This is a genomic window from Rhodanobacter sp. TND4EL1, from assembly GCF_054061035.1.
On the sequence record NZ_JBSSDT010000001.1, the window covers coordinates 280,446 to 511,131 of the forward strand.

Sequence of the window (230,686 nt, forward strand, 5' to 3'; positions counted from 1 at the left end):
GGCGGCTGCGCGGCAGCCGGTTCCGACGGGGCTTGGACAACGGTATCTACGGCATGCGGTGCCGGATGCCCCGCGTCTGGTGCCGATGTCGGTGCTTCTGCCGGCACGGAGTGGGATGCCTTCGGCGCATCCGGCTCAGCCTTCCTTTCTGCCGTCTTTTCGCTCGGAGGCCGGGTGACCGCCGTCTCTGGCAACGCCGCAGCAGGCTTGGCTTCGACAACATCCCTTTTGACGGTATGCGGTTCGGGCTCGCGGTGCGGAGCAGCGGCTTCGTCGTGAGCAGGAATCGGCGGCAGAGTCGGCAGGTTGAAGGCGGCTACCGAGCTGACGGCGGCGGAGGTCGCTGGCGTCGAGTGCTCGTCAGCCACGTCGCGGGCCGGACGTTCTTTGACCGGTGGTCGGTCCGTCGCTTCACTGACAGGTGCACGGACGGGCTCAGCCGCAGCCTTGCTGGAATCGACGTCCACCGGAGCCGAGTCCACGACTGAAGGTTTGGTGCGCGCTGGAGCTGCTGCCGACTTCGCGGCCGCCGTGCTTTCGTCGCGATCCTCATCGTCGAGCGCTTCGGCCTGCTCGCTGCTGATATCGGTACCGTTGTCGCCGGTTTCATCATGACGACGCCGACGGCGGCCGCCACGACGGCCGCGACGACGACGAGACTGGCCCGCTTCGGTGTCTGCCGTGCTGTCGTCAGCCTGTGGCGGCTTGGTCTCGGTGGCTGGCGTCAGCAACAGCTCGGTGTCTTTCGGAGTCTCGTCGGTCGCGACGGCGGCGACGGCTGCTGGACGCGGCTCGGCGGCGGGACGTGGCGCGCGCTCGGCTTTCGGCGATTGCTGTGTGTTTGGCTTGCGCTCGCCGCGAGCCGACGGAGCGTTCTCGGCACCGGCTGCCCTGGGCTGACGCTCCGCCTTGGCGGACTGAGACTGGGCCTGCTGTGCCGGGCGCGACTGGGTTTCGTTGTTGCGCTGGCGGTTGCTGCGTGCCTGCTGCTGGGCGGCCGACTTGGGCGAGCCCTGCTGCTGGGTCGGCTCCCGGCGCGGTTGGCGGCCCGAGTTGCCGTTGGCGGCATTGCCGCCACGGTTGCCGCGTTCATCGCGGCGATTACGGTTGCCGCTGTCGCTGCTGCTCTCGTTGCGAGCCGGGGAGGGCGCTGTTGCAGGCGCTTCGGTACTGCGGAACCAGCCCAGCAGGCGCGCAATGACGCCGCCCGCCGGAGCACTGCGGGTTGTTGCTGCGGCACTGGCTGGCTTGCGACGTGGTGCGGTCGGTTGGCTCGGTGCCGGCGCGGCAACGACTTCTTCGCGTACCGGTGCCGGGCTTGCCGGAAGAACACCACTCACGGCCGGCTGTTCGCCACTGCCCAGGGCCTGGCCCATCTTCGGCAGCTCGGCGGTTTCCACCGCGGTCAGCATTTCGTAGCTGGGCTTGCTGTGTTCACCCATGTCCGCTTCGCGGATGCGCTGGATCTCGATATGCGGAGTTTCCAGTTTTTCGTCGGCGACGATCATCACGTGCACTTTGTGGCGCAGTTCGATCTCGACCACGCTGGCGCGCTTTTCGTTGAGCAGGAAGTTGACCACGCTGGACGGCGCCTGCACCAGCACCTGGCCGGTGTTGTCCTTCATTGCATGTTCTTCGATCAGACGCAGGGTCGACAGCGACAGCGATTCCACGCCACGGATATGACCGTGGCCTTCACAGCGCGGGCAGGTGATCTGGGTTGCTTCGCCGAGGCTCGGGCGCAGACGCTGGCGCGACATCTCAAGCAGGCCGAAGCGGGAGATGCGACCGATCTGCACACGAGCGCGGTCGAGCTTGAGCGCATCCTTCAGGCGGTCTTCCACCTCACGCTGATGGCGCGGGCTGTCCATGTCGATGAAGTCGATCACGATCAGGCCGCCGGCATCGCGGATACGCGCCTGGCGGGCGATTTCCACAGCCGCTTCGCAGTTCGTGTTGAACGCGGTTTCCTCGATGTCGCTGCCCTTGGTCGCCTTCGACGAGTTCACGTCGATCGCGGTCAGCGCTTCGGTCTGGTCGATCACGATGGAGCCGCCGGATGGCAGGCGCACCTGACGATCAAATGCGCTCTCGATCTGCGTTTCGATCTGGTAGCGGGTGAACAGCGGGGTGTCATCTTTGTACAATTTGAGCTTGCGCAGGGCGTTCGGCATCACCTGCTGCATGAAGTCGCGGGCATCGTTGTACAGCAATTCGTCGTCGATCAGGATCTCGCCGATGTCACTGCGCAGGTAGTCGCGCAGCGCGCGAATGAACAGCTTCGATTCCTGGTAGATCAGGAACGGGGCCTTCTGCTTGCCAGCGGCTTCGGAGATCGATTTCCACAACTGAAGCAGGTAATCGAGGTCCCATTGCAGCTCTTCGGCGTCGCGCCCGAGCCCGGCGGTGCGAACGATCAGGCCGACATCGTCCGGCACGGTGACATGGTCCAGCGCCTCCTTCAGTGCCTGCCGATCCTCACCCTCGATCCGGCGGGAAACGCCGCCAGCCTTGGGGTTGTTGGGCATCAGCACCATGTAGCGGCCGGCCAGGCTGATAAAGGTGGTCAGGGCGGCGCCCTTGTTGCCGCGCTCTTCCTTCTCCACCTGCACCACGACTTCCTGACCTTCCTTGATCAGTTCGCGGATATTGGACTTGTGCGGATCCAGGCCCGCGGTGAAGTACTCGCGGGAAACTTCCTTGAGCGGCAGGAAACCGTGGCGCTCTGCGCCATATTCGACGAAGCAGGCTTCCAGTGAAGCTTCGACCCGGGTGATTCGACCCTTGTAGATGTTGGACTTCTTCTGTTCCCGCGAAGGGATTTCGATGTCCAGGTCATACAGGTTTTGGCCATCGACAATGGCCACGCGCAACTCTTCACGCTGAGTCGCGTTGATCAACATACGTTTCATGGTGGTAATCCTCGGCTTGGCCGCGCGTCGCGTGCCGCGGTGGCGCCACTGTGGCGGCCTGCCGGGGATCGCGCCGCTGCGGTAAAGCGGCAAAAAAGCCGGCACCGTTTCGGGTGTCGGGATGATTCGGTCAGCTGCACCTGCCGCCACGAAGCCGCAAGGGCTTCGTACAAACAGCGGCCCAAACCGTTACGATGAAAGGGAGTCGCCATCGATCGCCGCTTGGCAACCGGAGCAATCCTCGCCGACGTGACGGGGTGGCACACGACCCGATCCAGACTTCGATGGGCAGCATGTGGCGCTCGCGGAGTATCCTATTTCAGCAGGTTTTTTTCAATGCAGACGGCAACTTCCCCTGACGCACCTCAAGGTGTACGTCAAGTCGTGATCGGCCCCGAGCGGGATGGTCAGCGGATCGACAACGCGCTCATGACTCTGCTCAAAGGCGTCCCCAAGAGCATGATCTATCGCCTTTTGCGTACCGGCCAGGTGCGCGTCAATGGCAAAAGGGCCAAGCCGGATACACGTCTCACGGATGGCGATACGCTGCGCATTCCGCCCGTGCGGGTGGCCGAAAGACCGGAGGCTCGCGCTCCCGCCAAGGGCTTGGTGGCGTCGGTTGCCGACGCGATCATCTTCGAAGACAAGCACTTTCTGGTCGTGGACAAGCCCTCGGGCGTGGCCAGTCACGGTGGCAGCGGCGTCAGTCATGGCGCCATCGAGCTGCTGCGTGCGGCCAGGCCGCAGGAGCACCTGGAACTTGTTCATCGACTGGATCGCGATACCAGCGGCGTACTGGTGTTCGCCCGGACCCGAGCGGGCCTGACCGGTCTGCAGGCGGCGATCCGCGCCGGTGAAGTCAGCAAGCAGTATCTGTGCCTGATGCTGGGCCACCCTTCCAAGGCCAAGTTCGACGTGAATGCACCGCTGTTGAAGTCGGTGCTGCAGGGCGGCGAGCGGATGGTAAGGGTCGCCGATCATGGCAAGCCGTCGTTGACCTTCTTCCGCGAGATGGAGCAATACCCCAGCGCACGTTTGATGCAGGCCACGCTGGGCACCGGCCGTACGCACCAGATCCGCGTGCATGCGGCACACATCGGGCACCCGCTGGCGGGTGACCCGAAGTACGGTGATCGGGAAATGAACAAGCGTTATCGCGAAATGGGACTGGAACGCATGTTCCTGCACGCTGCGCACATGAGCTTCGACCTGGACGGGCGCGCCTACAGCTTCTCCGCACCCTTGCCGCAGGACTTGAAGGATTTCCTCGATACCCTTGCAGTCAAGGGCAAGCGCCTGATCTATACCCGCGAGAAATCCCGCACGGATTTCTGATCAGCGGGCCAGCAGGGCCTCGACGCGTGCAGCACAAATGAAGTCGTTGAGCGAGAGCCCACCCACGTCGTGAGTCGACCACAACACCTGGCAGTGGCCGTAGCCCGCTTCCAGATCCGGGTGGTGGTCCTCCTGGTTGGCCATGAAGCCGACTGCGTTGATGAATCCCAGCGTGTGGTGAAAGTCCTGGAACTTGAAGTCTTTCGCGATGGACTTGCCGTCATCGCCCATACGCCAGCCGGGGAGCCGCTGCAACAGCTCCCTGGTGTCGGCGCCACTCAGCGCATGTTCCTTGCCCTTGCATGGTTTGCAATGCTTGGTCGAGAGGTCGTTGGCATTCATGGATGTCTCCAGCGGTATGGGAAGTGGCAGGCGGGAAGCGTCGAAGTTGTGCGAGCAAAAGTCAAAGTGCACAGAAAAGTGGAAACAGTACTAAAATGGTGCTGTTTCGTCAGCACGATGGCTGACATCGGCACAAGCGGTTTTTGGAGCGATGCATGATTGATATTTCCGAGCGCGCGCAGCAGCACTTTCTGCGCCTTCTTTCACAGCAGGGCATCGACGGGCTGGGGATCCGCTTGCGGGTCACGGCGCCTGGTACGCCCGCGGCCAACTGCGAGCTCGAGTTCTGCGAGCCGATCGACCTGGCTGGTGGCGAGTGGACGATCGAGTGTGCCGGGTTCGATTTCCATGTCGATGGCGACAGTGCCAGCTGGCTCGACAGCGCCAGCATCGACTTCGAGCCGAATGCCACCGGTGGCCAGCTCAATATCCGCGCACCAAGGATCAAGGGAGACGTTCCGGGCGCGGAGGCAGGTCTGATCGAGCGCGTGCGCTACGTGCTGGATGCCGAGGTCAATCCGAAACTTGCTTCACATGGCGGCAGGGTGAGTTTGCTTGAAGTCGATGCTGACGGAGTGGTGCTGCTTCAGTTTGGCGGTGGCTGTCATGGTTGCGGCATGGTCGACGTGACCCTGAAACAGGGCGTCGAAAAGACGCTGCGTGAGCGGGTGCCGGAGATTACCGCGGTGCGCGATGCCACCGATCACGCCGGCGGAGAGAAGCCTTACTACAGCAAGGCCGAAGGCAAGTCGGCGATTGCCTGATTCATCGATTCGTCGCCCATGAAAAAGGCCCGCGCAAGCGGGCCTTTTCGCAGGCAGGGCAACGCGGCTTACTTGTCGCCGCCGATATGGCCCTTCAGGGTGTCCAGCTTGGTCGGCAGGCTGGAGAAGTACGCGGAAACGTCTTCGATGTCCTGGTCGGAAAGGGTCGCGACCATGCCCTTCATGATCGGGTTGTCGCGTTCGCCATTCTTGTATTCGTGCAGCACGCGCTGCAGATACAGGTTGTACTGACCAGCCAGGCGCGGATACTGCGGATCGACCGAATTGCCATCGGCGCCATGACAGGCGAAACAGGTTGCAGCTTTCTGCTTTCCGTTCTCGGCATTGCCGTTGGCCAGCAACTGGGTGGATGAAAACGCCAGCACGGCGCCGACGGAAAGCAGGGTAAGCACACGATTCATGCGTGAAATCCTTGGCGACTACTTGGCGAGGCTGGAGAGATAGGCGGCGATATTCTGGATATCCGCATCGGACAGGCTCTGCGCCTGCGCATCCATGGTGGGGTGCTTGCGGTCGCCAGCCTTGTAACCGTGCAGCGCATTGACGATGTATTGCTCATTCTGGCCGGCGATCTTGGGCACCGGGTATTGCGGATAAGCGTTCGTATAACCAGGCACGCCATGGCAGCCTGCGCAGGTATAGATCAGCTTGCGGCCGGCGGCCTTGTCGCCTTCGGCATGGGCGCTCGCGGTAGCGAACAGGGCAGAGGCCACAACCAGGCCAAGCAAATGCAATCGAGTCATCGAGGTCTTTCCCACGAGTGCGACGGATACGGGATCTTGCAAGCCCCGAAGTATAGACGTTGCATGAACGACCTAACAACACTGGGCTTGATGGAGATCAATGATCGCAGCGCGCGCTTGCGGCAGGAATCATTTCCTCGCACGGCATTGGCGTTGTGACTGTCGCCCCCATATACTGCGTTGGTCAGATCGTTTTCCCCGGGGGTGTCCTGGCTTCGACGGGGGTAGTGAGATGACTTGGTGCATGCCGAGGGGGCAGCTTTCCTCGTTAATCCAGCAGCAAACTCATAGTTGCCAACGACGACAACTACGCTCTCGCCGCTTAAGGCGTAAGCCCCGAACCCACTTGTGCTCATGCTTGTCGGTGTAGGGTCATTATCATGAGATCGCCGAACGCTGCCGCCTGGCGGTTCTAGGCTAAATCAATCAGGCTGGTTCCGCGGTGCGTTTTGCCCACCGTACTTGTCGCGGAACGAGATCGAACGGTGAGCTAAGCATGTAGATCCGGGCATTTAACGCCTTCGGACGCGGGTTCGACTCCCGCCACCTCCACCATTTCAAGCTCCAACGCAGTCCAACGAAGGCCGGCAACCCTAGCAATAGCAACGGTTCTGGCCTTTTTTGTGCCTGATGCTGTCCAACCCCGTCCATTGCCATCCGGGGGTAACAGGGGGTAACTTCAGGGGTAACAGGCTTACCCCCACAAGGTGTTACCCCCATGCCACTGTCAGACACCGCCATCCGCAATGCCAAGCCCGCAGACAAGCCGCAGAAGCTCGCGGACGGCGGCGGCCTGTATCTGCTGCTGAATCCGAACGGCTCGCGCTGGTGGCGTTTGAAGTACCGCACCGGGGGTAAGGAAAAGCTGCTGTCACTGGGCACTTACCCCGATACCAGCCTGAAGGATGCCCGCGACAAGCGCGACGCGGAGCGCAAGCTGCTGGCCGCTGGCGTCGATCCGGGCGAACAGCGCAAGGCCGCGAAAGCTGCCGGCGAGGAACGCGCGGCGAACAGCTTTGAAGTGGTGGCGCGCGAGTGGCACGCGAAGCAATCGGCAACATGGGTGGAGTTGCACGCCAGCCGGATCATGCTGCGGCTGGAGAACGACGTGTTTCCGTGGCTGGGCAAGCGGCCGATTGCCGACGTCACGGCAAAGGAACTGCTGACGATGGTCAATCGCATTGTTGACCGTGGCGCGGTCGAGTCCGCACACCGCGTGTTGCAAAACTGCGGGCAGGTGTTGCGTTATGCCATCGCCACCGGACGCGCCGAACGCAACCCCGCTGCTGATCTGCGCGGCGCATTGCCGCCAGTCAAGCAAACGCACCTTGCCGCCATCATCGAACCGAACGCGATTGGCGGGCTACTGCGCGCGATGGACGCCTATAACGGTTCACTGGTGACGAAGTGCGCCCTGCGGCTGGCCCCACTGGTATTCGTGCGGCCGGGTGAACTGCGCCAAGCCGAATGGGCGGAGTTCGATCTGGACGGCGCGCAGTGGAACATCCCCGCCGAGAAAATGAAAATGCGCGAGCCGCATCTAGTCCCGCTGTCACCGCAAGCCGTGGCGATCCTCCGCGAGCTGCATCCACTGACCGGGCAGGGGCGGTATGTATTCCCCAGCGCGCGTAGTCCGCAGCGGCCGATGAGCAACAACGCGGTTTTGTCGGCACTGCGCCGCATGGGCTATGCCACCGGCGAAATGAGCGGCCACGGTTTCCGGGCGATGGCGCGCACGGTGCTGGATGAAGTGCTGCACTTCCGGCCCGACTACATCGAGCACCAACTGGCGCACGCGGTGAAAGACCCGAACGGGCGCGCGTACAACCGCACCGCGCACCTGCCAGAACGCCGCAAGATGATGGCGGCATGGGCGGACTATCTGGACAAATTGAAGGTGGGCGGCAACGTCGTACCGATGCAGCGCAAGGCAGGCTGACACGTTCACGCTGCGCCTAGGCTGATCTCCGAAAACTGGGCACCTTCCCCGGCTGGCGCGGCACCTATTGAGGGCGCAGGGGTGTGCGCAGTGCGCAGTTTTCTCACGTGGGCGGAAAGTGCCATTCGCTTGAATACCGACGACGAAGGTTTGCGACAAGCCCTTGAATTCGGCGGCTGGCGCGACCTTCACGCATACTTGCGAGCCAGCGAGCGTGCCTTTTTGGCAACCTTGGACGGGGTAGGTGTGGGGCTTAGCGGGGGAAGCGAAGGGATCTCCCTATATTCGCGATGGGATAGCGACGAACCCACATATTTGAAAGATGGTCGAACCTTGGACGCTTGGGAAGGCAGCGATGACTTTTGCGAATGGACGAAGCAAGAAACGTCACACACCGTTACCGGGTACGCAGCAGTGTATTTGCTTTGTGGCTTTCTTCGTGTTGATCCTTGGTGCGTCAGGTCGGCGGCACAGCGAGGGTACTTTCCGGGTATAGGAGTTACGCCGCCAAGCTGGTGGGAGCACGATCGTTCTCCGGTTCCACTTGATGACAACGGTAATCCACAGGTCAAATTCGTGTTGCTGGATCGTGGGGAAACCACGGGTCACCGATGCCCGCCCCAGAAATTACAGGAACTCTGGTTTCAATCCGAGGATATCGAAAAGATGGCAAACGCTTCGACGCAGCCTGTCACGCCGCGTGTGGAAACGTCCGGGCCGGCTAATCAACCGAAGCCACGCAACGGCCGCGAGCGTTCGGACATGCCCCTGGACACCCGCCAACGCACCACGCTGCTAACGATCATCGGGGCGCTTGCGGACGCAGCGAAATTAGATCTAGGCCAACACTACAAGGCCGGAGAAGCCATTGCTTCGATGTTGGATGCCAAGGGCGTGAAGCTCTCCGCGCGTACCATTAGCGAACACCTGAAAGCGGTGTCTGAAGCAATGGATAGCCGTAGGGTGAAGTAGTTTTTCACTGCAATAGCAGCGATGCCGACTGCAATAGCAGCAACACCATGTCCACCGTCTCCAGCATTGCTCCCTGTACTTCACAGCACAGGGAAACGCCGCAATGCACGCCATCCCCGAAACAGGGTTCCTCCGCCTGCTGCAAATCATCGGCAAGCCGTCCACCGCGACCGACCCCGGTAGCCCCGCCATCATCCCGGTCAGCAAATCGACTTGGTGGGCGGGCGTCCGCGCTGGCCGCTACCCGCAACCTACCCGTAGCCTAGGCGCGCGCATCACGGCATGGCGAGCGGAAGATATACGCGCGCTTATCGAAGCCATGGCGGTGGAGAAAGCCGCATGACGCGTACATTCCGGACCCCCAAAAAAGGGGCGCCGCTGATTTGTGCGGCAGAGCAGGCCAGCGCGCATATCCTGACCATCGCCGCAATCGACGCCGCGCGGGCACAACTGGCGCGCTATTCACTGGCAACTGTCTGGCCAGCGCTGGGCATGGTGGGAGCCAGCGATCTGCTGGACGCGGCGTACGCGGCGCTTGCCGAAGGGGGACGCCATGCAGCCGCATGATTACCCCACGTTGCGCGGTTGCCGCTGCCAATGCACCGCCCGCGGGCTGTACTTCACCTGCGAACGCGCCTTCGACCATCACCGCTATGGCGATCATGCCGTTAGCCGGCACTGTCTGACCGTCGCGGAAATGGAAGTGGCCGGATGGATGCAGAACAGGCAGGGGTTCTGGACTGATAGAGCGCTGAAAGGCGCGCCCGTCGATCTGGGAGGCGCACGCCATGCCGACCCCTTGCCTTCCCCTTGCCCAGGCACTGATGCCCGCCATTTACAGGAATACGCACATGGGCGCGGCTGAAAGACTGGACGCAGAGCGAATGGACGCGGACACGTTCCTGCACGCGTTGGGTGGGTGCTTCAGCTTCCAGACCTTCGACGATAGCGGACAGGGGCGCCGCAACTTGAACCGCATATTGCATGGGACGCTGGCCGAACACGCCGCAACGTTGGCGAGCTTGAACGCCAATGGGGCCGGGGTCTTTGTCATGGTGAACGAAGGCGATGGCAATGGCCGCAAGGCCGCCAACGTGCAACGCGTTCGCGCGTACTTTGTCGACCTGGATGGCGCACCGATCGTCCCGGTCCAGTCCGCGCCACTGCCGCCGCATGCCGTGATTGAATCATCGCCCAGCCGCTGGCATGCGTACTGGTGGATTGATGGGGCGCCGTTGGGCGCATTCAAAGGCGTGCAACGGGCGCTGGCCGAACGCTTCGCCGCCGATGCCAAGGTGTGCGACTTGCCGCGCGTCATGCGCTTGCCCAGTTTCCAGCATCGCAAGCGCGCGCAGTATCCGGTCCGCATTGCCGACCTGCGCGATGGGCCGCGTTACACGCATGCGGAGTTTGTCGCCGCCTTTGGGCTGGACGCGTCCGTGCCGCAAGTGCCCAAGCCGCGCGCGCTGCCTGACACCATCACCGAAGGCCAGCGCAATGAAACCCTGTTCCTGCTGGCGTGCGGACTGGTACAGAAAGGCCACCCCGCCGATGCCGTGAACAACCGGCTGCAACGGGTCAACGCCGAACGCTGCCGGCCGCCATTGTGTGCAACCGAAGTGGACACCATCGCCGCGCGCGCATCGGCCTATGGTTCGCAGGGCTATGCGGCGCTGCCCCATGCGCTGCTAGATTCACCGCAATGGCTGGCGCTACCGCCACCGGCGCATGACGTGATCCTGACCGCATTCCGTCGCTTCAACGGCAGCAACAATGGCAACATCGCGCTGGCGTGGTCAGACTTCGACAGGCGTCCGGGTTTCGCCAAGAAAGACACGTTCTACCGCCATCGCGCGCTGGCAGTGCAAGCGGGCATCCTCCAGCATGTGCGCGAGGGGCGTAACACGCAGCACGGCCGCAAGCCGGACCTGTTCGCCATCGCGCCGCAGTGGCTGCCGCAGTTTCGCCAGTCCCGAAAAGGTGACCTTGCGCCAGTCCCGAAAAAGTACACCCCTAAGTAATTAACAGGCTTGTAAGCACTTGAGGGGCTCTAGGCGCACTGGCCCAAGGAATTGCCGACGGAACCGACCATCATGCAAAAGACCCCGCTACCTGCCGACGTGCTGCATGCGCTGGCCGCTGCCGACCGCGCGCCCGGATGGAACAACCGCGATGGCTGCATCCGCCGCTTCGACCTGGACGGCTGCGCCTTATACGTGGTCCCGTTCCGCCGCTGGGCATGGCACACGCGCGAACGGCTGGCCGAACAGTGGCGACGTGAACGCGCCTGATGATGCCTGCGGCGATTCCGCCAGCATCGCGCGCGTCACGCGATGCGCAACCGATCCAAGCCAAAACCTTGACACAGAGCGACTTGACGCCGCGCGTTGTGACAATAGTTTCTGTCCATCGCTAAAGTAGTGCGAAGTAGAGTGCGCTGACGTGGGGCGGTGCCCCGCCGGTGTTGGCCCTATAGCGATGCGGGAGCAGGACACATCGTGACAAACTCCAAAATGATCGAGAATGCTCGCGCGAACGCTGACATCTTGGCGGGATACCAATGGCTGGCAACCCTTGATTCGCACACATGCCTGAAATGCGCCATTCGCGATGGGCTGCGCTATACGCTGGAATTTGAGCCCATCGGCCATTCATTGGCATGGGGGCGCGGCCCAGGGAAGATTCATCGCAATTGCCGGTGCACCTTTACTTTTGTGCTGAAGTCTGCCGAGCAGATGCGGTTGAATGGGCTGAAGCCGGGAATGCGCGCCAGCATGAATGGGCAGGTTCCAGCCGACACAACCTACACCGAATGGCTCAAAGGCCAGCCCGCATCGGTACAGGATGACGTGCTCGGCGTGATCCGTGGCAGGCTGTACCGCAAGGGCCAACTGCCGATTGATAGATTCGTGGACAATCGCGGCCAGCTCATTAATTTGCAGGCACTCCGCGAGCAGGATTCCGAAGCATTCGTGCTTGCCGGTTTGTGAGGTATGTTCACGCGATGCGCAAGCTCTACTTGATACCGGGAACCGAAGCGCCAGACACCAAGCAGGAACAGGTGCGGAAGCGTCTGCGCAAGATACGGGTGCGAAATGATCCGCAGTGCCCCCGATGCGCTGGACGGGAATGGGTTACGGCCACGATCGGCAACGTGAAGAGCAAGTTGTGCGTTAACTGCCTGACTGGGGGCGAGCGCGTAGTGATGAACTGACAGGTTTTGCGAGGCGGTGTGGAGGGCACGTCACGCGCGCCAGCACTCCAAGATCACCCCAAGGCCGCCCAGAACAACGGCAAGGTTACGACAAGGTCGACTGCCGCAAAGTAGGGGAGATTGCGGGCGGGCGAATGGCACCTGAAACAGGGGTAGCAGGTGCAGTTTGGGGGTAACTTTGGGGGTAACCGCAATCATGTATTTCGCGCAACCCTTGCGGAGCAAGGCCTGCCGGCAACAGTTCAATAGACGCCACCCCAATTGAAAACCCCCGAGTGATCGGGGGTTTTTCTTTGACGTCACATTGGATTCAAGCCGCGCGATTGTGCGAGCGCATGGTGCGCTGCTTTTCGATCTGCCAATCGCGCTGCTTCTCTGTGTCGCGCTTGTCGTGTTCCTGCTTGCCGCGGGCGAGGCCGATCTCGACTTTCACCTTGTTGCCTTTCCAGTACATCGCGGTTGGAACCAAGGTATAGCCCTTGCGCTCGACGGCGCCGACGAGCTGGTCGATTTCCTTGCGATGCAGCAGCAGTTTGCGGGTACGTCGATCTTCCGCGATGACATGCGTGGAGGCACTGATGAGTGGCGGGATCGAGGTGCCGACAAGGAAGATCTCGTTCTTCAGCACGACGGCATAGCTGTCGCCGAAGTTGATGCGTCCTGCGCGCAAGGCCTTCAATTCCCAGCCCTGCAACGCCACGCCTGCTTCGAAACGTTCGTCGATGTGGTATTCGAAACGCGCGCGCTTGTTCAGCGCGATGGTTCCCCCGCCTTTCTTGTCTTTGTCCTTGGTCTTTGCCATGTCCGTTAAACTCGGGCCTTGTTGCCCTGATGCCGATCAGCCCACATGTGAGGCTGGATCGAGCTTGATGTGAAGAGGTTGCCGTGATCGAAATTCGTCGCAGTGCGCTGGTGAAATATTCGCCGACGCAGATGTTCGACCTGGTCAATGAGGTGGAAGCATACCCAAAGCGCTTCGCCTGGTGTGCTGGTGCCGAGATTCTGGAGCGCTCGGACAACGCGCTGGTGGCGCGGCTTGATCTCAAGTTCGCCGGGTTCAGGCAGAGTTTCACTACACGCAACACCATTGATCCGCCTCGACGCTTGCGAATGGATCTGGTCGATGGTCCGTTCCGTGCCCTCGAAGGTGTATGGGATTTCACGGCCCTTGGCGATGCGGGTTGCAAGGTCGCCTTCGCGCTGGATTTCGACTATGCCGGTCGACTCGGCGGCAGCGCCTTGAAGCTTGGTTTCCAGGGACTGGCGGGGCGCATGGTGGACGATTTCTGCCGCGAGGCCGAACGAGTCTATGGGTGACGTCACGATCCACGTGGAAGTGGTTTGCGCAGGCTCGGAACATGCCGTGTTGCGGCGAATCGAAGTTGCCCGAGGCACTACGGTGAGCCAGGCGATTGATGCCTCCGGGATTGCCGATGTACTCCCCAAAGGCATGATTGATCCGGCGCGCCTGGGCGTGTTTTCACGCAAGGTGGCGCCGGATCAGGTGTTGCGGGACGGCGACAGGGTCGAAATATATCGCCCCCTGCTGCTTGATCCGATGGAGGCGCGTCGACGACGTGCCCGTTGAGTCAGGTCCACCGGGGCATGCCGGCCGATCAATGGCCGTCGTTGCTGCCCTGACCGAACCCGCCGTCGTTCTTCTTGTCGTTGGGCGACGTGCTCTTGTCGCCCTCGGTCTCGGTGGCCGGGTAGCCCGCGTTGTACTTCTTGCTGTCCTTGACCAACTGCTGGGCATCTTGCGCGAAGAAGTCGCCTTCGGTGCGCACCAGGGTGTCGTTATTGAAGGTGAGCGTGAAAGTACGCACCTTCATCGGGGCGCCACGGTGGGAAAAAGTCGAGACATAGTCCCAGCGGCTTTGATCGAACGGCGTGTTGACCGAGGGCGTCCCCATCAGGACCAGCACCTGGTGCTTGGTCATGCCGGGTTTGAGCTGATCCACGGTCTTCTTGTCCAGCAGGTTGCCTTGCTGCACGTCGGGCTTGTAGACGATGTGGCAGCCAGCGACAGAAAGCGCCAGCATCGCCAAAACCAGCAGGGTAATCAGCTTTTGCATGCGTGTTGCGTCCGGATCGTAAAGGTGTCGGATGATACACTACCGGCTCAAGAACGCCGTGTGCGGGAGTAGGGCATGGAACAGGAAACCAGAGAGCTGCGCAGGGTTGGCCTCAAGGTGACGCACCCCCGAATGCGCATCCTGCAGATCTTCGACGAAGACAGCGTGCAGCACCTCAGTGCCGAAGATGTCTACAAGAAGCTGCTCTCTCACCAGGAAGACATCGGGCTGGCCACCGTGTATCGGGTGCTGACCCAGTTCGAGGCTGCGGGCATCATCGTCAAGCACAATTTTGAAGGTGGTCAGGCGGTTTATGAACTTGATCGTGGCAAGCATCACGACCACATGATTGATGTGGACAGCGGAAAGGTCATCGAGTTCGTCAGCGAGGAGATCGAGCGCCTCCAGCATGAAATTGCCGCCAAGCACGGCTATGTGATCGAAGACCACAATCTGGTGCTTTACGTGAGGCCGAAGAACCGCAGCCGGAAAGGCTGAGCAGATCGACCTGGGATGCGGTCACCGGCACCCCAGGGCAGGAAAGCCGAATCGCAGACATAAAAAAGCCGCGAGGAGGACTCCTGTCCGCCCGCGGCTGCTCCCCTACCTGTCGATCGGCATGGCGAATGGTTCGCGCTTGCCTCGTGACTCCGCCAGGTAGCGGCGAAACGGCATCCTGCCGTTGTTTCAGAGCCACCGTCCCCACGGCGACCCTGATCCACCATCTTGCGATGGCGGCTCCCCCACATCGATGGATTGATCGTAACGAGAGTTTCACGTTTGTGGTATTGGAAAAATTCCTAGTCGGAACGTGAATCTTCTGATATTCCATTGCTGCTGCGCAGCAAGATACGCAGATGGACGCCCGCTGTGGCCGGGCGCAGTCGAAACTGGCCGCCCAATGAGGTGACCCGGTCACGCATGCCTTGCAGGCCGCGGCCACCGCGAGGCAGCCGGCTGGGCAGGCCGGCGCCATCGTCCCGCACCTCCATGACGGCTATGGCCACGCCTTGGCGCTCGCCGATGCGCAGGCGCAGCCTGAATTCACTGGCTCTCGCGTGCTTGACCGCGTTGGTCGCGCTTTCCTGCACCAAGCGATAGATCGCGGTCCGGGTATCGTCGTCCAGCAGGCGGGGGTCGCCATGCAACTGGGTGTGATAAGCCATGCCTGCGGCACCCAGCAGGTCTCTTATCGGGCCTTCATCGAGTGCACGAAGCAGCCCGAATTCGTCCAGTACGGCGGGGCGCAGGTCATCCAGCAGGCGGTGCAAGGCTCGCCGCATGTGCGCAAGGATGGCGTTGATTGATGCGCTGATGTCTTCCATGCCGGCTTGGTGAAGCCGGGCTTGGGCCAATTTCACATGGGTCTGGATTGCGGTGATGTTCTGACCCAGTTCGTCGTGAAGTTCGGCCGCCAGGTGGCGGCGCTGGTTTTCGTCTGCCTGCAGGTTGCCGCGCGCGGCGTCGCGCAATTGGTGGGCGAGCTGATCGAGACGACGGTTGACTGCGCCAAGGTAGACATTCTGTTCGGCCACGCGTGCGCTGCTTCGGCGCAGGGCATCCGTTGCCGAGCCGAGCATCAGCGCTCCGGTGCCCGCCACGGCCAGGAACAAATAGGCTGCGGCGGTCGTCGGTGCGTGGCCCAGGTGCTGGTCAACCAGGGTCATGCCCAAGCTGGTGATCAGCATGGCCAGGCTGGCTCCTCGCCAGCCGTGACGGAATGCGAAGAACAGCACGGGCGCCAGTGAAAGCACTCTGGCGAACTGGGGTTGCGGCGCGGCCTGCTCGGACAAAACCAGCAGAATCGTCATCGAGGGCAGCATGACCAGCAGGCCATCCATGATCAGGCTGGCCAGCGCACGGCGCTCGATACGGGCACGCAGCAGCATGATCATCAACGGGACGATCAGGAGAATGCCCAGGTACTGACTCAGCAATTCCTCGCCCAGCATGCGCGCCATCAATTCGGGTGAACCCGACGTGCTGACCAGCGCCAGCAAGGCGGCATCCACGGCGGTGGTGGCGGCAACCACCAGGACCACGGAAAGCAACAGCCGCGTCACCTCCTGCGGGCTTTGCAGGCTCGCGTGGAGATTGAACCGCCGCAATAGCCACAGACCACCGGCCATCACCAGCGGCTCGGGGATTTCATCGAGAGCAAAACCCGCCCAGCCCAGCGGCATGCCATGGGTGAGTGCGACGCCCGAGGTTGCGGCCAGTTCCGCGCCCAGAAGCCAGCCCCAGTAGCGAACCGGCGTAAGCAGCAAGGCACCAAAGCGCAAGCCGTACGGCAGCATCCAGTACGGTTGCACGGTCGACCAGAGCAGCAGCCAGAGCAGCAAATAGCCCGCGGCAATCGCAGGTCCGGAATCGGGCAGGTGCATTGGTCGTAAGCGCATGGGCGGGGATGTTACATGCGCACCTTGCGCGGTGTTTGCCGGCGGCGGGTGCCCGGTGGCTGATCCGGTGTACAGAACAGTCGCCGCTCTGTGTAAAGTAGGTGGATGTACAGAATCGTTCTGGTCGATGACCACGCCATTGTTCGCGAAGGCTTCAAGCGGCTCATTGAGATGGAGCCGGATCTTGAGGTGGTGGCCGAATGTCGCAGTGCCGACGATGCGGTCGAGGCCGTCGGCCACTGGCGCCCCGACTTGGTGGCGCTGGACCTTTCGCTCCCGGATGGCAGCGGCTTGCCGCTGATCGAGCATCTGCTCAGCGTGCACCCGGAAGCCCGCATCGTGGTGTTGAGCATGCATGACGGAGAGCCGTACGTGTCCGAGGCGCTTCGTCGGGGCGCCTGCGGCTATGTCACCAAAGGTGTCGCGCCCGAAGAGCTGGTCGCTGGTTTGCGAGCGGTGATGGAGGGCGAGCGTTTCCTGAGCTCCGATCTGCGTCAACGCCGGGCGGAACGGCCGAGCGAGGCACTGGATCCGGTCAATCGGTTGACTACGCGCGAACGGGAAGTCTTTCTGCTGTTGGCAGGTGGGCTCACGCCGAAACAGGTGGCGGCTGAACTGGGGATTGGCCAGAAAACGATCTACATCCACCGCGCCAGCCTGATGGGCAAGTTGGGCGCAGGGTCGGAGCTGGATCTCTACCGGATGGCCACGGAGCGCGGGCTGCTCGCACCGGCAGCGTGACGCACCATGGGCGCGCTCAACTTGCTTGCGCGCGTTCCAGCATCTGCTTGGCGTGAGCTTTCGTTTCCCGGGTGATTTCCACGCCACCAAGCATGCGTGCCAGTTCGTCGCGGCGACCGGCGGCGTCAAGCTTTTCAATTCGGGTACGGGTGGAGTCATCATCCCTGTGCTTGCTGACGCGCAGGTGCGCGTGCCCCTGCGCGGCGACCTGAGGCAGATGAGTGACACACAGGACCTGCCGCTGCGCGCCGAGCGCCCGCAACTTCTGGCCAACCACTTCGGCGATGGCGCCGCCGATGCCGGTATCCACCTCGTCAAAAATCATGCTTCCGACGGTGTCCTTGCCGAGCGTGGCGACCTCGATGGCCAGGCTGATGCGAGCCAGCTCGCCGCCTGATGCCACCTTGCGCAAGGCGCGAGGCGGTTGGCCCGGATTGGCGCTGACCAGAAATTCGCAGCGTTCGCGGCCCAGCGGATCAGGGTCGATGGCGGTTGCGGATTCCAGTTCGATCTGCAACTGACCACCGGCCATGCCGAGCTCGCCCATGAGTACGCTGACCTCTTCGCCGAGCTTCTTCGCCGCTGTCGAACGCGCCTTGCTGAGACGGGCGGCTGCCTCGGCGTAGGTGAGTTCCCATTGCCTGCTTTGTGCCGCCAGAACTTCAAGGGCGTCGCCGGCACCTTCCAGTTCGTCGTGTTCGGTGCGCAATTCGGCCAGCTTGTCGTGCAGTTCGGCAGCGGGCAGGCGATGCCGGCGTGAAAGTTCGTGCAGTCGCGCGAGGTGGTTGTCCACTTCGCTGAAACGCTCCGGATCGAGGTCGACATCCTGCCCGTATCGCCCGAGCCCGTCCGATGCTTCAGCCAGCTGGATGGCTGCGTTGTCCAGCAGATCCATCAAGGGGGCGAGCTTGTCATCCAGCACGGCCAGCTTGGCAAGCTCCGCATGCGCGCGTATCAACGCGCGGCGCAGTGCGAATTCGCTTTCACCATCCAGCAGTTCCAATACTGCGGCGCTGCCTTCGACCAGTCTGCCCGCATTGGCCAGCCGCTTGTGGCTGGATTCCAGTTCGCCCAGTTCGGTCTGCGGCAGCGACCACGCCTGGAGCGCCTCGATTTCGTGGCGCAACAGCTCGATGCGCTGGTCCCGGTCGTCGCCACCGCTGAGCTTGCGCATACGCCCGGCCAGTTCCCGCCACTGCATGGCGCTGTCGCGCACTTGCGCGAGCAGTTCGTCATGACCGGCATACGCATCCAGCAAAGTCATCTGGTGGGGCCGCGACAGCAACGCCTGATGCTCGTGCTGCCCGTGGATTTCGACCAGAAGCGATGCCAACTCGCCGAGTTGACGGGCATTGGCCGGTCGGCCATTGATCCATGCCTTGGAACTGCCTTCGGCGCGGATCACCCGGCGCAACTGGCAGCCATCGTCTTCGTCCAGCTCTTCGCGTGCCAGCCATGCCCGGGCCTCGGCAAGGTCGCTCAGGTCGAACTCGGCGGCCAGTTCCGCCCGATCGCTGCCGGCGCGAACCATGCCGCTGTCGGCGCGTGCCCCGGCCAGCAACATCAGGGCGTCGACCAGCAAGGACTTGCCGGCACCGGTCTCGCCGCTGACCACGGTGAGGCCGGGGCCGAAGACCACTTCGGCGGCTTCGACAACGGCAAAATGACGGACATAGAGCGAAGTGAGCATGGCTGGCTTGATGGGGGAGTGGCGTGATTGTAGCGGGAGGCCGGGAGCGACTGGATACGTTTCACTTGCAAGGCGCGCGTGCAGACCTTATTTCTGTGTGGTCTCACGGACTGCAACACACAGCATGACAAACCGGCAAGGCCACGAACTCGACGCACGCGCTCGCAATCTGTTGCGTACGCTCATTGCGCAATATCTGATCGACGGGGAGCCGGTGGGCTCACGGACGCTGTCGCGTTCCTCCGGGCTTGATGTCAGTGCGGCAACCATCCGCAACATCATGGCCGACCTGGAAGATGCCGGCCTGGTTGCCTCGCCGCACACTTCGGCGGGGCGGGTGCCCACACCACGCGGCCTGCGCCTGTTTGTCGACAGCCTGATCGAACTGCGGCCGTTACCCATGGCCGACATGGCCCGTTTGCAGCGTGAGCTGCCGCCGGGGCCGACGACGACGCGCGATCTTCTCGGCAACGTTTCCACCCTGTTGTCGGCAATGACCCGGTTCGCCGGCGTGGTCACCGTGCCACGACAGGCCGATTTCCCGTTGCGGCATATCGATTTTGTCTCGTTGCCGGATGCCCGGGTGCTGGTGATCCTGGTATTCAGCGACAATCAGGTGCAGAACCGCATCGTGCAACTGGCCAAGCCTCTGGACGGCAGTGAGCTGGAGCGCGCGGCGAACTATCTGAACAGTCATTTTGCCGGCCTTCGGGTCGACGACATCCGTGCCCACTTGCTGGCCGAGGTGCGCAAGGCGGGCAGCGAGCTGAACCAGCTGCTGGCCAGCACCGTGGAGTTGGCCACCGCCTCGTTCAGTCCGACGGCGGATGGTCCGACCGGGCCGGACATGCTGGTCAGCGGTCAGACCAATCTGATGGGTTACGCCGAGCTGGCCGACATGCAGCGCATGCGAGAGCTGTTCGAGGCGTTTCAGCAGAAGAACGAACTGCTGCAGCTGATGGAGGTCTGCGCCCGGGCACCAGGCATGCGCCTGTTCATTGGCGAGGAGTCCGGCTTTACCGCGCTGGATGGATGCAGTGTCGTGACAGCCAGCTATGGCGCGCAGGGACGGGTTTTGGGGGCGGTCGGCGTGATCGGGCCCACCCGGATGGCTTACGAACGGGTGATTCCGGTGGTGCAGGCCACGGCCGGATTGCTCAGTGATGCCTTGAATCGCGCCGCCACGACCCTATAGCCGCTGCGGGAGGCGGGGTTTCTCGCATTATTATGGGCGGTCGGCATCCGTGCCGGCCACGACAATCCTTTGGAGTGAACATGCAGAACAACGATCCGCATTCGTCGGGCGACGTCCCAGCCGAGGGCCATTTCGCCGAGGCGGCCAACCCGGAACTGGAAGCCTTGCAGGCGCGGGTGGCCGAGCTCGAGGCGAGCAACGCCGAGCTGCGCGAAACCGTCCTGCGCGAGCATGCCGAGCTGGAGAATCAGCGCCGCCGCCTGCATCGCGATCTGGAACAGGCCCGCCGTTTCGCCAATGAAAAGCTTCTCGGCGAGTTGCTTCCGGTGTACGACGGACTGGAAAGCGGGCTGGCGACCGAGGGCGGGGATGTGGCTTCGATCCGTGAAGGCCTGGGCCTGACGCTGAAAGCGTTGCTCAAGGTCGCCGAGAGCAACGGCATGTCGCAGGTTGATCCGCTGGGCCAGCCGCTGGATCCCGAGCGCCACCACGCGGTGAGCATCGTTGATGCGGCCGGTCAGGCGCCGGGCACCGTGGTCAGTGTGCTGCAGAAGGGTTATGTGCTGAATGACCGCCTGCTTCGTCCGGCCTTGGTGGCGGTGGCGAAAGACTGAGCGGTCACCTCGCTGGCGCCTGGCTGAACGGCGCCTCCACGAGGCATGCGGAATGACATTCGGGGCCCTGCCGGCATTGAATCGCCCGAGCAGACCCCCATCTGAAAACCATCGCGGCCGCGGGGGCCGCAAAAAAATCTGGAGAGATTACACATGGGCAAGATCATCGGCATCGATTTGGGTACGACCAACTCCTGCGTGTCCGTCATGGACGGCACCTCGGCCAAGGTCATCGAGAACTCGGAAGGCGATCGCACCACACCATCCATTGTCGCCTTCAACAAGGATGGCGAAGTGCTGGTCGGTGCCTCGGCCAAGCGCCAGGGCGTGACCAATCCGAAGAACACGTTCTACGCGGTGAAGCGCCTGATCGGCCGCAAGTTCACCGATGCCGAAGTGCAGAAAGACCTGCACATCGTGCCCTACACCATCATCGCCCATGACAACGGTGACGCCTGGGTGCAGACCTCCGACGGCAAGAAGATGGCGCCGCAGGAAATCGCTGCCAAGGTGCTGATGAAGATGAAGAAGACCGCCGAAGATTATCTCGGTGAGACGATCACCGAGGCGGTGATCACGGTGCCTGCGTACTTCAACGACAGCCAGCGCCAGGCGACCAAGGATGCCGGCAAGATCGCCGGCCTGGACGTCAAGCGCATCATCAACGAGCCGACCGCGGCTGCGCTGGCCTATGGCATGGACAAGAAGGGCGGCGACCGCAAGATCGCCGTCTACGATCTGGGTGGCGGCACGTTTGACGTGTCCATCATCGAGATCGCCGAAGTCGACGGCGAGAAGCAGTTCGAAGTGCTGGCCACCAATGGCGACACCTTCCTCGGTGGCGAAGACTTCGACATGCGCGTCATCGACTACCTGGTCGAGGAATTCCAGAAAGAGCAGGGCATCGACCTGCGCAAGGATCCGCTCGCGCTGCAGCGCCTGAAGGACGCCGCCGAGCGTGCGAAGATCGAGCTGTCTTCCAACCATCAGACTGACGTGAACCTGCCGTACGTGACGGCGGATGCCTCCGGCCCGAAGCACCTCAACATCAAGCTGACCCGGGCCAAGCTCGAGGCGCTGGTGGAAGACCTGGTCAAGCGCACCATCGAGCCGTGCCGCACCGCGTTGAACGACGCTGGCTTGCGCGTGTCCGACATCGACGACGTGATCCTGGTCGGCGGCCAGACCCGCATGCCCAAGGTGCAGGAGTCGGTCAAGGATTTCTTCGGCAAGGACCCGCGCAAGGACGTCAACCCCGATGAAGCGGTTGCCGTGGGCGCGGCGATCCAGGGTGGCGTGTTGGGTGGCTCGGTCAAGGACGTGCTGCTGCTTGACGTGACCCCGCTGTCGCTCGGCATCGAGACGATGGGCGGTGTGATGACCAAGCTGATCGAGAAGAACACCACCGTGCCGACCAAGGCCGGGCAGACCTTCTCCACCGCCGACGACAACCAGACCGCGGTGACCGTGCACGTGCTGCAGGGCGAGCGCGAGCGCGCCAGCGCGAACAAGTCACTGGGCAAGTTCGACCTGCAGGGCATCGACGCGGCACCGCGCGGCATGCCGCAGATCGAGGTCACCTTCGACATCGATGCGAACGGCATCCTGCACGTGTCGGCCAAGGACAAGAAGACCGGCAAGGAACAGAAGATCGAGATCAAGGCCGGCTCGGGTCTGTCCGAGGACGAGATCTCGCGCATGGTCGCCGACGCCGAGGCCAACAAGGAAGAAGACAAGAAGTTCCATGAACTGGTGGGCACGCGCAACAAGGCCGACCAGCTGGTGCACGCCACCCGCAGCGCGTTGAAGGAACACGGTGACAAGGTGCCGGCGGATCAGCTCAGCAACATCGAGGGCGCGCTGTCGGATCTGGAAAAGGTCAAGGATGGCGACGACAAGGCCGCGATCGAGTCCAAGGTCGAGAAGCTGGAGCAGGTGGCGCAGGCGCTGTACGCGGCTGCCCAGGGTGGTGCCCAAGCTGACGCTGGTGCGCAGTCCGCGCCGGGCGGTGGTTCGGCGCAGCCGGATGACGTGGTGGACGCCGAGTTCACCGAAGTGAAAGACGACAAGTAATCTTCGGCATCGTCATCGGCCGCGCCGATGGTCCAGCCCGCGCCGGGAATTCTCCTGGCGTGGGCTGTTTGCTGAGTGCTGGGCAGGGGTGTGACAGGCAGTGTGGATGTATCAATGAGCAAACGTGACTACTACGAAGTGCTGGGCGTGGAGCGCAGCGTCACCGAAGTCGAACTGAAGAAATCGTTCCGACGTTTGGCGATGAAATTCCATCCGGATCGCTGTCCGGACGATCCCGCTGCGCAAGACAAGTTCAAGGAGGCCAAAGAGGCCTACGAAGTGCTTTCCGATGCCCAGAAGCGGGCGATGTATGACCAGCACGGTCACGCCGCTTTCGAGCAAGGCATGGGCGGGCGCGGCGGTGCGGGCTTTGGCGACGTCGGTGACATTTTCGGCGACATTTTCGGCGACATCTTTGGTCGCGCCGGTGGCGGGCGCGGGCGTGCTCGTCGTGGCGCCGATCTGCGTTACATCATGGAACTGGACCTGGAGGAAGCGGTGTTCGGCGTGAGCCGGCAGATCGAGATACCCAGCCAGGTGAATTGCCACCACTGCAACGGCAGTGGTTCGGAAGACGGCAAGGTCAGCAAGTGCAAAACCTGCCATGGCCACGGCCAGGTACGCATGCAGAACGGCATCTTCTCGATCCAGCAGGCGTGCCCGCATTGCGGCGGCAGCGGCCAGACCATCGAGAAGCCATGCAAGAAATGCCACGGCGAAGGCCGCATCGAGGAAACCCGCACGTTGTCGGTGCAGATCCCCGAAGGCGTCGACAACGGTGACCGGATTCGCCTGACCGGGCAGGGCGAAGCAGGCCCAGCTGGCACGCCGGCCGGCGATCTGTACGTGGAAGTGCAGGTGCGTGAACACGCGATCTTCCAGCGTGAGGGCAACGATCTGTACTGCGAATTGCCGATCCGCTTCTCGCAGGCAGCGTTGGGCGCCGAACTTCCGGTGCCGACCCTGGACGGCGAGGTGCCCATCAGCATTCCGTCGGAAACCCAGACGGGTACCCAGTTCCGCATGCGAGGTCGTGGCGTCAAATCCGTTCGCAGCAGTCGCCACGGCGACCTGATCTGCCGCGTTGTGGTGGAAACACCCGTGCGCCTGACCAAACAGCAACGCGAGTTGCTGGAATCGCTGGAAGCCACGTTCGACGGCAACGAGGCCAGCAAGCACACGCCGCGTGCCAATGGCTGGGTGGATGGCGTAAAGAAATTCTGGTCAAAAGTTACCGCCTGACCTTGGCTGGCCGAAGGCCGGTTCCACCGATCAAGCCACTGGAGCGCGCTGCCGATGACTCATCCCGTTCGCCTCGCCATCAACGGAGCCTCTGGCCGCATGGGGCGCGCCTTGCTGGATCTGGTCCGTGCGGATCCTCGCTTTGAATTGGTGCACGCGGTGGTGGCGCCCGATTCGCAAGGTGATGGTCAGTTGGTGGCACCGCTAACCGACAGCGTCTTGCGCTATGCCCACGATTGGGCAGGCTCCCCGGCGATGGACGCGGTGATCGACTTCAGCAGCCCTGATGCGCTCACATCGGTGCTTGATCATTGCCTGACAAACGATGTCGCCCTGGTGAGCGGTACCACCGGTCTCGATGCTGCGCTGGAAGCGCGCCTTGCTGATGCGGGACGGCAGATCGCGATCCTGCGAGCGGCCAACTTCAGTCTTGGCGTCGCCGTATTGACGCGGCTGCTGCGGGAGGCTGCCGGCGCCTTGCGCGAGTGGGACCTGGAGATCGTCGAGGCACACCATGGTCGCAAGCAGGATGCTCCTTCGGGAACGGCGCTGGCCTTGGGGCGAGCTGCCGCTGAGGCGCGCTACACGACGCTCGAGGCAACCGCGGTGCATGCCCGCGAAGGTCAGACGGGTGAGCGCAGTGATGGTGCCATCGGTTTCGCCGTGGTGCGCGGCGGCGACATCGTGGGTGAACACACCGCGTTGCTCATCGGCCAGGGCGAGCGGCTGGAGCTGGTCCACCGTGCCACCGATCGCCTGATTTTTGCGCGAGGCGCGCTGCAGGCCGCGCATTGGCTGGCTGGCCGTGAGGTTGGCCTTTGGCACCTCGAGGACGTGATCGCTGCGCCACGTTGAGTTCTTGCCAGCTTGGCATGGCTGATGCCCGAAGGCGCATTCTGCCAATCAAGAGGCAGCCGGCTCTGCACTCATTGGCCAGCGCGAAACCCGATCGGCGCTGCTGTCGGCAGTGCGCTCGAGCGACGGAAAACAGGCTCAGTCGCGATGCGATGCGTTGCGATCCCGACCTGCGCCCAGCTTCTTGTCCAGGCTTCCGAAGATCTTCTTGAACACGCGCGAGAACTTGCCTCGCTTGGTCTTGCGAAGCTTCTCCTTTTCGCTGGTCAGCCAGGCGACCTGGATGACGCGCCGCTCACCCTCATAGGGCAGGTGGCCATGGAAGGAGTTTTCGCAACGCTTGAAGACAGCAAATTCGCCATAGAGCGGCGTCAATTCAGGCGCGGCCACGCTGTCAATGTCGTCGATGCGATGCAGAAAGCGCAGGCAGCCATCGCTGGTGTCTGGCCATTGCGCATTGAGATAGATGAGCGCGGTCGCGATCTTGGACTTGCTGTCGGTGTGGATGGTGCCATGGCGTTTGTTCAGCAATCGGCACAGCGTCACCAGGGTGGGGTACTGGCCGAGATTTTCGATGCCCAGTCGTTGGCCGATGGCGCTGGCGAATGCCGGTGCGGTCATGTCCTGGATCAGGGCGTTGACGCTCGGTCCGCAGTCGGCGGGATCGTAGGGAAAGAATCCGGCGCTCGCGTACTGGGGGAAGTCGCGATCCAGGTCGCTTCGCACTTCGTCGGGCAACTGTCCGTGAGCCACCATGAACGGAAATGGATCGTGCTGCACCGTGGTATCCGGGCGGTCAAGACGCGCGGGATCGAGCAGGACAGCAGCACTCATGGGGCATCGATCTCCGAAAAAATGTGGCCTAGTGTAGCGCCGGGCGACTGACTGAAAAGGTGCCGGACCCCCTGAAATGATGTTTCATGAGGTGGACAGAAACGACATCCCCACTTATCATTTCCACCCGCCCAGATCCTTTCCTTCCCAAGCTCCACAAGCCAGCAATCGTGCGGCTTGCGGACTTTGCTGCATCAAAAAGGCGGTTACCGTATGCCTATTCCTGCCCTGCTGGCCCTTGAAGACGGCAGCGTGTTCCATGGTCACGCCGTCGGTGCAACCGGCGAGACCGTTGGCGAAGTCGTTTTCAATACCGCGATGACCGGTTACCAGGAGATCCTTACCGATCCCTCGTACTCGCGCCAGATCGTCACGCTGACCTATCCCCATATCGGCAACACCGGCGTCAACGCCGAAGATGTGGAGTCCACGGCCGTGCATGCCGCCGGACTGATCGTGCGCGACATACCGCGCCGGGCCAGCAGCTGGCGCAGTACCGAAAGCTTGCCTGACTATCTCAAGCGCCATGGCACGGTCGCCATCGCCGGCATCGACACCCGTCGGCTGACCCGCATCCTGCGCGACAAGGGCGCTCTTGCCGGCTGCATCATGGCGGGCGAACAGGTCGACGCTGAAGCCGCGTTGGCCAAGGCGCGCGCGTTCCCCGGCCTGAATGGCATGGATCTGGCCAAGGTGGTCAGCACCACCAAGCCCTATGTCTGGAACCAGGGCGTTTTCGACCTGGATCGCACGGCGTTCAACCAGCCACCGATGCGCTTCAAGGTGGTGGCCTACGACTTTGGAACCAAGCTGAATATCCTGCGCCTGCTCGCCGAGCAGGGTTGCGAAGTGACCGTGGTGCCGGCGCAGACGCCGGCCGCGGACGTGCTTGCCATGAAGCCCGATGGCGTGTTCCTGTCCAACGGCCCCGGTGATCCGGCAGCATGTGACTACGCCATCGAGGCGACCAGGCAATTTCTGGAGGCAAAAATCCCGCTGTTCGGCATTTGCCTTGGCCATCAGTTGATGGGCCTGGCGCTCGGCGGCAAGACGGTGAAGATGAAGTTCGGCCACCACGGTGCCAATCATCCGGTCAAGGACCACGATGACGGCCGGGTGCTGATCACCTCGCAGAACCACGGTTTTGCGGTCGATCCAACCACGCTTCCCGCCCACGTCCGGGTCACCCACACGTCATTGTTCGACGGTTCGTTGCAGGGCTTTGCGCTGACCGACCGTCCCGCTTTCTGCTTCCAGGGACATCCCGAAGCCAGTCCGGGGCCGCTCGATGTCGGCTATCTGTTCCAACGTTTTGCCCACCTGATGCAGGAGGCTCGCACGCATGCCTAAGCGTACCGATATCAAGAGCGTTCTCATCATCGGTGCCGGCCCGATCGTGATCGGCCAGGCCTGCGAGTTCGACTATTCCGGCGCCCAGGCCTGCAAGGCGCTGAAGGAAGAGGGTTACCGGGTCATTCTGGTCAACTCCAATCCCGCCACCATCATGACCGACCCGGAAACTGCCGACGCGGTCTACATCGAGCCGATCAACTGGCAGACGGTGGAGCGGATCATCGCCAAGGAGCGCCCGGACGCGGTGCTGCCGACCATGGGCGGACAGACCGGCCTGAATTGCGCGCTGGACCTGGCCGACAACGGCGTGCTTGAGAAGTACAACGTCGAACTGATCGGCGCCAAGCGCGAAGCGATCCGCATGGCGGAAGACCGCGAACTGTTCCGCGTGGCGATGGCCGAGATCGGGCTGGAGTGCCCGAAGGCCGAGATTGCGCGCACCTTCGAGCAGGCGCTGGAAACCCAGGCCAAGGTCGGCTTTCCCACCGTGATCCGGCCCAGTTTCACCCTGGGTGGTTCCGGCGGTGGCATCGCCTACAACCGCGAGGAGTTCGAGGAGATCGTCAAGCGTGGCCTTGAGCTGTCGCCGACCAGCGAGGTACTGGTCGAGGAATCCGTGCTGGGCTGGAAGGAGTTCGAGATGGAGGTGGTTCGCGACACCGCGGACAACTGCATCATCGTCTGCTCGATCGAAAACCTCGACCCGATGGGCGTGCACACCGGTGACTCGATCACCGTTGCGCCGGCGCAGACTCTTACCGACAAGGAATACCAGCGCCTGCGCGACGCCTCGATCGCCGTGCTGCGCAAGATCGGCGTGGACACCGGCGGCTCCAACGTGCAGTTCGGCATCAATGCCGAAGATGGCCGCGTGGTCGTCATCGAGATGAATCCGCGCGTGTCGCGTTCATCAGCGCTGGCTTCCAAGGCGACCGGTTTCCCGATCGCCAAGATTGCGGCGAAACTGGCCGTCGGCTATACGCTGGACGAGTTGAAGAACGACATTACCGGCGGCCTGACGCCCGCCTCGTTCGAGCCGTCGATCGACTACGTCGTCACCAAGATTCCGCGATTCGCGTTCGAGAAATTCCCGGCCGCCGATGCACGCCTGACCACCCAGATGAAATCGGTTGGCGAAGTCATGGCCATCGGCCGCAGCTTCCACGAGTCGCTGCAAAAGGCCTTGCGTGGGTTGGAGATCGGCAAGACCGGCCTCAATCCGACCGGGCTGGATATCGAGACCGATGATGGCCTGGCCGTGCTCAAGCGCGAACTGCGCGAGCCGCGTCCCGACCGTGTGTTCCACCTGGCCGATGCGTTCCGCGCCGGGTTGTCGCTGGAGGAAGTGTTCAACCTCAGCCGCGTCGATCCGTGGTTTCTCGCCGCGTTCGAGGACATCGTGCTGACCGAAGCGGACGTGATCGCGCAGGGGATCACCGCGCTGGACGAACCGCGCATGCGTGAGCTCAAGCGGCTGGGTTTCGCCGATGCGCGGATCGCCGAATTGCTGAACACCGACGAGGCGGCCGTGCGTCACCTGCGGCATACCCTGGGCGTGCGCCCGGTGTACAAGCGCGTGGATTCCTGCGCCGCCGAGTTCGCCACCAGCACCGCCTACATGTATTCGACCTACGAGGAAGAGTGCGAAGCCGAACCGACCAGCCGCGACAAGATCATCGTGCTGGGCGGTGGCCCGAACCGGATCGGGCAGGGCATCGAATTTGACTATTGCTGCGTGCACGCCTCGCTGGCACTGCGCGAGGATGGCTATGAAACCATCATGGTCAACTGCAATCCGGAAACCGTGTCGACGGATTACGACACGTCCGACCGGCTGTACTTCGAGCCGCTGACGCTGGAAGACGTGCTCGAGATCGTGCACATCGAAAAGCCCAAGGGTGTCATCGTGCAGTACGGCGGGCAGACGCCGTTGAAGCTGGCACGCGCGCTGGAAGCTGCCGGCGTGCCGATCATCGGCACCAGTCCGGACTCGATCGACCTGGCCGAGGATCGCGAACGCTTCCAGCACATGATCGAGAAGATCGGTCTGAAGCAGCCGCCGAATCGTACCGCCCGCAACGCCGACGAGGCGCTGGCGCTGGCGCGCGAGATCGGCTACCCGCTGGTGGTGCGCCCGAGTTATGTTCTCGGCGGACGCGCGATGGAAGTGGTGCATGACGACGCCGATCTGTCGCGTTACATCCGCGATGCGGTGAAGGTCTCCAACGATTCGCCGGTGTTGCTGGACCGCTTCCTCGACCACGCGGTGGAAGTCGACGTGGATGTGATCGCCGATGCCGAGGGCAATGTGCTGATTGGCGGCATCATGGAGCACATCGAGGAGGCCGGCGTGCATTCGGGCGATTCGTCGTGTTCGTTGCCGCCTTACTCGTTGAGCCCGCAGATCCAGGACGAGTTGCGCCGCCAGGTCACGGCCATGGCGAAGGAGCTGAAAGTCGTCGGCCTGATGAATACCCAGTTCGCGATCCAGGGTGACACGGTGTACGTGCTGGAAGTGAATCCGCGCGCCTCGCGCACCGTGCCGTTCGTGTCCAAGGCCACCGGTGTGTCCCTCGCCAAGGTGGCCGCGCGGGTGATGGCAGGGCGTTCGCTGGTCAGCCTTGGTGCCACGCGCGAAGTCATACCGTCGTATTACTCGGTGAAGGAAGCCATCTTCCCGTTCCTGAAGTTCCAGAACGTGGATCCGATCCTCGGGCCCGAGATGCGCTCCACCGGCGAGGTCATGGGCGTGGGCCGCAGTTTCGGAGCAGCATTTGCCCGAGGCCACGAGGCGGCCGGAATCCGGACACTCGTCGTGGGCAAGGCATTCCTGTCGGTCCGCGATGGTGACAAGGAACGACTGCTGCCGGTGGCGAAGGAGATCATTGCCCGCGGGTTCAACCTGGTGGCGACATCAGGTACCGCCAGCTATCTGGCCGAGCATGGCGTGGTCTGCGAGCGGGTCAACAAGGTCCTGGAAGGCCGCCCGCACATCGTCGACCTGATCAAGAACGGCGAGATCGCGTACATCGTCAACACCACCGAGGGCAAGCAGGCGATCGCCGACTCGTTCTCGATCCGACGTGAAGCCTTGCAGCATCGCGTCACCTATTCCACCACCGTCGCAGGCGCGCGCGCTCTCGTCCACTCGCTCGATTTCCACAGCGATGGCGAGGTGCACAGTCTGCAGGAACTGCACAAGGAACTCAGCGCATGAGTCGTCCACCCATCACCAAGACCGGCTCGGAGCGCCTGCGCGCCGAACTGGAGAAGCTGAAGTCGGTTGACCGCCCACGCATCATCGCGGCGATTGCCGAAGCCCGTGCGCATGGCGATCTGAAAGAAAATGCCGAGTATCACGCCGCGCGCGAGCTGCAGAGCTTCACCGAGGGGCGTATCGCCCAGCTGGAAGCCTTGTTGTCGACCGCTGAAGTGATCGATGTTGCCCAGTTGAATCCGGGCAAGCGGGTGGTCTTCGGCGCGATCGTGGATCTGGAAGACGAGGACAGCGGTGCGGCGGTGACCTACCAGATCGTGGGTGACCTTGAAGCCGATATCAAGCAGCGCCTGATCGCGGTGTCATCGCCGATTGCGCGGGCGCTGATCGGCAAGAGCGAGGGCGACAGTCTCGAATTCACCGCGCCGAACGGCGTCAAGCATTACGAAATCACCGGCGTGCGTTACGACTAGGCGCGTGGCGGGCTTCGGCGGACGCACTCCCCGGAGCCCCTCATGCCGTTATCGGGCACAAAAAAGGCCGCTTTCGCGGCCTTCTTCGTGTCGCCATTACGCGATGACTCAGCGCTGACGAGCCTTGAAACGGGGATTGCTCTTGCAGATCACGAACACCTTGCCGCGACGGCGAACAACCTTGCAGTCGCGATGCCGCGCCTTGGCGGACTTCAAAGAGTTAAGCACCTTCACGGCCAGCTCCTGACACAAAAAGAATAAAGTAAGTCGACAATTGTAACCAGTTGAATCAATTGTCACAAGCCCGGTGTCATCGTGGTTTCGGCCACGGTAGCCAGGAACTGTTGTAACACCGGTGACGTGTCGTCGACGCGGGAGGCCAGCGCCAGCAACAGATAGGCATCGGCGTCTTCCAGCGGCACATAGCTGACGCCGGCCAGGCGCACGACCCGCATGCTGGCGGGGACAAGCGCCAGGCCCAAGCCACCGGCGACCAGTGCCAACAGACCGTTCACCTGCTGGGCGTGCTGGATGATGGTGGGTTGGAAGCCGGCGCGCGTGGCCAGTTTCACCAACCGGTCATATAACGTGGCCACCAGCTGGCGCGGTTGCGAAACAAAGGAATCGCCTGCAACTTCCGCCAGATGCAGGCTGCTGCGCCCAGCCAGCGGGTGGCCGGTGGGAAGCGCGAGCAGCAGGGGTTCCCGATCGATCACGTTGAGGCGAATGCTGCGTGCCGTCAGCGGGTTGGCGGGCTCATCCCTTACGAAGCCGACGTCGATCTGGCCGGCGAGCAGGGCGGCAAATTGCGGTTCGGTATACATTTCGCTCAATTGCAAGGCGACCTTCGGGGCGATCTGGCCGTAGCGGAGCAGCGCCTGCGGCAGCGCCGGGTGAAACGAGACCGAAACGCTGTATGCCAATCGCAACTGACCGCTGTAGCCGGCCGCAGCAGCAGTCACCTGGCTGCGCGCCTCGTCGGCCTTGGCCAGAATTTGCCGTGCCTGCTCCAGAAAGACGCGACCGGGCTCGGTCAGCGAAACGTGGCGTTTGGTTCGCTCGAGCAGACGAACCTCCAGATCTTCTTCCAGCGCCCGGATCTGTTGCGACAGGGGAGGCTGCGACAAATGCAGCCGCAAGGCGGCCCGGGTAAAGCTGAGTTCTTCCGCGACGGCGACGAAATAGCGTAACTGGCGGAGATCGAACATATATGGATACCGAATTAATCAGGCGCCAAATATATATTAGATACTTTATTGGATCGATCATAAAATGACGCCGTCCCGCCACTTCCCCTCCCCCCTAGTGGCGGTGACCCTCGCCCCGCAGCGACGCTAAATACGACGTCTGGTTCATCTCCCCCCCTGAACCCACGTCGATGCGTCTCCCCTGCGGGGCGCTTTCTTTTGCAGAAACGACAGCGCGACCCTTCGGCCGCGCTGTCGTCATCTGTGGACGCCGGGCAGCCGGGGCAGCCGCTCCACACCTCGTTCGGCGGCCACGAGCTTTCAATGATCAACAACACCAGCTTCGGCGAGCCGACGTGGCTAGATGGTGCTGGCCAACCGGGTCCCTTGGTCAATGGCACGTTTCGCGTCCAGTTCGGCCGCCACGTCGGCGCCGCCGATGACGTGCACCGTGAGGCCGGCGGCGATCAGCTCGTCCGCGAGGCGACGATTCGGCAGCTGGCCCGCGCAGATCACCACGTTGTCCACGGGCAGGATCTGCGGCTTGCCGTCGAGCGTGATGTGCAGGCCCTGATCGTCGAAACGCTCATACCCGACCTTGGCAAGCATGGTCACCTGCTTGGCTTTCAGCGTGGCCCGGTGCACCCAGCCGGTGGTCTTGTTCAACCGTGCGCCGAGTCGTCCCTCGCTGCGCTGGAGCAACCACACCTGGCGCACGGGTGGTTCCGGCGCCGGCGCCTGCAGTCCGCTGCGCTGTTTCAGGGCCATGTCCACGCCCCACTCGCGGGTCCAGCGGGATACCTCGGTCGTGGGTGAGGGCAGGTGTTCGACCAGGAATTCGGCCACATCGAAACCGATCCCGCCAGCGCCGATGACGGCCACCCGCGCCCCGACGGGCTGGTGCCGTGCCAGCACGTCGAGATAACTCAGCACGCGCGGATCGTCGCTGCCGGGAAAGCTCACCTGTCGTGGCGTGATGCCCGTGGCGATGACAACTTCGTCGAAGCCGGCCTGGCGCAATGAAGCTGCGTCCGCCGGCTGGCCGAGCCGGACGTCGACCCCGACGTCCGGCAACTGGTGACGGAAATAACGCAGGGTTTCGTGAAATTCTTCCTTGCCTGGAATCTGCTTGGCGACATTGAACTGTCCGCCGATTTCGCTGGCCTGGTCGATCAGCGTCACCGTGTGGCCACGCTCGGCCAGGGTGCTGGCGCAAGCCATGCCGGCGGGGCCTGCGCCAATCACGGCGATGCGTTTGCGGGTAAGCGCCGGCTCGATCTTCAGTTCGGTTTCATGGCAGGCGCGCGGGTTCACCAGGCAACTGGCGCGTCGGTTCTGGAACACGTGATCGAGGCAGGCCTGATTGCAGGCGATACAGGTGTTGATGCGCTCGCTGCGGCCGGCTTTGGCCTTGTTGGCCCAAGCCGGGTCGGCCAGCAACGGACGCGCCATCGAGACCATGTCGGCTTCGCCACTGGCCAGGATGCGTTCGGCCACATCGGGCATGTTGATTCGATTGGTGGCGACCAGCGGAATCGCCACTTCGCCCTTCAATTTCTCGGTGACCCAGGCGAAACCGGCACGCGGCACGCTGGTGACAATGGTGGGAATGCGCGCCTCGTGCCAGCCGATGCCGGTATTGATGATGCTGGCACCAGCGGCCTCAATGCCCTTGGCCAGCGTGACGATCTCGTCCCAGTCCTGGCCGCCCTCGACCAGATCGAGCATGGACAGTCGATAGATGATGATGAAATCGCGGCCGACCGCTTCACGGGTACGTCGCACGATCTCGATCGGAAATCGCATGCGTCGCTCGGCATCACCACCCCAGCGGTCATCGCGCCGGTTGGTTCGCGCCGCAATGAACTCGTTGATCAGATACCCTTCCGAACCCATCACTTCGACGCCGTCGTAACCCGCCTCCTGGGCGAGCTTCGCGCAATGCACGAAGTCGTCAATGGTGCGCTCCACGCCTCGCCCGGACAGGGCGCGCGGCGTGAATGGGGTAATCGGCGACTTGATCTTCGACGGTGCCACCGACAGCGGGTGGTAACCGTAGCGACCCGCGTGCAGGATCTGCATGCAGATCCGCCCACCTTCGCCATGGACAGCCGCAGTGAGCTTGCGATGACGCGGCTTGTGCCAGGGCATCGTCAGGCGACCGCCAAAGGGTTTCAACCAGCCAGCGATGCTGGGAGAGATGCCGCCGGTGACCATCAAACCCACGCCGCCACGCGCGCGTTCGGCGAAATAAGCGGCCAGCTTGTCGTAGTCGCTCGCCTTGTCTTCCAGCCCGGTGTGCATCGAACCCATCAGGATGCGGTTGGGCAAGGTGACATGGCCCAGGTCGAGCGGGGCAAACAGATGGGGATAAGTCATGCGATCCACGAGCGGCTCAAACGATCGTATGAATGTGCCGGTGTTCGCTATCGGAAAGCAAGCCTCTTGCGGGCAGGGCGCCGATTTCAGGTCAGCAGTTGCTGTACCAGCGCGATGTAACGGTGCATCGCTTCTTCTTCCGCAACACCATTCAACTGCGCCCAGGCCTCGTGCTTGGCGGTACCGACAAAGTCGAAAAAGCCGGGCTGGGTGCGCTTGAGGTCACCTTCAGAGCCTTGCTTGTAGAGGGCGTACAACTTGAGCAAGGTGTCATTGTCAGGGCGGCTGGCCAAGCGCTGGATATCTCTGGCGGCTTGTTCGAACTCGTTGCGAAGATCGGTCATGGGGCAGCCAGGTGTCGCTTGTACGAGGATGGGATGGCTAGATAGCACGCGTCCGGAGTGGGGTCAACGCGTTAAACTGCGCGCTTTGCCGTTCAGCCCAGGATCCCCGCCATGAGCCACGCCACCGTACCCGTACTCACCATCGACGGACCATCGGGGTCGGGCAAGGGCACGATCAGCGCGTTGGTGGCGGAACGTCTGGGCTGGCGCCTGCTCGATTCCGGGGCGTTGTATCGCGCCGTGGGCTATGCCGCCGGCATGGCCGGGCTCGACCTGTCGGACGAAGAGGCGGTGACCCGCTGTGCCCAGACCACCAAGATCAGGTTCGTCGCCGCTGCCGACGGTGGCGAGACCCGGGTGGTCGTCAACGGTCACGACGCCACGGACGAATTGCGCACGGAAACCGCCGGCGCAGCGGCCTCGGCGATCGCTTCGATGCCGTCCGTGCGGGAGGCCCTGGTCGCCATGCAGCTGGGATTCCGCCGGTCGCCCGGACTGGTCGCCGATGGGCGCGACATGGGCACGGTGATCTTTCCGGATGCCGCCTTCAAGGTTTTCCTCACGGCCAGCGCCGCCGAAAGAGCGAAAAGACGCTATAAGCAGTTGAAGGAAAAGGGACTCAGCGTTACACTTGCTGGCCTTCAGCGCGAAATTGAGGCGCGTGACAGCCGCGATGCATCGCGCGCCGTGGCGCCGCTCAAGCCTGCCGCTGATGCCTTGCTGGTGGATACCACCGGCATGGGCATCGACGAGGTCGTTGCGAAAGTATTTGCCGTCGTGCAGTCCTGAACGGATGGCACGGTGGCGTTCGTGCTCCTGCTTCGGCAGGGGTTTTGGTCAACGGTGATGGCGGATGGTTCCATGAGAACCCCTCATACACCCTCAACCGGTGGATCCGAAGTTCGCGCATCAACCATTCCAGCGCAATGAACCACGATCCTTTCCCACTATGGAATCAACATGACTGAAAGTTTTGCCGAACTGTTTGAACAGAGCCAAGGCGCCATTTCCAAGCTGAAGCCCGGCGCCATCGTCACCGGTATCGTTGTGGAAATCCGCAACGACGTCGTCGTGATCAACGCTGGCCTGAAGAGCGAAGGCATCGTCCCGATCGAGCAATTCAAGAACGAAGAGGGCGTGCTGGAAGTGCAGGTAGGCGACGAGGTGAAGGTAGCCCTCGAAGCTTTGGAAGACGGTTTCGGCGAGACCAAGCTGTCGCGCGAGAAAGCCAAGCGCTCGATGGTGTGGGACGACCTCGAGCAGGCGTTCGACAAAGAAGAGACCATCAAGGGCATGATCTCGGGCAAGGTGAAGGGCGGTTTCACCGTCGACATCAAGGACGTTCGCGCGTTCCTGCCCGGTTCGCTGGTCGACGTGCGCCCGGTGCGCGAGCCGACCTACCTCGAGGGCAAGGAACTCGAGTTCAAGATCATCAAGCTCGATCGCAAGCGCAACAACGTGGTGGTCAGCCGCCGCGCCGTCGTCGAGACCGAGTTCTCGGCCGAGCGCGAGCAGCTGCTTGAGCGCCTGACCGAGGGTGCCGTCGTCAAGGGTGTGGTCAAGAACCTCACCGATTACGGCGCATTCGTGGACCTGGGCGGCATCGACGGCCTGCTGCACATCACCGACATGGCGTGGAAGCGTGTGCGTCATCCGTCCGAAGTGGTCAACGTCGGCGACGAGCTGGACGTGCGCGTGCTGAAGTACGACAAGGAGCGCAACCGCGTTTCGCTGGGCCTGAAGCAGCTGGGCGACGATCCGTGGGTCGCCATTGCCCGCCGCTATCCGGTCGGCAGCCGTCTGTTCGGCAAGGTTTCCAACGTCACCGATTACGGCTGCTTCGTCGAGATCGAGCCGGGTGTGGAAGGCCTGGTGCACGTTTCCGAGATGGACTGGACCAACAAGAACGTCAACCCGGCCAAGGTGGTTCAGGTCGGTGACGAAACCGAAGTCACCGTGCTGGACGTGGATGAGGAGCGTCGCCGCATCTCGCTGGGTATCAAGCAGACTCGCTCGAACCCGTGGGAAGCCTTTGCAGCCATGCACAAGAAGGGCGACAAGGTCTCCGGTCAGATCAAGTCGATCACCGATTTTGGTGTGTTCATCGGTCTGGACGGCGGCATCGACGGCCTGGTGCACCTGTCCGACATCTCCTGGCAGATGTCCGGCGAAGATCTGGTTCGCAACTTCAAGAAGGGCGACGAGATCGAGGCCGTGGTGCTGGCGGTTGATCCGGAGCGTGAGCGCATCTCGCTCGGCATCAAGCAGATGGAGCAGGATCCGTTTGGCCAGTTCATGGCAGCGAATCCGCGCGGCACGATCGTCAACGGCACCGTCAAGGAAGTCGATGCGAAGGGCGCCGTGATCGATCTGGGCGAAGGCGTCGAGGGTTACCTGCGTGCCAACGACATCGCCAAGGAGCGGATCGAGGATGCGACCCTGCATCTGAAGGTCGGCGACGCGGTTGAAGCCAAGTTCACCGGCATGGATCGCAAGGGTCGCCAGCTGGCGCTCTCGATCCGCGCGAAGGACGAGGAAGATGCACCGGATACGTCGGTGGATTACTCCTCGGCTGCCAGTGGCACGACCAAGCTTGGTGCGCTGCTCAAGGAGCAGTTCAACAAGGCCGATTGATCACTTGCATCAGTCTGACGCGGGGCGGCTTTGCCGCCCCGCTGTTTCGCGTCACGGACATTGGGGCCCATGACTAAATCCGAATTGATCGAGGCGCTGGCGAGGCGTCAGACCCATCTTGCGTTTGCCGATGTCGAGATGGCTGTCAAAAGCGTCATCGAACAGATGAGCCAGGCCCTGGCTCATGGCGAACGTATCGAAGTGCGTGGTTTCGGCAGTTTTGCGTTGCACTACCGGCCACCGCGCATGGGACGCAATCCCAAGACCGGTGAAGCGGTGGCACTGCCCGGCAAGCATGTTCCGCATTTCAAGCCGGGCAAGGAGCTGCGTGAAAGAGTCAACCAGGATCTGGAGCAGGACATCGCCTGACCGGTTGGTCAAGCGATGGTCGCAAGAGATCGGAGGCAGGTGACGCAAGTCAGCCTGCCTTTTTTATGCTTTGTCCACGGATTGGCGAGCTCGAACGAATCAATGGAGCACGGGGGAGCCATACTGCCTGTGCCAGTCACGATCAATCGGGTAAAGTCGCCCCATGCGATTGCTTGCCATCATCCTCCTGCTGATCTTCATCGCCGCCGGCATCGTGCTCGGTGCGCTCAACGCTGACCTCGTCGGCTACGACCTGGGCTTCACCCGGCTGCAATTGCCCAAGGGCGCAGCCTTGCTCGGGGCCGTGGTCATCGGCTGGTTGCTGGGCGGATTGACCGCCTGGGTAAGCGTGAGTACCCGCCAACGACGCCAGCAGCGTCGTCAATTGCGCGAAGACAAGAAGTTGCCGGCCAAACCATGAACCTCATGCTTGTGCTGGCCCCGCTGGTGCCGGCTGCTTTCGCGCTGGGATGGTGGGCCTCTCGTCAATTCGGTGCCCGCCGTTCCGGGGCCGCGGTCAGCGCTTTGTCGTCGGACTACTTCCGGGGCCTGAATTATCTGCTCAATGAGGAGCAGGACAAGGCCATCGAAGTCTTCCTCAAGCTCGCCGAATACAACCGGGACACCGTCGAGACGCATTTGGCGCTCGGCAACCTGTTTCGTCGGCGTGGCGAAGTTGATCGCGCCATCCGTCTGCACCAGCACCTGGTTTCACGGCCGGGGCTCACCGACGCAATGAAGACAGTGGCGTTGCTGGAACTCGGTGAAGACTACATGCGCGCGGGCCTGCTGGATCGTGCCGAGGCCTTGTTCTGCGATCTGGTGGCCATGGATGCGCACGCGCCGTCCGCACTGCGTCATTTGATTTCCATCTATCAACACGAGCGCGACTGGCACAAGGCCATTGAGCATGCGCGCCGCCTCGAGGTGATGACGGGCGAAGACGAGGCGCCGATGATCGCCCAGTTCTATTGCGAGTTGGCCGACCGTTCGCGGCAGCACGGGGCCAGGGCCGAGGCTCGCGATTACCTGCAGCACGCATTCGAATGTCAGCCCGAGTGCGTGCGGGCATTCATGCTTACCGGACGCCTGCTGTCGGAAGATGGTCAGCACGCCGAGGCCGTGGCGGCGTACGAGTCCGCGATCAGTGCCGACATCGCTTTCGCGCCGGAGATTCTACCACCGCTGCTCAACAGCTACGCGCGTTCCCAGCAGATGGAACGCGCGGAAACCTTCTTGCGCGAAATGATCAGCCGCTACAACGGCGTGTCACCGGTATTGGCACTGGCGCATCTGTACAAGGAGCGCGACGGCGAACGCACCGCCATTGATTTCCTCACCGGTCAGCTGCGCCAGCGACCCTCGGTGCGCGGATTGATGGCCTTGATCGACGCGACCATGGACAAGATCGACGGCGAGGCTCGCGAAAATTTCCTGATCCTGCGCGACCTGACGCGCAAGTTGCTCGAGGGGCAGGCGATGTACCGTTGCAGTCGCTGCGGCTTCGGTGCCAAGGCCCACCATTGGCAGTGCCCGAGCTGCAAGAGCTGGAGCACGATCCGGCCGATCCACGGCGTGGCCAGCGAGTGATCAGCGGATGTACCTGACCATCGGATGGTTGCTTGCCAGTTTCCTGATCACCGTATTGCTGGTGCGCGGATCGATTGTCTATGCGCATCGGCGCGGCATGCTGGACCTGCCAGGACAACGCCGATCGCATCGCGTGCCGACGCCCCGTGGCGGCGGCATCGGCGTGGTGGTGGCCATGCTTGTCTGTCTTCCGGTGGCGATGTCCCAGACACCGGGTGCGTGGCCGGCCGGCGTCAGCACCGGGCTGGTCGGCGGGATTTTGCTGGTCGCCGTGGCCGGGTGGTGGGACGACCACCGTTCATTGCCCGTCTTGCCGCGTCTGCTGGCGCAATTGCTCGGAACCGGTTTGTTTGCGGCGGGCCTGCTGACTTGCGGCATGCCCGTGTGGTGGTTGCCTTTGCTGCTGCTGGCTGGCGCCTGGAGCGTCAACCTGCACAATTTCATGGACGGCATCGACGGTCTGCTCGCACAGCAGGCCATCTTTGTCGGCGCCGGTCTGGGCCTGATGGCATGGCAGGCGGCACAACCTGCATTGGCCCTGGCCGCGGCGATGATGGCGGTATCGTCGCTGGGCTTCTGGTGGTTCAACCGCCCGCCTGCCCGAATCTTCATGGGAGACGTGGGCAGCGGCAGCATGGGCCTGCTGATTTTTGCGTTCACCGCGCTGTTGTGGCGGGTCGACGCCTCGCTGTTGTGGCCTGCACTCATCCTCTCTTCGGCCTTCGTGACGGACGCCAGCCTGACCCTGTTGACGCGAATGTGCAGCGGCCGGCGCTGGTACACTGCCCATCGCGAACACCTGTATCAATGGCTGGTGCGGCGTGGCGGAACCCATGGCCGGGCCGATGCGATCTATCTGGGCTGGAACCTGCTGGTCGTCGCACCTGCAACCTGGTTGACCTGGAGTCATCTGCGCATGGCGCTGCCGATTACCATAGCGGTCTATGTGGTAGCGTCCGGCGCCTGGCTGGTGCTCAAACGCCGTTGTCTGCGACGCAATCTGTACAGGAAACGCCATGTCGTTGCGTAAGCTCGTCGGCTTCATTCATCCACGCATTGCCGTCGTTCTGCACGACCTGCTGATGGCTGCGCTCGCCTGGTGGATTGCCAAACTGTTCCGCTACGCATTGAAGCCCGACGAAATAGTCAGCTTCCAGTTGTTCGAATTCCCCATCGTGCTGTTGATACAGGGGCTGATTTTCCGCTGGACGGGTCTGTACAAGAGTGTCTGGCGTTTTGCCAGTTTGCCTGACCTCTGGAATATCGTGCGGGCGGTGCTGGTCGGTACGTTCTCGATCGGCGTAGCCATGTTTCTGTACGAGCGGCTGGAGGGCGTCCCGCGCTCCGTGCTGGTGCTCTATCCGCTATTGCTGTCGATCCTTCTGGGTGGCCCGCGTCTGGCGTATCGGTATTGGAAGGACAGCCGAAATGGCTTGCTGCACAACCAGAGCGTCAAGCGAGTCTTGATCGTCGGGGCAGATCGCGCGGGCGAGGTCTTGTCGCGCGATCTTCATCGGGACAACCGCTATGTCGTGGTCGGCTTTGTCGATGACAAAGCCAGCTTGCGTGGCGCCAGCATCAACGGGCGTCCGGTACTGGGGAAGTTGGAAAAGCTGCCCGAAGTGGCCCGTGAAGCCGCGGTCGACATGTTGCTGATCGCGTTGCCCGGGGCGACCACGGCCGAAATGCGTCGCGTGGTTGCACTGTGTGATGCCACCGACTTGCCTTACCGAACGGTGCCACGGCTTGATGACGTGGTCGCCGGGCGCGCCCAGTTCAACGAAATCAAGGAAGTGGCGATCGAAGACCTGCTCGGGCGCGACGCGGTGGAACTCGACTGGACCGCGATTCGGGAAACGCTGAGTGGTCGTCGCGTGCTGGTCACCGGTGGCGGCGGCTCGATCGGATCCGAGCTGTGCCGACAGGTCGCGCGGCTGGGTGCACTGTCGCTGACGGTGGTGGAGCAGAGCGAGTACAACCTGTATCGAATCGGACAGGAGTTGCGGGCCGACTTCCCCGAATTGATCTTCGACGGCATCCTGGCGAACTGCGGCGATCGGGTTGCCATGCGCAAGGCCTTCAATGAGGTGCGTCCGCATGTGGTTTTCCACGCCGCTGCCTACAAGCACGTACCGTTGCTGCAAGGCCAGCTTCGCTCGGGTTTCAACAACAACGTGATCGGCACCTGCGTCGTTGCGGATGCTGCGCATGAGGCCGGGGTCGACTCGTTCGTTCTCATCTCCACCGACAAGGCAGTCAACCCGACCAGCGTCATGGGCGCATGCAAGCGCATGGCCGAAATCTATTGCCAGAACCTCAACGGACAAACCCCTACCCGTTTCATGACCGTGCGATTTGGCAATGTGCTCGACTCGGCCGGTTCCGTGGTTCCGCTGTTCCGCCGGCAGATTCGAGCGGGGGGGCCGGTGACGGTGACGCACCCGGAGGTGTCCCGTTACTTCATGACGATACCCGAGGCGTGTCAGCTGATTTTGCAGAGCGCAAGCATCGGGACAGGTGGCGAAATTTTTGCGCTCGACATGGGCGAGCCGGTGAAGATCCGTGATCTCGCCGAGCAGATGATTCGTCTGGCCGGAAAGAAGCCGGGCACCGAGGTTCCCATCGTCTATACCGGGTTGCGTTCCGGCGAGAAGCTGTTCGAGGAATTGTTCCATCCCCTGGAGAATTACAGCGCGACCGCCCACGCCAAGATCTTTCTGGCGCAGCATCGTGAGGTATCTTGGGAATTGCTGCAGGCGCTGTTGCAAAAGGCGGCCGAAGCGGTGAATGCGTTTGATGAGGAAGAACTTCGACGGTGCGTTTCCAGTTTGCTGCCCTCGTTCCGATGGAGCGAAGCGGCACAACCGGACAACGTCGTGTCGATTCGTCGTGCCAGCCCTGGAGATCAATGAGTGAGCAAGCCCCTGCGCAAAGTGGTGTTCCCCGTCGCCGGACTCGGCACGCGTTTTCTGCCGGCGACCAAGGTCGTCGCCAAGGAAATGCTGCCGGTGCTGGACAAACCATTGATCCAGTACGCCGTCGATGAGGCCGTGGACGCCGGCGCCGACACCCTGATCTTCGTCACCAATCGCTACAAACACGCGATCGCGGACTATTTCGACAAGGCTTACGAGCTGGAGTCCAAGCTGCAGGAGAAAGGCAAGGACGAGTTGCTGGCTTTGGTCCAGGGTACCTTGCCCAGGCACGTGCGGGCCATTTTCGTGACCCAGCCCGAAGCACTTGGCCTGGGTCATGCCGTGCTGTGTGCCAAGCCGGTTGTTGGCGACGAGCCCTTCGGCGTTGTTCTGCCCGATGACTTGATCTGGAATGGGGAAGGCAAGGGAGCGTTGCGCCAGATGGCCGAACTGGCTGACGCCCAACAGGCGGGCGTGATCGCGGTGGAAGAAGTGCCGCGTGACGAGACTGACAAGTACGGCATTGTCGATGCCACGCCGATCGACTCACGCAGCGCGCTGATCCGCAGCATGGTCGAGAAGCCCAAGCCGGCCGACGCACCTTCGAATCTCGCCGTGGTGGGGCGTTATGTGCTGCCCGGTCGAATCTTCCAGTTGCTGGAACAGACCACGCCGGGAGCAGGTGGTGAAATCCAGTTGACCGATGCGATCGATGCGCTACTCAAGGAGCAGGGCAAGGTGCTGGCCCATCGTTTCGAGGGCATCCGCTTCGATTGTGGCAACAAGGCCGGGCTGGTTCGCGCAACCATGCACATGGCGATGCAGGATCCGAAACTCGCCCCCACTGTCCGCGCATTCCTCGACCAGTTGCAAGCCGCACCGGGTCCTGGCTGAGGCTGGTCAGGCAGGCAGCATGGGTGTCGTTTCTGGCATGGCATGAAACCGTCTTCCTCCACATCGTATTACCGCGCCACGGCGACGCATTGTCAGGCCTGGCCGGCGCTGCAAGGCAGCTCTCATGCCCGGGTGGCCGTTGTTGGCGGCGGCTTTGCTGGACTGAACACCGCGCTGGGGCTGGCCGAACGTGGCGTGCGCGACGTGGTGTTGCTGGAGCGTGAGCAGATCGGCTTTGGTGCATCCGGGCGCAACGGTGGTTTTGTTTTTGCCGGGTATTCGCTGGGTGAGCAGTCGCTGTTTGACCAGTTGGGCGAGACACGGGCGCAAGCGCTGTTCAAGCTCACCACCGAAGCGGTCGGGCGTATTCGCCGGCGTGTTGCCGACTACGCCATCCCCTGCGATCTGGTCGACGAAGGCGTGATCTGGGCCAACTGGTTTCGCGACCCGGCCGTGCTGCGCCGGCGTCAACAATTGCTGGCGGAGAAATTCGGCGTGCAGTGGGAGTGGCTGCCCGAAGCCGAATTGCGTGCGCGCATACACAGCGAGCGTTATCACGACGGTCTGTACGAACCGGACGCGCTGCACCTGCATCCACTCAATTATGCGATCGGACTGGCAGCCGCGGCCTCTGCGCAGGGCGTGCGTGTTCATGAAGACAGCGGCGTGCGCAGCCTCGAACGCGAGGGGTTGCAGTGGCGCTTGCGTACTGCCAACGGCGACGTGCTGGTCGATCAGGTGGTGCTGGCCTGCGGCGGTTACCTGGCGGGTTTGCAGCGGTCGATCGACCGCGCCATTCTGCCGATCGCGACCTATGTCATGGTCACCGAGCCGCTGGGCCCGCGGCTGGACGAATGCCTGCAAACCCGCGCCGCGATCTACGACAGCCGCTTTGCGTTCGACTACTATCGTGCACTGCCGGATACCCGACTGCTATGGGGTGGCCGGATCTCGGTACTGAACCGATCGCCGCAGGCCGTGCAGCGTTTGCTGACCCGGGATCTGCTGCGGGTATTCCCGCAACTGAAAGACGTGCGTGTCGAATACGCCTGGTCGGGTCTGATGAGCTATGCACGACATCAGATGCCGCAGATCGGTGGCGATGGCCGTGGCCTGTGGTGGGCGCAGGCGTTCGGTGGTCACGGACTGGCGCCGACCTGCGCGGCTGGTGAGTTGGTGGCGTCGGCCATCGCCGAAGGCGATCAGCGCTGGCGAGCATTTGCCGACTATGGTCTGGACAGCACCCATCGGCCACTGGGTTACCTGGCGGCGCAAGCCGGTTACTGGTGGCAACAGGGCCGCGACTACCTCAAGACGAGGCTGGAAGGATGAACGAAATGAATCAAGGCGAGATCAGCTGGGCCGATTTCGAGAAGGTGATGCTGGTTGCCGGCACGGTGACACGCGTGGAACCCTTCCCGGAAGCGCGCAAGCCGGCGTGGAAGGTGTGGGTGGACTTCGGCGCCCACGGCGAGAAGAAGACCAGCGCGCAGATTGCTGCCTTGTACCGGGCCGAGGATCTGCTCGGGCGGCAAATCGTTGGCGTGATCAATTTTCCCGAGAAGCAGATCGGGCCGTTCCGCTCGCAGTTCCTGCTGACGGGTTTCCCGACCGACGAAGGCGTGGTTCTCACCGCAATCGAGCGACCGGTGCCCAACGGTACGCGGCTGGCCTGATCGGGCAGGGCGGAGCCGCCCTGTTTGCCCGGCGTCGCGAGGCGCTCAGCGATCCAGCCAGACTTCCAGACCCTGGGCATTCAACTCGATGTCCATGTGCAACAGTTGCTCGAGCGCAACCCTTCCCCTGGTCCAGCCGTGGGCGTGGGCACGCTTGGCGTACAGCTCAGTCAGCAGTTCGACCAGTGTGTCGTGGCGGTTTGCGTGAGTGCCGGCTTCCCGCGCCAGAGCGACCATCGCATCGATCTGTTCGTGCAGGTCGGCGGCAAGCCGGTGGAGATCCTCGATGCGCCCGAAGTGCGTGGGGTACATCGCGACGGGGTGCAGGGCCATCAGCCGGTCGATCGAGGCATGCAACTCTTCCGGGTCGAATTGCACCGGCGACGTGGTGGGCAGGATGAAGGGACCGTGGGCGGTATCGAACTCGCGATAGGAGAGACCAAACACGTCGCCGGTGAAGCACACTTCCGCGCGGGCATCGTGGATTGCGTTGTGATGCTTCGCATGTCCTGGCGTGTCGATGCATTGCAGAATGCGGCCGGCCAGGTCCACCAGGTGGCCGTCGCCGGCCTCCACCACGCGCTCGGCGGGAACCGGGCGCAGCCGTCCGTACTCCCGTTCCATCACCGCCTCGCCGTAAACGGCACTTGCCCCGGCCCACAACTTGGACGGATCGATCATGTGCCGAGCGCCGCGCGGATGCACCACCAATCGCGCCTGCGGCAGGCGAGCCATCAACTCCCCTGCGCCGCCGGCATGGTCCAGGTGCACATGGGTGAGGATCAGCCAGTCGACGTCAGCCACGTCCAATCCCGCCACCTCGAGCGCACCCAGCATGCGTGGCAGCGAGTGATTGGTGCCGCAATCGATGAAGGCAGCACGGCCGTTTTCGACGACGAGGTAGGCTGCATCGAACCCGGGCCTGACGAAACCGGTATCGATGGTGTGGATGCCGTGGATGGGTTGCATGTTGATCCTGCCGTTGCCAATGCCCACCAGCCTAGCAAAACCTCCGGCCGGACTCATGCACCACCGGTTCGCGCGGGCGCGAAGTGCCTCAGGGCACACCGCTGCCGCTGGCACTAGCCAGCCCGACGGAACGTCAGGTTGATGCGGTTGCCGCCCAGTGCGGAATGATGACCGGGCTTGAGCGGCGCCACGCCGTGGAAGCGCAGCCGGGCCGGTCCTCCCCACACGACGACATCGCCGTGCGCCAGCGGAACGCGTTGCGCCCGCTCGCTCCGCTGCAGGCCGCCGAACAGGAAGACCGCTGGCAGCCCCAGTGACACCGAAACGATCGGCTGGCCCAGGTCGTGCTCGTCGCGATCCTGATGCAGGCTGAGCCCGGCAGAGGCTTCATAGCGGTTGACCAGGCAGGCATCCGGCGTGAACCCGGCGAATCCGGCACGGGCGGCAGCACGGCCAGCCAGTTGCGCGAAAACGGGCGGCATCACGGGCCAGTGCTGACCGCTGAGGGGATCGAGCGGGTCGTAGCGGTAGCCACCCCGATCGCTGACCCAGCCCAGCGCTCCCGCATTGGTCATGGCCACCGACATCCGCCGTCCCCCCGGAGTGACCAGATGACGGAACGGCGCCTGTGCCACGATGGCATCGAGTGCCTGCAGCAATGTCGCTTCGTGCGCCAGCGCAAATCCGCGCAACACCACGGCGCCGTCGCCCAAAGACTCCTCGCGCAGCCCGGTCGGCTGAGGCACATCACCAAACAGATCGGACGTGATCATGCGTTGCCCTCTCGCGTCGTGTTGATGGGGCGAAGATGTGCTCCGCCACGCGCGGCTTACCAGTCGGTGGGGCGGTAGTCCTTCAGGAACTGGCCCCATACATGTTCGCCGCTGTTGATGCCGTGGATGATCGGATCGACGATCCGCGCGGCACCATCAACGATGTCCAGCGGTGGATGGAAGCGTTCTTCCAGCACTTTTTTCGCGGCCAGCTCGGCGGGATCCTCGTCAGTGACCCAGCCGGTATCCACGCTGTTCATGTGGATGCCATCGTTGTGGTAATCGGTGGCGGCCGTGCGCGTCATCATGTTCAGCGCGGCCTTGGCCATGTTGGTATGCGGATGCCGGGTGGTCTTGAAGTTGCGATAGAACTGGCCCTCCATCGCCGACACGTTGACGATGTGTTTGTCGCGATTTTCCGTGCGCAGCATCAGCGGTTTCAGCCGCGCATTGATGATGAACGGAGCAATGGCGTTGACCAACTGCACCTCCAGCAGCTCCACCGAGGGCACCTCGGCCATCAGCAAGCGCCAGGAATTGCGCTGGCGCAGGTCGATCTGTTGCAGGTCCTGATCGAGGCGGCCTTCGGGGAACAGGTGACTCTGCGCCAGCAGTTCCTCCGGCAGCAGTGGCAACTGCGACAGTTCGGCGGCGCGGGTCAGGCCGGGGATGCTCGAACCCGATTCGCCGAGGGCGCCAGAAGCGGCGTCAGCCTGCGGCAGGATGTTCGAGCCGCGCAGGCCCTCGTAGTGACCGACCAAGTGCCGTACATGTTCAGGCATGTCGTGCAGCGCCGCGGTTTCGCCCTCCATCATGTGGGCGTAGAAATCCGGTGGGCGGCGTACCGTCTGACAGGCGTTGTTGATGATGAAGTCCAGCCGCGGGCGTGTGGCCACCAGTTCCTGGCAGAACGCTTCCACGCTGGGCGTGTGGCGCAGGTCCAGCCCATAGACCTGCAGCCGGTGGCCCCATTCGGCAAAATCCGGTTCCGCCGCGTAACGCGCTGCCGAATCACGCGGGAAACGCGTGGTGACGATCAATTCCGCGCCGGCGCGCAACAGCTTCAGGCCAGCCTGGTAGCCGATCTTCACCCGCCCGCCGGTGAGCAGCGCCACACGACCGCTCAAATCGGCCAGTTCATTGCGCTTGGCGTAGTTGAACGCCGCGCAATCGGGGCACATCTGGTCGTAGAAGAAGTGAATGGTCGAGTATTTCTTCTTGCACACGTAGCAGTGCTTGGGCTCGATCGATTCACGGGGTTGCGCACCATCCAGGTCGGGAGCGACGTCGTGCGGCTGAAAATTCTCCGGTGCGAACAAATTCGGCGTGGTGAACACCGGCCGGCGACGCAGCGCACGGATGCCGGTCTGGTTGAGCACGCTTTCCTCGGCCTCGACCTTGTTCGCGTGGCGAGCCTTTTCAGCCGCCTTCAACTTGATGCGGCGAGCCACCGGATCAGGGTGATAGACCTGCGCGACCGCCTGATGCAGGCGCTGGCGATCCGCCGCCGGCGCCTTTTCCAGCAGCTCGCGGTCTGCCGCCACCGATTCCAGCAGTTCCACGGCGGCACGCAGACGCTTCAGCAACTGCGCGTCGGTTTCGTCGGGGGAGGGGGTATCGGTGCTCGTGGTCAAGTGGGTCATCCGTCGTCGGGCGTGAGTCAGCAAGGGTGATGAAGCGGCAAACAGGTACCGGCAACCGCCTATTTTGCCTGCTTTTCCATCGGAACCGGGATATTCGGGACAGAACGCCCGCTGGAACCCCTTGGCTTCAGCGCATCCGGCTGTCGGTTTCTGGCAGCCAGCGCACACTTTTAGGCATCGGACGATGCAAAAGTGGCATCGTGGCTGTCCAGGCAGGACGGCAAGTGTGGATTCGGGTGGGATGGGTGCCAGAAGCGTTCGGTACCGTGCCTGCTCAGGTATCAGGATGGTTTTCGTGAGTGTGTGGACTTCTGCAAGTGTGCGAGCTCAAAAGGCCTTCGTGGCCAGTTCGCCAATCGTGTTTCCCGGTATCAAGGCCGTGCTCGGCAGCTTGCCGACCGCACACGTGGCTCCTCCCATCGGAACGCGAATGAGTGGCCAGGGATGTCATGGTGCGAGCCGGGTCGAGGGCGCACCTCAACGCATCCGCTTTGTGTACTTCGCCACGACCGGCGACAACGGTATCCGGACGAACTATCACCGGCATTTGATCACCGCCGAGATCCTGCTCAATCGGGTACTTGCCGCCCATGACGCGGGGCTGCGTTCAATGGCGCCCTCGCTTGACTATGCGGCCGAGGCACGTGCGACGGTGCCGCCGCCGTCGGGCATGTTTCATCGATCCACCCTGGAATATCGGCGTTGGTATCGAGCCGACGGAAGCGTGCGCGAACGGCCGTTGACGCAGGAGGCGCTCTCGTTGCGCCTGGCTGCCACCGAAGGCCTGTCGATGCGCGAGGCACGCGCCCGCGCGGCGCAACGGTCACATGCGCTGTCGGCCAGCGACCAGTCCTGGTTGATCGTCCGCCGCAGTATTCCGTTGTCGGAGCGCCCACTCGGTCGTGCGGAATTTCTGCAGCTGACCGATGCGCTGGACGGCATCTGGTTGGGGTCAAGCGGCCAGTCGCACGTGGAACGAGCCAATCGACAGATCGCCCTGAAGATGGTTGCCGTGCTCGGCAACCTGCTGGATGAGTACGTGGCCTCACCGTTCAAGGCGGTGGCTCTTGGTGAAGCATTCAATGAGCACCACCTGGCGCATTTGCGCCAGACCATCATCAACTCGCTGGATCAGGCCACGTCCGAATCGCGCACATTGCTCGCCGGTCCCAAGGCCTGGTTTGCTGCCAAGGCGGCACGCATGCACGCCGAGCACCAGGTCGGGCTGGCCCGATCGCGGGCTTCATCGGCACCATTGCGGTTGATGGCCTGCCCGGTGGTCGCCATGGTGGGAGGACGTTTGCACACCTTTCTCAACGGTCGGCGTGCCGGTCCCGGCAAGCGTTTCAGCAGCAGTGCGGCAGACATGCTGGTCGGCTGAGAGGGTGACCGTCAATCGGCGCCGGCCTGGGGCGGAACCGGCGCCCATCCCATGGTTCTGCCATCCACTCCTGCACCGCTGACGCCGAACGAGTCCGTCAAGCGGATGGCACGGCCATCCTGAGCAGTACACCGGCGAGACTTTTCAGATCCTGCGCATTGTGCGCAGCCACGCGACGAAGGTTTCGGGCCGAGCCGCCGCGCAGGTAGCTGAGCCAGGCCGCAGGTGCTTCGGAACCCGGCAGGTCGTCTTCGCGCACCACGCCGAGCAACTGTCGCTCGGCGGTGGCGAGTCGGCAGTTTTCCCATTGGTGTTTCCAGTGGCGGCGCACCGGATGCAACAGATCCAGATGGCCGAGACCGGCGAGCGGGTTCGGCAGACGGGCGAGGCGGTAGCGGGTGGCCAACAATGGGGCGTCGTAGCACTTGCCGTTGTAGCTGACGAGCACGGTGTCATCGCTCAGCCATTCGGCGAAGGTGCGCAGCATGGCTGTTTCAGCCGCCATCGTGGTGATGGTCAGCTGGCGGATGCGGAAGCGGCCATCAACCCAATCGGCCGCGCCGATCATGAAGGCGCGGGTGCCGGTACCGCCCGCCAGCCCGGTGGTTTCAGTATCGAAATGCAGCAGGCGGTAGTGGTGTACCGGATCCATTCGGGCGAACGTGGCATCGATGATCGCGGGCGGACTGAGCCAGTCGACAAATTCCTCGGTGTAGCGCAGGCCGGGCGCGATCTCGACGCCTGGCACCTCACGGTCGGTGGAGGACAGCGTAGTCGGGCCACGCTTCAGTTGTGCATGGCGTTGCAGCAGGCGGCGCAAGTCCGGAGAGAGAATGCGAGCAGGCGCCGTGGCCATACTGCTGCTGGCGGCACGGACCTCAGGCGTAGGCGTTGCGCTGCCGACCTTGCCGGCCTCCGCGCGCAGTTTGCGCATCCGCGCGGCGAGCGCGCTCACGGCGCCGCCAGCAACGCGATCACGCGAAGCGCCAGCGCCTTCGGCGTGGTGGCGGAATCTTCATCCGCCGCCAGCACCGGGCCGACGCAGGCGGGGCAGCCGGCGCGGCAGTCGCAGCGCTCGATCAGCGTGACCGATTGCGCCAGAAGATCCTCGCGGCGCTGGAACAACGGCTCGCTGTGGCCGATGCCGCCGGGGAAGGCGTCATACAGGTAGACGGTCGGCGTAAACGGCGCATCCGGGGCCAGCGCAGTGGGCTGGCCGTCGTCACCGCGCAACTGCCCGCGACCGCTGATGTCGGTGCTGACGAACCAGGCGCCATCGCCGCTGCCCACGGCCTTTTGCAGGTCGCGCGCTTCGGCCATCACGGCCACGGTGGCCACGATGTGCAGCGCGTAGGCGGCACCGAGGAAACCGTCCAGCGCCTGCTGGCGTTGTTCGAACGCAGCCTCCAGCACCAGCTGCGGCAGCTGCCACCACACGGCGGTGGTGTGCAGCTCCTGGTCGGGCAGGTTGACCGGGCCGTAGCCGATGTTTTCGTGCGAGTAGAAGCGGATCTTCTTGTAGCCGGGAACACGACGCACGACATGCACTTCGCCGTGGTGAGCCTGCCCGCAGCCGGCATTCGAGCTGTCGAAGCAGTCCAGAACTTTCAGTTTGGTGTAGTCGATGGCGTCGGTGTAGTAATCGACGTTGGTGCGCGTGACATAGGCCTTGCGGCCTTCCCAGTCGAGCTTTTCCACTTGATAGGGCAGGGACTGGATCATGTGGATCGCGCCTTCGTACAGGGTCACCGCAGCGGCCGAATAGTCGACTTCCGCGATGATGGTCTGACGGCCGTCGGTGCGGTTGACCACCACGAAGTTGCCGTCGGCGACCGAGCGCAGCGACACCGCGATGGCCGGATAACTGTCGGCGATCCACTCCCAGCGGTCGCCCTCCCGATGCAACACGCCTTCCTCGCCCAGCAGGTCCAGCCATGGCGTGGCGATATCGGTGCCGAACATCTCGTCGCCGATGAAGGGCAGCTCGAATGCGGCGCAACGGATGTGGTCGAGCAGGATCAGCGGCTGATCGGGCTGGATCCGCGCGTGTTCGGGCGTGGCGTCCTGGAAAAATTCCGGATGACGGACCAGGTATTGGTCCAGCGGATCGGAACTGGCTACCAGCACGCCCAGCGCGGATTGCTGACGCCGGCCGGCCCGACCGAAGCGCTGCCAGGTAGCGGCCACCGAACCCGGGTAGCCGTTCAGCACCACCACGTCGAGACTGCCGATGTCCACGCCCAGTTCCAGTGCCGAGGTGCTGACGATGCCGTCGATGCTGCCTTCGCGCATCGCCCGCTCGGCGGCACGCCGTTCCTTGGGCAGATAGCCGCCACGATAGGCGCGGATGCGTGGCGGTTTGCGCGGGTCGTGGTCGAACACGTCCTTGAGGTATTTGGTCAGCACCTCGACCATGCTGCGCGATTGGGCGAAGACCAGCGTCTTCATGCCCGACTTGATCGCCAGCCGCGCGATGCGGTTGGTCTGCGAACGGGCGGAGGCGCGCAGGCCGAGATCGGGGTTGATTACCGGCGGGTTCCACAGCAGCACGTGCTTGTCGCCGGTCGGCGCGCCGCTTTCGGTGATGGCCGTGACTGCGTCCTCGATCAAGGCCTCGGCGTGCTCCTGCGGGTTGCCGATGGTCGCCGAGCACAGGATGAATTGCGGGGTGACGCCGTAGAACGCGCAAACACGCTTCAGCCGGCGGATCACGTTGGCCACGTGCGAGCCGAACACGCCGCGGTAGGTGTGCACCTCGTCGATCACCACATAGCGCAGGTTCTCGAAGAACTGCGCCCACTTGGTGTGATGCGGAAGGATCGCCTGATGCAGCATGTCCGGGTTGCTGACCACGATGTCGCCATGCAGGCGGATCGCCTGGCGCGCATCACCGGGTGTATCGCCGTCGAAGGTGAATGCCTTCACGCCCAGCTCGCCGGCCTGGTTCAGCTCCAACAGTTCGGCGACCTGGTCCTGTGCCAGTGCTTTCGTCGGAAACAGGTACAAGGCCTTGGCTTTGCCCTGCATCGCCGCGCTGATCACCGGCAGCGTGTAGCACAGCGACTTGCCCGAGGCGGTGGGCGTGACGAGGGCCACGTGCGCGCCTGATTGGGTCGCCTTCCACGCGGCGGCCTGATGGCTGTAAAGCTGCTCGATGCCACGCTTGCGCAAGGCGTCCGCCAGAGCAGGCGGCAGATCGTCCGGCAGCGGCGCGAACGCGCCTTCCTGACCGGGCACCACGAATGCACCGGTGATCCGCGCCGCATAGCGCCTGGACAGGCGCTGGGCCAGCGTGCGGCCGTCGCCGGGATCGCGCAGCACGAGCTCGTCGGTGGCGTAACGGTCGGGTAGTGCGTTCATCGGCTGGCGTCCGCGAAAGTGTCCGCGAATTAGGCCGGGGAGCTGTCTCACAGTGTGAGATGAGGTTTGACATGCCTGCCGGCAGGCCTTGCGATTTCCGTTCTGGATCAAGATCCCGGACGACCGATACGGGAACATCCGCTCCGGATTGCTGGCAAGTATCCACGGATCGATATCGCCTCGGGCAAGTGAAGCGCGCGGTGGCTTCGGCACGACGCATGCATTCCGGACAGGCAGGCACACCGGAAAATCCCGGTCACGGAGCCAGCGTCCCGGGACGTTGCCCGTGGGTCGACGCGACGCATGCAGTAGCATGGCGACCTGAATTTGCCTGGAAGAAGCTCCACAGTCCCATGCTCACCTTCTTTTTCGTCGCCCTGGTTGTGGCGGCCGTCGGCTTCTTGTGGTCCCGCTGGCGAAAATCCGTACCGCTGCGCGGTCGCAACAGGCGTCGCACCTCATCCCCGCAAACCAGGCGTCAGGGCAGCGGGCGAACACGCACGCCGGTGGCCGACGGAGGCCGTATCCCCGTGCCGCCAAGGACGGTGGTGTCGAGCCATGAGCGTGCACCTTCGCATGCCCGCCAATCGACTGCATTGCCCACGCCGACGGCGCGTGAGGCAGCCAGTCCGTTCGATGCTCGCGTACGCCTGCCGAGGACCTCGACCGCCAGCATCGTGCGGGCGCTCAGCAATCCGGTCACGGCGGAGTTGGCCACTGAGGTCGAACCCGCACGGATGGTGATGCCATCGCCAGTGCAGCAGCGCCCGGTCGCTGAACCGGTCGCGCCGGTACCCGCACCTGCGCCCGAGCCGGCGACGCCAACGGTGGTTCCCGCGGTACCGACACCGACAACCCTGCCAGAGGCGAGCGCGCCTGTTGCGCCTGCCACGCGCCCCGTCGAATTTCCGGCCAGGCCCACCACTCAGGCGCTGTCGCCCGCCTTGCGCCACGCATCGAATGACGATGCGCCCACGGTTGCCACGTCGGCGGCCGTACCGGCTGCACCGCCGCACGCAGGCCCCTCGACCCCGACCTTGCCAGCCGCGCCCTCGCGGTTCGACCTGCCGCCACTGGACCTGCTGGTGACCCAGTCCGATACGGTCGATGAGGTCTCGGCCGAATCGTTGACGGCCACCGGTGCCCTGATCGAGCAGCGGCTCAGCGAGTTCAAGGTACCAGTGACCGTGGTGGGTGCCTCGGCCGGCCCGGTGATCACCCGCTACGAGGTCGAGCCTGCCGTGGGCGTGCGCGGCAACCAGATCGTGGCCTTGATGAAGGATCTGGCGCGCGGGCTGGGCCGCACCTCGATCCGCGTGGTTGAAACCATCCCCGGCAAGACCTGCATGGGTCTGGAACTGCCCAACGAGCACCGCCACATGATCGGCCTGGCCGATATTTTCCGCTCCGATGCCTATCGCGATCACCACTCGCCGCTGGCCATGGCGATGGGCAAGGACATCACCGGCGAACCGGTGGTCACCGACCTGGCTCGCGCGCCGCACATGCTGGTGGCCGGCACCACCGGCTCGGGCAAATCGGTGGCAATCAACGCGATGATCCTGTCGATGCTCTACCGGGCCACGCCGGAAGAAGTGCGCTTGATCATGATCGACCCGAAGATGCTGGAGCTGTCAATCTACGAGGGCATTCCGCACCTGCTGGCACCGGTGGTCACCGACATGAAGCTGGCCGCCAATGCACTCAGCTGGTGCGTGGCGGAGATGGAGGAGCGCTACCGCGTGATGTCGGAACTGCGGGTGCGCAACCTCGCTGGCTACAACCAGAAGATCCGCGAGGCCCGCGAAGCCGGCACGCCGCTGTACAAGCCGGTGACCGAAGCGGGCATGCCGCCCGAACTGCTCGATACGCTGCCGATGATCGTGGTGGTCATCGACGAACTGGCTGACCTGATGATGGTGGCCGGCAAAAAGATCGAAGAGCTGATCGCCCGCCTCGCGCAAAAGGCGCGTGCCGCCGGCATTCACCTGATCCTGGCCACGCAGCGGCCTTCGGTGGATGTCATCACCGGCTTGATCAAGGCGAACATTCCCACCCGCGTGGCGTTCCAGGTGTCGTCCAAGATCGACTCGCGCACCATCCTTGACCAGATGGGCGCCGAATCCCTGCTCGGTGCCGGCGACATGTTGTTCCTGCCGCCGGGCACCGGTTACCCGCAGCGCGTGCACGGCGCCTTCGTCTCCGACGAGGACGTGCATCGCGTCGTGGCTCACCTCAAGCGGCATGGCCCGCCCGCGTATCGCACCGACATTCTTGCCGGTCCGGCCGGCAGCGCTGTCGATCTGTTTGGCGAAGAGGGCGGCGATGCGGAACTCGACCCGCTGTATGACGAAGCCGTCGCCTTCGTGCTGCGCAGCCGGCGCGCGTCGATCTCGTTCGTGCAACGCCAATTGCGCATCGGCTACAACCGCGCCGCGCGACTGGTGGAGAGCATGGAGGCAGCCGGACTGGTCTCGCCACCGGGGCACAACGGCGCGCGCGAGGTATTGGCGCCTGCGCTGGCAGACGACGACCTGTAGGCATCACGTGGCCGCCCCGCGTGGGCTGCGTTTGAATCAGTGCCTGGGCAAGGCGTTGCCGGCTTCGTAGGCGGCGAGCTTGCCGCGCAACCAGGTGGCGGCATCGACGTCAGGGCCGTGGGCAAAGCGGATCGTGTAGTTGATGCCGGAAACGGATGAGCCGGTCGCGCAGCAGGTGATGAAGTCCTCGGCGGTCTTCACCCGGCTGCCGGCAAAACGCAGTTTCAGGCGCATGTGGGCAGCCGCTTGTGACGCATCGTAGGCGGTGCCGTTACGGATGAATTCGGCGTCGTGCAGGCCGGCGACGGTGGCAATCAGGTAGTCGATTTTCTGTTGCTCGGTGGGCGCCTGCCGTGGCGCGGGCTGCTGACCGAAAGCTGGCGAGATCAGCACGACGACCAGCAGCCACGCGGCCAGCCCGGAGCACAGGCGGGCAAACGCGGCGGCTGCGGCGAGGCGGCGAGTAGTGAACATGGGCGCAATCCGTTCGTTGCTGAAGCGTGGTCGGGTGGGCTGTCGTTGCGTTCTGCTAGAGCAGGCTTTCCAGCGGCAGCAATTTCAACACCTGCACCTCGACGCGGCGACTGGTGGTGACGCCGGGGTCATGGTCGTAAGTCACCGGCTTGCCCTGTTCGGTGGCCTGCCATTGCATGGCGCCGCCCTTCGCCGTGCCATCCGCTTTCAGCGAGACCCGGTACGCATATTCCGGCAGCGTGGCGGTGTTGAAGAACTCGGTCACCGCGGCAGCCAGTGGCGCACTGTCGACGATGATGCCCATCTCGGTGTTCAGCAATTTCGAGCGCGCGTCCATGTTCATCGAGCCGACGAACACTTTCTGCCGATCCACCACGATCGCCTTGGCGTGCAGGCTCACGCCGGACGAGGTGCCGCCGCTGGTCGCCGGTTGCGGCGCACCGGCGGCGGGCTGCAGCTCATAGATCTGCACGCCGCTTTCCAGCAAGGGGCGGCGATAGCGCGAGTAGCCGGAATACACGATCGGCTCATCGTTGGAGGCGAGCGAGTTGGTCAGCACCTTGACCGTCACGCCGCGTTTGGCGAGCGCATCGAGATAGGCGGTGCCGGTGTCGCCCGGAATGAAGTAGGGCGAGATCAGCAGCAACTCCTGCTGCGCGGCGTCGGTCATCACCTTGATGTCCGGACCGATGCGCAACTGCGCCTGGTCGGGACCGGCTTCGATCTTGGATGGCTGGTCCGCCACCAAGGTGGCCGGGCCCCAGAACCAGCTGCCGGGTCGATCGGCGGAAGGCCCGTTCGGCAGATGCTCCAGCGTGGCCTGGGCGTAATCCGATTGCGCGAACACGCGCGCATCGTGTGCCAGTTCCACACGCAACTTGGCCAGATCGTAGTGGTCGGCGTGCTTGCCGCTGAAAGCCTTCACCGGATAGGCCGCGTCACAGTTCCAGTACGCGTCGAACGCCTGCGAAGCCTGTTCCACCACCGGCCCGATCGCGACCAGGTCGAGGTCGCGGAAGTTCGTGTTGTTGCCCGCATCGAAGTACGCATCGCCGATATTGCGGCCGCCCACGATCGCCACATTGCCATCGGCGATGAACGACTTGTTGTGCATGCGCCGGTTAAGCCGGTGCGTGTCGAGCACGAACTGGGTAGCCTTGGACAGCAGCGACGGCTTCTTGGTCGCGAATGGATTGAACAGGCGCACCTCGATGTTCGGATGGGTATCCAGCGCATCGAACAGGTCGATCGCATTGCTGGCATTGATGTCGTCTACCAGCAGGCGTACGCGCACGCCGCGATCGGCCGCGGCCAGCAGCCGCTGCGCGACCAGGCGTCCGGTCGCGTCGTTGTCGAAGATGTAGTACTGCAGATCGAGCGAATGCTGCGCGTGGTCGGCCAGCGCCACGCGACTCATCAGCGCATTGGTGCTGCGCATCAGCAGGCGGAAACCGGATTGATCCTGGTGCCGGTTTGCTTCGGCATGCACGTAGCGCGCGCCCGGCGTGCTCGTGGCCGGCGGCAAAGCCTTCGATACCGGCTTGACCACCGGTGCCGGCGGCGTGCAGGCCGCCAGGGACAGGGCCAGCAACGCCGAGCCGAACACACTGATGAGTTGCCGCATGCTTACCCGCCTTTCGCGCCGCGTACCGAAGGGGCCGCGGCTGTCATTCGCCCCAATCACCATACTTTGCAAAGCCCGCCGTGAATTCCGCGCGACTGTGGTGGATGGACTGGGCATTTTTGCTGTCGGCGACTCATGCGTTTCGTGTGCGGGTTTCAAACGTACCGCTTGACTCATGATGAGGAGGATGGTGTTGCCCGGATCGAGCCCGGGCGCCACTCATTCCACATCGCTGCGCACCTGGGCATGGCTGATCAGCGCGAAGATCAGGCTGCCGCCGACGATGTTGCCGGCCAGCGTGGGCAGCGCGAACCCGGTGACGCAGTGGAGAAAGTCGAGCTTTCCGGCAAACACCAGATACATGGCCTCCACCGAGCCCACGATGATGTGGGTAAATCCGCCGATGGCGATCACGTACGTGGTCACCAGAATCACCATGAAGCGTGACCGCTCGGTGGCCGCCAGCATCCACACCATCATCGAGATCAGCCAGCCGGCCAGGATGCCCTTGGTGAACATCTGCCACGGCGAGTTCCGCATCAACTCCTCGCCCAGCTTGACGAACGCACCCTCAGTGGCTGCGTCGAACTGCTGCATGTGCAGCAGGCCGTAGGCAAACAGGGTCGCGCCGATCAGGTTGCCCGCGATCACCACCGACCAGAGGCGAAAGAAGCAGCCGAAATTCTTCAGCGTCGGCTCCGTCATCACCGGTAACACCGCCGTCATGATGTTCTCGGTGAAAAGCTGCTGGCGCGACAGCACCACCAGCAGAAAGCCGAACGTGTAACCGAACGATGAAATCAGGAAACCACCCGGCAGGTCGCCCACATAGCGAGACAGTACGCCACGCGCCAACATCGAAAATCCCATCGACAACCCCGCTGCCAGCGACGACCAGCCCAGCGCGCTGACACTGCGCTTGAGCTCCTGCTCGCCCTCGCTGCGGATGATCTCGTGCAGTACCGCGGCACGGGGCGGACGCTTTCTCTCGACCTCGTCCTTTTCCTCGCGTGAAAGCGAAAAGCCGTTGTCGTCACCGGCAGCCTGGTTTTCGCCGGCGGTTTTGTCGTCGTCCTTCTGTTTGTCGGGTGTTTCCGAAGGTGGTTTGGTCATGGTCAACGGTTCCGTTTGCCGGCATACGCACCAGGGATCGCCTCGACGAGGTACCGAACCTTATCGTGCACGAGGGACGGCCGAACAATCTCGACTGGGGGCATGTGGGGTCGCTCCACGAAAATTTCCCCAACGAGATACCGAAGGGGTGCAAGCGCGCGTGAAGATCGACGAAAATCCCGACCGAACCTGCATGGTCCACGCCACGGCGCCCATGGCTCAGGTTCGTGTCAGGCAACGTGGCAGACGGGCGACGGATGACCATGCGAGTCCTGGCCATGAACGGGGCTGCATCCGCTGATTTCCCTGATTGAATCATCAATTGACGCGTCGCTGACGGCGCGTCATCACGGCCACGGATCGGCGTAGGTGGGACCGCCGACCACCGACAGCGCTGACAAGCAGCTGTCACTCGGAAGAGGGGGGCGCAGCTCCCTCTTGAGCTTGCGCCTACCACGCCAGCATGATCTTCCCGATGTGCGCGCTGCTCTCCATCAGCGCATGCGCCTTCGCGGCCTCGCGCGCAGGGAAGACCTGATGGATCACCGGCCTGGCCTTGCCCGATTCCAGCAACGGCCACACGCGCTCGTGCAGTTGCCCGGCCAGCGCGGCCTTGAACGCGACGGGTCGTGCCCGCAGCGTGGAGCCGGTGATGGTCAAGCGGCGGCGCATGATCAGTGAGGCGTCGATATCGGCGCGCTTGCCGCCAAGGGTCGCAATGAACACCAGTCGGCCATCGTCGGCCAGCAGTTCCAGTTCGCGCGGTACGTAGTCGCCGGCGACCATGTCGAGGATCACGTCGACACCGCGGCCATCGGTGTGCTTCTTCACTTCCTCGACGAAGTCCTGCTCGTGGTAATTGATCGCCGTGGCGCCCAGCTTTTCGCAGGCGGCGCATTTCTCCGCACTGCCGGCGGTAGCGAATACGCGATGGCCGAGCGCGTGGGCCAGCTGGATGGCGGTGACGCCGATGCCACTGGAGCCGCCTTGCACCAGCAGGGATTCCGGTGCGCCGTCGGCGCTGGTGCCGAGGCGTCCGCGATCGAACACATTGCTCCACACAGTGAAATAGTTCTCCGGCAGGGCCGCCGCCTCGAGCAGCGCAAGTCCCTTCGGGACGGGCAGGCATTGCAGGAGTGGCGCCACCGCGTATTCGGCGTAACCCCCACCGGCCAGCAAGGCACAGACCGCATCGCCGTGCTTGAGGCCGAACGGGTTGTCGCCACCGACATCGCCATCGACCAGCTCGCCGGCCACTTCCAGACCGGGCAGATCCGAGGCGCCCGGCGGTGGCGCGTAATTGCCCTGGCGTTGAAACACATCCGGCCGATTGACGCCGGAAGCGCCCACCTTGATCAGCACTTCACCCGGTCCCGGCTGAGGGATGGGGCGCTTGGTCAGCTGCAGTACGTCCGCTGCGCCAGGGTGGGTGATTTCGACCGCTTGCATGGTGGTCATGGTGGGGCTCCGTCAGGGTGGGAAAGGATCAGCCAAGCCTAGGACACCATGATGCGCGCAAGCGACAACGGCGGAAGTGAAGTCCGCTGCACCAAGGCGAAGGCCTGCCGGACACCAGGATCCGGAACGGTGGAGTCCGCTCCACCGTGACACGCTGTCGCATCCCCTCGCAAGCGGCTGAATCAGCTCTAGATTGAAGGCATCACCACGACGCGGAGCGCGCTCATGTCCAGCAAGTCCTACAAAGAATTGACTCAGGATCTCAGCAAGGCGGTTGGTACGTTGCGCGCCGCGCAACCCGGCACACTGGATGGATTTTCGGCGATGTCGAAGGCCGCGATGGAGCCGGGTGTGTTGTCGGGCATCGACAAGGAGCTGATGGCCTTGTCGATTGGCGTGGCCGGCCGGTGCGATGGTTGCATCGGCTTTCACGTGAAGGCGCTGGTCCGCATGGGTGCCAGTTACGCGCAGCTGACTGAGACGCTGGCCGTGGCGGTGTACATGGGCGGCGGCCCGTCGCTGATGTACGCAGCCGATGCGGTGCGGGCGTGGGAGGAGTTCGGCGGCAAGAGCTGAACGCAGCAAGGATCGCGGCATTGGCCGGCATCCCTGCTCATGCTCTTGATCTCGCGATCAGCGCCACAACACACCGTGGCGTGGTGCATAACGTGAACGGCGTCGCATCTTTGCGCTACTCTTGATCGCGTATTCCGGGGGGAATGGATGACCACGAAACGCTGGCTGATCGCCGCCGCCATCACCTGCATCGCCGCCACAGGCTGCAGCAGAACCGACGCGGAAACGCCATCAAACACCCGCCGACCGCAACAGGCGGGCTCGACGAACCCACTCGTCACCGCCGGCCACCTCGCCGGCGTCGAAGTCGCGGGCCTCACCGGCGATCAGCGCGCCATGCAGGGCCATGTCGACGCGATGCACAAGGACATGATGCGCTCCATGCATCTGGCCGACCCGTCGCGCCCGATCGACCACGAAGCCGCCCGCGCCGCCGTGCGCCCACTGCAAGGCGTGCAATCCGTCGTGTGGATCGACAACGCGAACCTGCTGGTGATGGTCGGCGGCGGCCAGTACCGCAGCATGGCCACCATTGACAACGTCTGCCTCGCACTGGAACCGCTGGGCGACACGCTGAGCGTGGTCGTCAACCTGCAGGACGTGATGGCGACGACGTCGGAAGGTGCGGATACGTTGTCGCGGAATTGCCAGCTCGGGGCAGGGGAGCGGGCGCTGTTTCAGCAGAGGCGGCAGGTGGATGTGTTGGATCCGGTGGTTAGACGGGTGTTTCGGGCGCAACAGGGCGCTGGTAAATAAACCTGCCCCGTTTCGCTAAGCAGATACAGACGTAAAAGGACTTTCAAGGAGATGGACACTGTGATTAGGCGTATCGCGAAACTCCGCAACTTCGGCATTTTTAAGGACTGCGCGGGCAGCAAGGCCACGCCCTTTGGGCAGTACAACCTTATCTATGGATGGAATGGAAGCGGAAAGTCGACCCTGTCGAATTTGTTCACCTGTATTGAAAAACGCAGCGCGTCTGTACGTTTTCCATCTTCTGAATTCTCGATTGATCTAGATGGCGGCGGCGTCATCACGGAAAAGACGATTGCTGCGTCGACGCTCAACATCCGCACATTCAATCTTGACTTCGTGAAGGAAAACATCGACTGGGACAATCGCGTTAAAGGAATCTTGCTGGTCGACAAGAAGAAGATCGATGACAAGGCCAAACTAGATGGCATGAAGATTAGACAAAATGCCGACGATGAGGCTCTCAAGGGGGCTCTGACTGCTGCCGAAAGGGCACGAACTGAGCGAGAAACATTTCTGAGCCGCGGTGCGAAGAACCTCAAGTCCAGTTTGCAATCAATCGATACCAGCGACAGTTATTACCTTAATTACGACAAGCGAAAGTTCGAGAACTTCATCACGACTCACTCGGAACAAGTTAAGGACGTAGCCGCTGTCCTCGATGACGACGATATTCTCCGCATCACCAAAGCTGCAAAGCCGACAAAGATGGACGCGGTCGCGGTTCCTCTCGTCAAATGCAACGAGCAGGATTTTGTGGATGCCCACACCGAGCTTTCTAGATTGCTTTCGTCGAGCGCGGTCAATCAGGTCGTGCAGCGCCTAGAAGACCACTCTAACATCCGCGACTGGGTTGACGCTGGCTTAAAAATCCACAAAGAGCACAGCTCAGCTTCATGTGAGTTCTGCGGCAATCAATTGACCACCGCGAGACTCCAACAGCTGGAGGGCCACTTCAGCAAGGCATATACGGACCTCCAGAAAAAACTGGAAGCAGCGAAAGTTTCGTTATCCAACCGCATGGTGGTGATGGGAGCGTGGCCGAGCGAGGCGTTTCTCTATGAAGAGTTCAGGGGTGAGTATGTCGATGCCCTGAAAGCCGCCAATCTCGCTGTTGATGAACTCAACAACCATGTCATCGGCTGGGCTAAAGCCCTCGATGAGAAGGTGAGGAATCCAGGGGATACGACTGCCACTGCTGGCGCCATTCCGGCAGCTGTGGTGGAGGAGGCACATTCCTGCGTTGCGTTGGTGGCAGGAATTCTCATGCGCCATAACGAAAAAACAGAGAATTTCGAAGGCGAGATCAAGAAGAACAAAACACATCTTGAGAAAAATCTTGTGGCACGTGCGCTCCAAGAGTATGCATATTTCGACAGCGCAGACATTACGAAAAATCTTCAGGAGAAGATCGAAACCCTGAAAAAAGAAATTGAGGAACGGCGTGTTTCCATCCAAGCTATCGAGGACTCTCTCTCGAATGAGGGAATCGGTGCTTCCAACTTCAACGAGTCACTGCACAGGTTTCTTGGGCGTTCGGAGTTGAGTCTTGTGTTCAACAAGAATGTTGGCGGATACGAAATTATCCGTAACGGTGTTCCAAAGCATGACGGGAATCTAAGCGAAGGTGAGAAGACAGCGATTGCCTTCGTGTACTTCATCACCAAGTTGTCGGAAAACGACAACCGCATCGAGAGTACTGTGGTGGTGGTAGACGATCCAGTGTCGAGCTTCGATTCCAACCACTTGTTCCATGCCTACTCGTTCCTCAGAAACCGCTGTGACGCGGCCATGCAGCTGTTTGTGCTTACCCACAACTTCACATACTTCAAGCTCGTGCGGGACTGGATGAGCGGGCGGAACAAAAATAGAGCCAAGAAGGGTAAGGATCCGGTGTCGTTCTTCTACACCATTGAGTCAACCAATGACCTTCCGCGATCTTCCTCACTGGCTGACGCAAGCCAATCATTGACCGACTACAACTCTGAATATCATTATATCTATCAGAGGTTAGCCGCGTTCAAGACTAAGGATGAGCTCAACCGAGATGAGGCTTTCCTAGCAGCTAACCTAGCTCGAAAGCTTCTCGAGACGTTTTTCAGTTTCAAGTATCCCAGGCATCGGGCAGACATTGCCCAGCTTCTCGAGTGTGGCCAGAAAGGCTGCGTCAAGACGACAGAGGAAACGCGCGAGAAGGTTTACAGATTCATTAATAAGTATTCCCACAGTGTAGTCATCGACATCAATGACGATGCTGCCGAGAACATGATGGGTGAGGGTAAGAGCGTGGTTCGGGATATTTTTGTTTGGATTGAAGAGGTAGACGCAATTCACTATCAGGAGATGGAAGCCGCGATACAGGCTGCCCCGTGAAGTCGGAGCGGTTGTAGTAGCACCAACTACAACCTCGTAAATAGCAACAGCGCAGTATCGCTACAGCGCCGTTGCTGTTTCCAGTCTTGATCGAGTCGATCAGAGCGCCTCGAATATCCCCGCCGCACCCATGCCGGTACCGATACACATGGTCACCATCCCGTACTTCTGCTTCCGCCGACGCATGCCGTGCACCAGCGTGGCGATACGCACCGCGCCGGTGGCACCGAGCGGATGCCCCAGCGCAATCGCGCCGCCGAGCGGATTGACCTTGCTCGGATCGAGCTTGAGGTCGCCCATCACGGCCAGTGCCTGGGCGGCGAAAGCCTCGTTGAGTTCGATCCAGTCGAGCTGATCCTGGGTGATGCCGGTCTGCTTGAGTGCTTTCGGGATCGCTTCCTTCGGGCCGATGCCCATCACTTCCGGCGGGACTCCGGCGACGGAGAAGCCGACGAAACGGGCCAGCGGCTGCAGGTTGTATTCCTTGATGGCCTTTTCGCTGGCCAGCAGGATCGCGCCGGCGCCGTCGGACATCTGGCTGGAGTTGCCGGCGGTGACGGTACCGCCGAACTGGCCGTTGCGGAACACGGTGCGCAGCTTGGCCAGCACTTCCATGGTGGTGCCGGCACGCGGACCTTCGTCGGCGGTGATGGTGCGGCTGTCGGTGATGATCTTGCGGGTGGCCAGGTCGGGGTAATGATCGTCCAGCGCGAACGGGCTGATTTCGTCATTGAACTCGCCGGCGGCCTGGGCGGCGAGGGCGCGGCGGTGGCTTTCGACCGAGAACGCGTCCTGCTGTTCGCGGCTGACCTTCCACTGCTTGGCCACGTTCTCGGCGGTGATGCCCATGCCGTAGGCGATGCCGATGTTTTCGTCGGTGAAGATCGCGGGGTTCATGGCGATCTTGTGGCCCATCATCGGCACCATGCTCATGCTTTCGGTGCCGCCTGCGATCATCAGGTCGTCTTCGCCGAGGCGGATGCGGTCGGCGGCCATTGCCACCGACTGCAGGCCGGACGAGCAGAAGCGGTTGACGGTGACGCCGGGCACGGTATCGGGCAGGCCGGCCAGCAGCGCGCCGATGCGCGCCACGTTCATGCCTTGCTCGGCCTCGGGCATGGCGCAACCGATGATGACGTCACCGATGCGGTGTGGATCGATCCCGGGTGCCTGCGCCATCACGGCGCGGATCACGTGGGCGAGCATGTCGTCCGGGCGGGTGTTGCGGAACACGCCGCGCGGCGCCTTGCCGACCGGGGTGCGGGTGGCGGCGACGATGTAGGCGTCTTGCACTTGCTTGGTCATTTTGTTCTCCGTTGCCCTTCGCGCGGTGCGCGGGTTTGGGCGAAGTTGTGTCGTGGCTTGCGGGACAACCATCCCCATCCCAGCCCTCTCCTTGAAGGGGAGGGCATCGGGGGCGGTCAGTTCCTGAGCGGCTTGCCGGTGGTCATGGTGTGGGCGATGCGGGCCTGGGTTTTCTCGGTCTTGGCCAGTTCCACGAAGTGCTTGCGCTCCAGTGCCAGCAGCCATGCCTCGTCGACGGTCGAACCGCGCTCGATCACGCCACCGCACAGGGTGTCGGCGATGCGCGTGGCAATGTCGACATCATGCGGCGAGGCGAAGTAGCCGGCCTGCAGATTGGCCAGCGAGGCCTTGAACGTGGCGGTGCCGACATCACCGGCGACCGGGATGGCGTTGGCGGGCAGCGGCGGGCGGTAGCCGCTTTCGGCCATCGCACCGGCGATCTGCTTGGCGATGTAGAGCAGCTCGTAGCTGTTGAACACCACGATATCGCTGTCGCGCAGCAGGCCCAGGTTCTTCGCCTCGAACGCGCTGGCGGAAACCTTGGCCATCGCCACGGTCTCGAACACCTTCTTCAGCTCCTCGAACGGATCGGCCGGATTGGCCTTCGCCGCGCGGATCGCCAGCTCATGCAGACCGCCGCCGGCAGGCAGCAGGCCCACGCCGGCCTCGACCAGGCCGATGTAGCTTTCCAGCGCCGCCACGGTGCGCGCCGAGTGCATCTGGAACTCGCAGCCGCCCCCGAAGGCCATGCCGCGCACGGCGGAAACCACCGGTACCAGCGAATGCTTGATCGCCATGCTGGTGGCCTGGAAGTTGGCGACCATCTTGTCGAAGTCGTCGAACTTGCCTTCCTTGAGCAGACCGAGCGCGCCCTTCAGATCCGCGCCGGCGGAGAACGGCTCGCCGGTCTGCCAGATCACCACCGCCTTGAGCTGTTCCTCGGCCAGCCTGATCGCGTGCTGCACGCCGTCGAGCACGTGGTCGTTGACCGTGTTCATCTTGGTCTTGAACGAGAGGATGCCGATGCCGTCGTCGCCCAGCGTCCACAGGCGCACGCCGTCGTTCTCCCACACCGTGGTGCCGGTATCGAACTTCTCGCCCAGGATCGGATCGGGGAACAGCTGGCGCTTGTACACCGGATGCTGCGAACGCGGCTTGTCGGCGTTGGCGCTAGCCGAGTACGAACCGTCCTTGTTGTGCACGCCCTTGCGGCCGTCGGTGACCCAGGCGGGCAGGGGCGCGTCGCTCATCGCCTTGCCGGCCTTGATGTCTTCGTTGATCCACTCGGCAATCTGCTGCCAGCCGGCGGCCTGCCAGGTTTCGAACGGGCCGAGCTTCCAGCCGTAACCCCAGCGGATGGCGAAGTCCACATCGCGCGCGGTGTCGGCGATGTCGGCCAGGTGGAAAGCGGTGTAGTGGAACAGGTCGCGGAAGGTGGCCCAGATGAACTGCGCCTGCGGATCGCTGGAGGCGCGCAGCTTGCCGAACTTCTCGGCCGGGTCCTTGATCGTCAGGATCGCGGCCACTTCATCGGACGGCTTCTGCTCAGACGGGCGGAAATCCTGCTTGGCCACATCCAGCACGACGATGTCCTTGCCAACCTTTTTGTAGAACCCGCCGCCGGTCTTCTGACCCAGCGCGCCCTTGTCGATCAGGCCCTGCAGCCACACCGGCGCCTTGAAATACTGGTGCCACGGATCGTCGGGCAGGGTGTCGGCCATGGTCTTGATGACGTGGGCCATGGTGTCCAGACCGACCACGTCGGCGGTGCGGTAGGTGGCGCTCTTGGGGCGACCCAGCGCCGGACCGGTGAGCGCATCGACGGTGTCGAAGCCGAGCTTGAACTGGTCTGTGTGGTACATCGCAGCCAGCATCGAGAACACGCCGATGCGGTTGCCGATGAAGTTCGGGGTGTCCTTGGCAATCACCACGCCCTTGCCAACGGTGGTGACGAGGAAGGCTTCCAGGCCGTCCAGCACCTTCTTGTCGGTGAGCTTGGTCGGAATCAATTCGACCAGGTGCATGTAGCGCGGCGGGTTGAAGAAGTGCACGCCGCAGAAGCGGTGGCGCATTTCTTCCGGCAGCGCCTCGGCCAGGCCGTTGATCGACAGGCCGGAGGTGTTGGAGGCGATGATCGCGGTCTTCGACAGGTGGCCGGCGATCTTCTTGTACAGGTCGAGCTTCCAGTCCATCCGCTCGGCGATCGCCTCGATGACCAGATCGACGTCCTTCAGATGATCAAGATCGTCGTCGTAATTGGCCGGAATGATCGAGGCGGCAAGCGCCTTGTCGGCCAGCGGTGCTGGCGACAGCTTGGCCAGGTTGGCGATGGCCTTCAGCGCGATGCCGCTTTTCGGGCCTTCCTTCGCGGGCAGGTCGAACAACACGGTTTCGACGCCGGCGTTGGTCAGGTGCGCGGCAATCTGCGCGCCCATGACACCGGCGCCCAGCACGGCGGCCTTGCGGATGCGCAGGCCGGAGGTAGGGGAGGATGCAGCAGTCATTGGCTTCTCCAAACGGGCAAGAGGTGGGACAGATGGTTCAGGGGTGGCTGAGGCCAGCCACGGCAAAACGGATCAGGTGCAGGGCGGTCTGCTCGCGATGGGTGGTCTCGCTGACATCGCTTTTGCGCTGGATCATGCCGAAGCCGGACATGGCATGGGTCAGCGCACCGGTCACCAAATCGATGCGCCAGTACAACTCCTGCTTGCTCAGTTGCGGCAGCAGGCGAGCAAACTCGGCGGTGAACTGACGCATCACGTGGCCGTAATTCGCGGAAAGGAACTGGCGCAGGGTGTCGTCGTGCTCGGCAAAGGCTCGGGCCAGCACGCGCATGAACAGGGCGCCGCTGTCATCGTGGGAAAGATCCAGCGCGGGACGGATGAAGGCTTCCAGCACGTCTTCCAGCGTAGTTTCCGGTGCGCCAGCGATCTTCGCCAACGCGGTCAGTCGGCTTTCGTTCAGCGCGTCCAGACGGCGACGAAACACTTCCTCGACCAGCTTTTCCTTGGAGCCGAAGTGGTAATTGACGGCCGCCAGGTTCACCCCGGCATTGGCGGTCAGCTGGCGCAGCGAGGCGCCTTCAAAGCCCCGCTGGGCAAACAGGAGTTCGGCAGCGCCGAGGATGCGTTCCTTGGTTGAGACGGAGCTGTTCACAGGCGGAACCATCCATCGGCCAGAGGCCAGTTCAAACGATCGTTTGAGCATACGCGGAGAGCTCCGCGAACGTCAAACGATCGTTTGTTGCAAACGCCTCGTGACTTGCGTATGAGTTAGAATCTGTCACACTTTCGCGAGCTAAATCCTCAATCCTTGACAGGTTTGGCCCATTGCCGGCCTCGACTGGCGACCACCCCTTTCCCATTCATCCGTTTTTTCCGGAGCAGACCCGTATGGCGCTGGAGCGCACTCTTTCCATCATCAAGCCCGACGCCGTTGCCAAGAACGTCATCGGCCAGATCTATGCACGCTTTGAAAAAGCCGGCCTCAAGATCGTCGCTGCCAAGATGAAGCAGCTGTCGCGCCAGGAGGCCGAAGGCTTCTACGCCGTGCACAGCGAGCGTCCGTTCTTCAAGGCACTGGTCGAATTCATGATTTCCGGTCCGGTGATGATCACCGCGCTGGAAGGCGAGAACGCCGTGCTGGCCCATCGCGACCTGATGGGTGCCACCAATCCGAAGGAAGCCGCTGCGGGCACGATCCGCGCCGACTTTGCCGAGTCGATCGACGCCAATGCCGTTCACGGCTCCGACGCCGTCGACACCGCCAAGGGCGAGATTGCCTATTTCTTCGCTGCCACCGAGATTTGTTCGAGGTAAGTTTTGAATCAGGTCATGACCACTGCTGCGACCCCCAAGGTCAATCTGCTCGACTTCGATCGCCAGGGCTTGCGTGATTTTTTCACGCAGATCGGCGAGAAGCCGTATCGGGCCGAGCAGGTGATGAAGTGGATCTACCATGACCTGGAAGACAACTTCGAAAACATGACCGACGTGGGCAAGGCGCTGCGCGCCAAGCTCACCGAGGTCTGCTACATCGGCGCACCGAAGAACTTGCTGGACAAGGTCGCCACCGACGGCACGCGCAAGTGGCTGCTGGGCATGGACAGCGGCAATGCGATCGAGACGGTCTACATTCCCGAGCCCACCCGCGGCACCTTGTGTGTGTCCTCGCAGATCGGCTGTGCGCTGAACTGCGGTTTTTGCTCCACCGGTGCGCAGGGCTTCAACCGCAACCTGTCGACCGCCGAGATCATCGGCCAGGTCTGGGTAGCCGCGAAGTACCTGGGCAACGTCACCCACCAGAATCGCCGCATCACCAACGTGGTGATGATGGGCATGGGCGAGCCACTGGCCAATTTCGAGCCCGTATTGAGGGCCATGAAGCTGATGCGCGACGACCTGGGCTTCGGCCTGGCCGCCAAGCGCGTCACCTTGTCCACCGCCGGCATGGTGCCGCTGATTGATCAGCTGTCCGATTCGATCGACGTGTCGCTGGCCGTTTCGCTGCACGCGGCCAATGATGATCTGCGCACCGAACTGATGCCGATCAACAAGCGTTACCCGATCGCCGACCTGCTGGCCGCCTGTCAGCGCTGGGTCGCGCGCAAGCCGCGCACCTCGATCACCTTCGAATACACCCTGATGAAGGGCATCAACGACCAGCCCGAGCATGGCCGTCAGCTGATCAAGCTGATGCGCAAGCTGCCGACATGCAAGGTCAACCTGATTCCGTTCAACCCCTTTCCGGGCACTCAGTTCAAACGTTCGGACGCCGGGGATATCCATCAATTCCAGACACAGTTGCTGAATGCGGGCGTTTTGACCATGCTGCGACGGACCCGCGGCGATGACATCGATGCCGCCTGCGGCCAGTTGGCCGGACAGGTCGCCGATCGTACCCGGCGCAGTGCCGACATCAAGAAGCGACAGGAAGAGGGGACATCGCATGCGGTTTAAGGGGGGAGTGTTGTTGGGGCTTTTGTTGCCGTTGGCAGGCTGCGTCACCACGCACAGTGACAGCAACACGCTCGGCAAGAGCATGCCGCAGAGCAGCCAGTCGGATCAGGCTTCCGACGCAGCCCGGATTCATACCGAGCTGGCCCAGCGCTACATGCAATCCGGCGACCTGCAGACCGCGTTGGCCAAAGTCAGCAAGGCGCTGCAATTCGACCCCAATTACGCACCGGCGCACACGGTTATCGCCGTGATCTACGAGCGCATCAACAAGCTGCCCGAGGCGGAAGAGCATTACCGCAAGGCTGCTGCTCTGGAGCCGGCCAAAGGCGCCCCCAACAACAACCTCGGTGTGTTTCTCTGCCATACCGGCAAGATTGCCGAGGCTGACCAGTATTTCCGGAAGGCAGTGGCCGATCCGTTCTACCAGACCCCGGATGTCGCCTTGACGAACGCCGGTGTCTGCCGCATGCGGGCCCATGACGTGGCCGGCGCGGAAGCGAGTTTTCGTGACGCCATCGCAAGAAATCCGACCAATGCGGAGGCACTCTTCCAGCTTGCAAATACGCTTTATCTGAACAAGGATGCATTTCGCGCCAGGGCGTTTCTCCAGCGATTCGATGCGCTGGGTCAACCCACGGCAGCGTCACTGAAACTGGGGCACGACATCGAAAGCCGTCTGGGCAACAGGGAAGGGGCCCTCACCTACAGCAAGCGACTGCTGAGCCAGTTTCCGGACTCGGAGCAGGCGCAGCACATGAATACAGCTACCAGCCCATGAATTCCATGCAGTCTCAGCCGGCCGGGCACGATTCCGACAAGTCCCAACTGGCCGGTATCAATTTGCCCGAGATGGACACGAGTTCCGCAGACCCCCACGCGGTAAGTTTCGGTAGTCGCCTGCATGGAGCGCGTGAAGCCCGCGGACTGGACCTGGAAACTTGTGCCCACACGCTCAAGTTGCCGGCCAGGGTGCTGCGCCAGCTGGAGCGCGACCAGCATGACGGCATCGATTCCAAGGTCTATCTGGCCAGTTACATCAGCAAATATGGCCGTTTTCTCGGCATCAACGACGCTTCCATCCAAGTGGAACTGGACCGCATCAAGCAGATAGAAACGCCGCTGGTGGCGACGGGCGGCATCTCGCATTCCCGTTTCCTGCTGGATCGATACGCGACAGCGGCGACCTACGTGGTGCTGACGGCGGTCATCGTGGTTCCGATGATCTGGCTTGGCGTGCGTGGCACGCTGGACCGCGACCTCGCCCATCTTGCCCCGCTCGATGCGGCACCCGTCGCACAACTTGAAGCCTCGGCAGGCGATGTCGCCAAGACCGAGCCCCAAGCAACGGGCAACAGCCTTCCGCCGGCTCCGCTGGCCATCCTGCCCGTACAGGATCAGAACCAGCCGCTGCTTGCTTCCATGGCACCGTTTCCCAGCCTGGAAAACAGCAGCCTTTCCCCCGTACGCCCGGCGGCACCGGCTATCAACGCGGGGATTGGCGAGCATAGCCTCAGCATGACCTTGTCAGCGGCCAGCTGGGTGGAAGTGGTTCAGGCGGACGGTACGCGCCTGGAATACGGCCTGCTTCCCGCAGGTGTCAGCAAGACGTATCACAGCAATCAGGCGCTGGACGTACGTATCGGCAACGCCAGCGGAGCCCAGGTGGTGATCGATGGCGCCGCGGTGGGCCTTGATGATTTCCGCCGTGCCAACGTGGCGCGTTTCCGCGTGCAGATGCAAGACGGCAAGGCATCCGCAGCCAGCCTCTGATCGCCGTTCCGGGCCGCTTCGCGCGCGCCATTTCGGTTATGCTTGTCCACTGACGTCCGCTCGGTAACGAGTGGGCGTGACCGGCTTTTCCCTTGGTTTATTGCACAGGCCCCTGCACGCGTCCGCGGGCGCGCGGCCTTTTGAATGGTGACTGCATGGCATTTGAAGAATACGACAAGTACGAGCAGAGCGAACTGGTCCAGAAATGGCTGCGCGAAAATGGGGTGTCGATCATTGTCGGCATCGCGATCGGTCTGGTCGGCATTTTCGGGTGGCAGCAGTGGCGCAATCACCAGGCGCGCAACGAGGCCGATGCGTCCCAGTTGTATCAGCAGGTGCAAAGCGCGCAGGCATCGGGCAAGACCGACATGGCCGCACAGCTCACCGATCAGTTGATGAAGGATTACGCCAAGTCGCCGTTTGCCGTGTTTGCCGTCAGTGATCGTGCGAAGCAACAGGTTGAGGCGAAGCAGCTGGACAAGGCCGAGGCATCGCTGGAGTGGGCCGAGAGCCACGCCACCCAGCCTGGTCTGAAGGCGCTCACCCAATTGCGCATGGCGCAGGTCGAAATGGCCAGCGACAACGGCAAGGCCGCACTTGCCACGCTCGACAAGATTCCCGCAGACAGCTATCAGGGGCTGTCACAGGAACTCCGCGGTGATGTACTGGTCAAGCTTGGACGCCCCGACGAAGCACGCAAGTCCTATCAGGCTGCGATGTCGGCGCTGGGCGAGGAAGCGCCGCAACGCGGTGCGTTGCAGATGAAAATCGATGATCTGGCTGTGGCCGGGAAGCAGGGTGCATGAAAAGATTTCTGTTGATCACGCTGGCATCGCTGGTAACCCTTACCGGTTGCCACTCCTTCAAGAAGGAAAACGTCCAGCCGCCGACCCCGCTGGCCAAGGATTTCAAGCCGACGGTGCAGGTCACCCGCTTGTGGAAAACCACGGTCGGTGATGGCGCCCAGGCGAGTGGCGTGCGTTTGCGCCCGGCGGTGGTCGATGGCGTGTTGTACGCCGACAGCACCGACGGCAAGATCGCGGCCATTGATGCCAACAGCGGCAAGACGCTGTGGTCGAAAAGCTCAAGCACGCATGGCTGGTTCGGCTGGGGCGACAAGAAGCGCAAGGACGCCGAATACGCGGGCGGCCCCGCGGTCGCTGGCGACCTGCTGGCGGTCGGTACGCTGGATGGTCACGTGTATGCCATGAGCGCCAAAGATGGCAGCCCGCGCTGGGAAGTCGAAGTGAGCGACCAGGTGCTGGCCTCGCCGGTGATCGTGGGCGACATGGTGGTGGTGCGCACTGGTGATGGCCGCATTTATGCGCTGGATGCCACCGACGGCCATCGTCGCTGGGTCTACGATCAGGGCACGGTTCCGCTGCTAAGCCTGCGTGGCAACGGCACCATGCTGGCGGCCAATGGCGTGCTGTTTTTCGGCAGCGATGACGGCAAGCTGGTCGCCGTGCGCCAGGACAACGGTGCCAAGTTGTGGGAGCAGAAGCTGGCCAGCGGCGAAGGTCGCACCGAGATTGATCGCCTGAATGATGCCGACGGCTCGATCCTGCTGGACGGCAGCACCCTGTACGGTGCCGCCTATCACGGCAACCTGACCGCCGTCGATGGCCCCAGCGGGCGTCCGATGTGGTCGCATCCGTTCTCCACGTTTGACTCGCTGGCATCCAACCCCACGGCGATCTTCGGCGTGGATGACCAGTCGCAGGTGTGGTCATTCGACCGCAGCACCGGCACCGACATGTGGAAGAACGATTCGCTGAAATACCGCTGGGTGACCGGCCCGGCCGTGCAGGGCAATTATGTGGTGGTGGGTGACCTGGAAGGCTATGTGCACTGGCTGCAGACGGGTGATGGTGCCCTGGCCGCACGTCAGCGTCTGTCCAAGAAAGCGATTCGTGCCCAGCCGCTGGTCGTAGGTGACATTGTTTACGTCGAGGACGTCGAGGGCCATATCGGCGCCTATCGTCTGTCCTCGCCCTGATTGCGAAAGAAGTACTCATCATGCTGCCCGTCGTCGCGCTGGTTGGTCGTCCGAATGTCGGTAAATCGACCCTTTTCAATGTCCTGACGCGCAGCCGTGACGCCCTGGTGGCCGACATGCCGGGCGTCACCCGGGATCGCCACTACGGTATTTGCCGCAGTGGCGACCGCCCGTTTGTGGTGGTCGACACCGGCGGCTTGTCCGGCGACGAAGACGCCATGGACGTGCTGACTGCGAAGCAGGTCCGTCTCGCGATCGAGGAAGCCAACGTCCTGGTGTTCGTGGTTGATGCCCGCGACGGCTTGCTGCCGCAGGATTACGTCATCCTCAACGAGTTGCGTCGCAGCGGAAAGACCATCATCGCCGCGGTCAACAAGACTGACGGACTGGAGGACGAGGCGGTCCTGGCGGAGTTCTCCGCGTTCGGCGTGGGTCGCATCCTGCCGTTGTCCGCGGCGCACAATCGCGGCACTGGCGACCTGATCGCGATGGTCCTGCCGCTGCTGCCGGTCGATGAAGAAGGCGCCGAGGAGTCCACCGAGGATGGCACCATCCGCGTGGCCATCGTGGGACGTCCGAACGCCGGAAAATCGACCCTGATCAACCGTCTGCTGGGTGAGGAGCGATTGATCGTCTCCAATGTTGCCGGCACCACGCGCGACCCCATCCGGGTGCCGCTGGAACGTGACGGCAAACGTTATACCTTGATCGATACCGCCGGCATCCGACGCAAGGCTCGGGTTGAGGAAGCGGTCGAAAAATTCAGCGTGATCAAGACGCTCCAGTCGATCGCCGCCGCCCAGGTGGTGGTGGTGATGATCGACGCCCGCGAAAATCTGGCTGATCAGGATCTCACCCTGATCGGCTACGCAATGGACGAGGGCAGGGCGCTGGTCATCGCGATCAACAAGTGGGACGACATGGATCAGTACCAGCGCGACGAGTGCCGTCGGGCGCTGGATCGCCGACTGGTATTCGCCAGCTGGGCCAAGCAGGTACAGATTTCTGCACTGCACGGCTCGGGTCTGCGCGAACTGATGAGCGCTGTCGTGCGCGCGCATGCCTCGGCGACCAAGGTGCTGGTGTCCTCGGACCTCACCAAAACGCTTGAAAAAGCCTACGAAAGCTACCAGCCACCGCTGGTCAACGGTCACGCGCCGAAACTGCGCTTTGCGCATCCTGGTGGCACCAATCCGCCGACCATCGTGATCCACGGCACCCGCACCAAACACATCGCGCCGGCGTATCAGCGCTATCTGGAAAACTTCTTCCGCAAGCGTTACAAGCTGGAAGGCACACCGATCCGCATCGCGTTCCGCGAAGGCGAGAACCCGTATGCCGGGCGCAAGAAAGTGCTGACCAAGGAACAACAGCACAAGGCACGGCGGCGCAAGAGCGAACTGATCAGCCGCACGCGCTGACCAGGCAGCCGCATGCGTACCTCAGCCGAGGTCCTGCGGTATCCAGCCGTACACCGCGGCGTCCCGCGGCTTGCCTTCAACGCATAGCCGCTGTCGTGCAATCGCTTCGAACTCTGCGCCGGTCCGGTCGGCTACTGCCAGGCTGGCCGTGTTGTCTGGCTGGATCACGATTTCTATCCGGAACAGGCCAAGCTGCTCGAAACCGAATCGCGCGACCAGCCGCGCGGCTGCCGTGGCGACGCCTCGACGCTGGCAGGACTCCCGCACCCAGTAACCGAGATTCGCGCTGCGGTGCAGCGGGTCGTGCTGACTCAGTCCGGCGGCCCCCATGAGCTGGCCGGACACGACGTCGAATATGGGAAAGGCAAAGTGCGCGCCGCTGACCCATCCGGTTTGGCAGAACGCCACCCAATCAAGCGCACGCACCAGGTCATAGCCCGCACGACACCACGGCAACCAGCGCCCCACGCTGTCCACCGACTCTTCCACGGCTTCGACCAGCCGTGTGGCGTCTTCCTGTTGCCATGGTCGCAACCGAAGACGTCCATCGGTCAATTCGGTATTCAGGTGATCCAGTTCGCCGGGCTTCATGCGCATGCCGTTTGTGTGCGTGTGATCCAGCCCGGATAATGCACGACTCCACAGGCAGGTGACACTCATGAGCGCACGGATACTCGACGGCAAACGCATCGCGCAGGAATTGCTTGAGCGCGTTGGAATGCGTGTGTCCGATCGGGTGGCACAGGGCCTGTCGGCCCCCGGGCTCGCCGTCGTGCTTGTCGGTAGCGACGCGGCGTCTTCTGTTTACGTGCGCAACAAGCGCAAGGCCTGTCATCAGGTCGGCTTTCGTTCGTTCGACCACGATTTGCCCGCGACGACCACGCAGTCAGAATTGTTCGATCTGATTGATCGGCTCAATGCCGATCCGGACGTGCATGGCATCCTGGTGCAGTCGCCGTTGCCCGGACATATCGATGAGGATGCGCTGGTCGATCGCATCGATCCGGGCAAGGATGTGGACGGCTTCCAGGCGATCAATGTCGGCCGCCTTGCGTTGCGTCGTTTCGGCTTGCGCCCGTGTACGCCGAAAGGCGTGATGACCCTGCTCGGACACACCGACCGCCCGGTTCGCGGCCAGCACGCCGTGGTGGTTGGGGTTTCCAACCATGTCGGGCGCCCGCTGGTGCTCGAACTGATGATTGCCGGTTGCACCACCACCTCGTGCCACCGTTTCACGCGGGACCTGGAAGGGTTCGTTCGTCAGGCGGACATCGTCATCGTGGCGGTCGGCAAGCCGGCGTTGGTCAAGGGTGACTGGATCAAGCCCGGCGCCGTGGTGATCGATGTCGGCATCAATCGCCTCGACGATGGACGACTGGTTGGCGACGTGGAATTTGCTCCGGCCGCCGCTCGGGCCAGCTGGATCACACCGGTTCCCGGCGGCGTCGGCCCGATGACCGTGGCCACGTTGATGGAGAACACACTGGAAGCTGCCGAGGCGCGCAGCTTGCTTGCAGCGGGCTGAATCGAGTCGGCCTGCCGGGATTCAGGCAGGCATCTGGCAGGCAACACGGTCGGGCGCGTATAATTCCCTCTTTGCAGCGGGGCTTTTTCATGCGCATTCTCGCCGAGGCACTGACCTACGACGACGTCTACCTTGTTCCGGGCCATTCCATCGTGCTCCCGCGCGACGTGAACACCTCGACGCGGTTTACCCGCGACCTGCGCCTGAACATTCCGATCGTGTCTGCAGCCATGGACACCGTGACCGAAGCCCGACTCGCCATCACCATGGCGCAGAACGGCGGCATCGGCATCATCCACAAGAACATGACCGCCGAGCAGCAGGCGGCCGAAGTGCGCCTGGTCAAGAAGTTCGAGGCCGGCGTGATTCGCAGCCCGATCACCGTGACGCCGGAAACCTCGATTCGCGAAGTGCTGCGACTGACCCATGCACACAACATCTCCGGCGTGCCGGTGGTGGACGGCGCGCAACTGGTCGGCATCGTCACCAGCCGCGACCTGCGTTTCGAGCGCAAGCTGGACGATCCGGTCCGCAACATCATGACGCGCCAGGACAAGCTGGTCACCGTTCGCGAAGGCGCCGGCCAGGACGACGTGTTGCAGTTGCTGCACACGCATCGCATCGAGAAAGTGCTGGTGGTCAACGACGCGTTCCAACTGCGCGGCCTGATCACCGTCAAGGACATTCAGAAGGCCCGCGACAACCCCAATTCCGCGAAGGACCGCCAGGAGGCATTGCTGGTCGGCGCCGCCGTCGGCGTTTCCGGTGACACCGAGCAACGTATCGCCGCGCTGGTCGATGCTGGCGTGGACGTGCTGGTGGTCGACACCGCGCACGGCCATTCGCAGGGCGTGATCGATCGCGTGGCCTGGGTCAAGAAGAACTATTCGCAAGTGCAGGTGATCGCTGGAAACATCGTCACCGGCGAAGCGGCTCGGGCGTTGCTTGATGTCGGCGTGGACGCGGTCAAGGTGGGCGTTGGCCCCGGTTCGATCTGCACCACCCGGGTGGTCGCCGGCGTCGGCGTGCCGCAGATCACCGCGATCGACATGGTCGCCACCGCGCTGAAGGACGAGATTCCGCTGATTGCCGATGGTGGCATCCGCTATTCGGGCGACATCCCCAAGGCGCTGGCCGCCGGTGCGTCCACCGTGATGCTCGGCTCGATGTTTGCCGGCACCGAGGAGTCGCCTGGTGAAGTCGAGCTGTTCCAGGGCCGTTCGTACAAGAGCTATCGCGGCATGGGTTCGATCGGTGCGATGCAGCTCGGTTCGAAGGATCGCTACTTCCAGGATGAGGCCGATGCCGACAAGCTGGTGCCCGAAGGCATCGAAGGTCGGGTACCTTACCGTGGCCCGCTGCGCAACATCATTCACCAGCTGATCGGTGGCTTGCGCGCGTCGATGGGTTACCTGGGCGCAGCCACCGTCGAAGACGTGCGGCAGAAAGCGCAGTTCGTGAAGGTCACTTCCGCCGGCGTCACCGAAGCGCATCCGCACGACATCCAGATCACCAAGGAAGCGCCGAATTATCGGCTCAACTCGTGACTGACGCGCCGGCCTGAGGGTCGGCGCCTTGTTTTACAGGCGGCCACTGGTGCATCCAGTCCCGCATGACTTTCAAGATCAAAGGCGTCAACGGGGTCGGCAGACCTCGCGGCGAAACCGGACTGATGACCAATATCCACAGCGACAAGATCCTGATCCTCGATTTCGGCGCGCAGTACACCCAGCTTATCGCCCGTCGCGTGCGCGAACTTGGCGTGTATTGCGAAATCTGGGCATGGGATCACGATCCGGCCGAGATCGCCGGGTTCGGCGCCAAGGGCATCATCCTGTCGGGCGGGCCCGAATCCACCACGGTGGAAAATGCCCCGAAGGCGCCGCAGCAAGTGTTCGACGCCGGCCTGCCGATCCTCGGCATCTGCTATGGCATGCAGACCCTGGCAGCCCAGCTCGGTGGCGCCACGGAAGCGGCGGAGGCCCGTGAATTCGGCCATGCCAGCGTGGACATCGCGGCAACCAGCGGTTTGTTCGAAGGTTTGAGCGATCACGTCGGCGAACACAGGCTCGACGTCTGGATGAGCCATGGCGACCATGTCTCCCGTGCACCGCCCGGCTTCGTCGTCACCGGCTCGACTGACCGCATCCCGGTCGCGGTGATGGAGAACCCGGACAAGCGCTGGTACGGCGTGCAGTTCCATCCCGAAGTGACGCACACGAAGCAGGGCGGAGCGCTGCTCAAGCGCTTCATCACCGAGATCTGCGGCTGCGCCACGCTGTGGACGGCAGCCAACATCATTGACGACCAGATCGCCCGGGTGCGCGAACAGGTCGGTGAGGATCACGTCTTGCTGGGCCTGTCTGGCGGCGTAGATTCCTCGGTGGTGGCAGCGCTGCTGCACAAGGCAATCGGCAACCGGCTGACTTGCGTCTTCGTCGACACCGGCCTGCTGCGCTGGCAGGAAGGCGACCAGGTCATGGCCACCATGGCTGAAAACATGGGCGTCAAGGTGATCCGCGTGAACGCCGCCGACCGCTATTTCGCGGCGCTGGAAGGCGTGGCCGACCCGGAAGCCAAGCGCAAGATCATTGGTGGCCTGTTCGTGGAGATCTTCGACGAGGAGTCCTCCAGGCTCACCGCCGCGGGCGGTGGTGAAGTGAAATGGCTGGCGCAGGGCACGATCTATCCGGACGTGATCGAGTCGGCCGGCAGCAAGACCGGCAAGGCCCATGTGATCAAGAGCCACCACAACGTCGGTGGCCTGCCGGCGCACATGAAACTGAAGCTGGTCGAGCCGCTGCGCGAACTGTTCAAGGACGAGGTGCGCCGGATCGGCGTGGAACTCGGCCTGCCACGGGCGATGGTCTATCGCCATCCATTCCCGGGTCCCGGCCTGGGTGTGCGCATCCTTGGCGAAGTGAAGCGCGAATACGCGGAACTGCTGGCCCAGGCCGATGCGATCTTCATCGACGAATTGCGCAAGGCCGATCTGTACGACCAGACCAGCCAGGCGTTCGCCGTGTTCCTGCCGGTGAAATCGGTCGGCGTGGTCGGCGATGCGCGAGCCTACGAATGGGTGATCGCGCTGCGTGCGGTGGAAACCATCGACTTCATGACGGCGCACTGGGCGCACCTTCCGTATGAGTTTCTCGGCAAGGTTTCAAACAGGATTATCAATGAGTTGCGTGGAGTATCTCGCGTAGTTTATGACATAAGCGGCAAGCCGCCCGCTACGATTGAGTGGGAATAGATAAATCAAGCACTTGCACGCGGGAAACAGGGGCCGGCAACTTGCCGGCCTCCTTATATTCTGTCAATAATACGTTGAAATGACTGACGAAATTCCGAAAAGCTCGAGTGAATTCTCATCTGACGATCTGCAGCACATGCAACGTGCGCTGCAACTGGCCGCTCACGCGCGCGATGCCGAGGGCGAAGTTCCGGTCGGCGCGGTGCTGGTGCAGGGTGGGGAGATCGTCGGCCTGGGCTGGAATCGCAACATCACCCTGCACGATCCAACCGCCCACGCCGAAATCATGGCGATGCGTGCGGCCGGGGAAAAGCTCGCCAACCATCGTCTTTCCGGTGCCACGCTTTACGTCACGCTGGAACCGTGCTCGATGTGCGCGATGGCGATGATCCATGCCCGCCTGGGCAGGGTCGTCTTCGCGGCGGCCGATCCGAAGACCGGTGCCGCCGGGAGCGTGTTCGACACTTTGGTGGATGCGCGCCACAACCACCGAATCGACGTGGCGGGTGGCTTGCTCGCCGACGAATCAGCGGAGATGTTGCGCGAATTTTTCCGCGCCCGTCGCCGCTGAGCGTCAGCCGCCGTCGGGTTGTGCGCGCGTCGTGGCCACGGTTCCGCCATGTGGTTCGCGGGTATCCCGGCCCAGCAACTGCAGCCGCAGACCCCATGGCGCGGTGAAGTCGAGGACCACACGACCAGCCAGCGGTCCGGATGTCACGCGATGGGGAGCGCCGCTGACCATGCCACCCTGCTGCTGCAGCCATTGACCTGCCCGCAGCACATTGTCCGAAACGAACTGCAGAGGTTGAGCCATCCCGTTCGACGCGAGGGAAGGGGACTTGTCGCCGTCGAGGAAAAGCTCGACCACGGAACCCTGATCACAGGAGAGCAGCAAGGACACGGGCGTGACTTCGCCTGACGCAGGCTCCGGCGTTATCAAGTCGCAATCGAGCACGCCCTGGAAAAACGACGCAGCCTGCCGCAGGTCAGGGACGCTCACGCTGACATAGCCGCCGTCGATCGTGGCAGCACGAGCGCCAAGCGACGCGATCGCGCCCAAGCTCAGAATGATGTACAGGAAGGTAAGTGAAATCTTGCCCATGATCCGGCGGCGAATGGATATTCGGCCTGTTACATGGGCACGTTCGGTTTCCGGGGAAAGTCCTCAACGGGTGATCTGAGTGTTTCCGCGCGTGGACAATCAACGCAGTCGGCCACCGTTTCCATACCCGAACAGTGCGATCACGCCATCCGACTTGATCGGCGGCATGACCGACCCGATGCTGAATGCACAAACATCCAGACCGGCGTGCATTTGAATCGATCCGGTCACTGCCATCCAGTCGGGAGACATTCGAATGAAGCGCTATATCAATCAATTGCTGGAAAAGCCGCGCACTCAGTTTGAGAGCGCATCCGCAAGGCGTCGAAATGAGGTTCCAGGATCTCTGACCGCAAACGCCGGTCTGCGCGCGGAAGATGGCTACGACTGGTTGCGTCAGATCAGGCCGGCTCGAGATAGCCAGAGGATTGCACCGTGAGGCGACGGACACCATTTGCCCGGATGCGCCTTCAAACCTTAATTCGTAATTTGACATAATATACATTATGCGAAATTAGAGATCCAAGATCGGGCTGACGCGCGGACCCTCGTCTTGTACAGCTTTCACCGGATGCTCATCGACTTCATTGCTCAATCGGCTCGTATCTCACGGCTGCAAAGCAAAGTTCGCGATACCCATGACCCGTTCCAACGCCAAGCGTGGCGCCCAAGTCCGATCTTCCGCCTTGGCTGTTCCCGGGATTTATCTCGGGTGCGCCGGCTGGTCTTTGCCGCAAGGCGCGCAAGATAGCTTCCCACCGGCCGACAGCCATCTGCAACGCTACGCACAGGTGTTCAATGCGGTCGAGATCAATTCGTCGTTCTATCGCACCCATCTGCCAACGACTTATCGTCGATGGGCGGCTGTCGTACCCGGCGATTTCCGCTTTTCCGTGAAATTCCCGCGAACCATCACGCATGACGCCAAACTGCGCGATTGTGGCGATCTCCTGAAAACTTTCCTTGAAGGCGTGGATGAACTGGGCGAGCGATTGGGGTGCCTGCTGCTGCAATTGCCGCCCCGGCTTGCCTGGGACCCGCACACAGTGCTGCCTTTTCTCGCCGGGCTTCGACAGATGCATCAGGGCCCGGTGGTCTGCGAACCGCGTCATGCTTCGTGGTTCCACCTTGATGTCAGCCGTGTCCTGAAAGCCCATGGCGTGGCCAGGGCCGGCGCGGATCCGGCGTTGTCCTTGCGGGCCCGAGTACCTGCGGGTGATCGACAACTGCAGTATCTGCGGCTGCATGGCGCACCAAGAATGTATTACGACAGCTACGCGGCAAATGTGCTGGAAGACCTTGCGCGTCGCTTGCTGCGCCCCGTCGCTGACGTCAGGCAGCGCTGGTGCATTTTCGACAACACCGCACTGGGAAGCGCCACGTACAACGCGCTTTCCCTGCTTGGGCACCTGCCACCGCGATAACGCGTCGTCGATTTTCAGCCAGTCGCTGCCAGTGCAGACAGAATCGGCACTGTCATTGGCTTCGCCGCGGTGGGTAGGCATCGGCCTTCACCTCTCCTGGGTTATCCCCTGCTCCGGAACGGCGTCAAGACCCGCTCCGACCCATCGCCAGCGGTGCGCACAGCGCTCAAGATCTCCGGAATGGAAGGAGAAATAACCTGTTTTTCAAATACTTGTGCCGACTCATCCCTCGTCGATCACATCTATTTCGCTTGTCAAGCGAATTAGGTGCATTATGGGCGTCGGCGCCCCATGAATCATAGAACTGTGACGCACCTAACGGTTTGACCGGGTGGTTTGTGCAAAGGGGCATGTCGAGTTAGCCATATCAAGCGACCAGGATGATCGTATGGGGAATCTGGAAGATACCAAGCTTGCGATTGTGGGGCTGGGCTATGTGGGGCTGCCGCTCGCCGTGGAATTCGGCAAGCGTTACGACACGGTCGGCTTCGATATCAACCAGGCTCGGATAGGCGAGTTGGCGAATGGGCATGACCGGACGCTGGAGGTTGATTCGGCGGAGATTGCCGAAGCGGGGCATCTGCGTTTCAGTGCCGAACTGGCTGACCTGCGTGACCGCAACGTCTATATCGTCACGGTTCCTACGCCGATTGACGTCGCCAAGCGGCCCGACCTGACGCCGCTGATCAAGGCCAGCGAACTGCTGGCCAGGGTGCTCAAGGTGGGCGATATCGTGGTGTACGAATCCACGGTGTATCCGGGCTGCACCGAAGAGGTCTGCGTTCCGATCCTCGAACACGGTTCCGGCCTCACCTTCAACCGCGACTTCTTTGCCGGTTACAGCCCCGAGCGCATCAACCCCGGCGACAAGCAGCATCGCGTCACCAGCATCCTGAAGGTCACCTCCGGCTCCAATCCGGAGACCGCCGATTTCGTGGATCGCCTGTACGGATCGGTGATTACTGCCGGCACGCACAAGGCCAGTTCACTGAAAGTGGCCGAGGCGGCGAAGGTGATCGAGAACACCCAGCGCGATCTCAACATCGCGCTGGTCAACGATCTCGCGATTCTGTTCAACAAGCTGGGCATCGACACGCTGGAGGTGCTGGAGGCGGCTGGCACCAAGTGGAATTTTCTGCCGTTCCGGCCCGGTCTGGTGGGCGGGCATTGCATCAGCGTGGATCCCTACTACCTGACTCACAAGGCGCAGGAGGTCGGCCATCATTCGGACGTCATTCTGGCTGGCCGGCGCACCAATGACGGCATGGGGCCATATATCGCCAATGAGGTGATACGGCTGATGGTGCGCAAGGGCATCAATCCGGTGAAGGCCCGCGTGCTGATCCTTGGACTGGCGTTCAAGGAGAACTGCCCGGATCTGCGCAACACCCGCGTAATCGACATCGTGCAGGCATTGCGCGGCTACAACACCGATGTCGATGTCCACGATCCGTGGGTCAACCCCGCCGAGGCCGAGCATGAGTACGCCATCGCGCCAGTCGCGAAGCCGCAGCCGGGAGACTACGACGCAGTGATCGTCGCCGTCGGCCACCAGCAGTTCCTCGCCATGGGGGCGATCGGCATCCGGGCGTTGGGCAAGCCTGCATCGGTGTTGTACGACGTGAAATGCCTGCTGCCTCGCGACGCTGTCGACGGGCGTCTCTGAGCAAGGGGGATTGCCATGAAAGTGCTGGTTACCGGTACCGCCGGTTTCATTGGTTCACATGTCGCGCTGCAGTTGCTTGAGCGCGGCGATGAAGTGATCGGTCTGGACAATCTCAACGATTACTACGACGTCAATCTGAAAAGGGCCCGGCTGGCACGCTTCATGGGGCATCCGGGCTATACGCATGTCCACGCCGACCTGGCTGACCGCCAAGCCGTGGAAAGTGTGTTTTCCGTGCATGCGCCGCAGCGTGTGGTCAACCTGGCCGCCCAGGCGGGCGTGCGCTACGCGGCGGAAAACCCGCATATCTATGTGGCCAGCAACATCACCGGGTTCCTGCACGTGCTGGAGGGTTGTCGCCAGCACAAGGTGGAGCATCTGGTGTTCGCCTCCACCAGCTCGGTGTATGGCGCCAACACCGCCATGCCGTTCTCGGAACACCAGTCCACCGAGCATCCCCTTACCCTCTATGCGGCGACCAAGAAAGCCGACGAACTGATGGCGCACAGCTACGCGCATCTGTACGGCCTGCCCTGCACCGGCCTGCGTTTCTTCACGGTCTACGGTCCGTGGGGACGGCCGGACATGGCGCTGTTTCTGTTCACCAAGGCGATCCTTGCCGGCGAGCCGATCAAGGTGTTCAACCACGGGCATCACCGGCGCAGCTTTACCTATGTCGACGACATCGTGGAAGGCGTGATCCGTGCGCTCGACACGATTCCAGCCAAGGACGTTCAATGGAATGGCGCCGCCCCGGATCCCGCCAGCAGCGCGGTGGCGCCGTACCGCCTCTACAACATCGGCAACGCGGAGTCGGTGGAGTTGTTGCGCTACATCCAGGTGCTGGAGCAGTGCCTGGAATGCAAGGCGCGGATGGAGATGCTGCCGTTGCAGGCGGGCGACGTGCCTGACACCGAAGCGGATGTGTCCGGCCTGATGCACGCGGTGGATTATGCGCCGGGCGTGTCCGTCGACACGGGCGTGTCCCGGTTCGTGAATTGGTATCTGGACTATTACGGCGTGCAGCAAAAGGTGTCCCGAGCTGGCTGAGTACGGCGATCCGGGCTCGGCAAGTTGATGCTGTGCAAATCATGACGGGAGGATGGAGGATCAATGATCATCGACTACCTGGATGAGTCGGCGGCGGCCGAGATTGACGTGGATCTTTGTATCATCGGCGCGGGTGCGGCCGGCATCGCCATTGCGCGCAGTTTCATCGGAACATCGGTGACGGTATGCGTCATCGAGGGTGGTGGCCTTTCCGGTGAGGAGAAATGCCAGGCGCTGTATGAAGGCTCATCCGTCGGCAGCCCGCCGTTCGATCCGGGCACATCCCGCATGCGGGTTTTTGGTGGCAGTTGCACGCTGTGGGGCGGCGGCTGCATTCCGCTGGGCAAACATGACCTGAGCCAGCGCGACTGGGTGCCGCACAGCGGCTGGCCGCTTTCCTATGAGGACCTCGAGCCGTATTACGAACGAGCCCGCGCCTACTGCCAGATAGATACACATGAATTCGGCGAGGGCTCGTTTCTCGGCCCGCTGCATCGTCAACCACTGCCCTTCGACGAAGAAAAGCTGGTCAACCAGATTTTCGCGCGCAGTCCGATCCTGTTCGGGCAGGCCTACCGCTCCGAATTGAACCAGGCGCCGAATATCCAGGTCCTGCTGCATGCGAACCTTCTCGAACTAGAGAGCTGGCCTGACGGCACATCGGTTCGGCAGGCACGCATCGGGGCACTCGACGGCCGCAGCGGCCGGGTTCGCGCACGTCAATACGTATTGGCATCGGGCGGTATCGAAAATGCCCGCTTGCTGCTGCTCTCCGACACCCAGGTTCCTGGCGGCTTGGGCAACGATCGCGATCTGGTGGGCCGCTTCTTCATGGATCATCCCAGTGGCACGCTGGGCACCGTGGTCACCGATGCCCCTGACCGACTTACCCGGCCTTATGACCGCAACCTGGGCAAGGGTCCGGCACCCACCTTTCCGGAAATCGGCTTGTCGAAAGCGGCCCAGCGAACGCATCGCATGCTGAGTGGACGCGTCCATCCCTTTGCCGTGGAAGGCACGGTGCCGAAAGGCATACGGGCTCTGCGGAATTTCCGGGCGGCACTGCATCCTCCGGCACGTGATGAAGGCTCGATGCTCGAGGCGCGCTTGTGCGCCGCGATGAAGAACGGCCCGGCCAGCGCTGACAACGTCACCATGACCGGCGAAAACATTGCCCTGCTCGGCCTGCGATTGGGCCTGGGCGCCAGCGACATCGTGCGCGCATTCCTGCAAAAACTGGCTGACAAGCCCGTGGTCAGCAGCAACCATGTCGACCTGGTCGGGTTCTTCGAACAGGCACCCAACCCGGACAGCCGCATCACCCTGGGCACGGAGGTCGATGCACTTGGCAAGCGCAAGGTCTGCGTCGACTGGCGGCTCACGGCATTGGATCGACATACCTATCGCACCGCCGCAACGCTCTTCGGCAATGAACTTGCGAACGCCTGCGGCGGCACGTTTCAGCTCAATCCGTGGCTGGAGGGTGGCATAGACGCAACTCCCCAGGTTCATGGCACCGCCCATCACCTCGGCACGACGCGGATGTCCGACGACCCCAGCCAGGGCGTGGTCGACCGGCACTGCCGAGTCCACGGCATCGACAACCTGCACATCGCCGGCAGTTCGGTTTTCCCCACCGGCGGCTGGGCGTTTCCCACGTTCACCATCGCCGCACTGAGCCTTCGCCTGGCGGAAGATTTGCGCGAGCTGCTGGCCAGACCAGCGGTATCGCGTGCGGCATGACATGGTGCAACGAAGTCATGCTGCCCGCTGACCAAAACACTTCAGCATCCGACTTCATCCGGGCCGCCATCGGCGTGCTGGAAAAGGGCCATTTTTCGTCACCGGCTCCGAATGAAGCATGCGTGGTCGTATTTGACAGCGCGGCGTGGACGCCCTTCATCGGTTCGGCAGAGCAACTGCTCAGTGCCCCCGAATGCGCCCGTTCGGCGCGACTGCGTTTTGCTCGTGACCGCTCGACTTACGTCCTCGCGCACGCATGGTGGCGAGTGATGCTGGGCATCAGCCTTGACCTGGATCCGACTGAAGTCCCGTTGAGCAGCTCCGCTGCCGGTCAACCGTTGCTACTTGGCACCGGCTTTTCGACCAGCTTGAGTCACAGCGGTACATGGGTGGCGATGGCGGTCGGCGGCGGCGCCACGGTAGGCGTCGATATCGAATGCTCGCCGCCGCACACGCCGCTGAGCGCACTGATGCCAGACATCTGCACGCCCGATGAGATAGCCGGCCTGGAAATCTTGTCCCCGCCCCATCGCGAAACTGCCCTGCTTGCGCTGTGGACGCGCAAGGAGGCCTTGCTGAAAGCTTTTGGGGTGGGGCTTGGCGCGGATCCATCGCACCTTTCGGCCCGCACGGACGGGCTTGCCATGCCGCCTCCCCTGACCACGGAATCGCATCAAATACCCTGCCGCGTGGCCAATCTGGAATTGCCGATCGGCGTGGTCGGCGCCGTGGCCATGCCTGCCTCGACGGCCATCGTACGGCTGTGCGCGTTGGAAGATATTTGAAACCACGGGTATGCACGAGGTGCCAATGGTGGAGGTAAAGCCGATTTTTTTGTGACTTAAGTCTCATATCAGATATTTATTTCTGGACAATTTCTTTTAGTAGTGCTTGGCATTTCCAGCCAGACAGCGTAATGTCGTTTGTCCGCAACAAGGGAAGGCGCAGCCAACTTGGAGGGGGAAGTCAGATGTTTCGTTCTCTGCGACAGCGGATCGTGCGCTTGCTTCTGGTGCTCGGTATTTGCGAATGGCTGCTTCTGGCCGCCTCACTCGCCCTTGCCACGCACCTGCGATATTTTCTTTTCCCGGACGACCTGGCCCAGTTTTCTCACCACCTGTTCTCGCGCTCACTGATTTTCGCCACCGTCGTCATCTTCGGCGTCGGCGCCATGGGCGCCTATCGCCCTCACCTGCGCACCACGACACTGGGCCTGCTGGCCCGGCAAACCGTGGCATTCACACTGGGCGGTGTCGCCCTGGCCCTGGGCTACTACGTGGTGCCACAGGCCTACGTGGGTCGTGGCGTGCTCGGCATTGCCCTGATACTGGGTTTTGTCGCGGTAGCGCTGTTTCGCATGCTTTTCATGCACCTGGTCGATGTACAGGCCTTCAAACGGCGCATCCTGATCCTGGGGTCCGGCTCCCGCGCAGCCCAGATCCACAGTCTGATGCGCCGGCGCTCCGATCGACGCAGCTTCCATATCGTGGGTTACCTCCGCTGCCCACATGAACCCATGCTGGTGCCGGATGAACTGGTACTTACCCCCGACGCCTCGCTCCATGCCCTGGTGATGCGCGAGAAAGTCGACGAGGTTGTGGTGGGTGTCGACGATCGCCGTGGCGCATTGCCCATGGAGGATCTGCTCGAATGCCGACAGGCCGGCATCACGGTCACCGACCTGACCTCGTTTTTCGAACGCGAATCTGGCCGGGTGCAACTATCCCTGCTCGATCCGTCGTGGCTGGTTTTTTCACGGGGATTCCATGCGACACCGCTGCATCGAATGTCCAAGCGCTGCTTCGACCTGATTGCCGGCGGAATCTTGCTGCTGCTTTGCTGGCCGCTGATGCTGCTGGTCGCCCTGGCCATCCGGATCGAGTCGGGCGCGGGCCAGCCGATTCTCTATCGCCAGGAACGAGTCGGTGAGCGCGGTCGAACCTTCTGGCTGTACAAGTTCCGCAGCATGCGCACCGACGCGGAGTGCGACGGCATAGCCCGCTGGGCCAGCAAGAACGACGACCGCGTTACCCGTGTCGGCCGGATCAGCCGAAAGCTTCGGCTGGATGAGCTGCCGCAGCTGTGGAACGTGCTGAAGGGCGAAATGAGCATTGTCGGGCCGCGGCCCGAGCGCCCGCAGTTTGTCGCCGACCTCGCCACGAAAATCCGCTTCTACGGCTTGCGACACAGCCTGAAGCCGGGCCTCGCCGGCTGGGCCCAGCTGAGTTATCCCTACGGCGCTACCGAAGCGGATGCTGCCGAAAAGCTCAAGTACGACCTGTTCTATGTCAAGAACCACAACCTCCTGCTGGACATGGTGATCCTCATCGAAACGGTGGAAGTGGTGCTGTTCGGGCGTGGCGCACGCTGAGCCATGCCGCTCAATGAAGCACTTCCTGCGCATGGTCCACCGTCTTGAGCGGATGCAACACGGAGCTGTACCAGTCGACCACTTTGCCATGATCAAAGCGCACCCACGAGCCACCGTAATCCCAGCGATTTTCGTGGATGACCTGGGGTTCTCCTTCGAGGATGCGGACATCTTGCGCCGACATGCCCACGTACAGCACGGTCCTCGTCGGCGCATCGCGCGGCTCGGCGCCCTGGTCAGTCGATGCCAGCATCGACGGCGTTTCAGCCAGCCAGCTCGGCGGCGCCACATTCCACCACAGCACACCTATCGCGATCATCCCCAACAGGACCAGCGCTTTCGAACGGCGGCGTGGCGACGCCTGCGGCGAGCCGAGTGGCCGCACGGGTCGAGAGCCCGAATCAGCGGCAACCACCTTGCTCGACACGGTGAATCGTGGCGGAGGCATCGCCGCACCAGGAAGCCGCCCATGCCGCCGATGAAACGCCATGGCGGCGCCGTATTGCGCGATCACTTCCTGCAGCGGCGCCGCCTCGACAGCCTCAAGGCGAGCTGGAGCTTCCGCCGGGCGATCCGGGTGATGCACGGCCACGTGCTGCCGATAGGCAAGCTTGAACTCGGCCAATCCACAACCCGGATCAAGTCCAAGGGTTTCGTACAGATCAAGAAAATCGGTCTGGTTTGCCAAGTTGCCTCCCCTGACGGCCTGTGCATGCACCGCAAATCGCCCCGACGACTTCCCGAAATCTCATCCGCCGACGCATCAGCGAGGGTGGATCGCCCTTCCGCGCCCGCCCATGAGTGGCGCCGCGCCCATTCAGCTCCAACGGGCTGGGCGCTGACCCTGTTGTAGGGAAAACCCTCACGCACCATGGTCGTCACAAGCATATATGCACTTGACTTAATGTGATGCAGTTCGCAGAATAATTATCCCGATTGGAGGGGAATTCCATGAACGGTTATCGCCACTCTGCTGCTGCTTTTTGTTGCGGCACCGTGCTGGCCGTGCTTCCGGGCATTCCCCAAGTCAATGCGCAGTCCTCTGCATCGGTGCCCTCCCTTGGTGCCCATACCTTGCTCGCCCAGTCCGAGGGATTTGGCACGAATCCCGCCGTCACTGCTCCCATCACCACGCAAGCTCACGGCAGCTCGCTGATTGTTTTCAACGGGGGCTATTCAAGCGCATCCGCTCCCCCCGTCGACAGTTACGCCAATCACTGGAAGCAAGTGGGGAGCACCGTCCCCTACGGCAACGGCTACGGCGATCGTTTTGACGTGAAGGCGTATCTGGCGCTGTCGGCCAAGGGCGGGGCCCATCACACCGTGAGCATTGCCAAGCCGGAAGAAGCCGCGGGCGAGATCAGCGTGCCATTCATCGAGATTCTTCATGGCGGCGTGTTGCAGGACGTTGCACAAAACTATCCACCGACCAGCATGGTGATGACCAGCGGTCGGGTGACCACCACCGGGCCTGCCGCGCTGGTCGCCGTGTGGTGGGGCGATGGCGGCATCACGCACATGCGCGCCGTACCCAACAACGGGTTTGCCGTGATCGACAGCTTCCTGATGCTTCCCGACAACAGCGGGGTTCAATGCGCCGTGGCGTTCAAGCAGGTGCGGGCCGCCGGAACGTACGACGTGAGCTGGACGGGCGTGCCCGTCCAGGGCGCCATTCTCTGGCTGTTTGCTTTCCAGTCCGGGTGAGCCCGGCGCACAACAAGGCACTCATCGATTTTAAACGTTGGTAGTCCGGTCAGGCCGGCACGGGGGAAGGAAAGGCAATCATGCGGCGGTCAGTCATGCCAGCGAGTCAGTATGCCGAACCCTTGCTGCGCGGGCGAAGGGTAACTTCGCGTCTGCGTGACTCGGATCCGGCAGCGCTGCACTGCCGCCCCGGGGGAGGCTCTTGCTGCTGTCTGCCGCGGCAACTTCCGCGCATTTGCAGCCAGCCAGCCCGCGCCTCCCGGCACCCGAATGTACGGTGGTCTTCACACGGGAAATATCCGCTGGATCAGCTGCCACGTCGCGCGGCAGGACGGATCCGTCCGCACGCGCCGCCAATGAAAACCGGGGGGACAACATCACGAACAGGCCGGTCTTGCGCTGTGCAGGAGAATGCCAACATGAACGTCAGTACCCCGATGCCCATCGATGTCGACTGGAGTCATTTTGATCCATGGCGCACTCAGGCGGTGCGGCATCGACTGAGCGATCATCCGCTGCTGCAAGCCGACCAGCTGGTCGCCCTGGGTGACAGGTTCCGCTGCAGCAGCCGGCTTTTCACATTCAACAACGGTGCCAGCGCGGCCGCCGACTTTGACGCGGTGTCGCGTCTGTATCCGAACACGAAGACCGTCAAGGAATCGCTTCAGAACATCACCGATGCCAAGGCGTGGGTGCTGCTTCGCCATGTCCAGGCTGACGCGACCTATCGCACGTTGATCGATGAGACACTCAATCCGATCCAGCCGGAAATAGAGCGCAAGGATCCGGGAATGTACTACCGCGCCGGCTGGATCTTCGTGGCTGCACCGCGTACGACCACGCCATTCCACATCGACCGGAACCAAGGAATCCTGCTGCAGGTTCGGGGCACCAAGACGGTCTACGTGTGGGATGCGGAGGACACCGAAGTCGTCACCGAGCGTGCCCGCGACGTTTTCCATGCACGTCACGACCTGGGGCTGGTCAAGTGGCATGAGGAATTCCGCGAGCGCGCACACGTATTCAAGGTCAGCCCCGGTATGGGCGTCTACATTCCGGAGACCTGTGCACACCTGGTCGAAACCAGCGACGAACCATCGACCACGATAAGCCTGACCTACAGCACCAAAGCCACGCGTCGCCACGCCCTGGTGCACGTGATGCACGACCTCATGCACCGCAAAGGCATCGAACCACCACCAGTCGGCAAACGACCGCTGCTGGACAAACTGACGTACGCCGCCGGATCCGCGCTGGTCGCGGCCCGTGGTGTCGGCAGTCACCCGCCGGCGTGCCCGTCGCTGGCACATCACGACCCTTATGCGGTGGCGGATTGACGCCTGAGGAATCCCGGCTGCGAAGTACATCGCATCACCGGTTGCTGTAATCACTAGGTATGGGGAGATCGCGAAAGGATGAACGCGTTCAAGGCCGAAAAACGGGATGACATGGCCGCGGGCCTGCGGCTGCTTGATGTACTGCCGACCACTTCGGGGGCTGGCAGTACCCTTTGGATACATTGCGAATACGCACTGGACCAGCCATTGGCCTTGGCGTTGATCGAGTGTGCGCGTCGTCATGCGGTCACGCCGTCGACCATCCTCTGCGCGGCGCTGGCATCGGTCGAAGCACGCTGGACCGGAGCGGACTCGGTCGTCGCCAGCCGCGTTGCCCCGGGCCATTCGTACCAGTGGATGATCGAGACACCCCGCACGGGCGACCGCGACTGCTGGCTGACTGCCTTCGCCACGACGCTGGAAAGCAGTGTCGTGGATCTCGCCCACGACACTGCCTGGAGCGTGGTCGACGAGGATGTCCATGCAGCTCACGAAGTGGCCTCGGGCAATCAGCACGCTGCGAACCTCAGCCGCTGGCAGTTGATCAGCCCTGCCCCCGCACGGCTGAAAGTCGGCTTCCGTGCGCCGCTCAATGCCGCTGCGGTCGACCTGCTAGCCGATGGTGTCCTGCGTATGCTGGCGGCGCTGACGGCGCCACTGCCGACCGCACTTGAAGCCATCGACATGCTGGATGCCGACGAGCGCCGAAACATGCTGGTCGACTGGAATGCCACCGTCGTGCCGCGTCGTGGCAGCGACACCGTGCACGGCCTGTTTGCCGAAGTGGCGCGGCAGCAGCCAACCCGTCCGGCGATCCAGGTGCAGGGGCGCACGCTGTCCTATGCCGAGGTTGATGAGCGCGCCAATCGCGTCGCCGCCCGCCTGATCGCCGCCGGTACCGGCGTCGGGTCACCGGTGGCCCTGCTGCTTGAACGCTCACCCGAGGCGATCATCGCCGTGCTGGGCATTCTGAAAGCGGGCGCCGCTTACCTGCCGCTGGATCCGGCCTACCCCGTCGAGCGCATCGCCCTTGTCGTCAACGACGCGCGCGCGGCCGTGGTGATCACCGCTGCGGCCCAGGTCACCGTTCCCGGCATCGCCGCTGCGGTGATCCCGTTTGAGCAACTGGAATCCGAAGCCGCTGTTGCCGTGTTGCCCACGCTGGACAGTGTTGCGCTGGCCTATGTGATGTACACCTCGGGATCGACCGGTACGCCGAAGGGGGCCGAGATCACCCATCGGTCGATCATCCGGCTGGTGCGCGACGTCAGCTTTGTCGACCTCGCCGAAAAGCCCCGCGTGCTGCATGCCGCGCCGCTGGGCTTCGACGCCTCGACGCTGGAGATCTGGGGGCCGCTGCTCAACGGCGGCACCTGCGTGATCCATGACGAACGCATTCCGACCGGTTGCGGTCTTGCCGGCACCATCCAGGGCCACGATGTGCGCGTTGCGTGGCTTACCGCCGCGCTGTTCAACGCCATCGTGGATGACGACGCCGGCAAGTTGCGCGGCCTCGAACAACTGCTGATCGGCGGCGAGGCGCTCTCGCCCAGCCACGTGCGCAAGGCTTATGCCGCGCTACCGGATACCGTGATCATCAACGGTTACGGCCCCACCGAATGCACCACCTTCGCCGCCACTTACCGGATCCCGCGCGAGCTCGACAAAAACCTGCGGTCTATTCCGATTGGCCGTCCCATCGCGGACACCACGCTGCATGTGCTCAATCCACGCGGCGAGCCGGTGCCGGTCGGCGTGATCGGTGAATTGCACATTGGGGGTGCGGGTCTCGCGCGCGGCTATCTCGGCCGTCCTGAACTGACCGCCGAACGCTTCATTGCCCACCCGTTCGGAGCGCCCGGTGAGCGGCTGTACCGCACCGGTGACCTGGTGCGCTGGTTGCCGCAAGGCGTCATCGAGTTCATCGGTCGTGCCGATGGCCAGGTCAAGATTCGCGGTTACCGCATCGAGATCGGGGAAATCGAGGCGGCATTGCAGCAACTGCCCGGCGTGAAGGCGTGTGCGGTGCTGGCACGCGAGGACCGACCGGATCAGAAACGGCTGGTGGCTTATTACGTTGCCGCAGATGCCGCCATCACTCCCCGCCACCTGCGCGAACAGCTGACCCGCACGCTACCGGATTTCATGGTGCCAGCCATCTACATCCGGCTGGACACATTGCCGGTCACCCCGAACGGCAAACTCGACCGCCGCGCCTTGCCGGCGCCGGACAACCGGCGTCCCGAGCTGGTCGATGCCTACGTCGCGGCCGTCGGCCCGACGGAACAACGCCTGTGCGCGCTGTTTGCCGAGGTGCTCGGCCTTGACCAGGTCGGACGCCGCGACCACTTCTTCGAACTGGGCGGCAACTCGCTGCTGGCGGTGCGACTGGTTGCACGGATCCACAGTGAATTGTCGACGGTACCGACCATCGCCGCCTTCTTCGGCGAGCCCACGCCTGCCGCACTAGCCGGAATGATCGAGGGCCGCCCCGAAAGCAGCGCGCTGACCAACCGCCTCGCGCATGGCACGAGCCCTGAAGCGACAGAGCCGATTGCCATCATCGCGATGGCCGGACGCTTCCCCGGCGCAGGCGATGTGGAAGCGTTCTGGGACAACCTTTGCGACGGGCGGGAATCGATCACCTTCTTCGGTTCGGATCAGCTCGATCCAGGTGTGCCGGAAGATCAGCGCCGTGATCCCGCCTACGTCGCCGCACGCGGCGTCATCGACGGCGTCGAGGATTTCGATGCGGCGTTCTTCGGCATCTCGCCACGCGAAGCGGAATTGATGGACCCGCAGCAACGGATTTTTCTCGAACTGTGCTGGGAATGCATGGAGCGTGGCGGCCACGTGCCGGACGCGCATGACGGACCCGTCGGGGTGTTCGGCGGCATGCACAACGCCACCTACTTCCAGCGCCATGTCAGCAGCCGGCCCGACTTGATCGACAAGCTCGGCGCCTTCCAGGTGATGCTGGGCAACGAGAAGGATTACCTCGCCACGCGCATCGCCCACAAGCTCAACCTGACCGGGCCGGCGATCAGCATGAACACCGCCTGCTCGACCTCGCTGGTGGCGATCTGCCAGGCCTTCGACGCCTTGCGTTCCGGCCAGTGCGACATGGCGCTGGCCGGCGGCTCGTCGATCACCTGTCCGCCACGCAGCGGCTACGTGTCGCAGGAAGGGTCGATGCTGTCGCCGGACGGGCATACGCGCAGTTTCGACGCCGACGCCCAGGGCACGGTCTTCAGCGATGGCGCCGCCGTGGTGTTGCTGAAGCGGCTGTCCGACGCTTTGCGGGACAACGACCCGATCTACGCCGTGATCCGCGGCACCGCGGTCAACAATGACGGCGCCGCCAAGGCCAGCTTCACCGCACCCAGCAGTGCCGGCCAGGCTGCGGTGATCACGATGGCACTCGCCCGCGCCGGCGTCGATGCGCGTTCCATTTCCTACGTGGAAACCCATGGCACCGCCACACCGCTGGGCGACCCGATCGAAATCGAGGGGCTGACCCTGGCCTTCCGCCAGAGCACCGACGAACAAGGGTTCTGCGCGATCGGTTCGCTGAAGAGCAATGTGGGTCACCTGGTCATGGCCGCCGGTGCCGCCGGTGTCATCAAGACCGCGTTGTCCTTGAGCGAGCGCCAGTTGCCACCATCGCTGCATTTGCGGGTGACGAATCCGAAGATCGATTTCGCGCACTCGCCGTTTGTCGTCAACGCGTCGCTGAAACCTTGGTCTTCCGACCTGGGCCTGCTGCGTGCCGGCGTCAGCTCCTTCGGCGTCGGCGGCACGAACGCCCATGTGATCCTTGAAGAGCCGCCGTTGCGCGAACCGTCGGATCAGGCACAAGGCCCGCAACTGTTGCTGCTCTCCGCCCGCACCCCTGCCGCCGTCGGCAGCGCTGCGGCTCGGCTGGGCGACCATCTTGCCGCGCACGCGGATGCCAACCTTGCGGACGTCGGCTGGACGCTGGCCACCGGTCGCAAGGCTTTCGCTCAACGTACCCACGTCGTTGCCGCCACCGTTGAGGAAGCCATCGCCAAGCTGCGCAATTCGGGCGCCGCCAAAGCGGTAATGAATTCCGTGCCCGGCATCGTCTTTCTGTTCCCCGGCCAGGGTTCTCAATACGCCGGCATGGGACGCGAGCTGCATGCCACCGAACCGGCCTTCCGCAGTGCGCTTGATGCCTGTGCGCGGGTCCTGCGCGAGGAGCTTGGCTTCGATCTGCGCGAACGCCTGTTTGCCGACGATGCGGAGGCCTTGCGCGCCACCGAACTGACCCAGCCGGCGATTTTCGCGATCGAATATGCGCTGGCACGCTTGTGGATGAGCCATGGCGTCCAGCCGGTGGCCATGATCGGACACAGCGTCGGCGAGTTCGCCGCGGCGGTGATCGCCGGCGTCATGAGCCTCGAAGACGGCGCACGACTGATCGCGCGACGAGGCCGCCTGATGCAGGCGTTGCCGGCCGGCTCGATGCTTTCGGTACGACTGGATGCGGGCACGCTCGGTGCCAGACTGCCGGACGGCCTGTCGCTGGCTGCCGAGAACGCGCCGAATGCATGCGTGGTCTCCGGCGAGACACCCTTGATCGAAGCTTTCCAGGCCGAGCTGGAGAAGGCGGATATTGCCTGCCGCCTGCTGCGCACGTCGCATGCATTCCATTCGGCGATGATGGATCCCGCACTGGACGCCTTCCGTGGCGAAGTCGAGCGGACGCCGTTGTCAGCGCCCACGATTCCCATCGCGTCGACTCTGGCCGGCGGCTCGTTGAGCGAAGCCGACGCCACGTCGGTGGACTACTGGACGCGTCACCTGCGCGGCACCGTGCGGTTTTCGACGGCGCTGCTGGGCCTTCTCGAGAAAACGCAGTACGCGTTCCTGGAAGTGGGTCCGCGCACGACCCTTAGCCTGTTGACGCGTCAGCACCCGCAAAGTCGCGGGCGCGTCGTGCTCGCCTCGCTGGCCGACGCGCCGACGAACGAGCGATCCGCCTGGCTGGACGCGCTCGGCCAACTCTGGTGCCTGGGTGCGCCCGTGGCAGTCGATGCGCTCGACCATCGCGCCCACCGGCGCCGCATGCGCCTGCCGACCTATCCCTTCGAGCGCAAGCGCCACTGGATCGAGATCCAGCCACACGAGCCATTGCCGCAGGCCGTGCCGCCCGCGTCGAACGTCACTGTCTTGCCGGTGACTTTTGCAGCCATACCCGCCGCCCTGCCGGAGCCACTCATGGAAACGACTTCCAAACACACGCCGACCGGTTCCGGCCGCCCCGCCCGCCTGCTGGCGCAACTGACGGAATTGTTCGAGGACGTTGCCGGCAACGAATTCGAAGACGTCGATCCGGCCGCGAACTTCATCGAGCTCGGCCTCGATTCGCTGGCACTGACCCAGGTGGCCTTGCAGTTGCAGAAGACCTTCGCCTTGAAGATCACCTTCCGCGAATTGATGGAATCGTGCTCATCGTTCGAGCGCCTCGCCGCCCACATCGATCGCCTGTTGCCGCCGGATGTTGCGACCGCCGACACGCCCACACCGCAACCCGCAAGTGTGACTCCCATGATGACGACAACGCCCCCGTCCGCAGCAGCCATCCCGTCGGCACCGTCCGGCCACCTCGTGCAGGACGTGATCCAGCAGCAGATGCTGATCATGCAACAGCAGCTTGCCTTGCTGGCTGGCACGGGCTCGGCGCCCGTGATCGCCACCGCTCCGGTCGCAGCGCCTGCGACAGCGACTCCCGTGTCCGCCGCCCCTTCAGCGGCGCCAGATGCGGCTGGCCAGGATGAAGAGGCCGCGCTCGCGCACACCAGGTATGACGTCAAGAAAGCCTTCGGTGCGATCGCGCGCATCCACTCAAACAACACCGACCTCACCGCGCGCCAGCGAGTCAGGCTGGAGGCGTTCATGCGCCGCTACATCGAGCGCACGCGCCAATCCAAGGAGTACACCCGGGAGCACCGTCCGCATCTGGCCGACCCGCGCGTCGTGAACGGCTTCCGTCCGCTGCTGAAGGAAATGATCTACCAGCTGGTGGTCGAGCGCTCGAAGGGGTCGAAGGTCTGGGACATCGACGGCAACGAATACGTCGATGCACTCAACGGTTTCGGCATGAACCTGTTCGGCTGGCAGCCGGATTTCGTGGTCGATGCCATCCGCAAGCAGATCGACGCGGGTTATGAAATCGGCCCGCAGCACCCGCTGGCCGGCATCGTCGCCAAACAGATCTGCGAACTCACCGGCTTCGATCGCGCCGCGCTGTGCAACACCGGCTCCGAGGCGGTGATGGGCACGGTGCGCATCGCTCGCACCGTCACCGGTCGCGACACGCTGGTGATCTTCACCGGTTCGTATCACGGCATCTTCGACGAAGTAATCGTGCGCGGGACGAAGAAGCTGCGCTCGGTACCGGCCGCGCCAGGCATCCTGCGCAACACGGCCGAAAACGTGCTGGTGCTCGATTACGGCACGCCTGAATCATTGGCGATCATCCGCGAACGGGCGTCATCGATCGCCGCGGTGCTGGTCGAGCCCGTGCAGAGCCGGCGCCCGGACTTCCAGCCGCGCGAATTCCTGCAAGAGCTCCGCGCCATCACCAGCGATGCCGGCGCACTGCTGATCTTCGACGAAGTGGTCACCGGATTCCGCTCGCATCCACGCGGTGCACAGGCGGTGCTTGGCGTCGATGCGGACCTTGCGTCCTACGGCAAGGTGGTCGGCGGTGGTTTCCCGATCGGCGTCATAGCCGGCAAGCGCCAGTACATGGACGCGCTGGACGGCGGCGGCTGGCAGTTCGGTGACGACTCCATCCCCACCGTTGGTGTCACCTATTTTGCCGGCACTTTCGTGCGTCACCCGCTGGCGCTTGCCGCCGCACATGCGGTGCTGGATCACCTCGCTGCCGCCGGACCCTCGCTGCAGGAAAAGCTGAACACACGCACCACCGCATTGATCGATGAACTCAATGCGTTCTGCACCGGCGTCGGCGCGCCGATCAAGCTCACGCATTTCGCTTCGGTATGGAAAGTCAATTTCATCGAAGAGCATCCGCTGCAGGATCTGCTCTTCGCGATGATGCGCAGCCGCGGCGTCCACGTGCTCGACAACTTCCCGTGTTTCTTCACCACCGCGCACAGCGAGCAGGATTTCGTGGCCATCTCCAAGGCGTTCAAGGAATCGGTGCTCGAGTTGCAGGAGGCCGAATTCCTGCCGCGTCGCCGCAACATCGAAAGCCTTGCCTTCGACGCCGCCAGACCGCCGGTGCTTGGCGCGCGGCTGGGCAAGGATGCTGGTGGCCATCCGGCATGGTTCGTTCCGAATCCTGATGCGCCGGGCAAATTCATGAGGGTTGAGGCATGAATACGAATGACCGCATGACCGCGACGGTCGCCGTCGACTGCGATCCGTTTGCCGACGTCGCCCTCGCCCGGGTGGTACCGACCACGGAGCCGCAGCGCGAAATCTGGCTTGCGGCGAAACTGGAGCCGGAAGCCTCGCTTGCCTACAACGAGTCGGTGTCGTTGCGACTGGATGGTGAACTGGACGTGCCCGCGCTGCAGGCTGCGTTGCAGGCTTTGGTCGATCGCCACGAGGCGTTGCGCGCCACTCTGAGCCCGGACGGCGAGGAACTGCGCATTGCTGCCGGGATGGAGCTGTCCTGCCCCATTCGCGATCTCTCTGCGCTCGACGAGTCGGAGCGCAGCGCGGAGATCCGCGCGACCTTGCATCGCGCGGTCATCACGCCATTCGATCTCGAGCGCGGCCCGCTGGTTCGCGTCGAGTTGCTGCAACTGCATCCTTTGTCCTGTCTGCTGGTGTTCACGGCTCACCATATTGTCTGCGACGGGTGGTCGTTCGGTGTCATCGTGCGGGACCTCGCCGCGCTCTATGCCCAACGAACCGGTCACGGCAGCGGCCCCGGTCCAGCCGATCCCTTTGGTGACTTTGCGTTGGCCGAATGCGCACGAGCGGCGACCCAGAGCGGGCGCGACTCCGAGCACTACTGGCTGGCACGCTTCAACGGCACGCTGCCCTCGCTGGACCTGCCGACGGACCGCAGTCGACCACGCCAGCGCAGCTTTGCGTCCCAACGCGAGGACCGCATGCTGGATGCCAGTCTGATCACTGAACTCAAGCGAATGGGTGCGCCGCGCGGCGCAAGCCTGTATGCCACCCTGCTGGCCGGATTCTCCGTATTGCTGCAACGCCTGAGCAGTCAGGACGACGTCGTGGTCGGCATTCCTTCGGCAGGCCAGGCCGCAGGAGGCCACGATGCATTGGTTGGACATTGCGTGAATGTGCTGCCGCTGCGCGTGGCCATCGACCCGACCACACCCTTCAGCACCCTGCTTGCGCAGGTCCGCAGCGACCTGCTGGACGCCTTTGACCACCCGCAATACACATTGGGCAGCCTGCTGGCGCACCTGGCGTTGCCGCGTGCGCCGAGCCGGTTGCCGCTGGTCAGCGTGCTGTTCAACCTGGACCAGGCGCTGGACGAACGAAGCGTCAGCTTCCCTGGCCTGAGCTTCGATTTCGCGGCCAACCCCCGCGCGTTCGAGAATTTCGAGTTGTTTGTCAATGCGGTGCAAGTCGACGGAGGTCTGCGTCTGGAATGCCAGTTCAACAGCGACCTGTTCCGCGCCGAGACCATCCGCTGCTGGCTTGACGCCTGCGAAACCTTGCTGCGCCACGTGGCGCGGGCGCCGGACACCGCCGTCCAGGCGATTGACCTGCTTTCCGAACGGGCCCGCGCAGAACTCGGCGCACTGCAACCGGAGCCCACGCCCTATCCCGCGCAACAACTTGTCCACGAATACTTCGAGAAGCAGGTCGATCTGGCGCCAGGTCGCGTGGCCATCGAGCATGACGGCATCGAGATGGACTACGCCGCCCTCGAGGCGCGGGCGAATCAGCTCGCCCATTGCCTGCGCGCCCGCGGCGTCAAACGTGGTGCACTGGTCGGGTTGATGCCATCACGCAGCACGGACATGCTCGCCGCCGTGCTGGCCGTACTCAAATCCGGCGCCGGCTACGTACCGATGGACCCGTGTTTCCCCGCCGACCGACTGGCCTTCATGGTCGAGGATACGGCGCTGGCGGCGCTGCTCGTGGATGATGCCGCGCCCGAAGCCTTTGCGTTTCCGCCCGCGCAGGTGTTGTCGTTGAAGCGGGACGCCGACGAAATTGCCCACGCGGACACCTCTCGGCTTCCGAGAGACTCGGATGCCGCAGCGCCCGACTCGGTGGCCTACCTGATCTTCACCTCGGGCTCGACCGGGCGACCGAAGGGCGTGCGCGTACAGCACAGTGCCGCCGGGAATTTCCTGTACAGCACCCAACACGAGCCCGGCATCAGCGCCGACGACAGGCTCCTGGCCGTGACGACCCTGTCGTTCGATATCGCCTTCATGGAAATGCTGCTGCCCCTCAGCGTGGGCGCCACGATCGTGCTGGCCAACCAGGGGGACGCGCGCGACGGCGCGGCGCTGCGCAAGCTGGTCGAAACCAGCAAGACCACGATGATGCAGGCCACCCCGGCCGGCTGGCGAATCCTGCTCGAATCCGGCTGGGCCGGCCATGCGGGCTTCCGCGCAGTAACCGGCGGCGAGACGCTGCCGGTCGACTTGGCGGAGGCGCTGTTGCAGCGTTGCGGTGAAGTCTGGAGCGGTTACGGCCCCACCGAGACCACGGTGTACTGCACCTTCTGGCGGGTAACCGATCCGCGCGCCGGCATTTTCATCGGGCGGCCGATGGCAAACACGACCGCCTACATTCTCGATGAGCGACGGGCACCGTGCCCGCTGGGCGTGCCGGGTGAAATCTACATTGGTGGTGAATGCGTCACGCTGGGTTACCTGAATCGACCCGAGATCGATGCCGAGCGTTACCTGCCGGACCCCTTCGCCGCGGCCTCCCCGACGCGTATGGCCAATGCGCGGATGTATCGCTCCGGTGACCGCGGTCGCTGGCTTACCAATGGCCTACTCGAGCATCTCGGACGTCTGGACTTCCAGGTCAAGGTACGCGGCTACCGCATTGAACTGGGTGAGATCGAGTCGGTGCTGGCCGATGACCCGAGCGTGGCGCAGGCACTGGTGATCACCCGCGAAGACCATCCCGGCGACGTGCGTCTGGTGGGCTACGTGATGACCCGCGAGGGCGCGACCTTCGATGAGGAAGCACTGCGTTCCCGACTCAGGCAGCGATTGCCGGAGTACATGCTGCCGCAGCACCTGATACCGATCGATGCCATGCCGCTGCTGCCGAACAACAAGATCAACCGCAAGGCGCTACCGGCGCCGCAGGTACATTCGATCGCCACAACGACCACCCGGGTAGCACCACGCAACAGCAACGAGCAGCGCGTTGCCACCGCAATGGAAGCCGTGCTGGCATTGCCGGAACTGGACGTGCGCGACGATTTCTTCGCGCTGGGCGGCCATTCGCTGCTCGCCGCCCAGCTCACCGCGCGGTTGAACCGGGAGTTCGGCATCGCCCTGTCATTCCGCACCCTGTTCGATGCACCAACGATCGAGGCCCTTGCGGCCGCCATCGGCAAGCAAATCGAAAACGGCAGCGCACCGGCGACGCAACCGATACTTCACCGCGCGCAACAGAACCGGGCACCCCTCTCATTGGTGCAGCAACGGTTGTGGTCCCTGGAGCAGATGCAGCCCGGGCGCGTCACCTACAACGCGCCCTCGGCTCACCGGCTGCGCGGCCATCTCGACGAGGCTGCCTTTGAAATGGCATTCAAGGCGTTGATGCAGCATCAACCGAGCATGCGAACCGCGTTTCGCGACAATGGTGAGAGCGTCGAGCAGATCGTCGAAGCTCACGTGGAGATGAGGCTCTTCCCGGCGGAAGACCTCTCCGGCTTGCCCGAGCCGGAGCGCGAGACCGTATTGATGGAACGCCTGCAGGCGCTCACCGACACCCCCTTCGACCTGACCCGTGCCCCGCTTTTCAGCGCACGCATGTTCCGTCTTGGCGAAAACGACCACGTATTCTTCTTCATGCCACACCACATCATCTGGGATGGCTGGTCGTTCGACATTCTCTATACCGAACTCTCGCAGTTGTATCGCGCCTTCGCCGAGAGTGCGCCGTCGCCACTTGTCCCGTTGCCGGTAACCTACGGTGACTATGCGGTCTGGCACGCACAGTGGCTGGACGGCCCGCAGTTCCAGGCCCAGCTGGCATTCTGGCGCGAGCGTTTGGCGCCGCTGGCGGATATCCGCGCCCTGCCGAGCGACCGGCCTCGCCAGCCAGGCATGTCCGGCGCGGGCCGGACCGAGTGGATCCACGTCACCGCGGAAGCCACCGCGGCGATGCATGAAGTGGCGCGCGTTGCCGACGCCACGCTCAACATGACCTTGCTGGCGCTGTATTACGTGCTGCTCTACGGCGTGGCCGGTCAACTCGATCTGGTGGTGGGCACTCCCGTACGCGGGCGCAACCAGACCGAGGTGGAATCGGTCATGGGTTATTTCAACAACCTGGTGCCGCTGCACATGACGGTCGACCCCGCGTTGCCGTTCATCGATTTCGTCCGACAGGTCAAATGCACCGCCATTGAAAGCTTTGGCCATCCGGATGTACCGCTGGAATACCTGCAGCGCGAGCTGAAGGTGGGCCGCGGTGGCGGTGCCGTGCTCTACCAGGCGCTGTTCTCGTTCCAGGATGCGCGCCGACGCGCCATCGACTGGGGTGGGCTGCAACATGAGCAGATCCTGCTGTTCCAGAGCGGCGCCACCGAAGATCTCGGGTTGTGGTTCCTGGAGGGCACCAGGGGAATGGTCGGCGGCGTGACCTACAACGCCGACATCCTCGATGCCGAGACCGCGCGCCAGCTGCGCGAGCGCTATCTGACGATGCTCGGCAGTGTCAGCGCAAACCCGGATCAGACGATTTCGGCTCTGCATGCGCAGGTAGGAGGCGACATGAGGATCGGCAGCCCGACCGTGGCGACAGTGCGGGCACCAGCAAGCGTTGCGGCTACCAGCGGCTCACCCGGAACGCCGGCCGAGCAGTTGCTTGCGGATATCTGGAAAGAATTGCTTGGCGTACCGGAGGTACATACCAGCGACAACTTCTTTGATGTCGGCGGTCATTCGCTGATGGCCGTGGACATGGCTGCTCGTGTGCAGCGTGAGGCCGGGGTGTCATTGAATCTGCTCGACATTGCCAATGGCACGCTCGGCACGCTGGCCGCCGGCGTGGGAGCGGCCCAGGCGGCGAAGGCCAACCAACCGGCAAAATTTGGCGAGCGCCTGCGCCAATTGTTTGGACGACATTGACGTGACCGCATCGGTCCGGGGGGAACCGACATGATGACTTTGGCCAGCCTCGCCTGCTGGTGCTGCGCCCTGTTGCTGGTGCATGTTTTCGTGGGCTATCCGCTGTGCATGTGGCTGCAAGCGCGCTTGCTGCCACGGCCGGTGTCCCGCCAGGACGTGACGCCCACGGTGACCGTGATCATGGCGGTGCACGATGGCGCACGTTACCTGCCAGCCAAACTGAGGAACCTGCAGGCGCTGGACTATCCGCCGGAGCAGATCGAAATCGTGATCGCCTGCGATGGATGCCGCGACGCCACCGCGATACTTGCCTGCGAGGCCGGTGACCCGCGTGTGCGCGTGCTCGAGTTCACCGAGCGTCGTGGCAAGGCGACCTGTTTGAATGACGCCGTCGCGGTGGCGCGGGGCGACGTGTTGTTGATGACCGATGTGCGGCAGAAGCTCTCGCCCACCTCGCTGCGGGAACTGGTCGCCAATCTCGCCGACGTCACGGTCGGCGCGGTCAGCGGCGAACTGCAGATGGAAAACGTGGACACGGGCTTCGCGCAGGGGATCGATGCGTACTGGCGTTATGAAAAACTGATACGTCACGCGGAAAGCCGCTCCGGCTCCACCATCGGTGTGAGCGGCGCCCTGTATGCGGTACGCCGGGCACTGTTCGAACCCTTGCCGCCCGGCACGGTGCTGGATGACGTGCTGGTTCCGATGCGAGTGGCGGCGGCCGGTTGCCGGGTGGTATTCGAGCCCCGCGCGTTGGCCTGGGACAAACCGTCTCAACAACCCGCCGAAGAGCGTCGGCGGAAGATCCGCACCCTGGCCGGCAATTATCAATTGATCCAGTTGGCGCCCTGGCTGCTGCTGCCGGGAAGCAATCCGCTGTGGTTCCGCTTTGTCAGCCACAAACTGCTGCGCCTGCTGGCTCCCTGGCTGTTGCTTGGGTTTGGTCTCAGCACGGCCGTTCTGGCTACCCGCCATGCGCCTTATGCATGGCTGTTGCTGGGCCTGCTCATCGGCGCGGCGCTGGTCGTGGTGGATCGAGTGCTGCCCGCAGCCGGACGCTGGCTGCCCATTCGACTGGCCGTCGCGTTTTATTACCTCAATTTGTTCGCTGCACAGGCATTGATCGCCTTCACCCGCAATCGAGGACTGCACCTATGGTGACCCAGAGCGAAACAAGCGATCGGGCCTCGGGTATTCGTGGCCGCCTGGGCGAACTCTGCTACAGCAGCGGCCTGTTGCATTCGCTGCAGCGGATGCGTGCGTGGTGGCAGAAGGATCTGCGCATCCTTGCCTACCACCGGGTCATGCCCCTGCCCGATCCGGCCACTTTCGATTTCGACCTCGAGTTGATCAGCACCTCACCGGAACGGTTCCGCGAACAGATGCGCCTGCTGAAGCAGCACTTCCGCCCCATGCGCCTTGGCGACGTGGCGGCCATGCTGGACGCCGGCAAACCCCTTCCCCCGGATGCTGTGGTGGTGACGTTCGACGATGGCTATGACGACAACTATCGAAACGCCTATCCGATCCTGCGCGAACTGGGGATTCCGGCCACGTTCTTCGTATCGACTGGCCACATCGACAGCGGCCGGCCATTCGCCTACGACTGGCTGGTGCACATGATCCTGCTCACCGGCGCGCCATCGCTCGTGCTGCCCGAACTCGGCATCGACCTGGCGATGCCGGAAGCGCGCGAGGACCGCCGCCAGTTGGCAGGGCGCGTGCTGCTGGAAATGAAAAACATCAGCGCCATCGCACAGTCCGACCTGATCACCCGGCTGGAACACGAATGGCGCATGCCCAGCAACGTGACACCGGTGGATTGCCGTCCGATGACCTGGTCGCAGTTGCGCGAAATGCACGATGCCGGCTTCGAGATCGGTTCGCACGGCGTGCACCACCGCATGCTGGCCAAATTGCCCCAGCAGATCATGGAAGACGAAGTACGTGATTCCAGGGTATCGCTGGAATGCGAGCTTGGTGTTACCCGGCCGCTGATGTCCTACCCCGTCGGTGGTGACCGCGCCTACGACGAGCGCGTGATCGAGGCGACCCGGGCGAGCGGTTTTCAGCTGGCCTGCTGCTACGTCTGCGGTACCAACCCGCAACCGGCGGACAACCGTTACGCACTGCAGCGCCTGCCGGTGGAACGCAACATGGGGCCGGGCTGGTTCGCAGCCATGCTGACGCTGCCCAGCCTGATGAGCTATCCCACCGCAAACCGCGCCACGGCAGCTGAACCGGAGCCCGAATGTTCCCCCTGATCCTTCTGTACCTGGTGCTGACGATCATCCGTCCCCAGGACTACATGCCGGCGTTGACGAACATACCGTTGCTGCCGGTGGTGCTGGTGCTGGCCTTTCTGTGCTGGATGGGCTCCAGCGCGAAGACGTGGGCGGCACCGCAATTCCTGATACTCCCGACGTTCCTGCTGGTGCTGATGATTTCGCAGGTCACCAACGGATGGACCGGTGGCGCTCTGGCCGAACTGGCCGAGTTCGGCCCCACGGTGATTGCCTTCTTCGTGTTCGCCGCCTGCTGTACCACCCGGCGACACGTGACCATGGCCATGGTGGTGTTTGTGTTGTGCTCGACCGTGCTGGCCTTGCATGGCGTGGATCAATTCAGGAACGGCGTTGGCTGGACCGGCATGCCGATGAGCGAGGATGGGCGAATCCAGTACGTGGGCATCTTCAACGACCCGAACGACCTTGGCCTGCTGTTTGCCGTCACCATCCCGATGGCGTTCTTCCTGCGTCATCGCAGTCACGGCCTGCTGCGACTGTTCTGGCTGGCGTGCGCCTTGCTGCTGCTGTACGGAACTTACCTGACCAATTCGCGCGGGGCCATGCTCGCGGTCCTGTTGGTCGCAGGTCTCTATGTATGGCATCACCGGGGGGCGTTGACGGCTGGCACGCTGGGCGTCGTGGGCCTGGTCTGCATGCGGCTACTGTCATCGCGCATGGATGAGCTTGATGCGGGCGAGGAATCCGCGCATGGCCGGGTGGAGGCCTGGTATGCGGGCATGCACATGTTCTTCGATCATCCGCTGCTTGGTGTGGGTGCAGGCAATTTCACCGACTACAACGACCTCACCGCGCACAACTCGTTCGTGCTGGTTCTTGCAGAGTCCGGCTTTATCGGATTCATGTTGTGGCTGGCGTTCGTCGTCTACAGCTTCTGGATGATGCGGACGGTGATACGCAGTCAGCCCGACGCTGCCGCCACACCAGAACAAATAGCGGAGGAACAGGAAGAGCGCACCATGGCGCTGACGCTGTGGCTGTCACTGTGGGGGCTTTTTGCGGCCGCCTTTTTCCTCAGTCGCAGCTACATGATCGTGCTGTACCTGGTACTGGCGATGGTCACCGGCTACTACGTCGGCGCCCGCCAGCGAATGCCTGCCCTGCCCGGGTTCAATCTGGGCGAAGGATGGTGGCGGTGGGTACCCACCGCGATGGGAAGCGTGGTCGGCATGTACGTGCTGGTCGCCATATTGTTGCGCACCTCATGAACACCCATGCCCCGAGCTTCCGCCCGCCCGTCTCAGCCGCGTGCGATCTCGCACCGGTGTTGATCCGGAGCAACGCGACATGAGTGGCGCTTACGAGGCGATGTTCCGGCATGTCCTGTTTCCTGCATATGAAACCGGGCTTCGCCGTCGCCATACGCTGGACCATCTTGCCGACTACCAGCGTGACCAATGGCTGGCGCCCGAACAGATCGCCACGTTGCAATGGCAGCGGCTGCGGCGATTGCTGGAACACTGCCAGCGCGAAGTGCCCTACTACCAGCGACGCTGGCGCGAACTGGGCCTTGTCGCGGACGACATCCGCAATCTCGACGACTACGCGAAACTGCCGTTGCTGACCAAGGCGGACATTCGCAGTCATTTCGACGAACTCACCGCCGACTCCTGGCGCGGGCGCCTGCTGACCAAGGCCACCGGCGGCTCGACCGGCGAACCGCTGCGATTCGGCTTCACCCGCGAGAGCAACGACCGTCGGACTGCAGTGATGTGGCGTGGCTATGACTGGGCCGGTTCGCGGATGGGACGGCGCACGCTGTTCCTGTGGGGTGGTTCGGTCGGTGAACCGACCCGCGCGCACCAGCTGAAAGATCGCGTATACAACGCCATGTTTGCCCGCCACATACTCAACAGCTTCCACATGAGCGAGGCGAACATGGCGCAGTTCGCCGATGCCATCGATCGCTACCGCCCGGAAATCATCGTTGGCTACGTCGGGCCGCTGGTACGGCTGGCGCAATGGCTGATCGACACGGGCCGAAAGATGACGCGGCCGCCGCAGGGCATCATCGGCGCGGCCGAATCGCTGCATGAATTCCAGCGTCAGATCATTGAACAGGCGTTCGGCTGCCCCGCGTTCAACACCTATGGCTGCCGCGAATTCATGCTGATTGCGGCGGAATGCGAGCAGCAGCACGGCCTGCATGTGAACGCCGACCACCTGGTGGTGGAGCTGCGCCACGCCATCGGTGCCGATGCAACCACACCGGGCGAGGTGGTCATCACCGATCTGTTCAACTACGGCATGCCATTCCTGCGCTACGCCAACGGCGACATGGCCACGGCAACCACCGCACGTTGTGCCTGCGGTCGTGGACTGCCCATGCTGGAGAGCGTCGACGGTCGCGTGCTTGATGCGATCCGCACCCCGGCAGGCCATGTGCTACCCGGCGAATTTTTCCCGCACATGCTCAAGGATGTGCGCGGTCTGGAGCGATTCCGCCTGGTGCAGCGCCGGCTTGACCGCCTCGACCTGTCCATCGTGCGCAACAGCGGATTCGACGACAGTTCGCTGGCCTATATTCGCCGGGAGGTGCACAAGGTACTGGGAGACAGCGTCGCCCTGCATTGTCATTTCGTCGACGATATTCCGCTGACGCCCAGCGGCAAGCTGCGTGTCACCGTTTCCGAGCTTTCGCCATGAACATCACCCATGTGGTTGAAAGCCTGGATCGCGGCGGCCTGGAGCGCATGGTGCTGGAGCTGGTGAAGCTGCAACAACAGCAAGGCCACCATTGCCAGGTCATCTGCCTGTTCGAGTGCGGCACGCTGGCGCATGAGCTGGAAGGTCTGGGCATTCCGGTCACAGCCTGCCACAAGCGGCAAGGTGTGGACCTGCGCGCATTGACGCGCGCGCGACGGATGGTCCGTGCCCATGGTACCGAAGTCATGCATACCCACAATGCGGTGGCACATTACCAGGCTGTCCTGGCCACCTGCGGCTTGCCCGTGCCGCGCATCGTCAACACCCGCCATGGCATGGGCGGCAATGCCCGTGCGGCGCGGCGCGAATGGCTTTACCGGCGGGCGCTGGTGCGTACCCAATCGGTCATCGCGGTGTGCGAAGCCGCCCGCCGCGACGCCATCCGTCGCGGCATCGTGCCAATGGCGAAGGCAAAGGTGATACCCAATGGCATCCGGGTAGATGCATTCCAGCCAGCTTCCCCCGCCATGCGCCAGCACCTGCTGAAGATGCTTGAGCTGCCTTCTCAAACCCGGCTGATCGGCAGTGTCGGGCGGCTCAACTGGGCCAAGGATCAGGCCGGGTTGATCCGCGCTTTCCGGCAGGTGCGCGAACAACAGCCCGAGTCGGCATTGCTGCTGATCGGCGACGGCGAATTGCGCGCCCGGCTACAGCAAGACGCCATCGATCAGGGCGTGCATGGCAGCGTGCATTTTCTGGGCGATCGCAACGACGTGCACGAACTCTTGCAGGGGCTGGACCTGTTCGTGCTGTCTTCGGTCAGCGAAGGCTATTCGATGGCCTTGCTGGAAGCCTGCGCGGTGGCACTGCCGATCGTCGCGACCGATGTCGGCGGCAACGGCGAGATCGTACGTGACGGGGATACCGGCCGGCTGGTTCCCGCGCGGGATCCGGACGCGCTGGCACATGCCATGCTGGACTTGCTGCAGGATCCGGCACGCGCCGCGATGCTGGCCCAGGCGGCGCGTTCGTGGGTCGAACGAAGCGGCACGCTGGATGTGATGGTGACGCGCTACGCCCAACTCTACCAGGGCGCAACCGGATGATGATTCCATGAAGATCTTGATCCTCACCAATCTGTTTCCGACACCGTGGGACCCGGCGCGCGGCGCATTCAACCGCCAGCAATTCGAGCGGCTCGGGCAGAAGCACGAAGTTGACGTTCTCACTTCGGTCGACTTTCGCGAGCGCTGGAGTCGCAAACGTGGCGAGGTGCGGACCCGCGGCTTGCGCACGGGCCATTTCCTGTTTGTCTATCCACCACGCTTCGGACGCTCGCTGCACGCGGCATGCTGGCTGCTCTCACTCCTGGTGCAGCATGGGCGGCAGATCCGCGCCGCACGTTACGACTGCGTGCTGGCCAGTTGGGCCTATCCCGATGCCGTGGCCGCGGGTTGGTTGGCGCGACGACTCGGCATTCCCTATCTGGTCAAGGTGCACGGCAGCGATCTCAACGTGCAGGCCACGCATGCGCTGCGCCGGCCGCAGATCCAGGCGGCTTTGCGCGGTGCCGGCGCTGTGGTTGCGGTCAGCCATGCGCTGGCCGGCAAGGTGACCGAACTCGGGGTGCGGAGAAGCCGCGTCCATGTGGTCTACAACGGCGTCGACCATGCCTTGTTTGCCCCCGGTTCGCGCAGCGAAGCTCGTGTGCGACTGGGGCTGTCCGCCGATACGCCCCTGTTGCTGTACGTCGGCAACCTGAAGTCCAGCAAGGGCTGCCTTGATCTGCTGGAGGCCCTTCCTGCGGTATTGGCGATACATCCCCGCGCCCACCTCGTCTACGTGGGCGCCGGTGCGATTCGGTCGACCCTGCTCGCCCGCGCCGCCGAATTGGGATGCGCGAAACGGGTACAACTGGTTGGTGAAGTACCCCATGGCGATCTGGTCCACTGGTTTCGCGCCGCCGATCTGCTGTGCCTGCCCAGCCACAACGAAGGCGTTCCGAACGTGGTGCTGGAAGCCATGGCTTGTGGTACGCCGGTAGTGGCCAGCAAGGTCGGCGGTATCCCTGAGGTGGTGCCCGACTACGCCGGCATCCTGGTGCCGCCACATGCCATCGAAGCCTTGTCCGCCGCGCTGATCCAGGCCGCGACAAAGAGTTGGGACAGTGCACGGATCATCGAGCACGCGGACGGTTTTCGCTGGGAGGACAATGTCAGTCGGGTGGAACGGATTTTGCTGGGCGTGATTGCGCCTGCGACCGTTCCGGTCGGAGCATCCGCATGAGACCGGGAGTGAAAAAACTGCACTTGCTCAAGCTTTTCCCGAAGGCGCTGGTGCTGACGCACGGACACCCGCACGGCGACGTTCGTTACCTGACATTTGATGACGGCCCGGATCCGAAACATACACCCCCCTTGCTCGACTTGCTGGGCGAGCATGACGTGAAAGCCAGTTTCTTCCTGGTCGGAGAAAAGATAGAGAAACATCCGAAACTTGTCCGGCGCATCGTTGCCGAGGGTCACCTTGTCGGCAATCACTCCTACAGTCACCGCCTGTTTCACAAGATGAAGCTGCGCCAGCAATTGAGTGAAATTCGCCGCACCGATATGTTGCTGTCTGCCATCGATCCGCAAAGTCAACATCGGGTACGGACGCCTCAAGGCCATCTTGCCGCTTCCCTGATGCTGTATTTCGCTTGCCAACGACGCGCGTTCGTCCACTGGTCCTACGACAGCCGGGACTATCAGCGGCAACCACTGGACAAACTGGTCGCCAGGCTGCGCAACAAGACACCCGCTGCCGGTGACATCGTGCTGATGCACGACGACCACGACCTGGCATGCCGCGCGCTGCGAATATTGCTGCCGGAGTGGCTGGCCAACGGCCATCGCTTCCACGCCCTGCCGCACGAGCCGAAATGAGGATCCTCTATCATCACCGCACTCGCGGGCGGCATGTCGAGGGTGTGCATATCCGCGGCATCGTGCACGCGTTGCGCGATCTCGGCCACGAAGTGACCGTGATGTCGTTCCCCGGCGCGGACCCCGAACAAGAACCGACCACCCAGGTCACCGGGCGCGGCCGGCTGGGTGCGCGGATCGCCAGCATGCCCGGCGTGCTATTCGAGTGCCTGGAGCTCGGCTACAACCTGATTACGTTATGGCGCATGTCGGCAGCCATCCGGCGGCGGCGGCCACAACTGATCTATGAGCGCTATTCACTGTTTCTGTTCGTCACCGTCTGGCTGGCGCGACGGCACGGCATTCCGGTCATTCTTGAAATCAACGACTCGGCGCTGGTCGAGCGCGTGCGTCCGCTGTATCTGAAGAGGCTTGCTCGACGCATCGAAGGCTGGTGCCTGCGCCGCTGCAGCGGGCTGGTCTTCATCTCGGGCTACTTCCGTCTGCAGGCAACAGACGCCTACGGCGACATTGCACCGTCCGTGATCTCGCCCAATGCCGCCGACCTGGCGCACTTTGATCCGACCCGCTTCGATCGACCGCGTTTGCGGGCCGAGCGTGGCCTGACTGACCGTGTCGTGTGCGGTCACATCGGTGCGTTTGCGCACTGGCACGGCGTGAACGGATTTGTCGACGCCATCTCGCAGCGTCTGGCCGAGGTGCCGAACCTGGCCCTCGTGCTCGTCGGTGACGGCGTCACCTTGCCTGCGATACGAGCCCTCGCTGCCGAGCGCGGCCTGGCGGATCGCATCCTGATGCCCGGGCGTGTGGCCCATGACGAAATTGCCAGCTGGATCGCGTGCATGGATTACTCCGTATTGCCGGATTCAAACCAGTACGGTTCTCCCATGAAACTGTTCGAACTGATGGCGATGGGCGTGGCTGTCGTTGCGCCTGATTACGCACCGGTAGCCGAGGTGATTGAGGATGGACGTACCGGTTGGTTGTTTCCGCGCAAGCAGACCGATAACTGTGTCCAGCACGTGCTCGACCTGGCGTTGCAGGCCGACGAACGCCGCCGTATTGGTGCTGCTGCGCGTGACTACATCGTGCGCGAACGTCAGTGGCGCAACAACGCCGAGCAGTTGCTGACCCTGTTGCCGGCGGGAGAAGCAGGTCGATGATCACTCTCATACTCGGCGTCGTGTTGGCTGGAGTGGCCTTGATGGCGGCGGCGCTGGTCTACGCCATCCGCGCCCGCAACATGCATATCTGGCTGTGGAGCTATCTGCGGCGACCTCGTCCGCCGGCCGTCGACGGCCCGGTGCATGTGATGTTCTGCTTCGTCGACCACTTCGAGCCGGCCTGGGGCAAGGTCGATCTGGCCACCCAGCGCGAGCGCGTCGATCGCTGGTGCCGTGATTATCGGGTGCTTGCCTCGACCCATCGCGATGCTGATGGACGTCCGCCGCAACACACGTTTTTCTATCCCGAGGAGGAATACCTCGAGGAACATCTGTGCAAGATCGCCACGCTGTGCGCCGAAGGCTACGGCGAAATCGAGATCCATCTGCATCACGACAATGACACCGAGGCCAACTTCCGTACCACCATCAGCCGCTTCAACGAGTTGCTGCATGAGCGCCATGGCGCCTTGCCCCGAGATCCGCGCACCGGCGAGCTTCGGTTCGGTTTCATCCATGGCAACTGGTGCCTGGACAACTCGCGCGCAGACGGCCGCTGGTGCGGCATCAACAACGAACTGATCCTGTTGCGCGAGCTCGGTTGCTATGCCGATTTCACCCTGCCATCGGCACCGAGCGACACGCAAACCCGGATGGTCAATGCCATCTACTACGCCACCGACGACCCCTCGCGCCCGAAATCCCACAACACCGGCGAACCGGTGCGGGTCGGCGGCAAGGCCAGCGGCGATCTGATGATCGTGCAGGGACCCCTCGGCTTGAACTGGCGTGAACGCCGCTTCGGTCTGATTCCGCGTATCGAGGCAGGCGACGTGCGCCGCAACTGCCCGCCAACGGCTGACCGGGTGGATGCGTGGGTGCGCACCGGTATCCATGTCGAGGGTCGGCCCGAATGGGTTTTCGTCAAGGTACATACGCATGGCACCCAGGAGCGCGACATGGATACCCTGCTCGGCCCTGCCGCGCAGGCAATGCACGATCACCTTGAGCGCACGTACAACGACGGCAGACGCCACGTGCTCCACTATGTCACCGCGCGTGAGGTCTACAACATCATCCGGGCCGCTGAGGCAGGCCTTGCGGGCAATCCGGCTCAGTACCGCGACTTCGAACTTCCGCCCCCGCCGATGCATGCAGATATGCAGGAATCGAAGCCAGGAACGGAGGTTTCGTCAGCGTGACAATGCGTCAGAAATCTGGAGACCTTTGCGTGAACCATGTGCCGCCGGTTTTTTGTCTCGATGCAGAAAGGTGTCGCTTGCCATGTTGAGTGATGTGCATGTCCATTCACCCACGGCACGCGCAGGCAGGGCACACGTCCTGACAGGTGCCCACAGTTCGAAAGCTGGAGTGACAAACATGTTGAAGTTGCTGCGCCATTGGGTGGGAAGCGCGATCGAGGCTCGTCATCTGCCCAAACTGAGGATCGATCTGCAGCTCGCCAAGACGGCTGGAAACGATCCGTTCTTCGAACACATCGTGCGAACGTTTTATATGGAGGCGATGCAACGTCACCGGAAATTCCCACTCGTTCGGCAATACCAATATGGCTTCTGCGTTTGTACCCTTCCCGCGGATTTCAAGGATTACTTCGGTTCGATCGAAAGCGCCGGGCGTCGCAACTACAAGAAGTCCCTTCGTCTTGGATACACTTTTTCGCGCCTTGACTACAACGCTTACCTGGACGACGTGGTGGCGATCATACGATCGAGTGATGTCCGTCAGGGCAAGGCGATGCCGGAGCACCTGCAAACTCGTGTCAGCGCCGGAATCAACGATCCGCCATCGCGATCGAATCGACATGACTATCCCTATTACGGAATCTTTCGTGACGGCCATTTGTATGCGTACGCCAGCTGCCTGATTGCCGGCGAACTCTGTGCCATTCAAACCATTTTCGGGCACGTCGAACATCAGGACGACGGTATCGTCCCGATGTTGATCATCAGCCTGGCGGAGTGTGTCATCAGGGACTATCCCCATGTCAGGTACTACGCCTATGGAAGCTATTACGGCGCGACCCCATCGATGCAGCGCTTCAAGCGGAAATTCGGATTCATGCCGCACCTGGTCCGCTGGGAGCTCGGCGCCTGAAGCAACGTCGGGTGGCAGCACCTCACGACGAGGACTTTGCGGGGCTTCTCTGCAACGTGTTTGCCATCCGCATCACCATTCGGCCCGGTGGCCCCAGGCGGTCGGTGATGACTGCCAGCAACAGATAGTCGCGTTCACTCCAGTAGCGGACCAGAAAGCTTCCCGGCAGGAAAATCGCGAGGAAGACCACTCCCCCAAGAAGAAACCCGAAGCGGCTGTGAAGCAGGTCGACCGTCAGCCATGCGCCCACAGTGGCGATGATTGCCACGCTGAGCAGTCGCGTCATCGCGGCGACCGGCAAGCCACCTGCAGTGATACGGCGCAGATAGAGGATGGACAGCCCCAGCTCGGCGAATCGGGTACCCGCGTATGTCATGACCGCGCCGGCCAGACCGAAGTGCGGAATCAGGAGAATGCCCAGCAGCGCGTTGGTGATCAGCGCCATGACCGTGATGCGTACCCGATCGTCCTGACGATCAACGACGATCTGGAACGCCGCAATGCTGTTTCCGATCAGGAGCAGGCCTGCCAGCACAAGAGTGGCTTCTATCGCCGGAATCGCCTGGATATAGCGATTTCCGTACATCAGCGTGACGATTTCAGGGGTTACCACCAACCCCACGCCCGCAATGACAAGTCCCATCGCCCAATAGAAGCGGGTCGCGTCAGCGAGCAGCTGCGCAGCCTGCTCCTGCCCGCTTTTGCCGAAGGACTTGGCCATGTAGGGCAATAGCGTCGCCGTCAGCCCCACCGAGAAAAGGTCAACCGCGCCGCGAGTGAGGGTGGCGGCAATCGCAAAAAATCCGACCGCCGCCGAAGTGGAAAACATGTTCAACAAGAACACTTCAATCATGCTCGACTTGAATGAAATCAGCAGTACCAACCCGGCGGTCAAGTACAAGTGTCGCGAGAGGCGTCGACTGATCTCTGCGGGTATGGGGCCAGCTTTCAACGGTCGACAATATCGGTGGAACGCGAGTCGATTGACGAGATTTATGGTCAGGCAGGCCACTGCAAACAGCGCAATGAAGTCGATCAGCGCAGCATGAGCGAGCGTGGCCGCCCCGATCAGCCCGATGCCGAACACACCGGAAAGAACCGTGGACAACGACGCGGGCTCAAAGCGCTCCTGGCCCTTCTCCACCGCGACCATCATGAAATAGTTGGCCTTGGCCGCGACCGCAATGATGACGAACAACATGACCTGCGGCAGAAAGGGCCTCCACTCATTGGGTCGCACAATGCCGGCCACGACAACGAACAGTGCAAGCACGATGAGTGTGCTGATGTGCTGATAACGGGTGAGCCGATGGGCAATATGCGACGCGACGTCGGGTTCGCCGGCGCCGTCGGCCTCCGCAATGAACTTCGTGGACGACGTGGTCAGCGCATGGTTGCTGCACGTCATCAACCAGCCACACAACCAGAGTACGAAAGCGTAGCGACCGAAATCTGCCGGCCCCAATGTCCGCGCAATCCAGATACTGACAACCAGACCGAGCGCATACTCGATGTAAGTGGCCGCAGACACCATGGTGATGCTGCGCAACACCTCAATGCGGCGATTCATGGTGTGCTCGACACTGTCTTCGGGGGAGACTGACGCCCGCTACCTGCCGGCTGCCGGATCAACCACGCCACCACACCGCTGCCGCGGTTGTTCCAGTTGAATCGTCGCAGAGTGTCCGCCTCGCTGGCGCAGGCCTTGGTCAGGGAATGCGTTATGAGAGCGAGGCGACGTTCCAGTGCCGCACTTTGGCGCGGGTCGCGCTCGAAATAGCGCGCAGCGGCGACGGGCAACGCCAACTCCACCGTATGAGCGTCGCTGTACCAGCCCTCGGATTCCTGAATCCTGTCCATTGCCGCTTTGCTGGCATGTGCGGATGACCAGTACCAGGCGATCTGCCCCTCCGGGCCGGAGCACGGGTTGCGCCATCCGTGCGGGTTGAGCATCTGGTCGGAGCGAATCCAGCCGTACTGCTCCATGTAATGGCCAAAGTCAGTGATCATGTCCGGAATGCGGGAGTCGCCGGTAACCAGCCACGCATGCCACAGGCCATCAATGATGTTTTCGCTCATCCATGGCGAGCTGCCACGAACTTCCTTGGCGGGGTCCCAGTCGCCGCCCTCGTGCTTCAGCCAACTGTTGCGCCACGAGCCATCATCACCCAGGTGATCGGGGTTGTTCCGCTGATGTTCGTAAAGCCATCCAATGCGATCCTTGATGCGCGCCAGGTAGCGCGAATCACCCGTCAACTCATAAGCACTGACGGTTTCCAGCAAGCCGAGGCCGGCGAAGCGCTCCGTGAATTCCTGCATCGGGTCGCTGTAGGGTCCCGGCGGGTTGTTCCAGCCACCGCTTTCCCAAAGCGTCATCATCTTGTCGACGGTTTCCGTATCGCTTTCGCTGTCGTCGCCGGTCAGGCCGAGCGCCAGCAGGATGGGCTCGACATAGACATATTTCACATCGCAGGGCTTCTTGTTGTAGGTCCATCCCCCAGCGCAGAACGGGCTCATGGGAAGCCCGTCGCGGCGGATGTATGTCATGTAGAAGCGGTAACTCTGCTCGGCCGCCTGCAGGTAATCGAAACGCCCGGTGCGTACATAGGCCTTGAACAGGGTCGATGGGCGATCGAACAGCCACGCGGTCGAGTCATCCACCGGGAGTCGACGTGCCCAGGTGAATTGTTCCGATACGAAGTTCGCCTGCAGTTCGCCCGCTGCCGCCGGCACCTGTGGTCCGGCAATGAGGGAGTCGCACAGCCAAGCTGGCTCGAGCGTCGCCAGGGCCTGCGGCTGGCGCATGCCGTGCTCCGCGCCGACCAGCCCTTCGCCATACGACCAGCCGGCGAGATCGAGGTGCCGCGGTTGTCCGATCGAAAAGTAGAATGTCCTGGGCTCGCCAGTCAGCGTGGCCCGGAACTGCGCGCGGACGGCGCGTATGCTCCCGTCCTTGGCAAACCAGCGCAGAGTGGTCTTGATCGAAGCCGGTACTTCAGCCCCCTTGTCGTCAAGAATGCGCACCAGGCGGGCGTCGCGAAGCATGCCTGGCGGAAACGGGATACCCACGGAAACCGGCACGGGTTCGGTCCCGACGGTGCCGTCGTTGCGCCGCAAGACGATGCGCTGTTTCCCGATCCGTTGCGCCGATGGTGTTGCCGGCTCCGGCGCCGCGACTTTCGCGACATGGCCCGTCGACGCCACTGCAGGCTGCGTTCCGTCGACCTGCTGCCGTGCTGAAATGCCCATGCTCAAGGACATCATCGACAAGGCAAAAGCGAAGGTGAGCACGCTGCAGAGCAGCCCTGGTCGCCGAATGCGATACCGCCTTGACGGCAATTCACGCATGGGAGGCGAGCCGATTCGTGTCGGCCAATTTGCCGACCGGGAGAACGCTCCTGCCAGCGAGTTGCCATTCCCAGCGCAAAGCCGTTCCCACGATGACGTCAAGGTCGTCATAACGCGGAACCCAATCAAGCCGCTGCTTGAGCCTGTCACTGCATGCGATCAGGCTCGGTATGTCGCCGGCACGACGTGGCAACTCGATCACGCTCAAAGGTCGATGACCTGCACGCTCAACCGCGTCAATGACCTCACGGACACTGTAGCCGTGGCCGTAACCGCAGTTGAGCGTCAATGACTCACCGCCGGCACGCAGATGATCGAGCGAACGCAGATGGGCGGACGCCAGGTCCTCGACGTGGATGTAGTCGCGAACACCGGTGCCATCCGGCGTGTCGTAGTCAGTCCCGAAGATCGACAGGCTGGCACGCTTGCCGACCGCATGCTCGCAGGCGACCTTGACCAGCAGGGTCGCCTGCGGCGTGGAATGCCCTATCCGCCCCTGCGGGTCGCAGCCTGCCACGTTGAAGTAACGCAGGATCACGTGCCGCATCGCACCGGTGGCGCTGTGGTCACGCAACATCGTCTCGGACATCAGCTTCGAGGAACCGTAGGGATTGATCGGCTGGGTGGGCGTGTCTTCGTCGGCAATGCCGTTGGTGGTGACGCCGTAGACCGCCGCCGTGGAGGAAAAAATCAGGCGGCCAACTCCCGCCTCGGCACAGCAGGCCAACAGGTTGCGGGTGTTGCAGGTGTTGTTGCCGTAATACTTCAGCGGGTCGCTCACCGATTCGGGAACCACGGTGTGTGCCGCGAAATGCAGCACGGCGTCAACCGAATGCGTCGCCAGCACCCGTCGGACAAGCTCCATGTCGCCGATGTTCCCGACCACGAGTTCGGCGCCCTGCACCGCCTCTCGAAAGCCGGTGCTCAGGTTATCCACGACCACCACGTGTTCGCCACGCGCGACCAGCTGCTGGACAACATGACTTCCGATATAGCCGGCACCGCCGGTGACGAGGACTTCATTCATGACGACGCATCCATGGCGGCGACGGGAAAGTTTCGGGACAGCCAATGTTCGATGCTGTCGATCAGGCGAGTGCGATCAACATTGAGGATGTAGGTGTGATCTGCCGCGCCGAGAAAACGGGTGCTGCACGCGGGATGGGCCACGACGCGACCAAAACATTCGCGGAACTGGCGTGCGTGATTGAAGTAGTTGTTTATGCCGCCGCTGTATATGAGGCTGATCTTCAAGCCGCGATCAAGCATGCTGGCCAGGTCCGACTGCACGACGTGCCGTGGCAGCGGCGCCACCGCGAAAACCGGGTCCGTGCTTTTCGGGGCTGCAGCACGTTGGCGATGGGTGAGTTTGCGGCGCCAGCGGCCAACGTCGAACAGTCGAGGGAGGTAATGCCGCAAGTGATAGCCCGGCGTGCGGTAGGCATATCCGTCCAGAAAAATGGCGCCAGCCACCCGCGCTTCGGTACAAGCCACCGTATGCGCATTCTGGGCGCCGGAACACAGGCCGATCAGCACCATGCGCGAGCAACCGGATACCTTCGTCAGCAGATCCATGGCATCGGCAACATCGGAGCACACCTGCTGCGTCTTGGTTTGCGACCCTTCGCAGGCACCGCTGTCACCCAGCGTCGAGAGATCGAAACGCAGGCTCGGATATCCGCTCGCGTTGAGGCGGCGCGTCAATTCGACATGCAGGCGGAATGGGCCTATGCGGTGAACCAGGCCGGCATTGAGCACGACTACGCCCACGCTATCCGCATCCGGATTTTTGTCGGGCATGCCGGCAATCCCGACCAGGTGTCGGGCGCGTCCGAAGCGAAAAGCCTGCTCTGCCATCACGCAGCCTCGCGAAGATGACCGGTTATCGCGCGAACCACCGGATGCGAAAGAATTGCCAGCTCCAGCCTTTGCAGATCCTCCCAGGGGGTCGGTGGTTGCAGTGCCAGCACATCCGCCTGCAGGCTTTGCCATTCGCCGACCGGCGAAGCCGAAAGCGAGTCGAGTATCAGCGTGGGGACTCGCGTCGGCTCTAACTGGAGCTCGATCAGCTGCTGCCGCAACCGATCGCTGGTCGCGAAACCAAGCCACTGGTCGGCCGCGTCCGATGCCAGTCGTGGCTTGGTGAAGCGTTGTGCATCCACGGCAAGTGCGCGCTGCATCCTGTCGAGCCTGGCCGCGTACGCGCTGCCGTCCAGTACGGGATCCCACGCCACCAACCCGGCAAGGCTGCCCGCCCTTGCCGCGCAAAGCGCGATGCTGCCACCCAGCCGGGCGCCGAATGCCGTGATTTCCGTGGCGCCGCTGCGCGCTCGAAGCTCGGCAGCCGCGACAAGGGTGTCGGCCACACATCGATCCCAGTCGACCTCCACGCTGTCCCCGGCCGAATCACCCGTGCCGTAATAGTCGAAACGCAACACGGCAATCCCCTCGGCTACAAGGGCATGGGCCAGCTGTCGATACAGTCGATGGCAACGGATCTGATCCTGACCCAGCGGCGGGCATAGCAGCACGGCCTTGCGCGCCGGAGCGAGGGTGGCGTGGAACATGCCGAACAGCTCGCCATCCTTGCCGAAATAGAACGGCAACTCCTTGTCATGGTGCAGGTTCATCGACGGAACACCACGCCGAGGAAAATACGGGTTTCGCGATAGCTCTGACTGGCGACATTGCTGGAGCGCCGTTGACGATCCACCGCAAGGTGCGCGCTCCAGTGCGACGTCCATTGGCGGTTGAGGTCCAGGCCGAAGCGCACGGTCCTGTCGCGACGATCCAGGCTCGTGTAATCAATGCGCTGGATACCGGCCAGCGCGGAGAGCGTGAGCTGCGGACGCAGCCGGTAGCTCAGATTGACCCCGCCTCCGCGGCCAGTCTGGTCAAAGGTGGATTCGTTGAGATAGTGCACCTTGCTGAACGCCGGCGTGACCGACAAGGTCAGACGCTCGGTGTTCAACGCATAAGTTGCTTGCAGCAGGCGCTCCTGATAGACCTGCGCATCGATGACGGAGCTGCCCGTGTTGATGCTTTCAATGGTCGGACTTGGCGTCTGTCCCGCGGCCAACATGTCTTGCGCGGCATCCGAATACTGATATGCCCCGGCGAGGGAGAACGTGCTGCGCTGAGTAGGCCGCCAGGCCAGTGCCAGGCGCAGCAAGGGATTCGACACGCTGGGTGAATGATCGAAAGACAGCTGTGACCAGCCGGCCGAGGCGTCGATATCGAAACGAGCCAGCTTGCTGCTGTAGGCGACGTAGACCTCGTTTCGGTCGTAATTGGCCTGGTTCTGATTCACGAAGTCGACGTGCTGGGTTTCGGCGTTGACGGACAGCTGATCAGTGGGACTGATATCCCTGAACAGGCGAGCCGCGACGGAACCACGGGAGGAGTTGAACTCATCCACCTTCGAGGCGTCGCTGTTGACGTAGCGAAGCTCGACCTGTCCTCGCATGGCGTCGCCGAAACGCAAGTGAAGGGTGGGCCCAAGCGCCAGCACATTGGTTTGCTGTTGATTGCCCGGGGCATCGCTTGCCAGCGAATCGATGGGCTGCACAGAGGCATAGTCCTGCACCGAAAAATCCAGCCGTTGCGGCAACACGGTCCAGTTCGCCATGCCGGCCAGTTGGGTCTGGGTCTGGTTGTCGAACTTGCCGCCGGTGTAGTCGTGATATTCCAGCGCGCCGACGACGTTCGCCTGCAGCACCGATCCTTGCTGCGTGAACGCGAAATTGAGTCCCGGAATCAGAATATTCTCGCTGATCGGGTTCTGGTTGCTCAGGGTGATATTGCTGCTGTGCTCTATGCCGGCATACAGCGAATAGTCGAACTGCGCGGCCACGGTCATGCCGGGGCTGACCACAAGCGCTAGCGTGATCGCGCGGACAAACCTGGTGGATCCCGGCATGTGTCTCCCTCCGATGGACAGCTCGCGGTTGAACGACGCTGAAGCACTTTGCCAGCGCGCCTCAGTTCCCCTGATTGAAAACCACCCCCGCCAGCTTGCCCGGTTCGAAATTGGCTACGGCCTGACTGATCGCTGCCGGGGTGTCCCGGCCGTAACCGGCTACCACCACCACGAAGTCCGCCATGTCCGACAGAATTCGCGCATCCGGAGAGCCCTTGATGGCTGGCCCATCGAGGAACAGATAGCGGTCTGCATAGCGGCAGCGCAGCGAATCGAGCACGGCGCGCATGCGAAACGACGAAAAATATTCGCCGCTGTTTTCACGCGGATTGCCAGCCGGGATCAGACGCATGCGCGGGATACCGGTCTCATACAGAACCGACTGGATGCCCATGGCCGGATGATCAATGAAATCAATCAACCCACCCGTCGAGGGATCCACCCCCATCACCTTGTGCTGGCCCGGGTAGCGCAGGTTGCAGTCGATGAGCAGGCTCGTCTTGGTTTCGTCGAAAGCGAATGCTGCAGCCAGATTCCGCGCCACAAAGCTGCCACCCGATCGGGGACTCACGGAAACCACCAGGGTCACGAAGTTCTGCTGGCCGGCCATTTCCAGCAAGCGCGTGCGGATTTCACGAAAGGCATCCGACTGCCGACGAACCGAGGCCTCGCGATGGATCATCCGCCGCTGTTCGAGCTGCAAGGGCTCCAGCGCCCCACCCTGCATGGTCATGCGGGCAATTTCGTGGCTGCTCGAAACGGACGCGCCCAGCTCGCTGACGCCCACATCCGCCGCACCACTGAAGCGCTGGGAAATCACATTGTCGCCCTGGCGTTTCATGCCACACCCCTGAGTTTCAACAGGAACAACACCAGGTAGATCGCAGCTACGCCCGCCACGATCATCACCAGAAGCAGGTTGTTCAGATGACTGCGATGACGATCCTGCGGCGACGGATAGAACGGGATGGATGCCAGCACCGTCATTCCGGTGGCGCGCTCAAGTTGCCCGACCGATCGCACTCGCGGGTCGAATCGCACCAGCGCAAACAGCAGCCCGAACGGCACGGCCAGCGCCAGAGCGATACCGCCCAGACCGAAATGCATGAAGCGCAGGCCGGAGGGCGTCAGTGGCATCAGGGCCGGGTTCTGGATCAGGAAGGTGAGACCGCGCTGTTCGTCGTCAAGATTCATCGAGACACGTGCGTTCTCGCGACGCTTGAGCAGATCCTGGTACACATCCCGGTTGACGTTGTAGTCGCGGGTCAGCTCGGAGGTGACGTTTTCCGAACTCGCAATGCGCTTGCTGCGTTCCAGTTCCGATTGCAGCATCGATTCACTGGCCCCGACCCGCGCCGCGGTGGCGGCGGCATCGCCGCGGGCCGCGGACAGCTGGATCCGCAATTGCTGATACAGCGGATTCATCTGCATGCTGTTGTCCAACGGCACCGGTGTTCCAGCCAACCTGGCGTTCTGCTTGCGTTGGTTGGCCTGCGCCAGCTGTCGACGCAAATCGTCCATCTGGTGCCGGATACGGATGACATCGGGGTATTGATCGGTATAGACCAGCAACAATTTGTCGAGTTGTCCCTGCAATTCGGCGAGCTGGGTCTGATAGACGCCTTCGGTCGTCTGCACCGCAGTGACCTCGGATTCGCCGGACAATTGCGATTGCAGCGCTGCCGCTTGCGAGCGCTTTTCCATGAGATCCATGCGATTGTTTTCGATCTGCGTACGCAACTGACTGATGCGCGAGGCGGTGTCCGCTTCGCTGCCCGGGCGAGCATCCGCATTGGCATCCCGATAGGCCTTCAGCTTGCCCTCGGCATCCGTCAACTTCTTCCGGTAGGCCTCGACCTGGCTGTTGATGAAGTCATAGGCATCGCGACTCTCGCGCTGCTTGGAGGCCAGGCTTTCGCTGATGAACAGGTGTGCCAGTTGCCGTGTGACCTCGAAGGCCCGCTTCGGGTCCGAATCGAAATAGGTGATCGTGATCAGGTTGTCGCGTGCGGTTTGCACCCGCGTACGCGCCTTGATGCCTTCGATCAGACGATCCTGTTCGATCGGTGACGGGTGCGACGCCATCCAGCCACCGGATACCAGGATCTCGTTCATCACCTTGCGACTGAAGATCACATCGCGGGCAATGCCGGCGCGGTTCTTGTTGCCGGTGGTCGCCGCGGCACCCTCCATCAACGGCGTGATGATGCTGCTTTCCTGGGCCAGGATCGTGGTGGACGCCTCGTACTTCTTGGGCCAGAGCAATCCGATCACCAGCGCCGTCAGCGCGATGAACGCAAATGCCAGCCCCATCGCCAAACGCCGGCGACGCGCCTCGGTCAGGAGCGCCGGCAGCATGCCATTGAAAAATGCCAAATCACTATTCATCACAGACCCAATCCTTAAGCCCAGCCCTGCTTCCGCCCGTCTCAGAACGACCGCTGCGGTACGGTGATCACGTCGCCCGGTTGCACCGGATAGTTATTTTCCAGATCGCCCTGTTGCAGAATCTTCCCCAGGCGCACCGCGTAGGACGTGGTCGTCCCGCCCGGGCCCTTGCGAAAAAGCTCAGTGCGATCGGAGGCGGCAAATTCCGTCGTGCCACCGGCCGCCAGCACGGCATCAAGTACCGTCATGCCCTGGCGATACGGAATCGAGATCGGATTGCGCACGGCGCCGGTGACCCGCACGCGTGACAAGTACTCATTGCTGCGCAGCGCGGTCAGGATGACTGCCACCTGCGGATCACGCACGAAGGATTGCAGCTTGTCCTTGATCTGCGCGGACACCTGGTCAGGAGTCCGGCCTCCTGCCACGACATCGCCAATCAGCGGCACCGTGATCTTGCCGTCCGGGCGTACCGGCACGCTTACGCTCAGATCCGGGTTGTGCCAGACCGTGATCTGCAGTTGGTCGTCCACCCCGATCAGATAAGTGTTCACCGCCTGGGCGGTGACGTCGGGTGCCGGTGGTGCGCCGGCTCTCCCGCCCGTGGCGCAAGCCGTCAGCGTGCCGATCAGGCACACAAGGAAAAAACCGGTCAGAAGCTTCATATTCCCCATCCAATGTATGAAACTGTGAACTAGACTACATCTTGTATATTGACAAGTCGATACAGAAACTATAGCAAACACAAATTATTCGCCAGCAAACCGGTCGACGGCACCAGTCCTGACACGCCTCGGGAACAACACCTACATCCGGCCACTGCCCAACCCGAGGTAGCCCGCCCTTGAGAACGCCCGCCCATTCGAACGGAAGTCAGCACGCAGCCGGCTGTTCGGCCGCTGGATCGACGGGGCCCGGGCCAGGGCGGACCGGCTCCTTTCGCTGATCGGGCCCCATGAACCTCGTCGAACAGTTAGCCCACTTGAGTCATCCCGTGCTGCAGGCGGGAATGCTCGCCGTTCCCGGCCTCCTGCTGTTGCATCGGCGACGGTTTTGTCTGGCCGGAAGCCTGCTGACGCTGGCCGTGCTCTGGACATGGCTGTGCGCCACCCCGGCGTTTGCCGGGTGGCTGCAACAGGGACTGGAGCGCCAATATGTGCAGCAGAGCGCCTCTGCCTACGCCACGGCAGACGCCATCGTGGTGTTGGGCGGCGGCAAACTGCCTTCCGGGAATGACTGGTCCGCAGGCGACATGAACGGCCGGCCCACCCGCTTGGGATTCGGCCTGGAGCTTTTCCGCGACCAGAGGGCCCGCACGATCCTGCTGTCCGGCGACGATCAGGCACTGAAAATGGAGCAGCAGCTCCAGCAACAAGGGGTTCCAGGCAGCGCCCTGCTGACCGAAGACGAGAGCATCAATACCCACCAGAATGCACTGTTTTCGGCCCGACTGCTGAAGCATGAAAAAATGCAGCGCATCCTGCTGGTTACGTCGGGCATTCACATGCCGCGGGCTGCAGCCTGTTTCACTCACCAGGGCATGACGGTGATCCCTGCGCCGGTCCCCGATTCCGCGGCCGAATACCCACAGGGCAGCCACTCATGGTGGCCCGAGCGCAAAGCCCTCAGCCTCACCCGTCACTGCCTGCGCGAATACCTGGGTTTGTGGAGCTACAAACTGTTCGGCTGGGCCTGATGTCGGCGCTGGCGATGGCTAGGCATTCAGGTACCACGCCGCCACCTGCTCCGGGACCAGGTCGGCAACGTCCAGATCCACCGCGGTGCACGCATCCAGCAGATTGCGCAACGCACGGGCCGTATCTGGCGCTTGAGCCCCGGGCGGCAAGTTGAAGCGTTCGTACTCGATCGAGTCCATCAGCCGTGAAGACCAGTCATAGAAGGTATCGGCGCGCTCGCGAAAAAGTCCTTGCAGCCATAAGGTCAACGGCGCGTGCACAGTCCAGCCCTCCTTCAGGGCGATGTCGCGAGCCATGGCATCGGCCTCTGCTGCCACGCCACGGAACCACTCGGTATGACCCGCCGCCGCCTGACGTACCACCAGCGGCGCGGGGGCCCGATAGTCGGCAAAACGCTCGATGAGCGTCCGCTCTATCCGGCGGGCATCCCGCAAGTGCTCCGACTCGATGAGCAAGGCGCGATCAAGATCGAAAAAATCGAAATAACGCCGATGCAGGGCGTGCATTCGTTGCAAAGGGTCGCTAGAGAAACCGATCTTGAGGATGTCCTCATCACGACACGGCAGCAGATAGACCCAAGTTCGACCTTGTGTGGAGAACCGTGGAAATCCGGCGCTGTCTTCGTCGTCGACCATGAAAGCTGGCTTGCTTGTGTCTCAAGTGGCATCCGACGGCGAGTGACCGGTATCGACGTAACCCATGATCGCTTCTTCCGGCGTGATGGCCGGATTGGGTGGCACCACCGGCTTGGCGGGTGCCTGACGCTGCTCCTCGCGCGCCTTGTCGGTAAGCTGCTCGACGCCGCTGCGCGTATCACGGCTGTTTTTTTGGTGCTTGGCGCCGAATTGGGGAAGATTGGTGTTGCCCATGGGTGTGCTCCTGGCGTTATCGCTCCGCGCAGTATCGCCAGCCTGGCGTGTGCAGTGCGTGGATATCCGCAGGTGCCGCTTGCGTGAAGCTGGCTTAACTCAGCGCGGACGGCTCATCGAACGGCAATCGCGTGGCGCGCGTGTCCAGCAATACCGCGTCAGCACGATCAAGCAGATGCTGTTCGGCATCCACCGCGACGATGACGCGCCCGGCATCGATCTCTTCCTGGAATTTCCGGCGCGCGGGATCGGGCTCGGAGGTTCCCGTGAGCATGCCCATCCAGCCACCCACTGCAGCGCCGGCCACGACCATCGCCGCGCCGGCGGCCAGGGGCAATCCGATGGCGGGAACCGCCACCGCAACCAGGCCGCAGACCAAGCCGGTGCCGCCACCGCCAATCAAACCCTTGACCCCGCCGCGGGCGAAATCGCCGCTGGTGTCCTGCCGATCGTCGGCGATCGCGGCGTTCTCCACATCGTGGCGGGCGATCAGTGAAATATCTTCATCGGGAATACCGACGCGGCGCAGCGCATTCACCGCATTTTCGGCTTCGGCAAGATCAGGCGTGCTGAATACATGGCGATATTTCATGTGCTCTCCTGGCGAATGCTTGAGGAAATCACGGCCATGCTCTCGATTTCACGGTGACCAGTGCGTGAGGAAAGACGTCCATTCGATGCGCGTTCCACGCCCGCCCGCGGCAGCGGAGCGCCGCCCCGGAAAATCCATTCATGGCGGCGATGCGTGAAGCTTCCGGCGCAGGCTGCGTACCTTTGATTCAGAGACGCTGCTGCCCCGATTGCCCCAGGCATTGCGGATATAGGTGGCAACATCGGCCACATCCGCGTCGCTGAGGCGCTCATTGAAAGCAGGCATCACCAAACCGGTCGGGTCGTGCTTCGTGGCGGGAATCCGGCCACCCTCGAGGATCACCGCAACCAGCGTATCGGGCTGCTCGGCCTGCACCGCAGAACTGTCTTTCAACGGCGGGAACGATTGCGCCTGGCCGCTGCCGGCACGCAAATGGCAGCCTTCGCAATTGTCGGTATACACCGCCGCCCCTTCCTGCAATGCGTTTTTGTCGACGGCGGAACCAGTCTGGCTGTTCGTCGTGTTGAAACCCTTCAGATAAATCGCGATGGCACGTCGGTCCGGCTCGCTCAGATACTGGGTGGACTGCTGCACCACTTCGGACATCGGCCCCGCAGCTGCCGCCCTGGCGTTGTAGCCCTTGCCCAGGTAGTCGACGATGTCCTGCTCGCTCCAGGCACCGAGTCCGTCGCGCGTGTCGCCGGTGAGGGCCGGCGCGAACTGGTTCTCTGCGTAGCCGCCGTCGAGCGGATGATTCTTGTCCACCGATCCGGCAAAGTTCTTGTCGCCATGGCATGCGCTGCAATGACCTACGCCTTCTACCAGATAAGCGCCCCGATTCCATTGCGGGGACTTGGCCGGGTCGCTCCGATAGCTGCCCTTGTCCAGATAGAGACCATTCCAGACCGCCATCACGCCGCGCATGCTGAACGGCCACGGCAGCTTGTTCTGCCGGTTGGCCTGATGCACCGGCTGGCGGGTATCCAGATAGGCCTTGATGTCGCGCACGTCATCGCGGCTGATGCGGGTGAACCACGGGTACGGAAACGCCGGGTACAGGTGGTGGCCATCGCGCGAGATGCCCTCATGCATCGCGCGATGGAAGTCCTCTTCGCTCCAGCTGCCGATGCCGGTGCTGCGATCGGGGGTGATGTTGGTGGAATAGATGATGCCGAAGGGTGTGGGGACGGCGCGACCACCGGCAAACGGCGCACCTCCGTCGGCCGTATGGCAAGCCATGCAATCGCCCGCCTGCACCAGGTAACGCCCACGCTCGACCGACACCTGCGGGCCGGCACTGGTGCGTGCGGCATCGGTGGCCCACGCCCCCAACCCGGTGGCCCCGGCAAAGCCGGCCAGGGCGACCAGCGCGAGAGGAATGCGCGCGTTCATGTCGTCACCAGCGGGCCGGGATTTTTCAGGTAACGCTTCATCGCTTCCGCCGACCAGTAGGTCAGCGCACCGACGGTACCGGTGGGGTTGTAACCGGCATTCTGCGGAAACACGCTCGAACCCATCACGAACAGGTTCGGCACATCCCAGGACTGCAGATAACGATTCACCACGCTGGTCTTCGGGTCGACGCCCATCACCGCGCCACCGGTGTTGTGGGTGGTCTGGTACGGCACGATCGAGTAGTGGCCTTCGCGCTTCTTCACGTGATGGGTGGCGCCGGGAATCGCCTGTGCGATTTTGGCCGCCTGGTCGGTCACGTAATCCGACATGGCGTGCTCGTTGGGCTGATAGTCGAAGGTCAGCCGCAGCAGCGGATTGCCATAGATGTCCTTGTAGGTGGGATCCAGATCCAGATAGTTCTCGCGATAGCTCATCACGCTGCCATGGGTGGCGATCGACGTGCTGGTGAGATAGTTCTCGTGCATCGCCTTCTTCCAGCCACCACCCCACTTTGGCGCATCGGCCGGCAACTGGTGCTGCAGGATGGGCCGACCACCCGTGTTCCATAGGGCTATGTAGCCACCGCCGACGAAGCCCAGCGGACCGTGATCGAAGTTGTCGCCGTTGAAATTGTCGATCGCCTGACCCAGGGCGCCGGCACCCATGAAGGGATTGAGGATTTCCTTCTGGAACACATCCACCGACGAGGTGATCTGATAGGCGTAATTGCGTCCCACCACGCCCTGCCCCGTGGTCGGATCATAGGGAACACCGATTTTCGAAAGCAGCAACAAGTGCACGTTGTGTTGCGCGAACGCACACAGCACGACCATGCCCGCGGGCTGCTCGACCTCGTTGCCGTCCACGTCGACGTAGGTCACGCCGGTGGCCTTCTTGCCGCTGCTGTCGGTGTTGACCCGGGTGACGTTGCAGCGGGTGCGATAGCTGAAGTTGTCCTTCTTCAACAGTACGGGAAGGATCGTGGTCTGCGGGCTGGCCTTTGAATAGTTGCCACAACCGAACCATTCGCAGTATCCGCAGTACGTGCATTGGCCCATCTGCACGCCCAGCGGATTGCGATAAGGTCGCGAGGCATTCGCCGCCGGACACGGGAAAGGGTCAAATCCTGCTTCGCGTGCCGCCTTTTCGAACAAGGTGGTCGACGCGCTGCGGGTAAGCGGTGGCAACGGATAGCCTCGTTGCCGGGCACCCTCGAACGGATTGCCGCCGGGCTGGATCTGGCCGCCGATATTGCCCGCCTGCCCGGATACGCCGCAGAGATACTCGAAGCGGTCGTAATGCGGCTCCAGTTCGTCGTAGGTGACACCCCAGTCCTGCAGGTTCATGTTGGCCGGAATGAAATTCTTGCCGTAACGCTGTTCGGTATGCGTGCGAATCTCGAAGTCCTGCGGCAGGAAGCGCCAGCACTGGCCGTTCCAGTGCACGCCCGCACCGCCGACGCCGGACGCAGGAAGAAACGACCCCAGGTGACGCATCGGCAAGGCGGTCTGGTTGACCGTATTGCGGAAGGTCAGCGTCTCGCGTTCGGGCGATTCGAAGATCTGCTTGCGCACCGCATAGCGCAGTTCATCCTGGGTCGTGGTGGTGGCGAAATCCGGCACGGTGTCGCGGAACTCGCCACGCTCCAGGGCCAGCACCTGAAAACCTGCGTCGGTGAGTTCCTGCGCGATGATCGCCGCGGTCCAACCGAAGCCGACCAGCACCACGTCTACCGAGGGCATGCGCGTGGCCATTACTCGGTCCCCTTCAGACGGGCACCGGGATCGCGGCCGATCAGACTCACGAACGGCTGCGTATAGGGCTGACCGAACTTGCCGATCTCCTCGACGTAGTTGTAGCGAGGGCCCGGAAAGCCCACCAATTTCCAGCCGGCGAAATCACGATTGCCGCCATACGCCGGATCGGCAAGATAGCCTTCCTGGGTGTTCTGCCAGAGCAGCGCGAAGAAGGTCTTGGACGGAATCTCGCCCAGATCGACCTTGCCGTCCTCCAGTGCGTGCAACACCTCGTCCTGCTGGCTCGCATCCAGTTGCGCGAAGGACTTCTGCTGGATCTTCTGGCAGTGCGCATCGACGCCAGGGATCGCCTTGCGGTAGATCTCCGCCGGCGTGTACTTGAGCTGGAATCCCTGCTCATCAGTACCGGTCGGCCAGGGACCGCGCATGTACCAGCGCTCGGCGCGCCCATAAGCGCCGGCCAATTGCAGGTCGATGAAATGGGTGATGCCGGCTTCATTGGCCCCGCCACCGAGCGCATCGGCGGGAATCAATCGCTGCGTGGCCGCCTCAATGAAAGATGCTTCGCCAGGGCTGAAATAAACCGGACCTTGCGTAGCGGCCTGCTGGCTGGTGGCGCATCCCCCCAGGACGGTCGCGGGCACGACGAGTGCGGCGTTTCTGAGGAAGCTGCGACGGGAGGGATTGGCCGCAGCATGCGTCTCTACATCAGACTCGAGGCCACCGCCCCGTGCGCGATCTTCCACCGGAGGATGAGACATCGATCGACTCCCGCCTGACAAGACTTTCGCGATTGGAGCACCATTTCCGTGAAGGTCCGGTACTCGCAAGAACCTCCGTCATTTCACGCGCTTTGAAAGCGACACAAAGCATTCTCCCCTTACGTCAAACGCCGAGGAGACCATGCATGACCGCCATTCCGAACCAACCGTGCGCACACGCCCCTTGCGGCTGCAAGGTCGAGCGAGCCGGCGAATATTGCAGCGAACTCTGCCGCCAGAAGCAAAGCGGCAAGTCCGATGAAGCTTGTCAATGCGGTCATTCCGATTGCATCGTCGAGGAAGCGCTGCAGAGGGCCGAACAGGACTGATCGAGCGGTGCCTTGTCCGCCGCCCGGCACCTGTCGGGCGGCGATCAGCCCGTCTTGCGGGCAGCGCTTTTTCTTGCTGACTTGCGTGCCGGTTTCGGCTTGTCCTTCGCAGCGCGCTTCGCCGTGGACTTCTTCGCGGCACTCTTGGGCGCCTTCCTGGCCGCCGCCTTCTTCGCCGGCGTGCGTTTCTTGCTGGCCAGACTCTTCTGCAGCAACGCCATGAAATCCACAACGTTGGTGCTGGCGTTTTCCGGCGTCTCGGTGTCGTCGTGCTCCGGCGGCGTCACCACGCCCTTCGACTTCAGGCGCTTCTCGATCACCTTGCGCAGCCGATCACGAAATTCGTCGCGATAGTTACCGGGCTTCCATTCGTCGCTCATCGATTCAATGAGTTGTTCGGCCATCTGGATCTCCTTGGCGGAAATCCGGTACGTGGAGGCGGCGCCTTGGGGAATCTTGTAATCCTCCGCATCGACCAGTTCCTGCGGATAGCGCAGCAACATCAGCATCAACGCGTTGTCGCGCGGCATCACCGCGGAAAGATATTCGCGGGTGCGGATCACCACGCGGGCAATGCCGATCTTGCCGGTGCGCTTGAGCGTCTCGCGCAACAGCACATAGCCCTTTTCGGCCTTTTTCCCCGGCACCAGCAAGTAGGGCTTCTCGAAATACTCCGGCCCGACCGCGTCGGCATCGACGAACGTATTGACCTCGACCGTCTCGTGGCTTTCCGATGCGGCTGACTTGATGTCATCCGGATCCAGCACGACATAACTGCCCTTCTCGTACTCGAACGCCTTGACGATCTCCTTCCAGGGAACTTCCTCGCCCGTCTCGGCGTTGACGCGTTCATAGCGAACGGGAGTCTTGCTGCGGCTGTCGAGCATGCGGAAGTGCAGATCCACGCTGCGCTCGCCTGACATCAGCGACACCGGAACGTTGAGCAGGCCAAAGGAAAGTGTGCCAGTCCAGATGGGACGTGCCATGACAGCCTCCGCGGAATCACATGGGTAAACGCCAGCGGCCACGCTCAGGAACCGCAACGCCGACGCCGATGAATGGCCACTATTCGCTGCCGGTCGTGGACAGGCCGTCAACTCCGGCAGCGACCTTTTTTCACTCACCGCGAACGGGATCACCGCTAGCTTGCCTGGATGCTGCAGCCAGCGGCGCTCGAGCCACAATCATGAGTTCTCTCAAGGATTACCAGCGCAAGCGCGATTTCTCCAGGACTTCCGAACCGTCGGGCGAGGAAGATGCCTCAATCCATGGCCGCTCCATTTTCGTGGTGCAACTGCACCACGCCAGCCGCAGGCATTTCGACTTCCGGCTGCAGATGGGCGACGTGCTCAAGAGCTGGGCCGTGCCGAAAGGCCCCAGTTTCAACCCGCACGTGAAACGTCTCGCGGTCGAGGTGGAGGACCACCCGGTTTCCTACGCCAGTTTCGAAGGCGACATCGAACACGGTTATGGCAAAGGCCATGTCGACCAGTTCGATATCGGCGTGTGGGCCACCCAGGGCGATGCGGAAGCCCAACTTCAGAAGGGCCATCTGCGATTCGAGCTGTTCGGGTCACGGCTCAAGGGTGGCTGGCATCTGGTGCGCAGCACGCGCAAGGAACGCCAACCGGCATGGTTTCTGATCAAGGCCGAGGATGCCTTCGCCCGGGACGTGGAAGCGGACGACCTGCTGGACGCCAACATGAAACGCAGCACACGCAAGGCGGCAAAATCGCCAGCCACCAAGGCAGCCGCCAGAAAAGCCACCTCCCGCCGGCAAGGCGCGACCCGCCCGCGCAAACCTCCGCGGACGAAATTGGCGCGCAAGGCCGCAGGAATGAATGGCGCACGACAAGCGTCGATCAGCACGGAGTTCTTCAAACCCGAGCTTGCACGACTGCGTGACCATCCACCGGCGGGTGATAGCTGGCTGCATGAAGTGAAGTGGGATGGCTACCGCATCCTTGCGGTGATCGCCGATGGCGATGTTCAGCTGTGGTCACGCAACGGACTCTCCTGGAACGAGCGTCTGCCGGAGATCACACTGTCGCTGCAATCGCTGGGGCTGCACTCGGCGCGTCTTGACGGTGAACTGGTGGCCATGGACAAGCACGGACGCAGCGACTTCAACGGCTTGCAGAAGACACTCTCCGGCGAAGCCCAGTTCCCGTTGGTCTACATGCTGTTCGACCTGATCCATCTGGAAGGCAACGATCTTTCCCGTACGCCCCTGATCGAACGCAAGGCCTTGCTGCGGGCGCTGCTGGCTGGGGCGTCACGGCCGCTGGCACTGAGCACACACACCGTCGGCCATGGCGACGCCGCCTTCGCGATGGCGCTGAAAGAGCAACTGGAAGGGATCATTTCCAAGCGGGCCGACTCGCCTTATCACGCCGGCCGAAGTGATGACTGGTTGAAGATCAAGCGACTGGAAAGCGACGAGTTCGCCGTGGTCGGATACACGCCGCCGAAGGGCAGTCGCGCAGGCGTGGGCTCGCTGTTGCTGGCCCGGCCCGATCCCGAGGTGGCGTCGGGCTGGATTTATGCCGGCCGTGTCGGTACCGGTTTCAGCGACCAGCAATTGCTCGAGCTTGCCGGCCAGCTGAGCGACGGCAGCAACGTCAATCCCCCCGTCAAGCTGTCCCACATCGATCCTCTGCTGCGCGATGCACGCTGGGTCATGCCCCGAACCGTGGTCGAGGTCTATTACCGTGGCCTGGGCAACCACAACCTGTTGCGTCAACCGAGCCTGAAAACCATGCGTACCGACAAGTCTGCCAGGGATCTCGCCGATTCCGATCGCGCACCGGCCAAGCGCTCCAGCAAGAAGGCCGAGGTCGGCAAGGATTCGACATCCATCACCATCACGCACCCCGATCGGGTGGTGTTTCCCGATGACGGAGTCACCAAGCAGGACGTGGCCGACTATTACACCGGTGTCATGAAATGGCTGCTGCCTGGCATCGCCAACCGACCGGTCTCGGTGATCCGATGTCCCGAAGGAACGGCCAAGGCCTGCTTCTTCCAGAAGCACATGATTCAGGGCCTGAAACACGTGGGCAGCAAGAAGCTGAAGGAGGAAAGCGGCGCCCAGGCCACCTATATCTATCCGCTGGATGCAGCATCGGTGATCGAACTGGTGCAATTCGGTGCCATTGAATTCCATCCCTGGGGCGCGACGATCGCCCAGCCCGACAAGGCCGACCGGTTGGTCTTCGATCTGGACCCGGGCCCCAATGTCGCCTGGAAGCGCATGATCGCGGCAGCGCGATTGGTGCGAAAGTTGCTGTCTCAAGTGGGGCTGGAATCCTTCTTGCGCACCACCGGGGGCAAGGGCCTGCACATTGTGGTGCCCTTGAATCCCGGTTGTCCCTGGCCCCAGGCCAAGGATTTCGCCCACGCCTTCGCCGAAAGCCTGGCTCAGACCCATCCGCTGGAGTTCGTCGCCAATGCGAGCAAGGCCAAGCGCGGAGGGAAGATCTATGTCGACTATCTGCGCAACAGCCGAGGCGCCACCAGCGTGGCGTCCTACTCCTTGCGGGCGCGCCCCGGTGCTCCGGTGGCGATGCCGCTGCGCTGGAGCGAACTGGGCAAGCTGCGCAGTGGACACGATTTCGATATCAAGTCCGCACCGAGGCGGCTGGCGCGTCTGCGCTCGGATCCCTGGAAGGGCATCGACACGATCCGGCAAGGTCTCGATGATCTGATCGGTGCATCGGAGCCGTGACCACCCCAGGGGCGGCGTGATTTGCGCATGTGCACTCCCGCCCTGACCGTCGGGCGGCTCTTGATATGAGAGCAACAAGAGCCATCTTGAATCGCATCCCCGCGGAGGAAGCCGAACATGTCCAGCTACAGCAAAACCCCTGACGCCGTGGCGCGCCTGAACCCCGAGCAGTATCGGGTCACCCAGGAAAGCGGCACGGAACGGCCCGGCACCGGTGAATACCTGCACAACAAGGAGGCCGGCATCTACGTCGACGTGGTGTCGGGCGAACCGCTGTTCGCTTCCTCGGACAAGTTCGAGTCCGGTTGTGGCTGGCCCAGCTTCACCAAGCCGATCGAACCGGCCCATGTGAATGAGCTGCGTGACGGCACGCACGGCATGATCCGGACCGAAGTGCGTTCCGCGCACGGGGACAGTCACCTCGGTCACGTCTTCCCGGATGGCCCGCGCGATCGCGGCGGCCTGCGTTATTGCATCAACTCCGCGTCGCTGCGCTTCGTTCCTCGCGGGGAGATGGAGGCGCAAGGCTACGGCGACTGGCTGGATCAGGTGGAGGACGTGCAATGACGACCGAACGTGCGGTACTGGCCGGCGGCTGCTTCTGGGGCATGCAGGACCTGATTCGCCAGCAGGACGGTGTGGTTTCCACTCGGGTCGGCTACAGCGGCGGGGACGTGCCGAATGCCACGTATCGAAACCATGGCAGCCACGCCGAGGCCATCGAGATCATGTTTGATCCTTCACGGATCAGCTATCGCACGCTGCTGGAGTTCTTCTTCCAGATCCACGACCCGTCCACCGCCAATCGCCAGGGCAATGATCGCGGCACCTCCTATCGCTCGGCGATCTTCTACACCTCGAACCAGCAAAAGGATGTCGCCGAGGACACTATCGCCGACGTCAACGCGTCAGGCCTGTGGCCGGGCAAGGTGGTGACCGAAGTGGCACCGGCGGGCGATTTCTGGGAAGCCGAGCCGGAGCACCAGGATTATCTGGAGCACTATCCGCAGGGTTACACCTGTCACTTCATTCGCCCCGACTGGACATTGCCGAGGCGTGCCGCCGAAAGCTGAAATGCCTCAGCGACCGAAGATGATTTCCTTGCCTTCGTGGTCGCGATCCCAGCCGCGCAACTGATCACGGATGTGCGCGATGCCTTGACGACCCAGCGCGTTGCGTTCTTCGTCGAGCACGTGGCCATCCAGCAATTCCGCGAGTCGTTGCGCGGTCGGCAACATGGCGTCCCACGCGTCCAGCGCCGACAGCGGTGCCGGCAGGGTCATGAAGAAACTGACACCTGGCGTACGCAGATTTTCCAGCCTGGCCAGGTCGAAGTTGCCGGGCTTGAGCATGTTCGCCACGCTGAAGATCGGGCCCAATTCGCGCTTGCCGTCAACCAGCCGGTGATAAATGCCCATGTCGCCGAATTCCAGCCCGGCCTTCTCCGCCGCCACGACCAGATCCGGCCCGTGGAACCGCTCACCCTCGCGCGCCACCACGAACAGCGTGACGATGCGTTCCACCGGCAATTGCGCGGGGCGCCGGCCCAGATCCGAACGCTGCGGCGCAGCCGCTGCCGGCGCCGGGGCTGGTGAAGCCGGTTCGGCAGGTTCCTCGGCAGCGATCGCCGTGCTGAGGTCGGGGGTCACCGGTTCACTGGAGCTGGGTGCACGCAATGCATCGATGATTGAAGCCACGTGATCGGCCAGCTTCGGGGCTTGTCTGGTTTTTGCGGCCTTGGGCGCAGGCGCAGCCGCCGGATCCCGGCTGCGATCGCCTGAAAGCGTGGCGCCCAGGCGCTCCAGCTCTTCGCGCAGACCGACTTCCAGCTCTCCCTGTTGCGGCCTGACCTCGCCCGCAAACAACTCATCGGCAACCGGCTCGCCGTGAGACTCGCCGAAGGTCGGTTCACGTCGCTCGCCCGCATGCGGCCCGGGCACGACGCGTCGCTTGCCCTGTTCTTTCCGGGGTTGGCCGAACAGCCACAGCAGCGCCAGCACGATGATGCCGACAATCAGCATCGGAATGCCGACGGCGGGGTTCCAGGCAAGGGCAAGCACGGGTTGCAACGTCATCATGGAGTTCCTCAGGCAGCTCCTGCCAGTTTAGCCGCTTCCGCCAGATCCACCTGCACCAATCGCGAGACGCCGGGCTCGCGCATGGTCACGCCGCACAATTGCGTGGCCGCTTCCATGGTGGCCTTGTTGTGGCTGATGAAAATGAATTGCACCTGTTCGCTCATTTCACGCACAAGGCTGGAGAAACGACCCACGTTGGCTTCGTCCAGCGGCGCATCGACCTCGTCGAGCAGGCAGAACGGAGCCGGGTTGAGACCAAAGATCGCGAAGACCAGCGACACCGCGGTCAACGCTTTTTCGCCGCCGGACAGCAGCGAGATGTTGGACGGCCGCTTGCCCGGCGGGCGCGCCATGATCGTCACGCCCGTGTTGAGAAGGTCATCTCCGGTCAGTTCCAGGTAGGCGTGACCGCCACCGAACAGGCGCGGGAACAGTTCCTGCACGCCGGCATTGACCTTGTCGAAGGTTTCCTTGAAGCGCTGGCGGGTTTCGCGGTCGATCTTCTTGATCGCGCCTTCCAGCGTTTCCATCGCACTGACCAGATCAGCCAGCTGGTTGTCCAGATAGGTCTTGCGCTCACTCTGCTCTGCGTGTTCCTGAATCGCCGCCAGGTTCACCGGCTCGATTCGGGCGATCTTCTGGCCGATGTCGGCGAGCTGGGAGCGCCACTGGTTGGCGTCGATATCGGGCGCGAGTTCGGCCAGCAGGGTCTCCAGTTCCAGGCCGGAGGCGGCGATCGCCTCGGCCAATTGATCGGCGCGCAATTGCAGCGCTTGCGCGGCAAGCCGCTTCTGCGAAAGACCCTCGCGCAGATTGGCCAGCCCCTGCTCGGCCAGATGCCGTTGCTGCTCCAGCTTGCGGAATTCGATATCGCAGTCTTCCAGCGCGCGTCGCGCCTCGACCAACTGCTTGTCGACCAGCAGGCGCTGGTCGAGATAGGCCTGCCGTTCGGCTTCCAGTTCCGCGATCGGATCGGAGCCGGCGGCGAGCTGTTCGGTGATCTCGTTGCGGCGCGCCTCGATCTGGCGCAATTGCGCGTCCATGCGACCCAGCGTCTGTTCCAGCGAACTCAATGAGGAGCGCTTGGACTCCAGCGCCAGCGCCAGCGAATGGGATTGCTCGGCCGCTTCGCGCGCGTTCATGCGCGCCTCCTCGCGCGCTTCCAGCAGCCCGCGGCGCTCGTTCTCCAGCTCACGACGCTGGTCTTCCAGGTCGCCCATCAGACCGACCGACTCGTCCAGCCGTGCCCGCGCGTCGCGGGTCTGGCTTTGCAATTCGTCGATCTGCCCGGTCAGGTCGGCCAGTTCGCCATTCACCTTCTCGGCGCGGGCACGCGCAGTTTCCAGCTTGCCGCGATGGCTCTGCAACTGACCGGCCAACTCCGACTGGCGACGATGCGCGTTGTACAGCTCGCGCTGAGCGTCATCGCGGGCACGCTCGGTTTCGAACTTGCTGGTGCGCAGCGTATCCAGTTGTTCGCTGGCTTCTTCCAGTTGCGCTTCCAGCATGGCGATCTGCTCGGCCAGCGTGCGCAATTCGCGCTCGCGCGCCAGCACGCCGACCTGGCTGCCCTGCGCCCGACGCACGCGCGCCCAACCGGGGCCCAGCCATTCGCCAGCGGCCGTGATGACCGACTGGTAAGGTGCCAGCGCACCCAGTGAAGCGACGCGCTGGTGTGCCTCGTCCAGCGAACCTGCCGTCAATACATGGCCGAGTATGGAGATGGCCGCCGCCGGGCCGCGCACCTGCGCAGCCAGCGTGCCAGCGGTATTCGCGCCACCCTCGCTGCCGTCCAGCAAGGCCACGTCGGCGTTGTCGAGGGCATGGAACTCGGTCGCGAGCGCGTGCGCGCCGTCCACCAGCACGCTGTCCAGAAAACCGCTCAGCGCCGTCTCGACCGCGGTTTCCCAGCCGGCCTCGACCTGCAGCGATTCACCGAGGCGGCGCGAGTGATCCAGCCCCAGTCGGGCCAACCAGCCGCTGGCCGCGCCTTCGTCCTGACCCAGTGCCGCGTTTTGCAAGGCCTCCAGCGAGGCATGCCGACCACGTGCCGATTGCAGTTGCTGCCGCGCCTCGTTCAGGCTCGACTGCACCTGGCGCTCGTCTTCCAGCACTTTCTCATGGCTGGTCTTGTGCTGATCGAGCAAGCCGCCCAACGTCTCGACCCGTTCGCGCTGGGTTTCATGTTCTTCGGTGAGCTGTTCGCCGGCGGCATCCAGGGCCGCCATGTCGGTCGCTTTCTGCTCGGCCTCCAGCACTTCGCGCCGACGTGCCAGATCGATCGCCTGGCGGTCAAGATAATTGAGCTTGGTGCGTTCGACCTCGGCGGCGCGATTCGACTCACCGGCGTTGCGGGTGTGGCTGTCCCAGCGTTGCTGCCAGTCGGCAAGCTTGGTCTCGGTACTGCGCTGGGCTTCGCCGGTGTCGTCCTGCAGTTGCTGCAGCGCCTCAAGTTTCGGCTCGCCTTCAGCCAGCGCCAGGCGCAGCGTCTCGATCTGCTCGCCGTCCGTGGCGATATGCGCAGCCAGTTCGGCGTATTCACGCTCGGCGTCGCCATGTGCGCGCTGCAGGCGCTCGGCGGTCTCCTTGTTGTAGCGCACTTGCTGCTCGACGCGGGCAATCTCGGCGCCGACCTTGTAGACATCGGCCTGCACCGCGTTCAGGTGTTCACTGGCATCGGTGTGGCGTTCGCGCACGCTTTCCAGCTGCGCCTCGATCTGGCGCTGGCCGGCGAGCTGCTTCTCGATCTCGATCTCGGCGGCGGACAAGCCTTGACCCTCGCCATCGTGCTGGCTTTTCAGGCTGCGGTATTCCAGCGCGCGCAGTTCGGCGTCCTTGCGGGTCTGTTCTTCCTTCAACAGTTTCCAGCGCTCGGCGGCACGGGCCTGGCGATTGAGGTGTTCGAGCTGCTTGTCGACTTCGTCGCGCACGTCGCGCACGCGGTCGAGATTTTCGCGGGTGGCCTTGATCCGGCTTTCGGTTTCCTTGCGCCGCTCCTTGTATTTGGAGATGCCGGCGGCTTCTTCCAGATGCGTGCGCAGTTCTTCCGGATGCGCCTCGATGATCTGGCTGATCATGCCCTGCTCGATGATCGAGTAGCTGCGCGGCCCCAGCCCGGTGCCCAGGAACAGGTCGGTGATGTCACGCCGGCGACAACGCGCGCCGTTGAGGTAATACGCAGACTGGCCGTCGCGGGTGACCTGGCGCTTGACCGAGATCTCCGCGTACTGGCCGTACTCACCCTGCACCGAACCGTCGGCGTTGTCGAAGATCAGCTCGACGGTCGCCTGTCCCACCGGCTTGCGCGTGTTGGAACCGGAAAAGATCACGTCGGTCAGCGAGTCGCCGCGCAACCGACTGGCTGCACTCTCGCCCATCACCCAGCGGATCGCGTCGATGATGTTGGATTTGCCACAGCCGTTCGGGCCTACCACGCCGATCATGTTGCTCGGCAGATGCAGGGTGGTGGGGTCCACGAAGGACTTGAAACCGGCGAGTTTGATGGTGCTCAGGCGCATGCGGTCTTCAACGGGTCAGCGATAAGGCCCGTACAGCCGGGCGACAAGGCACTGTGCCAAACGCGGGACAGCGCTGCAATGCATTGTTGTGTGAAGCATGAGATGAAAAGTTCCATGTAACTATTTGTGCACACTTACTTTTCTGTGGCGTTGATCGAAAGGGCATGAATGCCGTTGTCCATCAAGCCTTCCAGCGCGGCATAGACCATCCGATGGCGCCGGATCGGCAACTGCCCGGCAAACGCCGCGCTGGCGATGCGCACATGGAAGTGACCCTTGCCTTCACCGGCGTGACCGGCGTGCAGATGACCTTCGTCGATCACTTCCAGCGCGCTCGGCGCCAGTGCCTGGGTCAGGCGCTGGCGAATCTGCTCGAGCATCGCCTCGCTCACGCCGGCAAGGCCTTGCGGAACGGTTTGATCTGCACCTCGGCGTAGACGCCGGCGGCCACATACGGATCCGCATCAGCCCAGCTCCGCGCCTCGGCCAGCGAGGGAAATTCGGCCAGGATCATGCTGCCGGTAAAGCCGGCCGGACCCGGATCTTCGGATTCGATCGCCGGAAAGGCGCCGGCCACGAACAACCTGCCAGCTTCCAGCAGGGCCTGCAGTCGCGCGATATGGGCAGGCCGGGCGCCCTTGCGCTTCTCCAGCGAATCGGCGACGTCCGTGGCAATGATGGCAAACCACATGGGGCAGGCTCCAGAACAGGGGAATCAGCGAGTTTAGCTCACGCGCCGTGCGCGGACTCGGCCAACTTTGCCGTATCGACCCGCACGAAGACCGAGTCACCCACTGCAGTGAGCACGTCGCCGGCATGAACCTCGCACAGCACGCGGGTCTTGCGCCCGACCTCGCCGTCGACACGCGCCTTCAGCGTCAGCGGCACGCCCATCGGCGTGGGCTTGAGGAACTTGACGCCCAGGCTGCCGGTGACGCAGTCGATGCGCGGCATGCTGTCCGGGGCCCGACCTTCTGCCCGGTAGTGGTAGGCCATCGCGGTCCAATTGGAATGGCAATCGACCAGCATCGCGATCAGGCCGCCGTACACCAGGCCAGGCCAGCCATGAAAGTCGGCATCGGGCTGGTGGGTTGAAACCACATGCACACCATCCTCATGCCAATGGCTCTTGATGTGCAGGCCGTGCGGATGGGCGCTGCCGCAGCCGTAGCAGATGCCGTCGGGTGCAGCCAGATCCTGCAGCGCGGGCGCGGTCATGCTCAAGCCTCCGGCCGCATGTACGGAAACAACAACACATCGCGGATCGAGGACGAGCCGGTCAACAGCATCACCAGGCGGTCGATACCGATGCCGAGGCCACCAGTGGGCGGCAGGCCGACTTCCAGCGCGCGGATGTAGTCCGCATCAAAATGCATCGCCTCGTCGTCGCCGGCATCCTTCGCATCGACCTGGGCCTGGAAGCGCGCGGCCTGGTCTTCCGGATCATTCAATTCGGAGAAACCATTGGCCAGTTCCTTGCCGTTGACGAACAGCTCGAAGCGGTCGGTGATTCCCTTGTCGGTGTCACTTTCACGCGCCAATGGCGACACCTCGACCGGATGGTCGGTGATGAAAGTGGGCTGGATCAAGGTGTGTTCGACGGTGTGTTCGAAGATTTCCAGCAACAGCTTGCCCCACCCGTAACCCGGCTTGACCTGCGCACCGACGCGCTTCGCGTGCGCGGCCATCGCCTCGCGGTCGCGCAGATCCTCGCGCTTGATCTCGGGGTTGTGTTCCAGCACGGCGTCTTCCATGCGCCAGCGGCGGAAGGCCGGGCCGACATCGATCGCGGCACCGTCCCATTCGATCCGGGTGGTGCCGAGCACGTTGGTCGCCGTGTCGCGGATCACCGCCTCGGTAAGGTCCATGATCTCGTGATACGTCGCGTACGCCTGATACAACTCCAGCATGGTGAACTCGGGGTTGTGCCGGGTCGACACGCCTTCGTTGCGGAAGTTGCGGTTGATCTCGTAGACGCGATCGAAACCGCCAACCACGAGACGCTTCAGGTACAGCTCCGGTGCCACGCGCAGGTACAGCTCCAGATCCAGCGCGTTGTGGTGCGTGGTGAACGGCTTGGCCGTGGCACCGCCGGGGATCATGTGCATCATCGGCGTCTCCACTTCCATGAAGCGGCGCGACGGCGCCTCCAGCCACTGGCGCATGTAGCCGATGATCCGCGAGCGCAGCATGAAGGTGCGCCGTGCTTCCTCGGTGACGATCAGATCGACGTAGCGCTGGCGGTAACGCTGTTCGACATCGGCCATGCCGTGATGCTTGTCCGGCAGCGGACGCAGGCTCTTGGTCAGCAGGCGCAGCTGGTCCACGCGTACCGAAAGCTCACCCATCTTGGTGCGCATCAGCACGCCTTCGGCGCCCACGATGTCGCCCATGTCCCAACCCTTGAAGGCCTCGTAGACCTCGCCCAGCGTGCCCTGATGGATGAACAGCTGGATGCGTCCGCTGAAATCCTGCAGTTGCACGAAGCTGACCTTGCCCTGCACGCGCTTGAGCACGATGCGACCGGCCATCTTCACCCGACGTGCGGCGGCTTCGACCGCTTCGGCCGTGTGCACGTCCTTGTCGGCGAACTCGGTCTGCAGGTCGCCGGCGAAGCTGTCGACCTTGAAGTCGTTCGGAAACGCGATGCCCTGCCCGCGCAGCGCATTCAACTTCTCGCGACGCTCGGCAATCAGCCGGTTTTCGTCGATGATCGGGGTGTCGGTCGATTCGCTCATGGGAAACTCTGCTGCTCCGGACGCCGGCCTCGATCGGCAGACGCCTGATAGGGTCTATGGACGGGTTGTCAGCTGACGCGCGACAGCGTGCATCATGCGTCAATCGCTCTTGTTGAATACCTTCTTGACCGCGTGCGTCGTGGCATGCCACCCATCGCGCGCGCCGTGACCCATGGCCACACCCGCCTTTTTCGCACCGTGACCGATGCCCACGCCGGCATCCTTCGCGCCGTGCCCCACTTTCGTGGCGACATGTCGGGTGGCGTGTCCGACCTCGCGGGCACCATTGGCGATGCCATGCCCGGTCGCTTTCGCATCCTGCTTGATGTCCTGACCGACACCGCCTTGTGCCGCATGGACAGTGAAACTGAGCGCTGCGAATGTCGCGCAGACAAGCAGCACGCTGCAGGTCTTGTTGCTGTTCATGGCATGGTCTCCACTCAGAAAACGCACGGACTCGACTTCAACCGCTCGACACTCACGCGTCGATGCGTTTGGAGCCGGCCTCCAGGCCGGATTTCAGGCTGGCCTCGATGAATTCATCGATGTCGCCATCAAGCACCTTCTGTGTGTCAGTGCGCTCGATGCCGGTGCGCAGATCCTTGATGCGGCTCTGGTCCAGCACGTAATTGCGAATCTGGCTGCCCCAGCCGATGTCGGACTTGGTCGCTTCCAGCGCATCCTTTTCGGTATTGCGCTTCTGCACTTCCAGCTCGTACAACTTGGCCGCCAGCATTTTCATTGCCGTGGCGCGGTTGGCATGCTGGCTGCGGCCGGTCTGGCAAGCAACCACGGTGTTGGTCGGGATGTGCGTGATACGCACCGCCGACTCGGTCTTGTTGACGTGCTGGCCACCGGCACCGGACGAACGATAGACATCCGTGCGCAGGTCGGCCGGGTTGATGTCGATCTCGATGTCGTCATCGACTTCCGGCGACACGAATACGGAGGTGAAGCTGGTGTGGCGGCGATTGTCCGAATCGAACGGCGACTTGCGCACCAGCCGATGCACGCCGATCTCGGTCTTCAGCCAGCCGTAGGCGTAATCACCCTCGACGCGGAACGTGGCGGACTTGATGCCGGCCACGTCGCCGCCGGAAACCTCCATCAACTCGGTCTTCCAGCCGCGGTTCTCGCACCAGCGCAGGTACATGCGCAGCAACATCTCGGCCCAGTCCTGCGCCTCGGTGCCGCCGGCACCGGCCTGCACGTCGACGAACGCGTTCATCGCATCCATCTTGCCGGAGAACATGCGCTGGAATTCGAGCTTGTTGACCTCGGCATCCACCTTGGCCAGATCATCGATCACCGATTGCGCAGTGTCATCGTCCTCGTCGGCGATAGCCATCTCCAGCAGTTCACCGGCATCGGTGAGGCTGGCGGTCATGCGGTCGATGCCGTTGACAATGGTGTCGAGTCGAGCCCGTTCGCGGCCCAGCTCCTGGGCGCGTGCCGGATCGTCCCAGATGGTGGGACTCTCCAGTTCGCGGGTCACTTCTTCCAGACGTTCGCTTTTTGTAGCGTAGTCAAAGATACCCCCGAAGCGACTCGACGCGCTCGCGAAGGTCGGCAATCTGGGCCTGGATGGGATTGGTCTCGATCATGGTTGCAAATCACAGGAAAACAGCCCTCAATATTAGCAGAGCATCCGCTACCGCACGCATGGATGCATTCATACTCCGAAAGCACCCGTCACGTGAAGGAAGATGCGTCATGAAGACATGGAAGCCATGGGCCGGCTTTGCTTTCAGCCTGGCAGGACTCGGCTCGCCGTTGATGGCCCAGCAGGCCGCCCCGGGGCGCCCTCCTTCACTGGTGGCTTCAGACGCTGCAGCCATGCTGACGGTGGAAAACGCGCTGACCCAGGCCGACGTGCCCACGCTGGCGCACATGTTCCAGACCTCCGTCGATCCGGTCCACCGGGTGCTTGCCGCGATGGCGCTGGAGCGCATTCACTTCAACCTCGACAAATCCAGCGACGACGCGCGCCTGTGCGAACGCAGCTTGATCGACAGCAAGCCCGAGGTGGCCTTCTTCTGCGCAAAAGTGGCGAACGGCAATCTGCGCCTGTCTCAGGGAGAACGCCGGGCCAACGCTGACGAACGCGATATGGTGCGCCGCTTCACCGGCAAGCTGCCCAAGGCTCAACTGGATCAGGTGCAAAGCTACCTCGCCGTCCATGCGGCGGATCCGGAGTTGCAGGTGGTCATGCCGTCGCACGGTTTCAGCATTCCGGTGCATCGCAGCCTTGGACAGGGCCACATGCCAAGTGTTGAGGCCGAAAGCCAGGGCAGGAAGACATGGCTGCTGATTGACACCGGCGGCTCGGCTCTCACGCTGGACGAAAACGCGGCGCGCGACCTGGGCGTCGTCATGCTCGACCGGACCGGCAGGACCAGAAGCTTTCTCTCGCACGACATTCCAGTCCGGTACGGAACCTTGGCCAAACTCAGCATCGGAGAACTGACCCTGCTGAACGTCCCGGTGACCGTCACTCCAGGGCGCCGCAGACTCATCGGAATGGACATCCTGCGGCGCCTTGGAGCGTTTCGCCTCAGTGAAAGCGCCCTGATTGTCGGCGACAATGGCGCTGGCAACGACACCTGCAAGGAACCGATGCTGGTCGCCAGCAACCTATGGGGCAGCGGACTGCGCGTAGTCACCGCCTTGTCGATTGACGGCCAGTTGCGTACCACGCTGCTGGACAGCGGCACCAACTATTACCTGGCCGCCGACCAGCACGCCCTCGACGAGCTCCACAGCAGCCCGGCACGGCGCGTCAAGCTCCGCGACCTCGGTTCGCACCCCCATGCCACCCGGATCAGTCAGGCTACCGCCGATGTCGACATCGCGGGACAGGCATTCACCGTCACCTTCGATGTTTTCAAGGATGCCAGCTTGCCGTGGCACTACATCCTCGGCAGCACGGCCTTGCGCTACATGAATTTCCAATTCGACTTCCGGACGCGACATACCTGCCTGCTGCTCCACCACGACCTGCACTGAACCGAGTCAGGCCGGGCTGGATGCATCCGGATCGCATCGATACCGGGGCCGCGCCGCATGCTCAGGCCAGCGCCTGCTGGTGCACCCCCTTCACCGCACGCCCGGACGGATCAGCGGCGTTGGCGAAGGCCGGATCCCAGGCCAGTGCCGCCGGTGACGAGCAGGCGATCGACTTGCCGCCGGGCACCGTCGCCGCACAGGCCTCGCCGGGGAAATGCTGCTCGAAGATGCGGCGATAGAAATACGCCTCCTTGGTGGCCGGCGTGTTGAACGGGTAGCGCGCCGTTGCGGCAGCGAACTCGCGATCGCTGATCGCCTGCTCGGCGTGGGACTTCAGTCCGTCGATCCAGCCGTAGCCCACGCCATCGCTGAACTGTTCCTTCTGCCGCCACAGGATTTCATCCGGCAAGGCACCGTCGAACGCCTCGCGCAGCACCGCCTTTTCGATCCGTCCCTGCCCCGCCATCTTGCGTGCGGCATCCAGCCCCATCGCCACGTCGATGAACTCCAGATCGAGGAACGGCACCCGCGCCTCCACGCCCCAGGCCATCATCGCCTTGTTCGCGCGCAGGCAGTCGTAGCTGTGCAGCGCATCGAGCTTGCGCACCGTCTCTTCGTGAAACGCCTGGGCCGAAGGCGCCTTGTGAAAGTACAAGTAACCGCCGAAGATCTCGTCCGATCCCTCGCCGGACAGCACCATCTTCACGCCCATCGCCTTGATTCGCCGCGCCAGCAGGTACATCGGGGTAGCGGCGCGGATGGTGGTGACGTCGTAGGTTTCGATGTGGCGGATGACTTCGGGCAACGCGTCCAGGCCTTCCCAGAACGTGTAGACGAAACCGTGGTGCACGGTACCCAGCGCCTCAGCGGCGACCTCGGCGGCAGCCAGGTCGGGTGAGCCGTCCAGTCCGATCGCGAACGAATGCAGGCGCGGCCACCAGGCTTCGCTGCGATCGTCATCCTCAACCCGTTCGCGCGCAAACTGTGCGGCGCAGGCGGCAACCAGTGAGGAATCCAGCCCACCCGACAACAGCACGCCATAGGGCACGTCAGTCATCAGCTGGCGATGCACGGCCTGCTCGAACGCCTTGCGCAGGACCAGTGGTGGAACGTCCTGGCCGCGAGTGGCCTCGTAATCACGCCACGGCTTGCTGTAATAGAGCTGCAGTTCGCCGCTGGCGCTGTCGTAGACGTGGCCCGGAGGAAACGAAGCCACGTCGGCGCAAACACCAACCAGCGCTTTCATTTCCGAAGCCACGCAAAGCCGACCCTGCGCGTCGTGGCCCCAGTACAACGGGCATACACCGATCGGGTCGCGGGCGATCAGATAACGCTGTGCGGCACCGTCCCACAGCGCGAACGCAAAGATGCCGTTGAGCTGGCCGAGAAAATCCGCGCCGTGCTCGCGATACAGCGCGTTGATCACCTCACAGTCCGAGCCGGTGGTGAAGTCGTAGTCGCTGGCGGCCCGCAGCTCGCGATGGTTGTAGATCTCGCCGTTCACCGCCAGCGCCAGCGCCCCGTCGCGCGAGTGCAGCGGCTGCGCACCGCTGGCCGGATCGACGATCGCCAGCCGCTCGTGCACCAGGATCACCCCGGCATCCACGAACACACCGCTCCAGTCCGGCCCGCGATGGCGCTGGCGCTGCGACAATTCCAGCGCCTGCCGGCGCAAGCCCGCAAGGTCGTCGCCGGGCTGCAGGTCGAACATTCCGAAAATCGAACACATGATGAAATTTCCTTGGTCGCGGGTTGTGGATGGCGCTCTTCTTGAAAGTCGGCCCTGGCTGGCCGGTTTTGCTCTGCGCGAATGGAACCGCGCACAAACCAAAGACCCAAAAACGAAGAAGGCCCGCACGGGGCGGGCCTTCTTCGCGTCATTCGTGGAGACTTGAAACTACGCGAGAGCCCGCCAACGGTTGGCGTTATTGTTCGCGCGATTATTGTTGTTGCCGACCAGCATGAAACCCCGCGCGGAAAGCGCAGTGAGGTTCGTGAAGCGGGCGGCCGAAGAAATCATGACCCAACTTGATCAGATTTCCAGACGCATTGCAAGCGCCTGTTTGTGGTGGAACGCCGAAGGATCTGCCGCTACATTGGCTCGATGAGCCATGACGAAACACGGTCGTCCGCCCGCGCTCACGCCGGCCCCTTGACTCCCTGCAGCGGCCGCCCGATGCGATGGCGGGTTCGCTTGCTGGCCGCGCTCTTGCGCAGCTTCTATTTTGCCGAGGTGCGGATCGTCGGCGCGCATCATCAACCTGTTCCCGCGCGTGGCGGGCGGCTGATCATCAGCAGTCACCGCAATGGCGCCATCGACGGCTACATGGTGCTCAAGGCGTTTCCCGGCGTACAGGGACTGATTTCCATCCAGTTGCTTCAGCATCCGCTACTGCGCTGGATGTTCGACGGCATCGCGGTGGTGCGCGACAAGGATCGGGAACGCCATGGCGTTCAGCGGGCCACGTTTGCCCGCCCCGTCGACGCCGGCTGCGCGCATTTGCGCGCCGGTGGTGACCTGGTGATCTTTCCCGAGGGCAGCAGCGAGTGGGGGTTTCAACCACTGCCCTATCAACGCGGCGCGGCGCGTATCGTGCAAACCCTGCTCAGCGAAGAGGTGTCCGTCGAAGTAGTCCCGCTGGGCTTGCACTATCAGGCACCGGACCAGTTCCGCTCCGCCGTGGAGATACTTGTGGGCGAACCGGTGGATCTGCCACCGCGCCTTGCTGGCGAAACCTCGCGCGACTGGGAACGACGCTTGCACCAGACCATGGCGGACGCTCTGGACGCCGTGTCGGTGAAGTGTCCGGATGCCGCGACGTTCGCCCTCGCCGAGGCCGCGGCAGCGGCCAGTGCCGCCACAGGTCGGTCGTATGCACTGGCTTTCGTTGACGCTCAACAACACCCGCAACCACCGTTGCCATCGCCACAGCCGCCGCGCCGACGGCCATGGGACGGGTTGGCGGTGGCTGCCTTCCTGCTGCTGGCCGCGCCGGTCCTGCTGGCTGGCCGCGTTGCCGGTGGCAAGGCAGACGCGCGCAACACCGTCAGCCTGTTCCGCATCACGGGCGGCGGCGTCGCGGCTCTGATCTGGCTGCCATGCCTGCTGCTGGCTACCGCATGGTGGCCAACGCTGCTGTTGCCGCTGTGGCCATTGGCTGTGTTCGGGTGGTGGCGCTGGCCGCGCGTGATGCATCGGAGTCGGGCATGAACATGGTGCGTGTTTCACGTTGGATCGGTTACGCGTTTGCCGCCGAGCTGCTGTTGATTCTCGGCTGGGGCAGTCTGGGCGCATGGCAGCTGGCGGACGCGAATCTGCATGCGGCCAGCATTCTCGGGGCGGCAGCGTGGCTGCTGTTGCTGCTCGCCACGCGTGCCGCACCGGAAAGCCGCTGGGCAAACTGGAAGGGCAGATTGCAGTTCGTCGCGTGCTGGCTGATTTTTCCGCTGTTCAAGGCGATACGCGAGGTCTTCATCCGGCACACAGCCGACGCCACATTGCTGGCGCTGGACCGCCAGCTGTGGGGCGGCCGGAGCCTGCCGGAACATCTGCTGGGCTGGGAGAGGCCGTGGCTCTCCGAGCTGCTCAGCAGCGGCTATCTCCTGTTCTATTTGGTGATACTCGTGCCGGCGATCGGCTTCAGCTTGCGTCGCCGCAGCAGCGAAGCAAGATCGTTCTTCCTCGGCCTGGCGCTGATGTACCTGTGCGGCTTCGCCGGCTACCTGCTGGTCCCGGCTGGCGGCCCGTACATGGCGTTTCCCGCGGTGTTCCCCTACCCGGTGCACGGCGGGCCGACAACCGCCTTGCTGACCCGGGCCGTGCAGGCGGGCATTACCGGCATGGACGTCTTTCCCAGCCTGCACAGCGGCATTGGCGTCTACGTTCTGGGCTTCTTCGCGCTCGGCGGCTATCGCCGGGCGACCTGGCTGCTGACGCCGATCATCCTCACGCTGGTGCCTGCCACCCTGTACCTGCGCTATCACTACGGTATCGACGTGCTGTGCGGCATCGCACTGGCCGCGGGCGTACTCACCTTCATTCAACACTATCGCAAGGACCGCTTCGCATGAGCCAGCTGTTTGCCTTCACCGACCCGCAAGCCGCCGAGCACGCCGTCAGCGGTGGCAAGGGCGCCAATCTGGCGCGTGCCGCGCAGCACCTGCCGGTACCACCGGGCATCGTGGTCGGCAGCGAGGTCTATCGCCAGTTCGTCTCGCCGCTGCACGACCGCATCCGCCGCGTGCTGGATGACCCTGCGCTCGACCATGCCGCACGCAGCGAACAGATCCAGTCATTGTTGCTGGCCCAGTCGCTGCCAACATCGCTGCGCGCTGAGCTGGACAGCCGGATGCGCGAACTTCATCTGGCGGATACGCCGGTGGCCGTCAGGTCCTCCGGCACGCTGGAAGATTTGCCGGGTGCGGCGTTTGCCGGCCAGCACGATACCTTGCTCGGCATTCGTGGTGCCGATGGCGTGGTCGAGGCGATCCGCCGCTGTTATGCCTCGCTATGGAACGCCCACGTATTGCCTTACCGCGAGCGGATGGGATTGGACCATCTGGATGCGGCGATGGCGGTGGTGGTGCAGAAAATGGTCGAGGTCGGCGAACACGAAGCCGCCGGCGTGGCCTTTTCGATCGACCCGGTGCGCGGGTCGCTGGACCACGTATTGATCAACGCCGCCTTCGGACTGGGCGAAACCGTCGTCGGTGGCGAGGAACCAGTGGATGAATATCGACTGCAGCGCAGCGACCTGGTGGAAGTCGAGGCGGTGGTCGCGGAGAAGCCACGGGCGCTGGTCACCGACGCGGCAAGCGGCACCCGACACGTCGCGTTGACTGCGGAGCAAGCCAGCGCCTCCGCGTTGAATGTCGAACAGCGTCGCGCCGTGGCGCAGCTGGCGTTGGACGCCGAGCAACACTTCGGCTTTCCGCAGGATATCGAGTGGGGATGGCAGGACGGTGCGCTCTACCTGCTGCAATCACGCGCGGTAACCCGCATTCCGGCACGGTGGACCCGCGATGAATCGGCCGAACGCTTTCCCAACCCGGTGACGCCACTGACCTGGGATTTGTGCGAAGCCGGCTTCCACGCATCGCTCAACCACAGCTTCAAGCTGATGGGCCTGCCGCCGTTCGGCGACAAGTGGTTCGCGATGCGCGATTACTACATCTACGGCAACCAGAACGCGGTGCAGCTGTACGGCGGCCGCACCCCTGCAAAAATGCTGAAAGACGTGGACAGCATCCGCGCCGCACTACCGCAGCTTGCCGCTCAATTCGGCTGGGTGCAGGAGCTGCCGGTGCGCTGGATGCGCGACCTCGACACCTATCTGATCGGCATCGGCGCGCTGATGCGCGAGCCGCTGGAAGGTCGCCCGCTGAATGAACTGTGGGACTACGTGTTGCGCATCAATGCGCTGGGCGCCAGCTATTTCCTGCCCAATATCGCGATCTCGCTGACCCAGCGCACGTTGTATGTCGGTTTGCAGCAGATGCTGCAACTGGCCTTGCCGGCCGAACAGGCACAACAGGTTTTCGATCAGTTGCTCGCCATGACCGACACCAAGACCGGCCAGGTGAATGCCGAACTGTGGTCGCTGTCGCGCCTGCTGCGCATGGACGCCCCACTTCACGCACGGCTGCGCAGCATGGCCAGCGTCGACCTGCTGGACGTGCTGCCCCAGCACCCGGCGTTCCATACCGAGTTCGCGCGTTTCCTGGCCCGTCACGGGCATCGAGAACTGGACTTCGACGCCTACCATCCGACATGGGTGGAAGCGCCACACATCGTGCTGGATCAGCTGAAGATGCTGGTCGATCGCGATGATGAGGATCGGGCATCGCTGGAGCTGCAGCAGAAGGCCGCCCAGTCGGCGATGGAACACACCGTGCTGAACCACACGCCGGAAGAGCTGCGCTATCTGGTGCACGAGGTGATCCGGCTGGCCCGCACCTACACCGCGCTGGACGATCTGGAGCACTACCAGACCACGCGCCTGCACCTGCCGTTCCGGCGCGGCCTGAAAGCGATCGGCGAACAGCTGGTCCAGCGCGGCGTGTTGAGCGATCCGATGGACGTCTATTTCGTGCCGCTGGCCATTCTCGATGCCGCGCTGCACGGTGACGATCTGGCGCCGATTACGCCGGCAGCAGCGCAGCACAAGGCCGGCTATCTGGCCGCCTGCGAGCGTACGCCGGACTGGATTTTCGGTGAAGCCGAACCGGTCAGCGTGGATGGCGCCGGCGTTCTCAAGGGCTTGGGTGGCAGCCCCGGCGTGGTCGAGGGCAAGGTATTCGTGGTCCACACCCCCGCCGATTTCCCCGATTTTCCCAAGGACGCCATCCTGGTCGCGCGCACCACCAACCCGGCGTGGACACCACTGTTCTATCAAGCACGGGGGGTGATCACCGAAAGCGGTGGCCCGTTGTCGCACGGCGCGGTGACCGCGCGCGAACTGGGCCTGCCGGCCGTGATGAGTGTGCGCCATGTGATGCGTTTGCTGGAAAACGGTCAGCGCGTGCGCATCGATGGTCGTCACGGCACCGTGGAGATCCTCAGTCCGCAGTAATCCAGCGGATCGCCTCGTCGAGGTTGGCGCCCTCGAACAGGCCGAACTCGGCAGGTATCGCGAAGCTGAAGGCGGTCGCGGTGCCGCGCAGCCAAGGCACGTCGGTGACCAGCGCGATCCGGTCCCAGCCACTGAAATGACGGGCACCCATCTTGGCGTCGTTCCACATCGCACCGGCATCGAAGCCGGTGAAATCCTCGGCAGTGACGTACAGCAGGCGCAGCTTGCGATTGAGCGCAAAGCCAGCCTCGACATCCGGCACGATGATGTTTTCGTAGTCTTCCGTGGTGACCTGACCATGGGCACGAAAGCCCAGTGTGCCGGCAGGCAATCCTTCGATCTGTGCAATCACGGCGATACTCCCTTGGGTTGGCGTCGTCGACAGCATGGACCGAAGCGCGTGAACAGCGCGCAAGAAAAGTTCAGACCGCTTCGATATGCCGCAGCAGCAGGCGCGGGCTTTCGCGACCCTGCCAGTCGTTGATGGTCAGCTCGTAGGCGGCACGCAACCGAGGCGGTGGCGGTTGGCCGTGGTACGCGTTGAACATCACCGCGTCGTGGACAGCGCCGTCGCGCGGATCACGCAACTGCAGGCGCAGGTGGGACTCACCCATCACCTTCCAGCTGGCGCACTCGAACAGGTTGTCGAACAGCGGTTCGGGAAACGCCTGCCCCCACGGCCCGGCACGACGCAGTTGTCGCGCAAGATCCAGAATGGCGCTGCCGGGCGGCAATTCGCCATCGGTGTACAACACCGCCTGCAGGCGCTCCGGCGCGATCAATTCGCGCGCCACCGCGTCGAAGGCCGCCGCAAAGCGCGGATAGTCGCCGGCTTTCAGGCTCAGTCCGGCCGCCATGGCGTGGCCGCCGAAGCGCTCGATCAGGCCCGGCTGGCGCGCGTCGATCACCGCCAGCGCGTCGCGGATGTGGAAGCCGGGAATCGAGCGGGCGGAACCGCGCAGGTTGTCACCGTCATCCTCGCTGGCCGGGGCGAAGGCGATCACCGGGCGATGCAGCCGCTCCTTCAGTTTCGAGGCGACCAGACCAACCACGCCGGCATGCCAGGAGGGTTCGAACAACGCCACTCCGATCGCGTCGATGTCGCCCAGCCCGACCACCATCTGCTCGGCCTCGGCCACCATGGAAGCCTGCAGGTCACGACGCTCGCGATTGATGGCGTCGAGTTGCCCGGCGTAATGGCGCGCCTGTGCCACGTCGTCGGTGAGCAGGCATTCCACGCCCAGGCGCATGTCTTCGAGCCGGCCGGCCGCGTTCATACGCGACATGTGAGGCTGACTTGGACAGGAAAACAGCCAAGTCTTAGGCAGAACCGTAGCTTGGGGGCCACGTACCTTCCGTGCAAAAAGTGCCGTTTTTAGAATCCAATAAAATCAATTAGTTACAAGTAATTTAGTAAAATATTTAGTTAATTCAATAAGCTATGGTGTGCGCGACTTCAGCTGGACGCACCACGCGGTTTTCTTTTCCTGATCGTCGGCTTGATCTTCGCGTCCGCAGGAATGCTATCTAACTTTGCTTGTAGCGCCACTTCCCGTTGCGTACTGGCTTTCAATGCGTGCTGTGCCGCCAGTAACGCCGCCGGAAGACCGCGATCGTGCGCATCGGATTGGAGGCGCTCATCGATACGTGCGATGACACGTTGGAAGGGTTGCGCGATCGTGCCCTGCTCTACTTTGCGTTCGCCAGCGGTGGCCGGCGCCGCAGTGAAGTCGCCGCCGCGGATCTCAGCGATCTGCGCCTGATCGGACCGGATCAATATGTCTATCGCCTGGAGCACAGCAAGACGCAGCAGGCCGGACCGAGTGCGACCTCGACACCGGATAAACCGATCCTGGGGATTGCCGGTCAGGCGATGACGGCGTGGCTGACCGCCAGTGGCCTGACGGAAGGCGCGGTGTTTCGGCGGCTGTGGACGAACCGGATCGGCAACGCGCTGTCGCCGGCGGCGGTCGGCGCGATCGTGCAACGGCGGGCGGCGAAAGCCGGTTTGAAGGGCAACTTTGGTGGCCACAGTCTGCGCTCCGGATTTATCACCGAAGGCGCGCGCCAAGGTGTCGCCCTGCCCGCGTTAATGGCGATGACCGAGCATCGCTCGGTGGCGAGTGTGATCGGGTATTTTCAGGCGGGCTCGGTCGACCAGAATCCCGCTGCGCGGCTGCTGGACGATAAGCTTGCGCCCGAGAAAACCCGGTAGCAGAAAGTTCGGGCACGCGGCTGGCGGCGCCTTGCATGACGTCATCACCCTCGGTGGGGTCTGAATATTAGGCAGGGGTTGTGGCAATTCTTGCAAGGCCCTTGGACCGCGAGTGATCTGTCGGACACTTCGTTGTGGCGAAGTTTGACTTGACCTTGCAGGCCAGGGCGGCGGCCCTTCCAGTACGGCTAATCTTCGTAACGATGCTCGACGTTGCGCACGACATTGGCGGCCAGGAACAACGTAACGGTGAGGATGTTCATGTCAGGCTGGATGGAGAAGGTTTTGGATTGATCGTACCAACGCCATTCGAAGCGCAAGGTCTCGTCACCATCTTGCCGCTCCCAAATCGTATGCTGGGACGGCTTGCCATCTCCGAGTTCGACTAAACCGCATCGTTCGGCTGCCGCGACCGCGGCACCCGCGGATTTTTCCTTTGCGGCGGGAACCACGGCGCTTGCGATGATTTCAAATGCGTCTGTCAGGCTGGGCAGCATTGCGTTTGCCTTGAAGATCTCAATGTGGCGATGAGTCATTGGATAAGGAAATGAGCTTTTCGGCGCAATCTCCGAAAGAGAATTGATGCCGATCCGGAACATTGTGGACTATCGCTGATGTCCGTTCCGTCGTCTATGCTACCAAGCCAAGGAAGGGGGTATCCATGTATCTTCAGCGCGTTAAATTAGAGAATTTCCGATCGTTCGATGCTGCACAGTTTGAATTGCAGAAGGATCTAACTGTCCTGGTCGGTGAGAATAATGGCGGCAAGAGCAACGCCATCGATGCTATTCGATTGTTGACGAGGCCATTGAGTGGCCGTCGAGAAATCTATTGTGAAACTACCGATGTTCGTTTCCAGTGCGGCGCCAGCCAATTCGAGCTAGAAGCCCACTTCGCGGATCTCTCTGCCGGGCAACAGGGGCGACTGATTTCGGCCGCTACCGATGAGAGCTTGGCTAGAGTCTGCTTCGGCCTTCGATTTGATGGCGGTTACAGCGGCGCAAGGCCGCACTTATGGGCCGGGAGGGAAGGCAACGCCCCAGAGCCCGATTGCCATGAAATGATCCGGCATGTTTACCTGCCTACGTTACGTGACGCCAAGCGCGCGCTCGCCTCGGGCAATCCGACCCGAATCATGGCGCTCCTCAATCACTTTCTCGAGGGGACAAGCGCAGCAGATCTTGCTAAGGATCTTGGTCGCACGCGAGGACATGACGTCCTGACGAAGGTCGACTCGGCCGTGAAGAAGGGATTGTCGGCACTGACCGGCGGCGTGCGGCGTCAGACAGCATCGCTCGGGTTTGCCTCTGACGAAGCGTTAATCGATATCGCCCGTGATCTCCGCTTCAAGCTCGCAGATCACGGTGTCGCTCCAGAGGATTTGCGCTATTCGGGTCACGGCTATGCGAACCTGCTTTTCATGGCCACCATAGCAGTCGAACTCGAAAAAGTTCGAACAGCGGATCTGACCCTATTCCTCGTCGAAGAGCCTGAAGCGCATCTTCATCCACAGCTTCAGGCGGCTGTTCTTTCCTTCCTCCGAGATCAGGCAGAACGGTCACGCTTGAACCCACCCGCAGATCATGCGCCGGCGGGTGAGCTGCAAGTGGTCGTGGCCACGCATTCGCCACACCTTTCCGCTTGGGTGAGTAGTGATCGATTGGTGGTGTTCAAGTCGGTGATCTCGTCGGCGAATGGATTGACGCGCGCGCAGGACGAGCCGGCATCGCTCGATGCCAGCATCATAGAGAGTGTATTGGACTCAGAAATGTCCGGCGGCGAGGCTGGCGCCGGATCAGTGGCAGCTGCCGTCTCGGCCACGGTTCCCCGGCGTGCAACCCGATGTTTGCCGCTCGCAAACATGCCGCTTACGCCTCTTGATCGACGAAAGGTCGACCGTTACCTCGATGTGACGAAGGCGGCACTGCTGTTTGGAGGACGTGCGCTTTTGGTGGAAGGTATTGCGGAGGCCCTCCTTTTGCCTGCCATCGCAAAGCACCATACGCTCAAAAACCATCCCGAAAAGCTCAGGTTGTTTCGTTCGGCTGTCTTTTTGCCGATCGATGGAGTCGATTTCGCGCCCTATGTGACTCTCCTGCTTACGGAGCTAAATGGTGTGCGTATCGCTGATCGTGTCGTCGTGATGACCGATGGCGATAAGGGGCTCAAATTAGAGGGCGAAGACGAGGAAGGCGACTTCGCAGATGCTGCTGCGCCCGCCTCGACCAGCATGCCAGCCGCAACGCCAGCGGATCCGAGGGGATCATCCAAAGCAGGCGCTGAGGACGTCGGGGAGGAGGCGAATGAAGTCGAAGAATCGCTCATTCCCGGCGAGCAGCGTAAGTCGTCACTGGAGAAGCTCGTTGGAAAATTGGGGGCGAGCGACTATTTCGCCGCTATCACCAGTACGTATTCGCTCGAGTCGGAGCTCATCGAAGCAGGAAACGTGGAGATCCTTGAGAAGTCATATCTCGAACTCCATCCACGATCAAAAAAGAAATGGCGCAATGCGATAGAGCTCGAGGGCGATGAGCGCGCCAAGGCTGTGCATGCGATTTTCAAGAAAGCGCGAAAAGGAGACTTCGCGCAGATCCTCGCTCGCTTGATCGAGGACGGCGAGGAGTTCACGGTCCCAACCTATATCGCGACCGCCATCGAACAGTTGGTTGTGGCATGACCGATGCCTATTCGCCGACGCCTGAACAAGAAGCCATTGTCGCGCATGAGGGCCCGGCGTTCGTAACGGCTTGTCCAGGCGCCGGGAAAACACGAACGATGGTCGAGCGTGCCCGACAACTCATGACCGATGGCGACGATCGGCGTGGCGTAGCCTTCTTGTCCTTCACGAACGCTGCAGTTGATGAGCTTGAAAGCCGTCTGCGTAGCTTCGACATCCTCCCGACACCGCTATTTCCGAGCTTCATTGGCACGTTCGACCGATTCCTCTGGCAGTTTTTCGTCGCGCCGTTCGGCATGGAAGGTTGTGAGGTCGCTCCGCGCCTCATTCCGGACAAGCGGGAATGGCAGATTCAACCGCATCCAAAAATGCAGCCGCTACCTCTTCGTGCATTTGATCGCCAGACCGGAAAAGTGAACCGGCAGGTTGCAGCGGAGCTAGGATATTCCGCCGATCGCGACGTTGCGCGCCATGAAGCGCACGCGCTCAAGGTACTGACCGCGGCACTCACCAAAGGGCATGTCGACTTCGATGACGTGCGCCAGTGCGTCCGCGTGCGACTTGGTGACAAGGCATTCGCAAGTCGATTGGGAACGGCTCTCGCGGCGCGCTTCCGAGAGGTAGTGGTTGACGAGGCTCAGGATTGCAACCCTGAAGACCTCGAGATCGTTCAATGGCTGCGGGATTCTGGTCTGACCGTCAAAGTGATCTGCGATCCCAATCAGTCGATCTATCAGTTCCGGGGAGGCGTCACCGACGAGCTCAACAAATTCGGTGCGCGCTTTGATGCCCGCGACCGATTGCCGATGAGTGGGAACTTTCGATCAACGCCGGCAATCTGTTCGGCGATTGTCGCTTTGCGTCCGCCGGCTTCTCGAGCCAGTCCCGATCAAGCGCTTGGACGACATAAGGGCGACCTAACTCCGGTTTATATCCTGGCATACGGCGGAACAGCCGTGCCCGACGCGATTGGCAAGAGATTCAACGAAATCACCAAATCGCTCAAGATTTTGTCTGCAGATGCCCCTGTTCTGGCCTCCAGGCTGGTAACCGCCGCCAAAGCGATTGGGCATCCATCACTTGAGGAGACCGAGCACATGACGCTGGTCCTCGCCAGGGCAGTGACCGATTTTTATTTTTCCTTTGGCTTGGGAAATCGGCGTGAGACGCTCGTTGGCCTCCATCGTGCAGTTCTACTCATCCAAGATAAGATCGGATCGCTCGGTGAATATCATGAATATGTCGCGACCAATGCCCTCGATGATGGTCGCTGGAGGCCCGAAATCATCGAAATTGCTGCTGCTCTGCGGTTTGCGGATGGCATGGATGCTGGTGGATGGCTCACCATCGCCCGCGACCTCTTGGGTCCTGGATTCATCGGCACCGGAACGATTGGGCAGAGACTGAGGTCGCACGCCAAGTTAGGCGCAGCATTGGCGAGCCCGCCAGTGGATTTCCACCCGGCACGCACCATTCATTCAGCGAAAGGGATGGAGTTCCCTGCAGTCTGCGTTGTCCTCACGATCAAAAAGGCAGGCGATATCTTGGCCCATCTGGAAGGTGCGGGCGGTGCTGAGGCCGGAGAGGACGCACGCAAGATTTACGTCGCCGCCTCAAGAGCTCAGCGGTTGTTGGTGATGGCGATCCCCAAGAGCAAAGCGACACGACTGAGCTTGCTCCTCACGTCCTTCGGCAGTGTTACCGTCATTAATCAAATCTGAGTTGTACGAACCTCGCGGCGCGAAAGGAACGCAATGATCGGTGTGCTGGCTTATGGCTCGCTAATTTCAGATCCGGGCGAAGAACTCGCTGCTGTCATTGTTGGCGAGAAGCGGGATGTTCTCACTCCCTTCCATGTCGAGTTTGCGCGATCGAGCCTGAAACGGTGTGGCGCGCCAACCCTGGTCCCCGTTGCTTCCGGCGGGCGTCCTGTGCGGGCAATCATCTTCGAGGTAAGCATAAGCGCGCACGAAGTACTCGACATCGTCTACCGGCGCGAAATCAATGCCGTATCTAGTCGCAGGAAATACGTTGAGCCTGAACCGAACAAGGCAAATACGGTACGGCTCGACCGGTTCGAAAAGTTCGAAGGGTTTGACGTCGTCATTTCTACGCGTATGTCGCCGAATATTGAGCGCCTTTCAGCTGATGTCCTTGCAGACTTGGCGATTACAAGCGCAAGAGAACTGCGCGATGGACGTGATGGAATCAGTTACCTCCTGAATGCTAAAGCTTGTGGAATTGAGACCGAGCTTAGCGCCGCATATGAGCAAACGATTCTCGAGCGCACCGGCGCGGCTGGCCTTGCCGAAGCCTTGGAAGCGGTACGGTCCTGCATTCCGTAAGGGCTTTGTGCCAGAAATGGGCCAAAATCTCTAATCGCGGCGTCACGAAGGTGACAGGGCGATGCAGTGTCGTTGACCGACACCGCAGCACGCATCGACGCTGCGTTTCCCGACCTCAAAGGCGATGTGGCGATCGGCGCCGATGGCGAGCCGGTGTTGCGTCGCGTCCAGGCGCGGGATATCCCTGCGTCGGTGATTGCCTTGCAGAGTGCGCTCGGCCGCGAACTCCCCACACGCAACCTCCTGGACATCCTGGCCAACATCGAGCACTGGACGCACTTCACGCGGCATTTTGGTCCGATTTCAGGGCACGATCCGAAGATCAAACAGGCCACCGAGCGTTACCTGCAAACGGTCTTCGCCATGGGGTGCAACTTGGGCCCCAACCAGGCCGCGCGCCATTTTGTCGGCGAGGTCAGTCCGCACATGATTTCGCGGGTCAACCGTCGGCATGTCACCGTCGAAAAGCTCGAAGCCGCTACGCGTGAACTGGCTGAGCTCTATCTGCGCCTCGATCTTCCGCGGCTCTGGGGTGACGGCAAGAGCGTGGCGGCCGATGGCACGCAATACGACTTCTACGATCAGAACCTGCTGGCGGGCTATCACTTTCGGTACCGCAAGATGGGCGCGGTGGCCTATCGCCATGTCGCGAATAACTACATCGCCACCTTTCGGCACTTCATCCCGCCGGGTATCTGGGAGGCCGTCTACGTCATCGAAGGTTTGATGCAGGCCAAGCTGTCGGTCGAACCCGACACCGTGTATTCGGACACGCAGGGCCAGTCGGCCACGGTGTTTGCGTTCACCTACCTGCTCGGTATCAATCTGTTGCCTCGGATACGCAACTGGAAGGATCTCGACTTCTTCCGTGCCGATAAACAGACCCACTACAAGCACATCGACTCGCTCTTTCATGGCGCGATCGACTGGACATTGATCGAGACCCACTGGAAGGATCTCCTGCAGATTGCTATCTCGATCCAGGCGGGCAAGATTGCCTCCCCCATGCTTCTGCGTCGGCTCGGGGCAAGCAGCCAGCGCAACCGCCTCTTTCTTGCGGCTCAGGAGCTCGGGCGTGCCCACCGCACCGTCTTTCTGTTGAACTGGATCGGTAGTTTGCCCTTGCGCCAAGAGGTCACTGCTGAGACCAACAAGATCGAGTCGTACAACGGTTTCGCGAAGTTCTTTTCATTCGGCGGCGACGTGATCGCCGAGAACGATCCGGACGAGCAACAGAAGCGTCTTCGTTATAACGATCTGATCGCCTCGGCCGTGATCTTGCAGAACACCGTGGACATGATGCGCGCCCTTCAAAAGCTGGCTGATGAGGGTGTCGCGGTGTCGGGACATGACGTGGCCTTTTTCTCGCCCTATCTGACCGGCGGCGTCAAACGGTTTGGGGACTATCGCCTTGACCTGAAGCGGCCACCCGAACCGTGGATTCGTGACCGCCTGTTCAAGGATGCCGCGAAAGCCGCGCGGGCGACAACCATAGCCACGGAGCAAGCCAATGACCCAGCGATCGAATAGAACGCAGCGGCCCGGCGCCACCTCATCCCTCGGGGGTGTCGACGCAACAAGACTTCAGACGTTGCGCGCGACCTTTGATACGACACATCTGTTGCGTGCGGTCGATGATCTCGACACCGTTCGCGCGGTCCTGGCCGATCCGGACGAATTACGCGCCGATCTTCTCCGGTTGCATGGGATGACGCATACCCTGGTTAACGGGGGCGCGATAGCGGCAACGAGTGTCGACGAAACGATCGTCGAGTTGGCCGCGAATATCGAGGCCGAGTTGGAGAGCATGAGCACCGTATTGCTGGCCATCCGGAAACGGATACGACCCCTTCTGACGCTGACGCCCGACGATGCCTAATGGCGGGATGCGGAACACTTATCCCGCCAGCGATTGCAGGATGGTGCAGGTCGCTCGCGTGTCGTGGTGGCAGATGTCGATCATGCCCCGCAATTCGGTGGCCAGCGCCGCCAGTTCGCGTTGCTTGGCCTCCACCTGTGCCAAATGAGTTCGCGCCACACCATCGACCTGCTCGCACGACAACTCCGTGTGGGAGGCGAGCGTCAGCAGACTGCGGATTTCCTCCAGGCTAAAGCCCAGCGCGCGGCTGCGCACAATGAAACGCAGGCGCTCGACGTCGCTGTCGCGATAGTCACGGTAACCCGCGTTCGACCGCACTGGCGGCGGCAGCAAGCCGATGCGCTCGTAGTAACGCACGGTTTCCAAATGGCAACCGGTGGCTTTCGCCAGATCACTGATGCGCACGGCGGTTGACTCCGTAGTAGCTACGGACTTTAGTCTACGCTGCACACCGCATGAGAATTCGAAGAATGGCAGGTTGCGACTGTGAATCGACTGGCCAGGCACTGGCTCGCTCCGTGGCCCAGCGCCGCGTGCTGTGGACGGTCTTGTTCATCAACCTGGCGATCTTTGCGGGCGAATTCGGTGCAGGGTTCTGGGCCGATTCGACCGCACTACAGGGGGACTCCCTGGACAGCCTCGGCGATGCGCTGGTCTACGCGCTCAGCCTCTGGGCGGTGGGACAGGCCCTGCGGTGGCGAGCGGGATCCGCGTTGGTGAAAGGCGGTATCCAGTTACTGTTTGCGGGGATCGTGATCGCCGAAGTCAGCCGAAAGCTCGTGGTGGGCGCCGAACCCTTGGAAGGTGTGATGGCAATCACTGCCGGTGTCGCACTCATCGCAAATCTCACCTGTCTCGTGCTGCTGACCCGGTTTCGTTCGCACGACATCAACATGCGCTCGGTCTGGCTGTGCTCACGCAATGACGTCATCGGCAACGCCGGCGTTCTGCTGACCACGGCACTCATGGCATGGAGCGGTTGGACATGGCTCGATCTGGTGTTTGGCGCCTTGTTGGCCTTGCTTTTTGCGCGAACCGGCGTCGAAGTCCTGAGAGCCGCGTGGCCGCAGTTTCGCTCGCATCCCTCGCACGTCCTTTGAGCTTCTTGTTGCCGCCGAATCCCTGCGTGGCTATCCTTCCATAATGATAACGACACGCATTCGCAGCATTCTACGCAACCTCTCTGTCTCCGTCCTCCTGCTGTGGGGCGTATCGGCGCTACCGGCACGGGCCGAAGACGCCCCTGCCACCGTCTCGCAGACCTGGCAGATGCTCGACTACCTGGCGACCGACTACGCCGGTGCGGTGAAGGATGGCGCGGTGATCAGCGCATCCGAGTACGCCGAGATGCGGGAATTCACAGCGACCGCCCGATCGCGTATCAGCGCATTGAAACCAACCGCCGCCACACCGGCACTCGTACAGCAGGCCAATGCCCTGGTGGCCTCAGTGGAGGCCAAAGCCGCACCCGCTCAGGTGGCGACGCAAGCGCATGCGCTGGCCGATGCATTGCTGCAGGCCTACCCGGTACCGACTGCACCGGAACAGGCTCCCGACCTGGCGCGTGGGGCGACGCTCTATCAGAACCAGTGCGCCGCCTGTCATGGGTCGACCGGTCATGGTGACGGCCCGGCGGGTCTGCTGCTGTCGCCCCATCCGGTGAACTTCACCGATCAGACGCGGGCCGATCAGCGCAGCACGCTGTCGTTGTACGAGGTGATCAGCCAGGGCGTGGAAGGTACGCCGATGGCAAGCTACGCGCAGCAGCTGTCGTCCGATGATCGTTGGGCGCTGGCGTACTACGTGGGCTCGCTGGCTTACACGAAGGAAGCGTCCACCGGTGCCAATATGTGGCAGCACGACACCGCCGCACGAGCGCAGGTTGCTGACTTGAAGGAGCTGTCGCGCGCTCGCGTCACGCAGTTGACGCCTACGCTCGGTGCGGAGCGCGCTCGGGCGATCATGGGCTATCTGCGAGCTCACCCTGAGGCCATCCAGCGGCAGGCCTTGGCGGGTATTCCTCTGGCACGAGCGCGACTGGCGGCGAGCCTGACGGCTTACCGAGCCGGTGCCAAGGCGCAAGCCACCCAACTGGCGCTGTCCGCCTACCTCGATGGCGTGGAGCCGGTCGAACCGCAACTCAATGCGCGTGACAGCGCACTGCGCGCCAAGCTTGAAACGGCGATGGGTGCCTATCGCACCGCGCTGACGAGCAGCACCTCGGTGGAATCGGTGGCGAAACAGGCCGATGAGGTCGATGGTCTGCTGATACGCGCGCAAGAAGTCACTGCCGATGCCGCAGGCGATGCGGCCGCCACCTTCCTGGGGGCGTTCACCATCCTGGTACGGGAGGGTCTGGAAGCCCTTCTGGTCGTGGTCGCACTGCTCGCTTTCCTGCGCAAGGCTGCGCGACCCGAAGCACTACGCTATGTGCACGCCGGCTGGAGCCTCGCGTTGGTCGCCGGGGGAATCACCTGGGCGATCGCCAGCTATGCGATTTCCATCAGTGGTGCCGGCCGTGAGTTGACCGAGGGGCTGTCGTCGCTGTTTGCGGCGTTCGTGCTGCTTGGGGTCGGTTTGTGGATGCACCAGAAAAGTATCGGCGGTCGCTGGCAGGCGTATCTGAAGGAAAAGATGGCCGCCGCGCTCAACCGGCGTTCGGCATGGTTCCTGTTCGGGCTGGCCTTCATCTCGGTGTACCGCGAGGTGTTCGAGAGCATCCTGTTCTATGCCGCTCTATGGAACGACGGCCAGGAAGCGTGGCTGCTTGGCGGCATCGCGGCCGGTGCGGCCGTGCTGGGGCTGATCGCCTGGGTGCTGCTGCGCACGAGCCGGCGCTTGCCGATCGGCACGTTCTTCTCCGCCAGTTCGGCGCTGATCGCGGTGCTCGCCATTGTGCTGACCGGCAAAGGAATCGCCGCGCTGCAGGAAGCCGGCTGGGTCGCGGTGAGCGTCGCGCCGATGCCGCATATCGAACTGCTGGGTATCTATCCGACCTGGCAATCCCTGCTGGCCCAGTTGACGATCCTGGTGCTGCTGGCGGTCGGATTCATCTTCAATATCCGCCGGGGCCGCCAGCCGTTGCCAGTACCCCAAGGAACCCAGGAAGTGCTTTCCGATGCAGAATGAAGGCGATAGGGCATGAGTGAATGTAGTTGCCATGCTGAAGCCAGCAACGAAGCGGAGCGACGCATCCTGCGCTTCGCGCTGGTTCTCAATGCCACGATGTTTGTGGTCGGCATCGTCGCGGGTCTGATCGCGCAATCGATGGGGCTGATCGCCGATTCGCTGGACATGCTCGCCGACGCGAGTGCGTACGGCATCGCGCTCGTCGCCTGGCAGCGCAGTGCAAGCTTCAAAGCATCGGCCGCCACCCTGAGCGGCACATTGCTGCTGATCCTCGGCGTGGGTGTCCTTGCCGGTGTGGTGTGGCGACTCGTCGCGGGCAGTCATCCCGAGGGTGGTTGGATGATGGGCATTGCCTTCATCGCCTTGATCGTGAACGCCACCGTGTTGAGATTGCTGGAACGGTTCCGTCACGGCGAAGTGCATCTGCGCGCCACGTGGCTGTTCACGCGGGTCGACGTCATTGCCAACCTGGCAGTGATCATCTCCGGAGTGCTGGTGCTCCTTCTGCACAGTGCGGTGCCCGATCTGGTCATCGGTGCGGCCATCGCCTGCTATGTGCTGAAGGAGGCGTTGGGTATCCTGCGCGAAGCAAAGGAAGCACGGATCGCTGCCCTTGCACCGATCGGCAAGCCATGACATCGCCGATCTCGGGGTTCGGCACCATGGCGTACGCCGTTGACCTTCGACTGTTCCACGCAATCCATCCGTCTACACCGCCATCGTCCGAGATGCTGCATCTGGCGCGCGGCCTGGCCGATGGGTCGTTGATCCTGACCGCCGTTCTCCTTGGGGCGATGCTGATGTTTCCTCGGTGGTCGATGCGACCGATCGCCCTGAAAGCATCGGGTGCCGCCGCCGCGGCATTGCTCGCGAACCTGGTCATCGGCTTGGTTTGGGATCGCGCGCGTCCGTTCGTGGCTGGTGCTGGTCAAGCTTGGGTAACTCATGCGGCGACCGGCAGCTTTCCCAGCGACCACCTGACCGTGCAGTGGGTGGTCGCCGGCATGCTGTTGCTGGATCGACGTACCCGAGCTTGGGGCCTCGGGATCGCGCTGCTCGGCCTGCCGATGGCATGGGCCCGGATCTACCTGGGGGTGCATTACCCCGGCGACATGCTGGGCGCGTTCGCGATGGGTGGGCTGGTTATGTTGTTTGGTTGGAGATGGCTTCGTCGCCCTGCGATGACGCGCTTCATCGCGCCCACATCGTCACAGGCGTGAGGTTTCGTTCATCGCCAACGCAGCGATGTCCTAATGCGCCCCGCCGGTTGAGGCAAAGCTGCAGCCTGCTGCCGCGCCAGCCGATTCGTCGGTGGTTCCATGATCGGTTTGCAGTGTCGTGTGCGTGATCTTGAAGCGATCGTGCAACATGGCTTCTACCTCACGACGCACGTCGTGGCAGTCAATGTCGTGGTTCACGTAGATGTGCCCCGACAACGCCGGCATGCCCGAGGTCACTTCCCACACGTGCAGGTCATCCAGCCGGGTCACTGCCGGCACGGCGCGAATCGCCTCGGCAATCGCTACCGGATCGAGGCCGCGCGGGGCAGCCTCCAGAAAGATGCGTCCCGATTCACGTACCAGCCCGATGCCGGCTTTCAGCATCAATCCGGCGACCACCAGCGCAGCGATAGAGTCCATCCGGTTCCAACCCGTCCACCAGATGATGCCGCCGGCAATGGCTGTGGCGATGAAGGCATAGAGATCGGTGAGGATGTGCTGGAAGCTGCCTTCGACATTGAGGCTTTGCCGGTTGGCCTTGCTCATCGCCCATACGGCCAGCAGGTTGACGCCGATGCCGATCACCGCAATCACCGTGACCAGCAAACCCTCCACGACCGGTGGATCGATCAGGCGACGAATCGCCTCGACGATGAACCAGACTGACAGCAACAACAGGGTCACGCCGTTCGCCTGCGCGCTCAAGATTTCCACGCGCTTGAGTCCGAACGTGTAGCTACCGCTGGCCGGTCGTTTGGCCAGGCGCATCGCCACCAATGCGAGCCCGATCGAGCCGACGTCGGTAAGCATGTGGCCGGCGTCGGAGATCAAGGCCAGCGACTTGGCCAGAATGCCGACCACCACCTCGACCGCCATGAAACCGAGCAGCAACAACAGTGCGATGGTCAGGTACTTCTTGTCCGCATCCGGCGCCACGCCATGGCTATGGTCGTGATGATGGTCATGATCATGTTCGTGGGGTTCGGCGGTGCCCATGGATATCTCCTTTGCGGCGGCCACTGTACGTGAGCGCCGCCGTGTTATGACATGACATCAGGAAGGATGGGCGGGGGTGACCCCGCCCGTCTTCATCAGCCCACTTGACCGTCGATGGGCCACGCCCGATCCACCGTGCTCTGGTAGACCCAGCCCGCCACGCTCTGGCCGGTGCGCCCGTGCAAACGGATCAACTGTACGGCCCGTTCGGCCTGATCGTCCTCGCAAAACACTTCGAGCTTGATCTGCCGAGTGACCCGTTCGCCCAGCTCCATCGAATAGATCTGTTCCTGAGCGCTGAGCGCGGTCAGCAGACCTTTGACATCGCTGACTGACAGATAACGAAATCCGCCTTCCTCCAGGGCATGGATGACGTCGACGATGCGGCCGCGGTGGATAAATGCCTTCACTTCTTTCATGGGGTGTTCTCCTTGGCCAGGCGCCGGGCGGCGCGTTCTTCGATCCAGTCGTAGAGCACCGGCAGCAGCACCAGCGTCAGCAGGGTCGAGGTGATCAGACCGCCGACCACCACGGTGGCGAGCGGACGCTGGGTTTCCGCACCGACGCCGCTTGAGAGCAGCATCGGCACCAGGCCCAGGATCGCCACGCTGGCGGTCATCATCACCGGTCGCATGCGCAGCGCGGTGCCGCGGATCACTGCCTCCCGCACGGGCAAGCCTTTCTCACGTTGCTCGTTCAAGAAGCTCACCAGCACGATGCCGTTCAACATCGCCACACCGAACACCGCGATAAAGCCGATCGCCGAGGGTACCGACAGGTATTGCCCGGTGATCGCCAGCCCGACGATGCCGCCGATGGTGGCGAATGGCACGTTGGCCAGAATCAGTGCGGCGTACTTCACCGAGTTGAACGCGGTATAGAGCAGCACGAAGATGAAGAAAATCGTCGCCGGCACGATCAACGACAGCCGCTTCAACGCCCGCTGCTGGTTCTCGAACGCACCGCCCCATTCGCTGTAGTAGCCGGTGGGTAACTTCACCTGCTGCGCGATGGCGGCATTGGCATCCTTGACGAAGCCGTCGATATCGCGGCCGCGCACGTCCATCTGGATCACCGCATAACGCTGCAACTGCTCGCGACGGATGAACGAATAGCCTTCTGCATCACTGACCTCGGCCACCTGCGACAACTGCACCAGCGCGCCGCTGGGGGTGCGGATCGGAATGCGCTGGATCGCCGGTAGGGACGCCTTGTCGGCATCGTCCAGCCGTACCGCGATGTCGAAGCGCTTCACGCCATCGAGCAGCGTGGTCACCGGCTCGCCGCCAATACCGTTCTTCACCACGGTCAGCACGTCGTCGGCGTTGAGGCCGTAACGGGCCAACGCATCGCGGTCCACCTTGATGCGGATCTGCGGCTTGCCGATGTTCGCCTCCAACGCGAGATCCGCCACCCCCGGTACCCCGGCCAGCACGTTCTTGATGCGGCCACTGAGACGATCGAGCTCGCCCAGATCATCGCCATAGATCTTCAGCGCCAACGTAGCCCGCACGCCGGAGATCAACTCCTCGATGCGCATCTGGATCGGTTGGGTATAGCTCACCACGGCGGTGGGCAAGGCGGCCGACAACTCCTTCTGCATCGCTTCCTCGATGCTTTCCAATGTCTCGCCCTCGCGCCATTGATCCTTGGGCTTCAGCGGCGTGTAGACCTCCATGTAGTTCACGTCGGCGGTCTCACCTTTTTCAGCGCGACCGATCATCGCCAGCGTAGTGTCCACCTCCGGAAACTTCTGCTTGATCAGCGCCGACACCTGTTTGGAGATGTTGATCGATTCGTCCAGCGACGCCGAGGGAATCGAGGTGATGCGCCACATGATGGCGCCCTCTTTCAGGTTGGGCATGAACTCCTTGCCCAGGAACGGGAACAGCGCCAGGCTGCCGATCAACGCACCGGCGGCGATGCCCAGCACGAGCTTGCGCCGCGCCAACGCCCATGTGAGCACGCTGGCGTAATGGCGTTTCAGGAACGCGACCAGCCAGGTGTCCTTCTCTTCCTTGGGCTTCAGTACCAGGGCAGCGAGCACCGGGATCAAGGTCAGCGCGAGGATCAGGGAACCGGCCATCGCGAAGCTGATGTTGAACGCCATCGGCTTGAACATCTTGCCTTCCAGCCCTTGCAGGCTGAACAGCGGCAGGAACACCACGATGATGATCAGGATCGCGAACGCCATCGGGTTGGCGACCTCGCGGGCGGCCGCCAACACGGCAGCGGTACGATCCACCGGACCGCCGTGCGCCTTGCGTTCGGCCATGATGCGATAGGCGTTCTCCACCATCACCACCGCGCCATCGACCATCATGCCGATACCGATAGCCAGCCCCGCCAGCGACATCAAGTTGGCCGACAGCCCCACCTGGTTCATGCAGATGAAGGCGATCAGCATCGCCAACGGCAACGCCACAACCACCACCAACGCGCTGCGGAACTCGCCCAGGAACAGGAACAGCACCAGCGCCACCAGGATCGAACCTTCCACCAGCGCGCGCACGGCAGTACCCACCGCCGCGTTGACCAGTTCGGTACGCTCGTACACCGGTTTCACGACCACGCCCGGCGGCAAGGATTGCTTCACCGTATCGAGCTTGGCTTTGACCGCATCGACCACGCTCTTGGCGTTCTCACCGATACGCGCCAGCGCCATGCCCAGCACGACTTCCTTGCCGTCGCGCGTCACCGCCCCGGTGCGCGGTGCCCCGGCCTCGGTAATGGTGGCCACGTCCCGCACGTAGACCGGCGTGCCGTCTTCGGTCTTGAGCACGATGTTGCCCAGATCCTTGGCGTTCTGGATCAAGCCCAGTCCGCGCACGAGATACTGCTCGCGCCCCACGTCGACGAAGTTGCCGCCGACTTGCGCGTTGTTCGCCTGCAGCGCCTCAATCACGTTCTTGAAGCCGAGTTTGTGCGCGATCAATTTCATGGGATCGATGCGCACCTGGAACTGTTTTTCCTGCCCGCCCCATGAGCTGACGTCATCGACGCCCGGCGCGGTGCGCAGGATCAAACGGATGGTCCAGTCCTGCAGTGTGCGCAGATCCATGTCGTTCGGTGCCGTACCGGCTGTGGCGCCTTTCAGCTTGTCGTCGGCGCGTTCGACCGTGTACCAGAACACCTGGCCGAGACCGGAGGTGTTCGGTCCCATTTCCGGTTTGCCATAACCCGCCGGCAAACGATCGCCGACCTGTTGCAGCCGCTCGTTGACCAGCTGACGGGCGAAGTAGATGTCCATGCTGTCGTCGAAGTACACCGACACATACGACAAGCCGAACAGGCTCACCGAGCGGATCTGTTCCACCTTGGGCAAGCCGGCGAGTGCCGACTCCACCGGCGTGGTGAGCAATTGCTCCACATCCTCCGCTGCGAGTCCCGAGGCTTCGGTGTAGACGTTGACCTGTACCGGCGTCACGTCCGGGAAGGCATCGATGGGTAGCTGACGCACGGCCTGAAAGCCGAGAAAACCGATCACCACGAAGATGATCAGTACCAGCACCTTGTAGCGCAGAGAGAATTCAACCAGACGTTCCAGCATCATTCTTCTCCCAGCTGCGAGCGCAGCAAACGGGCCTTCAAGGCGAAAGCTCCCTTGCGCACGTAGGTGTCGCCGGCCTTGAGACCTTGCGTGATGACCGTCCAGCCATCGCGCGTGTCGCCGACCATGACCGGTGCCGGTTCGAATTGGCCGTTGCCCTTGGCGAGGAACACGGTCGGCTGGTTCTGCAGCAGCACGATCGCGTCGGCGGGTACCGCGAGCTTCTGCACAGCAGTGCCAGCGGCGATGCGCGCCTCGACCAGCTCACCCGGATGCAGCAGATCCTTGCGGTTGTCGACCTCAATGCGTACCGGCACCGTGCGCGTGCGTTCATCGGTCTGGTGCGAGCGCTGTACCACCTTGCCGGGTATCGCAGTGTCGTGGACGAGGATGCGGGCGTCGGCGTCGGGCTTGACCCGTTCGGCATCGGCCGGCGCCATCTGCGCGACGACCCAGACCGAATCTTCCTTGACCAGGGTGAACAGCGTGCGGCCGGGTTCCACCCGCTCGCCGACCAGAAATTCATCGGTGGTCACACGGCCAGCGGCCGGCGCGAGCAACTCGAAACTGCCATCAGCACCGGCCGATCCCTTGCGCAGCAACCCGCCGATCTGACCGTCGGACAAACCGTAGGCACGCAACTTGGCGCGCGCCTGGTCGCGTTGCACTTTCGCCTCGTTGTAGCGCCGGGCCGACACCGCCTGGGGCCCGAGCGACGCGATCCGTTGCCAATCCTGTTCGGCGACAATCAACGCACCTTGCGTGGCGGCCACCTCGACGCTGGAGAGCACCACCAACGGTGCGCCGGCTTTCACGACATCGCCCAGTCGGGCCTTGCGGGCCAGCACCTGCGATTCCACGCGTGGCGATACCAGCACCGTGGAATACGCATCGGCTTTCACTTCGCCGGGGGCTTTCAGTTCATCCGTCAGTGCACGTGGAGCGGCCTTCTCGAGGACAAGGCCAGCGTCCTTGATCGCCTTGGCGTCCAGCGCAAGCGGATTGGTGGGTGCCGATTCCTGCGCCAGTACGGGGCCAGCCAGCGCGGCGAGCAATGCCAGCCCCAGCAGGCTGCGTTTCAAAAGAGAGACATTCATCGGGAAATATCCTGAGTGCGGCCGTCGAGCCAGTCGGTCAGACGGCCTGCAGCGGTGAGGTAATCGAACCAGGTCTGCCAAGTTTGGCTTTCCAGTTCCTGGCCGGACAACGCGGTGTCGAGACTTTGCTTGAGCTGTACGAGGTAATCGGAGGTGCTGATTTCGCCGGCACGCCAGAGCTTCTCCAGCAACGCCGTGCGATCCCCGAACGCGGCGGCACGACCGCTGCGGAACGCCTCAGCTGCACCGCGCAAGGCGGCGTAGCGGGCTTGCGCTTCCTGCAGTCCGGCACGCAATACAAACTGGCGCGAACGCACACTGGCCGCGGCTGCATCGGCTTCCGCCCGAGCGGCATCCACTTCGGCACGTCCGGTGTTGAGTACGGGCAACGGAATGGATACGCTCACGCCGATCACCTGATCGGTACGCGGCCCACTGCGCACCTGGCCACCGGTCAGGCTGAGTGTCGGATCGGGAATGCGCGCACGACGTGCGACCTGCACGCCGGCCTCGGCGCTTGCTTGCTGAGCGCGGGCCTGACGCAGTTCCGGCAACTCATCGACGGACAACGGCATCACACTGTCCGTCGCCGGTGACAGGCCGTTGGGCAGCGGCGGCAGGGCCGTGACTTGATCGCCGCTGATGGCCAGCAACACAGCGCGTGCTGCCGCTTCATTGCCGGTCAGCGTGGCTTGCTGCACCTGGGCTTCACCCAGTGCCAGGCCGGCCAGATCGCGCTCGGGGCTGCTGATGTCGCCCACCTTGAGCCGCTGGGCGGCCAGGTCGTCGAAGCGCTGCATCAACGCGAGGCGACGGCGACCCAGTTCACTTTGTCGGGCTGCGAGAGCCGCGGTCGACCATGCCTTCAACCAACGGGTGGCCACGTCACGACGCCGCACGTCGTAGCTCGCCTCAGCCGCCAGCAGATCGGCCTCACCTTGGCTGGTGCGTGCGCGACGCTTGCCGGACAGATCCAGAGGCAGACTGAGGCCGGCCGTGCGTCGATTGACGTCGGCGTTCTCCGCATCGAGCGACAGCGAGGGGTTGTACAACGGCTGCGCTGCAGCACGCGCACGGGCCCGGGCGGCGTCGAGATCCGCACGAGCAGCCTGTACCTCGGGGCTGGCTTGCCAGATGCGGCGTACCGCCTCTTGCAGCGGGGACGATGCCAACGATGGCGCGGGAGCCACTACCGGAGGGGAAGGTTGGGATACGGGGGCGGCACTGAGCATCGCCGCGTACAACAGACACACGGCGCCGATCGGCACCGAACGTAAAACAGACATGAAGCGATCTCCTGAAAACGGTCACGAAGCGACGCACCGCACAGGCGGATGCGTCGCGAAACGGAGCGATTTCAGGCGATGGGAGGGCGCAACAGGGAGCCGGTCGTGGCCGGCGTGAATCCGGAACGGATAACGAGCGTGTCGAAGCGAGCTTCCACCCTGGCAATAGAAAGCCGGGCGGTCGTTGGCAGCGTCACCATGTGCGCACAAGCGCAATGACAGCCCCCCGTTTCGCCTAGAAGACAGGCGTTCGGATCATCAGTGGATACGTCGGCGACCACCGTATCAACTGGCATGCTGGCGGCGGAGATGGTGGTGGTCGAAACGAATCGCTTCTCTGGCGCATCGGCCACGCACACAGTGCCGGCGACCAACTTGATCATCAGCACGGCCACGGCCAACACCCACAGACCGCGGTGGCGGCGCAGGCGAGTCAGCAGTGACGATCGGGCGTATGGCATCCGGCCATGCTACCCAGCACCATAGGTGTTAGACAATTTCATTTGCTCACCTTCGTTCAGCATGGTGGGGAAGACATCCACCGTCGATGCGGGAGCGACTCACTCTCGGCGATGCGTCGCCAGCGTCTGACTAAACCTGCTGCGCTGAAGGAAGGTAGCGCGGCATAGTGGAGCCGCTGTGGATTTCACAACTTCGTAGGGCATGGATCGAAATTTCTCTTCCTTACATTTTCTTGCTCAAGACTGGAAGCACATTGATTCAATGCACGGTCAATTCGTGAAATACAGCGGCGCTTGTTCGAATGGAAGATGTACCTGACAGCAACACGTCAGGACAGATACCATGATCCAAAACGGTAAGACACGTTATCAGGCTGACAGCAACCATCTCCTCTCCGATCTCCCCGGCGCGCCGCCCATACGCCGTCGCGATGTCACATGCCTTCGCGGTCTCCTCGCGCTTAGCCTTGCAGCCCCTATTCTTCCCGCCATGGCGACAACCCGCTGGGAGATTCAGGCCGGCCCGAGTTACATGGACTGCACCAGCACGCCTGTTGTATTCGTTGAGAGCGTATTTAACGAACAGCGCATTGGCTCAAGTCGCTTTACCTGGTCACCAGACGTCTCATTGGGCTGGATTGATGGTCGTGAAGTTCAACGCTTCCGATACGGCCGCTACACGACTAAGGACTCCATTGGACTGATCGCAGGCGGAGTACGAATCCACTACGGCGACGCTGACGATTGGTACCGTCCTCTGTTTGTCAGTTTTCAGCCTGCGCTGCATAGCGGGCGAACGCAGGCCTTAAGCAGCGCCTATGAATTCGTCAGCACCATCGGCTGGCAGGGTCAGCACTTCAGTTTTCAGATCCGCCACATCTCCAACGGCGCGCTTCACAAGCCCAATCGTGGAGAAACGATGGCGCTGGTGGGCATCGCCCTTGATCTTTAATCGTTCACGCAGGCCAACTTAACCCGGTGCAAGCGCTCATGCCCGCAAGAACGCTTCTTGGGCGTCGGTCTCGATGGCACCGCGCCGGACCGCACGCACCTGGCGCATTGCATCATCAGCATTGGTCGCTGCCCCGCTCTCAAGCAACAACAAGCACGCGACAGTACCCGCACGCCCCAGTCCTCCCTTGCAATGGACTACCACACGTGCACCGCTGCCGATCTCACTGACTAACTGAGGTCCCAGGGTGATCCAGGGATCCAAAAACCGATGATCAGGTGCTGCTCCGTCGGTGATGGGTAGGCCATGCCATCGCAGGCCATGCGCGCGGGCCTGAGTCGGCAAATCGGGAATCGCCAGCTCCTCAAACTCGTGTGGCTCTAGCAGCGTGATGAGATCCTGCGCGCCCCACTGCCGAATCGCGTGCAGATCCGTCGCCAAGTCGCGCTCCCAGATGCCCGTCATCGCAGCCGCTTGTCGTTTGCCCGGCGCGAAGGTCACGCCGATGGCGCCACCGCGTTCACCCACCGGAATGGTGGCGATACGTAGTGGATGGGTCTGGCTGGTTCGAATGAGCGAAGGCATACGATTACGTCAGGTTCCATAAAACTGGATCCCGTGGTTACAGAGATCCGGAAGTGAGGCGTCGGGAGATATACAGCTGACAGTGAGTGGTAGCGTCAAATGCGACGAGACAGGCTGGATCGTCAGTGAGATCAGGTGGATGAGGCGTTCTTTGTGTGCTGGCGGCACAACGATCGTGAGCAAAAGGAAAATATCGTTGCCGTCAGCCCCCCGATGAATCTCTGCCAGGTAGGCGGCCCGGACCGTTGCCTCTCCCTGGAACAGGTCACGAAGCGCAAGGACCAGCTCGTCAGTGGGCTCCGCGGGGGGACACACGCCGACTTGCTCGCAATCCACAAGGGTTTCCTGGGTGTAGGAACCGAGGGGGCGTCCCTCGAGGAGCGCCACGATCTCCGGTGGATACAAGGCAACCTGATCGATGTTGGGGTTCAGCATCAGGGTGGCGCCCCGGGTCAATTCGAACAATCGTCGTCCCGACATGGCCACAATGGCCACCCTGTTGGCTGAGGCCACTCCCGCCTGTTCCCGGTCACTAAAGAATGGGAGGACGGTTTGTTTGTTGTCCGGGCGCACGAACTGGATGAAGCGCATCCTGCCCTCGGGCGCGTTCTCCAGCGGCACATGCGCATACACGGTCGCATCAAGCAATGCTTTGAAGACCGCCTCCTCGGCGTGCGCAGGGTTTTCTACCAGCGGCGTAGCTCGTGCAGCCGCCAGTAGTTGCGCAAGCTTGTCAGTCGTGATTTTGGTCATTCAATTCAACCTGCTGGATCGACGCCCGGTTGGTTTGGCGGGACACATCAGTACTCACCCCTTCCCGCCCCAATGGGTCTAGCTACATCCAATGCACGCTCGGACACAGGGACATTCCAGTAATCATCACCGAGCCGGCTAGTCCAGATAAAAGTGCTCGCAAAGGTGCTCATGGGCACCGCAGAGTGACGGCTGAATTGCTTGACCGGACCTCCGCCGAAATTCGCACGATCGGCGTTCAAGCAGATCGAATTGACAAGTTCGCGCTCTGCGGTGCCGGCAGAACCCGCACCGTTTCGCATAAACCAGGATGCCAAGTGCTTGGCCGCAGACCACATCAATGCGCAGCCCTGACCGATGGAATGTTGCGCCAGGATCGCCGGAAGTGCTGCGGCAGCAGGCCGCGCCAGCGCCGGGTTGAGATTGTGCGCTGCCAGAGCGTACTCACCGAATGCCAAGCATTCCCCAATGGCTAGCGACTCCCACGTCTGCAAAATGACTTCACGAGAGCGGGCCGTCGACTCGAACGTATCCATGCAGTCACGGATCTGTTGCGGCAGGCTACCTCGGGTCATTTCATTCCAGATGATAAGCCAGTCAGAGTCTTCGAGGCTTGCGCCTTCACTCCAGGGTGCTTCGCTAATCGCATCGTCAAGCCGGCGTCGCGAGGCGATCGGTGCTAGAACACCGGCTTCCAACAGGGTCGATAGAATCAGATGTCGCAGCGCGCGATGCGGCGCCAAGCGCATCCCGAAACCGGAGCGGGCACGTACGTGCCTGAAACCCGCGTCGGCACCGGCTTGAATCACCGCAAGGAACGCCATTCCACCGAACACGCCAAGGTCTTCCACCCTGAATGAGGGTGGTTCAGCGCCTGAATGTTCCGGCACCGCGGCGGCTACAAACACGGGCAAATACCTTTTTAAAGCCGATTTTGGACTATCCCGAATCGGACTTTAGCGTGCCTAGCCAACTACCGGCAAGTTTATGGCCCGCTCGACACACCACCCCAACTATCAGACGTTACTGACGCTGCTCCGCGACCTGCGGGAGCGCGCAGACGTCACCCAGCTTGCCTTGGCCGAGAGCCTTGGCAATACGCAGACCTTTATATCGAAGGTCGAGCGCGGCGAGCGTCGAATTGACGTTGTCGAGTTCATCGAGATTTGCGACGCGCTCGGCGCGGATCCTGTCGCAGCTTTTCGCGAGTATCTTCAGCGCCGCTCTTTACTCGGAAAGAAAGGCAGCAAGTTGACGCGCCGGACACCAAATTGAGATGCGCGGGAATGCGATCTGACTCTGCGTGTATCAGCATTTGACGCTATTTCGTCACCTGTAGGGCTTTGTGAGTTGCGGATAACGCCGCAGGAAGGTATTCCATGCGGGCAATTAGCTGTTCCAAGATTTTGCCGCGTACCCCATATACAACGGATTGGCTACCAGGGTGGCCGAATCCCTTGATCCGGACCTGAAGCTGCCCTTCGTCGGCAGAGTAGCGTGCATCTGCCGCATGGTGCGCCGCTGCTTGCGCGACTGTCGCTGGTTGGTGCGCAGCCAGTCGGACAACTCCGCTGTATACGCATCGAGCTGGCTGGGGCTCTTCCTGTGGGGGTACCTCGGGGAGGTCTCACCGCTCGTCAGGTACTTGATTGTGGTGTTGCGTGACAGCTTCGTGCGTCTAGCTATCTCTCGGATCCAGATCTTGTCACGAAGGTGCCAGCGTCGGATTACGCTCAATAGGGCCACGTCGATCACTCCTGTTGCTCCCGCTCGTGCTGTGAGCAGAGGGTGGGAGGAGGTGGCTCAAATTTCGACGAAAATCACCCAGCGAAGTGGCTCAGTTTTGGATGGAACTCAACAACAATATGGCTTGCTTTTCACTCACAGTCCTTCGCTGCGTCTACGCCGCGAATCACTAGCTGAAGCCGGCTCATGCCCCGATAAATATTCTCATCCACCGAGAACGCCAATCGCGCGGATTGGCCGGCGCGCACCGGGAGATCGCCGCCGGGTTCCATAGCGTTGAACCAGACGCCATCCGTTGAACGGCCGTTGGCGGTTAGTAGGAGTTTCAAATGGCTGCCATCACCGATCGCGCGGACCTGATTCACCTGCCACGTCGCCCAAAATACGGCCGGCTCAAAGCTACGCCCGAAGGGCTCGAGCCTCGACAATTCGCGCACATGTTCCAGACTCGGCGCCTCTAGTTCGCCATCTACCAGCAATACCGGCCCAGGTGGCGTATCCCCGTAACAGCCAGCCACGCAGCGATCCCACGCTTCGGCCAACGCATCGATATTTCTGCGCAGGACTTTCAAGCCGCCCGCGCCGCGATGGCCTCCAGCGCTGATCAGCAAATCCGGGTGCGTACTTCTGATCGAGTCCAACGCGTCGAGCACATGAAATGTTGACGTAGTGCGGATGGAACCAGTGGCGATCGTCGGGTGGCCATGCATCGGCGATAGACAAATCGTGGGACGGCCGAACCTTTCGACCATCCGGCTCGCAGTGATACCGTGCACCCCGGGATGGGCACCTTCGCCCAACCACAAGCATAGCCCGGAGCGGCCAGCACCAACGGCTTGCCGGGCTACGGCGGTGGCTGCGACCGTCAACGCCTTTTCGATGGTGCGTCGCTCTCGATTGCTCTCATCCAGTTGCTCGACCAAGCGAAAGGCCTCTTCGTCATCGGTCGCGCATAGGAACTCGACACCCAGCATCGCGTCGGTTAGCCTGCCCCGCGCATTGATGCGGGTGGCGACCTGAAAGGCAATGTCCGCCGAAACCCAGTTTCCTGACTTGCCAACCAGGCGCCGCAGTGCATTCCAACACGGGCGCGGCCGCGTATTCATGATCCGCAGCCCACGTTGCACGATGAGTCGGTTATTGCGTGACTGACCGAGGGAAGAAGCATCCGCGATGGTGCCGACCGCACAAAAATCCATCAGCTCCGATACCCGAGGCAGGTGGCTGGCGTCTCGCCCGCGGCGAATCAACTCCTCGCGCACTGCAGCCATGACCAGCAGTGCGGTATGACAGCCAGCAATAGCCTTGTCTGGGAACTGGCTGTCAGTGCGTACAGGATTCACTACGGCGTTGGCAGACTTTGGCGGGCCCTCGATCGGAATGCCGTGATGGTCAGTGACGACGACATCGTGACCGTACTGCCGAAGACGAAAAATCCTCGCCTCATCGGCACTACCTTGGTCCGCCGTCACGACGCAGGTGCTCGGCTGCATGTCCAGCAACATGCGATCGACGAGGGCGTCGCTCACACCATATCCTTCGATCATGCGATGCGACAGAAAGCCGGAAATGCGCTCGGGACTGGCACCCATTTGCTCGAGCGCCAATCGCAGGATGGCGTGCGAGGTCGCTCCATCCGCGTCATGGTCGGTGACGATCGCGATTGGCCTATTGTTGTCCACAGCGTCGGCAATCAACGTCGCGGCGACCGCGATATCCGGCAAGGTCTCAGGCCCATCCAAGTCGAAGGACGTCGGCTGAACGGCACGCCCGATCTGCCCGTCAGCGACGTCAGACAGCCGGCCAGCGAGCACGCGCGACTGCAGCGGTGTATACCCCTCCGCGAGCGCAGCGCGCTCCACAGTTGCGTCGCGCGCACGCTCTATAAACACGGGGTGCTCCAGAGTCTGGCTCATGCGTTCTCCGAATCGCGACCTGCGTCCACGACCATCATCACGTGTCCTTACTCCGATCAGGCTTGAACTCCAGAACGACCCCATCGGTCGGCGTGGGCAACACTGACGAGAGACCGGCCACTTGGTTGGGGTCGCGATCGCCGCGTTTTTCCCGTCGGCGTGCAGCTGCAATTTCCCGCTCGGCATTGCGCACCACACGTTCCATACGCAATGCCATCGCCGCCATGGATTCGCGGGCGAGTTTTACCGTGCGACGCAGTTCCGCGTTTTCCTGGCGCAGGTTGCGATTGAGCTCGGACAAGGATGTGGGTTCGCCCGCTGGTTGGCGATAAGCCAACACCGCCATCCGCACGCGGGGGTAGGCGCACTTGTCATGGCTTATCAGGGTGCGTGAGTGTCCGGCCTCCATAGCCACCGTCGAGATGTTGACCTCCAGGGTGCCGCGCTTGGCGCGCTTGACCAATGCCGGATTGATGGGGTTGCCCGCCGCGACCCGGGCCAACGCCTGCATGAAATCCTGCTCGATACCATCGCCGGGAAGTGCCGGATTCTTAACCATGGGTCGTCACCAGCTCAGGCAGCGGCACTTTGATCGCTTGCAGTATCGCCGCGCTTTGCTTGGCCCGCAGTTCCGCCGCGCGAGCGGCTCTACTGGTCGCCGATGCCGCCATGAAATTGGTGTTTTCGATATAGCGCAGCAGCCAGAACTCGGCATGGTCAGCGTCCACCGCATAAAGTGGACAGCCTAGACACGTTTCCGGATTGCGGTGCACGTAGTTGGGCTCGGCATTGGCCCAGTGCACCGTTCCGCCCAATTCATGGCAACGGGCCTTCGTTGGCCCTAGGCCTATGAAACATTTTCCATGCCGTGAGAACCAGATTCGAATGTCCTCATTCAAGACCCATTGCTGCACAGTCGCGATGCCGGCCATGCCTTCGGCGGCACCAAGAATCCGAGCGAACTCGGCACGAAACTCATCTACCAGCTTCGCCATGCGGCCCGTGACACGGCGCTCGCCCCTCGCCATCTCGTAAAAGAACTGCGCGGTCTGTTGCACGCGCACCCCGTTCATCACCTCCAGTAACGAAGGGTCGTTGCCCAAGTAGCCCTGCTCCGTCATTGCGAGCGACAAGTGATGAAACTGCTGCGCGATGGCGCCGATCATGCGCGAGTCAGTGCGAAAGACATAGAGGGCGTAGGATTTACGCCAGGAATGAGTGAGCAAACAGGCGCCTTTCGTCTCCCGGTATCGAGCCAAATCCTGGCCATGGGCATTTCGATCCGGCAGGCCACTCAAATCCACGTGGTTGCCAATAAAGACCCGTTGCAGCGTTCGCAGCCGGCTTGCGAGGACGCGTCCGATCATTTTCCCGTCACGGGGATAGCCCCGGGGTGCCGTCATCTGAACGATCAAGTTATTACGGAGTGAATCGTCCGTCGCGTTGTTGCGCAATGGCTCGAACAGCCGCTGCAATACCTGGATAGCGCGGACCGGGGCGGGAATGAAGTCAGATCCCGCTGGCCTGGCCCCGATCAGCCATTCGACTTCCTCGGGGACGCGACGCAGTTTCGACAGTAGTCCTTTCAGGAAGAAGTGCTCGTTTAGCCCGGTCTTGCTACTGCGAAGCTCCAGGCATGCGGGTAAGCCGGTCTGCGCATTCATCCCCGCAGCCAAGCCACATATTTCGTTGATCCGGGGGCCGGCTTCACTCTGCAGAACGATCACGCAAGCGGCGCAAACATCCTCGATCAGGGTTCTAAGTACCGAATGCGAATCGTGCACTGCAGTTCGCCATTCGCCAGAAAATATCGAGAGTCTGGTTGCTTCTTGAAGCGGCCCCCGCCAAGGCACCAGTTCTGGTGAGGCGCTGGAGAATCTGAAATTCTCCAATGCCACGCCCGCAACAATACCGGCGTATTCCCTGCACAATTCGGGACGGTACAGGGCGATGTATTCGTCTTGCAGCCGAATCACATCGTCGGCCCGTTCCCATAGCCATCGATGTGCCTCCGCCATAACCGGAAGCGCGACTTCATCTGGCACAGGTGGAATCCAGCCGACAATCTTGGTTGCCAGCTTGTTGGCTACCGTTCTAGCGCTCTTCCCGCCGAAGGGGGCCTCGGGCAGAACGGCCACACCGGCTTCGCGCAGGACAGCCCGCTGCGCCCAAAGCAATGACCAAAAATTCGTCCTGGGACGCAAGGCCCCCAGCGGAATCTCCGGGTCGTCCTGCTCATCGTCCTCCGATTCGTCTTCTGCCGGGATGCCTTCCATCATTTCGGTCTCGAGCATGTAAGAGCTGACTAGGTCATCGAGATAGTCCTCACTTGCTGCGCTGGTCAACTCGCTGATGCAAACGTAGTCGTTCTTGACCATCCACCTGACCAGGGAGCGCATCGCAGTGGATAGTTTCATGACGCTTCCCACCGTCAGATCCAATCCCGAGCGCCGATCGGTAAAAAGCGACCAGACCAAGCGCATTAGGCCGCCCCGAAGTGTCGAGAAGCGCGGTTGGCCGAAGCTCAACCCATCGCCAAGGTCGAAGTCCCAGTCCAACCGCGCACTTCCCGATCCCTGCCCCGGCGTCGTGAGGTCAAGCAGCCAGACGAGGTCACCGAATTTCGACCGTGTCGATACCGGAGCGTCCCAGGGGTCAGCCTCCAAATGCAGGCGTCGAGCCGCGGATGGCGAGGTAAGCATGGCTGTGGATGAAATCATCGCTTCAATCCGGTGTTGGCAATGGTGGAAGGTTCAGAGACTTAGCCTGCTCGAGAATCTCGGGCGAAAACTGGGGTAACCAGAAATAGACCAGTTTTTTCTCTACCGAGGCCATACGTTCCAACCAGCCTTGTGGGTCCATTGTTTCGCGGGCCCGGCGGACGGCGTCCAACAAATTGAGTGATTGCGCAGCCGCGTAGACCGAATGGATGTCGAGTTGAGTCATTTGGCACGCCGGGCATCGACCAAAGGCGCTACACAGTTTTCCGCGCGGGCTGTACGGTGATTTGTAGGGGTCAAAACACCCCCAACCGGGCGTCACCGCGCCTTCATCGGTGCCCACAGGCGCGTTGCGGGAATCGGCTTTGCCGTCCGTGTCGAGCCAACGCCTGCGAAGCGTAGATATCTCACCCAATCGTTCTGCATTCCGTTCTCGTTGCGCGCCACTCGTGTAATGGGAGTTGGTTGTTTCCTGGGAACGATGGTCCCCTAGCGCCTGAGCGGCACGCACATCGTTGTCGTGAATGGCGCGGCCAATGTCCAGCATCGTCGGCCGCAGCTGTTGTAGCGTAAACCGTTTGAGATTGTGGTCTTCGCAAAAATTCCTGAGCGCAGTGGTCCATGTCGAGGTTCCGGTATCGCCTTCGACATCAAAAAATGACACTCCCGAGAAAGCCGTGCGAGGAACGAATAGAAGCAGGCGATTGGCAATTTCTGGCTTGGCCAATTTGCGCAAGCGAGCGGTCCAGGCATTCAGGAACTCGACGATCGAATGTGGATTGTCGTACGCCGCCTCGACGGGCGTGGAAGGCATTTGTCTACGCCGCGCCCGCCCCTTGTTGACGCGAGGCCTGAATCGTTTTTCTCCCAGCCTGTCCTCGGTACCGAAATCTTCTTGATTGCTTGCCAGTAATGCTTCAGGGTTTAAGCGTGTGTGGATGGCCAACATGAGGACAAACGGCACCAGATCCCGAGGACTGGGCGCAAGCACCGATCGCATTTTCATCACCGTACCGAACTGCGTTTTGATCGCCGTGAGCAGGTAGGAGTGCGTTTCCAACATCTGAGGGTAACTTGGTACAGTGTGCGCGAAAATTTCATCCATGGCGGCCAACGCTACACCGCGATGTGCGTAGTCCCGACATGTGGTTGGGTTTTGGGGTATCTCCTGCACCGATCGATGGAGGAGCTCCAGGTCGGCAGCGATTACCTCACGAACTTGGGTCATCTCCGTCAAACATGCCTGATATAGCAACGCAAAGTCTTCGTCTTGAACGATTGGCGTCGGAGTGTGTTTACGCTTCTTCCCTGGCCATTGATGCGTCGATACGCTGAAATCCGCCGGGATTTGCTTGCGCCATTTTGGTATTCGTTTGAGCGCTTTGACCATCACGCCCAGAATGTTGTAGTACGAACTTCGGGTCCCTTCTGTCCAAACAGCTTTGCCGGTGCCGGGGTCGACACGATTTAGCCAGCGAATGTAATCATGGATCAGTTCGGAATGGAGTTTGTCTAGGCTCAGGTCTTCCTTGTTCTCCAGCTTTAGAAACTCGAAAAATCCCAGACGAAGCCACTTGTTTGAGTGGATGCGAGTCTTGCGCGTGTGTGTCGCGAACCTTTTGAGGAACGCCGTGCTCATCGCCTCTGTAAGATTCGGCGTCCGTAGCAGGTAGGAAGCATCCAGCGTCTCCGCGACACCATGACTTACCGGAAATACGAGGTGGAGCGCAGGACGGCCAGCCATCGAAGACTTGATGGCCCGACTTGACGGAAGCGGCAGCACATTCGACGCGGGACCGTCGGTCGGCACCGATGTGGCCCCATCTACCCCGGCCGCCTCTTTGGCTTTGGCGGCCTTTCGATCCAGTTGGGCAAAGCGACTGGGAGTCTTGTCTCGCCTAAGTCCCAAAGGTCATCCTCAAGAAGCGATAGAGGTTGTCGTTGACCTTCGCACGGAAAATATCCACGACCCGCAGGTAGATGTCGGTGGTGGTTTTCAGGTAGCGGTGACCTAGCCGGGCTTGGACTACCTTCCACGGTTCGGCATTCCCTGCCGCCTTTTCTGCCTGGTATAGCCAAACGGCGAACGTGTGTCGTAAATCGTGAAAGCAATGCGCGGCACACGAAGCTAGGTAACTCTCTTCAGTGAGTGGGTCCACGCGTTCTTCCTTCCTCACGAAGCCGCAGGCAAGCACAGCTTCGCGGAAAGCACCCGACAGCGTGTATCCGCGCACTGGTTTTCCTGCGTGATTGCGCGAGTCCAGCCCGTTCACGAACAAATAACCAGTATCCTTCTTCAGGCCGAACCGCTTGCCGACCTCAACCGCTTCTCGACGTTCCATGTCGATGTAACGATGGAGTTCTGCGATCAGGTGACTGGGAAACAAGACCGTTCGAGGACGAAGCCCCTTTGTGCGAGTTATTTTCAAGGGCACGACTTCAATTGAATCGTCCACAACACGCAAGTTGAGAATCTGATACGTGGTCAGCCCGGCGACTTCATCAAGTCGCATTCCAGTCCAGATGCTGATTTCTGCCGCAAGCCGATTGCGGGAACAGCCAGGAATCCCTGCGTCCCTCTGGCTCGGCAGCGGTCCAAGCGATTTGGCAACTGCCAGCCAGGTCTTGCTCTCCATTGGATGAACGTGTTCGTCGGCTGACTCACTCGTGCGAGGGGCCGTGGTCGAAACGGCGACTTCTCTGGTGCTGCCGCCGGTATGCGCTAACGCATCGTCATCGATCGCCCGCAAGACTGGCTTCAGTTGTTTTGGATCCAGGGGTTCGCCTCGAAACAGGCCCTTCTCCTGCGCCCATTCGTAAAAGGTGCCGACAGTATTGATTCGTCTGGCAATCGTCTTCGCGGCATAGGGACGATGCGTTCTTGGGCTGACTGACCCCAACAAGCTGTCCCTGAACTCGCTTAAGTCATCACTGGTCGCGTCGCACCAAAACCGACCCTCCCGCTCGAGGTAGCGCCACCAGTCACACAGGTCATGCGCAGCACACTCCACGGTGTTTGCTTTCCACATCCGAGGTTTTGGCGGGTACTGCTTGCAAAGCCACAGCAACACTGGCTCGACCGGCAGGCTGCTTTCATCGTCAACCAAGAAACTATATCGCGCAGGCAACATGTCGCTGCGCAATTCATCTTCCGACTCCAGCCCAAGAGCTGTCGCTACCGTGATCATTAAAAGGCACGCCCTAGGCCATCAACGTGACCACTATCTCATACTATCTAACTGTTTTCAATGCTTTTACTTCAATAAATGACCATATTACTTACATCTACATATGAAGATCGCTTCACGGTGATTGAACCAAGGGAACAGCTCACGTCCAGATCAAAAAACGCATGAAATGCGGTATTAGCCTAGAAAAGCCCCTGACCACTTCAGCCTTTCATAAAGCGTGGCCCCACGGCGAAGCCGAGGTCACTGGCGCACAGCGTCGCAAGGCTGCGCTTGCCGGCCTCCACCAGCGCGGTGATGCCGGCGCAGGCGCGCCCACTGCGCATGCGCTGCAGACCAGCTTCGACCAGCACGCGATTGTTGAAATCCAGCGGCACCAGGTCGGCCACCGTGCCCAGCGCGACCAGGTCGAGCAGGCTCGACAGATCCGGCTCGCCACCGGCGAACGCGCCACGCTCGCGCAACAACGCGCGCAAGCTCAGCAACAGGTAGAACATCACGCCCACGCCAGCCAGCATCTTGCTCGGGAATGGATCACCGGCGAGGTTGGGGTTCACCATCGCGTCGCATTCCGGCAACTGCTCGCCCGGCAGATGGTGATCCGTGACGATGACCCGGATGCCGCGCGCCCTCGCGGCCGCCGCGCCCGCGATGCTGGCCACGCCATTGTCGACCGTGACGATCAGTTGCGGCGTCGGCTGCAGCGAAGCGACAAAAGCCGCGCTCAGGCCGTAGCCGTGGGTGAAGCGGTTGGGAATGGCATAGCCGACCCGTCGTGCACCAAGCAGACGCAGGCCACGCACCGCCACCGCGGTGCCGGTCGCGCCATCGCAGTCGTAATCGCCGGCAACCAGGATCGACCAGTCGTCACGGATCGCCTCGGCCAGCAAATCGACCGCCTGCGCGATGCCACCCAGCAGCTGCGGCGCAAGCATCCGCGCCAATCGGTGCTCGGCCTGGCCGGGCTCCAGCACGCCACGCGCCGCATAGATCTGCTGCAGCACCGGGTGCACGGACGACGGCCATCCCAGCGGTGCACCATCACTTTCCCGACGGCGCAGTTGCAGAGCGCTCAACGCCCTGCCCCGCGCCACAGGCGCCAGCGATGCCAGGGCTTGCGCTGGAAACGTTCGCCGCTGGCAAATTGCAGCAGCGTGGGTTGCCCCATCAGCAACGGCTGCAAACCGGGCCACCAGCTCGAGGCGATGTCCCGCGCCGGCAGATCCTGCAGGTCAACCAGCCACCCGGCGCCGGCGCCGGCAAGGGCTTCGATGCTGCGTTCCCGCTGAGCCACATCCGCGTGTGCGGCCAACGCGCGCAGCAACACATCGTCGCTGATCACGCCGTTCAGGTCGCTGCTGCCACTGCCCGGCAAGGAGCCGCCGCCCCACAGCCACAAGCTGTTGACCGGCGACAAACCGCGCGCCTGGCGTTGCGCGTTGAGCGGATGCTGATGCAGCAACACCTGGATTTCGTTGAGCAGGATGCGCCAGCGGCGGCCTTGAGGGCCTTGCGGCAGGTGCTGCGCCAGATCTTCGCCCAGCGCCTGCGCCGGCGCGGCAAAATCGGGCAACGGCATATCCGATGGCAATCGCAGGTGCCAGTGATCCGGCGTGGTGATCTGCAGTTGCATGCCGGCGTCCTCGAACACCGGGCGCAGCGGTTCGGCCAGCAATTGCGCCGCGTCCATGTCCAGTTCCATCCGACCGCAGGCAAGCAGCCGCACCCCATTCATGTCCGGCTGCACCCAGGCCGGATCGGCCGACAACCAACCGTACCCGTCGGCGTCGCCGGCAAGGAACTGGCGGGTGATCGCCGCAGCCGGCAGCGTGTTGGCGACCTCCGGGAAATGATCGGCCAGACCACCGAGGTAGCCGCTGCGGCCGGCAGACAGTCGATCCGCCCGGGCCAGCCACTCGCGCAAGGGATGCCCCGGTTCGAAGTGCGTCAACGCGGGCAACCACAACTGCAGTGAGGGAGCGGGAGTCGACATGTGTCCTAGGCTTCCAGTTGTTCCGCCAGCACCAGCCATTCGTTTTCGAGCGCGTCCTTCTCGCTGCGCAACTCGGCCTGACGCTGGCCCAGCCGCATCATCTCGTGGGTGGGACCGTTGTAGGTGGCCGGATCGGCAAGTTTTGCCTCCAGCGTCGCCAGCTCGGCATCGATCGTGGCGGTGCGCGTCTCGATCTTCTTCACTCGCTGCCGTGCGACTTTCTCGTCCTCGCGCTGGGATGCCGCCTGACGCCGACGCTCCTCGGGTGAAACCTCGACCACCTTGACCACCACGGGCTTGGCTGCCCCACCAGCCTTGGCAGCCTTCTTGCTGGCCGAGCCGCGGTTCTTCAGCCAGCGCGCGTAGTCGTCGAGGTCACCATCGAACGGCTCGACCACCCCATCGGCGACGCAGCAGAAATTGTCACAAACCATGCCCAGCAGATGGCGATCGTGCGAAACCAGCACCAGGGCACCGTCGAAATCGGCCAGCGCGTCGGCCAGTGCCTCGCGCATGTCCAGGTCAAGATGGTTGGTCGGTTCGTCCAGCAGGAGCAGGTTCGGTTTGTCCCACGCGATCAAGGCCAGCGCCAGGCGTGCACGTTCACCGCCGGAGAAGCCGTCGACCGACTCGAACGCGCGCTCACCGGCGAAATTCCAGTTGCCGAGGAAGTCGCGCATGACTTGCGTGGCCACGCCGGGTGCCTTGTCCATCAGGTGATCGAGCGCGCTGGCGCCCGCGCGCAGGCTTTCCACCGTGTGCTGGGCGAAGTAGCCGATGTTGAGATCCTTGTGCACCTTGCGCTCGCCGCTGAACGGTTCCAGCTCGCCGACCAGGGTTTTCACCAACGTCGATTTGCCCGCGCCGTTGGGGCCGAGCAAGCCAATCCGCTCGCCGGCCTCGATGCTGAAACGCACATTGGCCAGCACGATGTTGGCCACCTCGTCATTGCCCTCGCGACTGGACGGATCGGCCGCATAACCCGCGGTGATGTCTTCCAGTTGCAGCATGGAATCGGGCAAGCGGCCCGGCACCGGGAACGTGAAGCTGAAAGGCCGCTCGGCGCGCACCGCCTCGGTGCCGGCCATCTTCTCCAGCCGCTTCATCCGTGACTGCGCCTGCTTGGCCTTGCTGGCCTTGGCCTTGAAGCGGTCGACGAAGGACTGCAGGTGCGCGCGCTCGGCCTGCGCACGCTCGTGCGAAATCTGCTGCTGGCGCAACTGCTCGGCACGCAGGCGCTCGAACGCGCTGTAATTGCCGGTGTAGAGCATTGCCTTGCCGTCGTTGAGGTGCAGCGTGTGGGTGATCACGCCATCGAGGAATTCGCGATCGTGCGAGATGATCAGCAAGGTGCCCTGGTAACGGCGCAGCCATTCCTCCAGCCACAGCACGGCGTCCAGGTCCAGATGGTTGGTCGGTTCATCCAGCAGCAGCAAGTCGGACGGGCACATCAGTGCGCGCGCCAGGTTCAGCCGGCCGCGCCAACCACCGGAGAACTCCTGCACCGCCCGCTCGTGGGTTTCCGGTGGAAAACCCAGTCCGTGCAGCAGCCGTCCCGCGCGGGCCCGGCCGTCGTAGCCATTGAGTTCCTCGATGCGCTGGTGCGCCTTCGCCATCGCATCCATGTCGCCGCGATCGCCGGCCTCGGCTTCCGCGTTCATCGCCTCCGCCAGCTCCTCGTCGCCACCCAGCACATAGTCGATCGCGGCATCCGGCAACGCCGGGGTCTCCTGCGCCACCGAGGCCAGGCGCAATTTGCCGGACATCTCCAGCTCGCCCGCATCGCCCTCCAGCTTGCCTTGCAAGGCGGCGAACAGGCTGGACTTGCCGCAGCCATTGCGGCCGATCACGCCCAGGCGCCAGCCACTCTGGATCACCAGATCGATGTCGGAAAGCAGCAAACGGCTGCCGCGGCGCAGGGCGAAATGTCGGAAGGAAATCATGAAAAACCTGGACTGGAACGGGCGGCACGTTGGCCGCAGCCGCCCATGATAGCGGTGATCAGGTTATTCTCGGTCATTCGCGGGCTTGGCCGAATGCCGAACCCATCGCAATCACCATGATTCGACATGGCGTAGCATGGGCACTTCTGCTACAACGACGCCGCATACAGTCTTGCAGGGAGAGGGGGAGCCAATGGTCAAGTTCACCAATGTTTTGCCGATCGTCGTCGTCGTGGCGGCTGCCGCCTTTGCCGTGCCGCAGACGGCTTCGGCAGCGCAACACAGGCACGGCGACAGCCTGCTGGTGCATCGCGTGCAGCAGGAAAAGGGCCTTGATCTGCCCCGCCGCGGCCTCAGCATGAGCCAGGTCGAGAAAACCTGGGGCGCGCCGCAGCGCAAGTTGTCGCCGCGCGGTGGCGACACCCGCAAGCACCCGCAGATCAATCGCTGGGAGTACTCGAACTTCATCGTCTACTTCGAGCACAGCCACGTGATCCACGCGGTGCTGAACACGCCGGCGGGCAACAACACCGACCCTTCGTCGGTCAACTGATCAGCCTTCATGAAGCGCGGCCCGCAGTGATGCGGACCGCGCTTTTTCATGTGCGGTTGCCCACCCCGTCGTACACTTTGCGGCCGCACGCCAAAGCCTGGCGTCCATCGCCTGCCGACGAGATCCCCGCATGACCGACCATACTTTGCGCCTGCCCGCGGAATGGGAACCGCAATCCGCCATCCTGATCGCCTGGCCGCACGCCGGCACCGACTGGGCCGAACGGCTGGCGGCAGTGGAAACGACCTACGTCGCACTGGCCGGTGCAGTCACCCGCTTCCAGCCGTTGATCATCGTGGTTGCCGATGCAGCGCTGCAGCAGCATGTCGAATCGTCATTGCACACCGCGGGCGTCGATCTCGCGCGCATCCGTTTCATCGTCCTGCCGTATGACGACACCTGGCTGCGCGACTCCGGTCCGATCACGCTGAAGGGCGGCGTGCGGGGTTTCCAGCTCACCGATTTCCGCTTTACCGGCTGGGGCGGGAAGTTCGGGGCCGAACAGGACGATGCACTGGTCGCGGGCCTGGTCGAGGCTGGCGTATTCGGCCATGCCGCACACAAGCGCATCGACTGGGCGCTGGAGGGCGGTGGCATCGAGAGCGACGGCACGGGCAGCATTCTCACCACCTGGCGTTGCCTGGCGCAGCGCCATCCCGAGCAATCGCGCGAGGACATGACCGCGATCCTGCGTGATGGCCTGCACGCCAGCCGCGTGTTGTGGCTGGATTACGGCTACCTCGAAGGTGACGACACCGACGCGCATATCGATACGCTGGCCCGCTTCGCGCCGGGTGACCGTATCGTGTTCCAGGCCTGCGACGACCCCAGCGACCCGCACCACGACGAGCTGCAGCGCATGGCCGGCGAACTGGCGGCGCTGCGCACCGCTGACGGACGGCCGTATCAGCTTCATCCGCTGCCGTGGCCGCAGCCGATCATCGACGAAGGCCGTCGGCTGGCTGCGTCCTACGCGAACTACCTGATCGTCAACGACGCCGTGCTGGTGCCCGCCTATGACGATCCGGCCGATGCCGAAGCCGCACGCATCATCGGAACGGCTCATCCCGGTCGCCAGATTGTGCAGGTACCGTGCCGCCCGCTGATCTGGCAGAACGGCAGCCTGCACTGCATCACCATGCAGTTGCCGGCCGGGCTGGCCTGAGCGGCATCGGCTAAACTGTACGGTCTGTTCCGTCTGGCGCCACGCCGAGGATTGATCCGATGACCCGCAAGACCCTCAAGGTCGCCCTGCTGCAGGAAACCGACCGCGGCAGCCGCGACACCAACCTGGATGCGATCGAGGCCGGACTGCGCGCAGCGGCCAAGGCCGGCGCTGAACTGGTGCTGCTGCAGGAATTGCACAACGGACCGTACTTCTGCCAGCACGAGTCGGTCGATGTTTTCGACCAGGCCGAGACCATCCCCGGCCCCGGCACCGAGCGCATCGGCAAGCTGGCCGGGGAACTGCAACTGGTGGTGGTCGCCTCGCTGTTCGAGAAGCGTGCGACGGGGCTTTATCACAACACCGCCGTGGTCTTCGACAAGTCGGCAGCGATCGCCGGCAAATACCGCAAGATGCATATCCCGGACGACCCGGCCTTCTACGAGAAGTTCTACTTCACCCCGGGTGACCTCGGCTTCGAACCGATCAACACCTCGGTCGGCCGCCTCGGCGTGCTGGTGTGCTGGGACCAGTGGTACCCGGAGGCGGCACGCCTGATGGCCCTGGCCGGCGCAGAACTGCTGCTCTACCCCACCGCGATCGGCTGGGATCCGAACGACGAACCCGCCGAGAAGGACCGCCAGCGCGACGCATGGATCACCGTGCAACGCGGTCACGCGGTAGCCAATGGCTTGCCGCTGCTGGCCTGCAACCGTACCGGTTACGAAGCCGACCCCACGTCGGTCGGTGCGGGCATCCAGTTCTGGGGTTCCAGTTTTGTGGCCGGACCCCAAGGCGAATATCTGGCTCAGGCCGGCACCGACGGGCGCGAACTGCTGCTGGCCGAGGTGGACCTGGCACGCAGCGAGCACGTGCGCCGTATCTGGCCGTTTCTGCGGGATCGACGCATCGATGCCTACGTCGACCTGCTCAAGCGCTACCGTGACTGACCCTCTGCCATCGCGCTGACAGTCGCTTGTTCCGCATGGAGTTCGTCCCCATGCTTGAAATTCCCCATGAGACCGGCCTGCCGAGCGTATGAGCGTCCCCGAAAACGAAGCCACCGCGTTGCCCGCCGCCTTGCATGGCCAGCCGATCGAACGGGTGCATCGCGATGGCGTGGAGTACGTGGTACTGGGCACCGCCCACGTCTCCCGCAGCAGCATGGAAGCGGTGGAGGCGCTGCTTGAGCACGAACACTTCGACGCCGTGGCAGTGGAGCTGTGCGACAGCCGCGCGCAGAGCATGCGCGACCCGGAAGCCTTCAAGCAGATGGACCTGTTCAAGGTGATCCGCCAGGGCAAGGCGGGCATGGTCGCCGCCAGCCTGGTGCTGTCGACTTTCCAGAAGCGCCTGGCCGACCAATCCGGGATCCAGCCCGGTGCGGAAATGAAGGCCGCGATGGACGGTGCCGATCGGCGCAACCTGCCGCTGTGGATGATTGATCGCGAAGTCGGCACCACCCTCAAACGCGCCTGGCGCAGCGTGGGTTTCTGGCAGCGCTTCAGTTTGCTCGGCGGCCTGCTCGCCAGCGTGTTCGATCGCGAGGACATCGACCAGGGTGAAATCGAAAAATTGAAACAGGGCGATCTGCTGGAAAGCGCGTTCAGCGAATTCGCCAACGGCTCCAAACCGCTCTACGACAGCCTGATCGGCGAACGCGACGCTTTCATGGCAGCACGTCTGCGGCAGGAAGCGACGCGCTCGGCGAATGCGGGTGCCGCCGAAGAGCGTCGCCGCGTCCTGGTCGTGATCGGCGCCGGGCACCTCAAGGGCATGTGCGCCCTGCTGCGCGAGCAGCAGGATGATCCGGCGAGCAAGGTGGCCGAACTGGCCTTGTTGCCGCCCAAGGCACGCTGGCCGAAATGGCTCGCCGTGGGACTGGTGTTGCTGGTGTTCGCCGCCATCGCCTGGGCATTCCATCAGAACGCTGCGCTCGGCACCCAGGCGCTGCGTGACTGGGTCCTTTTCACCGGAGGCTTTGCCGCGTTGGGCGCACTGATTGCCGGTGGCCACCCGGTCAGCATCGTGGCCGCCTTCATCGCCGCGCCAATCAAGCCGTTTCGCCCCGGCATTCCTGCCGGTGGCATCAGCGCCATGGCCGAAGCCTGGGTGCGTCGCCCGCGGGTGATCGACTTCGACACCTTGCGCGACGACATCGTGCACTGGAGTGGCTGGTGGAAGAATCGCGTCGCCCGCACCCTGCTGAACTTTTTCCTGGTCAGCGTCGGTACGATCATCGGCGAATACAGCGCCGGCATCCACATCTTCAAAAGCCTGTTCTGACCCCGTTCGCGTAACGGGCACAAGCGCGGCGCGTGCTACGATTCGCGCCGCCCGCCGCCCTGCTGCGGCTCGCTCCGACATCCGGCCCGGATGGCGAAACTGGTAGACGCAAGGGACTTAAAATCCCTCACCCTCACGGGTATCCCGGTTCGATTCCGGGTCCGGGCACCAACGCATGTTTGCAGACTTGACGGCCGCACAAACAAAAGTGCGACGGACAAGCCGTCGCACCTTCATGACTGACGCTGGGTATCCGGGGGCTATCAGGCCGCCGCATCCTTCAGCTTCTTCAACGGGCGGATCTTGATCTTGACCGACGCCGGCTTGGCTGCAAACCACTGCTCTTCCTTGGTGAAGGGATTGATGCCCTTGCGCTTCGGCTTGGCCGGCACGCTGACCGAGGTGATCTTCAGCAAGCCAGGCAGCTGGAACGAGCCCGCGCCCTTCTTGTGCACCGAACCCGCAACCGCGCCTTCCAGCGCTGCGAGTACGGCACGGACGTCCTTGGCGACGACGCCACTGGCGTCCACGATGTGTGCGACCAGACTGGTTTTGTTGAGTGCTTCCTTGATCGGCTTCGCCGCGGCCGGTGCAGCTTTTGCCTTCGGTGCCGGCTTGGTCTTGGCCACCGCTTTCTGTGCCTTTGCCATGGATTTCCCCTCGTCTAGATGTGATGGATGGTTTGAATGCCTCACGGCACGCTGAATGTAGGGGAATTTGAAGGTTCCGCCAACGGGTAACGCACGAAATCATCGATTTTTGCGGCAAAAATTGCCAGCAGCCGCTCTTCATGGTCACTTTGCAGGCGCCATGACGTAACCTAGAAGCCATGTATCCGCTGGCTCGAGGCGGATTGGGGACTCAATGGAAGCGGCAAATCATCCCGGCTTTGGCTATTTCACGGCCGCCCTGCTGGTTATTGCTGCGCTCGCCTACGGCGCCGCCGTGCAGTTTCTGGTGATAGGCGTACGCCAGCGTCGGGACTTCACCCATCTCGCCTTCGCGTTTCTGGCTGCTTGCCTGGCCACGCTGGCGCTCGGCAACGCAGTGATGAATGCCGCGAGTTCGCTGGAGCCAGCGATCCAGGGGCTACGCATGGTAACGAGCTCGGCCATTCTTGCGCTGCCTGCTCTGATGGTCTTCGTTGGCTGCTACACCGGCCGACCGGCCCATCGTCATGTGCTTGCTGCCGCCGGCGTCACTGCGCTGATCATGCTCGGGTTCAATCTTGCCGAGCCGCATACCGCGTTCGACACGGCGCTGCGCGAGGGGCCCCCGCTGATATTGCCGTGGGGAGAATCGCTGTTCACCGTGGAGGGCGCGCGATCATTGGGCGGAACGCTGTTCCGCTGGGCAAGTTATGCGGTTTTCGCCTGGGCCCTCTACAGCGCCGCACGACAGTACCGCGATGGCCAACGCCTGAAAGGCCTGATGCTGGGCGCGTGCCTGCTGATCCAGCTGGTGGCGTTGTTGTGGGGCGCCATCGTGGTCAACGCGATGGGCAAGCCCTACCCCTCGCTCGACGCGTTCGCGTTTCTTTCGTTCGTCCTGTTGATGGGTCTTTCGCTTGCGGGCCAGATGCACGGGCACAACCTGCAACTGGAACGCACTGCGGCACAGTTGCACGCGGAGGCGAATAGCCGGCGCGAGACCGAACTCGATCTGCGCCACGCCGCCTACCACGATGCACTGACCGGCTTGCCCAATCGACTGCAGGCATTGTCCACCCTCGCCGATTTGATCGCCGAAGCGATGCACTCGGGCCAGCACGGCGCGGCGCTGATGATCGACCTCGACAACTTCAAGACCATCAACGATTCACTGGGACACCATGTCGGCGATCGGGTGCTGGAAAGCATCGCCGACAGCCTGCTTACCTTGGCACCTGCGGCTTCGACCGTGGCCCGGCTCGGTGGCGACGAATTCGTCGTGCTGCTGGGTGCCGCCGACCTCAGCCACGAACAGGCGGCCGCGCGCGCCATGGGCATTGCTGACGGCATTCTGCAACGACTTGCCGCGCCGCTGGCGATTGATCATCGCATTGTTGGCGTGGGTGCCAGTATTGGCGTGGCGCTGTTCCCCGAACATGGCCAAGGTGCGGCCGACGTGGTGCGCTGTGCCGACATTGCGCTGTACCGCGCCAAGTCTGCCGGCCGCAATGCAGCGCGGCTGTTTCTTCCGCACATGCAGCGCGATGCCGACGCGCGCCTGGAGCTGGAACGCGGCCTGCGTACCGCCGTGGAGCAGCAGGCGTTCTCACTGCATTTCCAGCCGCAGGTGGACATGCATGGAAAGCTGGTCGGTGCCGAAGCCTTGCTGCGCTGGAATCACGCTACCCTGGGACACGTTTCGCCGGCCACCTTCATTCCGATTGCCGAGGAAACAGGACTTGTCCACGCCATCGGTGCCTGGGTGGTCAGCCGGACTTGCGAACACATCCGCGAGTGGCGTGAAATGGGCATGGATTTTGGCGGGCGTATCTCGATCAACATAAGCCCCTGGCAAATCGCGCATCCGCAATTCGCTTCGAACATCGCCGCGCAGGTCGCTGACGCAGGCATCGAGCCCTCCGTGCTTACCCTCGAATTGACCGAAAGCGCACTGCTCGGCGACTTCGCCGCGGCGCTCCACACCTTGCAGCAATTATCCGGAATCGGCTTCCGCCTGGCGCTCGACGATTTCGGCACCGGCTATTCGTCGCTGTCCTATCTGCAGCAACTGCCGCTGGACGAGTTGAAGATCGACCGTTCCTTCATCGGCGCGCTGCAGCCCGACATCGCGGATCCTCTGGCCGGCTTCGTGATCGACGTGGGACGCCGCCTGGGCATGACCACGATTGCCGAAGGCGTGGAAACCGCCGAACAGGAAAACGCATTGCGGGAGCTGGGCTGCGACCTCATGCAGGGATACCTCATCTGCAGGCCGCTGGCGGCAAACGACTTCCAGCGCTGGGCACGGCAAAGAAGCACGGCCAGCATCACAGATGTCACAACGGTGGATGTCTGAGCAGGCCGCCGCAGCGTTTGGCGTCGTCTTCGCGCGCGCCCCTCACCATCCCACGGAGTACCAACAAAAAACCCGCCAGCGGCGGGTTTCAGGGCTGCATGACAGCCAAACGGGCAATGGAGGCCTAGGTCGGAATCGAACCGGCGTACGCGGATTTGCAGTCCGCTGCATGACCACTCTGCCACCAGGCCATTGCTTCGTTAAACGCGATCATGATGATCGCAGCTTGTTCCCAAAAAACAAAACCCCGGAAAGCCGAGGTTCTGCATTGAAACTGGAGCGGGAAACGAGACTCGAACTCGCGACCCCGACCTTGGCAAGGTCGTGCTCTACCAACTGAGCTATTCCCGCATCTGAGCCGTGAATCATACCAGAACCATGGTGGTTGTGAATAGCCTCGATGCCAAATTCGCGAGGAAATTTCCACCTGCTTCCGATACGACGAAGCCCCGACAAATCGAGGCCTCATCGTTAACTGGAGCGGGAAACGAGACTCGAACTCGCGACCCCGACCTTGGCAAGGTCGTGCTCTACCAACTGAGCTATTCCCGCACTGGAGCCGCGCATTCTAATACGTGAATGCGGATCGTCAAGCCCGAATCGACACGAACGGTGCAAGATGCTCAGACATCGTTGTCCGCGTTCGACGCTGGCTGCGACTGTTCGCCGCTGAGAAGCGGCCATGCAGCGCGCAGATAAGTCATGCCGGACCAGATCGTCAGCACGCCTGCGATCACCAGCAAGCCTTCGCCGATATGGTAAAGCCGCAGGGCTTCGGCCGCCTTCTCGTGCTGCACGATCAGCACCACCAACGCGACCATCTGCATCACGGTTTTCAGCTTGCCGATGAAGGCCACCTTCACGGTGGCACGCATGCCGATTTGCGCCATCCATTCACGCAGCGCCGAAACGCTGATTTCGCGCCCGACGATGATCGCCGCAGTCACGGCCATCAGAATGCCCGGCCAACCACCCCGATGTGACTCGACCAGCAGGAACAGGGTCACCGCCACCATCAACTTGTCGGCCACCGGGTCGAGAAATGCGCCGAACGCCGAAGTCAGGTTCATTCGGCGGGCCAGATAGCCGTCGAGCCAGTCGGTCACGGCGGCCAGCACGAACACGATTGCCGCGGTGATGTTGTGGCCGGGAAAGGGAAGATAGAAGACCACTATCATCACCGGCAGCAATCCCACTCGGAACAGGGTCAGCCAGGTTGGCAGGTTGATGCGCATGATTCGTCCCAATGGTTTGCTGCAGTTTCGCACGACCGCGGTTACTGTCGAACAAGGATGTTTACTGACGTTCAGCCATGCAGGCTGGCATAGATGCGTTCGGCCAGGCCGCGATCGATGCCCTTCACCTGCATGAGTTCCTCGACGCCGGCACCCTCGATACCCTGCATGCCACCAAAGGCCTTCAGCAACGCCGAGCGCCGGCGAGCGCCGACGCCGGGCACGTCCTCCAGCACGCTGCGCTCACGCGCCTTCTCGCGACGCTTGCGATGGCCGCTGATGGCAAAGCGATGGGCTTCATCGCGCACGGCAGCGACCAGATGCAATGCGGGTGATGAGGAACCCGGATGCAACTCGCGTCCCGAGTCGGCGAGCACGAGGGTTTCCTCGCCAGCACGTCGGCCCGGGCCTTTTGCCACGCCGACGACCTGAATGCCGGTCACGCCGAGTTCTCGCAAGACGTCGAGCGCCTGCGCCACCTGTCCGCTGCCGCCATCGATCAACAGCACGTCGGGACGCGCACCCTCGCCTTCAGCCACCTTGCGGAAGCGACGGGTCAGTGCCTGATGCATCGCCGCGTAGTCGTCGCCGGGCGTGATGCCGCTGATGTTGAAGCGGCGGTAATGGGATTTCTCCGGACCTTCCGGACCAAACACTACGCACGAAGCCACGGTCAGTTCGCCCATCGTGTGACTGATATCGAAGCACTCGAGGCGACGCGGTGGGGCGTCCAGCTCAAGCAGCTTCTGCAGATCGTCGAAACGCGCACCCAGGGTCTGTCGACTGGCCAGCCGTGCGGTCAGCGAGGCCTGTGCGTTGCGCTCGGCCATTTGCAGAAACTGCGCTCGATCGCCCCTGACACTGAACTTGAGTTCCACCGCGCGACCGGCGTGCTGGCTCAGCAGTTCAGCCAGGATCTCGCGATCAGCCAGGGTTTCGCCGAGGATCAATTCCCGCGGCACCGGACGGTCGAGGTAGTACTGCGCAATGAACTGTGCCAACACATCGGCGGGCTCGGCATCCAGCGGCAGCCGCGGAAAGAATTCACGCGTTCCCAGGCTGATGCCGTTGCGGAAGAACAGCACGCTGACACAGGCCATGCCTGCCTCGATGCGGCACGCGATCACGTCCATGTCGGCGCTGGCGCCCTGCACGTGGTGCTGTGCCTGCAACTGACGCAGCGCTGCGACCTGATCGCGCAATTTCGCGGCGCGTTCGAACTGCAGCGCCTTGCTGGCCTGCTCCATCGCCTCGGCCAGTTCATCGATCACCGCATTGCTGCGACCTTCAAGGAACATCTCTGCATGGCGCACGTCGCGACGGTAGTCGTCGACGCTGATCAGACCCACGCACGGCGCACTGCAACGCCCGATCTGGTGCTGCAGGCATGGCCGCGTGCGATTGCGGAAATAGCTGTCCTCGCACTGGCGCACCTTGAACAGCTTCTGCATCAGGCTGAGGCTTTCGCGGACGGCGTAGGTGCTGGGATACGGACCGAAATAGCGGCCGGGCAAATTCTTCGCGCCGCGATGGAATGCCAGCCGGGGGTAGTCTTCGCCGGTCGAAAGGTAGATGTACGGGTAGCTTTTGTCGTCGCGCAGAAGAATGTTGTAGCGCGGTTTCAACGACTTGATCAGCTGCGATTCCAGCAGCAGCGCTTCGCCCTCGGTGCGCGTCACGGTGATCTCGACGCGGGCGATCTGCGCCACCATCGCGGCGATGCGCGGTTCCATCCGAGGCTTCAGGAAGTAGCTGCTGACGCGCTTCTTCAGGTTGCCGGCTTTGCCCACGTAAAGCAGCTCGCCGGCTGCGTCGATGTGGCGATAGACGCCGGGCGCGGAGGTCAGCGTGCGGACGAAGGCCTTGCCGTCGAAAGGGGGCGGTTGCGCGGGTTGCATGGGACGATTCTAGTTGGCGGCCCACCCGATATGGTGGCTCAGTGCTGCGTGCGCAACCACTGCTCGGCGCGTTCCACGTCGGCCTCGGTATCAATGCCGGGCGGGAACGGCTCGGGAGTCAGCCGTACCGCGATGGCATGGCCGTGTTCGAGCACGCGTAGCTGCTCCAGCGACTCGGTCTGCTCCAGCGGTGTACGCGGCAATCGCGTGTAGCGATCGAGGAAGCCGGCGCGATAGGCATAAATGCCGATATGACGAAGAAACGGCAAGCCCGAAGGCAGCGTGTGGCGATCGCTGGCGAAGGCATCACGCGCCCACGGCATGGGTGCGCGACTGAAATAGAGGGCGCGCCCGTTCGCCGCGCGGACCAGCTTCACCACATTCGGATCGAACAACTCTTCAGCGTCGATGACCGGCGTGGCCAGGGTGGCCATGGGTGCATCATCGCCCGCCAGCGCCTGCGCCACCGCGCGAATGCCGGCGGCCGGGGCAAACGGTTCGTCGCCCTGCAAATTCACCACGATGCTGTCGTCGCTCCAGCCATAGTGCTGCGCGCACTCGGCCAGGCGGTCGCTGCCCGAGGCGTGATCCGCCCGGGTCATGCACACGTCAATACCCGACTGCCCTGCCAGGATATCGGCAATGCGCTGGTCATCCACCGCCACCACGACCTGGGCGGCGCCTGCCTGCAATGCGCGCTGCGCCACCCGAATCACCATCGGCACACCAGCGATCTGGCGCAAGGGCTTGCCCGGCAGTCGGGTCGAGCCGTAGCGGGCGGGAATGGCGACGATGAACGGCGGTACGGCGTGGGACATGGGTGGTGCCTTCAGGCGCGGGGCGAACGTTGCCGCCACGATACACGCAGCAGCGTCGACTCAGCCGACATCACGCAAATTGAAACCACAACCGTTGGCCAATCCCCGAAAGTCCGGGAACGACGTGGCGACATGGCTGCAGTCATTGATCCGCACCGGCGCGTCGGCGACCAGTCCGGCCACCGCAAAGCTCATCGCGATGCGATGGTCCAGGTGACTTTCAACCATGCCCCCGCCGAGCCGTCCACCCTGGATGATCGCGCCGTCGGGGGTCTCCTCGATGCGCACGCCCAGCGCACGCAAACCGGCCGCCATGGTCGCGATGCGGTCGGATTCCTTCACTCGCAATTCGGCCGCACCCCGAATGACCGTTCTGCCGGTGGCCACCGCCGCGGCAATGAACAGCACGGGAAACTCGTCGATCATGTCCGGTCCGATCGACTCCGGCAGTTCCACGCCATGCAGTGGCGCATGACGCACCCGCAGATCACCGACCGGCTCGCCGCCGGCTTCACGCTCGCGCTCGATTGTGATGTCCGCGCCCATCAATCGCAGTGCCTGCAGCAAACCGGTGCGACGCGGATTGAGTCCCACCCCCGGCAGCCGAAGTTCGGAACCCGGCACGATGCTGGCAGCCACCAGGAAGAACGCCGCCGAGGAAAAGTCCGCCGGCACCTCGACGTCGGTGGCACGCAGCACGTGACCACCTTCCAGTCGGGCGCTGCCCGGCGCAAAGGTGATCGGCCAGCCGAATGCCGCGAGCATGCGCTCGGTGTAGTCACGGGTCGGGTGCGGCTCGATGATCTCGGTCTGGCCAGCGGCATACAGGCCAGCCAGCAGCAACGCGGACTTCACCTGGGCGCTGGCTACCGGAAGTTCGTAGCTGATCCCCTGCAGTGGCTGCCCGCCATGCACCAGTAGCGGCGGCAATCCATCGTGCGTATCGATGCGAGCACCCATGGCGGCCAGCGGATCGGTGACCCGACGCATCGGCCGCTTCGACAGCGAGGCATCACCGACCAGCCGACTGTCGAACGCCTGGCCGGCCAACAGCCCGGCCAACAGGCGCATGCCGGTGCCGGCGTTGCCGCAGTCCAGCGGTTGCGCGGTGCCGTGCAGGCCGCGCAAACCCACGCCATGGACTACCCGCTCGCCCGGAGCGGGGGTGTCGATGCGCACGCCAAGCTGCGACAGTACGGCCGCCGTAGCGCGCGTGTCCTCGCCTTCGAGGAAGCCGCGGATGCACGAACGGCCTTCGGCGATCGACGCCAGCATCAACGCCCGATGCGATACGGACTTGTCACCCGGCACGGCTACCTCGCCATGCAACGCCTTGCCCGCTTGGCTGCTCCAGTCCAGTCGGCCGCTCAAGGCAACGCCACCGGGTAGGAACCGAGCACACGAACAGTTGCGGCCGAAGCGCTGATGTCCTGCACCGCCGCCTGCAGCGGACTTTCATCGATATGCCCGGAAACGTCGATGAAAAACGCGTACTGCCACTTGCCGGTATGCGCGGGCCGGGACTCGATCCGGTTCAGGCTGACGCCGTGTTTCGCGAACGGACTGAGCACGTCATACAACGCACCCGGCTTGTCGTTGACCGTGATCAGCAGCGAGGTGCGATCGTTGCCCGAGGGCGGGAACAGCGAGCGGCCGATGACCAGGAATCGGGTGGTGTTGTCGGCGCGATCCTCGATGCCCGTGGCCACCGCCTTCAGGCGATAGACCTTGCCGGCGGTTTCGCCGGCGATCGCCGCCACGTCGTCGGCATGCAGCGCCAGTCGCGCCGCCTCGGCGTTGCTCGACACCGCGATGCACTCGACCCCGGGCAGGTTGATACGCAGCCAGGTCTTGCACTGCTGCAACGATTGCGCGTGGGCGTAGATGCGGCGCACGTCTTCCAGTTTCCCGCTGAGCGAATGAAGGCACTGGTGCACGCGCAACTCGACTTCGCCGCAGATGGTGGCCTCGGAGGTGAGGAACATGTCCAGCGTCACCTGGATCATGCCCTGACCCGAGTTTTCCACCGGAACCACCCCAAAATCCGCGTGACCGGCGGCGACTTCCTGGAACACTTCCTCGATGCTGCCCAGCGGCAGACCGTAAGCGGCGTGGCCGAAGTGCTTGCGCACCGCCTGCTCGCTGAAGGTGCCTTCAGGCCCGAGGAAACCGATCTTCAGGGGATCTTCTTGCGCGAGGCAGGAGGACATGATTTCCCGGAACAGTCGCACCACCTCGGTGTCGGACAACGGGCCATTGTTCCGATCGACCACCATCCGCAATACATGAGCTTCTCGTTCGGGACGGTAGTAATCGATCGCGGAAAGCCCTTCACCCTTCACCTTCGCCACCGTGCGCGCATGGTTGGCACGCTCGGAAATGAGCTGCTGGATCTGCCGGTCAATGCTGTCAATGCGCTCGCGCATCTCGGTCAACGGCGTTTTCGGGTCGGTCGTGCTCGGATCGGTCATGCGGTGAATGCCTGAATGAATGGACGTCCGGACGATGGACGTCCAAATGCTGAAGTTGCATCCTGCCTGAAAAATGCCGCTTTCGCTCGATCAACCATGCCGTCGGGCGAAATCCCTCATGAAATCAACCAGCGCTTCCACCGCCGCGAGCGGTACCGCGTTGTACAACGACGCCCGCATGCCACCGATGGCCTTGTGACCTTTCAGGGCAAGCAAACCAGCCGCCTCCGATTCATGCAGAAACGCGGCATCCAGCGCCGGATCGTGCAGGTCAAAGCGAACATTCATGCGCGAGCGGGCCGGCGGAGCAACCCGGTTACGGTAGTAGCCATCGGACTCGTCGATGGTGCCGTATAGCAGATTCGACTTGGCGCGGTTGAGCTCGCCCATCGCGCTGACCCCACCGTGTTCAAGCAGCCACTGGAAGGTGAGCCCGGCCAGATACCAGCCCCAGGTGTTCGGGGTGTTGAGCATGGAATCGGCAGCGGCCTGTTCGGCGTAACGGAAGATCCGCGCCATCGGTCGGCCCGCACGTTGCAGCAGGTCACGTCGGATGATCATCACTACCAGGCCGGAAGGACCGATGTTTTTCTGTGCGCCGGCATAGATCAGCCCGAAGCGACTGACGTCGAGCGGCTCGGACAGAATGTTGGAGGACAGATCCGCCACCAGCGGTACCGCACCCACCTCGGGTACTTCATGAAACTCGACACCGTGAATGGTTTCGTTCGGTGTGTAATGCACATAGGCAGCCTGCGGATCGAGCTGCCAGTTGTCGCGAGACGGCAGGCTCAGATAATCATCCGCCGCGCTGCTGGCTGCCACGTTGGCCCGCACGTATGGAGCGGCCTCGCTTGCCGCCTTGGCACTCCAGTGCCCGCTGATGATGTAATCCGCACTTTCGCCGGGAGCGGCCAGATTCATCGGAATCTGCGCGAAATGCTGGGTGGCTCCGCCTTGCAGAAACAGCACCGCGTAATCCGCCGGAACCTGCATCAACTGGCGCAGATCGGCTTCAGCCTGGGCAGCCATCGCGACAAAACGCTTGCCGCGATGGGACTGTTCCATCACGGACGCGCCACTGCCCTCCCAGTCGAGCAGTTCGCGTTGTGCGCGTTCAAGGACCGCCGTCGGCAAGGCCGCCGGACCGGCACTGAAGTTCCAGACTCTGTTCACGTGCGCCTGCATCCCGTGGTGAGGTGTCCCCCGCATTATGCCGCGGCGCAGCATGGCGCAGTCAACTGCCGCCGGGACGCCTCAGGACCGCTCTCAGAACCGGATCAACAAGGCCAGCGCAATGCCCAGTGCCAGCACCGCGGCAGTCACGATCAACCACCAGACCTCGCCGCTGGGACCGGCTGATTGTTCCGGCAGGGGCTGGGCGGATGGCTCGGCCATCACGATCTCCGGCTCGGGTTCCATGCCCGGCCCATCGATCAGAAAACGGTGCATGGCAATGCCGATCTGGTCGCCAGGCTGCAGCGCCACCCGGTGGACCGAAATACCGTTGACCCGCAGCGGATGACGCTCACTGGGCTGGACCGTTTCAAGCCACAACTGGCCGTCATCCCAGAAAACCCGCAGAACAACCACATCACCCTGCGGCAACTCGAGCGGAAAGTCCCCCGAACCGCCCAGTTCAAGCCCATCCCCCACGCAGCGGACCCGTCCCGACAGCGGACCGGCGACGGCGCGCAAGGCCACCGCGCAACGGCCCTGCCCTGGCACTTGCAGGGCTGCACGCTCATTCGGATCCACGTCGGCACGCAGCAACATGCGGCAATCACCGACGCTGACCACGTCGCCCGCACGCAGCAATGCCTGCTCGCGTACCGGTCGCGCATTGACATGGATGCGACCGGCCGAAGGCATCACCTGCAGCACCCAGCCACGGCGATCCTGGTGGATGCGCAGATGTTCGGGCGCCGCCTGGCCGGAGGCCAGCACGAGGTCGTTTTCTGCGGCGCTGCCAATCCGCAAGAGTGCCTGCGCCCAGTGGAAATCCTCACGGGCCGCATTGGGAAATTCGATACGCATGGATGAACCGGTCAATGGACGGCGAAACTCTAACATGGGGCCCCATGCCGTTAAGATGGCCTGTCAAGGCATCTCGCCACATTTTCCGGAATCCGCCATGCCCAAGATTGATATCCGCCGCCCGCACCAGCTTTCCATCACCGACGCCCGCTCGGTGGTCGAGCAGGTTGCCGCGCGCATGCACGAAAAGTTCGGCATCGACGGACGCTGGCAGGACGACACCCTGCTGTTTTCACGCCCGGGCGTCAGCGGTTCGATCGCGGTCGGCAGCGACGCCATCGAGGTCAAGGCGGAACTCGGCATGATGCTGGCCCCGCTCAAGGGCATGGTGGAGCAGGAGATCCGGCGCAAGCTGGACGAGCATTTCAGCTGATCCAGGGCGTTTTGCCCACGGATTGATGATTCTTTAACCAAACGCCCATTCGTGGCATAATCGTCGGCTTACGCGGCCATGACGGCTGCGCGTGAACCCCGGAACACATGGCCAAAGACGACGTCATCGAAATGGAAGGCACGGTCCAAGAGACCTTGCCGAACACCATGTTTCGCGTACAACTTGAGAATGGGCACGTCATCATCGCCCACATCTCCGGTCGCATGCGCAAGCACTACATCCGCATTCTCACGGGCGACAAGGTCAAGATCGAAATGACCCCGTACGACCTGAGCAAGGGCCGCATCACCTACCGCATGAAGTAGGCGGTCGCGCTGCTGTCGACAGGCAGCGGCAAGTGGTGAAGTGCCCTACATGACAAAGGCGGCGCAATGCGCCGCCTTTGCTTTGCCCGCTCTTCGCGCTTGCGCCCTACTCGACTACGGCCGGTAGTGGTTGGGCTGCCTTGCAGTCGACCTTCAGCTCGCCGTCGGCCACGCTCAGGCGCACCACGCCACCCTCGGCCAGACTGCCGAACAGCAGCTCGTCGGCCAGCGCACGCTTCACCTTTTCCTGGATCACCCGCGCCATCGGGCGTGCGCCCATCTGCGGATCAAACCCGTGCTCGGCCAGCCAGCGCCGTGCATCGGCGTCCACGTCCAGGCTTACCCGCTTCTCGCTCAGCTGGCTCTCCAGCTCGATCAGGAACTTGTCGACCACGCGCAGGATGTGCTCGAAATCGAGCGCGCCGAACTGGATGATCGCGTCCAGCCGGTTGCGGAACTCCGGCGTGAAGATGCGGCGGATCACCTCCATCGCATCCGACTCGTGCTTCTGCTCGACGAAGCCCATGCTGCGCCGTGCAGCGATCGACGCACCTGCGTTGGTGGTCATCACCACCACCACGTTCTTGAAGTTCGCCTCGCGACCGTTGGTGTCGGTCAGCACACCGCGGTCCATCACCTGCAGCAGGATGTTGAACACATCCGGGTGCGCCTTCTCGATCTCGTCCAGCAGCAGCACGGCGTGCGGATGCTTCGTTACCGCTTCGGTCAGCAAGCCGCCTTGATCGAAGCCGACATAGCCCGGAGGCGCACCGACCAGCCGCGATACCGAATGACCTTCCATGTACTCGGACATGTCGAAACGGATCATCTCGATGCCGAGCTGCATCGCCAGCTGCTTGGTGACCTCGGTCTTGCCCACGCCGGTGGGACCGGCCAGCAGGAAACAGCCGATCGGCTTGGACGGATCGGCCAAGCCCGAACGGGCCATCTTGATCGATGCGGCCAGTGCTTCGATCGCCGGGTCCTGACCGAACACGACCATCTTCAGATTGCGCTCCAGGTTGCGCAGCACATCGCGGTCGGACGCGGAAACCTGCTTGGCCGGAATCCTCGCCATCTTGGCGATGATGTACTCGACCTCGGAAACGTCGACCGTGCCTGTGCGCTGATCTTCCGGCAGCAGGCGTTGCCGCGCACCAGCCTCGTCGATCACGTCGATCGCCTTGTCCGGCAGCAGCCGGTCGGGAATGTGCTTGACCGACAGGTCCACCGCCGCCTTCAACGCCTCATTGGTATAGGCAACGTGGTGATGCTCCTCGAAACGCGAGCGCAGCCCCTTCAGAATCTCGATGCTGTCTGCCACAGTGGGCTCGACCACGTCGATCTTCTGGAAGCGGCGGGCCAGCGCGCGGTCCTTCTCGAACACGCCGCGGTATTCCTGGAACGTGGTCGAACCAATGCAGCGCAGCTCGCCCGACGCCAGCATCGGCTTGATCAGGTTGCTGGCATCCATGGTGCCGCCCGAGGCCGAACCGGCACCGATGATGGTGTGGATCTCGTCGATGAACAGGATCGCGCCGGGCTGCTTCTTCAGCTGGGCAATCACCCCTTTAAGGCGCTTTTCGAAATCACCGCGATATTTGGTGCCGGCAACCAGCGCGCCGAGGTCGAGCGACCAGATGGTGGCGTCTTCCAGCACCTCGGGCACTTCGCCGTCGACGATGCGCTTGGCCAGACCCTCGGCCAGAGCGGTTTTGCCCACGCCGGCTTCACCCACGTACAGCGGATTGTTCTTGCGGCGGCGGCACAACACCTGGATGGTGCGCTCGATCTCGTCGGCGCGACCGATCAGGGGATCGATCTTGCCTTCCAGCGCCAGCTCGTTGAGATTGCTGGCAAACTCGTGCAGCGGATTGCCCTTCGGCTCGCCGCCCTCCTCGCCTTCGCGCTCGCCGCCAGCCACGCCAGCGGCCGGCTCGTCGCCGATCTTGGCGATGCCGTGCGAAATGTAATTGACCACGTCGAGCCGGGTGATCTCCTGCTGGTGCATGAAATACACCGCGTGCGAGTCCTTCTCGCCGAAGATCGCCACCAGCACGTTGGCACCGGTGACTTCCTTCCTGCCCGAGGATTGCACGTGATAGACGGCGCGCTGCAGCACGCGCTGGAAGCCCAGCGTGGGTTGCGTGTCGCGCTCGTCGCCCGCGGGCAAGACCGGTACCGTCTCGCCGATGATTCGCTCCAGGTCGGCGGACAGCCGCGGCAGATCAACACCGCAGGCGCGCAAGGCGCCCAGGGCCGACTGGTTCTCGGTCAGGGCAAGCAACAGGTGCTCGACCGTCATGAACTCATGGCGTTGTTCGCGGGCCTGCTTGTAGCAATGGCCGATGGTGACTTCCAGATCCTTGCTGAACATTCGGATCGTCTCCGCTTTGCAATGGGAGCGGCCTTCAACGCCGCGATGAGCACGAAATGGGGTCGCTCAGAGCTTTTCCATAGTGCACAACAACGGGTGCTGATGGGAGCGTGAATATTCGTTGACGTGAGTGACCTTGGTTTCCGCCACCTCGCGGGTGAACACGCCGCAGACGCCGCGCCCGCGGGTGTGAACGTGCAGCATCACCTGCACGGCCTGTTCCTGGTCAAGGTTGAAAAAGCTGCGCAATACCTCGACAACGAAATCCATCGGGGTGAAATCGTCGTTCAGCAGCAGCACCTGGAACAATGGAGGCCTTGCCACCTCGGGCTTGGCGGTTTCCAGCGCCAGGCCGCGGCCGCTGTCGTGCTCATGTTCGGGTTCGTGGGCCATGTTTGTCAGGGTCTTTTCTCAGGTACGAAGTATACGCCGCGGTGGATGCAGCTCCTCCGCAACGGTCAGTCAGCAGAGGTGATGGCACAATGGCCACTTTTCCAGCCCACCTTGCTCAAGTCCATGGCCGATTTGTCTTCCCGCACCGAAGTATGGCGCCCGCACGTCACCGTGGCGTGCGTGGTTGCCGCCGACGACCGCTACCTGATGGTGGAGGAGGAAGTCGCCGGCCGACTGGTCTACAACCAGCCAGCTGGCCACCTTGACGACGGCGAAAGCCTGTGGGAGGCCGCCCGTCGCGAGACCCTGGAAGAAACCGGCTGGACGGTCGAACTGCAGCACCTGATAGGCGTGCACCAGTGGCGCAGCACCGAACACGGTGACGCGGTGGTTCGTTTCAGCTTTGCCGCGCGCGCGGTCAGTCACGCCCCCGATCGCCCGCTGGACAGCGACATCCGCCGCGCGCTGTGGTTGAGCCGGACGGAGATTGCCGCGCTGGGCGATCGCCTGCGCAGCCCGATGATCCTGCAAAGCATCGACCTGTGGCTGGGTGGTCAGCGCCTGCCGCTGGACGCCTTGAGCTACCTGCCTGGCGGCGAAACACCATGAAGGTGATGCTCGGCATTTCCGGCGGCGTCGATTCGTCGGTGGCCGCACTGTTGCTGCAGCAGGCCGGCCATCAGGTCGAAGGCCTGTTCATGCAGAACTGGGAAGAGGACGAGCGCTCCGGCCCGTGCACCAGCGATGCCGACCGCAAGGACGCCGTGGCCGTCTGCGGGCGCCTGGGCATTCCGTTCCATGCACGCAATTTCGCCAGCGAGTACTGGGACGGCGTGTTCGAGCACTTTCTTGCCGAGTACCGCGCAGGGCGCACGCCGAATCCCGACGTGCTCTGCAATCGGGAGATCAAGTTCAAGACCTTCCTCGACGAAGCCCACGCCTTGGGTGCCGAGAAGATCGCCACCGGACATTACGCCCGCGTCGACTGCGTGGACGGCCGTTACCGGCTGCTGCGCGCGGTCGACACGGCCAAGGACCAGAGCTACTTCCTGCATGCGCTGGGTCAGCGGCAACTGGCCGCCACGTTGTTCCCGCTGGGCGAGCTGCAGAAGCCGCGAGTACGCGAACTGGCGCGGGAGGCCAACCTGCCCACCCACGCCAAGAAGGACTCGACCGGCATCTGTTTCATCGGCGAGCGCGACTTCCGCGGCTTCCTGTCGCAATACATCCCCGCCCGTCGTGGCGAGATGCGCAGCCCGGACGGCGAGCGGATCGGCGAACACGAGGGGGTGATGTATTACACCCTGGGCCAGCGCAACGGGCTCGGCATCGGTGGCCGCCACGGTGCCGCCAGCGAGCCGTGGTACGTGGTCGGCAAGGACGTGGCGGCAAACGTGCTTTATGTGGCTCAGGGCGGCGAGAACCGCTGGCTGCACTCGCGCCGGCTGCACTCGGAAACGCCAACCTGGGTCGATGGCGCGGCGCCCTCGGCCCATTTCCGCTGTACCGCACGCACCCGTTACCGTCAGACCGACCAGGCCTGCTCGGTCAGCGTGACCGACAGCGGGCTTGAGATAAGCTTCGACGACGCCCAGCGCGCCGTCACCCCCGGACAGTCGGTCGTCCTATACGATGGCGAAGTCTGCCTCGGCGGCGCAGTGATCGCTGCCACCGACGCCGCTTACGGCGGCCTGCTGCCTGCCTTCACTGCTTCTTCCCCGTTCCCCGCAAGAGAATCTCCACCCCGTGCTTGAAACTTTCTCCATGACCGAAGAGCGCGTGCTCGCCCTCGCCGGCCTCTTCCAGGCCTGCGCCCTGGCCCAGCAACTGGCCAATGACGGACGTTGCGACGAAGGCGCGATGGAAGCCAGCGTGGCCAGCGTGTTCCGCATCGACGCGCCTTCCGTGGTGGGCGTCTACGGCGACACTTCGAACGTGCGGTTGGGCCTGCGCACGTTGATCGCCCAGCTCGATGAAACCGGCCGAGACATGGCCGTGACCCGGATGACGGTTACCGTGATGCGTCTCGAGCGCAGTCTGGCTGCGCGGCCCGATCTGCTGGACAAATTGCAGCAGGGCATTCTCGCCGCCCAACGGCAAGTCGAGCATTTCGGTCAGGACTCCAGCCAGGTGCACGGCCGGCTGGCCGAGTTGTATGCGTCAACGCTTTCCATCCTCAAACCACGGGTGATGGTCAGCGGCAATCCCCAGCAACTGCAGATATCCAGCGTGGTCGAGAAGGTGCGCACCAACCTGCTGGCAGCAGTGCGTTCGGCCGTACTGTGGCGGCAGCTTGGCGGTCGCCAGTGGCAACTGCTGCTGTACCGCCGCCAGTGCAGCATGCTGGCCCGCGGCCTGCTGACGGGGGCCACGCTCGACCGCCGCTGATCCCCGAGTGGCAGACAAGCAAACGGCGGGCAAGAGCCCGCCGTTTTCCTTCCCTGGGTGGAACTCCCTTGCGATAACCTGATGGCTTGTCACCGTCTCCAAGGCCGCAGTATGCCGCGGCCATGTGACAGTTTTCAGAACGCCACTTCGCCGAACACGCCAATCTCGTTGGTCTTCACGTTCTGCACGTGAGCTGGCACCGGGGTACCTACCGAACGATCCGCCTTTTCGTGCTTCCACACGCCAGCCAGCTTGAAGCCCTTGGTGACCTGGAACTCGACGCCGGCATTGTAGTAAATGTCCTTGTTTGCGTTGTCCAGGCTCTTGCTGAGCTTGGCGTTGTCGTAACGGGCAAACAGGTTGATGCCGTCGGCGATCGCCACGCTGCCCCATACGGAGTAGCCATCGGCCTTGTCCGTCGCCGTGGTCAACACGTTGTTCCAGTTCTTCGCGGTGAAATACTCGCCACCAAGGCGGAACGCATCGCTGGCATAAGCCACCATGAGGTTGCCGCGCTGGGCGGTGTTTTGCGCGCCGGTATTCTCGGTTTCCTGGCCGCGGTGGCCGGTATAGCCGCCAATCGCCACGATCATGTTGTCGAACGGCACGAAGCCCACCCGACCTTCAACGTCGACGCCCTTGCTGCGTCCCGGGTTCTTGTAGCCGTTGCCGTTGACCACCGACACCGCATAGTTGAGCGACTTGCTGGCGCCGATGTCGCCACCGAGATGCAGGCCCCAATCGGCCGAATTGCCGAATTTCATGCGGTCGGTCATCGTGGGCTCGACATAACGGAAACCGTAGTATTTCTCGGCGAACGGGATCCACGGCATGTCGGCCGAACCGACGCGGAACACGGCGGCCTGGTCGAACTTGCCTTGCACATAGGCCTTCTTGACGTACAGGTTGGTCTCGCCATCGCTGCTGACGTAGTTGAAATCGGTGGTCAGATTCGCCGACCAGATGTCGTTGAACTTGTGGTCGACACCGAGATAGAAGCGCTTCACGTCAAGACCCACGCCGGAGGCGTTGGTCTTGCCGGTATCGCTGTTTTTCTGGTCGATGCTGGTGAAGTCGAAATACATCTTGCCCGACAGCGTGGTGTTGTTGATCGCTTTTTCCAGTGCCGCAAACTTCTTGTCGCTGGCCGCCGTCACGTTGGTGGCTTTCTCCACCGCCTGGCCGGTACTCACGTTGATGTCGGATTGCGCGTCGGTGCGCTGCTCCAGCTCAGTCACCTTGGCTTGGAGTGCGGCCAACTGGGCCTTCAACAACTCGACATCGCTGCTGCTGACCGTATTGGTCCGGCTCTGTGCCGGTGCGGCAGCGGCAGACAGGCTGGTCAGCCCAAGGCCGGCGGCAATCGCCACCGCAATCAGTTTGGAACGCATGAAGTTCTCCGCAATTGGATAGAAGGTTTGTCGATCGCCCTGTCGACCGATGCCGCGCCAGCGATGAGGCAAAAGTCTGCCGAGCCATCTTTACGGTGGGATGCCGCTTTCGTGACAGATTGAAGACAGTGCCGTGCCCGCGCCGGGTGCGCAGTGCCTCACGCGGTGCGGGACGGCTGATATGCTTTACCGATGGACATCCCAAGCAACAGTAATTCGCCACGCATGGCTGAGCGGTTCCGCGGTTTCCTGCCGGTGGTGGTCGACGTGGAAACCGGTGGCTTTGATGCCGAACACGATGCCTTGCTCGAAATTGCCGCGATACCACTGACCATGGACGAAGGCGGGTTCCTGCACTTGCAGCCACACGTCTCCACTCATGTGGAACCGTTTCCCGGGGCGAATCTGGATCCCCGCTCGCTGGAAATCACCGGCATCGACCCGACCAATCCCCTGCGCGGTGCGCTGGGCGAGCGACAGGCGCTGGATCACGTTTTTCAGGTGGTGCGCGATGCGCTCCGCGACGCCGGTTGCCAACGCGCCATCCTGGTCGGTCACAACGCCGCGTTTGACCTGGGGTTTCTGAATCAGGCGGTGCGGCGCACCGGACACAAGCGCAATCCGTTCCATCCCTTCAGTTGCTTCGACACGGTCAGCTTCGGCGGCCTCGCCTATGGCCAGACCGTGCTGAGCAAGGCGGTCCTGGCCGCCGGGCTCGAATTCGACGGCCGCGAGGCCCATTCGGCGGTGTATGACGCCGAACGCACGGCGCAACTCTTCTGCAGCGTGGTCAATCGCTGGCGCCAGCTGGAACTGCTGGAGCAGACGCACAGCGGCCTCAGCGCGGCCTGATTCACCGGATGGACCCTGCCAGTCGCGGCGCGTGACCGGGATCAGTGGAGCGGGTGCCAGCCTCGCCACGCGCCCATATGACAGCGTGTCATGCGAATGAAACATTCATATCATCCAATGGCAACACGAAAGACCTGAAATGGCGGGGTCACATCCGACCTCACTCGAAAGGAGCTACCGTGTTGACCATCCGCAAATCCCCTGCCCGCCTCGCCGCCGTTGCTGCGCTCGCCGTGGCATCGACGTTCGGCGTTGGCGCACACGCCACCGACATCACCGGTGCCGGTTCCAGCTTCGTCTATCCGGTCATGTCCAAATGGTCGGCCGCCTATGCCGAAAAGACCGGCAACCGCCTCAATTACCAGTCGGTCGGCTCCGGCGCCGGCATTGCGCAGATCAAGGAAGGCACCATCGACTTCGGTGCCTCCGACGCACCGATGAAGGCCGAAGACCTTCAGAAGTATGGCCTGGGCCAGTTCCCGGTCGTGGTCGGCGGCATCGTGCCGGTGGTCAACATCGCCGGCGTGCAGGCCGGCCAGATCAAGCTGGACGGCGCCACCCTGGCGGACATCTTCCTGGGCAAGATCAACAACTGGAATGACCCGAAGATCGCCGCGCTGAACGCCGGGCTGACGCTGCCGGCCGGCAAGATCACCGTGGTGCATCGCTCGGACGGCTCGGGCACCTCGTTCAACTTCACCAACTACCTGTCCAAGGTCAGCCAGGAATGGGCCGGCAAGGTGAAGTTCGGTACCGCGGTGGAATGGCCGACCGGTGTGGGCGGCAAGGGCAATGAAGGCGTGTCGCAGTACGTGCGCCAGATCAAGGGCTCGATCGGCTACGTCGAATACGCCTACGCGGTGAAGAACAAGATCAGCTGGGTCGACCTGAAGAACGCCGCCGGCAACGTCATCGCGCCGACCGCCGAAAGCTTCGCCGCAGCGGCCTCCACCGCCGACTGGGCCAGCGCCAAGGACTTCAACCTGATCATGACCAACGCGCCCGGCGCCAAGGCCTGGCCGATCACCGCCACCACCTGGGTGATCATGTACAAGTCGCCGAAGAACGCCGGCAACAGCAAGGTCGCCTTCGACTTCTTCAAGACCGCCCTGGAACACGGTCAGCAGGCCGCCAGCGAGCTCGATTACGTGCCGCTGCCGAGCAGCCTGGTCAGCCAGATCGAAGCCTACTGGGCCGCCGAGTTCAAGCACTGAGCTCTGTCAGCCCGCGCAGGAGCCCGCTCGCGGGCGATGCCCTTGCCACGCAAAAGCATCGCCCGCCAGCGGTCTCCTGCCTCCACTGAATGACTCCGCCATCAGGAAAATTTGTGGCCACCACCGCCATCAATCCCGACGCCACACCTGACCTGCTGGAACAGCGCAGCCGCCGTGACGCCCGTCATGAGCGGCTGTTCCGCTGGCTGCTGAAGGGCTGCGCCTTGATCGTGCTGGCGGCCCTGCTCGGTGCCGCCGGTGCCACGCTGTGGGGCGGTCGCGAGGCATTCAGCACGTTTGGCTGGCACTTTCTGATCAGCTCGGAGTGGGACCCGGGCAACGACGTCTACGGCGCGCTGGTACCGGTCTACGGCACCCTCGCCACCTCGTTCATCGCGTTGCTGATCGCCGTGCCGATCAGCTTCGGCATCGCCGTTTATCTTTCCGAGGTTGCGCCGAACTGGCTGCGTACGCCGGTGGCCTCGGCGATCGAACTGCTGGCCGGCATTCCCTCGATCATCTACGGCATGTGGGGACTTTTCATCTTCGCGCCGTTCTTTGCCGAACACATCAAGCCGTGGCTGACCAACCACCTCGGCAACAAACCCGACGACGGCAAGCTGTCGTGGGTGGCCGAACACGTGCCGTTCGTGGGCAAACTGTTCGGCAGCGATTACCCGTTCGGCGCCAGCATCCTGGTGGCCGGCATCGTGCTGGCGATCATGATCATCCCGTTCATTTCCTCGGTGATGCGCGAGGTGTTCCAGACCGTGCCGACGCGCTTGAAGGAGTCGGCCTATGCGCTGGGTTCCAGCACATGGGAAGTGTCGTGGGACATCGTGTTGCCGTATACGCGATCGGCGGTGATCGGCGGTGTCTTCCTCGGCCTGGGCCGTGCGCTGGGCGAAACCATGGCGGTGACCTTTGTGCTCGGCAACTCGATGCATCTGTCGGCCTCGCTGCTTGATCCGGGCACCTCGATTGCCTCGACCATCGCCAACCAGTTCAGCGAAGCCGCCGGCCTGCAGAAGTCGTCGCTGATGGCGCTGGCCTTCCTGCTGTTCGTGGTCACCTTCATCGTGCTGTTGATCGCGCGACTGATGCTGCGGCGACTGGCCCGCCGGGAGGGTCGCTGATGAACGTCCTGTACCTGCGCCGCCGGATCACCAACGCGCTGGCGATGGTGCTCAGCCTGGTCGCTACCCTGGTCGGCCTGGCGTTCCTGGCGTGGATCCTGTGGGAAACCCTGCGCCAAGGCATCAGCGCGCTGGACCTGAAACTGTTCACCAAAATCACCGCCTACGGAGAGGACGGCGGCCTGCTGAACTCGATGGTCGGCAGCCTGATCATCAACTTCATCGGCATCGGCATCGCCACGCCGATCGGCGTGCTGGCCGGCACCTGGCTGGCCGAGTACGCGAACCGCACCAAGCTGGGCGAGTCGATCCGCTTTCTCAACGACATCCTGCTGTCGGCGCCATCGATCGTGATGGGCCTGTTCGTCTACACCATCATCGTGCTGCCCAGCACCGCCCTCACCCACGGCTCCACCACGTTCTCCGGCTTTGCCGGCGGCGTGGCGCTGGCGCTGATCGCGCTACCGGTGATCGTGCGCACCACCGACGAAATGCTGCGACTGGTCCCATCCACCCTGCGCGAGGCCGCGCTGTCGCTGGGCGTGCCGCAGTGGAAGCTCACCCTGCAGATCCTGATCCGTGCCGCCCGCTCGGGCATCATCACCGGCGTGCTGCTGGCGCTGGCACGCATCAGCGGCGAAACCGCGCCGCTGCTGTTCACCGCGTTCGGCAACAACTACATGGCGCTGAACCCGCTGGACAAGATGTCCAGCCTGCCGCAGATCATCTACCAGTACGCCAACGATCCCGGCGACGCGATGCACGCCCTGGCCTGGGCCGGCGCGTTCGTGATCACCATGTTCGTGCTGCTGCTGAGCCTGGCCTCGCGCCTGATCCTTTCCCGCACCAAGGTGTCCCATGATTGATTCCGCCCTCGCCATGCAGCCGGCGCCGTCGGCGATGGCCGCGCCCAAGCTCACCGTGCGCGACCTGCACTTCTACTACAACGGCTTCCATGCGCTGAAAGGCATCAACATGGACATTCCGGAGAAGAAGGTCACCGCGATCATCGGCCCGTCCGGCTGTGGCAAATCCACCCTGCTGCGCATCTTCAACCGCATCTACGCGATCTATCCGAAGCTGGAGGCCAAGGGCGAGATCCGGCTGGACGGCGACAACATCCTCGACCCGCGCTATTCGATGAATCGCCTGCGCAGCAAGGTCGGCATGGTGTTCCAGAAGCCGGTGCCGTTCCCGATGACGATCTTCGAGAATGTCGCCTACGGCATCCGCCATCACGAAAAGTTGTCGCGCAAGGACATGGAAGGACGGGTCGAGCAGGCCCTGCGCAATGCCGCACTGTGGGACGAGGTCAAGGACAAGCTCAAGCACAACGCGCTCGGCCTCTCCGGCGGCCAGCAGCAGCGCCTGTGCATCGCCCGCGCGATCGCGCTGAAACCCGAGGTGCTGCTGCTGGACGAACCCACCTCGGCACTGGACCCGATCGCCACCGGCCGCATCGAGCAGTTGGTGGAAGAGCTGAAAAGCCAGTTCACCATCGTCATCGTCACCCACAACATGCAGCAGGCCGCGCGTGTCTCCGACCGGACCGCTTTCATGTACCTGGGCGAGCTGATCGAATTCGACCAGACCGAGAAGATCTTCACCAAACCGGGCAAGAAGCAGACCGAGGACTACATCACCGGACGCTTCGGCTGATCACACAGGACTACCCCATGAACACCAGCACCGACCACATCATCAAGAGTTACGACGGCGAACTGACCCGGCTCACCGGCGAGATCGTGCGCATGGGCGAGCTGTCAGTGACCCAGCTGGAAGCCGCCATCGACGTGCTCGAGCGCCGCGACGAACGCGCGGCGCAGCGCGTGGTCGACAACGACGACGCGATCGACCAGCTGGAGCAGGAAATCGGCCACGATGTGGTTCGCCTGCTGGCGCTGCGTGCGCCGATGGCCGGCGATCTGCGCAATGTGTATGCCGCGTTGCGCATCGCCTCCGACATCGAACGCATCGGCGACTACGCCGCCAACGTGGCGAAGCGCTCGATCCCGCTGTCGATGGTGGCGCCGGTGGCGCCGGTGGGCGGCCTGAACCATCTGGCCCGGCTGGCCGCCGAGGGAGTCCGCGAAGTCCTGGCCGCCTACCGCGACCGCGATGCCGAGCTTGCCTATCAGGTATGGAAGAACGACGTGGTGCTGGACGAGGCGTACACCGGCTACTTCCGCCAATTGCTCACCTACATGATGGAAGACCCGCGCAACATCACCCCGTGCACCCATCTGCTGTTCATGGCCAAGAACATCGAGCGCATCGGCGACCACGCCACCAACATCGCCGAGAACATCTGGTACCAGGTCACCGGCGAACCGCTCGACAAGCAGCGCAGCAAGGGCGACCTCACTTCAAGTCCCGAAACCACCAAATTGGGCGATTGACCCGATCCGTCACACTCAGGCGCCGCAGGAGCCCGCTCGCGGGCGATGCGCCTGGCTCTCGGCGGGCATCAGAGCTGCAGCATCGCCCGCGAGCGGGCTCCTACGGGTCGAGATGCCGCTTTTCGCGGCGCAGGTGCCAACTGCGCAGCACACCGAAAATGCCGATCGCGGCCCAGGCTACTTCCATCACGAACGCCGACAGGTTGAAGCTGCCGAACAGCAGCGACGACAACACGCCGAGCGCACCGAAGATGTTGATCAGCTGATAAGTCAGCCCGTTGCCGTGCAGCTTGTGCGCCTGCAACAGAAGGAACGCCAGCAAGACCAGCGCTACACCGATGAAACCCGCCCAGTCATGCCACATCAGGTTCACCGCTTGGCACTCCGCTGGCGCAACGCCTCGAACAACACCACGCCGGTGGCAACCGACACATTGAGACTTTCCATCGTGCCTGGCATCGGAATCTTGGCCACGAAATCACACAGCTCGCGAGTGAGCCGACGGATGCCCTCGCCTTCGCCGCCCAGCACCAGGGCCACCGGCCCCTTGAAGTCGACACCGTAGACCGTTGTGTCGGTGTCGCCCGCAAGGCCGGTGATCCACACGCCGGCGTCCTTCAGTTCACGCAGCGTGCGGGCCAGGTTGGTCACCGTGATCAGCGGTACCCGATCAGCCCCGCCCGCCGAAGCACGACGCACCACCGGAGTCAGCCCCACCGCGCGATCCTTCGGCACGATCACCGCGGTCACGTTGGCCGCCGCCGCACTGCGCAGGCAGGCGCCGAGATTGTGCGGATCGGTGACGCCATCAAGCACCAGCACCAGCGCGTCGGAGCCATCACGCTCGATCAAGCCAATCAGGTCGTTCTCGTGCACCGCTGGTGCCGCTTCATAACGCGCCACCACACCTTGGTGGCGTGCCTCACCGGCCAACTTGTCCAGCTCATCGCGAGGACGATGCTGCACGATGATTTTCAGCTTCTTCGCCAGTTCGGCCAACTCTTGCACGCGAGGATTGCGCTGACCGTTCTCGATCAGCACTTCGCGCACGCGCTCGGCATCGTTGCTCAATGCACCTTCGACCGGGTTGATCCCGACGATCCAGCTCTCACTCATGACTTGCCTTTCGGTTTGGGTCGGCGCCGCGGACTCTTCTTCGGTGCGGGCGCTTCGGCCGGAGCCTGACCACGTTTGGAAGAAGCCTCCTTGCGCGGACCACGGGAGGACGACGCATCGGCCTTGCGGGCCGGACGCTGCGCGCCGCGTGCCCCTGCCGGCGCACGCGAGGGCGGATTATCGCTCACCGCCGCCTTGCGTGGAGCGGGTGCCGGTGCGGCAACCACGGCATCCTTGCGACCGAATGCACGGCCGATCGCCTTGGCCGCGCGCCCGAACATGCCCGGCGCTTTCGCCGTGGCAGCTGCCTTCTTCGGCAACGAATAGCGCTCGCCGCTGGCCGCATAGTCGTACGCCTTGCGGCTGCCCGTTGGCGGCGTAACCGGCGTGCGCGGCGAGACCAGCCGGAAATCGATCTTGCGATCCTCCAGGCTGGCGCGCAGCACCTGGATGCGCACGTGGTCACCAAGGCGGAATTGCGCACCAGTGCGCTCGCCCTTCAGCAGTTTTCGCGTGGCATCGAAATGGTAGTAATCGTTCGCGAGCTGGCTGATGTGGACCAGACCGGACACCTTCGACTCATCCAGTTCCACGAACAGTCCGAACGAGGTGACGCCGGTGACCACGCCATCGAACTCGCTGCCGATGTGCTTTTCCATCCACGCGCACTTGAAACGCTCGTCCACATCGCGCTCGGCTTCCTCGGCACGACGCTCTCGCTGCGAGCAGTGGATCGCCATCGCCGCCATTTCGGCGGGGGTATAAGTGTAATCGGCCGGCTTGCGCCCGGTCAGCGCAAAGCGGATCGCACGATGCACCAGCAGATCGGGATAACGACGGATCGGCGAGGTGAAGTGCGCGTAGGCCTCAAGCGCCAAGCCGAAATGGCCGCGATTGTCCGGCTGATACGCCGCCATGCTCTGCGAGCGCAGCAACACGTTCTGGATCAGCTCGCGCTCGGGGCGGTCGTGCACCATGCGCAACACCTCGGCGAAATCGCCCGGCGTGACCCGATCCACCGGCGGCATGCTGAGCTTGAACTCGCGCAGGAACTGCTGCAGGTCTTCGTACTTCTCCGCCGGCGGCGGCTCATGCGCGCGGAACAGCGCCGGGATCTTCTTCTTTTCCAGGAACAGCGCCGCCTGCACGTTGGCAGCGATCATGCATTCCTCGATCAACTTGTGCGCATCGTTGCGCTCGGTGGCGCCCATCGACTCCACGCTGCCGGTCTGGTCGAGGCGGAACTTCACTTCCGGCGTCTCGAAGTCGATCGCGCCGCGACGCTTGCGCTGGGCCGCCATCGCCTTGTACAGCGCATGCAGGTTTTCCAGCTGGGGCAACACGTCGGCCACTTCGTGGCGGGCATCCTTCTCGCGCAGGCCGACCGCCTGCCACACCTTGTCGTAGGTCAGGCGCGCATGCGACAGCATCACCGCGTCGTAGAACTTCGACTTGGTCACGTTGCCTTCGGCATCGACCAGCATGTCGCAGACCATGCAGAGCCGCTCGACATTCGGGTTCAGCGAACAGATGCCGTTGGACAGCGTCTCCGGCAGCATCGGCACCACGAAACCGGGGAAGTAGGTGGAGGTGCTGCGATCGTAGGCTTCGCGGTCCAGCGCGTTGCCGACCTGCACGTAATGCGAAACGTCGGCGATCGCCACGATCAGGCGCCAGCCACCACCGCGCTTCGGCTCGGCAAATACCGCGTCATCGAAGTCGCGCGCATCGGCGCCGTCGATGGTCACCAGCGGCAGCTTGCGGATATCGGTGCGACCTTCGCGTTCGGCGGCGGTCACCTCGGCTTCGACCTGCGCCGCATCGCGCAGCACCTCGGCCGGCCACTCGTGCGGCAGGTCGTGGCTGGCGATCGCCATCTCCACCACCAGCGACGGCTGCAGCCGCTCGCCCAGCACCGCGCGGATCTCGCCGACCGGGCCGCGCTGGGCGGTTGGCGGCGCGGTGATCTCGACCACCACGATCTGGCCCGACGTCGCACCCTGTTCGGTGCCCGGCTTGATCATCACGTCATGGTTGAGCCGGCGATCATCCGGCGTCACCAGAGTGACGCCGTCATCGATCACCACGCGCCCGACCAGTCGCGGCGAACGTCGCTCCAGCACTTCGGCGATCGCGCCCTGCTTGCGGCCGCGACGATCGATGCCGACCACGCTGGCCAGCACGCGATCACCGTGCATCACCGCACGCATCTGCTGGGGTGAAAGATAGAGGTCGTCGCCACCCTCGTCCGGGCGCAGGAAGCCATAGCCTTCGGCGTTGGCCAGCACACGGCCGGCGATCAGGTCGAGCTTCTGCGTCGGCGCATAACCGCCGCGACGGCCCAGCAACATCTGGCCATCGCGCACCATCGCCGCGAGGCGCTTGCCCAAGGCTTCGAGATCGGTTTCCTCGTGGATGCCAAGCGCTTCGGCGATGCGCGCTTCGGTCAGCAGTTCGCCGCGCTCTTCAAGCAGGGCGAGAATCGCCTCTCGGCTGGGGATCGGGCGCGCATAACGCTGCGCCTCGCGGTCGGCATGGGGATCACGCACGGCGCCTGCGGCAGCCTTGTGGCGTGGCTTGGCCGTGGCGCCGCTGCGCGGCTTGCGGCTGGCCGGTTTGGTCTGGTCGTTGTTCGACGGGACATTCTGGCCGGGGCCGGAAGGGGATTTTTTTCTGGTCACTAAATTACCTTGGGGTGTGTTCGCGGTGGAGAATGCCACGACGCGATGAAAGGATGTGAAAAAGTGTTGACAAGCTAACGGCAGATGCCTACATTACGCGGCTCACGGAGCAGCAACAGCTGCAACGTGAAACCACTGCCCAGGTGGCGGAATTGGTAGACGCACTAGCTTCAGGTGCTAGCGGGGGCAACTCCGTGGAGGTTCGAGTCCTCTTCTGGGCACCAATTGTAAACGAAGGCCGCCCCCAGGGCGGCTTTCGTCTTTTCAGCGTTTGATAAAAGTCAGGAAGGCTCGCAGCTATGCGGGCCTTCGTCTTTTCCGGGTTTGCGCGGAAAAGTCCGCAAGGGCGGCGGGCAAGTACCCACTTGCCACGACTGATTCGCCCTCGGCAGCATCGCAGGACGGACACTGTTCGCCGGCTTTGTCACGCAACTGCCGGCCCCTTCAGCTCGACCATGTTGCCCTGCGGGTCGTAGAGATAGATCGACGGCCCCTCGCCTTGCGCGCCGTAGCGCGAACCCAGCTCGCCGATGCGCACGCCGTGTGCTTTCAGGTGAGCCAGGATCGCCACCTCGTCGTAGTTCTCCACGCGCAGGCACAGATGATCCATGTTGTGTCCCTGGGCGCCCGGTGCGGCACCACCATGGCGCCCCAGCTTGCTGTCGATGGCGACCAGGTCGATCAGCGAACGACCGGCACGCAGTTGCGCCAGGCCGATCTCGTCCTGGCGGCGCTCCTCGCGACATCCCAGCACATCACAATAGAAGCGCTGCATCGCCGCACTGTCGATGACGCGCAATACCACGTGGTCGATTTCGCCGATCTGAAGCATGCGGACTCCGGGTGGCTGGGGGATCACCGCCGAGCATAGCGCGGGCTGCCGCATGGCTTCCCTGAACCGGATTTCGGCGAGCGGCAGCAGCCCGCTTCCCCCTGTATAATCGCCGCGGTAAACGCATGGTGGGAGAAGCGGACGGCTGGTGAACTGGCCCGTGCCGCTGCCGAAGACGCAACGCCCGTAATCGCTCAGGCTCCCATACCATCATGTGCGAACACTCTGGAGAGAGCGGTTGAATCCGCCGCCGAAGGGGCACGAAGCGCAAGTCTCACGCTTCCAAACTCTCAGGCAAAAGGACAGAGGGGCGCCCGCGTGCGGCACGGCACGTTGTCTGCGGATGCCTTTGTCATGAATACCCCGACCTCCCTGCGCGACCTCGAACACCACGACGCGTTCATCGAACGTCACATTGGTCCGGACGACGCCGAGATCGCCCAGATGCTCCGCGTGATCGGCCACGACTCGCTGGAGTCGATGACCGATGCCATCGTTCCCGGCTCGATCAAGTCCGCCGCCCCGCTGGCCTTGCCAGCGGCGATCTCCGAAGTGGAAGCGCTGGCCAGGATCCGCGCGATCGCGGACAGGAACCAGGTGTTCCGCAGCTTCATCGGCCAAGGCTATTACGGCACCCACACGCCGAACGTCATCCTGCGCAACATCCTGGAGAACCCGGCCTGGTACACGGCCTACACGCCGTACCAGGCGGAAATCTCGCAGGGTCGCATGGAAGCGCTGATCAACTTCCAGACCATGTGCGCCGACCTCACCGGCATGGAAATCGCCAGCGCCTCGCTGCTGGACGAAGCCACCGCGGCCGCCGAGGCGATGACCCTGGCCAAGCGTTCGGCCAAGGCCAGGGGCAACGTGGTCGTGGTGTCCGGCGACGCACACCCGCAGACCATCGAGGTCATGCGCACGCGCGCCGAGCCGCTGGGCCTGACGGTCAAGCTGGCCAATTCCGCCGAGGAGTGGGACGCCGCGATCGCCGCGGACGACTATTTCGCGGCGCTGATCCAGTACCCGGCCAGCAGTGGCTGGCTGATGGACTGGAGCGACGAAGTCGCCAAGATCCACGCCAGGAACGCGCTGGCCATCTTCGCCAGCGACCTGCTGGCGCTGACCCTGCTCAAGTCGCCGGGCGAGATGGGCGCGGACATCGTGATCGGCAATACGCAGCGCTTCGGCGTGCCGTTCGGCTTCGGCGGCCCGCACGCCGCCTTCATGGCCTGCCGCGATGCCTACAAGCGCTCGATGCCGGGCCGCCTGATCGGCGTCTCCATCGACGCCGAGGGCAACAAGGCCTACCGCCTCACCCTGCAGACGCGCGAGCAGCACATCCGCCGCGAGAAAGCCACCAGCAACATCTGCACCGCCCAGGTGCTGCTGGCCGTGATGGCCTCGATGTACGCCGTCTACCACGGTCCGCAGGGCCTGACCCGCATCGCCTCGCGCGTGGCGCGGCTCACCGCGATCCTCAAGGCCGGCCTGCAGCAGCTCGGCTTCACCGCCAGCCACCATGAAACCGCATTCGACACGCTGAGCCTGAAGACCGGCGAGCGCACCGACGCCATCGCGGCGCGCGCCGTGGCGCTGGGCGCCAACCTGCGCAAGGCGTGGGACGACTACCTGTGCATCTCGCTTGACGAAACCACCACGCGCGCCGACATCGAACTGCTGTGGCGCATCTTCGGCGGCGATGAGGCGCTGTTGCCGAGCATCGACGCGCTGGACGCCAGCGCGCCGTCGCTGATCCCGCCGGAGCTGCAGCGCACCTCGGCCTTCCTCACCCATCCGGTGTTCAACACCCACCACAGCGAGCACGAGCTGCTGCGCTACCTGCGCGCGCTGGCCGACAAGGACCTGGCGATGGATCGCACGATGATCCCGCTGGGTTCGTGCACCATGAAACTCAACGCCACGGCCGAGATGATCCCGGTGACCTGGCCCGAGTTCGGCAACATCCATCCGTTCGCCCCCGCCGCGCAGACGCAGGGCTACCAGGAACTGATCGCCGGGCTGGAAGCGCAGCTGGTGGAAATCACCGGTTACGACGCGGTGAGCCTGCAGCCGAACTCCGGCGCGCAGGGCGAGTACGCCGGCCTGCTGGCGATCCGCGCCTGGCACCAGTCGCGCAGCGAAGGCCATCGCGACATCTGCCTGATCCCCGAATCCGCCCACGGCACCAACCCGGCTTCGGCGAATCTGTGCGGCATGAAGGTGGTCGTCACCAAGTGCGACGCCAACGGCAACGTGGACCTGGAAGACATCCGCGTGCAGGCCGAAAAGCATTCGGCCAACCTCGCCGCGATCATGCTCACCTACCCGTCCACCCACGGCGTGTTCGAGGAAGACGTGGTCGCCATCTGCGACATCGTCCACCAGCACGGCGGTCAGGTGTATACCGACGGCGCCAACATGAACGCGCTGGTCGGCGTGGCCAAGCCCGGCAAGTGGGGCTCGGACGTTTCCCACCTCAACCTGCACAAGACCTTCTGCATCCCGCACGGCGGTGGTGGCCCCGGCGTGGGCCCGTGCGCAGTGCGTTCGCACCTGGCGCCGTTCCTGCCGCGCGCGCTCGGCCATGACGGTGCACGCACACAGGGCGTGGGCAACGGCGCGATGGTCAGTGCCGCCACCTTCGGCAGCGCATCGATCCTGCCGATCAGCTGGATGTACATCACCCTGATGGGAACGCAGGGCCTGCGCAAAGCCACCCAGGTAGCCTTGCTCAACGCCAACTACGTGGCCAAGCGGCTGGCGCCGCACTACCCGACCCTGTACACCGGCCGCAACGGCCTGGTCGCGCATGAATGCATCCTCGACCTGCGCCCGCTCAAGGACGCCACCGGCATCGGTGCCGAGGACGTTGCCAAGCGGCTGATCGACTTCGGCTTCCATGCACCGACGCTCAGCTTCCCGGTCTCCGGTACCTTGATGGTGGAGCCGACCGAGAGCGAATCGCGGATCGAGCTGGATCGCTTCATCGACGCGATGATCCAGATCCGCGACGAGATCCGCGCGGTCGAGGAAGGCAAGCTCGATCGCGAGGACAACCCGCTGAAGAACGCCCCGCATACCGCCACCATGGTCAGCGGCAGCGAATGGACCCATGCCTATCCGCGTGAACTGGCCGCCTTCCCGCTGGCCAGCCTGAAGCTGCAGAAATACTGGCCGCCGGTCGCTCGCGTCGACAACGTTTATGGCGACAAGAACATCATGTGTGCGTGCATCCCGGTGGACGCGTACAAGGATGAGGTCGAGGCGTAAGCCGCTCCAGCGGCTTGCGCCGAACGAAAGAAAACGCCCCGCATGCGGGGCGTTTTCTCATCCATGGCAGATACCGACGCGAGGCATCAATGCCCGCGTGCCATGCTCATTTCGAACGACGTGTAGAACGGTGCATGCGGCGGTACGAACAGCGACAGCCCGCCAAGCTTGCGCTCGAAACAAGCCGCAAAATCGGAGTCGCCCTCGCGCCACGTTTTCACCACGTTGCCAACCTCATCCAGTTCCACCACGACGACAAATGGCGGCATGCCGGACGGGGCGGCGGTTCCGGCGCACTGGGGAACGATCCGGTCGATGGCAGCGCGCTGCGTTTTCAGCAAGTCAGCCGACTCGGCCTTCGATACGGCAGCCTCGTCACGATCTGCCCATGCCTTCGCGTCCGCATAGGTCGGGACCGCGGCGAAAGCCGAATGCGCCGCAAAGACGCACGCAGCGAAAAGAATGATCGTGCGCGTCCTGAATTTCATTGGCATGGCTCCTTGATACGTGGGAGTTTCCCGCTACTTGTGGCTTGGCTGGCGATGACGCCGTGGCAGCCCGCTTGCCTGGTCCGCTGAAGCCGCTTGCCCATCGATGAACAAGCGCAGCGCATCGCCCGGTTCGAAAAATGCAGGTGGTAGCCAAACCCAAGCTGATTGTCAGCAAGCGACCTGTCGCCGATTGCCGCGGCGGAATCTGTTCGGCCAGCGCGCGGCCATGAAAATACATCGTCTGCCTGCGGCCGCGCCAATCTTTCCTCGGGCATGCCCCCGACAGCACGAAGGCTCCCGCTCGAGAGCGGAAGCCTTCGTGCTCATACCGTCTGAACTCAGCCGCCGTTCTTCGCCAACCAGGCGTCGATCGCGGGCAAACGCTCCTTCCGTATCATCTGACGGTAGGTGATGTCGGCAATCACCGTGTCCGCCGCGCGCCGCGAACTCTTGGCGATATGCGCATCGGCATAGGCCTTGATCTTGCCGATCATCGCCGGATCATTCGAACTGGCGCCAATGCCGGGGTAATAACGGCTGCTGGAAGTGGAATCAACCAGCTTGTTGATCTCGGGCTGATGCGCCATGGCGAAATCCCATGCCATTTCCGGGTGCTCGTAGCCCACCGTGCGGATCATTCCCGCGCTGTTGGTGGCACCCGGTTCGTCGGTGATGGCCATCGCCAACGCGCGCTTCGCCAGCGCATCGTCCTTGGCCGTCGCCAGCAGCCGATACAGGCCGTCCTTCACCAGGGCCGAGGTCTCGGCCTTGGCCATGGCATGCAGCTTGTCCCAGGTGGCGGCATCGGCGTTCCGCGCCACCACGCTGTAGATCGTGCGGCGCAAGGCCGTCGGTACCGCGCCCGGGTCCTTTTCCGCCGCCGCCACGCGACGCTGCGCTTCCCTGATCACGTCGGTATCGCCCAGATTGGCCAGCACGCCGATCAACTGGGTACGCAGGATCGTGGTCGGATCACCCTCGCCCGCCTTCGCCTCCCAGCCTACGCGTGCGAATACCGGCTTGAGCGCCTTGATGGCGAACGCATCAAAGCGATCCTGTCGTGCCTGGTCGCCGCGATAGTAGAAATGCAGTCCGGAGAAGGTGCCGGCGATATCGGCCCATATCTGCGGATCCGCGTCTGCCGAAGTCTTCTGCGCCAGATCAAGATAGGTCGAGGCAGGCTGCAACCCGGCCATGCCCAACGCCCAGCTTTCACCCATCAGACCCAATTGGTCGATCGGAGCCAGTTTGTTGAATGCCCCCTTGATGGCGGCGAACTCGGCTGGGGTGTACAGCGTGCGGTAGTAGCCGCTCTGTCCGGCATTGACCAGCACCGGGCCGCAACCGGGAACCACCAGCGTGGCCTTGCCATCCACCACGGTGCGCGCTTCCTCGCTGCTGCCGATGCTCTTGGCGATCACCGGCACGTGCCAGCGCAGCGGCGTCTTGTTCGGGCGATCCTTGGTGAACTCACCCTGGGTCAGGGTCAGCGTGGTCTGGCCGTTGCTGCACGCAGACGATGCCACGCGAATCAGCGGGATGCCCGGCTGGAGGGTGAAGTCATGCGCCATCTGGGTGACCGGCTTGCCGGCGGCGGACTGCACGGCTTTCCACAGGTCATCCGACACGGTATTGCCGTAAGCATGCGCCTTGATGTAATTGCGCACGCCCTCACGCCACTTGTCCGATCCCACGTAGACCTCAAGCATGTTGATCACTGCCTGGCCCTTGGAGTACGTGATCGTGTCAAAGGCCTGGCTGGCCTGCTCGACGGTGTCCACGTGCTGTACCACCGGATGGGTGGTAGCCACGGCGTCGCGCGACATCGCTCCCTCGCGGGTACCGACGGCGTCCAGATTCGTGTGCCATTCCGGATGCAGCCGGTCAGTGGTACGCGCCTCCATCCACGAAGCGAAGCCCTCGTTCAGCCACAGGTCGTCCCACCAGCGCATGGTGACCAGGTCACCAAACCACTGGTGCGCCATTTCATGGGCCGCCGTGCTGAAGATGCGCTGCTTGTCGGAGTCGGTCGAAATGGCCGGGTCCATCAGCAGGGAGTATTCGAAGGTGTAGATCGCACCCCAGTTTTCCATCGCGCTGAAGAACTGGCTGCTGCCTGGCGAGGCGATGTTGTCCAGCTTGGGCAGCGGATACGGCACGCCGAAATAGTCGTTGTATTCATGCAGGATGGCCTTGGCCGAGTCCAGCGCAAACTTCGCCTGCCCGGTCTTGCCCTTCTGCGTGATCACGCCGATCTCGGTGCCGTCGGACATGGTGGTGGCACGATCGAATTCACCCAGCCCGAAGAACAGCAGGTAGGTCGACATCTTCGGCGACGGCTGGAACGTCACCTGCGTCATGCCATTGCCCAGATCCTTCTTTGACGCGGCCGGCATGTTGCTCACGGCCATCTCGTCGCTGGGCACGGTCACCGTCAGGTTGAAGGTGGCCTTGTAAGCAGGCTCGTCCCACGACGGGATGAAGCGGCGTGCGTCGGAATTCTCGAACT

At 62.9% G+C, this 230,686-nt stretch carries 193 protein-coding genes, 5 tRNA genes, 1 other RNA gene, 6 pseudogenes and 2 riboswitches (2 of these 207 only partly in view); of the genes and pseudogenes, 110 read left to right on the forward strand and 95 right to left on the reverse strand.

Annotated features, from left to right (window positions below; all coding sequences use genetic code 11):
• Positions 1–2,903, reverse strand: partial view of an Rne/Rng family ribonuclease gene (locus ACVWWQ_RS01360; protein ID WP_457383332.1) — the 5' portion only. Its footprint begins 343 nt before the window's first position; the window shows 2,903 of its 3,246 coding nt (coding positions 1–2,903); the start codon lies at positions 2,901–2,903; the stop codon falls past the left edge of the window.
• Between the two features lie 345 nt (positions 2,904–3,248).
• Between ACVWWQ_RS01360 and ACVWWQ_RS01365 the strand changes: the two genes are divergently transcribed.
• Positions 3,249–4,247: an RluA family pseudouridine synthase gene (locus ACVWWQ_RS01365; protein WP_099652229.1), complete on the forward strand. Its 999-nt coding sequence runs from the start codon at positions 3,249–3,251 to the stop codon at positions 4,245–4,247.
• On the opposite strand, the gene ACVWWQ_RS01370 is transcribed toward ACVWWQ_RS01365, so the two are convergent.
• Positions 4,248–4,589, reverse strand: coding sequence for a 4a-hydroxytetrahydrobiopterin dehydratase (locus ACVWWQ_RS01370; protein ID WP_133950511.1), 342 nt, complete (start codon positions 4,587–4,589; stop codon positions 4,248–4,250).
• 155 nt (positions 4,590–4,744) lie between these two features.
• Between ACVWWQ_RS01370 and ACVWWQ_RS01375 the strand changes: the two genes are divergently transcribed.
• Positions 4,745–5,353 carry an NfuA family Fe-S biogenesis protein gene (locus tag ACVWWQ_RS01375; protein WP_099652227.1) on the forward strand — a complete coding sequence of 203 codons (609 nt, stop codon included), beginning with the start codon at positions 4,745–4,747 and terminating at the stop codon, positions 5,351–5,353.
• A 68-nt stretch (positions 5,354–5,421) separates the two neighbouring features.
• Here ACVWWQ_RS01375 and ACVWWQ_RS01380 read toward each other — a convergent pair whose 3' ends face one another.
• The gene (locus tag ACVWWQ_RS01380; RefSeq protein ID WP_099652226.1) at positions 5,422–5,775 is read right to left on the reverse strand and encodes a c-type cytochrome; all 354 of its coding nucleotides are present in this window, start codon (positions 5,773–5,775) and stop codon (positions 5,422–5,424) included.
• Positions 5,776–5,793: 18 nt separating this feature from the next.
• Positions 5,794–6,117, reverse strand: coding sequence for a c-type cytochrome (locus ACVWWQ_RS01385; RefSeq protein ID WP_133950509.1), 324 nt, complete (start codon positions 6,115–6,117; stop codon positions 5,794–5,796).
• Positions 6,118–6,317: 200 nt separating this feature from the next.
• On the opposite strand from ACVWWQ_RS01385, the gene ssrA reads away from it, so the two are divergent.
• The 8 genes from ssrA to ACVWWQ_RS01425 all read left to right on the forward strand — a co-directional run bounded on the left by ssrA (position 6,318) and on the right by ACVWWQ_RS01425 (position 12,018).
• Positions 6,318–6,672: a transfer-messenger RNA gene (ssrA, locus tag ACVWWQ_RS01390) on the forward strand.
• A 163-nt stretch (positions 6,673–6,835) separates the two neighbouring features.
• Positions 6,836–8,056, forward strand: a complete 1,221-nt coding sequence (locus ACVWWQ_RS01395; RefSeq protein ID WP_133950507.1) for a phage integrase central domain-containing protein — start codon at positions 6,836–6,838, stop codon at positions 8,054–8,056.
• 129 nt (positions 8,057–8,185) lie between these two features.
• On the forward strand, positions 8,186–9,028 hold the full coding sequence (locus ACVWWQ_RS01400) for a hypothetical protein (protein ID WP_133950505.1): 843 nt from the start codon (positions 8,186–8,188) through the stop codon (positions 9,026–9,028).
• Between the two features lie 103 nt (positions 9,029–9,131).
• The gene (locus ACVWWQ_RS01405) at positions 9,132–9,371 is read left to right on the forward strand and encodes a MerR family transcriptional regulator (protein WP_133950503.1); all 240 of its coding nucleotides are present in this window, start codon (positions 9,132–9,134) and stop codon (positions 9,369–9,371) included.
• Positions 9,368–9,595 carry a hypothetical protein gene (locus ACVWWQ_RS01410; RefSeq protein WP_133950501.1) on the forward strand — a complete coding sequence of 76 codons (228 nt, stop codon included), beginning with the start codon at positions 9,368–9,370 and terminating at the stop codon, positions 9,593–9,595. The genes ACVWWQ_RS01405 and ACVWWQ_RS01410 overlap by 4 nt, the downstream gene beginning before the upstream one ends.
• Before the next feature lie 284 nt (positions 9,596–9,879).
• A complete protein-coding gene (locus tag ACVWWQ_RS01415) occupies positions 9,880–11,049 on the forward strand; it encodes a DNA-primase RepB domain-containing protein (protein ID WP_166669751.1) in 1,170 nt (389 codons plus the stop codon).
• 72 nt (positions 11,050–11,121) lie between these two features.
• The gene (locus ACVWWQ_RS01420; RefSeq protein WP_133950497.1) at positions 11,122–11,319 is read left to right on the forward strand and encodes a hypothetical protein; all 198 of its coding nucleotides are present in this window, start codon (positions 11,122–11,124) and stop codon (positions 11,317–11,319) included.
• A 207-nt stretch (positions 11,320–11,526) separates the two neighbouring features.
• Positions 11,527–12,018 carry a structural protein gene (locus ACVWWQ_RS01425; protein ID WP_133950495.1) on the forward strand — a complete coding sequence of 164 codons (492 nt, stop codon included), beginning with the start codon at positions 11,527–11,529 and terminating at the stop codon, positions 12,016–12,018.
• A gap of 534 nt (positions 12,019–12,552) precedes the next feature.
• Here ACVWWQ_RS01425 and smpB read toward each other — a convergent pair.
• On the reverse strand, positions 12,553–13,044 hold the full coding sequence (gene smpB / locus ACVWWQ_RS01430) for an SsrA-binding protein SmpB (protein WP_099652224.1): 492 nt from the start codon (positions 13,042–13,044) through the stop codon (positions 12,553–12,555).
• 83 nt (positions 13,045–13,127) lie between these two features.
• On the opposite strand from smpB, the gene ACVWWQ_RS01435 reads away from it, so the two are divergent.
• Both ACVWWQ_RS01435 and ACVWWQ_RS01440 read left to right on the forward strand, forming a co-directional pair.
• Entirely contained in the window at positions 13,128–13,559 is a 432-nt protein-coding gene (locus ACVWWQ_RS01435; RefSeq protein ID WP_099652223.1) for a type II toxin-antitoxin system RatA family toxin, read from the forward strand.
• Entirely contained in the window at positions 13,552–13,830 is a 279-nt protein-coding gene (locus ACVWWQ_RS01440; protein WP_099652222.1) for an RnfH family protein, read from the forward strand. Before ACVWWQ_RS01435 ends, ACVWWQ_RS01440 begins: the two co-directional genes overlap by 8 nt.
• 28 nt (positions 13,831–13,858) lie before the next feature.
• Here the strand turns inward: ACVWWQ_RS01440 and ACVWWQ_RS01445 are convergent, their stop codons facing one another.
• Positions 13,859–14,317 (reverse strand): outer membrane protein assembly factor BamE domain-containing protein, encoded by a 459-nt coding sequence (locus tag ACVWWQ_RS01445; RefSeq protein ID WP_099652221.1) that lies wholly within the window; start codon positions 14,315–14,317, stop codon positions 13,859–13,861.
• Positions 14,318–14,392: 75 nt separating this feature from the next.
• Here ACVWWQ_RS01445 and fur point away from each other — a divergent pair, with 75 nt between their 5' ends.
• The gene (gene fur / locus ACVWWQ_RS01450) at positions 14,393–14,815 is read left to right on the forward strand and encodes a ferric iron uptake transcriptional regulator (protein WP_099652220.1); all 423 of its coding nucleotides are present in this window, start codon (positions 14,393–14,395) and stop codon (positions 14,813–14,815) included.
• A gap of 302 nt (positions 14,816–15,117) precedes the next feature.
• Here the strand turns inward: fur and ACVWWQ_RS01455 are convergent, their stop codons facing one another.
• The gene (locus ACVWWQ_RS01455; RefSeq protein WP_133950491.1) at positions 15,118–16,716 is read right to left on the reverse strand and encodes an MASE1 domain-containing protein; all 1,599 of its coding nucleotides are present in this window, start codon (positions 16,714–16,716) and stop codon (positions 15,118–15,120) included.
• Positions 16,717–16,821: 105 nt separating this feature from the next.
• On the opposite strand from ACVWWQ_RS01455, the gene ACVWWQ_RS01460 reads away from it, so the two are divergent.
• Positions 16,822–17,457, forward strand: coding sequence for a response regulator transcription factor (locus ACVWWQ_RS01460; RefSeq protein WP_099652218.1), 636 nt, complete (start codon positions 16,822–16,824; stop codon positions 17,455–17,457).
• A gap of 16 nt (positions 17,458–17,473) precedes the next feature.
• On the opposite strand, the gene recN is transcribed toward ACVWWQ_RS01460, so the two are convergent.
• The gene (gene recN, locus ACVWWQ_RS01465; RefSeq protein ID WP_133950489.1) at positions 17,474–19,147 is read right to left on the reverse strand and encodes a DNA repair protein RecN; all 1,674 of its coding nucleotides are present in this window, start codon (positions 19,145–19,147) and stop codon (positions 17,474–17,476) included.
• Positions 19,148–19,271: 124 nt separating this feature from the next.
• Between recN and hrcA the strand changes: the two genes are divergently transcribed.
• From hrcA to dapB, 5 genes are all read left to right on the forward strand, one after another.
• On the forward strand, positions 19,272–20,342 hold the full coding sequence (gene hrcA / locus ACVWWQ_RS01470) for a heat-inducible transcriptional repressor HrcA (RefSeq protein WP_133950487.1): 1,071 nt from the start codon (positions 19,272–19,274) through the stop codon (positions 20,340–20,342).
• An 80-nt stretch (positions 20,343–20,422) separates the two neighbouring features.
• Positions 20,423–20,956, forward strand: a complete 534-nt coding sequence (gene grpE, locus ACVWWQ_RS01475) for a nucleotide exchange factor GrpE (protein ID WP_099652215.1) — start codon at positions 20,423–20,425, stop codon at positions 20,954–20,956.
• A gap of 153 nt (positions 20,957–21,109) precedes the next feature.
• On the forward strand, positions 21,110–23,029 hold the full coding sequence (dnaK, locus tag ACVWWQ_RS01480; RefSeq protein WP_133950485.1) for a molecular chaperone DnaK: 1,920 nt from the start codon (positions 21,110–21,112) through the stop codon (positions 23,027–23,029).
• A gap of 114 nt (positions 23,030–23,143) precedes the next feature.
• The gene (gene dnaJ, locus ACVWWQ_RS01485) at positions 23,144–24,271 is read left to right on the forward strand and encodes a molecular chaperone DnaJ (protein WP_133950483.1); all 1,128 of its coding nucleotides are present in this window, start codon (positions 23,144–23,146) and stop codon (positions 24,269–24,271) included.
• Between the two features lie 54 nt (positions 24,272–24,325).
• Positions 24,326–25,126, forward strand: coding sequence for a 4-hydroxy-tetrahydrodipicolinate reductase (gene dapB / locus ACVWWQ_RS01490; RefSeq protein WP_133950481.1), 801 nt, complete (start codon positions 24,326–24,328; stop codon positions 25,124–25,126).
• Between the two features lie 138 nt (positions 25,127–25,264).
• Here the strand turns inward: dapB and ACVWWQ_RS01495 are convergent, their stop codons facing one another.
• Entirely contained in the window at positions 25,265–25,960 is a 696-nt protein-coding gene (locus ACVWWQ_RS01495) for a 2OG-Fe(II) oxygenase (protein ID WP_099652211.1), read from the reverse strand.
• 213 nt (positions 25,961–26,173) lie between these two features.
• Here ACVWWQ_RS01495 and carA point away from each other — a divergent pair, with 213 nt between their 5' ends.
• The 3 genes from carA to greA are packed head-to-tail and all read left to right on the forward strand — an operon-like array spanning position 26,174 to position 31,003.
• Positions 26,174–27,310 carry a glutamine-hydrolyzing carbamoyl-phosphate synthase small subunit gene (carA, locus tag ACVWWQ_RS01500; RefSeq protein ID WP_133950479.1) on the forward strand — a complete coding sequence of 379 codons (1,137 nt, stop codon included), beginning with the start codon at positions 26,174–26,176 and terminating at the stop codon, positions 27,308–27,310.
• Positions 27,303–30,530 carry a carbamoyl-phosphate synthase large subunit gene (gene carB / locus ACVWWQ_RS01505; protein ID WP_133950477.1) on the forward strand — a complete coding sequence of 1,076 codons (3,228 nt, stop codon included), beginning with the start codon at positions 27,303–27,305 and terminating at the stop codon, positions 30,528–30,530. The genes carA and carB overlap by 8 nt, the downstream gene beginning before the upstream one ends.
• A complete protein-coding gene (greA, locus tag ACVWWQ_RS01510; protein WP_099652208.1) occupies positions 30,527–31,003 on the forward strand; it encodes a transcription elongation factor GreA in 477 nt (158 codons plus the stop codon). Before carB ends, greA begins: the two co-directional genes overlap by 4 nt.
• Positions 31,004–31,111: 108 nt before the next feature.
• Here greA and ykgO read toward each other — a convergent pair whose 3' ends face one another.
• From ykgO to ACVWWQ_RS01530, 4 genes are all read right to left on the reverse strand, one after another.
• The gene (gene ykgO, locus ACVWWQ_RS01515; protein WP_007508267.1) at positions 31,112–31,237 is read right to left on the reverse strand and encodes a type B 50S ribosomal protein L36; all 126 of its coding nucleotides are present in this window, start codon (positions 31,235–31,237) and stop codon (positions 31,112–31,114) included.
• Positions 31,238–31,299: 62 nt separating this feature from the next.
• Complete coding sequence (locus tag ACVWWQ_RS01520) at positions 31,300–32,211, reverse strand: LysR substrate-binding domain-containing protein (RefSeq protein ID WP_133950474.1); 912 nt, start codon at positions 32,209–32,211, stop codon at positions 31,300–31,302.
• A 339-nt stretch (positions 32,212–32,550) separates the two neighbouring features.
• Positions 32,551–34,569 carry an NADPH-dependent 2,4-dienoyl-CoA reductase gene (locus tag ACVWWQ_RS01525; RefSeq protein WP_133950472.1) on the reverse strand — a complete coding sequence of 673 codons (2,019 nt, stop codon included), beginning with the start codon at positions 34,567–34,569 and terminating at the stop codon, positions 32,551–32,553.
• A gap of 86 nt (positions 34,570–34,655) precedes the next feature.
• Positions 34,656–34,913 carry an acyl-CoA-binding domain-containing protein gene (locus tag ACVWWQ_RS01530; RefSeq protein WP_133950470.1) on the reverse strand — a complete coding sequence of 86 codons (258 nt, stop codon included), beginning with the start codon at positions 34,911–34,913 and terminating at the stop codon, positions 34,656–34,658.
• 111 nt (positions 34,914–35,024) lie between these two features.
• On the opposite strand from ACVWWQ_RS01530, the gene cmk reads away from it, so the two are divergent.
• The 10 genes from cmk to ACVWWQ_RS01580 all read left to right on the forward strand — a co-directional run bounded on the left by cmk (position 35,025) and on the right by ACVWWQ_RS01580 (position 44,991).
• Complete coding sequence (gene cmk / locus ACVWWQ_RS01535; RefSeq protein WP_208321614.1) at positions 35,025–35,702, forward strand: (d)CMP kinase; 678 nt, start codon at positions 35,025–35,027, stop codon at positions 35,700–35,702.
• Between the two features lie 171 nt (positions 35,703–35,873).
• Positions 35,874–37,547, forward strand: coding sequence for a 30S ribosomal protein S1 (gene rpsA, locus ACVWWQ_RS01540; RefSeq protein WP_099652203.1), 1,674 nt, complete (start codon positions 35,874–35,876; stop codon positions 37,545–37,547).
• A 69-nt stretch (positions 37,548–37,616) separates the two neighbouring features.
• Positions 37,617–37,916 (forward strand): integration host factor subunit beta, encoded by a 300-nt coding sequence (locus tag ACVWWQ_RS01545; RefSeq protein WP_099652202.1) that lies wholly within the window; start codon positions 37,617–37,619, stop codon positions 37,914–37,916.
• A gap of 163 nt (positions 37,917–38,079) precedes the next feature.
• Entirely contained in the window at positions 38,080–38,337 is a 258-nt protein-coding gene (locus ACVWWQ_RS01550) for a lipopolysaccharide assembly protein LapA domain-containing protein (protein WP_133950468.1), read from the forward strand.
• Entirely contained in the window at positions 38,334–39,506 is a 1,173-nt protein-coding gene (gene lapB, locus ACVWWQ_RS01555) for a lipopolysaccharide assembly protein LapB (protein ID WP_099652200.1), read from the forward strand. Before ACVWWQ_RS01550 ends, lapB begins: the two co-directional genes overlap by 4 nt.
• 7 nt (positions 39,507–39,513) lie before the next feature.
• Positions 39,514–40,536, forward strand: coding sequence for an MraY family glycosyltransferase (locus ACVWWQ_RS01560; protein ID WP_133950466.1), 1,023 nt, complete (start codon positions 39,514–39,516; stop codon positions 40,534–40,536).
• The gene (locus ACVWWQ_RS01565; RefSeq protein WP_099652198.1) at positions 40,523–42,418 is read left to right on the forward strand and encodes a nucleoside-diphosphate sugar epimerase/dehydratase; all 1,896 of its coding nucleotides are present in this window, start codon (positions 40,523–40,525) and stop codon (positions 42,416–42,418) included. The genes ACVWWQ_RS01560 and ACVWWQ_RS01565 overlap by 14 nt, the downstream gene beginning before the upstream one ends.
• Entirely contained in the window at positions 42,419–43,315 is an 897-nt protein-coding gene (gene galU / locus ACVWWQ_RS01570; RefSeq protein ID WP_133950464.1) for a UTP--glucose-1-phosphate uridylyltransferase GalU, read from the forward strand.
• Positions 43,316–43,357: 42 nt separating this feature from the next.
• Complete coding sequence (locus tag ACVWWQ_RS01575; RefSeq protein WP_133950462.1) at positions 43,358–44,647, forward strand: NAD(P)/FAD-dependent oxidoreductase; 1,290 nt, start codon at positions 43,358–43,360, stop codon at positions 44,645–44,647.
• Positions 44,644–44,991, forward strand: coding sequence for a tRNA-binding protein (locus tag ACVWWQ_RS01580; RefSeq protein WP_099652195.1), 348 nt, complete (start codon positions 44,644–44,646; stop codon positions 44,989–44,991). Before ACVWWQ_RS01575 ends, ACVWWQ_RS01580 begins: the two co-directional genes overlap by 4 nt.
• 45 nt (positions 44,992–45,036) lie before the next feature.
• Here ACVWWQ_RS01580 and ACVWWQ_RS01585 read toward each other — a convergent pair whose 3' ends face one another.
• From ACVWWQ_RS01585 to ACVWWQ_RS01595, 3 genes are all read right to left on the reverse strand, one after another.
• Complete coding sequence (locus ACVWWQ_RS01585) at positions 45,037–45,960, reverse strand: MBL fold metallo-hydrolase (RefSeq protein ID WP_099652508.1); 924 nt, start codon at positions 45,958–45,960, stop codon at positions 45,037–45,039.
• 113 nt (positions 45,961–46,073) lie between these two features.
• Positions 46,074–46,733, reverse strand: coding sequence for a DNA oxidative demethylase AlkB (gene alkB, locus ACVWWQ_RS01590; RefSeq protein ID WP_099652194.1), 660 nt, complete (start codon positions 46,731–46,733; stop codon positions 46,074–46,076).
• Between the two features lie 56 nt (positions 46,734–46,789).
• Positions 46,790–48,367, reverse strand: coding sequence for an SDR family NAD(P)-dependent oxidoreductase (locus ACVWWQ_RS01595; RefSeq protein WP_457383273.1), 1,578 nt, complete (start codon positions 48,365–48,367; stop codon positions 46,790–46,792).
• Positions 48,368–48,806: 439 nt separating this feature from the next.
• On the opposite strand from ACVWWQ_RS01595, the gene ACVWWQ_RS01600 reads away from it, so the two are divergent.
• Positions 48,807–49,757, forward strand: coding sequence for a hypothetical protein (locus ACVWWQ_RS01600; protein WP_457383274.1), 951 nt, complete (start codon positions 48,807–48,809; stop codon positions 49,755–49,757).
• Positions 49,758–49,854: 97 nt separating this feature from the next.
• Here the strand turns inward: ACVWWQ_RS01600 and ACVWWQ_RS01605 are convergent, their stop codons facing one another.
• Entirely contained in the window at positions 49,855–50,712 is an 858-nt protein-coding gene (locus tag ACVWWQ_RS01605) for a ribonuclease H-like domain-containing protein (protein WP_457383275.1), read from the reverse strand.
• Complete coding sequence (locus ACVWWQ_RS01610; RefSeq protein WP_133950456.1) at positions 50,709–53,117, reverse strand: DEAD/DEAH box helicase; 2,409 nt, start codon at positions 53,115–53,117, stop codon at positions 50,709–50,711. The genes ACVWWQ_RS01605 and ACVWWQ_RS01610 overlap by 4 nt, the downstream gene beginning before the upstream one ends.
• A 1,061-nt stretch (positions 53,118–54,178) precedes the next feature.
• Between ACVWWQ_RS01610 and ACVWWQ_RS01615 the strand changes: the two are divergent.
• A pseudogene (locus tag ACVWWQ_RS01615) lies at positions 54,179–55,657 on the forward strand (DNA translocase FtsK); the annotation flags it as partial.
• A gap of 36 nt (positions 55,658–55,693) precedes the next feature.
• Here the strand turns inward: ACVWWQ_RS01615 and ACVWWQ_RS01620 are convergent.
• From ACVWWQ_RS01620 to ACVWWQ_RS01635, 4 genes are all read right to left on the reverse strand, one after another.
• A complete protein-coding gene (locus tag ACVWWQ_RS01620) occupies positions 55,694–56,131 on the reverse strand; it encodes a DUF5329 family protein (RefSeq protein WP_133950452.1) in 438 nt (145 codons plus the stop codon).
• A 55-nt stretch (positions 56,132–56,186) separates the two neighbouring features.
• Complete coding sequence (locus tag ACVWWQ_RS01625; protein WP_133950450.1) at positions 56,187–57,755, reverse strand: phospholipase D family protein; 1,569 nt, start codon at positions 57,753–57,755, stop codon at positions 56,187–56,189.
• Between the two features lie 219 nt (positions 57,756–57,974).
• Positions 57,975–58,868: a formate/nitrite transporter family protein gene (locus tag ACVWWQ_RS01630; protein WP_133950448.1), complete on the reverse strand. Its 894-nt coding sequence runs from the start codon at positions 58,866–58,868 to the stop codon at positions 57,975–57,977.
• A gap of 450 nt (positions 58,869–59,318) precedes the next feature.
• Positions 59,319–60,317 carry an NAD(P)H-quinone oxidoreductase gene (locus tag ACVWWQ_RS01635; protein WP_133950973.1) on the reverse strand — a complete coding sequence of 333 codons (999 nt, stop codon included), beginning with the start codon at positions 60,315–60,317 and terminating at the stop codon, positions 59,319–59,321.
• 234 nt (positions 60,318–60,551) lie between these two features.
• Between ACVWWQ_RS01635 and ACVWWQ_RS01640 the strand changes: the two genes are divergently transcribed.
• From ACVWWQ_RS01640 to ACVWWQ_RS01650, 3 genes are all read left to right on the forward strand, one after another.
• Positions 60,552–60,902, forward strand: coding sequence for a carboxymuconolactone decarboxylase family protein (locus ACVWWQ_RS01640; protein WP_133950446.1), 351 nt, complete (start codon positions 60,552–60,554; stop codon positions 60,900–60,902).
• 147 nt (positions 60,903–61,049) lie between these two features.
• Positions 61,050–61,658 carry a hypothetical protein gene (locus tag ACVWWQ_RS01645; RefSeq protein ID WP_133950445.1) on the forward strand — a complete coding sequence of 203 codons (609 nt, stop codon included), beginning with the start codon at positions 61,050–61,052 and terminating at the stop codon, positions 61,656–61,658.
• Between the two features lie 51 nt (positions 61,659–61,709).
• On the forward strand, positions 61,710–64,028 hold the full coding sequence (locus tag ACVWWQ_RS01650; RefSeq protein ID WP_133950443.1) for an AAA family ATPase: 2,319 nt from the start codon (positions 61,710–61,712) through the stop codon (positions 64,026–64,028).
• Positions 64,029–64,127: 99 nt separating this feature from the next.
• Here the strand turns inward: ACVWWQ_RS01650 and ACVWWQ_RS01655 are convergent, their stop codons facing one another.
• From ACVWWQ_RS01655 to ACVWWQ_RS01665, 3 genes are all read right to left on the reverse strand, one after another.
• The gene (locus ACVWWQ_RS01655) at positions 64,128–65,333 is read right to left on the reverse strand and encodes an acetyl-CoA C-acyltransferase (protein ID WP_133950441.1); all 1,206 of its coding nucleotides are present in this window, start codon (positions 65,331–65,333) and stop codon (positions 64,128–64,130) included.
• Positions 65,334–65,449: 116 nt separating this feature from the next.
• Entirely contained in the window at positions 65,450–67,837 is a 2,388-nt protein-coding gene (locus ACVWWQ_RS01660) for a 3-hydroxyacyl-CoA dehydrogenase/enoyl-CoA hydratase family protein (RefSeq protein WP_133950439.1), read from the reverse strand.
• Positions 67,838–67,874: 37 nt separating this feature from the next.
• Positions 67,875–68,501 (reverse strand): TetR family transcriptional regulator, encoded by a 627-nt coding sequence (locus ACVWWQ_RS01665; protein ID WP_099652502.1) that lies wholly within the window; start codon positions 68,499–68,501, stop codon positions 67,875–67,877.
• A 224-nt stretch (positions 68,502–68,725) separates the two neighbouring features.
• On the opposite strand from ACVWWQ_RS01665, the gene ndk reads away from it, so the two are divergent.
• From ndk to der, 7 genes are all read left to right on the forward strand, one after another.
• Positions 68,726–69,151: a nucleoside-diphosphate kinase gene (gene ndk, locus ACVWWQ_RS01670; RefSeq protein ID WP_099652181.1), complete on the forward strand. Its 426-nt coding sequence runs from the start codon at positions 68,726–68,728 to the stop codon at positions 69,149–69,151.
• 15 nt (positions 69,152–69,166) lie between these two features.
• Positions 69,167–70,291 carry a 23S rRNA (adenine(2503)-C(2))-methyltransferase RlmN gene (gene rlmN, locus ACVWWQ_RS01675; RefSeq protein ID WP_208321612.1) on the forward strand — a complete coding sequence of 375 codons (1,125 nt, stop codon included), beginning with the start codon at positions 69,167–69,169 and terminating at the stop codon, positions 70,289–70,291.
• Entirely contained in the window at positions 70,281–71,069 is a 789-nt protein-coding gene (gene pilW, locus ACVWWQ_RS01680) for a type IV pilus biogenesis/stability protein PilW (RefSeq protein WP_133950971.1), read from the forward strand. Before rlmN ends, pilW begins: the two co-directional genes overlap by 11 nt.
• Positions 71,066–72,061 (forward strand): helix-turn-helix domain-containing protein, encoded by a 996-nt coding sequence (locus ACVWWQ_RS01685; protein WP_133950435.1) that lies wholly within the window; start codon positions 71,066–71,068, stop codon positions 72,059–72,061. Before pilW ends, ACVWWQ_RS01685 begins: the two co-directional genes overlap by 4 nt.
• A gap of 155 nt (positions 72,062–72,216) precedes the next feature.
• Entirely contained in the window at positions 72,217–72,867 is a 651-nt protein-coding gene (locus ACVWWQ_RS01690; protein WP_133950433.1) for a tetratricopeptide repeat protein, read from the forward strand.
• Entirely contained in the window at positions 72,864–74,060 is a 1,197-nt protein-coding gene (gene bamB / locus ACVWWQ_RS01695) for an outer membrane protein assembly factor BamB (RefSeq protein ID WP_099652176.1), read from the forward strand. The genes ACVWWQ_RS01690 and bamB overlap by 4 nt, the downstream gene beginning before the upstream one ends.
• A 20-nt stretch (positions 74,061–74,080) precedes the next feature.
• A complete protein-coding gene (der, locus tag ACVWWQ_RS01700) occupies positions 74,081–75,481 on the forward strand; it encodes a ribosome biogenesis GTPase Der (protein ID WP_099652175.1) in 1,401 nt (466 codons plus the stop codon).
• Positions 75,482–75,502: 21 nt separating this feature from the next.
• On the opposite strand, the gene ACVWWQ_RS01705 is transcribed toward der, so the two are convergent.
• Positions 75,503–76,072, reverse strand: coding sequence for a GNAT family N-acetyltransferase (locus ACVWWQ_RS01705; RefSeq protein ID WP_133950969.1), 570 nt, complete (start codon positions 76,070–76,072; stop codon positions 75,503–75,505).
• A 67-nt stretch (positions 76,073–76,139) separates the two neighbouring features.
• Between ACVWWQ_RS01705 and folD the strand changes: the two genes are divergently transcribed.
• The 4 genes from folD to tadA all read left to right on the forward strand — a co-directional run bounded on the left by folD (position 76,140) and on the right by tadA (position 80,830).
• Positions 76,140–77,006, forward strand: a complete 867-nt coding sequence (gene folD / locus ACVWWQ_RS01710; RefSeq protein ID WP_133950431.1) for a bifunctional methylenetetrahydrofolate dehydrogenase/methenyltetrahydrofolate cyclohydrolase FolD — start codon at positions 76,140–76,142, stop codon at positions 77,004–77,006.
• An 89-nt stretch (positions 77,007–77,095) separates the two neighbouring features.
• Positions 77,096–78,553, forward strand: a complete 1,458-nt coding sequence (gene guaB / locus ACVWWQ_RS01715) for an IMP dehydrogenase (protein ID WP_099652172.1) — start codon at positions 77,096–77,098, stop codon at positions 78,551–78,553.
• A 125-nt stretch (positions 78,554–78,678) separates the two neighbouring features.
• Positions 78,679–80,259: a glutamine-hydrolyzing GMP synthase gene (guaA, locus tag ACVWWQ_RS01720; protein WP_133950967.1), complete on the forward strand. Its 1,581-nt coding sequence runs from the start codon at positions 78,679–78,681 to the stop codon at positions 80,257–80,259.
• A gap of 79 nt (positions 80,260–80,338) precedes the next feature.
• Positions 80,339–80,830 (forward strand): tRNA adenosine(34) deaminase TadA, encoded by a 492-nt coding sequence (tadA, locus tag ACVWWQ_RS01725; RefSeq protein WP_133950429.1) that lies wholly within the window; start codon positions 80,339–80,341, stop codon positions 80,828–80,830.
• Between the two features lie 3 nt (positions 80,831–80,833).
• On the opposite strand, the gene ACVWWQ_RS01730 is transcribed toward tadA, so the two are convergent.
• Positions 80,834–81,361, reverse strand: coding sequence for a VOC family protein (locus ACVWWQ_RS01730; RefSeq protein ID WP_133950427.1), 528 nt, complete (start codon positions 81,359–81,361; stop codon positions 80,834–80,836).
• Between the two features lie 256 nt (positions 81,362–81,617).
• Here ACVWWQ_RS01730 and ACVWWQ_RS01735 point away from each other — a divergent pair, with 256 nt between their 5' ends.
• The 7 genes from ACVWWQ_RS01735 to ACVWWQ_RS01765 all read left to right on the forward strand — a co-directional run bounded on the left by ACVWWQ_RS01735 (position 81,618) and on the right by ACVWWQ_RS01765 (position 89,615).
• Positions 81,618–81,800 (forward strand): hypothetical protein, encoded by a 183-nt coding sequence (locus ACVWWQ_RS01735; RefSeq protein WP_133950425.1) that lies wholly within the window; start codon positions 81,618–81,620, stop codon positions 81,798–81,800.
• Positions 81,801–81,999: 199 nt separating this feature from the next.
• Complete coding sequence (locus ACVWWQ_RS01740; protein ID WP_133950423.1) at positions 82,000–82,785, forward strand: DUF72 domain-containing protein; 786 nt, start codon at positions 82,000–82,002, stop codon at positions 82,783–82,785.
• A 388-nt stretch (positions 82,786–83,173) separates the two neighbouring features.
• The gene (tviB, locus tag ACVWWQ_RS01745; protein ID WP_133950420.1) at positions 83,174–84,451 is read left to right on the forward strand and encodes a Vi polysaccharide biosynthesis UDP-N-acetylglucosamine C-6 dehydrogenase TviB; all 1,278 of its coding nucleotides are present in this window, start codon (positions 83,174–83,176) and stop codon (positions 84,449–84,451) included.
• Positions 84,452–84,466: 15 nt separating this feature from the next.
• Positions 84,467–85,501: an NAD-dependent epimerase gene (locus ACVWWQ_RS01750; protein ID WP_133950418.1), complete on the forward strand. Its 1,035-nt coding sequence runs from the start codon at positions 84,467–84,469 to the stop codon at positions 85,499–85,501.
• A 63-nt stretch (positions 85,502–85,564) separates the two neighbouring features.
• A complete protein-coding gene (locus ACVWWQ_RS01755) occupies positions 85,565–87,244 on the forward strand; it encodes a GMC oxidoreductase (RefSeq protein ID WP_133950416.1) in 1,680 nt (559 codons plus the stop codon).
• Between the two features lie 17 nt (positions 87,245–87,261).
• Positions 87,262–88,029 (forward strand): 4'-phosphopantetheinyl transferase superfamily protein, encoded by a 768-nt coding sequence (locus tag ACVWWQ_RS01760; protein ID WP_166669750.1) that lies wholly within the window; start codon positions 87,262–87,264, stop codon positions 88,027–88,029.
• A 185-nt stretch (positions 88,030–88,214) separates the two neighbouring features.
• A complete protein-coding gene (locus ACVWWQ_RS01765; RefSeq protein ID WP_133950412.1) occupies positions 88,215–89,615 on the forward strand; it encodes a TIGR03013 family XrtA/PEP-CTERM system glycosyltransferase in 1,401 nt (466 codons plus the stop codon).
• 10 nt (positions 89,616–89,625) lie between these two features.
• On the opposite strand, the gene ACVWWQ_RS01770 is transcribed toward ACVWWQ_RS01765, so the two are convergent.
• Positions 89,626–90,303, reverse strand: coding sequence for a hypothetical protein (locus ACVWWQ_RS01770; protein WP_133950410.1), 678 nt, complete (start codon positions 90,301–90,303; stop codon positions 89,626–89,628).
• A gap of 263 nt (positions 90,304–90,566) precedes the next feature.
• Between ACVWWQ_RS01770 and ACVWWQ_RS01775 the strand changes: the two genes are divergently transcribed.
• The 14 genes from ACVWWQ_RS01775 to ACVWWQ_RS01840 all read left to right on the forward strand — a co-directional run bounded on the left by ACVWWQ_RS01775 (position 90,567) and on the right by ACVWWQ_RS01840 (position 116,121).
• Positions 90,567–91,319 (forward strand): hypothetical protein, encoded by a 753-nt coding sequence (locus ACVWWQ_RS01775; RefSeq protein ID WP_133950408.1) that lies wholly within the window; start codon positions 90,567–90,569, stop codon positions 91,317–91,319.
• Positions 91,320–91,738: 419 nt separating this feature from the next.
• Entirely contained in the window at positions 91,739–92,656 is a 918-nt protein-coding gene (locus tag ACVWWQ_RS01780; protein WP_166669749.1) for a cupin-like domain-containing protein, read from the forward strand.
• Between the two features lie 78 nt (positions 92,657–92,734).
• Positions 92,735–100,027: a hybrid non-ribosomal peptide synthetase/type I polyketide synthase gene (locus tag ACVWWQ_RS01785; protein ID WP_457383276.1), complete on the forward strand. Its 7,293-nt coding sequence runs from the start codon at positions 92,735–92,737 to the stop codon at positions 100,025–100,027.
• On the forward strand, positions 100,024–104,967 hold the full coding sequence (locus tag ACVWWQ_RS01790; RefSeq protein ID WP_133950404.1) for a non-ribosomal peptide synthetase: 4,944 nt from the start codon (positions 100,024–100,026) through the stop codon (positions 104,965–104,967). Before ACVWWQ_RS01785 ends, ACVWWQ_RS01790 begins: the two co-directional genes overlap by 4 nt.
• 30 nt (positions 104,968–104,997) lie before the next feature.
• Positions 104,998–106,128, forward strand: a complete 1,131-nt coding sequence (locus ACVWWQ_RS01795) for a glycosyltransferase family 2 protein (protein ID WP_457383277.1) — start codon at positions 104,998–105,000, stop codon at positions 106,126–106,128.
• Positions 106,122–107,231: a polysaccharide deacetylase family protein gene (locus ACVWWQ_RS01800; RefSeq protein ID WP_457383278.1), complete on the forward strand. Its 1,110-nt coding sequence runs from the start codon at positions 106,122–106,124 to the stop codon at positions 107,229–107,231. The genes ACVWWQ_RS01795 and ACVWWQ_RS01800 overlap by 7 nt, the downstream gene beginning before the upstream one ends.
• Positions 107,219–108,481, forward strand: coding sequence for an O-antigen ligase family protein (locus ACVWWQ_RS01805; protein ID WP_099652157.1), 1,263 nt, complete (start codon positions 107,219–107,221; stop codon positions 108,479–108,481). The genes ACVWWQ_RS01800 and ACVWWQ_RS01805 overlap by 13 nt, the downstream gene beginning before the upstream one ends.
• Before the next feature lie 79 nt (positions 108,482–108,560).
• On the forward strand, positions 108,561–109,919 hold the full coding sequence (locus ACVWWQ_RS01810; protein ID WP_133950402.1) for a phenylacetate--CoA ligase family protein: 1,359 nt from the start codon (positions 108,561–108,563) through the stop codon (positions 109,917–109,919).
• Positions 109,916–111,025: a GT4 family glycosyltransferase PelF gene (gene pelF / locus ACVWWQ_RS01815; RefSeq protein ID WP_133950401.1), complete on the forward strand. Its 1,110-nt coding sequence runs from the start codon at positions 109,916–109,918 to the stop codon at positions 111,023–111,025. Before ACVWWQ_RS01810 ends, pelF begins: the two co-directional genes overlap by 4 nt.
• A 7-nt stretch (positions 111,026–111,032) precedes the next feature.
• Entirely contained in the window at positions 111,033–112,205 is a 1,173-nt protein-coding gene (locus ACVWWQ_RS01820) for a glycosyltransferase family 4 protein (protein ID WP_133950399.1), read from the forward strand.
• Positions 112,206–112,213: 8 nt separating this feature from the next.
• Positions 112,214–112,843: a polysaccharide deacetylase family protein gene (locus ACVWWQ_RS01825; protein WP_457383279.1), complete on the forward strand. Its 630-nt coding sequence runs from the start codon at positions 112,214–112,216 to the stop codon at positions 112,841–112,843.
• Positions 112,840–114,006, forward strand: a complete 1,167-nt coding sequence (locus ACVWWQ_RS01830; RefSeq protein ID WP_133950395.1) for a glycosyltransferase family 4 protein — start codon at positions 112,840–112,842, stop codon at positions 114,004–114,006. The genes ACVWWQ_RS01825 and ACVWWQ_RS01830 overlap by 4 nt, the downstream gene beginning before the upstream one ends.
• Positions 114,003–115,208 carry a hypothetical protein gene (locus ACVWWQ_RS01835; RefSeq protein WP_133950393.1) on the forward strand — a complete coding sequence of 402 codons (1,206 nt, stop codon included), beginning with the start codon at positions 114,003–114,005 and terminating at the stop codon, positions 115,206–115,208. The genes ACVWWQ_RS01830 and ACVWWQ_RS01835 overlap by 4 nt, the downstream gene beginning before the upstream one ends.
• Before the next feature lie 178 nt (positions 115,209–115,386).
• Positions 115,387–116,121: a hypothetical protein gene (locus tag ACVWWQ_RS01840; protein ID WP_133950391.1), complete on the forward strand. Its 735-nt coding sequence runs from the start codon at positions 115,387–115,389 to the stop codon at positions 116,119–116,121.
• A 22-nt stretch (positions 116,122–116,143) separates the two neighbouring features.
• Here ACVWWQ_RS01840 and ACVWWQ_RS01845 read toward each other — a convergent pair whose 3' ends face one another.
• The 9 genes from ACVWWQ_RS01845 to ACVWWQ_RS01885 form a co-directional block, all read right to left on the reverse strand.
• On the reverse strand, positions 116,144–117,691 hold the full coding sequence (locus tag ACVWWQ_RS01845; RefSeq protein WP_133950389.1) for an oligosaccharide flippase family protein: 1,548 nt from the start codon (positions 117,689–117,691) through the stop codon (positions 116,144–116,146).
• Entirely contained in the window at positions 117,688–119,370 is a 1,683-nt protein-coding gene (locus ACVWWQ_RS01850; RefSeq protein WP_133950387.1) for a hypothetical protein, read from the reverse strand. Before ACVWWQ_RS01850 ends, ACVWWQ_RS01845 begins: the two co-directional genes overlap by 4 nt.
• Before the next feature lie 91 nt (positions 119,371–119,461).
• On the reverse strand, positions 119,462–120,496 hold the full coding sequence (galE, locus tag ACVWWQ_RS01855; protein ID WP_133950385.1) for a UDP-glucose 4-epimerase GalE: 1,035 nt from the start codon (positions 120,494–120,496) through the stop codon (positions 119,462–119,464).
• Complete coding sequence (locus tag ACVWWQ_RS01860; RefSeq protein ID WP_133950958.1) at positions 120,493–121,326, reverse strand: alpha/beta hydrolase family protein; 834 nt, start codon at positions 121,324–121,326, stop codon at positions 120,493–120,495. The genes galE and ACVWWQ_RS01860 overlap by 4 nt, the downstream gene beginning before the upstream one ends.
• Entirely contained in the window at positions 121,326–122,099 is a 774-nt protein-coding gene (locus ACVWWQ_RS01865; protein ID WP_166669748.1) for an alpha/beta fold hydrolase, read from the reverse strand. Before ACVWWQ_RS01865 ends, ACVWWQ_RS01860 begins: the two co-directional genes overlap by 1 nt.
• Positions 122,096–123,388 (reverse strand): outer membrane beta-barrel protein, encoded by a 1,293-nt coding sequence (locus tag ACVWWQ_RS01870; RefSeq protein WP_133950381.1) that lies wholly within the window; start codon positions 123,386–123,388, stop codon positions 122,096–122,098. The genes ACVWWQ_RS01865 and ACVWWQ_RS01870 overlap by 4 nt, the downstream gene beginning before the upstream one ends.
• Positions 123,389–123,449: 61 nt before the next feature.
• Entirely contained in the window at positions 123,450–124,229 is a 780-nt protein-coding gene (locus ACVWWQ_RS01875; protein WP_133950379.1) for a P-loop NTPase family protein, read from the reverse strand.
• Positions 124,226–125,776 carry an XrtA system polysaccharide chain length determinant gene (locus ACVWWQ_RS01880; RefSeq protein WP_133950377.1) on the reverse strand — a complete coding sequence of 517 codons (1,551 nt, stop codon included), beginning with the start codon at positions 125,774–125,776 and terminating at the stop codon, positions 124,226–124,228. The genes ACVWWQ_RS01875 and ACVWWQ_RS01880 overlap by 4 nt, the downstream gene beginning before the upstream one ends.
• 41 nt (positions 125,777–125,817) lie before the next feature.
• A complete protein-coding gene (locus ACVWWQ_RS01885; protein WP_099652141.1) occupies positions 125,818–126,441 on the reverse strand; it encodes an XrtA/PEP-CTERM system exopolysaccharide export protein in 624 nt (207 codons plus the stop codon).
• A gap of 290 nt (positions 126,442–126,731) precedes the next feature.
• On the opposite strand from ACVWWQ_RS01885, the gene ACVWWQ_RS01890 reads away from it, so the two are divergent.
• Positions 126,732–127,472, forward strand: a complete 741-nt coding sequence (locus ACVWWQ_RS01890; protein ID WP_133950375.1) for a YdcF family protein — start codon at positions 126,732–126,734, stop codon at positions 127,470–127,472.
• Between the two features lie 18 nt (positions 127,473–127,490).
• Here ACVWWQ_RS01890 and ACVWWQ_RS01895 read toward each other — a convergent pair whose 3' ends face one another.
• The 6 genes from ACVWWQ_RS01895 to ACVWWQ_RS01920 all read right to left on the reverse strand — a co-directional run bounded on the left by ACVWWQ_RS01895 (position 127,491) and on the right by ACVWWQ_RS01920 (position 132,730).
• On the reverse strand, positions 127,491–128,108 hold the full coding sequence (locus tag ACVWWQ_RS01895) for a GIY-YIG nuclease family protein (RefSeq protein ID WP_133950373.1): 618 nt from the start codon (positions 128,106–128,108) through the stop codon (positions 127,491–127,493).
• 21 nt (positions 128,109–128,129) lie between these two features.
• Positions 128,130–128,342 (reverse strand): hypothetical protein, encoded by a 213-nt coding sequence (locus ACVWWQ_RS01900; RefSeq protein ID WP_099652138.1) that lies wholly within the window; start codon positions 128,340–128,342, stop codon positions 128,130–128,132.
• A 94-nt stretch (positions 128,343–128,436) separates the two neighbouring features.
• Positions 128,437–128,934 (reverse strand): hypothetical protein, encoded by a 498-nt coding sequence (locus ACVWWQ_RS01905; protein WP_099652137.1) that lies wholly within the window; start codon positions 128,932–128,934, stop codon positions 128,437–128,439.
• 138 nt (positions 128,935–129,072) lie between these two features.
• Positions 129,073–130,326, reverse strand: coding sequence for a cytochrome c (locus tag ACVWWQ_RS01910; protein WP_133950371.1), 1,254 nt, complete (start codon positions 130,324–130,326; stop codon positions 129,073–129,075).
• Positions 130,323–132,083: a GMC family oxidoreductase gene (locus tag ACVWWQ_RS01915; RefSeq protein WP_133950369.1), complete on the reverse strand. Its 1,761-nt coding sequence runs from the start codon at positions 132,081–132,083 to the stop codon at positions 130,323–130,325. The genes ACVWWQ_RS01910 and ACVWWQ_RS01915 overlap by 4 nt, the downstream gene beginning before the upstream one ends.
• Complete coding sequence (locus ACVWWQ_RS01920) at positions 132,083–132,730, reverse strand: gluconate 2-dehydrogenase subunit 3 family protein (RefSeq protein WP_457383280.1); 648 nt, start codon at positions 132,728–132,730, stop codon at positions 132,083–132,085. The genes ACVWWQ_RS01915 and ACVWWQ_RS01920 overlap by 1 nt, the downstream gene beginning before the upstream one ends.
• 263 nt (positions 132,731–132,993) lie before the next feature.
• Here ACVWWQ_RS01920 and ACVWWQ_RS01925 point away from each other — a divergent pair, with 263 nt between their 5' ends.
• Positions 132,994–133,176 carry a hypothetical protein gene (locus ACVWWQ_RS01925; RefSeq protein ID WP_099652133.1) on the forward strand — a complete coding sequence of 61 codons (183 nt, stop codon included), beginning with the start codon at positions 132,994–132,996 and terminating at the stop codon, positions 133,174–133,176.
• A gap of 44 nt (positions 133,177–133,220) precedes the next feature.
• On the opposite strand, the gene ku is transcribed toward ACVWWQ_RS01925, so the two are convergent.
• Complete coding sequence (gene ku, locus ACVWWQ_RS01930; protein WP_099652132.1) at positions 133,221–134,162, reverse strand: non-homologous end joining protein Ku; 942 nt, start codon at positions 134,160–134,162, stop codon at positions 133,221–133,223.
• A gap of 200 nt (positions 134,163–134,362) precedes the next feature.
• On the opposite strand from ku, the gene ligD reads away from it, so the two are divergent.
• The 3 genes from ligD to msrA all read left to right on the forward strand — a co-directional run bounded on the left by ligD (position 134,363) and on the right by msrA (position 137,976).
• Positions 134,363–136,903 (forward strand): DNA ligase D, encoded by a 2,541-nt coding sequence (gene ligD, locus ACVWWQ_RS01935; RefSeq protein WP_133950365.1) that lies wholly within the window; start codon positions 134,363–134,365, stop codon positions 136,901–136,903.
• A gap of 117 nt (positions 136,904–137,020) precedes the next feature.
• Entirely contained in the window at positions 137,021–137,470 is a 450-nt protein-coding gene (gene msrB, locus ACVWWQ_RS01940) for a peptide-methionine (R)-S-oxide reductase MsrB (protein ID WP_099652130.1), read from the forward strand.
• Positions 137,467–137,976: a peptide-methionine (S)-S-oxide reductase MsrA gene (gene msrA, locus ACVWWQ_RS01945; RefSeq protein WP_133950363.1), complete on the forward strand. Its 510-nt coding sequence runs from the start codon at positions 137,467–137,469 to the stop codon at positions 137,974–137,976. The genes msrB and msrA overlap by 4 nt, the downstream gene beginning before the upstream one ends.
• 6 nt (positions 137,977–137,982) lie before the next feature.
• On the opposite strand, the gene zipA is transcribed toward msrA, so the two are convergent.
• From zipA to prfB, 8 genes are all read right to left on the reverse strand, one after another.
• On the reverse strand, positions 137,983–138,978 hold the full coding sequence (gene zipA, locus ACVWWQ_RS01950; protein ID WP_133950361.1) for a cell division protein ZipA: 996 nt from the start codon (positions 138,976–138,978) through the stop codon (positions 137,983–137,985).
• Positions 138,979–138,989: 11 nt separating this feature from the next.
• Positions 138,990–142,499 carry a chromosome segregation protein SMC gene (gene smc / locus ACVWWQ_RS01955; protein WP_133950359.1) on the reverse strand — a complete coding sequence of 1,170 codons (3,510 nt, stop codon included), beginning with the start codon at positions 142,497–142,499 and terminating at the stop codon, positions 138,990–138,992.
• Positions 142,500–142,633: 134 nt separating this feature from the next.
• A complete protein-coding gene (locus ACVWWQ_RS01960) occupies positions 142,634–142,879 on the reverse strand; it encodes a BolA family protein (RefSeq protein ID WP_199107222.1) in 246 nt (81 codons plus the stop codon).
• An 8-nt stretch (positions 142,880–142,887) separates the two neighbouring features.
• A complete protein-coding gene (locus tag ACVWWQ_RS01965; protein WP_099652126.1) occupies positions 142,888–143,190 on the reverse strand; it encodes a YciI family protein in 303 nt (100 codons plus the stop codon).
• A gap of 38 nt (positions 143,191–143,228) precedes the next feature.
• Positions 143,229–143,717 carry a PaaI family thioesterase gene (locus ACVWWQ_RS01970; RefSeq protein WP_457383281.1) on the reverse strand — a complete coding sequence of 163 codons (489 nt, stop codon included), beginning with the start codon at positions 143,715–143,717 and terminating at the stop codon, positions 143,229–143,231.
• A gap of 2 nt (positions 143,718–143,719) precedes the next feature.
• Positions 143,720–145,237 (reverse strand): lysine--tRNA ligase, encoded by a 1,518-nt coding sequence (gene lysS, locus ACVWWQ_RS01975; protein WP_133950355.1) that lies wholly within the window; start codon positions 145,235–145,237, stop codon positions 143,720–143,722.
• A 99-nt stretch (positions 145,238–145,336) separates the two neighbouring features.
• The gene (locus tag ACVWWQ_RS01980) at positions 145,337–145,663 is read right to left on the reverse strand and encodes a hypothetical protein (RefSeq protein ID WP_133950353.1); all 327 of its coding nucleotides are present in this window, start codon (positions 145,661–145,663) and stop codon (positions 145,337–145,339) included.
• A gap of 52 nt (positions 145,664–145,715) precedes the next feature.
• Positions 145,716–146,841, reverse strand: a protein-coding gene (gene prfB, locus ACVWWQ_RS01985; RefSeq protein ID WP_133950351.1) for a peptide chain release factor 2 whose coding sequence is annotated in 2 segments (ribosomal slippage) — positions 145,716–146,765 and positions 146,767–146,841 — 1,125 coding nt in all. Because the reading frame shifts where the segments join, the coding sequence is not laid out codon by codon here.
• Positions 146,842–147,013: 172 nt separating this feature from the next.
• Between prfB and ACVWWQ_RS01990 the strand changes: the two genes are divergently transcribed.
• Entirely contained in the window at positions 147,014–148,243 is a 1,230-nt protein-coding gene (locus ACVWWQ_RS01990; RefSeq protein ID WP_457383282.1) for an aspartyl protease family protein, read from the forward strand.
• Between the two features lie 61 nt (positions 148,244–148,304).
• On the opposite strand, the gene asnB is transcribed toward ACVWWQ_RS01990, so the two are convergent.
• Complete coding sequence (gene asnB, locus ACVWWQ_RS01995) at positions 148,305–149,972, reverse strand: asparagine synthase B (RefSeq protein ID WP_133950349.1); 1,668 nt, start codon at positions 149,970–149,972, stop codon at positions 148,305–148,307.
• Here asnB and ACVWWQ_RS02000 point away from each other — a divergent pair.
• The 4 genes from ACVWWQ_RS02000 to ACVWWQ_RS02015 all read left to right on the forward strand — a co-directional run bounded on the left by ACVWWQ_RS02000 (position 149,971) and on the right by ACVWWQ_RS02015 (position 154,815).
• Positions 149,971–150,138, forward strand: coding sequence for a hypothetical protein (locus ACVWWQ_RS02000; RefSeq protein WP_166669747.1), 168 nt, complete (start codon positions 149,971–149,973; stop codon positions 150,136–150,138). The genes asnB and ACVWWQ_RS02000 overlap by 2 nt on opposite strands.
• A gap of 281 nt (positions 150,139–150,419) precedes the next feature.
• A complete protein-coding gene (locus ACVWWQ_RS02005) occupies positions 150,420–151,454 on the forward strand; it encodes a 1-acyl-sn-glycerol-3-phosphate acyltransferase (protein WP_457383283.1) in 1,035 nt (344 codons plus the stop codon).
• Entirely contained in the window at positions 151,451–152,314 is an 864-nt protein-coding gene (locus ACVWWQ_RS02010) for a phosphatase PAP2 family protein (RefSeq protein ID WP_166669745.1), read from the forward strand. The genes ACVWWQ_RS02005 and ACVWWQ_RS02010 overlap by 4 nt, the downstream gene beginning before the upstream one ends.
• Positions 152,311–154,815 (forward strand): PEP/pyruvate-binding domain-containing protein, encoded by a 2,505-nt coding sequence (locus tag ACVWWQ_RS02015; RefSeq protein WP_133950343.1) that lies wholly within the window; start codon positions 152,311–152,313, stop codon positions 154,813–154,815. Before ACVWWQ_RS02010 ends, ACVWWQ_RS02015 begins: the two co-directional genes overlap by 4 nt.
• Here the strand turns inward: ACVWWQ_RS02015 and ACVWWQ_RS02020 are convergent.
• Positions 154,802–155,167 carry a SpoIIAA family protein gene (locus ACVWWQ_RS02020; protein ID WP_099652116.1) on the reverse strand — a complete coding sequence of 122 codons (366 nt, stop codon included), beginning with the start codon at positions 155,165–155,167 and terminating at the stop codon, positions 154,802–154,804. The genes ACVWWQ_RS02015 and ACVWWQ_RS02020 overlap by 14 nt on opposite strands.
• Positions 155,168–155,237: 70 nt before the next feature.
• Positions 155,238–156,095, reverse strand: a pseudogene (locus ACVWWQ_RS02025) (single-stranded-DNA-specific exonuclease RecJ); the annotation flags it as partial.
• A gap of 320 nt (positions 156,096–156,415) precedes the next feature.
• Here ACVWWQ_RS02025 and ACVWWQ_RS02030 point away from each other — a divergent pair.
• Positions 156,416–157,030 (forward strand): annotated as a pseudogene (locus ACVWWQ_RS02030) (site-specific integrase); the annotation flags it as partial.
• Positions 157,031–157,218: 188 nt separating this feature from the next.
• Here the strand turns inward: ACVWWQ_RS02030 and ACVWWQ_RS02035 are convergent.
• A complete protein-coding gene (locus tag ACVWWQ_RS02035) occupies positions 157,219–157,629 on the reverse strand; it encodes a hypothetical protein (protein ID WP_133950339.1) in 411 nt (136 codons plus the stop codon).
• A 62-nt stretch (positions 157,630–157,691) separates the two neighbouring features.
• Here ACVWWQ_RS02035 and ACVWWQ_RS02040 point away from each other — a divergent pair, with 62 nt between their 5' ends.
• The 5 genes and pseudogenes from ACVWWQ_RS02040 to tnpC all read left to right on the forward strand — a co-directional run bounded on the left by ACVWWQ_RS02040 (position 157,692) and on the right by tnpC (position 163,931).
• Entirely contained in the window at positions 157,692–159,707 is a 2,016-nt protein-coding gene (locus ACVWWQ_RS02040; protein WP_133950337.1) for an AAA family ATPase, read from the forward strand.
• Positions 159,704–161,428 carry an ATP-dependent helicase gene (locus ACVWWQ_RS02045; RefSeq protein ID WP_133950335.1) on the forward strand — a complete coding sequence of 575 codons (1,725 nt, stop codon included), beginning with the start codon at positions 159,704–159,706 and terminating at the stop codon, positions 161,426–161,428. The genes ACVWWQ_RS02040 and ACVWWQ_RS02045 overlap by 4 nt, the downstream gene beginning before the upstream one ends.
• 33 nt (positions 161,429–161,461) lie before the next feature.
• Positions 161,462–162,052, forward strand: coding sequence for a hypothetical protein (locus ACVWWQ_RS02050; RefSeq protein ID WP_133950333.1), 591 nt, complete (start codon positions 161,462–161,464; stop codon positions 162,050–162,052).
• A gap of 72 nt (positions 162,053–162,124) precedes the next feature.
• Positions 162,125–163,582, forward strand: a pseudogene (locus ACVWWQ_RS02055) (transposase); the annotation flags it as partial.
• Positions 163,563–163,931: a Tn3 family transposase post-transcriptional regulator TnpC gene (gene tnpC / locus ACVWWQ_RS02060; protein WP_133950331.1), complete on the forward strand. Its 369-nt coding sequence runs from the start codon at positions 163,563–163,565 to the stop codon at positions 163,929–163,931. The pseudogene ACVWWQ_RS02055 and the gene tnpC, both read left to right, overlap by 20 nt.
• 18 nt (positions 163,932–163,949) lie before the next feature.
• Here tnpC and ACVWWQ_RS02065 read toward each other — a convergent pair whose 3' ends face one another.
• Positions 163,950–164,336: a MerR family transcriptional regulator gene (locus tag ACVWWQ_RS02065; protein ID WP_133950329.1), complete on the reverse strand. Its 387-nt coding sequence runs from the start codon at positions 164,334–164,336 to the stop codon at positions 163,950–163,952.
• A 113-nt stretch (positions 164,337–164,449) separates the two neighbouring features.
• On the opposite strand from ACVWWQ_RS02065, the gene ACVWWQ_RS02070 reads away from it, so the two are divergent.
• From ACVWWQ_RS02070 to ACVWWQ_RS02085, 4 genes are read left to right on the forward strand one after another with little or no spacing between them, the layout of a single operon-like run.
• Complete coding sequence (locus ACVWWQ_RS02070) at positions 164,450–165,031, forward strand: cation transporter (protein ID WP_457383284.1); 582 nt, start codon at positions 164,450–164,452, stop codon at positions 165,029–165,031.
• Positions 165,032–165,074: 43 nt separating this feature from the next.
• Positions 165,075–167,060 (forward strand): FTR1 family protein, encoded by a 1,986-nt coding sequence (locus tag ACVWWQ_RS02075; RefSeq protein WP_457383285.1) that lies wholly within the window; start codon positions 165,075–165,077, stop codon positions 167,058–167,060.
• A 12-nt stretch (positions 167,061–167,072) separates the two neighbouring features.
• Positions 167,073–167,696 carry a cation transporter gene (locus ACVWWQ_RS02080; RefSeq protein WP_133950325.1) on the forward strand — a complete coding sequence of 208 codons (624 nt, stop codon included), beginning with the start codon at positions 167,073–167,075 and terminating at the stop codon, positions 167,694–167,696.
• Positions 167,693–168,280: a phosphatase PAP2 family protein gene (locus ACVWWQ_RS02085; RefSeq protein ID WP_133950323.1), complete on the forward strand. Its 588-nt coding sequence runs from the start codon at positions 167,693–167,695 to the stop codon at positions 168,278–168,280. The genes ACVWWQ_RS02080 and ACVWWQ_RS02085 overlap by 4 nt, the downstream gene beginning before the upstream one ends.
• A 30-nt stretch (positions 168,281–168,310) precedes the next feature.
• Here ACVWWQ_RS02085 and ACVWWQ_RS02090 read toward each other — a convergent pair whose 3' ends face one another.
• The 6 genes from ACVWWQ_RS02090 to ACVWWQ_RS02115 form a co-directional block, all read right to left on the reverse strand.
• Positions 168,311–169,276, reverse strand: coding sequence for a cation diffusion facilitator family transporter (locus ACVWWQ_RS02090; protein WP_133950321.1), 966 nt, complete (start codon positions 169,274–169,276; stop codon positions 168,311–168,313).
• A 95-nt stretch (positions 169,277–169,371) separates the two neighbouring features.
• Positions 169,372–169,695 (reverse strand): P-II family nitrogen regulator, encoded by a 324-nt coding sequence (locus tag ACVWWQ_RS02095; RefSeq protein ID WP_133950319.1) that lies wholly within the window; start codon positions 169,693–169,695, stop codon positions 169,372–169,374.
• A complete protein-coding gene (locus ACVWWQ_RS02100; protein ID WP_133950317.1) occupies positions 169,692–172,826 on the reverse strand; it encodes a CusA/CzcA family heavy metal efflux RND transporter in 3,135 nt (1,044 codons plus the stop codon). Before ACVWWQ_RS02100 ends, ACVWWQ_RS02095 begins: the two co-directional genes overlap by 4 nt.
• The gene (locus ACVWWQ_RS02105) at positions 172,826–173,923 is read right to left on the reverse strand and encodes an efflux RND transporter periplasmic adaptor subunit (RefSeq protein WP_133950315.1); all 1,098 of its coding nucleotides are present in this window, start codon (positions 173,921–173,923) and stop codon (positions 172,826–172,828) included. The genes ACVWWQ_RS02100 and ACVWWQ_RS02105 overlap by 1 nt, the downstream gene beginning before the upstream one ends.
• Complete coding sequence (locus tag ACVWWQ_RS02110) at positions 173,920–175,209, reverse strand: TolC family protein (RefSeq protein ID WP_457383286.1); 1,290 nt, start codon at positions 175,207–175,209, stop codon at positions 173,920–173,922. Before ACVWWQ_RS02110 ends, ACVWWQ_RS02105 begins: the two co-directional genes overlap by 4 nt.
• 71 nt (positions 175,210–175,280) lie before the next feature.
• The gene (locus tag ACVWWQ_RS02115; RefSeq protein WP_457383287.1) at positions 175,281–175,604 is read right to left on the reverse strand and encodes a hypothetical protein; all 324 of its coding nucleotides are present in this window, start codon (positions 175,602–175,604) and stop codon (positions 175,281–175,283) included.
• A 409-nt stretch (positions 175,605–176,013) separates the two neighbouring features.
• Between ACVWWQ_RS02115 and ACVWWQ_RS02120 the strand changes: the two genes are divergently transcribed.
• Positions 176,014–176,622 carry a porin family protein gene (locus ACVWWQ_RS02120; protein WP_133950311.1) on the forward strand — a complete coding sequence of 203 codons (609 nt, stop codon included), beginning with the start codon at positions 176,014–176,016 and terminating at the stop codon, positions 176,620–176,622.
• 36 nt (positions 176,623–176,658) lie between these two features.
• On the opposite strand, the gene ACVWWQ_RS02125 is transcribed toward ACVWWQ_RS02120, so the two are convergent.
• Genes ACVWWQ_RS02125 through ACVWWQ_RS02135 form a run of 3 tightly spaced genes read right to left on the reverse strand, consistent with a single transcriptional unit; the run spans position 176,659 to position 178,868 of the window.
• Entirely contained in the window at positions 176,659–177,207 is a 549-nt protein-coding gene (locus tag ACVWWQ_RS02125) for a cyclin-dependent kinase inhibitor 3 family protein (protein ID WP_015447540.1), read from the reverse strand.
• 9 nt (positions 177,208–177,216) lie between these two features.
• Entirely contained in the window at positions 177,217–177,960 is a 744-nt protein-coding gene (locus ACVWWQ_RS02130) for an enhanced serine sensitivity protein SseB C-terminal domain-containing protein (protein ID WP_133950310.1), read from the reverse strand.
• A 47-nt stretch (positions 177,961–178,007) separates the two neighbouring features.
• The gene (locus tag ACVWWQ_RS02135) at positions 178,008–178,868 is read right to left on the reverse strand and encodes a hypothetical protein (RefSeq protein WP_015447538.1); all 861 of its coding nucleotides are present in this window, start codon (positions 178,866–178,868) and stop codon (positions 178,008–178,010) included.
• 79 nt (positions 178,869–178,947) lie between these two features.
• Between ACVWWQ_RS02135 and ACVWWQ_RS02140 the strand changes: the two genes are divergently transcribed.
• Positions 178,948–179,235: a helix-turn-helix domain-containing protein gene (locus ACVWWQ_RS02140; protein ID WP_015447537.1), complete on the forward strand. Its 288-nt coding sequence runs from the start codon at positions 178,948–178,950 to the stop codon at positions 179,233–179,235.
• A gap of 201 nt (positions 179,236–179,436) precedes the next feature.
• Here ACVWWQ_RS02140 and ACVWWQ_RS02145 read toward each other — a convergent pair.
• The 9 genes and pseudogenes from ACVWWQ_RS02145 to ACVWWQ_RS02185 form a co-directional block, all read right to left on the reverse strand.
• Positions 179,437–179,715: pseudogene (locus tag ACVWWQ_RS02145) on the reverse strand (IS21 family transposase); the annotation flags it as partial.
• Between the two features lie 122 nt (positions 179,716–179,837).
• Complete coding sequence (locus ACVWWQ_RS02150) at positions 179,838–181,622, reverse strand: single-stranded-DNA-specific exonuclease RecJ (RefSeq protein WP_166669744.1); 1,785 nt, start codon at positions 181,620–181,622, stop codon at positions 179,838–179,840.
• 37 nt (positions 181,623–181,659) lie between these two features.
• Positions 181,660–182,181, reverse strand: coding sequence for a hypothetical protein (locus tag ACVWWQ_RS02155; protein ID WP_166669743.1), 522 nt, complete (start codon positions 182,179–182,181; stop codon positions 181,660–181,662).
• Positions 182,174–184,342, reverse strand: coding sequence for a hypothetical protein (locus ACVWWQ_RS02160; protein WP_133950306.1), 2,169 nt, complete (start codon positions 184,340–184,342; stop codon positions 182,174–182,176). Before ACVWWQ_RS02160 ends, ACVWWQ_RS02155 begins: the two co-directional genes overlap by 8 nt.
• Before the next feature lie 4 nt (positions 184,343–184,346).
• Positions 184,347–186,086 carry a hypothetical protein gene (locus tag ACVWWQ_RS02165; RefSeq protein ID WP_133950304.1) on the reverse strand — a complete coding sequence of 580 codons (1,740 nt, stop codon included), beginning with the start codon at positions 186,084–186,086 and terminating at the stop codon, positions 184,347–184,349.
• 154 nt (positions 186,087–186,240) lie between these two features.
• Positions 186,241–187,530 carry a tyrosine-type recombinase/integrase gene (locus ACVWWQ_RS02170; protein ID WP_133950302.1) on the reverse strand — a complete coding sequence of 430 codons (1,290 nt, stop codon included), beginning with the start codon at positions 187,528–187,530 and terminating at the stop codon, positions 186,241–186,243.
• A gap of 218 nt (positions 187,531–187,748) precedes the next feature.
• Positions 187,749–188,642, reverse strand: a pseudogene (locus ACVWWQ_RS02175) (DHH family phosphoesterase); the annotation flags it as partial.
• Positions 188,603–189,523, reverse strand: a complete 921-nt coding sequence (locus ACVWWQ_RS02180; RefSeq protein WP_133950298.1) for a phosphoglycerate mutase — start codon at positions 189,521–189,523, stop codon at positions 188,603–188,605. The gene ACVWWQ_RS02180 and the pseudogene ACVWWQ_RS02175, both read right to left, overlap by 40 nt.
• A 5-nt stretch (positions 189,524–189,528) precedes the next feature.
• Positions 189,529–191,466 carry an ATP-binding cassette domain-containing protein gene (locus ACVWWQ_RS02185; protein WP_133950296.1) on the reverse strand — a complete coding sequence of 646 codons (1,938 nt, stop codon included), beginning with the start codon at positions 191,464–191,466 and terminating at the stop codon, positions 189,529–189,531.
• A 193-nt stretch (positions 191,467–191,659) separates the two neighbouring features.
• Between ACVWWQ_RS02185 and ACVWWQ_RS02190 the strand changes: the two genes are divergently transcribed.
• From ACVWWQ_RS02190 to ACVWWQ_RS02210, 5 genes are all read left to right on the forward strand, one after another.
• Positions 191,660–192,019 carry a hypothetical protein gene (locus ACVWWQ_RS02190; protein ID WP_099652112.1) on the forward strand — a complete coding sequence of 120 codons (360 nt, stop codon included), beginning with the start codon at positions 191,660–191,662 and terminating at the stop codon, positions 192,017–192,019.
• A gap of 130 nt (positions 192,020–192,149) precedes the next feature.
• Positions 192,150–193,184, forward strand: coding sequence for an agmatine deiminase family protein (locus ACVWWQ_RS02195; protein ID WP_133950294.1), 1,035 nt, complete (start codon positions 192,150–192,152; stop codon positions 193,182–193,184).
• A gap of 59 nt (positions 193,185–193,243) precedes the next feature.
• Positions 193,244–194,134, forward strand: coding sequence for a carbon-nitrogen hydrolase (locus ACVWWQ_RS02200; protein ID WP_133950292.1), 891 nt, complete (start codon positions 193,244–193,246; stop codon positions 194,132–194,134).
• Positions 194,135–194,222: 88 nt separating this feature from the next.
• Entirely contained in the window at positions 194,223–195,470 is a 1,248-nt protein-coding gene (locus ACVWWQ_RS02205) for a TraB/GumN family protein (RefSeq protein WP_133950290.1), read from the forward strand.
• 84 nt (positions 195,471–195,554) lie between these two features.
• A tRNA-Leu gene (locus tag ACVWWQ_RS02210) sits at positions 195,555–195,641 on the forward strand.
• Positions 195,642–195,733: 92 nt separating this feature from the next.
• Here the strand turns inward: ACVWWQ_RS02210 and ACVWWQ_RS02215 are convergent.
• Complete coding sequence (locus ACVWWQ_RS02215) at positions 195,734–196,120, reverse strand: HU family DNA-binding protein (RefSeq protein ID WP_099652108.1); 387 nt, start codon at positions 196,118–196,120, stop codon at positions 195,734–195,736.
• Positions 196,121–196,334: 214 nt separating this feature from the next.
• Between ACVWWQ_RS02215 and ACVWWQ_RS02220 the strand changes: the two genes are divergently transcribed.
• On the forward strand, positions 196,335–198,476 hold the full coding sequence (locus ACVWWQ_RS02220; protein WP_133950289.1) for an EAL domain-containing protein: 2,142 nt from the start codon (positions 196,335–196,337) through the stop codon (positions 198,474–198,476).
• Between the two features lie 117 nt (positions 198,477–198,593).
• On the opposite strand, the gene ACVWWQ_RS02225 is transcribed toward ACVWWQ_RS02220, so the two are convergent.
• From ACVWWQ_RS02225 to ACVWWQ_RS02270, 10 genes are all read right to left on the reverse strand, one after another.
• Positions 198,594–198,667: transfer RNA gene (locus ACVWWQ_RS02225), tRNA-Cys, on the reverse strand.
• A gap of 84 nt (positions 198,668–198,751) precedes the next feature.
• A tRNA-Gly gene (locus ACVWWQ_RS02230) sits at positions 198,752–198,827 on the reverse strand.
• A gap of 125 nt (positions 198,828–198,952) precedes the next feature.
• A tRNA-Gly gene (locus ACVWWQ_RS02235) sits at positions 198,953–199,028 on the reverse strand.
• 71 nt (positions 199,029–199,099) lie between these two features.
• Entirely contained in the window at positions 199,100–199,711 is a 612-nt protein-coding gene (pgsA, locus tag ACVWWQ_RS02240; protein ID WP_133950288.1) for a CDP-diacylglycerol--glycerol-3-phosphate 3-phosphatidyltransferase, read from the reverse strand.
• A 71-nt stretch (positions 199,712–199,782) separates the two neighbouring features.
• Positions 199,783–201,609, reverse strand: a complete 1,827-nt coding sequence (gene uvrC, locus ACVWWQ_RS02245) for an excinuclease ABC subunit UvrC (RefSeq protein WP_133950286.1) — start codon at positions 201,607–201,609, stop codon at positions 199,783–199,785.
• Positions 201,610–201,647: 38 nt separating this feature from the next.
• A complete protein-coding gene (gene kdsB / locus ACVWWQ_RS02250) occupies positions 201,648–202,427 on the reverse strand; it encodes a 3-deoxy-manno-octulosonate cytidylyltransferase (protein WP_099652104.1) in 780 nt (259 codons plus the stop codon).
• 60 nt (positions 202,428–202,487) lie between these two features.
• The gene (gene aroA, locus ACVWWQ_RS02255) at positions 202,488–203,798 is read right to left on the reverse strand and encodes a 3-phosphoshikimate 1-carboxyvinyltransferase (RefSeq protein ID WP_133950284.1); all 1,311 of its coding nucleotides are present in this window, start codon (positions 203,796–203,798) and stop codon (positions 202,488–202,490) included.
• Complete coding sequence (gene pheA, locus ACVWWQ_RS02260) at positions 203,795–204,898, reverse strand: prephenate dehydratase (RefSeq protein ID WP_133950282.1); 1,104 nt, start codon at positions 204,896–204,898, stop codon at positions 203,795–203,797. Before pheA ends, aroA begins: the two co-directional genes overlap by 4 nt.
• 90 nt (positions 204,899–204,988) lie before the next feature.
• Positions 204,989–206,074, reverse strand: a complete 1,086-nt coding sequence (serC, locus tag ACVWWQ_RS02265) for a 3-phosphoserine/phosphohydroxythreonine transaminase (RefSeq protein WP_133950280.1) — start codon at positions 206,072–206,074, stop codon at positions 204,989–204,991.
• A 93-nt stretch (positions 206,075–206,167) separates the two neighbouring features.
• A complete protein-coding gene (locus ACVWWQ_RS02270) occupies positions 206,168–206,935 on the reverse strand; it encodes an FHA domain-containing protein (RefSeq protein ID WP_133950278.1) in 768 nt (255 codons plus the stop codon).
• Positions 206,936–207,032: 97 nt separating this feature from the next.
• On the opposite strand from ACVWWQ_RS02270, the gene ACVWWQ_RS02275 reads away from it, so the two are divergent.
• Both ACVWWQ_RS02275 and infA read left to right on the forward strand, forming a co-directional pair.
• On the forward strand, positions 207,033–207,308 hold the full coding sequence (locus tag ACVWWQ_RS02275; RefSeq protein WP_099652495.1) for a polyhydroxyalkanoic acid system family protein: 276 nt from the start codon (positions 207,033–207,035) through the stop codon (positions 207,306–207,308).
• Positions 207,309–207,415: 107 nt separating this feature from the next.
• The gene (gene infA / locus ACVWWQ_RS02280) at positions 207,416–207,634 is read left to right on the forward strand and encodes a translation initiation factor IF-1 (protein ID WP_007508585.1); all 219 of its coding nucleotides are present in this window, start codon (positions 207,416–207,418) and stop codon (positions 207,632–207,634) included.
• 106 nt (positions 207,635–207,740) lie between these two features.
• Here infA and clpA read toward each other — a convergent pair whose 3' ends face one another.
• Complete coding sequence (clpA, locus tag ACVWWQ_RS02285; protein WP_133950276.1) at positions 207,741–210,011, reverse strand: ATP-dependent Clp protease ATP-binding subunit ClpA; 2,271 nt, start codon at positions 210,009–210,011, stop codon at positions 207,741–207,743.
• Positions 210,012–210,077: 66 nt separating this feature from the next.
• Positions 210,078–210,404 (reverse strand): ATP-dependent Clp protease adapter ClpS, encoded by a 327-nt coding sequence (gene clpS, locus ACVWWQ_RS02290; protein ID WP_007808959.1) that lies wholly within the window; start codon positions 210,402–210,404, stop codon positions 210,078–210,080.
• A gap of 123 nt (positions 210,405–210,527) precedes the next feature.
• Between clpS and ACVWWQ_RS02295 the strand changes: the two genes are divergently transcribed.
• The 3 genes from ACVWWQ_RS02295 to hflD are packed head-to-tail and all read left to right on the forward strand — an operon-like array spanning position 210,528 to position 212,792.
• Positions 210,528–211,013 carry an NUDIX hydrolase gene (locus ACVWWQ_RS02295; protein WP_133950950.1) on the forward strand — a complete coding sequence of 162 codons (486 nt, stop codon included), beginning with the start codon at positions 210,528–210,530 and terminating at the stop codon, positions 211,011–211,013.
• Entirely contained in the window at positions 211,010–212,158 is a 1,149-nt protein-coding gene (gene mnmA / locus ACVWWQ_RS02300) for a tRNA 2-thiouridine(34) synthase MnmA (protein WP_133950274.1), read from the forward strand. The genes ACVWWQ_RS02295 and mnmA overlap by 4 nt, the downstream gene beginning before the upstream one ends.
• 10 nt (positions 212,159–212,168) lie before the next feature.
• Positions 212,169–212,792, forward strand: a complete 624-nt coding sequence (hflD, locus tag ACVWWQ_RS02305) for a high frequency lysogenization protein HflD (protein WP_099652098.1) — start codon at positions 212,169–212,171, stop codon at positions 212,790–212,792.
• 134 nt (positions 212,793–212,926) lie between these two features.
• On the opposite strand, the gene ACVWWQ_RS02310 is transcribed toward hflD, so the two are convergent.
• Positions 212,927–214,183 carry a porin gene (locus ACVWWQ_RS02310; RefSeq protein WP_133950272.1) on the reverse strand — a complete coding sequence of 419 codons (1,257 nt, stop codon included), beginning with the start codon at positions 214,181–214,183 and terminating at the stop codon, positions 212,927–212,929.
• A 192-nt stretch (positions 214,184–214,375) separates the two neighbouring features.
• On the opposite strand from ACVWWQ_RS02310, the gene rnt reads away from it, so the two are divergent.
• The 6 genes from rnt to phoU all read left to right on the forward strand — a co-directional run bounded on the left by rnt (position 214,376) and on the right by phoU (position 219,784).
• Positions 214,376–215,035: a ribonuclease T gene (rnt, locus tag ACVWWQ_RS02315; protein WP_133950270.1), complete on the forward strand. Its 660-nt coding sequence runs from the start codon at positions 214,376–214,378 to the stop codon at positions 215,033–215,035.
• Positions 215,036–215,217: 182 nt separating this feature from the next.
• Positions 215,218–216,249, forward strand: a complete 1,032-nt coding sequence (gene pstS / locus ACVWWQ_RS02320; protein ID WP_208321624.1) for a phosphate ABC transporter substrate-binding protein PstS — start codon at positions 215,218–215,220, stop codon at positions 216,247–216,249.
• Between the two features lie 113 nt (positions 216,250–216,362).
• Positions 216,363–217,385, forward strand: a complete 1,023-nt coding sequence (gene pstC / locus ACVWWQ_RS02325) for a phosphate ABC transporter permease subunit PstC (protein ID WP_457383288.1) — start codon at positions 216,363–216,365, stop codon at positions 217,383–217,385.
• The gene (gene pstA, locus ACVWWQ_RS02330; RefSeq protein ID WP_133950264.1) at positions 217,385–218,251 is read left to right on the forward strand and encodes a phosphate ABC transporter permease PstA; all 867 of its coding nucleotides are present in this window, start codon (positions 217,385–217,387) and stop codon (positions 218,249–218,251) included. Before pstC ends, pstA begins: the two co-directional genes overlap by 1 nt.
• Positions 218,244–219,044, forward strand: a complete 801-nt coding sequence (gene pstB, locus ACVWWQ_RS02335; protein WP_133950262.1) for a phosphate ABC transporter ATP-binding protein PstB — start codon at positions 218,244–218,246, stop codon at positions 219,042–219,044. The genes pstA and pstB overlap by 8 nt, the downstream gene beginning before the upstream one ends.
• A 17-nt stretch (positions 219,045–219,061) precedes the next feature.
• Positions 219,062–219,784, forward strand: a complete 723-nt coding sequence (gene phoU, locus ACVWWQ_RS02340; RefSeq protein ID WP_133950260.1) for a phosphate signaling complex protein PhoU — start codon at positions 219,062–219,064, stop codon at positions 219,782–219,784.
• A 100-nt stretch (positions 219,785–219,884) separates the two neighbouring features.
• Here the strand turns inward: phoU and ACVWWQ_RS02345 are convergent, their stop codons facing one another.
• The 3 genes from ACVWWQ_RS02345 to rnr are packed head-to-tail and all read right to left on the reverse strand — an operon-like array spanning position 219,885 to position 223,449.
• Complete coding sequence (locus ACVWWQ_RS02345) at positions 219,885–220,148, reverse strand: CBU_0592 family membrane protein (RefSeq protein WP_457383333.1); 264 nt, start codon at positions 220,146–220,148, stop codon at positions 219,885–219,887.
• A gap of 5 nt (positions 220,149–220,153) precedes the next feature.
• On the reverse strand, positions 220,154–220,900 hold the full coding sequence (gene rlmB / locus ACVWWQ_RS02350; RefSeq protein WP_133950258.1) for a 23S rRNA (guanosine(2251)-2'-O)-methyltransferase RlmB: 747 nt from the start codon (positions 220,898–220,900) through the stop codon (positions 220,154–220,156).
• Positions 220,897–223,449: a ribonuclease R gene (gene rnr, locus ACVWWQ_RS02355; protein ID WP_133950948.1), complete on the reverse strand. Its 2,553-nt coding sequence runs from the start codon at positions 223,447–223,449 to the stop codon at positions 220,897–220,899. The genes rlmB and rnr overlap by 4 nt, the downstream gene beginning before the upstream one ends.
• A gap of 269 nt (positions 223,450–223,718) precedes the next feature.
• On the opposite strand from rnr, the gene ACVWWQ_RS02360 reads away from it, so the two are divergent.
• A tRNA-Leu gene (locus tag ACVWWQ_RS02360) sits at positions 223,719–223,805 on the forward strand.
• A 200-nt stretch (positions 223,806–224,005) separates the two neighbouring features.
• On the opposite strand, the gene ACVWWQ_RS02365 is transcribed toward ACVWWQ_RS02360, so the two are convergent.
• Positions 224,006–224,413 (reverse strand): VOC family protein, encoded by a 408-nt coding sequence (locus ACVWWQ_RS02365; RefSeq protein WP_133950256.1) that lies wholly within the window; start codon positions 224,411–224,413, stop codon positions 224,006–224,008.
• 119 nt (positions 224,414–224,532) lie between these two features.
• Positions 224,533–224,633: riboswitch (glycine riboswitch) on the forward strand.
• 1 nt (position 224,634) lies between these two features.
• Positions 224,635–224,723, forward strand: a riboswitch (glycine riboswitch).
• A gap of 44 nt (positions 224,724–224,767) precedes the next feature.
• Between ACVWWQ_RS02365 and gcvP the strand changes: the two genes are divergently transcribed.
• Entirely contained in the window at positions 224,768–227,686 is a 2,919-nt protein-coding gene (gcvP, locus tag ACVWWQ_RS02370; RefSeq protein ID WP_133950254.1) for an aminomethyl-transferring glycine dehydrogenase, read from the forward strand.
• Positions 227,687–227,772: 86 nt separating this feature from the next.
• On the opposite strand, the gene ACVWWQ_RS02375 is transcribed toward gcvP, so the two are convergent.
• Together ACVWWQ_RS02375 and ACVWWQ_RS02380 are read right to left on the reverse strand one after the other, a co-directional pair.
• Complete coding sequence (locus ACVWWQ_RS02375; protein ID WP_133950252.1) at positions 227,773–228,174, reverse strand: hypothetical protein; 402 nt, start codon at positions 228,172–228,174, stop codon at positions 227,773–227,775.
• Between the two features lie 341 nt (positions 228,175–228,515).
• A protein-coding gene (locus ACVWWQ_RS02380) for a M1 family metallopeptidase (RefSeq protein WP_133950250.1) crosses the window boundary here: on the reverse strand, positions 228,516–230,686 show its 3' portion. 484 nt of this gene lie beyond the right edge of the window; 2,171 of the gene's 2,655 nt are visible here — the last part of the coding sequence; its start codon lies beyond the right edge, outside the window — the gene reads right to left on this strand; the stop codon is at positions 228,516–228,518.

Bases quoted from the DNA above. Each gene is read 5' to 3' on its own strand.
- ACVWWQ_RS01365 (WP_099652229.1), top strand. From the start codon at position 3,249: ATGCAGACGGCAACTTCCCCTGACGCACCTCAAGGTGTACGTCAAGTC.
- ACVWWQ_RS01370 (WP_133950511.1), bottom strand. From the start codon at position 4,589: ATGAATGCCAACGACCTCTCGACCAAGCATTGCAAACCATGCAAGGGC.
- ACVWWQ_RS01375 (WP_099652227.1), top strand. From the start codon at position 4,745: ATGATTGATATTTCCGAGCGCGCGCAGCAGCACTTTCTGCGCCTTCTT.
- ACVWWQ_RS01380 (WP_099652226.1), bottom strand. From the start codon at position 5,775: ATGAATCGTGTGCTTACCCTGCTTTCCGTCGGCGCCGTGCTGGCGTTT.
- ACVWWQ_RS01385 (WP_133950509.1), bottom strand. From the start codon at position 6,117: ATGACTCGATTGCATTTGCTTGGCCTGGTTGTGGCCTCTGCCCTGTTC.
- ACVWWQ_RS01395 (WP_133950507.1), top strand. From the start codon at position 6,836: ATGCCACTGTCAGACACCGCCATCCGCAATGCCAAGCCCGCAGACAAG.
- ACVWWQ_RS01405 (WP_133950503.1), top strand. From the start codon at position 9,132: ATGCACGCCATCCCCGAAACAGGGTTCCTCCGCCTGCTGCAAATCATC.
- ACVWWQ_RS01410 (WP_133950501.1), top strand. From the start codon at position 9,368: ATGACGCGTACATTCCGGACCCCCAAAAAAGGGGCGCCGCTGATTTGT.
- ACVWWQ_RS01415 (WP_166669751.1), top strand. From the start codon at position 9,880: ATGGGCGCGGCTGAAAGACTGGACGCAGAGCGAATGGACGCGGACACG.
- ACVWWQ_RS01420 (WP_133950497.1), top strand. From the start codon at position 11,122: ATGCAAAAGACCCCGCTACCTGCCGACGTGCTGCATGCGCTGGCCGCT.
- smpB (WP_099652224.1), bottom strand. From the start codon at position 13,044: ATGGCAAAGACCAAGGACAAAGACAAGAAAGGCGGGGGAACCATCGCG.
- ACVWWQ_RS01440 (WP_099652222.1), top strand. From the start codon at position 13,552: ATGGGTGACGTCACGATCCACGTGGAAGTGGTTTGCGCAGGCTCGGAA.
- ACVWWQ_RS01445 (WP_099652221.1), bottom strand. From the start codon at position 14,317: ATGCAAAAGCTGATTACCCTGCTGGTTTTGGCGATGCTGGCGCTTTCT.
- fur (WP_099652220.1), top strand. From the start codon at position 14,393: ATGGAACAGGAAACCAGAGAGCTGCGCAGGGTTGGCCTCAAGGTGACG.
- ACVWWQ_RS01455 (WP_133950491.1), bottom strand. From the start codon at position 16,716: ATGCGCTTACGACCAATGCACCTGCCCGATTCCGGACCTGCGATTGCC.
- ACVWWQ_RS01460 (WP_099652218.1), top strand. From the start codon at position 16,822: ATGTACAGAATCGTTCTGGTCGATGACCACGCCATTGTTCGCGAAGGC.
- recN (WP_133950489.1), bottom strand. From the start codon at position 19,147: ATGCTCACTTCGCTCTATGTCCGTCATTTTGCCGTTGTCGAAGCCGCC.
- hrcA (WP_133950487.1), top strand. From the start codon at position 19,272: ATGACAAACCGGCAAGGCCACGAACTCGACGCACGCGCTCGCAATCTG.
- grpE (WP_099652215.1), top strand. From the start codon at position 20,423: ATGCAGAACAACGATCCGCATTCGTCGGGCGACGTCCCAGCCGAGGGC.
- dnaK (WP_133950485.1), top strand. From the start codon at position 21,110: ATGGGCAAGATCATCGGCATCGATTTGGGTACGACCAACTCCTGCGTG.
- dnaJ (WP_133950483.1), top strand. From the start codon at position 23,144: ATGAGCAAACGTGACTACTACGAAGTGCTGGGCGTGGAGCGCAGCGTC.
- dapB (WP_133950481.1), top strand. From the start codon at position 24,326: ATGACTCATCCCGTTCGCCTCGCCATCAACGGAGCCTCTGGCCGCATG.
- ACVWWQ_RS01495 (WP_099652211.1), bottom strand. From the start codon at position 25,960: ATGAGTGCTGCTGTCCTGCTCGATCCCGCGCGTCTTGACCGCCCGGAT.
- carA (WP_133950479.1), top strand. From the start codon at position 26,174: ATGCCTATTCCTGCCCTGCTGGCCCTTGAAGACGGCAGCGTGTTCCAT.
- carB (WP_133950477.1), top strand. From the start codon at position 27,303: ATGCCTAAGCGTACCGATATCAAGAGCGTTCTCATCATCGGTGCCGGC.
- greA (WP_099652208.1), top strand. From the start codon at position 30,527: ATGAGTCGTCCACCCATCACCAAGACCGGCTCGGAGCGCCTGCGCGCC.
- ACVWWQ_RS01520 (WP_133950474.1), bottom strand. From the start codon at position 32,211: ATGTTCGATCTCCGCCAGTTACGCTATTTCGTCGCCGTCGCGGAAGAA.
- ACVWWQ_RS01525 (WP_133950472.1), bottom strand. From the start codon at position 34,569: ATGACTTATCCCCATCTGTTTGCCCCGCTCGACCTGGGCCATGTCACC.
- ACVWWQ_RS01530 (WP_133950470.1), bottom strand. From the start codon at position 34,913: ATGACCGATCTTCGCAACGAGTTCGAACAAGCCGCCAGAGATATCCAG.
- cmk (WP_208321614.1), top strand. From the start codon at position 35,025: ATGAGCCACGCCACCGTACCCGTACTCACCATCGACGGACCATCGGGG.
- rpsA (WP_099652203.1), top strand. From the start codon at position 35,874: ATGACTGAAAGTTTTGCCGAACTGTTTGAACAGAGCCAAGGCGCCATT.
- ACVWWQ_RS01545 (WP_099652202.1), top strand. From the start codon at position 37,617: ATGACTAAATCCGAATTGATCGAGGCGCTGGCGAGGCGTCAGACCCAT.
- ACVWWQ_RS01550 (WP_133950468.1), top strand. From the start codon at position 38,080: ATGCGATTGCTTGCCATCATCCTCCTGCTGATCTTCATCGCCGCCGGC.
- lapB (WP_099652200.1), top strand. From the start codon at position 38,334: ATGAACCTCATGCTTGTGCTGGCCCCGCTGGTGCCGGCTGCTTTCGCG.
- ACVWWQ_RS01560 (WP_133950466.1), top strand. From the start codon at position 39,514: ATGTACCTGACCATCGGATGGTTGCTTGCCAGTTTCCTGATCACCGTA.
- ACVWWQ_RS01565 (WP_099652198.1), top strand. From the start codon at position 40,523: ATGTCGTTGCGTAAGCTCGTCGGCTTCATTCATCCACGCATTGCCGTC.
- ACVWWQ_RS01575 (WP_133950462.1), top strand. From the start codon at position 43,358: ATGAAACCGTCTTCCTCCACATCGTATTACCGCGCCACGGCGACGCAT.
- ACVWWQ_RS01580 (WP_099652195.1), top strand. From the start codon at position 44,644: ATGAACGAAATGAATCAAGGCGAGATCAGCTGGGCCGATTTCGAGAAG.
- ACVWWQ_RS01585 (WP_099652508.1), bottom strand. From the start codon at position 45,960: ATGCAACCCATCCACGGCATCCACACCATCGATACCGGTTTCGTCAGG.
- alkB (WP_099652194.1), bottom strand. From the start codon at position 46,733: ATGATCACGTCCGATCTGTTTGGTGATGTGCCTCAGCCGACCGGGCTG.
- ACVWWQ_RS01600 (WP_457383274.1), top strand. From the start codon at position 48,807: ATGAGTGGCCAGGGATGTCATGGTGCGAGCCGGGTCGAGGGCGCACCT.
- ACVWWQ_RS01610 (WP_133950456.1), bottom strand. From the start codon at position 53,117: ATGAACGCACTACCCGACCGTTACGCCACCGACGAGCTCGTGCTGCGC.
- ACVWWQ_RS01620 (WP_133950452.1), bottom strand. From the start codon at position 56,131: ATGTTCACTACTCGCCGCCTCGCCGCAGCCGCCGCGTTTGCCCGCCTG.
- ACVWWQ_RS01625 (WP_133950450.1), bottom strand. From the start codon at position 57,755: ATGCGGCAACTCATCAGTGTGTTCGGCTCGGCGTTGCTGGCCCTGTCC.
- ACVWWQ_RS01630 (WP_133950448.1), bottom strand. From the start codon at position 58,868: ATGACCAAACCACCTTCGGAAACACCCGACAAACAGAAGGACGACGAC.
- ACVWWQ_RS01635 (WP_133950973.1), bottom strand. From the start codon at position 60,317: ATGCAAGCGGTCGAAATCACCCACCCTGGCGCAGCGGACGTACTGCAG.
- ACVWWQ_RS01640 (WP_133950446.1), top strand. From the start codon at position 60,552: ATGTCCAGCAAGTCCTACAAAGAATTGACTCAGGATCTCAGCAAGGCG.
- ACVWWQ_RS01645 (WP_133950445.1), top strand. From the start codon at position 61,050: ATGACCACGAAACGCTGGCTGATCGCCGCCGCCATCACCTGCATCGCC.
- ACVWWQ_RS01650 (WP_133950443.1), top strand. From the start codon at position 61,710: ATGGACACTGTGATTAGGCGTATCGCGAAACTCCGCAACTTCGGCATT.
- ACVWWQ_RS01655 (WP_133950441.1), bottom strand. From the start codon at position 65,333: ATGACCAAGCAAGTGCAAGACGCCTACATCGTCGCCGCCACCCGCACC.
- ACVWWQ_RS01660 (WP_133950439.1), bottom strand. From the start codon at position 67,837: ATGACTGCTGCATCCTCCCCTACCTCCGGCCTGCGCATCCGCAAGGCC.
- ACVWWQ_RS01665 (WP_099652502.1), bottom strand. From the start codon at position 68,501: ATGGTTCCGCCTGTGAACAGCTCCGTCTCAACCAAGGAACGCATCCTC.
- ndk (WP_099652181.1), top strand. From the start codon at position 68,726: ATGGCGCTGGAGCGCACTCTTTCCATCATCAAGCCCGACGCCGTTGCC.
- rlmN (WP_208321612.1), top strand. From the start codon at position 69,167: ATGACCACTGCTGCGACCCCCAAGGTCAATCTGCTCGACTTCGATCGC.
- pilW (WP_133950971.1), top strand. From the start codon at position 70,281: ATGCGGTTTAAGGGGGGAGTGTTGTTGGGGCTTTTGTTGCCGTTGGCA.
- ACVWWQ_RS01685 (WP_133950435.1), top strand. From the start codon at position 71,066: ATGAATTCCATGCAGTCTCAGCCGGCCGGGCACGATTCCGACAAGTCC.
- ACVWWQ_RS01690 (WP_133950433.1), top strand. From the start codon at position 72,217: ATGGCATTTGAAGAATACGACAAGTACGAGCAGAGCGAACTGGTCCAG.
- bamB (WP_099652176.1), top strand. From the start codon at position 72,864: ATGAAAAGATTTCTGTTGATCACGCTGGCATCGCTGGTAACCCTTACC.
- der (WP_099652175.1), top strand. From the start codon at position 74,081: ATGCTGCCCGTCGTCGCGCTGGTTGGTCGTCCGAATGTCGGTAAATCG.
- ACVWWQ_RS01705 (WP_133950969.1), bottom strand. From the start codon at position 76,072: ATGAAGCCCGGCGAACTGGATCACCTGAATACCGAATTGACCGATGGA.
- folD (WP_133950431.1), top strand. From the start codon at position 76,140: ATGAGCGCACGGATACTCGACGGCAAACGCATCGCGCAGGAATTGCTT.
- guaB (WP_099652172.1), top strand. From the start codon at position 77,096: ATGCGCATTCTCGCCGAGGCACTGACCTACGACGACGTCTACCTTGTT.
- guaA (WP_133950967.1), top strand. From the start codon at position 78,679: ATGACCAATATCCACAGCGACAAGATCCTGATCCTCGATTTCGGCGCG.
- tadA (WP_133950429.1), top strand. From the start codon at position 80,339: ATGACTGACGAAATTCCGAAAAGCTCGAGTGAATTCTCATCTGACGAT.
- ACVWWQ_RS01730 (WP_133950427.1), bottom strand. From the start codon at position 81,361: ATGGGCAAGATTTCACTTACCTTCCTGTACATCATTCTGAGCTTGGGC.
- ACVWWQ_RS01735 (WP_133950425.1), top strand. From the start codon at position 81,618: ATGAAGCGCTATATCAATCAATTGCTGGAAAAGCCGCGCACTCAGTTT.
- ACVWWQ_RS01740 (WP_133950423.1), top strand. From the start codon at position 82,000: ATGACCCGTTCCAACGCCAAGCGTGGCGCCCAAGTCCGATCTTCCGCC.
- tviB (WP_133950420.1), top strand. From the start codon at position 83,174: ATGGGGAATCTGGAAGATACCAAGCTTGCGATTGTGGGGCTGGGCTAT.
- ACVWWQ_RS01750 (WP_133950418.1), top strand. From the start codon at position 84,467: ATGAAAGTGCTGGTTACCGGTACCGCCGGTTTCATTGGTTCACATGTC.
- ACVWWQ_RS01755 (WP_133950416.1), top strand. From the start codon at position 85,565: ATGATCATCGACTACCTGGATGAGTCGGCGGCGGCCGAGATTGACGTG.
- ACVWWQ_RS01760 (WP_166669750.1), top strand. From the start codon at position 87,262: ATGCTGCCCGCTGACCAAAACACTTCAGCATCCGACTTCATCCGGGCC.
- ACVWWQ_RS01765 (WP_133950412.1), top strand. From the start codon at position 88,215: ATGTTTCGTTCTCTGCGACAGCGGATCGTGCGCTTGCTTCTGGTGCTC.
- ACVWWQ_RS01775 (WP_133950408.1), top strand. From the start codon at position 90,567: ATGAACGGTTATCGCCACTCTGCTGCTGCTTTTTGTTGCGGCACCGTG.
- ACVWWQ_RS01780 (WP_166669749.1), top strand. From the start codon at position 91,739: ATGAACGTCAGTACCCCGATGCCCATCGATGTCGACTGGAGTCATTTT.
- ACVWWQ_RS01785 (WP_457383276.1), top strand. From the start codon at position 92,735: ATGAACGCGTTCAAGGCCGAAAAACGGGATGACATGGCCGCGGGCCTG.
- ACVWWQ_RS01790 (WP_133950404.1), top strand. From the start codon at position 100,024: ATGAATACGAATGACCGCATGACCGCGACGGTCGCCGTCGACTGCGAT.
- ACVWWQ_RS01795 (WP_457383277.1), top strand. From the start codon at position 104,998: ATGATGACTTTGGCCAGCCTCGCCTGCTGGTGCTGCGCCCTGTTGCTG.
- ACVWWQ_RS01800 (WP_457383278.1), top strand. From the start codon at position 106,122: ATGGTGACCCAGAGCGAAACAAGCGATCGGGCCTCGGGTATTCGTGGC.
- ACVWWQ_RS01805 (WP_099652157.1), top strand. From the start codon at position 107,219: ATGTTCCCCCTGATCCTTCTGTACCTGGTGCTGACGATCATCCGTCCC.
- ACVWWQ_RS01810 (WP_133950402.1), top strand. From the start codon at position 108,561: ATGAGTGGCGCTTACGAGGCGATGTTCCGGCATGTCCTGTTTCCTGCA.
- pelF (WP_133950401.1), top strand. From the start codon at position 109,916: ATGAACATCACCCATGTGGTTGAAAGCCTGGATCGCGGCGGCCTGGAG.
- ACVWWQ_RS01820 (WP_133950399.1), top strand. From the start codon at position 111,033: ATGAAGATCTTGATCCTCACCAATCTGTTTCCGACACCGTGGGACCCG.
- ACVWWQ_RS01830 (WP_133950395.1), top strand. From the start codon at position 112,840: ATGAGGATCCTCTATCATCACCGCACTCGCGGGCGGCATGTCGAGGGT.
- ACVWWQ_RS01835 (WP_133950393.1), top strand. From the start codon at position 114,003: ATGATCACTCTCATACTCGGCGTCGTGTTGGCTGGAGTGGCCTTGATG.
- ACVWWQ_RS01840 (WP_133950391.1), top strand. From the start codon at position 115,387: ATGTTGAAGTTGCTGCGCCATTGGGTGGGAAGCGCGATCGAGGCTCGT.
- ACVWWQ_RS01845 (WP_133950389.1), bottom strand. From the start codon at position 117,691: ATGAATCGCCGCATTGAGGTGTTGCGCAGCATCACCATGGTGTCTGCG.
- ACVWWQ_RS01850 (WP_133950387.1), bottom strand. From the start codon at position 119,370: ATGGGCATTTCAGCACGGCAGCAGGTCGACGGAACGCAGCCTGCAGTG.
- galE (WP_133950385.1), bottom strand. From the start codon at position 120,496: ATGAATGAAGTCCTCGTCACCGGCGGTGCCGGCTATATCGGAAGTCAT.
- ACVWWQ_RS01860 (WP_133950958.1), bottom strand. From the start codon at position 121,326: ATGGCAGAGCAGGCTTTTCGCTTCGGACGCGCCCGACACCTGGTCGGG.
- ACVWWQ_RS01865 (WP_166669748.1), bottom strand. From the start codon at position 122,099: ATGAACCTGCACCATGACAAGGAGTTGCCGTTCTATTTCGGCAAGGAT.
- ACVWWQ_RS01870 (WP_133950381.1), bottom strand. From the start codon at position 123,388: ATGCCGGGATCCACCAGGTTTGTCCGCGCGATCACGCTAGCGCTTGTG.
- ACVWWQ_RS01875 (WP_133950379.1), bottom strand. From the start codon at position 124,229: ATGAAACGCCAGGGCGACAATGTGATTTCCCAGCGCTTCAGTGGTGCG.
- ACVWWQ_RS01880 (WP_133950377.1), bottom strand. From the start codon at position 125,776: ATGAATAGTGATTTGGCATTTTTCAATGGCATGCTGCCGGCGCTCCTG.
- ACVWWQ_RS01885 (WP_099652141.1), bottom strand. From the start codon at position 126,441: ATGAAGCTTCTGACCGGTTTTTTCCTTGTGTGCCTGATCGGCACGCTG.
- ACVWWQ_RS01890 (WP_133950375.1), top strand. From the start codon at position 126,732: ATGAACCTCGTCGAACAGTTAGCCCACTTGAGTCATCCCGTGCTGCAG.
- ACVWWQ_RS01895 (WP_133950373.1), bottom strand. From the start codon at position 128,108: ATGGTCGACGACGAAGACAGCGCCGGATTTCCACGGTTCTCCACACAA.
- ACVWWQ_RS01900 (WP_099652138.1), bottom strand. From the start codon at position 128,342: ATGGGCAACACCAATCTTCCCCAATTCGGCGCCAAGCACCAAAAAAAC.
- ACVWWQ_RS01905 (WP_099652137.1), bottom strand. From the start codon at position 128,934: ATGAAATATCGCCATGTATTCAGCACGCCTGATCTTGCCGAAGCCGAA.
- ACVWWQ_RS01910 (WP_133950371.1), bottom strand. From the start codon at position 130,326: ATGAACGCGCGCATTCCTCTCGCGCTGGTCGCCCTGGCCGGCTTTGCC.
- ACVWWQ_RS01915 (WP_133950369.1), bottom strand. From the start codon at position 132,083: ATGGCCACGCGCATGCCCTCGGTAGACGTGGTGCTGGTCGGCTTCGGT.
- ACVWWQ_RS01925 (WP_099652133.1), top strand. From the start codon at position 132,994: ATGACCGCCATTCCGAACCAACCGTGCGCACACGCCCCTTGCGGCTGC.
- ku (WP_099652132.1), bottom strand. From the start codon at position 134,162: ATGGCACGTCCCATCTGGACTGGCACACTTTCCTTTGGCCTGCTCAAC.
- ligD (WP_133950365.1), top strand. From the start codon at position 134,363: ATGAGTTCTCTCAAGGATTACCAGCGCAAGCGCGATTTCTCCAGGACT.
- msrB (WP_099652130.1), top strand. From the start codon at position 137,021: ATGTCCAGCTACAGCAAAACCCCTGACGCCGTGGCGCGCCTGAACCCC.
- msrA (WP_133950363.1), top strand. From the start codon at position 137,467: ATGACGACCGAACGTGCGGTACTGGCCGGCGGCTGCTTCTGGGGCATG.
- zipA (WP_133950361.1), bottom strand. From the start codon at position 138,978: ATGACGTTGCAACCCGTGCTTGCCCTTGCCTGGAACCCCGCCGTCGGC.
- smc (WP_133950359.1), bottom strand. From the start codon at position 142,499: ATGCGCCTGAGCACCATCAAACTCGCCGGTTTCAAGTCCTTCGTGGAC.
- ACVWWQ_RS01960 (WP_199107222.1), bottom strand. From the start codon at position 142,879: ATGCTCGAGCAGATTCGCCAGCGCCTGACCCAGGCACTGGCGCCGAGC.
- ACVWWQ_RS01965 (WP_099652126.1), bottom strand. From the start codon at position 143,190: ATGTGGTTTGCCATCATTGCCACGGACGTCGCCGATTCGCTGGAGAAG.
- ACVWWQ_RS01970 (WP_457383281.1), bottom strand. From the start codon at position 143,717: ATGACCGCGCCCGCGCTGCAGGATCTGGCTGCACCCGACGGCATCTGC.
- lysS (WP_133950355.1), bottom strand. From the start codon at position 145,237: ATGAGCGAATCGACCGACACCCCGATCATCGACGAAAACCGGCTGATT.
- ACVWWQ_RS01980 (WP_133950353.1), bottom strand. From the start codon at position 145,663: ATGAACAGCAACAAGACCTGCAGCGTGCTGCTTGTCTGCGCGACATTC.
- ACVWWQ_RS01990 (WP_457383282.1), top strand. From the start codon at position 147,014: ATGGCCCAGCAGGCCGCCCCGGGGCGCCCTCCTTCACTGGTGGCTTCA.
- ACVWWQ_RS02000 (WP_166669747.1), top strand. From the start codon at position 149,971: ATGATGAAATTTCCTTGGTCGCGGGTTGTGGATGGCGCTCTTCTTGAA.
- asnB (WP_133950349.1), bottom strand. From the start codon at position 149,972: ATGTGTTCGATTTTCGGAATGTTCGACCTGCAGCCCGGCGACGACCTT.
- ACVWWQ_RS02005 (WP_457383283.1), top strand. From the start codon at position 150,420: ATGCGATGGCGGGTTCGCTTGCTGGCCGCGCTCTTGCGCAGCTTCTAT.
- ACVWWQ_RS02010 (WP_166669745.1), top strand. From the start codon at position 151,451: ATGAACATGGTGCGTGTTTCACGTTGGATCGGTTACGCGTTTGCCGCC.
- ACVWWQ_RS02015 (WP_133950343.1), top strand. From the start codon at position 152,311: ATGAGCCAGCTGTTTGCCTTCACCGACCCGCAAGCCGCCGAGCACGCC.
- ACVWWQ_RS02035 (WP_133950339.1), bottom strand. From the start codon at position 157,629: ATGTTCCGGATCGGCATCAATTCTCTTTCGGAGATTGCGCCGAAAAGC.
- ACVWWQ_RS02040 (WP_133950337.1), top strand. From the start codon at position 157,692: ATGTATCTTCAGCGCGTTAAATTAGAGAATTTCCGATCGTTCGATGCT.
- ACVWWQ_RS02045 (WP_133950335.1), top strand. From the start codon at position 159,704: ATGACCGATGCCTATTCGCCGACGCCTGAACAAGAAGCCATTGTCGCG.
- ACVWWQ_RS02050 (WP_133950333.1), top strand. From the start codon at position 161,462: ATGATCGGTGTGCTGGCTTATGGCTCGCTAATTTCAGATCCGGGCGAA.
- tnpC (WP_133950331.1), top strand. From the start codon at position 163,563: ATGACCCAGCGATCGAATAGAACGCAGCGGCCCGGCGCCACCTCATCC.
- ACVWWQ_RS02075 (WP_457383285.1), top strand. From the start codon at position 165,075: ATGATAACGACACGCATTCGCAGCATTCTACGCAACCTCTCTGTCTCC.
- ACVWWQ_RS02080 (WP_133950325.1), top strand. From the start codon at position 167,073: ATGAGTGAATGTAGTTGCCATGCTGAAGCCAGCAACGAAGCGGAGCGA.
- ACVWWQ_RS02085 (WP_133950323.1), top strand. From the start codon at position 167,693: ATGACATCGCCGATCTCGGGGTTCGGCACCATGGCGTACGCCGTTGAC.
- ACVWWQ_RS02090 (WP_133950321.1), bottom strand. From the start codon at position 169,276: ATGGGCACCGCCGAACCCCACGAACATGATCATGACCATCATCACGAC.
- ACVWWQ_RS02095 (WP_133950319.1), bottom strand. From the start codon at position 169,695: ATGAAAGAAGTGAAGGCATTTATCCACCGCGGCCGCATCGTCGACGTC.
- ACVWWQ_RS02100 (WP_133950317.1), bottom strand. From the start codon at position 172,826: ATGCTGGAACGTCTGGTTGAATTCTCTCTGCGCTACAAGGTGCTGGTA.
- ACVWWQ_RS02105 (WP_133950315.1), bottom strand. From the start codon at position 173,923: ATGAATGTCTCTCTTTTGAAACGCAGCCTGCTGGGGCTGGCATTGCTC.
- ACVWWQ_RS02110 (WP_457383286.1), bottom strand. From the start codon at position 175,209: ATGTCTGTTTTACGTTCGGTGCCGATCGGCGCCGTGTGTCTGTTGTAC.
- ACVWWQ_RS02120 (WP_133950311.1), top strand. From the start codon at position 176,014: ATGATCCAAAACGGTAAGACACGTTATCAGGCTGACAGCAACCATCTC.
- ACVWWQ_RS02125 (WP_015447540.1), bottom strand. From the start codon at position 177,207: ATGCCTTCGCTCATTCGAACCAGCCAGACCCATCCACTACGTATCGCC.
- ACVWWQ_RS02130 (WP_133950310.1), bottom strand. From the start codon at position 177,960: ATGACCAAAATCACGACTGACAAGCTTGCGCAACTACTGGCGGCTGCA.
- ACVWWQ_RS02140 (WP_015447537.1), top strand. From the start codon at position 178,948: ATGGCCCGCTCGACACACCACCCCAACTATCAGACGTTACTGACGCTG.
- ACVWWQ_RS02150 (WP_166669744.1), bottom strand. From the start codon at position 181,622: ATGAGCCAGACTCTGGAGCACCCCGTGTTTATAGAGCGTGCGCGCGAC.
- ACVWWQ_RS02155 (WP_166669743.1), bottom strand. From the start codon at position 182,181: ATGGTTAAGAATCCGGCACTTCCCGGCGATGGTATCGAGCAGGATTTC.
- ACVWWQ_RS02160 (WP_133950306.1), bottom strand. From the start codon at position 184,342: ATGATTTCATCCACAGCCATGCTTACCTCGCCATCCGCGGCTCGACGC.
- ACVWWQ_RS02165 (WP_133950304.1), bottom strand. From the start codon at position 186,086: ATGGCTGGCCGTCCTGCGCTCCACCTCGTATTTCCGGTAAGTCATGGT.
- ACVWWQ_RS02170 (WP_133950302.1), bottom strand. From the start codon at position 187,530: ATGATCACGGTAGCGACAGCTCTTGGGCTGGAGTCGGAAGATGAATTG.
- ACVWWQ_RS02180 (WP_133950298.1), bottom strand. From the start codon at position 189,523: ATGTCGACTCCCGCTCCCTCACTGCAGTTGTGGTTGCCCGCGTTGACG.
- ACVWWQ_RS02185 (WP_133950296.1), bottom strand. From the start codon at position 191,466: ATGATTTCCTTCCGACATTTCGCCCTGCGCCGCGGCAGCCGTTTGCTG.
- ACVWWQ_RS02190 (WP_099652112.1), top strand. From the start codon at position 191,660: ATGGTCAAGTTCACCAATGTTTTGCCGATCGTCGTCGTCGTGGCGGCT.
- ACVWWQ_RS02195 (WP_133950294.1), top strand. From the start codon at position 192,150: ATGACCGACCATACTTTGCGCCTGCCCGCGGAATGGGAACCGCAATCC.
- ACVWWQ_RS02200 (WP_133950292.1), top strand. From the start codon at position 193,244: ATGACCCGCAAGACCCTCAAGGTCGCCCTGCTGCAGGAAACCGACCGC.
- ACVWWQ_RS02205 (WP_133950290.1), top strand. From the start codon at position 194,223: ATGAGCGTCCCCGAAAACGAAGCCACCGCGTTGCCCGCCGCCTTGCAT.
- ACVWWQ_RS02215 (WP_099652108.1), bottom strand. From the start codon at position 196,120: ATGGCAAAGGCACAGAAAGCGGTGGCCAAGACCAAGCCGGCACCGAAG.
- ACVWWQ_RS02220 (WP_133950289.1), top strand. From the start codon at position 196,335: ATGGAAGCGGCAAATCATCCCGGCTTTGGCTATTTCACGGCCGCCCTG.
- pgsA (WP_133950288.1), bottom strand. From the start codon at position 199,711: ATGCGCATCAACCTGCCAACCTGGCTGACCCTGTTCCGAGTGGGATTG.
- uvrC (WP_133950286.1), bottom strand. From the start codon at position 201,609: ATGCAACCCGCGCAACCGCCCCCTTTCGACGGCAAGGCCTTCGTCCGC.
- kdsB (WP_099652104.1), bottom strand. From the start codon at position 202,427: ATGTCCCACGCCGTACCGCCGTTCATCGTCGCCATTCCCGCCCGCTAC.
- pheA (WP_133950282.1), bottom strand. From the start codon at position 204,898: ATGACCGATCCGAGCACGACCGACCCGAAAACGCCGTTGACCGAGATG.
- ACVWWQ_RS02270 (WP_133950278.1), bottom strand. From the start codon at position 206,935: ATGCGTATCGAATTTCCCAATGCGGCCCGTGAGGATTTCCACTGGGCG.
- ACVWWQ_RS02275 (WP_099652495.1), top strand. From the start codon at position 207,033: ATGCCCAAGATTGATATCCGCCGCCCGCACCAGCTTTCCATCACCGAC.
- infA (WP_007508585.1), top strand. From the start codon at position 207,416: ATGGCCAAAGACGACGTCATCGAAATGGAAGGCACGGTCCAAGAGACC.
- clpA (WP_133950276.1), bottom strand. From the start codon at position 210,011: ATGTTCAGCAAGGATCTGGAAGTCACCATCGGCCATTGCTACAAGCAG.
- clpS (WP_007808959.1), bottom strand. From the start codon at position 210,404: ATGGCCCACGAACCCGAACATGAGCACGACAGCGGCCGCGGCCTGGCG.
- ACVWWQ_RS02295 (WP_133950950.1), top strand. From the start codon at position 210,528: ATGGCCGATTTGTCTTCCCGCACCGAAGTATGGCGCCCGCACGTCACC.
- mnmA (WP_133950274.1), top strand. From the start codon at position 211,010: ATGAAGGTGATGCTCGGCATTTCCGGCGGCGTCGATTCGTCGGTGGCC.
- hflD (WP_099652098.1), top strand. From the start codon at position 212,169: ATGACCGAAGAGCGCGTGCTCGCCCTCGCCGGCCTCTTCCAGGCCTGC.
- ACVWWQ_RS02310 (WP_133950272.1), bottom strand. From the start codon at position 214,183: ATGCGTTCCAAACTGATTGCGGTGGCGATTGCCGCCGGCCTTGGGCTG.
- rnt (WP_133950270.1), top strand. From the start codon at position 214,376: ATGGACATCCCAAGCAACAGTAATTCGCCACGCATGGCTGAGCGGTTC.
- pstA (WP_133950264.1), top strand. From the start codon at position 217,385: ATGAACGTCCTGTACCTGCGCCGCCGGATCACCAACGCGCTGGCGATG.
- pstB (WP_133950262.1), top strand. From the start codon at position 218,244: ATGATTGATTCCGCCCTCGCCATGCAGCCGGCGCCGTCGGCGATGGCC.
- phoU (WP_133950260.1), top strand. From the start codon at position 219,062: ATGAACACCAGCACCGACCACATCATCAAGAGTTACGACGGCGAACTG.
- ACVWWQ_RS02345 (WP_457383333.1), bottom strand. From the start codon at position 220,148: ATGTGGCATGACTGGGCGGGTTTCATCGGTGTAGCGCTGGTCTTGCTG.
- rlmB (WP_133950258.1), bottom strand. From the start codon at position 220,900: ATGAGTGAGAGCTGGATCGTCGGGATCAACCCGGTCGAAGGTGCATTG.
- ACVWWQ_RS02365 (WP_133950256.1), bottom strand. From the start codon at position 224,413: ATGCTTCAGATCGGCGAAATCGACCACGTGGTATTGCGCGTCATCGAC.
- gcvP (WP_133950254.1), top strand. From the start codon at position 224,768: ATGAATACCCCGACCTCCCTGCGCGACCTCGAACACCACGACGCGTTC.
- ACVWWQ_RS02375 (WP_133950252.1), bottom strand. From the start codon at position 228,174: ATGAAATTCAGGACGCGCACGATCATTCTTTTCGCTGCGTGCGTCTTT.